General features: G+C 63.6%; 158 protein-coding genes, 4 pseudogenes and 1 riboswitch (1 of these 163 cut by a window edge). Of the genes and pseudogenes, 87 read left to right on the top strand and 75 right to left on the bottom strand.

From position 1 onward, the window contains the following. Positions 1-2,785: the 5' portion of an efflux RND transporter permease subunit gene (locus CAF92_RS11100; RefSeq protein WP_085600803.1), read on the bottom strand. Its footprint begins 341 nt before the window's first position; the window shows 2,785 of its 3,126 coding nt (coding positions 1-2,785); its start codon is at positions 2,783-2,785; its stop codon lies beyond the left edge, outside the window. 11 nt (positions 2,786-2,796) lie between these two features. Further along, positions 2,797-3,972: an efflux RND transporter periplasmic adaptor subunit gene (locus tag CAF92_RS11105; RefSeq protein WP_085600805.1), complete on the bottom strand. Its 1,176-nt coding sequence runs from the start codon at positions 3,970-3,972 to the stop codon at positions 2,797-2,799. A 273-nt stretch (positions 3,973-4,245) separates the two neighbouring features. Here CAF92_RS11105 and CAF92_RS11110 point away from each other — a divergent pair, with 273 nt between their 5' ends. Both CAF92_RS11110 and CAF92_RS11115 read left to right on the top strand, forming a co-directional pair. Then, positions 4,246-4,947, top strand: coding sequence for a response regulator transcription factor (locus CAF92_RS11110; protein ID WP_003259958.1), 702 nt, complete (start codon positions 4,246-4,248; stop codon positions 4,945-4,947). A 6-nt stretch (positions 4,948-4,953) separates the two neighbouring features. Beyond that, entirely contained in the window at positions 4,954-6,252 is a 1,299-nt protein-coding gene (locus CAF92_RS11115) for an ATP-binding protein (protein WP_046614330.1), read from the top strand. Between the two features lie 206 nt (positions 6,253-6,458). Here the strand turns inward: CAF92_RS11115 and CAF92_RS11120 are convergent, their stop codons facing one another. The 4 genes from CAF92_RS11120 to nrfB all read right to left on the bottom strand — a co-directional run bounded on the left by CAF92_RS11120 (position 6,459) and on the right by nrfB (position 13,704). Next, complete coding sequence (locus CAF92_RS11120) at positions 6,459-7,550, bottom strand: diguanylate cyclase (RefSeq protein WP_085600806.1); 1,092 nt, start codon at positions 7,548-7,550, stop codon at positions 6,459-6,461. 138 nt (positions 7,551-7,688) lie between these two features. After that, entirely contained in the window at positions 7,689-8,528 is an 840-nt protein-coding gene (locus CAF92_RS11125) for a DUF4434 family protein (RefSeq protein WP_085600808.1), read from the bottom strand. Next, entirely contained in the window at positions 8,528-11,533 is a 3,006-nt protein-coding gene (locus CAF92_RS11130; protein ID WP_085600810.1) for a phage receptor, read from the bottom strand. The genes CAF92_RS11125 and CAF92_RS11130 overlap by 1 nt, the downstream gene beginning before the upstream one ends. After that, positions 11,530-13,704: a cyclic di-3',5'-guanylate-activated glycosyltransferase NrfB gene (gene nrfB / locus CAF92_RS11135; protein ID WP_085600812.1), complete on the bottom strand. Its 2,175-nt coding sequence runs from the start codon at positions 13,702-13,704 to the stop codon at positions 11,530-11,532. Before nrfB ends, CAF92_RS11130 begins: the two co-directional genes overlap by 4 nt. Positions 13,705-13,897: 193 nt before the next feature. On the opposite strand from nrfB, the gene CAF92_RS11140 reads away from it, so the two are divergent. Together CAF92_RS11140 and ilvA are read left to right on the top strand one after the other, a co-directional pair. Beyond that, the gene (locus CAF92_RS11140) at positions 13,898-14,329 is read left to right on the top strand and encodes a PACE efflux transporter (RefSeq protein ID WP_085600814.1); all 432 of its coding nucleotides are present in this window, start codon (positions 13,898-13,900) and stop codon (positions 14,327-14,329) included. Between the two features lie 181 nt (positions 14,330-14,510). Then, complete coding sequence (ilvA, locus tag CAF92_RS11145; protein ID WP_085600816.1) at positions 14,511-16,070, top strand: threonine ammonia-lyase, biosynthetic; 1,560 nt, start codon at positions 14,511-14,513, stop codon at positions 16,068-16,070. A 177-nt stretch (positions 16,071-16,247) separates the two neighbouring features. On the opposite strand, the gene CAF92_RS11150 is transcribed toward ilvA, so the two are convergent. The 4 genes from CAF92_RS11150 to CAF92_RS11165 form a co-directional block, all read right to left on the bottom strand. Beyond that, positions 16,248-17,429: a hypothetical protein gene (locus CAF92_RS11150; RefSeq protein ID WP_085600818.1), complete on the bottom strand. Its 1,182-nt coding sequence runs from the start codon at positions 17,427-17,429 to the stop codon at positions 16,248-16,250. Between the two features lie 63 nt (positions 17,430-17,492). Further along, positions 17,493-17,960 carry a VOC family protein gene (locus CAF92_RS11155; RefSeq protein WP_046614324.1) on the bottom strand — a complete coding sequence of 156 codons (468 nt, stop codon included), beginning with the start codon at positions 17,958-17,960 and terminating at the stop codon, positions 17,493-17,495. A gap of 109 nt (positions 17,961-18,069) precedes the next feature. Further along, the gene (locus CAF92_RS11160) at positions 18,070-19,689 is read right to left on the bottom strand and encodes an NADP-dependent glyceraldehyde-3-phosphate dehydrogenase (RefSeq protein WP_085600820.1); all 1,620 of its coding nucleotides are present in this window, start codon (positions 19,687-19,689) and stop codon (positions 18,070-18,072) included. Between the two features lie 148 nt (positions 19,690-19,837). Next, entirely contained in the window at positions 19,838-23,665 is a 3,828-nt protein-coding gene (locus CAF92_RS11165) for a leucine-rich repeat domain-containing protein (RefSeq protein ID WP_085600822.1), read from the bottom strand. 160 nt (positions 23,666-23,825) lie between these two features. On the opposite strand from CAF92_RS11165, the gene CAF92_RS11170 reads away from it, so the two are divergent. Continuing rightward, positions 23,826-24,608 (top strand): AraC family transcriptional regulator, encoded by a 783-nt coding sequence (locus CAF92_RS11170; protein WP_085600824.1) that lies wholly within the window; start codon positions 23,826-23,828, stop codon positions 24,606-24,608. A 119-nt stretch (positions 24,609-24,727) separates the two neighbouring features. Here the strand turns inward: CAF92_RS11170 and CAF92_RS11175 are convergent, their stop codons facing one another. After that, entirely contained in the window at positions 24,728-25,315 is a 588-nt protein-coding gene (locus tag CAF92_RS11175; RefSeq protein WP_085600826.1) for a LysE family translocator, read from the bottom strand. A gap of 291 nt (positions 25,316-25,606) precedes the next feature. Here CAF92_RS11175 and CAF92_RS11180 point away from each other — a divergent pair, with 291 nt between their 5' ends. Further along, on the top strand, positions 25,607-27,178 hold the full coding sequence (locus CAF92_RS11180) for a TerC family protein (protein ID WP_085600828.1): 1,572 nt from the start codon (positions 25,607-25,609) through the stop codon (positions 27,176-27,178). On the opposite strand, the gene rarD is transcribed toward CAF92_RS11180, so the two are convergent. Together rarD and CAF92_RS11190 are read right to left on the bottom strand one after the other, a co-directional pair. Beyond that, the gene (gene rarD / locus CAF92_RS11185) at positions 27,141-28,028 is read right to left on the bottom strand and encodes an EamA family transporter RarD (protein WP_046614319.1); all 888 of its coding nucleotides are present in this window, start codon (positions 28,026-28,028) and stop codon (positions 27,141-27,143) included. The two genes, CAF92_RS11180 and rarD, sit on opposite strands and share 38 nt — an antisense overlap. Positions 28,029-28,060: 32 nt before the next feature. Continuing rightward, the gene (locus CAF92_RS11190) at positions 28,061-29,647 is read right to left on the bottom strand and encodes a cyclic diguanylate phosphodiesterase (RefSeq protein WP_085600830.1); all 1,587 of its coding nucleotides are present in this window, start codon (positions 29,645-29,647) and stop codon (positions 28,061-28,063) included. A 299-nt stretch (positions 29,648-29,946) separates the two neighbouring features. Here CAF92_RS11190 and hppD point away from each other — a divergent pair, with 299 nt between their 5' ends. Further along, on the top strand, positions 29,947-31,023 hold the full coding sequence (gene hppD, locus CAF92_RS11195) for a 4-hydroxyphenylpyruvate dioxygenase (protein ID WP_025339331.1): 1,077 nt from the start codon (positions 29,947-29,949) through the stop codon (positions 31,021-31,023). Between the two features lie 39 nt (positions 31,024-31,062). Here the strand turns inward: hppD and CAF92_RS11200 are convergent, their stop codons facing one another. After that, positions 31,063-31,755, bottom strand: coding sequence for a CSS-motif domain-containing protein (locus CAF92_RS11200; protein ID WP_256573731.1), 693 nt, complete (start codon positions 31,753-31,755; stop codon positions 31,063-31,065). A 219-nt stretch (positions 31,756-31,974) separates the two neighbouring features. Next, positions 31,975-32,661, bottom strand: a complete 687-nt coding sequence (locus CAF92_RS11205; RefSeq protein WP_085600832.1) for a type 1 glutamine amidotransferase domain-containing protein — start codon at positions 32,659-32,661, stop codon at positions 31,975-31,977. A gap of 206 nt (positions 32,662-32,867) precedes the next feature. Between CAF92_RS11205 and CAF92_RS11210 the strand changes: the two genes are divergently transcribed. After that, positions 32,868-34,898 carry a PAS domain-containing sensor histidine kinase gene (locus CAF92_RS11210; protein ID WP_085600953.1) on the top strand — a complete coding sequence of 677 codons (2,031 nt, stop codon included), beginning with the start codon at positions 32,868-32,870 and terminating at the stop codon, positions 34,896-34,898. A gap of 6 nt (positions 34,899-34,904) precedes the next feature. On the opposite strand, the gene CAF92_RS11215 is transcribed toward CAF92_RS11210, so the two are convergent. From CAF92_RS11215 to CAF92_RS11245, 7 genes are all read right to left on the bottom strand, one after another. Next, a complete protein-coding gene (locus CAF92_RS11215; protein ID WP_085600834.1) occupies positions 34,905-36,521 on the bottom strand; it encodes a response regulator in 1,617 nt (538 codons plus the stop codon). A gap of 79 nt (positions 36,522-36,600) precedes the next feature. Then, positions 36,601-37,656, bottom strand: coding sequence for a tetratricopeptide repeat protein (locus CAF92_RS11220; protein WP_085600836.1), 1,056 nt, complete (start codon positions 37,654-37,656; stop codon positions 36,601-36,603). Between the two features lie 235 nt (positions 37,657-37,891). Beyond that, complete coding sequence (locus CAF92_RS11225) at positions 37,892-39,307, bottom strand: efflux transporter outer membrane subunit (RefSeq protein ID WP_046614312.1); 1,416 nt, start codon at positions 39,305-39,307, stop codon at positions 37,892-37,894. Further along, a complete protein-coding gene (locus CAF92_RS11230; protein WP_046614311.1) occupies positions 39,304-42,483 on the bottom strand; it encodes an efflux RND transporter permease subunit in 3,180 nt (1,059 codons plus the stop codon). The genes CAF92_RS11225 and CAF92_RS11230 overlap by 4 nt, the downstream gene beginning before the upstream one ends. Positions 42,484-42,495: 12 nt before the next feature. Next, positions 42,496-43,737: a multidrug efflux RND transporter periplasmic adaptor subunit MexE gene (gene mexE, locus CAF92_RS11235; protein ID WP_046614310.1), complete on the bottom strand. Its 1,242-nt coding sequence runs from the start codon at positions 43,735-43,737 to the stop codon at positions 42,496-42,498. A 169-nt stretch (positions 43,738-43,906) separates the two neighbouring features. Then, a complete protein-coding gene (locus tag CAF92_RS11240) occupies positions 43,907-45,493 on the bottom strand; it encodes a rhodanese-related sulfurtransferase (protein ID WP_085600838.1) in 1,587 nt (528 codons plus the stop codon). After that, positions 45,490-46,098: a cysteine dioxygenase gene (locus tag CAF92_RS11245; RefSeq protein ID WP_085600840.1), complete on the bottom strand. Its 609-nt coding sequence runs from the start codon at positions 46,096-46,098 to the stop codon at positions 45,490-45,492. The genes CAF92_RS11240 and CAF92_RS11245 overlap by 4 nt, the downstream gene beginning before the upstream one ends. A 215-nt stretch (positions 46,099-46,313) precedes the next feature. Here CAF92_RS11245 and CAF92_RS11250 point away from each other — a divergent pair, with 215 nt between their 5' ends. Together CAF92_RS11250 and CAF92_RS11255 are read left to right on the top strand one after the other, a co-directional pair. Further along, entirely contained in the window at positions 46,314-47,249 is a 936-nt protein-coding gene (locus tag CAF92_RS11250; RefSeq protein ID WP_085600842.1) for an ABC transporter substrate-binding protein, read from the top strand. Between the two features lie 139 nt (positions 47,250-47,388). Next, entirely contained in the window at positions 47,389-48,696 is a 1,308-nt protein-coding gene (locus tag CAF92_RS11255; protein ID WP_085600844.1) for an LLM class flavin-dependent oxidoreductase, read from the top strand. On the opposite strand, the gene CAF92_RS11260 is transcribed toward CAF92_RS11255, so the two are convergent. Together CAF92_RS11260 and gspG are read right to left on the bottom strand one after the other, a co-directional pair. After that, positions 48,690-49,880, bottom strand: a complete 1,191-nt coding sequence (locus CAF92_RS11260) for a type II secretion system F family protein (protein WP_085600846.1) — start codon at positions 49,878-49,880, stop codon at positions 48,690-48,692. The two genes, CAF92_RS11255 and CAF92_RS11260, sit on opposite strands and share 7 nt — an antisense overlap. Positions 49,881-49,891: 11 nt before the next feature. Continuing rightward, a complete protein-coding gene (gene gspG / locus CAF92_RS11265) occupies positions 49,892-50,317 on the bottom strand; it encodes a type II secretion system major pseudopilin GspG (protein WP_046614306.1) in 426 nt (141 codons plus the stop codon). 185 nt (positions 50,318-50,502) lie between these two features. On the opposite strand from gspG, the gene CAF92_RS11270 reads away from it, so the two are divergent. From CAF92_RS11270 to CAF92_RS11285, 4 genes are all read left to right on the top strand, one after another. Continuing rightward, positions 50,503-51,087: a lytic transglycosylase domain-containing protein gene (locus tag CAF92_RS11270; RefSeq protein ID WP_046614305.1), complete on the top strand. Its 585-nt coding sequence runs from the start codon at positions 50,503-50,505 to the stop codon at positions 51,085-51,087. Between the two features lie 151 nt (positions 51,088-51,238). Beyond that, a complete protein-coding gene (locus CAF92_RS11275) occupies positions 51,239-52,696 on the top strand; it encodes a HAMP domain-containing sensor histidine kinase (RefSeq protein WP_085600849.1) in 1,458 nt (485 codons plus the stop codon). Between the two features lie 300 nt (positions 52,697-52,996). Next, complete coding sequence (locus CAF92_RS11280) at positions 52,997-54,490, top strand: HAMP domain-containing sensor histidine kinase (RefSeq protein WP_046614303.1); 1,494 nt, start codon at positions 52,997-52,999, stop codon at positions 54,488-54,490. Next, positions 54,459-55,886 carry a sigma-54 dependent transcriptional regulator gene (locus tag CAF92_RS11285; protein WP_046614302.1) on the top strand — a complete coding sequence of 476 codons (1,428 nt, stop codon included), beginning with the start codon at positions 54,459-54,461 and terminating at the stop codon, positions 55,884-55,886. Before CAF92_RS11280 ends, CAF92_RS11285 begins: the two co-directional genes overlap by 32 nt. Positions 55,887-56,064: 178 nt before the next feature. Here CAF92_RS11285 and CAF92_RS11290 read toward each other — a convergent pair whose 3' ends face one another. The 3 genes from CAF92_RS11290 to CAF92_RS11300 form a co-directional block, all read right to left on the bottom strand. Beyond that, positions 56,065-56,358: a hypothetical protein gene (locus CAF92_RS11290; RefSeq protein WP_046614301.1), complete on the bottom strand. Its 294-nt coding sequence runs from the start codon at positions 56,356-56,358 to the stop codon at positions 56,065-56,067. 84 nt (positions 56,359-56,442) lie between these two features. Beyond that, positions 56,443-57,795, bottom strand: a complete 1,353-nt coding sequence (locus CAF92_RS11295) for a GntP family permease (RefSeq protein WP_015270532.1) — start codon at positions 57,793-57,795, stop codon at positions 56,443-56,445. Positions 57,796-57,905: 110 nt separating this feature from the next. After that, the gene (locus CAF92_RS11300; RefSeq protein ID WP_085600851.1) at positions 57,906-58,445 is read right to left on the bottom strand and encodes a gluconokinase; all 540 of its coding nucleotides are present in this window, start codon (positions 58,443-58,445) and stop codon (positions 57,906-57,908) included. A gap of 205 nt (positions 58,446-58,650) precedes the next feature. Here CAF92_RS11300 and CAF92_RS11305 point away from each other — a divergent pair, with 205 nt between their 5' ends. From CAF92_RS11305 to CAF92_RS27855, 3 genes and pseudogenes are all read left to right on the top strand, one after another. Beyond that, entirely contained in the window at positions 58,651-59,670 is a 1,020-nt protein-coding gene (locus CAF92_RS11305) for a LacI family DNA-binding transcriptional regulator (protein ID WP_046614299.1), read from the top strand. Between the two features lie 220 nt (positions 59,671-59,890). Next, a pseudogene (locus tag CAF92_RS27850) lies at positions 59,891-60,574 on the top strand (PAS domain-containing protein); the annotation flags it as partial. A gap of 105 nt (positions 60,575-60,679) precedes the next feature. Next, positions 60,680-61,111: pseudogene (locus CAF92_RS27855) on the top strand (methyl-accepting chemotaxis protein); the annotation flags it as partial. On the opposite strand, the gene CAF92_RS11315 reads toward CAF92_RS27855, so the two are convergent. The 8 genes from CAF92_RS11315 to CAF92_RS11350 form a co-directional block, all read right to left on the bottom strand. Beyond that, entirely contained in the window at positions 61,086-64,355 is a 3,270-nt protein-coding gene (locus CAF92_RS11315; protein ID WP_085600855.1) for a transporter substrate-binding domain-containing protein, read from the bottom strand. The pseudogene CAF92_RS27855 and the gene CAF92_RS11315 sit on opposite strands and share 26 nt — an antisense overlap. A 13-nt stretch (positions 64,356-64,368) precedes the next feature. Further along, a complete protein-coding gene (locus CAF92_RS11320; protein WP_085600857.1) occupies positions 64,369-64,983 on the bottom strand; it encodes a response regulator transcription factor in 615 nt (204 codons plus the stop codon). A 230-nt stretch (positions 64,984-65,213) separates the two neighbouring features. Further along, complete coding sequence (locus CAF92_RS11325; protein WP_046614295.1) at positions 65,214-65,456, bottom strand: DUF1272 domain-containing protein; 243 nt, start codon at positions 65,454-65,456, stop codon at positions 65,214-65,216. 66 nt (positions 65,457-65,522) lie between these two features. Further along, entirely contained in the window at positions 65,523-66,275 is a 753-nt protein-coding gene (gene cobM / locus CAF92_RS11330; protein WP_085600859.1) for a precorrin-4 C(11)-methyltransferase, read from the bottom strand. A 33-nt stretch (positions 66,276-66,308) separates the two neighbouring features. Next, positions 66,309-66,695, bottom strand: coding sequence for a cobalamin biosynthesis protein (locus CAF92_RS11335; RefSeq protein ID WP_085600861.1), 387 nt, complete (start codon positions 66,693-66,695; stop codon positions 66,309-66,311). Beyond that, positions 66,695-67,381, bottom strand: coding sequence for a CbtA family protein (locus CAF92_RS11340; protein WP_085600863.1), 687 nt, complete (start codon positions 67,379-67,381; stop codon positions 66,695-66,697). The genes CAF92_RS11335 and CAF92_RS11340 overlap by 1 nt, the downstream gene beginning before the upstream one ends. Positions 67,382-67,390: 9 nt before the next feature. Next, positions 67,391-67,579 (bottom strand): CbtB domain-containing protein, encoded by a 189-nt coding sequence (locus tag CAF92_RS11345; RefSeq protein ID WP_025339304.1) that lies wholly within the window; start codon positions 67,577-67,579, stop codon positions 67,391-67,393. A 92-nt stretch (positions 67,580-67,671) separates the two neighbouring features. Next, positions 67,672-67,895, bottom strand: a riboswitch (cobalamin riboswitch). Positions 67,896-67,952: 57 nt separating this feature from the next. Further along, complete coding sequence (locus tag CAF92_RS11350; RefSeq protein ID WP_085600865.1) at positions 67,953-68,432, bottom strand: GNAT family N-acetyltransferase; 480 nt, start codon at positions 68,430-68,432, stop codon at positions 67,953-67,955. 126 nt (positions 68,433-68,558) lie between these two features. On the opposite strand from CAF92_RS11350, the gene CAF92_RS11355 reads away from it, so the two are divergent. From CAF92_RS11355 to CAF92_RS11380, 6 genes are all read left to right on the top strand, one after another. After that, on the top strand, positions 68,559-69,188 hold the full coding sequence (locus CAF92_RS11355) for a LysE family translocator (protein ID WP_046614290.1): 630 nt from the start codon (positions 68,559-68,561) through the stop codon (positions 69,186-69,188). 21 nt (positions 69,189-69,209) lie between these two features. Next, positions 69,210-70,094, top strand: a complete 885-nt coding sequence (locus tag CAF92_RS11360) for an alpha/beta fold hydrolase (protein ID WP_085600867.1) — start codon at positions 69,210-69,212, stop codon at positions 70,092-70,094. 64 nt (positions 70,095-70,158) lie between these two features. Beyond that, positions 70,159-71,133, top strand: coding sequence for a hypothetical protein (locus tag CAF92_RS11365; protein ID WP_085600954.1), 975 nt, complete (start codon positions 70,159-70,161; stop codon positions 71,131-71,133). 96 nt (positions 71,134-71,229) lie between these two features. Next, positions 71,230-72,117, top strand: a complete 888-nt coding sequence (locus CAF92_RS11370) for a pirin family protein (protein WP_085600869.1) — start codon at positions 71,230-71,232, stop codon at positions 72,115-72,117. Between the two features lie 154 nt (positions 72,118-72,271). Further along, positions 72,272-73,201, top strand: a complete 930-nt coding sequence (locus CAF92_RS11375; RefSeq protein WP_085600871.1) for a DNA-3-methyladenine glycosylase — start codon at positions 72,272-72,274, stop codon at positions 73,199-73,201. Between the two features lie 184 nt (positions 73,202-73,385). Continuing rightward, positions 73,386-73,646, top strand: a complete 261-nt coding sequence (locus CAF92_RS11380; protein ID WP_046614287.1) for a DUF1652 domain-containing protein — start codon at positions 73,386-73,388, stop codon at positions 73,644-73,646. A gap of 19 nt (positions 73,647-73,665) precedes the next feature. Here the strand turns inward: CAF92_RS11380 and CAF92_RS11385 are convergent, their stop codons facing one another. From CAF92_RS11385 to CAF92_RS11415, 7 genes are all read right to left on the bottom strand, one after another. Then, positions 73,666-74,280 (bottom strand): Yip1 family protein, encoded by a 615-nt coding sequence (locus CAF92_RS11385; protein WP_046614286.1) that lies wholly within the window; start codon positions 74,278-74,280, stop codon positions 73,666-73,668. A gap of 96 nt (positions 74,281-74,376) precedes the next feature. Continuing rightward, the gene (locus CAF92_RS11390; protein ID WP_046614285.1) at positions 74,377-74,664 is read right to left on the bottom strand and encodes a hypothetical protein; all 288 of its coding nucleotides are present in this window, start codon (positions 74,662-74,664) and stop codon (positions 74,377-74,379) included. A gap of 166 nt (positions 74,665-74,830) precedes the next feature. Continuing rightward, positions 74,831-75,478, bottom strand: a complete 648-nt coding sequence (gene alkB / locus CAF92_RS11395) for a DNA oxidative demethylase AlkB (protein WP_085600873.1) — start codon at positions 75,476-75,478, stop codon at positions 74,831-74,833. A gap of 276 nt (positions 75,479-75,754) precedes the next feature. Next, complete coding sequence (locus CAF92_RS11400; protein WP_085600875.1) at positions 75,755-77,200, bottom strand: curlin; 1,446 nt, start codon at positions 77,198-77,200, stop codon at positions 75,755-75,757. Between the two features lie 16 nt (positions 77,201-77,216). Beyond that, positions 77,217-77,690: a curlin gene (locus tag CAF92_RS11405; RefSeq protein ID WP_085600877.1), complete on the bottom strand. Its 474-nt coding sequence runs from the start codon at positions 77,688-77,690 to the stop codon at positions 77,217-77,219. A 15-nt stretch (positions 77,691-77,705) separates the two neighbouring features. After that, entirely contained in the window at positions 77,706-79,943 is a 2,238-nt protein-coding gene (locus CAF92_RS11410; RefSeq protein ID WP_085600879.1) for an Ig-like domain-containing protein, read from the bottom strand. Between the two features lie 32 nt (positions 79,944-79,975). Further along, positions 79,976-81,304: a hypothetical protein gene (locus CAF92_RS11415; RefSeq protein ID WP_085600882.1), complete on the bottom strand. Its 1,329-nt coding sequence runs from the start codon at positions 81,302-81,304 to the stop codon at positions 79,976-79,978. Positions 81,305-81,665: 361 nt separating this feature from the next. Between CAF92_RS11415 and CAF92_RS11420 the strand changes: the two genes are divergently transcribed. The 8 genes from CAF92_RS11420 to CAF92_RS11455 all read left to right on the top strand — a co-directional run bounded on the left by CAF92_RS11420 (position 81,666) and on the right by CAF92_RS11455 (position 90,891). After that, positions 81,666-82,406 carry a gluconate 2-dehydrogenase subunit 3 family protein gene (locus CAF92_RS11420; RefSeq protein ID WP_085600883.1) on the top strand — a complete coding sequence of 247 codons (741 nt, stop codon included), beginning with the start codon at positions 81,666-81,668 and terminating at the stop codon, positions 82,404-82,406. A gap of 3 nt (positions 82,407-82,409) precedes the next feature. Then, a complete protein-coding gene (locus CAF92_RS11425; RefSeq protein WP_085600884.1) occupies positions 82,410-84,194 on the top strand; it encodes a GMC family oxidoreductase in 1,785 nt (594 codons plus the stop codon). A gap of 12 nt (positions 84,195-84,206) precedes the next feature. After that, entirely contained in the window at positions 84,207-85,451 is a 1,245-nt protein-coding gene (locus CAF92_RS11430) for a cytochrome c (RefSeq protein WP_085600885.1), read from the top strand. Between the two features lie 293 nt (positions 85,452-85,744). Further along, on the top strand, positions 85,745-86,764 hold the full coding sequence (gene ptxS / locus CAF92_RS11435) for a transcriptional regulator PtxS (protein ID WP_046614277.1): 1,020 nt from the start codon (positions 85,745-85,747) through the stop codon (positions 86,762-86,764). Positions 86,765-86,831: 67 nt separating this feature from the next. Next, the gene (locus CAF92_RS11440; RefSeq protein WP_046614276.1) at positions 86,832-87,623 is read left to right on the top strand and encodes a TIM barrel protein; all 792 of its coding nucleotides are present in this window, start codon (positions 86,832-86,834) and stop codon (positions 87,621-87,623) included. Next, complete coding sequence (locus CAF92_RS11445) at positions 87,616-88,566, top strand: sugar kinase (RefSeq protein ID WP_085600886.1); 951 nt, start codon at positions 87,616-87,618, stop codon at positions 88,564-88,566. Before CAF92_RS11440 ends, CAF92_RS11445 begins: the two co-directional genes overlap by 8 nt. Positions 88,567-88,624: 58 nt before the next feature. Continuing rightward, positions 88,625-89,917: an MFS transporter gene (locus CAF92_RS11450; RefSeq protein WP_085600887.1), complete on the top strand. Its 1,293-nt coding sequence runs from the start codon at positions 88,625-88,627 to the stop codon at positions 89,915-89,917. An 11-nt stretch (positions 89,918-89,928) separates the two neighbouring features. Further along, the gene (locus CAF92_RS11455) at positions 89,929-90,891 is read left to right on the top strand and encodes a D-glycerate dehydrogenase (protein WP_085600888.1); all 963 of its coding nucleotides are present in this window, start codon (positions 89,929-89,931) and stop codon (positions 90,889-90,891) included. Between the two features lie 77 nt (positions 90,892-90,968). Here CAF92_RS11455 and CAF92_RS11460 read toward each other — a convergent pair whose 3' ends face one another. Then, on the bottom strand, positions 90,969-92,273 hold the full coding sequence (locus CAF92_RS11460) for an MFS transporter (RefSeq protein WP_085600889.1): 1,305 nt from the start codon (positions 92,271-92,273) through the stop codon (positions 90,969-90,971). A 254-nt stretch (positions 92,274-92,527) separates the two neighbouring features. Here CAF92_RS11460 and CAF92_RS11465 point away from each other — a divergent pair, with 254 nt between their 5' ends. Beyond that, positions 92,528-93,403 carry an AEC family transporter gene (locus CAF92_RS11465; protein ID WP_085600890.1) on the top strand — a complete coding sequence of 292 codons (876 nt, stop codon included), beginning with the start codon at positions 92,528-92,530 and terminating at the stop codon, positions 93,401-93,403. Between the two features lie 115 nt (positions 93,404-93,518). Here the strand turns inward: CAF92_RS11465 and CAF92_RS11470 are convergent, their stop codons facing one another. Together CAF92_RS11470 and CAF92_RS11475 are read right to left on the bottom strand one after the other, a co-directional pair. Beyond that, complete coding sequence (locus CAF92_RS11470) at positions 93,519-94,112, bottom strand: hypothetical protein (RefSeq protein WP_085600891.1); 594 nt, start codon at positions 94,110-94,112, stop codon at positions 93,519-93,521. A gap of 278 nt (positions 94,113-94,390) precedes the next feature. Next, positions 94,391-96,178, bottom strand: coding sequence for a thiamine pyrophosphate-requiring protein (locus CAF92_RS11475; protein WP_085600892.1), 1,788 nt, complete (start codon positions 96,176-96,178; stop codon positions 94,391-94,393). Between the two features lie 315 nt (positions 96,179-96,493). Between CAF92_RS11475 and CAF92_RS11480 the strand changes: the two genes are divergently transcribed. From CAF92_RS11480 to CAF92_RS11550, 15 genes are all read left to right on the top strand, one after another. Then, a complete protein-coding gene (locus CAF92_RS11480) occupies positions 96,494-96,784 on the top strand; it encodes a general stress protein (protein WP_085600893.1) in 291 nt (96 codons plus the stop codon). Between the two features lie 58 nt (positions 96,785-96,842). Next, entirely contained in the window at positions 96,843-97,721 is an 879-nt protein-coding gene (locus tag CAF92_RS11485; protein WP_046614123.1) for a manganese catalase family protein, read from the top strand. 210 nt (positions 97,722-97,931) lie between these two features. Then, positions 97,932-98,150, top strand: a complete 219-nt coding sequence (locus tag CAF92_RS11490; protein WP_046614124.1) for a hypothetical protein — start codon at positions 97,932-97,934, stop codon at positions 98,148-98,150. An 18-nt stretch (positions 98,151-98,168) separates the two neighbouring features. Next, entirely contained in the window at positions 98,169-98,456 is a 288-nt protein-coding gene (locus CAF92_RS11495) for a hypothetical protein (RefSeq protein WP_085600894.1), read from the top strand. Positions 98,457-98,540: 84 nt separating this feature from the next. Beyond that, positions 98,541-99,254, top strand: a complete 714-nt coding sequence (locus CAF92_RS11500; protein WP_085600895.1) for a DUF72 domain-containing protein — start codon at positions 98,541-98,543, stop codon at positions 99,252-99,254. A gap of 111 nt (positions 99,255-99,365) precedes the next feature. After that, positions 99,366-99,662, top strand: coding sequence for a DUF6555 family protein (locus tag CAF92_RS11505; protein WP_046614127.1), 297 nt, complete (start codon positions 99,366-99,368; stop codon positions 99,660-99,662). Between the two features lie 107 nt (positions 99,663-99,769). Beyond that, a complete protein-coding gene (locus CAF92_RS11510) occupies positions 99,770-100,294 on the top strand; it encodes a hypothetical protein (RefSeq protein ID WP_085600896.1) in 525 nt (174 codons plus the stop codon). A gap of 242 nt (positions 100,295-100,536) precedes the next feature. After that, complete coding sequence (locus tag CAF92_RS11515; RefSeq protein ID WP_085600897.1) at positions 100,537-101,124, top strand: hypothetical protein; 588 nt, start codon at positions 100,537-100,539, stop codon at positions 101,122-101,124. After that, on the top strand, positions 101,124-101,552 hold the full coding sequence (locus CAF92_RS11520; RefSeq protein WP_080958432.1) for a phage holin family protein: 429 nt from the start codon (positions 101,124-101,126) through the stop codon (positions 101,550-101,552). The genes CAF92_RS11515 and CAF92_RS11520 overlap by 1 nt, the downstream gene beginning before the upstream one ends. Continuing rightward, positions 101,549-102,355: a DUF3618 domain-containing protein gene (locus CAF92_RS11525; protein ID WP_085600898.1), complete on the top strand. Its 807-nt coding sequence runs from the start codon at positions 101,549-101,551 to the stop codon at positions 102,353-102,355. Before CAF92_RS11520 ends, CAF92_RS11525 begins: the two co-directional genes overlap by 4 nt. 305 nt (positions 102,356-102,660) lie before the next feature. Then, positions 102,661-104,712, top strand: coding sequence for an ATP-binding cassette domain-containing protein (locus CAF92_RS11530; RefSeq protein WP_256573735.1), 2,052 nt, complete (start codon positions 102,661-102,663; stop codon positions 104,710-104,712). A gap of 8 nt (positions 104,713-104,720) precedes the next feature. Beyond that, positions 104,721-105,767 carry a glycine betaine ABC transporter substrate-binding protein gene (locus CAF92_RS11535; protein ID WP_085600900.1) on the top strand — a complete coding sequence of 349 codons (1,047 nt, stop codon included), beginning with the start codon at positions 104,721-104,723 and terminating at the stop codon, positions 105,765-105,767. Then, positions 105,764-106,687 carry a homocysteine S-methyltransferase family protein gene (locus tag CAF92_RS11540; protein WP_085600901.1) on the top strand — a complete coding sequence of 308 codons (924 nt, stop codon included), beginning with the start codon at positions 105,764-105,766 and terminating at the stop codon, positions 106,685-106,687. Before CAF92_RS11535 ends, CAF92_RS11540 begins: the two co-directional genes overlap by 4 nt. Beyond that, positions 106,684-107,142 (top strand): peptide-methionine (S)-S-oxide reductase MsrA, encoded by a 459-nt coding sequence (gene msrA, locus CAF92_RS11545; protein WP_085600902.1) that lies wholly within the window; start codon positions 106,684-106,686, stop codon positions 107,140-107,142. The genes CAF92_RS11540 and msrA overlap by 4 nt, the downstream gene beginning before the upstream one ends. Before the next feature lie 138 nt (positions 107,143-107,280). Continuing rightward, entirely contained in the window at positions 107,281-108,198 is a 918-nt protein-coding gene (locus CAF92_RS11550; protein ID WP_143516109.1) for a LysR family transcriptional regulator, read from the top strand. A gap of 49 nt (positions 108,199-108,247) precedes the next feature. Here CAF92_RS11550 and CAF92_RS11555 read toward each other — a convergent pair whose 3' ends face one another. Both CAF92_RS11555 and CAF92_RS11560 read right to left on the bottom strand, forming a co-directional pair. Next, complete coding sequence (locus tag CAF92_RS11555; RefSeq protein WP_085600904.1) at positions 108,248-109,255, bottom strand: zinc-binding alcohol dehydrogenase family protein; 1,008 nt, start codon at positions 109,253-109,255, stop codon at positions 108,248-108,250. 160 nt (positions 109,256-109,415) lie between these two features. Further along, positions 109,416-110,213 (bottom strand): SDR family oxidoreductase, encoded by a 798-nt coding sequence (locus CAF92_RS11560; RefSeq protein ID WP_085600905.1) that lies wholly within the window; start codon positions 110,211-110,213, stop codon positions 109,416-109,418. Between the two features lie 107 nt (positions 110,214-110,320). Here CAF92_RS11560 and CAF92_RS11565 point away from each other — a divergent pair, with 107 nt between their 5' ends. Then, complete coding sequence (locus CAF92_RS11565) at positions 110,321-111,274, top strand: GlxA family transcriptional regulator (RefSeq protein ID WP_046614137.1); 954 nt, start codon at positions 110,321-110,323, stop codon at positions 111,272-111,274. A 63-nt stretch (positions 111,275-111,337) separates the two neighbouring features. Here the strand turns inward: CAF92_RS11565 and CAF92_RS11570 are convergent, their stop codons facing one another. The 4 genes from CAF92_RS11570 to CAF92_RS11585 form a co-directional block, all read right to left on the bottom strand. Continuing rightward, positions 111,338-111,715 carry an NUDIX domain-containing protein gene (locus CAF92_RS11570; protein ID WP_085600906.1) on the bottom strand — a complete coding sequence of 126 codons (378 nt, stop codon included), beginning with the start codon at positions 111,713-111,715 and terminating at the stop codon, positions 111,338-111,340. A 66-nt stretch (positions 111,716-111,781) separates the two neighbouring features. Next, positions 111,782-112,105, bottom strand: coding sequence for a hypothetical protein (locus CAF92_RS11575; protein WP_085600907.1), 324 nt, complete (start codon positions 112,103-112,105; stop codon positions 111,782-111,784). Between the two features lie 214 nt (positions 112,106-112,319). Beyond that, on the bottom strand, positions 112,320-112,724 hold the full coding sequence (locus tag CAF92_RS11580; protein ID WP_085600908.1) for a helix-turn-helix domain-containing protein: 405 nt from the start codon (positions 112,722-112,724) through the stop codon (positions 112,320-112,322). Positions 112,725-112,897: 173 nt separating this feature from the next. Further along, a complete protein-coding gene (locus CAF92_RS11585) occupies positions 112,898-113,584 on the bottom strand; it encodes a hydrolase (RefSeq protein WP_003258732.1) in 687 nt (228 codons plus the stop codon). Between the two features lie 263 nt (positions 113,585-113,847). Between CAF92_RS11585 and CAF92_RS11590 the strand changes: the two genes are divergently transcribed. After that, on the top strand, positions 113,848-114,309 hold the full coding sequence (locus CAF92_RS11590; protein ID WP_085600909.1) for a Rid family hydrolase: 462 nt from the start codon (positions 113,848-113,850) through the stop codon (positions 114,307-114,309). Between the two features lie 20 nt (positions 114,310-114,329). Here CAF92_RS11590 and CAF92_RS11595 read toward each other — a convergent pair whose 3' ends face one another. Beyond that, a complete protein-coding gene (locus CAF92_RS11595) occupies positions 114,330-115,256 on the bottom strand; it encodes a LysR family transcriptional regulator (RefSeq protein WP_084785332.1) in 927 nt (308 codons plus the stop codon). A gap of 218 nt (positions 115,257-115,474) precedes the next feature. Here CAF92_RS11595 and CAF92_RS11600 point away from each other — a divergent pair, with 218 nt between their 5' ends. Both CAF92_RS11600 and arfB read left to right on the top strand, forming a co-directional pair. Next, positions 115,475-115,897, top strand: coding sequence for a hypothetical protein (locus tag CAF92_RS11600; RefSeq protein ID WP_085600910.1), 423 nt, complete (start codon positions 115,475-115,477; stop codon positions 115,895-115,897). A gap of 112 nt (positions 115,898-116,009) precedes the next feature. Further along, positions 116,010-116,423, top strand: coding sequence for an alternative ribosome rescue aminoacyl-tRNA hydrolase ArfB (arfB, locus tag CAF92_RS11605; RefSeq protein WP_033701529.1), 414 nt, complete (start codon positions 116,010-116,012; stop codon positions 116,421-116,423). Between the two features lie 81 nt (positions 116,424-116,504). Here arfB and CAF92_RS11610 read toward each other — a convergent pair whose 3' ends face one another. The 3 genes from CAF92_RS11610 to CAF92_RS11620 all read right to left on the bottom strand — a co-directional run bounded on the left by CAF92_RS11610 (position 116,505) and on the right by CAF92_RS11620 (position 120,374). Further along, the gene (locus CAF92_RS11610; RefSeq protein WP_085600955.1) at positions 116,505-118,091 is read right to left on the bottom strand and encodes a phospholipase D family protein; all 1,587 of its coding nucleotides are present in this window, start codon (positions 118,089-118,091) and stop codon (positions 116,505-116,507) included. A 410-nt stretch (positions 118,092-118,501) separates the two neighbouring features. Further along, a complete protein-coding gene (locus CAF92_RS11615) occupies positions 118,502-119,296 on the bottom strand; it encodes an OBAP family protein (RefSeq protein WP_085600911.1) in 795 nt (264 codons plus the stop codon). A 385-nt stretch (positions 119,297-119,681) separates the two neighbouring features. Then, on the bottom strand, positions 119,682-120,374 hold the full coding sequence (locus CAF92_RS11620; RefSeq protein WP_085600912.1) for a DUF421 domain-containing protein: 693 nt from the start codon (positions 120,372-120,374) through the stop codon (positions 119,682-119,684). A gap of 406 nt (positions 120,375-120,780) precedes the next feature. Here CAF92_RS11620 and CAF92_RS11625 point away from each other — a divergent pair, with 406 nt between their 5' ends. Next, positions 120,781-121,629 carry an ROK family protein gene (locus CAF92_RS11625; RefSeq protein WP_085600913.1) on the top strand — a complete coding sequence of 283 codons (849 nt, stop codon included), beginning with the start codon at positions 120,781-120,783 and terminating at the stop codon, positions 121,627-121,629. A gap of 1,472 nt (positions 121,630-123,101) precedes the next feature. Here the strand turns inward: CAF92_RS11625 and paaX are convergent. Beyond that, a complete protein-coding gene (gene paaX, locus CAF92_RS11635; RefSeq protein ID WP_178081779.1) occupies positions 123,102-124,025 on the bottom strand; it encodes a phenylacetic acid degradation operon negative regulatory protein PaaX in 924 nt (307 codons plus the stop codon). Positions 124,026-124,102: 77 nt separating this feature from the next. After that, a complete protein-coding gene (gene paaY / locus CAF92_RS11640) occupies positions 124,103-124,702 on the bottom strand; it encodes a phenylacetic acid degradation protein PaaY (protein WP_085600915.1) in 600 nt (199 codons plus the stop codon). A gap of 354 nt (positions 124,703-125,056) precedes the next feature. On the opposite strand from paaY, the gene paaF reads away from it, so the two are divergent. The 16 genes and pseudogenes from paaF (at position 125,057) to CAF92_RS27345 (ending at position 140,924) form a co-directional block, all read left to right on the top strand. After that, a complete protein-coding gene (gene paaF, locus CAF92_RS11645) occupies positions 125,057-125,830 on the top strand; it encodes a 2,3-dehydroadipyl-CoA hydratase PaaF (protein ID WP_085600916.1) in 774 nt (257 codons plus the stop codon). A 34-nt stretch (positions 125,831-125,864) separates the two neighbouring features. Further along, positions 125,865-126,656: a 2-(1,2-epoxy-1,2-dihydrophenyl)acetyl-CoA isomerase PaaG gene (paaG, locus tag CAF92_RS11650; protein WP_013972608.1), complete on the top strand. Its 792-nt coding sequence runs from the start codon at positions 125,865-125,867 to the stop codon at positions 126,654-126,656. A 2-nt stretch (positions 126,657-126,658) separates the two neighbouring features. Then, positions 126,659-128,176 (top strand): 3-hydroxyacyl-CoA dehydrogenase PaaH, encoded by a 1,518-nt coding sequence (gene paaH, locus CAF92_RS11655; RefSeq protein WP_085600917.1) that lies wholly within the window; start codon positions 126,659-126,661, stop codon positions 128,174-128,176. Beyond that, a complete protein-coding gene (gene paaI, locus CAF92_RS11660) occupies positions 128,169-128,609 on the top strand; it encodes a hydroxyphenylacetyl-CoA thioesterase PaaI (protein ID WP_085600918.1) in 441 nt (146 codons plus the stop codon). The genes paaH and paaI overlap by 8 nt, the downstream gene beginning before the upstream one ends. After that, positions 128,602-129,822 (top strand): 3-oxoadipyl-CoA thiolase, encoded by a 1,221-nt coding sequence (gene pcaF, locus CAF92_RS11665; RefSeq protein WP_085600919.1) that lies wholly within the window; start codon positions 128,602-128,604, stop codon positions 129,820-129,822. The genes paaI and pcaF overlap by 8 nt, the downstream gene beginning before the upstream one ends. 121 nt (positions 129,823-129,943) lie before the next feature. Beyond that, complete coding sequence (gene paaK / locus CAF92_RS11670) at positions 129,944-131,263, top strand: phenylacetate--CoA ligase PaaK (protein WP_046614151.1); 1,320 nt, start codon at positions 129,944-129,946, stop codon at positions 131,261-131,263. A 272-nt stretch (positions 131,264-131,535) separates the two neighbouring features. Further along, positions 131,536-132,525, top strand: coding sequence for a 1,2-phenylacetyl-CoA epoxidase subunit PaaA (gene paaA / locus CAF92_RS11675; RefSeq protein ID WP_085600920.1), 990 nt, complete (start codon positions 131,536-131,538; stop codon positions 132,523-132,525). 25 nt (positions 132,526-132,550) lie between these two features. Further along, positions 132,551-132,832, top strand: a complete 282-nt coding sequence (gene paaB, locus CAF92_RS11680; RefSeq protein WP_013972614.1) for a 1,2-phenylacetyl-CoA epoxidase subunit PaaB — start codon at positions 132,551-132,553, stop codon at positions 132,830-132,832. Between the two features lie 8 nt (positions 132,833-132,840). Then, positions 132,841-133,599, top strand: a complete 759-nt coding sequence (paaC, locus tag CAF92_RS11685) for a 1,2-phenylacetyl-CoA epoxidase subunit PaaC (protein ID WP_085600921.1) — start codon at positions 132,841-132,843, stop codon at positions 133,597-133,599. Then, positions 133,586-134,119, top strand: a complete 534-nt coding sequence (paaD, locus tag CAF92_RS11690; RefSeq protein WP_085600922.1) for a 1,2-phenylacetyl-CoA epoxidase subunit PaaD — start codon at positions 133,586-133,588, stop codon at positions 134,117-134,119. Before paaC ends, paaD begins: the two co-directional genes overlap by 14 nt. A 15-nt stretch (positions 134,120-134,134) precedes the next feature. Then, positions 134,135-135,211: a 1,2-phenylacetyl-CoA epoxidase subunit PaaE gene (gene paaE, locus CAF92_RS11695; protein ID WP_025339106.1), complete on the top strand. Its 1,077-nt coding sequence runs from the start codon at positions 134,135-134,137 to the stop codon at positions 135,209-135,211. Positions 135,212-135,380: 169 nt separating this feature from the next. Next, positions 135,381-135,689, top strand: coding sequence for a DUF485 domain-containing protein (locus tag CAF92_RS11700; RefSeq protein WP_046614155.1), 309 nt, complete (start codon positions 135,381-135,383; stop codon positions 135,687-135,689). Next, positions 135,680-137,248, top strand: a pseudogene (locus CAF92_RS11705) (cation acetate symporter); the annotation flags it as partial. The gene CAF92_RS11700 and the pseudogene CAF92_RS11705, both read left to right, overlap by 10 nt. A 37-nt stretch (positions 137,249-137,285) precedes the next feature. Beyond that, complete coding sequence (locus tag CAF92_RS11710; RefSeq protein WP_085600924.1) at positions 137,286-138,518, top strand: OprD family porin; 1,233 nt, start codon at positions 137,286-137,288, stop codon at positions 138,516-138,518. 27 nt (positions 138,519-138,545) lie between these two features. Beyond that, positions 138,546-140,597: a phenylacetic acid degradation bifunctional protein PaaZ gene (paaZ, locus tag CAF92_RS11715; RefSeq protein ID WP_085600925.1), complete on the top strand. Its 2,052-nt coding sequence runs from the start codon at positions 138,546-138,548 to the stop codon at positions 140,595-140,597. Between the two features lie 156 nt (positions 140,598-140,753). Then, a complete protein-coding gene (locus tag CAF92_RS27345; RefSeq protein WP_158090599.1) occupies positions 140,754-140,924 on the top strand; it encodes a hypothetical protein in 171 nt (56 codons plus the stop codon). 60 nt (positions 140,925-140,984) lie between these two features. Here the strand turns inward: CAF92_RS27345 and CAF92_RS11720 are convergent, their stop codons facing one another. The 3 genes from CAF92_RS11720 to CAF92_RS11730 form a co-directional block, all read right to left on the bottom strand. Next, positions 140,985-142,403: a short-chain fatty acid transporter gene (locus CAF92_RS11720; RefSeq protein WP_013972720.1), complete on the bottom strand. Its 1,419-nt coding sequence runs from the start codon at positions 142,401-142,403 to the stop codon at positions 140,985-140,987. A gap of 190 nt (positions 142,404-142,593) precedes the next feature. Continuing rightward, complete coding sequence (locus CAF92_RS11725; RefSeq protein ID WP_025339254.1) at positions 142,594-143,250, bottom strand: CoA transferase subunit B; 657 nt, start codon at positions 143,248-143,250, stop codon at positions 142,594-142,596. A 35-nt stretch (positions 143,251-143,285) separates the two neighbouring features. Continuing rightward, on the bottom strand, positions 143,286-143,984 hold the full coding sequence (locus CAF92_RS11730; protein WP_015270421.1) for a CoA transferase subunit A: 699 nt from the start codon (positions 143,982-143,984) through the stop codon (positions 143,286-143,288). A gap of 140 nt (positions 143,985-144,124) precedes the next feature. On the opposite strand from CAF92_RS11730, the gene CAF92_RS11735 reads away from it, so the two are divergent. Beyond that, positions 144,125-145,030 (top strand): LysR family transcriptional regulator, encoded by a 906-nt coding sequence (locus CAF92_RS11735; protein WP_085600926.1) that lies wholly within the window; start codon positions 144,125-144,127, stop codon positions 145,028-145,030. Further along, positions 145,018-145,839, top strand: coding sequence for an aldo/keto reductase (locus tag CAF92_RS11740; RefSeq protein WP_085600927.1), 822 nt, complete (start codon positions 145,018-145,020; stop codon positions 145,837-145,839). Before CAF92_RS11735 ends, CAF92_RS11740 begins: the two co-directional genes overlap by 13 nt. A gap of 279 nt (positions 145,840-146,118) precedes the next feature. Here CAF92_RS11740 and CAF92_RS11745 read toward each other — a convergent pair whose 3' ends face one another. The 5 genes from CAF92_RS11745 to CAF92_RS11765 all read right to left on the bottom strand — a co-directional run bounded on the left by CAF92_RS11745 (position 146,119) and on the right by CAF92_RS11765 (position 152,902). Continuing rightward, a complete protein-coding gene (locus CAF92_RS11745; RefSeq protein ID WP_085600928.1) occupies positions 146,119-149,199 on the bottom strand; it encodes an error-prone DNA polymerase in 3,081 nt (1,026 codons plus the stop codon). Continuing rightward, positions 149,196-150,614, bottom strand: a complete 1,419-nt coding sequence (locus CAF92_RS11750) for a DNA polymerase Y family protein (protein ID WP_046614257.1) — start codon at positions 150,612-150,614, stop codon at positions 149,196-149,198. The genes CAF92_RS11745 and CAF92_RS11750 overlap by 4 nt, the downstream gene beginning before the upstream one ends. 6 nt (positions 150,615-150,620) lie before the next feature. Further along, positions 150,621-151,241 (bottom strand): translesion DNA synthesis-associated protein ImuA, encoded by a 621-nt coding sequence (gene imuA, locus CAF92_RS11755; RefSeq protein WP_025339259.1) that lies wholly within the window; start codon positions 151,239-151,241, stop codon positions 150,621-150,623. Beyond that, positions 151,241-151,858, bottom strand: a complete 618-nt coding sequence (gene lexA / locus CAF92_RS11760; RefSeq protein ID WP_085600929.1) for a transcriptional repressor LexA — start codon at positions 151,856-151,858, stop codon at positions 151,241-151,243. Before lexA ends, imuA begins: the two co-directional genes overlap by 1 nt. A 129-nt stretch (positions 151,859-151,987) precedes the next feature. Further along, entirely contained in the window at positions 151,988-152,902 is a 915-nt protein-coding gene (locus CAF92_RS11765; RefSeq protein WP_085600930.1) for a LysR family transcriptional regulator, read from the bottom strand. 141 nt (positions 152,903-153,043) lie between these two features. Here CAF92_RS11765 and CAF92_RS11770 point away from each other — a divergent pair, with 141 nt between their 5' ends. From CAF92_RS11770 to CAF92_RS11785, 4 genes are all read left to right on the top strand, one after another. Continuing rightward, positions 153,044-153,439 carry a RidA family protein gene (locus tag CAF92_RS11770; RefSeq protein WP_085600931.1) on the top strand — a complete coding sequence of 132 codons (396 nt, stop codon included), beginning with the start codon at positions 153,044-153,046 and terminating at the stop codon, positions 153,437-153,439. A gap of 213 nt (positions 153,440-153,652) precedes the next feature. Continuing rightward, positions 153,653-153,898: a DUF2790 domain-containing protein gene (locus tag CAF92_RS11775; protein ID WP_085600932.1), complete on the top strand. Its 246-nt coding sequence runs from the start codon at positions 153,653-153,655 to the stop codon at positions 153,896-153,898. 224 nt (positions 153,899-154,122) lie between these two features. Beyond that, positions 154,123-154,779: an HAD family phosphatase gene (locus CAF92_RS11780; RefSeq protein WP_046614261.1), complete on the top strand. Its 657-nt coding sequence runs from the start codon at positions 154,123-154,125 to the stop codon at positions 154,777-154,779. A gap of 91 nt (positions 154,780-154,870) precedes the next feature. Then, entirely contained in the window at positions 154,871-155,782 is a 912-nt protein-coding gene (locus tag CAF92_RS11785) for a LysR family transcriptional regulator (RefSeq protein ID WP_046614262.1), read from the top strand. A 146-nt stretch (positions 155,783-155,928) separates the two neighbouring features. Here CAF92_RS11785 and CAF92_RS11790 read toward each other — a convergent pair whose 3' ends face one another. From CAF92_RS11790 to CAF92_RS11805, 4 genes are all read right to left on the bottom strand, one after another. After that, complete coding sequence (locus CAF92_RS11790) at positions 155,929-156,702, bottom strand: IclR family transcriptional regulator (protein ID WP_046614263.1); 774 nt, start codon at positions 156,700-156,702, stop codon at positions 155,929-155,931. A 65-nt stretch (positions 156,703-156,767) separates the two neighbouring features. Next, positions 156,768-158,222, bottom strand: a complete 1,455-nt coding sequence (locus CAF92_RS11795; RefSeq protein ID WP_178081782.1) for an amidase — start codon at positions 158,220-158,222, stop codon at positions 156,768-156,770. Then, positions 158,222-159,532 carry a citrate-proton symporter gene (locus tag CAF92_RS11800; protein WP_085600934.1) on the bottom strand — a complete coding sequence of 437 codons (1,311 nt, stop codon included), beginning with the start codon at positions 159,530-159,532 and terminating at the stop codon, positions 158,222-158,224. Before CAF92_RS11800 ends, CAF92_RS11795 begins: the two co-directional genes overlap by 1 nt. Positions 159,533-159,613: 81 nt before the next feature. Next, positions 159,614-160,789 carry a M20 aminoacylase family protein gene (locus tag CAF92_RS11805; protein WP_085600935.1) on the bottom strand — a complete coding sequence of 392 codons (1,176 nt, stop codon included), beginning with the start codon at positions 160,787-160,789 and terminating at the stop codon, positions 159,614-159,616. Positions 160,790-160,991: 202 nt separating this feature from the next. On the opposite strand from CAF92_RS11805, the gene CAF92_RS11810 reads away from it, so the two are divergent. From CAF92_RS11810 to CAF92_RS11820, 3 genes are all read left to right on the top strand, one after another. Beyond that, entirely contained in the window at positions 160,992-163,508 is a 2,517-nt protein-coding gene (locus tag CAF92_RS11810; protein WP_085600936.1) for an excinuclease ABC subunit UvrA, read from the top strand. A 159-nt stretch (positions 163,509-163,667) separates the two neighbouring features. Further along, positions 163,668-165,317, top strand: coding sequence for an MFS transporter (locus CAF92_RS11815; RefSeq protein ID WP_046614268.1), 1,650 nt, complete (start codon positions 163,668-163,670; stop codon positions 165,315-165,317). Then, complete coding sequence (locus CAF92_RS11820; protein WP_085600937.1) at positions 165,314-166,447, top strand: HlyD family secretion protein; 1,134 nt, start codon at positions 165,314-165,316, stop codon at positions 166,445-166,447. Before CAF92_RS11815 ends, CAF92_RS11820 begins: the two co-directional genes overlap by 4 nt. Before the next feature lie 13 nt (positions 166,448-166,460). Here the strand turns inward: CAF92_RS11820 and CAF92_RS11825 are convergent, their stop codons facing one another. Both CAF92_RS11825 and CAF92_RS11830 read right to left on the bottom strand, forming a co-directional pair. Continuing rightward, the gene (locus CAF92_RS11825; protein WP_085600938.1) at positions 166,461-167,114 is read right to left on the bottom strand and encodes a dTMP kinase; all 654 of its coding nucleotides are present in this window, start codon (positions 167,112-167,114) and stop codon (positions 166,461-166,463) included. A 92-nt stretch (positions 167,115-167,206) separates the two neighbouring features. After that, entirely contained in the window at positions 167,207-167,995 is a 789-nt protein-coding gene (locus CAF92_RS11830; RefSeq protein WP_085600939.1) for a LuxR C-terminal-related transcriptional regulator, read from the bottom strand. A 162-nt stretch (positions 167,996-168,157) separates the two neighbouring features. Here CAF92_RS11830 and CAF92_RS11835 point away from each other — a divergent pair, with 162 nt between their 5' ends. Next, positions 168,158-168,979, top strand: coding sequence for a carbon-nitrogen hydrolase family protein (locus CAF92_RS11835; protein WP_085600940.1), 822 nt, complete (start codon positions 168,158-168,160; stop codon positions 168,977-168,979). 99 nt (positions 168,980-169,078) lie between these two features. Continuing rightward, positions 169,079-170,401, top strand: a complete 1,323-nt coding sequence (locus tag CAF92_RS11840) for an APC family permease (RefSeq protein ID WP_085600941.1) — start codon at positions 169,079-169,081, stop codon at positions 170,399-170,401. Positions 170,402-170,574: 173 nt separating this feature from the next. Here the strand turns inward: CAF92_RS11840 and CAF92_RS11845 are convergent, their stop codons facing one another. Beyond that, positions 170,575-172,092: a diguanylate cyclase gene (locus tag CAF92_RS11845; RefSeq protein WP_256573733.1), complete on the bottom strand. Its 1,518-nt coding sequence runs from the start codon at positions 172,090-172,092 to the stop codon at positions 170,575-170,577. 211 nt (positions 172,093-172,303) lie between these two features. Beyond that, positions 172,304-173,947: an acetolactate synthase large subunit gene (locus tag CAF92_RS11850; RefSeq protein ID WP_013972567.1), complete on the bottom strand. Its 1,644-nt coding sequence runs from the start codon at positions 173,945-173,947 to the stop codon at positions 172,304-172,306. A 169-nt stretch (positions 173,948-174,116) separates the two neighbouring features. Between CAF92_RS11850 and CAF92_RS11855 the strand changes: the two genes are divergently transcribed. The 7 genes from CAF92_RS11855 to CAF92_RS11885 all read left to right on the top strand — a co-directional run bounded on the left by CAF92_RS11855 (position 174,117) and on the right by CAF92_RS11885 (position 181,194). Beyond that, on the top strand, positions 174,117-174,998 hold the full coding sequence (locus CAF92_RS11855) for a LysR family transcriptional regulator (RefSeq protein WP_046614113.1): 882 nt from the start codon (positions 174,117-174,119) through the stop codon (positions 174,996-174,998). A gap of 285 nt (positions 174,999-175,283) precedes the next feature. Beyond that, entirely contained in the window at positions 175,284-176,249 is a 966-nt protein-coding gene (locus CAF92_RS11860) for an amino acid ABC transporter permease (protein ID WP_085600943.1), read from the top strand. Between the two features lie 15 nt (positions 176,250-176,264). Further along, positions 176,265-177,029, top strand: a complete 765-nt coding sequence (locus CAF92_RS11865; RefSeq protein WP_085600944.1) for an amino acid ABC transporter ATP-binding protein — start codon at positions 176,265-176,267, stop codon at positions 177,027-177,029. 61 nt (positions 177,030-177,090) lie between these two features. After that, positions 177,091-177,930, top strand: coding sequence for an ABC transporter substrate-binding protein (locus CAF92_RS11870; protein ID WP_046614110.1), 840 nt, complete (start codon positions 177,091-177,093; stop codon positions 177,928-177,930). Between the two features lie 97 nt (positions 177,931-178,027). Beyond that, positions 178,028-179,323: an FAD-binding oxidoreductase gene (locus tag CAF92_RS11875; RefSeq protein WP_085600945.1), complete on the top strand. Its 1,296-nt coding sequence runs from the start codon at positions 178,028-178,030 to the stop codon at positions 179,321-179,323. Between the two features lie 20 nt (positions 179,324-179,343). Continuing rightward, a complete protein-coding gene (locus tag CAF92_RS11880) occupies positions 179,344-179,814 on the top strand; it encodes an Lrp/AsnC family transcriptional regulator (protein ID WP_046614108.1) in 471 nt (156 codons plus the stop codon). A 195-nt stretch (positions 179,815-180,009) separates the two neighbouring features. Then, entirely contained in the window at positions 180,010-181,194 is a 1,185-nt protein-coding gene (locus tag CAF92_RS11885; RefSeq protein WP_085600946.1) for an MFS transporter, read from the top strand. A gap of 120 nt (positions 181,195-181,314) precedes the next feature. On the opposite strand, the gene CAF92_RS11890 is transcribed toward CAF92_RS11885, so the two are convergent. Together CAF92_RS11890 and CAF92_RS11895 are read right to left on the bottom strand one after the other, a co-directional pair. Beyond that, entirely contained in the window at positions 181,315-182,577 is a 1,263-nt protein-coding gene (locus CAF92_RS11890; RefSeq protein ID WP_085600947.1) for an ATP-binding protein, read from the bottom strand. Continuing rightward, positions 182,574-183,275 carry a response regulator transcription factor gene (locus CAF92_RS11895; protein ID WP_046614105.1) on the bottom strand — a complete coding sequence of 234 codons (702 nt, stop codon included), beginning with the start codon at positions 183,273-183,275 and terminating at the stop codon, positions 182,574-182,576. The genes CAF92_RS11890 and CAF92_RS11895 overlap by 4 nt, the downstream gene beginning before the upstream one ends. A gap of 196 nt (positions 183,276-183,471) precedes the next feature. On the opposite strand from CAF92_RS11895, the pseudogene CAF92_RS11900 reads away from it, so the two are divergent. Then, positions 183,472-183,703 (top strand): annotated as a pseudogene (locus CAF92_RS11900) (outer membrane assembly protein); the annotation flags it as partial.

Genomic DNA, 183,703 nt, shown 5'->3' on the forward strand with positions numbered 1-183,703 from the left:
TCAGGGTGATAAGGCCGACTTTGAAGAACACGTCGTTGGGCATGCCGCGCAGGGTCACCGCCAGCACCGCACCGAGCACGCCCAGCGGTACTACCAGCAGAACTGCGGTGGGGATCGACCAGCTTTCGTACAACGCTGCCAGGCACAGGAACACCACCAGCAACGACAGCGCCATCAGCATCGGTGCCTGGCTGCCGGACAGCCGCTCCTGCAGCGACAGACCAGTCCATTCCAGGCCGGCACCGGCCGGCAACTGGGCTACCAGGCGCTCGATCTCGGCCATGGCTTCGCCCGAACTGTAGCCAGCCGCCGGTTCGCCGGAAATCGACACCGCCGGGTAGCCGTTGTAGCGGGTCAGCTGCACCGGGCCGCTGACCCACCTGGCCTGGACGAAGGCGCCCAGTGGCACCATCTTGCCGCTGTCGTTGCGCACGTGGATCTTCAGCAGGTCTTCGACCTGGCTGCGCTGGTCGCCTTCGGCCTGCACCACCACCCGCTGCATGCGCCCCTGGTTGGGGAAGTCGTTGACGTAGTTGGAACCCACGGCCACGTCCAGCACCGAGCCGATATCGGCAAACGATACGCCCAGGGCATTGGCCTGGCGGCGGTCGATTTCCAGCTGCACCTGCGGGCTTTCCGCCAGCGAGGCTTCGCGCACGTTGGTCAGCACCTTGCTCCTGGTGGCATTGGCCAGCAGCTCGTCGCGGGCGGCCATCAGCTCGGCGTGGCCCATGCCGCCGCGGTCCTGCAGGCGGAACTCGAAGCCGGTCGACTCGCCAAGGCCGTCGATCGGCGGCGGCAGCACGGCATAGGCCACGGCGTCCTTGAGCTGGGTGAAGGCCATGGTCGCGCGGTCGGCGATCGACTGGGCGCTGTCATCAGCGCCGCGTTCGGACCAGTCCTTGAGGGTGGTGAAGGCCAGTGCCGCGTTCTGGCCGCTACCCGAGAAACTGAAACCCAGGATCAAGGTGGTGTTACCCACGCCCGGCTCTTCGGCATTGTGCGACTCGATCTGCGCCGCCACCTGCTCGGTGCGCATGCGGCTGGCGCCTGGCGGCAGCTGGATATCGGTGATGGTGTAGCCCTGATCTTCGGTGGGCAGGAACGCCGTGGGCAGCTGGCTGAAGCCATAGCCCAGCACCGCCAGCAGCAGCACGTATACCAGCAGGTACCGGCCGCTGCGCTCGAGCGCCTTCATCACCCAGCGCTGGTAGCCGTTGCTCATGCCCTCGAAGCGGCGGTTGAACCAGCCGAAGAAGCCCTTGCGTTCGTGGTGTTCGCCCTTGGCCACCGGCTTGAGCAGAGTGGCACACAGCGCCGGGGTCAGGCTGAGGGCCAGGAACGCCGAGAACAGGATCGACACGGCCATCGACAGCGAGAACTGCTGGTAGATCACCCCCACGGAGCCTTGCATGAAGGCCATGGGCAGGAACACCGCCACCAGCACCAGGGTAATGCCGACGATCGCGCCGCTGATCTGGCCCATCGCCTTGCGCGTGGCCTCTTTGGGCGGCAGGCCTTCCTCGGCCATGATCCGCTCGACGTTTTCCACCACCACGATGGCATCGTCGACCAGGATGCCGATGGCCAGCACCATGCCGAACAGGGTCAGCACGTTGACCGAGAAGCCCATGGCCAGCATCACGGCGAAGGTACCCATCAGGGCCACCGGCACCACCAGTGTCGGGATCAGGGTGTAACGCAGGTTCTGCAGGAACAGGAACATCACCGCGAACACCAGCAGCATGGCTTCGAACAGCGTGTTGATGACCTGTTCGATCGACACTTTGACGAATGGCGAGGTGTCGTAGGGGATGTCGTACTTGACGCCTTCGGGGAAGTAGCGTGCCAGGTCCTGCATCTTCGCCCGCACCAGGGTGGCGGTTTCCATGGCGTTGGCGCCCGGCGACAGCTGCACGCTGAAGGCAGTGGCCGGCTTGCCGTTCAGGCGTGTGCCGTACTGGTATTCCTGGGCACCGATCTCGACCCGTGCGATATCGCCGATGGTCACCGTGGAACCGTCCGGGTTGGCACGCAGGACAATCCCGGCGAACTCCTCGGGGGTGCTCAGCTGGCCCTTGACCACCACGTTGGCGGTGATTTCCTGGGTGCCACGGGAGGGCAGGTCACCAATGCTGCCTGGGGCCACCTGGGCGTTCTGCGCGGCGATGGCCTCGGCCACGTCGTTGGGCGTGAGGTTGAAACCGATCAGCTTGCGCGGGTCGATCCAGATGCGCATGGCACGCTCCGAACCGTACAGCTGGGCCTTGCCGACGCCCTTGAGGCGTCGGATCTCGTCCATCACGTTGCGCGCCAGGATATCCGACAGGGCGGTTTCGTCGAGCTTGCCGTCTTCGGAGGTGAGGGTGGCCAGCAGCAGGAAGCCGGTGGAGACCTTTTCCACCTGCAGGCCTTGCTGGGTCACCGGGCGCGGCAGCCGCGACTCGACCACTTTCAGGCGGTTCTGCACGTCGACCTGGGCCAGATCCGGGTTGGTACCCGGGGCGAAGGTGGCGGTGATGGTCGCGCTGCCCAGGCTGCTCTGCGACTCGAAGTACAACAGGTTATCGGCGCCGTTGAGTTCCTGCTCGATCAGGCTGACCACGCTCTCGTCCATGGTCGCCGCCGATGCGCCCGGGTACACGGCGTAGATTTCCACCTGCGGCGGGGCCACGTTGGGGTACTGGGCCACCGGCAACTGCGGGATGGCCAGGGCACCGGCCAGCAGGATGAACAGGGCGACCACCCAGGCGAATACCGGGCGGTCGATGAAGAATTGCGGCATGAATCAGGCCCTCACTGGCCAGTGTGCTGTGCGATGGGCGATGCCCCTGGTGCGTTGTCGACCTGCACCTGGTCACCGGCCTTGACGTGTTGCAGGCCTTCGACCACCACCCGTTCGCCGGGGGCCAGGCCTTCGCTGACGATCCAGCGGTCGCCCTGGGCGCTGCCCAGTACTACCTGGCGGTCGCTGACCCGGGCCTGCGGGTCGACCACCAGCACCTTGGGCACGCCAGCGCTGTCGCGCAGGATGGCGCGCTGCGGCACGCTCAGGCCCTTGGGCTGCACGGCTTGCTCCAGGCGCACGCGCACGTAGCTGCCGGGCAGCAGGTCGAGGTCCGGGTTGGGGAACTCGCTGCGCAGGGTGATCTGGTTGGTGCTGGGGTCGACGCTGATGTCGGAGAACAGCAGTTTGCCCGGCAGCGGGTAGGTGCTGCCATCGTCCTGGATCAGCGTGGCCCGGGCCTGACCGTCGCCGACCTGCTGCAGCTCGCCGGCACGCAGGGCGCGGCGCAGGGCGTTGAGCTCGCGGGTCGACTGGGTGACATCGGCGTGGATCGGGTCCAGCTGCTGGATGGTCGCCAATGGCGTGGTCTCGTTTTGCCCGACCAGCGCACCTTCGGTGACCTGGGCGCGGCCGATACGGCCGGAAATCGGCGCGGTCACGGTGGCGTAGCCGAGGTTGAGGCGGGCGCGCTCCAGCGCAGCCCTGGCCTCGGCCACTTCAGCATCGGCCTGCAGGTAGCTGGCCTTGGCGTTGTCGTATTCCTGGCGGCTGACGGCCTTGTCGTCGACCAGCTCGCGATAGCGCTGCTCCTGCAGGCGCGCCTGGTACAGGGTGGCTTCGGCCTTGGCCAGGGTGGCGCGGGCGCTGTCGTGGTCGGCCTTGAACGGCGCCGGGTCGATCAGGAACAGCACATCGCCCTGCTTGACGTCGCTGCCTTCGCGGTACACCCGCTTGAGCACCACGCCCGCGACCCGCGCGCGCACTTCGGCGGTGCGTGGTGCGAGGATGCGGCCGCTGAGTTCACTGCTGATGGCCAGTGGTTGCAGTTGCAGGGTTTCCACCCGCACTTGCGGGGTCGGAGCTTGCTCATCCTGTTCGGCGCTGTCGTCGCAGCCGGCCAGGGACAGGCTCAGAAACGCCAGAAGCGCCAATGGGCGCAGGCGTGGGGGGAGGGTAGTAGACATACGGATCTTCCGATGATGACCGCCTGTATGCTACGGCAGGCGTTCCTTGGGTGGCTGTTAATACCTGTAGGACGAGTGTGAAAAAGTGTGAAGAAGAATCCTGTCTGCCTGTAGTGTTCTATATCCTGAGTATTCCTGTGCCGGCCTCTTCGCGGGTTTGCCCGCTCCCACAGGGACTGCACAGCTTTCAAGTGCTGTTGGGTCCCTGTGGGAGCGGGCAAGCCCGCGAAGAGGCCGGTGAGGTCTTACCCCAACCCAGATTCCCAAGCGCCTATGCCGAATATTTTCCTGGTCGAAGACGACAGCGCCCTGTCCGAGCTCATCGCCAGCTACCTGCAACGCAACGACTTCCATGTCCAGGTGATCGCCCGCGGCGATCATGTGCTGGACGAGTACCGCCGGCAAAAGCCCGACCTGGTCATCCTCGATCTGATGCTGCCGGGCATCGATGGCCTGCAGCTGTGCCGCCTGCTGCGCCAGGAGTCCCAGGGCCTGCCGATCCTGATGCTGACCGCCCGCGACGACAGCCACGACCAGGTCCTGGGCCTGGAAATGGGCGCCGACGACTACGTGACCAAACCCTGCGAGCCGCGTGTGCTGCTGGCCCGGGTGCGTACCTTGCTGCGCCGCAGCAGCGTCAACGAGCCGCGGCTGGACAACGACCTGATCCTGATCGGTGGCCTGCGCATCGACCTGGCCGAGCGCACCGTGAGCTGGCGCGGCGAAGAGGTGGAGCTGTCAAGCGGCGAGTACAACCTGCTGGTGGTACTGGCGCGCAATGCCGGCGAAGTGCTGAACCGCGACCGCATCCTGCAGCAACTGCGGGGTATCGAGTTCAACGGCACCGACCGCTCGGTGGACGTGGCCATTTCCAAGCTGCGACGCAAATTCGACGATAACGCCGGCGAAGCGCGCAAGATCAAGACCGTATGGGGCAAGGGCTACCTGTTCAGCCGTGTCGAGTGGGAGTGCTGACTGCCCATGCTGAAGATTCTGGTGCGGTTGTACCTGGTGATCATCGTTGCCTACGCCGGTGCGCTGTTGTTCATCCCCGACACCATCGTCGGCCTGTTCCAGGACCGCTTCATGGCCTACAACCTGGACCAGGCCAAGGGCGTTCAATCGCTGATCGTGCGCCAGTTCCGCCAGGCCCCGCGCGAGCAGTGGCCAGCGGTGGAGCAGGAGCTGGCCAGTGATTTCGCACCGCTGGAGCTGCAGTTGCTGCGCATGGACCAGGCTGACCTGAGCGTGGACGAGCAGGCGCGCCTGGAGCATGGCCTGTACGCCGTGCGTATCGCCGAATGGGGCTATTACGAGACCGTGCTGGTGCCGCTGGACAAGGAATGGCTGGTGCGCCTGCACTCACCGCCAGACCCGCTGGACATCAACGTGCTGTCGTGGGGCGTGACTGTACTGATCGGTGCAGCCATGCTCGGTTGCCTGCTGCTGTGGGTATGGCCGCACTGGCGCGACCTGGAACGCCTCAAGGAAACCGCCCGACGCCTGGGCCAGGGGCAGATGGCCGAGCGTACGCATATCTCGCCGCACTCCAACATCGGTGAGCTGGCCGGTGTGTTCGACACCATGGCCAGTGACCTGGAGCGCCACGTCAACCAGCAGCGCGAGCTGCTCAATGCGGTGTCGCACGAGTTGCGCACGCCGCTTACCCGGCTGGATTTCGGCCTGGTGCTGCTGTTCGACGAAGTGCCGCCGGCCAGCCGCAAGCGCTTGCTGGAACTGGTGGGGCATGTGCGTGAACTGGATGAGCTGGTGCTGGAGCTGTTGTCCTACAGCCGGCTGTACAACGCCGACCAGGCCCGCGAGCGGGTCGAGGTGTCGTTGCTGGAGCTGGTCGACAGCGTGCTGGGTGGCTTTGCCGAGGAGCTCGACGGCCGGGGTATCCAGTGGGAGGTGCGGGCCGAGGGGGATCTGCCGCGTTTTGTGCTGGACCCACGGCTGACGGCACGGGCGGTGCAGAACCTGGTGCGCAATGCCATGCGATACTGCGACGAGAGCCTGTTGCTGCGCTTGCGCCTGGAAGACGATGGCGCCTGCCTGGTGACGGTGGAGGATGACGGGATCGGTATTCCGGTGGAGGAACGCGAGCGGATTTTCCAGCCGTTCTACCGCTTGGACCGTAGCCGTGACCGCAATACCGGCGGGTTTGGCCTGGGCTTGGCGATCAGCCGGCGGGCGATCGAGGGGCAAGGTGGCACCTTGACCGTGGCGCAGTCGGCGCTGGGTGGCGCGCAGTTCCGGATTCGCTTGCCTGCCGGTTGATGGGCTGCCTGTACCGGCCCTTTCGCGGGTAAACCCGCTCCCACAAGGACCGCACAGATTTCAAACACTGTAGAGAACCTGTGGGAGCGGGTTAACCCGCGAAAGGGCCGGGCCTGCTAACCCTGGTCCTCCACAGGGGCCGCACAGATTTCAAACACTGTGGAGCACTTGTGGGAGCGGGCGAGCCCGCGAAGAGGCCGGGCCTGCTAATCACTTTCTGCCAGCCGGGCGGACCACAGCACAAAGCGGTCCTTGCCACTGTGCTTGGCCTCGTAAAGCGCCTGGTCGGCGCGCACCAGCGCCGTGGTCAGGCTGTCGCCCTGGTCCACCCGGGCCAGGCCGATGCTGACAGTCACCGGGTGCTCGCCCACATCCTCGCGCACCCGTTGGCACAGCGCCGCCACCCGTTGCTCGGCGCCTTGCTGGTCCAGCCCCTGGAAAAAGATCGCGAATTCCTCACCGCCCAGCCGGGCAAACTCGTAACCGGTCATGCTCGCCTTGATATGCGTGGCCACGCGTTTGAGCACTTCATCGCCTACATCATGGCCGAAGCGGTCATTCACCCGTTTGAAGTTGTCGATGTCGATCATCGCCAGGTACTGCCCGGGCGTTGCCAGATGCAGCTGGCGTTCAGCCTGGGTCATGAACGAACGGCGGTTGGGGATTTCAGTCAGGGCATCGACATAGGCCTGGTCCAGCAGCACCTTGGACAGGTAGAAGTTGTGCAGCTTGGCCTTGCGCATCTGCAGGTAGCTGTAGATGACCAGGCCGCTGAGGAATACCGCATAGCTGATCAGCATGGCGCCTTCGAGTTCGTCCGGCCCGATGCGGGTGTGGTAGAACGGGTTGAGCACCACCCAGGTGATGGCCATGGCGCAGAAGAACGACCAGCGCCGCACCGGTAGCACCGACACGGCATACAGCACGGTGGACACCCCGAGCACCAGCCACACCGGGCGCAGGGCCACCGGGATGCCTTCGATCACCAGGCGCATGCCCAGGGTGATGGAGGCGATGAACAGCAGGTTGAGCACATCGAAATGATGGCTGCGACGGGTGAACCGCAGTACCACGGTGAGGCTGCCGAGCAGGGTGATGAACAGGCAGGAAAGCCAGGTGAAACCCTGGCCACCGAGGAAGCTGACGATAAGGTCGAAGACCAGCCAGATCAGGATGCTGACGCAGAACACCAGCAGGCAGAACGGGCGCATGGCCTCGAATTCGTGCTGGCGGAATTCGGCGCGCAGGGCGGCGGGGGCGACTTGCTTGCGCACGTGGGCTTCGATGGTCTTGAACATTCGGGCTCCTGTGACTACAGCGATGCCAGGCCCGGCCCTTTCGCGGGCACGCCCGCTCCCACAGGGACCGCACAGGTTTCCGGTGCGGTGGGGACCTGTGGGAGCGGGCGTGCCCGCGAAGAGGCCGGTACTGGAGACTCAATTGGTGGGCAGAACACCCCGGGCCCATGGCCGGTAACGCAGGTCGAACACCGCCTCGGCATGGCACCCGCCGCCCATCTTCGGCTGGGCAGGCTCAGCCCGAAACGCCTGCCCTGGCGCGCTCACCTGGCGGAACGCCTCGCGCACCACGCCCACCCGGCACGGCAAGGCCTGCTCGTAACCCTGGCGTACCAACGCGGGCAAGCGCCCGGTCCCGGCGCCATCCTGCCACCACACGGTCAAGCCCAACCCGGCCAGTTGATCCAGCCATTCGGCATTGACCCGCGGTGAGAGTTTGCCGGCGCTGAAAGCGCTGATATGCAAGGGCTTGTCCAGCTGCCGGTTGAAGGCCTGCAACTGGCTGTACAGGGCTCCGCGGCGCTCGGCCTCGCGAAAATGATGGTCGTCCAGCTCCATGGGCAGGTACCAGCCATCCACCGGCAACTGCCACGTCTGGCGCAGTTGCTGGTACTGGCTGAGCGAGCGCCCCAGTTGCGCCTTCCAGTAACTGTTCAGGCCTTCACCGTCCAGTTCGTCGAGGCGTTGGTAATAGGCCGGGTCCATGTACAGCCCCAGCACCAGTTGCAGGCCTTGGGCGCGCGCGCTGCGCAGGCTGTCGGCCAGCCAGCCCTGGGCACCACCGAAATCGCTGTCGCCATAGGCGCTCCATTGCACGATCAGGGTCTTGCCGCCCTGGGCCACGGTGGCGTGCCACAGTTGCTGCCACTGGGCGGGTGTGACCTTGGCGTCGCGGTTGAGGGGTTGGTAGAACAGGCGCTGGTCGGCGCTGGCCGGCAGGCACAGGGCAAGCAGGCAAAGGGCCAGGAACGTACGCATCAGAAGGTCATCTCCGCACCGACCAGCACGCCGTTGGCGCGCTCGTATAGATTGCCGCCCAGCGATTGCTGGTACTCGGCACGCACTTTCAGCGAACCGCGGTAGGCGTTGTAGCGGTCGTCATCGAACCACCATTGCCAACGCACGCCAACCCCGGCCCGGGCGTCCTGGCGCCAGTCGTTGCTCGGGTCCTGGCTGGAAAACTCGACAAAGCCATAGGGCATGATGGTTTGCGGCGAGCTGCCCGGCAGTTTCCAGGCATGGCCCTGCTGGTAGCGCGACAGCCAGGCGTGGTCGCCGGCACGGGTCCACCAGGCGGCGTCGAGGTAGAGGAAGCGCTCGTTCCAGTCGTCTTCATCGACCCGCCAGTCGTTGCGCCAGTCACCCTGGTCGAGGAACGATGCGGTGGCACGCAACAGCAGGTCGTTGCTCGATTCGGCGTGGTGACGCAGATCGCCCCAGTTGCCACCGACCTTGGCCGGGCTCAGCAGTTGGCCCAGGCTCAGCCCACGGTAGTGCTCTTCGTCTATCTGACGCTGGTGGTACAGCTCGGCATACAGGTTGAGGTTGGCCTGGCCGAATGGCTTGTAGCGCAGGCCGACGCCGGTACCCATGCTTTGTGCGTAGTCGGTGCGGCTTTGCCCACCGAACAGTACCCGGCCATACACCGACAGGGTGCTGCCGTTGCGGCTGGGCTCTTCGCCCAGAGCGTGGTCCCACATGGCCAGTTGTACGTTCTGCGATTGCGCGCGGCGCGAAGTACCGCTGCGCTGGCCATTGTCGAGGAACTTGTCGTTGGTCGAGGTGCCGGCCGGCGACCAGGTGCTGGCCAGGGTGATGGTGTCGCGCCGCGACAGGCTTTCGTGGGCGCGGCGCTGGCGGTACTTGCGGGCTTCCAGGCTACCGTATTCGTCGTCGCCGTCGACCAGGTCCTGCTCCACATCGAGGATGCGGCGCAGTTCACGGCGTGCCGAAGCGCTGTCTTCGGCTTCGTCGTAGCGCAAGGCCAGCGTCTCGCCAAGGCGATAGTCCTCGGGGAAGTCCTGGGTAGCGCGCTCCAGGTAGGGGATCGACTGGCGGCGCTGGGCCTTGTCCATCGAGCCGGCCAGGCGCATGCCGTAGTCGGCGCGGTAGCGTGGCTGGTCGGGGGCCAGGCGCACCGCTTCGGCCAGCCAGGCGCTGCTCTGGGCACTGTCGCCAGCCAGTTGTGCAGTGCTGGAGGCGGCGTAGTAATGGTCGGCCCGCGGGTTGTGCGCCAGGGCCTGGCGCTGGAAGCCCAGCGCTGCCTGGTAATCGCCTTGGCGCTGGGCGATGGCGGCACCCAGGGCCCAGTCGTCGGCGCTATCGTGCGCGGCGGCGTCCCAATAGCGCCGGGCCGCTTGTGCGTCGCCAGCGTTCAGCGCGCCACGGGCGGCGGTGAGGCGAGCGTTGTCGGTCCAGGCGCTGTCCGGCTGGGTGCGCCAGATGGGCAGGGCCGCTTCGGAGTCGCCAGCGGCTTCCAGGGCATAGGCCAGGGGCAAGCGACTCCCGCTGTCGCCCAGGCGCTCGGCGGCCTGGTAGTAGACCACCGCTTCGCCGGGCTGGTCGGGCATGGCGCAGCGGCCCAGGGCGCGGTACTGGCCTGGCTCGCTCGGGGTGGCCGGTACGGCCCGGCGCACGGCATCGCACTGGCCAGCCTCGGCCAGGCGGCCGAGCAGCTGGGCCCGGGTACTGGCGTCGACTCGAGGGATCAGGCCGAGCATTCGGCGGCTGTCCAGCGGCCCATCATTGCGCGCATACAGGTTGCCCAGGCGCTGCAGCAGCGACGGTGCAAGGCGGCCTTGGTGGCGGTCGTAGGCTTGCTCCAGCAGTTGCCGGGCGTGTTCACCGTGGCCCTGTTGCATCAGCAGGAAGGTGGCTTGCTCCAGTGCGGCCATATCGCCGCTCTGTCGATAGCGCTGCTCCCATTCGGCGGCGGTGCGTGGTTGTGGGGGCTGAGGCGGATCGCCGTACAGGCGTTGCTTGAGCACGGCGTAGGCCCTGGGGTCGGTGCTGGCGGTACAGCTCTTGAGCTGCTCGCGCGCCAGCTCCGGGTCGCGGCGCGACAGCCAGTCGACGGTTTCCAGGCAGGGCCGTTGCAGTTCGTTGCTCAGGCGCTGTACCAGTGGCGCGTCGTCACCTTCGCGGGCCAGCTCCCACAGCTGCTGGCGCTGCTCGGGCTGATTCAGCTGCGCGGCGGGCAGTGCCTGCAGCCAACGCTGGGCCTGCTGGTTCTGGCCGACAGCGATGGCACGGTTGGCCATGGCCAGGCGGGCCTGGTTGGCTGCTTCGGGGGAGGGGGCGCTGGACAGCAGTGCGTTCAGCCCTTTTTCATCCACCTGCTGGATATAGGCATTGGCCAGGCGCTGCCAGTCCTGTGCGGGCAATTGGCCTTGTTCGGCCAGCGGCTGCAGCTGTTCGATGGTTTCTTTCCAGTCGCGCAGCTGTTCGGCGAAGTTGGCCCGGGCCAGGCGCAGCACTTGGCCGTCCCTCTGTGGCGGCAACTGATTGAGCCAGTCCAGCGCCCTGGCGGCGCCACCGAATTTGGCCAGGCTCAGGCTGTAGGCCTGCCACAGGCGCACCCGGGTGGTGCCATCGCTGGTGGCCAGCCATTGTTCCACCTGGCTGGCTGGCGGCGGGTCTTGTTCGATCCAGGTCAGGCGCAGTTCAAGCAGGGCGTTGGCGTATTCGGGGCTGCCGTCCAGCTGTTCGGCCAGGGCTTCGGCCTCCTTGTAGCGGCGCTGGTGCGCCAGGGCCTCCACCAGCAGCGCACGGGCTTCGTCGTTGTTCGGCACCCGGCCCAGCACGTGGCGGGTCAGGCGTTCCACCTCGGCCCAGTTGTCCTTTTTCGCTTCGCGGTAGCTGCGCTCCATGAACGGGTAGCTGGTAAACCGCTGGAAGTCGGTCATCGGCGTGGAAGCGGCGCAGGGCAGGGCGGTGGAGCACAGCAACAAGCCAGTGAAGGTGAGGGAAAAACGCGGCTTCATGCCACCTCCCGGGTCAGGTCAAAGGCGGCCTGCTGTTCGCTGGCCTGTTCGATCAGGGCCTGCTGCAGCACCTGCTCGGTGATGATGCCGCGGGCGATCAGGTGCTCGCCGAGGCTCTGGTGTTCCGGGTCGAAGTCGATCAGCGCCTGGTTGAACAGGGTGACCGGGACCATGCCGCGCACCTGCAGCAGGGCGCCCAACATCACCTGGTGGTGGCTGACTTGTTCCAGCAGCACTTCGTCGTCCTGGTGGCGCTCGAGGATGGCGAGCATCTCGCGGGTTTCCGGCTTCTGCCAGGGGCTTGGATAGTGGTAGCGCAGGCCCAGGGTCACCCGGCCCTGGGGCGCCAGGCGGGCGCTGACCGGCCGCTTCAGGTGGCGGCTGATCACCCCCAGCGACACCTGGCTCACCGGGCTTTCGCTGGCCAGCACCAGCGTATCGCCGTCTTCGGCCACCGGCAGCACGCCATAGTGCGTCGCCAGTTTGCGCGGCAGTTTGGCGATCAGCTGCGGGTCGAGCTTGAACGGGTTGAGCGGTGCCCAGGGCAGGTCCATCTGCTCGGCCAGGGTGGCGACCAGCTGTTCGCTGTTCAGCCAGCCGCGCAGCAGCAGCTCGCGCCCCAGGCGCCGGCGTACCGGGCTGGTGATCGCCTGTTGCAGCTGTTCGTCGCTGATCAGGCCCTTGGCCACCAGGCGCTGGCCCAGCGGCGTGCGGGCGGGGGCGGCGATAGCGGGGAACTCGTGGGTGGTCTTGTCCCAGGCCACGCGCCGCGAGTCACCCATTTCCATCACCTGGCGCAGGGCACGCAGGTTGGCGAAGAAGTTGACGAAGTTGCTCCACATCATCCGCGGTGCCGACAGAAGCCCTTCGCCGATGCCGTAGAAGCGGGTGACGAACCAGGCACGCTGGAACAGGCGGTTGAACAGCATCAGCCCGTTCAGCCACAGCAAGGTGGTCAGCAGCCAGCTGTCGCTGAGGATCGACATGAAGCGCCACGACTCCGGCGCAATCACCGTGACCAGCCACATGGCCAGCAACACCAGCAGCAACAGGTTGACCAGGAAACTCAGCAGGTAGGCGAACAGGCCGCGGCGGTCACGCCAGAGGAAGTAGTTGAGCGCGCCCTTGCGGCTCCAACCAAGGTTGCTGGTGCCCTGGAACACGATGCCGACGATCCACCGCGACTTTTGCCGGATGGCATGCTGCCAGTCGCGCGGGAAATGTTCGCGCACGCAGATCACCTGGGAGAATTCGCGGCTCATGCCCGGGCGCCATTCCTGCTTCAGGGTCAGTGCCGGGTCGCTGATGGAATAGCGGGCGAAAATGCACTTCATGCCCTTTTGCTTCAGGCGGAAACCGATATCGTAGTCTTCGGTGAGGCTCTGTACGTCGAAGGCGATGCCGTCGCCGTCCTCGAGCAGCGCACTGATGGCGCGGCGGCTGAAGCAGGTGCCGACCCCGGCGCTGGGCACCTGGCCGGTCAGGGCCTCGCGCACGATCACGTCCTTGCCGTGGTTTTCGGCGAACTCGTCTACATAGTGGCCGGCGGTGAAGCCTTTCCATTCCGGTGCGTAGGGGTACACCGGGATCTGGATCATGTCCTTGTTCGGCAACAGGTAGTTGAACAGGCGCAGCTCCATGGGCGAGATCACGTCTTCGGCGTCGTGCAGGATGAAGCCGGCGAACTGGATACCGGCGTCCTGCTGGAAGCGCAGCAGCGCGTCGATGATGTTGTTCAGGCAGTCGGCCTTGCTGGTGGGGCCGGGGCGGGCGCAGACCACCTTGTGCACGTTGGGGTAGTGCAGGCACACCGCGTCGACGTCGGCCTGGGTCTGCGGGTCGTTGGGGTAGGTACCGACGAAGATCTGATAGTTCTCGTAGTCGATGGTCGAGGCAGCCAGGCGCGCCATCTCACCGACCACGCCCACTTCGTTCCAGGCGGGGACCATGATGGCCAGGGGCTTCTCCGGTACCTCGTACAGGCGTTTTTCGTCGGCTTTTTCGTATTTGTCGTAGATGCGAAAGCGCCGGATCAGCTTGCGGCCCCAGTAGCAAAGGTCGATGAACAGGTCATCCAGGCCCAGCAGGAACATCAGCGTGGCCAGGACGATCGCGAGTATCTTCAGGCCGAACAGCACATAGGTGAGAAAATCGATGAATGCCAGGCTCATGTGCCGGTCACCGGCAGGAAGGGGTGGGCCATCGTCTATATCCTCGTTCGATTCCCTGGACGAAGTTGTACGACTTGTCGCCGTTTGCACTGGATAGATACAAGCAGCCGAACGCGGGGTTGTCCAAATTTCAGGCTTTTTCTTGTGGGCCACTTCTTGTAGCTTTGCAGGTCGTTTACCCAGGGAGCTGAACATGCAAGGCAAGGCACGCAAGATCGTCCAGGCCATACTTTACGAAGCCATCGCCGTCGCCTGTGTGGCGCCCGCGCTGGAACTGGCGTTCGGTGCCGGCATGGCGCAGTCGACCGTGCTGTCGGTGCTGATGTCGGGTATCGCGATGAGCTGGAACATGGCCTACAACTGGGTGTTCGAGCGCTGGGAGGCGCGCCAGCACCGCCGGGAGCGCACTTTCCTGCGGCGCCTGCTGCATGCTCTGGGCTTCGAGGGCGGGCTGGTGCTGATCCTGCTGCCGCTGGTGGCGTACTGGCTGGATGTCAGCCTGTGGGCGGCGTTGCTGACCAACCTTGCGTTGTTCGTGTTCTTCTTCTTCTACGCGTTTGTCTTCCAGTGGGGCTTCGACAAGGTGTTCGATGTGCCGCTTTCGGCGCAGCAGGCGAAGTGTTGACTTTGTGCCGCACTACCGGCTAAGTTCCTACCCCATGAATACTTTCCTGCACATCAACGCCATTATTATTGCCGCCATTATCAGCTTGGCGGGCTAGCGCGTACGTGCACCGAACCCGCCCTGGAGGCGGGTTTCTTCTCTCTGACTCCTGGGCAACGTGAACACAGCCAAGGAGTCACCGATGACCAGCTTCGTCAGCCCTCGATCTACCGTCACCCCCCAGCAACTGCTGTCGGAGCAGGTGCGACGCATTCTTGCCGCCCCGGTGTACGACCTGGCCATTGAAACACCCTTGCAAGCTGCGCCTGCGTTGTCTGCCAGCCTGGGCAACCAGGTGTTGCTCAAGCGGGAAGACCTGCAGCCTACCTTCTCGTTCAAGATCCGCGGTGCGTACACCCGCCTGTCACGGCTGAGTACGGTGCAGCGCGAGCGCGGGGTGATCACCGCCTCCGCGGGCAACCATGCCCAGGGTGTGGCCCTGGCGGCATCGCACCTGGGCATGAAGGCTACCATCGTCATGCCTACCACCACGCCATCACTGAAGGTGGAAGGGGTGCGTTCGCGCGGTGGCCATGTAGTGCTGCAAGGCGAGAGCTTCCCCCATGCCTTGGCCCACGCTCTGAAACTGGCCGACAGCGAGGGTGCCACCTTCGTGCCACCGTTCGACGACCCGGATGTGATCGCCGGGCAGGGTACCGTGGCCATGGAGATCCTGCGCCAGCGCCCGGGTGCGCTGGACGCCATCTTCGTGCCGGTGGGTGGCGGTGGGCTGATCGCAGGCATTGCCGCCTATGTGAAGTACCTGCGCCCCGAGGTCAAGGTAATCGGCGTCGAGCCGGAGGATTCCAACTGCCTGCAGGCTGCCATGGCGGCCGGTGAGCGGGTGATCCTGCCGCAGGTCGGCACCTTCGCCGATGGTGTGGCAGTGGCGCAGATCGGCGCCCATTGCTTCGAGCTGTGCCGGCACTTCGTTGACGAAGTGGTGACCGTGAGCAGTGACGAGCTCTGCGCGGCGATCAAGGACATCTATGACGATACCCGCTCGATCACCGAGCCGTCTGGCGCGCTGGCCGTGGCCGGGATCAAGAAGTACGTGGCGCGCAATGGCGTACAGGGGCAGGCCCTGGTGGCGATCGACTCCGGTGCCAACGTCAATTTCGACCGCCTGCGCCATGTGGCCGAGCGTGCCGAACTGGGCGAGCAGCGCGAGGCGATCATCGCTGTCACCATTCCGGAACAACCGGGCAGCTTCCGCGCCTTCTGCCAGGCCCTGGGCAAGCGGCAGATCACCGAGTTCAACTACCGCTACTACCCCGGCAAGGAGGCGCGGCTGTTCGTGGGTGTGCAGACACACCCGCTGCACGACCCGCGCGATCAGTTGCTGGCCAGCCTGCGCGAGCAGGGCTACAGCGTACTGGACCTGACCGACAACGAACTGGCCAAGCTGCATGTGCGCCATACCGTTGGCGGCCATGCCGCGCCCGGGGCTGACGAGCGGGTGCTGCGCTTCGAATTCCCCGAGCGCCCAGGGGCCTTGCTGGGCTTTCTGGAGCGGCTTGGCAAGCGTTGGAACATCAGCCTGTTCCATTACCGCAACCATGGTGCGGCAGAGGCCCGGGTATTTGCGGCGCTGGAAGTACCGGGGGATGAGTTGGCGGGGTTGCCGTTGGCGCTGGATGAGATGGGGTACCGGTACTGGGATGAGACCGACAACCCGGCGTACAAGCTGTTCCTGGGTTGATACGCAAACTCATGATTAGGCCGCTCTCGTAGAACTGCACAAACTCATTGAATTGGCAGGGACCCTGTGGGAGCGGCTTTAGCCGCGAACACCGGCGCAGCCGGTGCCATCACAGCGTTGGCTTCTTCGCGGCTAAAGCCGCTCCCACAAGATTTTGTGTGTGCCGGCAAAGAGTGCTCAGCGCTCGCGCATGAAGAAGCCCGCTACGAACTTGCGGAAGGTTTCCAGGCTCTTGAAGTCGGCGTAGCGCTTGAAGTTCTCGGTATCTGGCTCGGGCCCGATGGGCTGCTCCAGCAACGATACCGACAATACTCGGTCCTGGTCCGAGGTCATTACCAGTTCATCCATCACCTGGCCGCCGATCACCGGGCGGCGCATCTGTACTTTCACACCCTTGCCAGCCATCCAGTCGACCAGCGATACCAGGGCCTTGAGCGGCTCGCGTTCTTCGTCGCGATACACCGGGAACAGGTGGGCGCGGGACAGCACCGGTACGCTGGCCACATGGATCAGCTCGTAGAAATGGCTGCCGGCACTGGTCGGCGAGTACAGCGCCAAGGCCAGCAACGGCCCGGCGGTGCGGTTGCCGCCCCAGTACAGGTGGTGCCCCTGGAAGTCGAAGCCGTCTTCACTGCGGTTGTTGAACAGCTTGCGGCCTTTGATCTGGTCCACGCAGTCCAGCAGCAGGCCGTGCCGGCGGTGGTTTCCGAACACCGTGGCTTCGCGCAGACGGGACTTGAGCATCATCATGTGCTTCATGTCCAGGCGGGTTTCCAGGTAGTTGCTGGCGGGCACCCGTTCCAGCAGCGGGTAGCGGCTGGCAACGCTGCGCAATTCGGCAAACTGCCCGGTCAGGTCCTTTTTCAGGTGCGTGGCATACAGGTTCAGGCCGCTGGTCTCGATCCAGGTCAGCAGCAGTGACAGCAGGCGCTGTTGATCGCGCCGCTCGCTGCCGTCGCCGCCGGCACCGGCGGTGCCGCTGCGGAAGTCGCCGATCAGGCGCAACGGTGTGTCGGGCGGCAGCCAGGCAGCGGGTGGCGCGGGGTCGTTTTCGCGCTCGGCCGCCTCTCGCTCGTCCTTGGTGAACGGGCAGCCGGGCGCGTGTTCGGCGGTACCCGGGTTGTTCTTGAGAAACAGCGTACCGGTGCTGCCGTTGAGGGTGACGTTGAGTACCGGCAGGGCATCGTTGCGGCAGTCGCAGGCCAGCCACTGGTTGGCGTTGCGCACCTTCATCAGCAACTGGTTGGCCTGCAGCAGGCGCGGGCCGGTGAGGCTGCCGGTGGCAAAGCCGACCAGCAGTTCCTCTTCTGCGGGGGTCAGGCTACGGACCTGTGCGGCGGTTTTGTCGATGATTCGCATGAAGCAGCTCCCAGCTACGAGCTCCAAGCTTCAAGCAAAGTCGCGCCGCTTTCAACTTGCCGCTCAGTTGCCACCGAACATCTTCGCCGCGCGGGCGCGAATTTCGTCGGGGGTCAGGTCCTCCTTGTGGGTCGAAACGAACCAGATGTTGCCGAACGGGTCTTTCAGGGAGCCGCTGCGGTCGCCATAGAATTGGTCCGTCACCGCATGCAACTGGGTAGCGCCGGCCGCAAGGGCCTGGGCGTAGACCTTGTCGCAGTCTTCGACATACAGGTGCAGGCCCACGCCTGCGCCGCTGAGTTTCTGGCTGGCTGTGAGGCCGCCTTCCATGTCGCACGGGTCGCCCAGCATCAGCGACGAATCGCCGATTTTCAGTTCGGCATGGCCAACGCGGCCGCCAGGGGCATCGAGGCGGAACATTTCCACCGCGCCAAAGGCCTTCTTGTAGAACTCGATGGCCGTGGCGGCGTCATTGATGGCCAGGTAGGGCGTGATGCTGTGCTGGCCTTCGGGAATGGGTTTGGCTGCCATGTTCGACTCTCCTTGAAAGTGGGCGCCGGTGGCGCCCTGTTGCTTAGAGTCGTTTGCGCGGATGGAAAATCGACAGGTGTGATAGAACGATTCTCTATAAGCGCGGTGATCAGAAGATGTAGTCGGTGGTCAGGAAACTCGACTGCCGGTTGCGAATGATCTCGCTGATCAGTTGCTTGTTGGCCTCCTGGAAGCGCGTTGCGACCAGCGTGCGGATCGAGAACACTCGCAGGGCGTCGTGTACCGACAGGGTGCCTTCGGCGCTGTTCTTGCGGCCATTGAACGGGTAGGTGTCAGGGCCGCGCTGGCATTGCGCGTTGATGTTGATGCGCCCGACCTGGTTGGCGAAGATGTCGACCAGGCTGCCGATGGTCGCCGGGTCATTGCCGAACAGGCTCAGTTGCTGGCCGTAGTCGGAGTCCAGCACATAGTCGATCACCGTCTGCAGGTCGCGATAGGGCACCACCGGCACCAGCGGGCCGAACTGCTCCTCGTGGTACACGCGCATGTCGCTCTTCACCGGGTACAGCACGGCAGGGTAGAAGAACGAGCCACGGCTGTGCCCGCCGCCTTCGTTGAGCACGCGTGCGCCCTTGGCGGTGGCATCGGCGACCAGGCCGTCAAGGTAGTCGACCTTGCCGGGCTCGGGCAGCGGTGTCAGCGCCACGCCAGGCTCCCAAGGCATGCCGGGCTTGAGCGCGGCCAACTTGCGCTGGAACTTGTCGAGGAAGGCGTCGACCACGTCCTCATGGACGAACAGGATCTTCAGTGCCGTGCACCGTTGGCCATTGAACGACAGCGCACCGGTGACTGCTTCTTCGACGGCGTTGTCGAGGTCCACCTGGGGCAGCACGATGCCCGGGTTCTTGGCATCCAGCCCCAGCGCGGCGCGCAGCCGGTGCGGGCGCGGGTGCAGTTTCTTCAGGTCGCTGGCGGCCTTGTGCGTGCCGATGAAGGCGAATACATCGACCTTGCCGCTGGCCATCAGCGCGCTCACCGTTTCCCGGCCACGGCCGTAGATGACGTTGATCACCCCCGGCGGGAAGCTGTCACGGAAGGCTTCGAGCAATGGCCTGATCAGCAGCACGCCGAATTTGGCCGGTTTGAACACCACGGTGTTGCCCATGATCAGCGCCGGGATCAAGGTGGTGAAGGTTTCGTTCAACGGGTAGTTGTATGGCCCCATGCACAGGGCCACGCCCAGTGGTGCACGGCGGATCTGCCCCAGCGTGCCCTGTTCCAGTTCGAAGCGGCTGGAACGACGGTCGAGGTCCTTGAGGGCGTTGATGGTGTCGACGATGTAGTCGCAGGTGCGGTCGAATTCCTTTTCCGAATCCTTGAGGTTCTTGCCGATCTCCCACATCAGCAGCTTGACCACGGCCTGGCGCTGTTCACGCATGCGCGCCAGGAAGGTCTCGACGTGCTGGATGCGCTCGGCCACGCGCATGTTCGGCCAGGCGCCACGGCCTTTGTCATAGGCCTGTACGGCGGCATCCAGGGCGGTGAGCGCGGTGTCGGCATCGAGCAGCGGAGCGCTGCCCAGCACCACCTGATGCTCATCGTTGCCTTCCTTGAGCCAGACCGGGCTGCGCACCGTGGCAAGGGGGCCGTCCCAACGCCTGAGCTCGCCGTTCACCAGGTAGTCGCGTTGTTCCAGGGGAGCTTCCAGGCGCCAGGTTTCCGGGATGTTCTCGGCGCTGGGGAAGAGTGAATCGAGCACACGGTCCATGGGTAATGCACCTCACATTGCTGGGCGGGTTTCGAGCCGGGGTGAAACGCTTCAGCCAGGAGCATGCACCGGCCACCGGAAAAACACCAGTCTGGCTTAACATGGCCACGAATGCCTGCCTGTTGTGCAGGCAGGCTCCCAGGTGCTGTCAAAGCGGAAGGTTGAACAGGTCATACGGTGGGTGCGTCAACCATTGCTGACGCAGGACGGGGTCTGCATCGATCAGCGCCAGGCGCCGCCAGAATTCTGTACGGGCATATCGAGGGCGGGACAGGAACGGTTCCAGGTCCAGCAAAGCCCTGAGGTCGCGCCGATACTGCAGCGGTAAACGCTGCCACAGGGCCATTTCGGCCGGGCCGGCCTGTTCGAAAAATTCCTGATAGTCACTTGCGCATACCATCAGGTCCACCTGATGCGCAGCGTTGTAAGCTTCGATCTGTGCAACCACGGGGGCGCCCAGCCATTCGCTTTCCAGGCGCAGTGCCTCTGCGACTGGCCTTGGCAAGTTGAAACCGTCTGGTAGCCGCAGCAGCTGGTTGTCGGCAACATCCACGATGATGGGCTCGACCATCTGGTCCAGGCCTTGCGGCAATTCGCTGAGCGCACAGTCGTTCAGGAACAACGTCCTCAGGTTGGCCAGCCCACGCAGATCTGGGGCCTGCAGCAGCGGGTTGCCCGAGAGGTCCAGCACTACAAGTCCGGAGCAGCGGTTCAGTGCCTGTTGGGCCTGAGTACTCCAGGTAATGCGGTTGCCTTCCAGATCCAGCCAGGCGAGGTGCTCAGGGCTACCCAGACGGGGTACGGTATCGAACCGGCAGTCGGTCAGCAGCAGGCGGTTGAGATTGGGAAAGCGCTCTTGAAACCCGGCTGGCAACTGGCTGAGCGAACGGTTGTAGCTGAGTGACAGGTGCTGCACATGGGTGAAGTCGTCGGGCAAGGCCAGGCTGGCCAGGTCCTGGTTGTCCAGCTCCAGGCCGGACAGGTCCAGGCTGTGCAGGCGGCCACCCCCTTCAAGCGCTACGGTCGACAGCCGCCGCCAGGCGTTGATGATGGGGCGGATGGCCAGGTGCCGCTGGTGAGGGCGTTGCGGATCGGGCCGAGCCCATTCATGCAGGTCGTGGCGCAAAGTATCCAGACGCTGTTGCAGGTCGTGCAGCCGTTGTGTGGGCGAGCGAATGTCATCGATGTACGGGCTGTCCTCATCATTGCCGAGCCAGTTTTCGAACTCCCAGTCGGTGGCGTTGGGGAACAAGCGCCGATAGGCCCCGGCCAGCGAGCCTGCCAGGCGTGGCTGAGGCGGTTCGGGGTCAAGCGGGCGACCGCCGCGCAAGCTGACCATTGGCTTGCGCAGCAACGCGCGATGCCCCCAGAGGCGTTGGGCCAGTGTCTGTCTGTGCATTTCGACCCAACCCAATACGCGCTGGCGTAGCGAGCTGCCATCGGCCGTCGGGATACCCAGCGTATCGCGATGCGAGCCTGGCAGTGCCTGCTCGATGGCACTGCAGAGGTCCGGATCACGCAGCCCAGGCGCAGGGCGCTCGCCCCGGTCGACTTCATAGCCTTCGGCCAATTTGATCACGCGGCGCAGGGTGCTGGCCTGCCCGCTGCCGACCTGCTCCAGCAAGGGGCCTTCAGGGCTTGCGCCGCGCAGCTCCAGGCGCAGGTCCGCGGGCCAGTCGGGCATGGCATCCAGGGCGCTGAACAGCAGGCGTTCGCTGTCGCTGCTGGCCCGGGCAGGCTGAAGCACACCCTCCAGGGCGCGTACCAGGGGCAGCTCGCTGTGCACCTGTTCCAGTGCCTGGCGAAGCTGAATGGGTAGCAGGCCCTGCTGTTCCCAGGCGAGCGATTCAGCCTCGCCCAGCGGCGCCAGCAAACGCGTGGCCAGGGCAGGTGAAAGCCGCGGATAGGCAGCGAGCAGTTTCTGCGTTGAAGGGGTAGTGGGCACGCTGCCGTTGTAGAGGTGCTCGAACAGGCCGGGCGGGGCCCTGTCAGCCAACGCCTCGACCTCGGCTTGTGCCGCAATGCGTTGCAGGGCATCGAGCAACAGTGGGGGCGTTGCTCGGCCTTCCAGGTGCACCCGGCGCAAGTAGTCGGCGTCGATGCCGCAGAGGCGGCCGGCCTGCGTAAGCTGTTCTGGCGTGAACGCGGTATATGCCTGGCCAAGACGGCGTGCCAGCTGCGCGAATGGCCACTGGCCGGGCTGTTCATGCTGGCCGCGCCAGGCACCTTGGGCATTGTGCGTCAGCGGGGGCTGCCAGGCATCGGGCGCGTTGGGGTGAATGACCCGCCATTGCTGCAGGTCGTGATCGAAGCGTTGTTCGAAGAGTTGACCGTCCATGCGGATGAAATGCCGGCCCTCGTACAGGTACTGGCCAAGCGCATTGGGTTGCAGGGTTTCGGGTAGTGTCACGGCACTGCGGTAGGGGGTGAGGTCTTCATTCCAGAGCCGGTAGCGCCCGTCATTGCCACGTACTTGTTGCAGGCTTTCCATCAACGGGCTGTTGAACAGCTTGGGCACGACCTTGCCCGCTGCCACAAACCCTCCGATCAGGGCCAGGTTCAGGCCGACCGCCTCCAGGTGGCGCAGCGCCAGGTGGCGGTCGCCTTCATGCCAGGCCTGGTAGCCCTCGAAGGCCTCGCCGAGCAGTTGGCAGGCAGTGACGGCCAGCATCAGGGTGCCTGCACCCGGAACGAAGAACGCGGCAATACCGAGTGCATCCAGGCCAAGGCTTTCCCATTCCTCCAGGCGCCTGGTTCGCGCGTTGGCATCGGCCATGGCTGTCGGAACCGCCAGCAGGCTGGCTTCGTGCTTGAGGCGGGCCAGGTGCAGGTCCTGGTAGTGGCCGAAAGGCTCGGCTGTGATGGCCATGCGTGTGGGGCGCAGGTCCGCTTGCCCAGCGCGCTGCCAAGGGCGGTCAAAGGCCGTGTTGCCCGCGGCGTCGAGGTTCTGCTGCAACAGGTCGAAAAAGTGCGTGCGTTGGTCCTGCCTGATGTAGGCCGTGAAAGCCTGGCGGGCATCGGGCTCCAGCAGCAAGGTCGCCAGCGTGTCGTGTACCGCGTTCAGGTTGCTGCATTGACGCAGGGCCGGGTCATGGCCGGGCAGGTAAAGCGCCAGCCCCGCGCTGCCGGCATCGATCAGCATGACCTCGTGCAGAGGCGTGCCGAACAGCGCCAGTTGCCAGCACCTGACGGCGCCACCCTGCAACAGCTGTTCGATCTGATCGCGCGTGCTGCCGTCGAGCAGGTGGCGCAGATAGGCAAGGTCGGCTGCCAGGCGCAGGCGGCCTTTCTGTACCCTGATGGCCAAGGCTCGGGTGGCGGGCTGGGCAAGGTGTTGTTCCAGGTGTGCCTGGTAAGCCTTACCCAGGTCCAGGTCACGGCACAGTATGGCGAAAGCGGCCGGCTCCAGTGGCAGCCGCTCTACCTGGTAGTGTTCCGACTTCAATGGAAAGTGCGCCAGGGGGGCTTGCATGCCCAAGGGAGTGGAGCCTTGTACCAGGATCGGTGTCACCTGAATGTCTTCGTTCAGGGCAATGGCGCTTTCAGCAGTGAACACCTCGTCGCTGGCGAAGTTTTGCAGGGCGGCCTGTAGCAGGTTGTCGCGACGATGGCGGTAAAGATAGCGCAGGGTGGCCCATTGCCAGCTGCGCTCGACCCGCAGCAGTTGGCTATTGCGCAGCGGCGCGTGAAAGCCGTGTTCGGCAAGACGCCGTTGCAGCAATGGCTCGGCGAATTCAGTGATCTGTTTCAGGCCTTTGAGCGAGCCGGCCAATGCCGCTTGCGCCTGCGTCAGGCGCGCCTGGCTGGCATGCACTGTTTCACGCAGGTCGGGGGCGGCATTGGCGAACCAGGCCTGTGCCTGCCAAGGGGCGGTCTGGGTTCGCTTCAACGCGGCCCATTGATTGGGCGTTACCTGGCCTGCCCAGTGCGGCAGCTGCGCCTCGAGCAAGGCTTGATGAGGGTTGATGGCTGGCATGTCGATGCTCCTTTCATGCAAAGAGGGGCATCAAACGTTATTTCTCGAAGGCCAAGTGGTAATGGGATAACGCGGGTTGGATAGATGACCTGGGGTTGCCTGCTGACACCGTGATAAATGTGTAGTATCCAGGCGCATGGCAACGGCGAGCGGGTGAGGGATGATCGAAGTATCACGGTTCTGGCGCGACCCGGCGTTGCCCTTCGTCGAAGCCCGGCGGGTAGGGGATGGGCGCCAGGTGTGCTACGCCGCGCATTCTCACGAAAGCTTTTCCATCGGGGTGATAACGGGTGGGCGCAGTTCCTACCTGTACGGTGACCGGTGTATCGAGGTGGCGGCGGGTACCACTGTGCTGATGAACCCAGGTGTGGTGCATGCCTGCAACCCCATCGACGATGAACCCTGGTCCTACCTGATGTTGTTCGTCGATATACCCTGGTTGCAGGCGCAGGGGTTCGCCTTGCCGGCCCAGGCCTGGAGTGGCTCGCCGGCGTTGTACCAGCGCCTGTTGCAGGCCTTTGCCGACCTGTTCGATGCCAGGGTGCCAGACCGGGAAGGCCGCCTGGCGGCGCTGTTCGGTGCACTGCCGGGCTTGCTTGGTGGTAATGCCAGCAAGAATGAAGAGGGCAACCCGCGGTTGGACATGGCAGCAGCGTTCATACGCGCCCATCGTGGCGACCCGCTGCGCCTGGACGACATCTGCGCGGCCTGTGGGCTGTCGCGTTCCTACCTGATTCGCGCGTTCCGCCAACGCTTCGGCCTGACGCCGCATGGCTACCTGCTCGACCAGCGTGTGCAACTGGCCCGGGCGCAACTGCGACAGGGGCGGGCAATTGCCGAAGTTGCGCAGGAGGCCGGGTTTGCCGACCAGGCGCACCTGCAGCGTGCCTTCAAGCGGCACCTGGCGACGACACCGGGGCACTACCGAAATGCATTCGGCTGAATTGCCATGTTGGCTGTGGCCCTGTCACCGGCAAGCCAGCTTTCACAGGTACAGCGTTGCTCTCGAGATTGTCGCTGTACCTGTGGGAACTGCTTTGTGTCGCGAAAGGGCCAGTGCAGCTAGCCTGTAATGACCAGATAAACCGCACTGCCCACGAGCAGCAACGCCAGGCTCCGATTCAGCAGACGCATGTGCCGTGGGTTGCCCAGGTACTGGCGAATCACGCTTCCGGCCCACGCCCAGCTGGCCACCGAAATGAAACAGATCGGCCCGTAGATCCAGGCAAACAGCCACAGCAACTGCTGCTCACCGCCGGTGTAGGCACCAACCCCGGCCACCGCTGCCAGCCATGCCTTGGGGTTGAGCCATTGCATCGCCGCGCCGTGCCAGGCCGAGGGGGCCTGGGCTGGATGGGCACTACCCAGCTGCCCATCGTCGCTGGCCAGCTTCCATGCCATGTACAGCAGGAACGCCACGCCGCCCCAGTGCAGCAGCAGGCCCAGCAAAGGCCAGCGCAGCAACAACTGATGCAGACCCAGCCCGACCAGCACCAGCAGCAGGCAGAAGCCCAGCGTGGCGCCAGCCACATGCGCCAGGCTGGCACTTAGGCCATGGCGGGCACCGCTGCCCAGCGCGACGATGTTGACCGGGCCGGGGGAGATCGAGGCCGCCAGTGCGAAAGCGGCCATGGACAGGGACAGGCTCATGAAAGTGATCCGTTTGGTTGAGGGTGGCCCCCATGCTCTGGCATCGACAGCCTGCGGTATTGAAGAAAAGTACCTCATGCCCGGCCAGCGTATTGTTGTGCAGGGTTGTTACAGGTTTTGTAATAGTTTTGCACTATTACGGAAAGCTGCTGTGCTTGTAGGATCATTTTCCCAATTTGCTATCAAGGTCTATATGAGCACCTTCGCGGAGCCCCCCAGTCCCCGGCCTTCAAGGCCTTCAAGGCCTTCCTTCTTCCGTCTTCGTGACGCTGCCCTCGTGAGTACCCGCTAATGGAATGGCTAGCCGACCCCACGGCCTGGCTGGGCCTGTTGACGCTTATCGTCCTCGAGCTGGTGCTGGGTATCGACAACCTGGTGTTCATCGCCATCCTCGCCGACAAGCTGCCGCCGCATCAGCGCGACCGCGCGCGGGTCATTGGCCTGAGCCTGGCCTTGATCATGCGTCTGGGCCTGTTGGCCAGCATCTCGTGGATGGTCACCCTGACCGCGCCGCTGTTCGAGGTGTTCGACAAGAGCTTCTCGGGCCGCGACCTGATCATGCTGTTCGGTGGCGTGTTCCTGCTGTTCAAGGCCACCATGGAACTGCACGAACGCCTGGAAGGCCACGTGACCCAGGCCAGCGGCGCGGTGCGCCATGCTGCCTTCTGGCCGATCGTCGCGCAGATCGTGGTGCTTGATGCGGTGTTCTCGCTGGACGCGGTGATTACCGCGGTGGGCATGGTCGAGCATTTGTCGGTGATGATGATCGCGGTGGTCTTCTCGATCGGCATCATGATCGTTGCCAGCAAGCCGCTGACCCGCTTCGTCAACGCCCACCCCACGGTGATCATGCTGTGCCTGGGCTTCCTGATGATGATCGGCTTCAGCCTCACCGCCGAAGGCCTGGGCTTCCATATCCCCAAAGGCTACCTGTATGCGGCCATTGGCTTCTCGATCCTGATCGAGCTGTTCAATCAGTTGGCCCGTGCCCGCCGCAAGCGCAGCCTGCAGCAGCACCGGCCGCTGCGTGAGCGTACCGCGCATGCCGTGCTGCGCCTGCTGGGTGGTCGCCGGGTCGAGGCTGACGAGGTGGGCGAGGAAATCGCCGACCTGGTCGAAGGCGGTGAAGAACAGGTGCTGTTCGACCGCCGTGAACGGGTGATGATCAGTGGCGTGCTGAACCTGGCCGAGCGACCGATCCGCACGGTGATGACCGCCCGCGCCGAGGTCGATGTGATCGACCTGGCGCAACCGGCCGACGCCATTGCCCAGGCCCTGGCCAATTCGCCGTACTCGCGCCTGCCGCTGATTCGCGGTGGCCGCGTGGACGAGCCGCTGGGCTTCGTACACAAGAAGGAGCTGCTAAAGGAGCTGCTGTCGGGTAACCAGCCCGATCTGGAAGGCATGGCCCGGGTACCGCTGAACCTGCTGGAAAGTTTCAGCATCCTCAACGCCCTGGAGCAGATGCGAGGCCAATCGACGCACATCGCCTTCGTTGTCAATGAGTTCGGTGATTTCACCGGCCTGCTGACCATGACCGATATCCTCGAGTCGATTGCCGGCGAGCTGCCCGATGCCAGCGAGGTCGAGGGCCCGGGCATCGTCCAGGAAGGTGAAGGCTTTGTGGTCAGTGGCGCGTTGAACCTGAGCCAGGTGCAGGCGCGTACCGGCTTCAGCGCCCGCGCCACCGAAGACTACCAGACCCTCGCGGGCTTGGTTATGAGCCTGCTCGACCGCCTGCCGATGGTTGGCGACCGCCTGGCCTGGAATGGCTGGACGCTGACAGTGGAGGCAGTCGAGGAGCGGCGGGTGCGCCAGGTTCGGCTTACACCGAGCGGCGACGTTGACGCAGCAGGTGCTTGAAGCCCTCGATCACCAGCACCAGCACAGCGGCCCAGATCGGCAGGTAGGTCAACCACTGATCCGGGCCGATGGTTTCGCCCAGCAGCAGCGCCACGCCCACCAGCAGCACCGGTTCGACGTAGCTGAGCAGGCCGAACAGGCTGAACGGCAGCAGGCGGCTGGCCAGCACGTAGGCGATCAGGGCCGAGGCGCTGATCGCCCCGAGGATCGGGATCAACGCATACAGCCCGGGGTGTGCCTGCAGGTCGGCAGGGGAAAGCGGGCCCTGGATCACGAAGTACAACGCCCAGGGCAACAGCAGGCACATGTCGCACCACAGGCCACCCAGATGGTCGGTGCGGCAGCGCTTGCGCAACACGAAGTAGATCGGGTAACCGATCGTCACCACCAGGGTTTCCCAGGCGAAACTGCCATGCTGGTACAGCTCGTGGCCCACACCCAGCGCGGCGCAGGCCACGGCCACCTTCTGCAGGCGTGACAAGCGCTCGCCATACACCAGCCGCCCGGTCAGGACCATGGCCAGCGGCAGCAGGAAGTAGCCCATCGACACTTCCAGGCTGCGCCCGTGCAGGGGGGCCCAGAGGAACAGCCACAGCTGCACGCCCATCAGCCACGATGTGCCGACCATGCCCAGCAACAGCAGCGGCGTGCGTTTTACCCGGGCGAGCAGTTCGCCCACCCGTTTCCAGTCTTTCGAGACAAGCATGAACAGGGTCAGGCAGGGCAGCGTCAACAGGGTGCGCCAGCCAAAGATCTCTTCGCCATCGAGCGGCGTGAGCAAAGAGGTGTAGAAGTACATCACGGCGAACAGACAGGACGCCATGACCGACGAAAGAATGCCTTTTGACACGAATGCCTCGGATAGGGAATTGAGCAGGTGAATCAGCCGCGCATGATCTCAGGGGGCGAGGCTTGCGGCAACCGCGACGCAGCCGGGCGTGCCGCCAGTGCCTCGAGGAACTGCGCAGCCGGCATCGGCCTGGCGAACAGGTAACCCTGCTGGAAGTCCACCTCGTGACGGGCCAGGTAATCGCGCTGTGCTTCGGTTTCCACGCCTTCGGCAACGATGCCAAGGCCCAGCTTGGCCGACAGCTCTATGATGGTCTCGAGGATGTGTACCGACAGCGCGTCGGCACCGATCATGGCAACGAAGCTCTGGTCGATCTTCAGGTAGTCGACCTTGAACTGGCGCAGGTAGTTGAGGCTTGACTGACCGGTGCCGAAATCGTCCAGGGCGATTTTCACACCCATGGCGTTGAGCTTCTCGAACAGTTCCAGGGCTACCGGTGTGGCCTCGATCAGCTTGCGCTCGGTCAGCTCCAGGGTGAGCACCACCCGGCCTGGCGGGAAGTGCTGGAGGAAGGTGCGGCAGTCGTCCAGCAGGCTGAAGTCGCGGCAGTGGTCGGCAGTGATGTTGATGCCGATATGGAAACCGTCCTCCAGCAGCCCGGCATAGGGTGCCAGGTTCTGCGCGGTGTGCATCATCAGCGCACGGGTCATGGCGACGATCTGCCCACTGTGTTCGGCATAGGGGATGAACAGGTCAGGGCGTACCAGGCCTTCGCGCGGGTGGTTCCAGCGCATCAGCACTTCGGCGCCGGCCCAGCGGTAATCGCCCTTGCGCACCACCGGCTGGAAATACGGCAGGAACTCGTCGGCTTCCAGTGCCCTTTGCAGCTCGGCGCGCGGCGAGGTGGCGCGACGAACCTGCCAGCGGCACACCAGGGCGGCCACCACGCCCAGTACCAGCAGCAAGCCAAACAGGGCGGGGTAATGGCTGCGCCAAAGTAGCCCCTGCTGGTCGGCGCCATAGCCGCCCTGCACGCTGAACGGGTAGCGGGTCGAGCCCAGCAGTACATTTGCGCTGGCCGCCGCAGGTGGCACGCCCTTTTGCACGATGCCATCCTTGCCCATCCAGGCATCACCCACGCGGATCTGCAGGACTTCATCGGGGCCGATCAGGCGCAGCGCGGTCAGCAGGTGTTCGCCATCCACCGTACTGATCGCGCCGCGGTCGCCGTCGCTGGCCCGATACACCAGCAGCGGGTGGCCTGGGGTGACCGAGTTGCCGTCCATCAGCCACAGCTTGCCGTCGATGTAGTCGCCAGGGTTGACCGGCTCCTCGAATGCACCAAACAGCGAGGTGCAATAAAGGGCGTTGTGCCGGAACAGGTTGGTCGAGCGCACGAAGGCGTTGCGCGTGACCTGGGCACGCAGCATGAGCTGGGCCTCGTCGCACGGGCTGTCGACAAGTGGCAGCAGGGCATTGGCAGCGCTGGACAGGTTGTCGAGAATGCGCTCGACGTGCTCCACCACCTGGCGGACGGTGGCCTGGCTGCTGGCCTGCATTTCGCGCTCGATCTGCCAGTTCATCACGGGCAGGCCGCACGCCACCGGCAGCACGCCGACGACCCAGGGCAACAGGGTGCGCCAGCCGAGGCCGGCGCGGCGTTTGACGGTAAGGGGCATGCTGACCTGATCTGTAGAAAGGATTACGAGAGGATAGCCGCTTGTCGGAACCCGTGAGCAACTAAAGCGCGACAAACCATTTTACGCAATGTAGAATCGATTTACGAATACAACAATAAGGTCCTTCGATACCGAAGGATCAAGCCCGCCGAGAATGGGTCCATATGACATACCATGGGTTCAAGCTGATAATAGGGGACTTCCTCGCCCGCAGCGTGCGGGGTATCCCGTGCTCACCGCCGTTTCCGTGCCACATCCTACGCAATCAATAATTTTTCGCTGCAGATGAGGACACGAACATGGCTGATATCTTCGACAATCCAATGGGCCTGATGGGCTTCGAATTCATCGAACTGGCTTCGCCGACCCCTGGCGTACTCGAACCGGTATTCCAGATGCTGGGCTTCACCAAGGTGGCTACCCACCGGTCCAAGGATGTGCACCTGTATCGCCAGGGTGACATCAACCTGATCCTGAACAACGAACCCAAGAGCATCGCCTCGTACTTCGCCGCCGAACACGGCCCGTCGGTATGCGGCATGGCGTTCCGCGTGCGTAACGCCCACGAGGCCTATGCCCGCGCCCTGGAACTGGGCGCCCAGCCGGTGGAAATCGAAACCGGCCCGATGGAGCTGCGCCTGCCAGCGATCAAGGGCATCGGCGGTGCGCCGCTTTACTTGATCGACCGTTTCGAGGAAGGCAGCTCGATCTACGACATCGACTTCAAGTTCATCGAGGGTGTGGACCGCAACCCGGTCGGTGCCGGCCTGAAGATCATCGACCACCTCACCCACAACGTTTATCGCGGGCGCATGTCGTACTGGGCCGGCTTCTACGAGAAGCTGTTCAACTTCCGTGAAATCCGCTACTTCGACATCAAGGGTGAGTACACCGGCCTGACTTCGCGTGCCATGACCGCACCGGATGGCATGATCCGTATTCCTTTGAACGAAGAATCGTCCAAGGGCTCCGGGCAGATCGAAGAGTTCCTGATGCAGTTCAACGGCGAAGGCATCCAGCACGTCGCCTTCCTGACCGATGACCTGCTCAAGACCTGGGACGCCCTCAAGGGCTTTGGCATGCGCTTCATGACCGCACCACCGCAAACCTACTACGAGATGCTCGAAGAGCGCTTGCCAGGTCACGGCGAGCCGGTAGACCAGCTGAAAGCGCGCGGCATTCTCCTTGATGGCGCCTCCCAGCCTGATGACAAGCGCCTGCTGCTGCAGATTTTCTCCGAGACCTTGCTCGGCCCGGTGTTCTTCGAGTTCATCCAGCGCAAGGGGGATGATGGCTTTGGCGAGGGCAACTTCAAGGCCCTGTTCGAATCCATCGAGCGTGACCAGGTACGCCGTGGTGTGCTGAGCACCGACTGATCCCCGAATTACCGCCGTCACGATTCGATGGCGGCGGTATCAATCTTTCTTCTTGGCTGAAATGGTCAGGCCCAGGTACATGATGAACATGCTGGCGACCCCGACCAGTACCAGCGAAGGCAGTACCTGATGCAGGGATAGGCGAAACTCCTGGGCGGCGTACCCTTTGGGGTAACCGCCGATCACCACGTAGCCATATTTCTGGGATATCGTTTGCTCGGTGAATTCGACCTGGGAGGGGCGTTGTGCGTCGCGGCTGTCTCCCTCGCTCCAGATATACAGGTCGTTGAATTCAAGAAGTAATGTCAGGCCGTCCTGGAAAGCACGCAGTTCGTCACGCAACTGCCGACCGTACGCTGTTGCGATTATTCCGGGATCGTTGTGCGGCCTTTGGATCTTGATGATCGCCGCGTTAGGCGACGATGGCGCGTCGAATGCCAGCTCCGTCTGCCGTCCGGATTGGGAAAAAGCCGAGATGTATGGCAAAGGGTCCATGTCCGTCGCGCAATACGCCTGTTGGTCGCGGGTGAGTATCAACGAGCGAAGATGCGGGCTGTTGGCGACCCTCTGTTCCAGCGTATCGAGCACTTGGTCACAGGGCTTGCCTGCCAATGGCAGGATCATGTCCAGATCGGCCTCCATGCGGCCCAGTGCCTGGTCGATGCTGAAAACCGCTTCCTGAACGGAGACCTTGGCATTCTCCTCGAGTTTTCTTTCAAGTTGATAGTCCATCATCAATAACCCGGATAGGACCGGTATTGAGCCGATGGACACTATCAACAGTAGTTTCCGCCAGTTGATGCCGAGACTTGGTATTGCTGCCATAGGACCGCCGCTCCGTTGAACCTTGCTGTTCGGGTTGAACAGGTCAGCGCTGATCCTATGTGCTTGATGACACTCCGGCTGTAGGCCAAAAGGGTTGCGGTTTTACAGAAAAGCAGAACCTCGCTGTCAGCCTCCCTTCAGTCTGGCGAGCACCTTTTCGGCCAGCAGGGCCGTGGAGGCAGGGTTCTGCCCGGTGATGAGTTGATCATCGGCCACCACGAACGGCTGCCACGGGTCATCATGCTTGCTGTAGATACCGCCGCGGGCGCCCAGTTCGTTTTCGGTCAGGAAGGGGACCACCTTGTCCAGTTCGACGAGCTTCTCCTCGGTATTGGAGAAGCCGGTCACCTTACGGTCCTTGAGCAACAGGCTGTTGTCGCTGAGCTTGATGTTCAGCAGCCCGACAACGCCATGGCAGACCGCTGCGACTATGCCGTTGTTCTCGTAGACCCGGCGCGCCAGGTCTTGCAGCGGCTGGTTGTCGGGGAAGTCATACATTACTCCATGCCCGCCGGTGTAGTAGATGACGCGGTACTCTTCGACCTTCACCTGGCCAGGGCTCAAGGTGTTGCCCAGGCGGGTCATGAAGCGCTTGTCGTCATACCACTGCCAGTCCAGGTCGGGGGCCATTTGCAGGCTATGCGGGTCGACGGGTACGTAGCCGCCCAGCGGGCTGACATAATCGACCGTATAACCGGCTTTCTCGACTTTTTCGACAAAGTGCACCGCTTCCCCGAGCCACAACCCGGTTGCCCGCTTGAGGGCCGGATACTTGGCTGTATTGGTCAGCACCACCAGCATTTTCTTGCTCATGACCACGCTCCCGTCGGCAACCTGAATGGGCCGTTGCTCCCTGGCCCGAGGGAAAACCTAATGAGCATAGCTCTCAGACGCCAGGACGCCATATTGCGTGGCGTGTGTTGTGCTAACGTGAACCACATCTACGGGGGTCCCCGTACTTGAACCATGCTGGAGTCACGATAGTGGTCGAAAATGGTACGCCGCGCGAGCCTGCGTCGATGGTCATCCTGCAGGCGCCCGTGCTGGCACCGGTCGACACCATGGGCGAACGTATTGCACGGTTCGACTGGGGGTGTACATCGCTAGGGCCGCTGCCGCGCTGGTCGGCCTCGTTGCGCATTGCGGTCGACATGATGCACCTGTCACCGTTCCCGTGTGCCGTGGTCTGGGGGCCAGACCTCAGTGTGGTCCACAATGAAGGCTACCTGGCGTTGCGGCCGGTTGCCCCGGATGCATTGGGCATGGCCTTCGATGTGCTGTGGAGCGATGTATGGCCGACGATGGGGCCCTGCGTGTTCAAGGCGCTCGAAGGGCGCTCGAGCTTTGTCGAGGACCTACCACTGCGTATTGTTTGTGGCGAAGGCGGGGAGCCGTTGCGGTGTGCGTTCGGCTACACACCGTTGCGCGACGAACTGGGCAGCGTGGCAGGGTTTCTGCACGCGGTGATCGAGACCACGGCCAGCGTCGAGGCGCACCGCCATTGGCGCGAGCAGGTGCAAGGCTTCGAGCGGCAGGTCGAGCGACACCTGGTAGAGCGCGAGCAGTTCTGGCAATTGTCGCGTGATGCAATGATGATGGTTTCGCCCGAGTTGAAGGTGCAGGCCGCCAACCCTGCCTGGTACCGCATTCTGGGCTGGGCCGAGGAGGAGGTACGGGATATTCCGGTACTGGATCTGGTGCATCCGGCGGATCGTGCCGAGGTTGAGGTGGCCGTTACCGGGTGCCTGCAATACCACAATGCCGAGCAGATAGAAACGCGCCTGCGCCACCGCGATGGCCATTACCACTGTTTTCGCTGGAGCGCACGGTTCGATGGCAGCCAACTGACTGCCGTTGGCCGCGACATCACCGAGGAACGTGAAGAGGCCGCGCGTCAATCCGAAGCCCTGATGCGCAACAACGAACGCTTGGAGGTGGTTGGCCAGTTGGCCGGGGGCATGGGCCACGAGCTGAACAACTTGTTGTCCGGCATCGGCGGCAGCCTGGAGTTGCTGCAACGGCGCCTACAGGAAGGACGGCTGGAGCGGGTAGAGACCTATGTCGAGGTGGCGCGTGATTCGGTGCAGCGTGCCATGGAGCTGACCCATCGCCTGCTGGCGTTTTCCCGCCATCAACCTTTGGCGCCCAGGCCGTTGGACTTCAACCGGCAACTGCGATTGAGCGAACCACTGCTGCGCAGCACGCTGGGCTCGGAGATGCGGTTGCATTGGCAGCTGGATGTCACGCCGTGGGCGGTGAACCTTGATGTTTCCCAGCTTGAAAATGCCTTGATCAATCTTTGCACGAACGCCCGTGAAGCGTGTCTTGATCGCGGCAATGTCACGCTGCGCAGCGTCAACCAGCGGCTGACGACATGTTTCCCGGATGAGGGCGGCCTGCCGCCAGGCGACTACGTGGCCTTGCAAGTGGAGGATGATGGCCACGGCATGGCGGCGGTGGACATTGCCAGGGCCTTTGAACCGTTCTTCACAACCAAGCCGGTCGGGCGCGGCTCAGGGCTTGGCTTGTCGATGGTATATGGGTTTGTCGGCCAGTCGGGGGGCTACGCCTGGATCGAGTCGGAGCCGAGCCAGGGCACCAAGGTCTGCATGCTTTTCCCAAGGTGTCATGACCCGGTACCCGAGGCGCCCGCGCTGGTACCGCGCTCCCAGCGCATGGCCGTGGGACAGCGCCTGTTGCTGGTCGATGACGAACTCGGTTTGCGTGCGGTGATGCGCGAGTACCTGACCGAGCGTGGTTTCGAGGTCATTGATGTGGGCGACGCCAATAGTGCGCTGGAGCGCTTCCGCCATGACGGTCCGTTCGACCTGGTAATCACCGACATCGGCTTGCCAGGCGGTTTCAGCGGCCGCCAGGTGGCCAAGGCCATGCGCATGCAGCTGCCGTTGCAGAAGATCCTGTTCATCACCGGCTATGCCGGTCAGCCGATCGAAGCGCAGTTGCTCGAGCAGCCGGGCACCGCATTGATGAACAAGCCGTTCCCGCTGGCGGACCTGGTGGATGAGGCGCTACGCATGCTCAAGGAGTGATGTGGTTCAGGGCTTGCCCAGTATCTGGGTCACCTGGGCCTGCAGTTGCTTCAGCTCGAAGGGCTTGCAGATCAGGTTCATTCCCGCCTCCAGGAACCCCTCGCGGGCCATGGCCGTTTCCGCGTAGCCGGTGATGAACAGCACTGGCAAACGTGGGCGCAGGTTGCGTGCAATCTCGGCAAGCTGGCGGCCATTCATGCCGGGCAAGCCGACATCGCTGACCAGTAGGTCCACCGGCTGTGTCGAACGCAGTACCTTCAGGCCCTCATTGGCGTCGGCAGCACTGTGGCAGGCAAAGCCATCCTCGCGCAGCGCCTGGCACAGCAATTGGCGCACATGCGGGTCGTCCTCGACCACCAGCACGTGATGGCCCTGGTAGCCTCGCACGGGCTGCACGGGTTTGTCCGGCGCCAGGCCCTGGTCGACATGGCGTGGCAGGTACAGGTCTACCCGGGTCCCTTGGCCAATCTGGCTGTGCAGGGTGACATGGCCGTGGGATTGCTTGCTGAAACCGTACACCATGGAAAGGCCCAGGCCGATGCCCTGGCCGATCGCCTTGGTGCTGAAGAACGGCTCGAAGGCATGCTCCAGCGTGCTTTGCGCCATGCCCTGGCCGTCATCGACGATTCGCAGGCGTACATAGTCGCCGGCGCACAGGGCACCGCCGGCGAACTGCCCGGCGCCGATGTGCTGGTTACTTGCCTCGATGCGCAGCTGGCCGCCATTGGGCATGGCTTCGCAGGCGTTGAGCAGCAGGTTGTCGAGGGCTTCCTGCAATTGCTGGTCATCGGCTTCGACCGACCACAGGCCCTTGGCGATTTGCACGTGCAGGGTAACGGCCGGGGTCATGCAAGCCCTCAGGCGCTTTGCCTGAAGCAGGTTGTGCAGGTCGACCTGCTGGCTGTGCAGCGATTGCCGGGAAGAAAAGGCCAGCAGGCGGTGAGTCAGGCGGGCGGCGCGTGACACCGCCTCGCGGCCCATGCGCAGCACGTTGTCCAGGCCATCGCTGCGGCCCTGGCGCAAGCGCCGGTCGATCAGCTCGAAGCTGCCGCCGATGCTGGTGAGCAGGTTGTTGAAGTCATGGGCGACGCCCCCGGCCAGTTGGCCGATGGCCTCCATCTTGCGCGTCTGGTTGCGTGCGAACTCGCTGCGCTGCTGGTCTTCGCCGGGAGGTGCGGCCTGGGCGTCAAGACGTTGCTGCAGGTCCAGAAGCTGGTTGCGTGCCAGGTACTGGCGGCGCCGGTTGCGCAGGGCGGATTGGGTCGTCTGCAGCAGCTGGGCGTTTTCGAACGGTGCGGCCAGCATTACCAGGTTACCCACCGGGTAGTTGGTCGAACCCATGGTCGTTTGGCTCCCTTGACCGAGCAGCACGATGGGCAGATCCGACCAGCACGGTTGCTGGTCTATGAATGCCTGCAGCAACGCACTTGGGCCCTGCTTGAACACTTGTTCGGCAATGATCGCCAGGCCCGCGCCTTGGGCCAGGCAGCTCCGCAGGTTGGCCAGATCGACCGCGCAGAGGCTGTCGATGCCCGCTGAAGCGAGCAGGCGAGCGGTATCTGCGGCTATTGGCGGGGGCGCCAGGATCAATGCACGTTCGTCCAGCGCCAACGACCTGGCCAAAACGACTCTCCTGCAGGGTGGTCTGATATCCACTGGACCCGGGCACAGCCCCAGGGTTCAACAAATTTTCGGACGTTGCCTACAGCCCCTGTTGCAGCACCGGGTCGTCCGGGTTCTGCCGTTCCAGCTCGGCCAGCAGCACTTGCACATTCTGCAACTGGCCGGATTCCTTCCAGTACTGGATCAGCAAAACCCGTGCCCGGCGATTGGCCGGCTGGCGGCTGAGCACGGTTTCCAGTTGCTTTTGCGCGGCGTCGAGTTGTTCCAGCTCATGCAGGGTGACCGCCAGTGTATAGCGGTAGTCGGCGTTGTCCGGGTCCAGTTCGACGGCGCGGGACAAGGCCAGCAAGGCGTATTCGCGCTGCTCGTGGCGGTTCAGCCAGAGCCCCAGCTCGTACTGCAGAAAGGCCGAGTCGGGGCTCAGCGCCAGGGCTTTGCCCAGTACCTGGCGCGAGGCGTCGTGATGGCCCTGGCGTTCCAGCAGGCGTACCTGGGTGGCCAGTGCGTCGAGGTTGCCTGGCACTACCGTCAGGGCTCGTTGCAGGGCGGTGGCGGCCAGAGTGTAGTCGTTTTCGTGCAGGTACAGGCGTGCCAGGTGGACCTGGGCGTCGGCATCTTCGGGTTGTTGCTCCAGGGCCTGCTGGTATTGCTCCAGGGCGACCTGCAGCGGGCCGAAATACAGGCCGATGTCATCCGGGGCAAGGCCGAGCAGGGCATCTACCGCAGCAAAGCGTACGCTTTGCTCGTCGTCATCCAGCAGCGGGCCGAGTACCAGGCTGCGCTGCGCCGCCGGTAGCAGGCGGCGGATGCCGGCAATGGCTGCACGGCGCACCAGCGGGTCGGCATGTTCCAGGTCCTGGCGAGCGAGTTTCAATGCCTGGGGCGAAGGGTAGTTGGGCAGTTCGGCATACAGGGCCGCCCGGCGGATGGGTGGCAGGTCGGTGCGCTGCAATTGTTGGTACAGCACCCGTGCGGCGCCGGGTTGGCCGTCATGGGCCTGGCGCAGGGCCTTGGCGTAGCTGTGCGCAGGCAAGGTTGGCGGGGCTGGCGGAGTGTCGCGCCACAGGTAGCCGAACAGGGCCGATACCAGGATCAACAGCAGCAGGGCGATCAGGTAGCGGTTGCGTCTGGGCATCGGACGATCCGTGGCGGCGGGAAGGGCAGAGCTTGGGCTAGCCGGGGGGTAATTGCAACCGAGTGAGGGCTGACAGGTGCTTGTCTCGGGTTATGCGGCGGCGCTCGATCTCAACGACAACGATGATGTCGTGGCGAACACCCCCACAAAAACATAAAAAAGCCCCGCAAACCAAGGCCTGCGGGGCAAACGGTTGGGGGAGGAACCAACCAAAGGAGCCGTTGAAACGGGTGTATCAGCGCGCGCTGGCTACAGTCTCCGGTTGCCAGCCGCCGCCCAGGGCCTTGTAGATGGAGACGATGCCGCGGTACAGCTCGACCTCGCCCTGGGCCTGCGCATCTTCTGCGCTCAGCCGCTCACGCTCGGCATCGAGCAGCACCAGGTAGTCCACCGTACCCTCGCGATAACGAATCGAGGCCAGTTCCGCCGCCTTGCGGCTGGCATCGCTCTGGCGCATCAGCGACAACAGCCGCTGCTGGGTCTTGTCGTAGTCGCTGAAGGCGTTGGCCGATTCTTCCAGGGCCAGCAACACCTGCTGTTCATAGTTGGCCAGTGCCCCTTCGGCATCGGCCTTGGCACCGCGCAGGCGGGCGCGCACGCTGCCCAGGTCGAAGGCGGCCCAGGTGATGCTCGGGCCCAGCGCCCAGGCATTGGCTGCCGAGGAGCCGATCTGCGAGCCTCGGGCTGCAGTAAAGCCGAGGAAGCCGCTGAGGCTGACACGCGGAAACAGGTCGGCCGTGGCCACGCCGACGTTGGCGGTGGCAGCCGCCAGTTGGCGTTCGGCGCTGCGGATATCCGGGCGGCGGCGCAGCAGTTCTCCCGGGTCACCCACCGGTAGCGCCTTGGCGATGGCCGGCAGGGCCTTGGGCGACAGGTCGACGCTGAGCGCCTCGGGGCGCTGGCCGAGCAGGGTGGCGATGCGATGCCGGGCCCGCGCCTGTTCCGCCTGCAACTGCGGCACGGTGGCTTCGACCCCGGCCAGGCGCGCGTCGGCGCGCACCACGTCAAGGTCGTTGCCCACGCCGGCATCGCGCAGGGTTTCAGTGATGGCCCGCGATTCCTGCTGGGTCTTGAGGTTGGCCAGGGCGATCTTCTCGCGCAATTGCGCGCCGCGCAGTTGGCCGTAGGCATCGACCAGCTCGGCGATCAGGCTGACCTGCAGCTGCTGAAGGTCGGCCGCGGCTACCGCTTCCTGGGCTTCGCTGGCTTCGATCTGGCGTTGGATGCGGCCGAACAGGTCAAGCTCCCAGGCCATGTCCAGGCCCAGGTCGTAGCGCTCGCTGTTCACCCGTTGCGTGGTCTGGCCGGGGACCTGGCCCTTGCCAATGTCGCTGCTGGCGCGGCTGGTGACCACCGGGAACTGATCGTTCTCGGCGTCTTCACGGATCGAACGGGCTGACTTCAGGCGGGCGAAGGCCACGCGCAGGTCACGGTTGCCGTCCAGCGAAGCCTGTACCAGCTGGTTCAGTACCGGGTCGTCGAACTGCCTCCACCACAGGCTTTCGAAGCGGCTGCGGTCGTAGGCCTTGGTCTGTACATCGCTGGCCAGCTGCGCGGGCTCGGTGGCCGGCGCCTGGTAGTCCGGGCCTACCGCGCAGGCCGCCAGGGCCAGCGCAAGCAGGCTCGGGGTCAAGGGTTTGAGCAGGTTCATGCATGGCTCTCCAGCGAGTGGGCGCGTTCGGCCTTGCGGGCCTGGCGACGCTCGACGAAACGGCGAATCAGGAAGAAGAACACCGGGGTCAGGAACAAACCGAACACGGTCACGCCGATCATTCCCGAGAACACCGCCACACCCATGGCATGGCGCATTTCAGAACCTGCACCGGAGCTGAACACCAGCGGAACCACACCCATGATGAAGGCGATCGAGGTCATCAGGATCGGCCGCAGGCGCAGGCGGCAGGCTTCCAGTACCGCAGCCAGCGGGTCGAGCCCCTTGGCCTGTTCGTCCTTGGCGAACTCGACGATCAGGATCGCGTTCTTGCACGCCAGGCCAACCAGTACGATCAGGCCGATCTGGGTGAAGATGTTGTTGTCACCCCCCGACACGATCACCCCGGTGATGGCCGACAGCAGGGTCATCGGCACGATCAGGATCACCGCCAGCGGCAGGCTCCAGCTTTCGTACTGGGCGGCAAGCACCAGGAAGGCCAGCAGCACGCACAGCGGGAACACGAACAGCGCAGTGTTGCCCGAGAGGATCTGCTGGTAGGTCAGGTCGGTCCACTCGAAGGTCATGCCGTTGGGCAGTTCCTCTTTCAGCAGCTTCTCGATTGCAGCTTCGGCCTGGCCGGAGCTGTAGCCCGGTGCCGCGGCGCCGTTGATCTCGGCGGTGATGAAACCGTTGTAGTGCATCACCCGGTCAGGCCCGGAGGTGTCGCTGACCTTGAGGAAGGTCGCCAGAGGGATCATTTCGCCGATGTTGTTGCGCACCTTCAGCTGGCCGATCTGCTCGGCATCGAGGCGGAACTGCTGCTCGGCCTGGACATTCACCTGATAGGTGCGGCCAAAGCGGTTGAAGTCGTTGGTGTACAGCGAGCCCAGGTAGACCTGCAGGGTGTCGAAGATGTCGGTGATCGCCACGCCGTGGGTCTTGGCCTTTTCCCGATCGATGGCGGCATCGACCTGCGGCACGTTGACCTGGTAGCTGGTGAACAGGCCCGCCAGTTCCGGCACGTTGTGGCTCTTGGCGATGATGTTCTGGGTTTCCTTGTACAGCGCCTCGTAGCCCAGGTTGCCACGGTCTTCGATCTGCAGGCGGAAGCCGCCGATGGTGCCCAGGCCTTGTACCGGCGGTGGCGGGAAGATCGCGATGTAGGCGTCCTGGATGTCGGCGAACTGGGCATTCAGTGCAGCAGCGATGGCCGCCGCCGACTGGCTCGGGTCCTTGCGCTCGTCGAACGGCTTGAGCGGGGTGAACACGATGCCGCTGTTCGGGCTGTTGGTGAAGCCGTTGATCGACAGGCCTGGGAAGGCTACCGAGTCGGCCACGCCAGGCTGCTTCAGGGCGATTTCGCTCATGCGCTTGATCACTGCTTCGGTGCGGTCGAGGCTGGCCGCGTCAGGCAGTTGGGCGAACGCCACCAGGTACTGCTTGTCCTGGGCCGGCACGAAACCGGTCGGGGTGGACGAGAAGCCCAGGTAGGTCAGGCCCATCAGGCCGGCATACACGAACAGGGCGATGCCGCTGGAGCGGATGACCCGACGCACGCCGCCGACGTAGCGGTTGGAAGCGCGGTCGAAGAAGCGGTTGAACGGGGTGAACAGCCAGCTGCCCAGCAGTTTTTCCAGGAACCGCGAGAAACGGTCCTTGGGCGCATGGTGGTCCTTCAGCAGCACGGCAGCCAAGGCCGGCGACAGGGTCAGCGAGTTGAATGCCGAGATGACCGTGGAAATGGCGATGGTCAGGGCGAACTGCTTGTAGAACTGCCCGGTCAGGCCGGAAATGAACGCAGCAGGCACGAACACCGCGCACAGCACCAGGGCGGTGGCGATGATCGGCCCGGTCACTTCACCCATGGCCTTTTGCGTGGCTTCCAGGGGTTTCAGGCCCAGGCCGATGTTGCGCTCGACGTTTTCCACCACGACGATGGCGTCGTCCACCACGATACCGATGGCCAGGACCAGGCCGAACAATGACAGTGCGTTGAGCGAGAAGCCGAACAGGTGCATCACGGCGAAGGTACCGATCAGCGATACCGGCACGGCCATCAGCGGGATGATCGAGGCACGCCAGGTCTGCAGGAACAGGATGACGACCAGCACGACCAGCACCAGTGCTTCGAACAGGGTGTGCACCACGGCTTCGATGGAACCACGGACGAACACGGTCGGGTCATAGACGATGCTGTAGTCCATGCCCTCGGGGAAGTCCTTCTTCAGCTCGGCCATTTTCGCCCGAACTTCGTCGGAGATCTCGATGGCGTTGGAGCCTGGGCGCTGGAAGATCGGGATGGCCACCGCCGGCTGGTTGTTCAGCAGCGAACGCAGGGCGTATTGGCTGGAGCCGAGTTCGACCCGGGCGATGTCCTTCAGGCGAGTGATTTCGCCATCGGCACCGGCGCGGATGATGATGTTCTCGAACTCTTCCTCATTGACCAGGCGACCCTGGGTGTTGATCGACAGCTGGAAGCTGGTCGAACCCGGGGCGGGCGGTGCGCCCAGCTGGCCGGCGGCCACCTGGCGGTTCTGCTCGCGGATCGCGGCCACCACATCACTGGCGGTCAGATTGCGCGAAGCGGTCTTGTTCGGGTCCAGCCACACGCGCAGCGAGTAGTCGCCCATGCCGAACAGCTGCACGTCGCCCACGCCACCCAGACGCGCAAGCTCGTCCTTGATGTTGAGGATGGCGTAGTTGGAGAGGTAGAGCATGTCGTAGCGGTTGTCCGGCGAGGTCAGGTGCACGACCATGGTCAGGTCGGGCGAGGCCTTGTCGACGGTGATACCGATGCGGGTCACTTCCTCTGGGAGCTTGGGCTGGGTACGGGTGACGCGGTTCTGCACCTGCACCTGGGCGTTGTCCAGGTCGGTGCCCAGGGCGAAGGTGATGGTCAGCGTCAGCTTGCCGTCAGCGGTGGACTGGGAGGACATGTACAGCATGTTCTCCACGCCGGTAATCGCCTGCTCAAGTGGCGCGGCGACGGTTTCGCCGATGACCTTGGGGTTGGCGCCGGGGAAGTTGGCGCGCACCACCACGGTGGGCGGCACCACTTCGGGGTATTCGCTGATCGGCAGCTGGAACAGCGAGATGGAACCCGCGATCAGCAGCACCAGCGACAGCACCGCGGCGAAGATTGGCCGGGTAATGAAGAATTTCGAGAAGTTCATCGGTGTGGTCCCTTAACCGCGTGGCGCCTGGGCGCTGGCGACTTTCACGTTGTTGCCCGCCACCTTCGGCGCCGGGTTGCTGGCCTCCAGGGCCTGGCGCTGCTGGGCGAGGGCGGCGAGGGTCTGTTCGCTGGCCATCGGTGTCTCTTCCGGGGTGACCGGTGAGCCAGGGCGTACGCGTTGCAGGCCCTTGACCACGATGCGGTCGTCCTTGCCCAGGCCGCTGCGCACGATGCGCAGGCCCTCCAGCTTCGGCCCCAGCTCCACGGCGCGGTAGGCGGCCTTGTTGTCCTTGTCCATGACCAGCACGAACTTCTTGCCAAGGTCGGTGCCGACGGCTTCGTCGTTGATCAGCACGGCCTGGTACTGGGCGCTGCCTACCAGCTTCAGGCGTGCATACAGGCCAGGGGTGAACTGGCCGTCGCTGTTGTCGAACACCGCACGGCCACGGATGGTGCCGGTGCGCGGGTTGACCTGGTTGTCGACGAAGTTCATCTGGCCCAGGTGCGGGTTGCCGGTTTCGTTGGTCAGGCCCAGGTACACCGGGGTGCTCTGGCCGCGCTGGCCTTCGCGGGCCAGCTGGGTGTACTTGAGGTACACGCGCTCGTCGGCGTCGAAGTAGGCGTAGACCTTGTCGGTGGAGACCACGCTGGTCAGTGGGGTGACATCGGCGGTAACGATGTTGCCGGCGGTGAACTGGGCGCGGCTGACGCGGCCGCTGATGGGCGCGGTGACACGGGTGAAGCTGAGGTTCAGGCGTGCCAGGTCGAGCTGCGCCTGGATCGCGTCAACCCCGGCGCGGGCTTCGGCGGCGGCGCTGCTACGCGATTCGGCCAGCTCTGCGGAAATGGCGTTGCTGTCACGCAGGCGTTCACCACGGCGGGCTTCGTTGGCGCTGCGGATGGCAGTGGCCTTGGCTTGCTGAAGCTGGGCTTCGAGGCGGCGGACCTCTGCCTGGAACGGGCGTGGGTCGATCTGGAACAGCAGGTCACCTTTCTTGACCTGGGCGCCTTCAGTGAAGGCCACCAGGTCGATCTGGCCGGAGACCCGTGGGCGTACCTCGACGGTTTCCGGAGCTTCGAGGCGGCCGGTGAACTCGTCCCATTCATTGATCGGTTGCTCGATCACCTTGGCCACGCTGACCTTCGGCGCCGCGGGAGCCTGCACGGCGTCAGGGGTTCGACCGCAAGCGCTGATCACCACCACTGCCAAGGCAGCGAGGGGGAAGCGCAAGGGTTTGAGTGATTGTTCCATGGAGAACTCCGCCAATGTATTAGTAGTGGGCGGAGTGTGAGTGTCTTGCGCGTGATGCACGAATCGAACGGGGCGAAGGTTATTATCACGATGAATGATATCTGTGGAGCGCTCATCGATTTGCGGCATGGTTGGGATTTTGGGGCTGCAAAGCAGCCCCGGCAATTTTTCAGCTCAACACGCGGAAGCCATGAGTGCCATCGCGCTTCAGCTGGGCGATCAAGCCGAACTCCCAATCCAGATACCCCTGCATCGCCTCGTGCGGGTTGTCGGTCCCTTCATAAGGCCGGCGATAACGGTCGGTACGCGCCACGGCCAAGCGCGTTTCGCCGCTCTCCAGCGTCTTGCCCGCCGCGATCCAGCGCGCCGTGCCGCCGTCCAGCACGTACACCGGGGTTTGCGTCAGTGCCTGCAAGTCCAGCGCCGCAAAGCGCGCCAGCAGGCTGCTGCCGCAGGTCAGCACATAGCGCTCGGCTACCGGCAATTGCTCCAGCGCTTGCGGCAACTGCGCGCGGATCGCCCAGTACGCGCCTGGAATGTGCCGTTTCACATAGTTGGCACTGGTGGTGAAGTCCAGCAGCACGGTACCTGGCGCTTGCAGCCAGCCCTCCAGTTGCTCGATACCGATTTCGCTAACCGCTGGCAACGCCGGCTGCGGCGCTTGCCACTCGCCGGTCGCACTGAAGTCCGCCGCTGACAAACCGTCCAGCACTGCCACCTGCCAACCCATCTGCGCCAGCCACGAGGCGCTCATGTTGGCCCGCACGCCGTCATCGTCCACCAGCACGATGCGCGCCCCGCGTACGCTGGCGACATGGTCGGTTTCCTGCACCAGTTGCCCGCCCGGCACGCTGCGGCTGGCCGGCAGGTGGCCCTGGGCGTATTCCTCGGGCGTGCGCACGTCGAACAGGTAGGTGGTGCGGCTGGTATCAGCCTGCCAGGCGGCCAGTCCTTCGGGCTCCAGGCGGGCCACGCCGGCGCGGTCGGCCACGCTGCGCGCGCGCTGTGCGGCATTGGCACGGGTGCTCTCGGTAACCTCGGTGAAGCGGCGTTGCTGGCCGTGGGCCAGGGTTTGCCCGGCCAGGGTCCAGCCAATGGTGCCGTTGCGCAGGGCGGCCACCGGGTTGGGGATTCCGGCGTTCACCAGCGACTGGGTGCCGATGATGCTGCGGGTGCGCCCGGCGCAATTGACGATCACCTGGGTGGCAGGGTCTGGCGCCAGCTCGGCAACCCGCAACACCAGCTCGGCACCCGGTACGCTGATGCCGCCCGGGATGCTCATGGTCTGGTATTCGTCGAAGCGGCGGGCGTCGAGCACCACCACATCGGCCTTGGCATCCAGCAGCGCCTGCACCTGTTCGGCCGCCAGCGATGGGGTGTGGCGCACGCTTTCCACCAGTTCGCCGAAGGCCTTGCTCGGCACGTTGACGTCGCGGAACAGTTCGCCACCTGCCGCGCGCCAGCCGGCCAGGCCACCTTCGAGCAGCGCCACATCGCTGTAGCCCAGTGCCGTCAGACGTTGGCCGGCCTGGGCCGCCAGGCCTTCGCCGTCGTCATACAGGGTGATGGCGGTGTCGCGCCGGGGGACCCGGGCGAACACCTCCAGTTCCAGCTTCGACAACGGAATGTTGGCGGCGAACAATGGGTGTGCCTGGGCGAATGGGTCTTCCTCGCGCACATCGATCAACGCCAGTTCTTCTTGGGCCAGCAATGCCCGACGAATGTCGTGGAAGGAGCGGGTGGCTACGGTACTCATGGGGCAGGGTTCTCTTTGGACAGGTCCCAGATGTTGGGCAGAAGGGTGTTGGAATAGCCTGAAATGAACGGTTTTTCGCTGCCGTCGGGCAGGTACACGGCGCGGCTGACAGCGCCGATGTTGGCGCCATACACGTGAATGCTGATCGACACCTGGTCGTCGAAGGCGTTGCTGACCTGGTGGATATCACCGATGCGTGGCGATACGGCTTCCACGTTGCCGGGGTCGATGCGCACCGGCTCGCCTGCCGGCAGCAACGCACCGTGCTCACCACGGACAAAGCCTTGCGAGTATTCGGCGCCGCGCAACATGCCGATCAGGCCCCACACCCGGTGGTCGTGGATCGGCGTCTGCTGGCCTGGCCCCCAGACAAAACTGACGATGGAAAAACGCTGGCGCGAATCGCAATGCAGCAGGTATTGCTGGTAACGGGCCGGGTCCGGCTGCGCCAGTGCTTCGGGCAGCCAGTCGTCATGGGCGACCAGGCTGCGCAGCAGGCCCTGGCCTTGGTCGAGGAGGGTGGCTTCGTCGGTTTCCCGGTCCAGCAGTTGCGAAAGTGCGTCGATGAAGTGGCGCAGGCGCTCGAGGCGCAAGGGTTGGCTCATGGTTCAGGCTCGGCTGACGGTTTGGTTAAACCCTAGCAAATGCGCTGAGTATTCTTAAAAGTAAAAATATTCATAAGCTAATATGCAAAAAATGCATTTACAGCTTGGCCGAACTGATTTGAAATGGGTGCAACGAACAGCAAGCCCCGCGATTACCCCACGAGACCGCACGCGCGGATCGGCCTTACGTACCTCGAAGGTACCTGGAGACGAACGTGCGATACCTCAAGCAATTGGCCGCCGGTGTGCTGGCCAGCTCTCTCAGCCTGGCGGCCGCCGCACAAACCCTGGTGGTCGGCGACCAGAGCTTCAATGCCCGCGCCGTGATGGAAGCGGCCGGCGTGCTCGACGACCTGTCGTATACCCTGGAATGGAAGCAGTTCACCGCTGGCTCGCCGGTGGCCGAGGCACTGAACGTGGGCAGCCTGGACATCGGCCTGCTGGGCGATGCACCGCCGTTGTTCCTCGGTGCGCTGGGCGCGCCGATCAAAGTGATTGCGGTCAGCCGGCAGAACCTGGAGGGCGTGGCCATCCTCGCGCGCAAGGACTCGAACATTCACCGCCTTGAAGACCTGCGTGGCAAGCGAGCGGCGATCTGGAAGGGCTCCTGGAGCCAGCAACTGCTGTTCAGCGCGCTGGACAAGGCTGCAGTGCCGCGTGACGCCCTGGAATTGCGCTACCTCAGCGCCCTGGATGCTTCGCATGCCCTGGATGGTGGATCGGTGGACGTGATCGCCACCTGGGAACCCTATGTCACCCAGCAGGAGCGCCAGGGGGCGCGGGTGCTGGCCACGGCCGAAGGGCTGATCCCGGCGCAGAGTTTCGTGGTGGCCAATGCCAAGGCAGTGGAGACCAAGCGGGCGCAGATCAGTGATTTTCTCCAGCGCCTGAAAAAGGCCCGTGACTGGACCCTGAGCGACCCTGCCCATACCGAGGCGTATGCCGATGCCTGGGCCAGACGCACCCGTGCCGACCGCGATATTGCCCGGGCCTGGTTTGCCCGGGCGCGTACCGATGTGGCGGCCTTGAACCCGCAGGTGATCGTGGAGGCGCAGAAGACCGTGGACTTCTTTGCCGGGCTGGGGCTGATCAAGGCCTACCCGGCGGCCAGCCTGTTCGATACCTCGTTCGCGGCGGCGTTCGAGCACTGATTACTCTTGTACCGGCCCTTTCGCGGGTGAACCCGCGCCCACAGGGGCAGTGCAGCACCCGAACACTGCGCAGTTCCTGTGGCAGCGGGTTTGCCCGCGAAGAGGCCGGCACAGCCACCACCGTTTCCGAGGAATACCCATGACCACCCGCAAGATCAAGCTCGGTGCCCTGACCATGGGCTGCGGCGGCCCCGGCCGGCACAACCTGTGGCTCGACCCGGAGCTGCCTGCCGACGCCAGCGTCAACATCGACTGGTACATCGACATCGCCCGCCAGGCAGAGGCTGCGTTGTTCGACCTGATGTTCATTGTCGACAGCCAGTACATCACCCCCGGCTCGCCGCCCCATTACCTCAACCGACTGGAGCCGCTGACCCTGCTGTCGGCGCTGGCGGTAAGCACACGGCACATCGGCCTGGTCGGCACCCTGACCACTTCCTACAACGAACCCTTCAACGTCGCCCGCCGCCTTGCCTCGCTGGACCTGATCAGCAAGGGGCGCGCCGGCTGGAACGTGGTGACCAGTGGCGACGCTGGCACCGCCGGCAACTATGGCCGTGACGAGCACTACGACTACGACACCCGCTATGCCCGCGCCCAGGAGCACGTGGCGGTGGTGCAAGGCCTGTGGCGCTCGTATGAAGACGGCGCCTTCCCGCGCAACCGGGCCACCGGGCAGTTTCTCGACCCCAGCCGGATGCATGCCCTGAACCACAAGGGCGAGCACTTCTCGGTGGTGGGGCCGTTGAACATCCAGCGCTCGCCACAGGGCCAACCGGTCATCTTCCAGGCCGGCGATTCGCAGCAGGGGCGTGACCTTGGTGCCGCCACCGCGGATGTGATCTTCACCCACGCCGCCAGCATCGAGCAGGGCCAGGCGTTTTACCGTGATGTGAAGGGCCGCGCCGCGCAGCTGGGGCGTGACCCCGAGCAACTGCTGGTATTGCCCGGGGCCGAGATCTATATCGGCGACACCGACGAACACGCCCGCGAGATAGAGCGCCATTACCACCAGCAGGACCACAGCTTCGAGCTGGCGCTCAAGGAGTTCGGGCGCAACTTCGGCTGGCACGACTTCAGCCAGTACGACCTTGATGCACCATTCCCGCAAGAAAGCCTGGAGCATGCGCGCAGCAGCTTCTTCACCAACGCCAGGCGCATTGCTGACCAGGCTCGGGAGCAGGGCTTGAGCTTGCGCCAGGCGGTGGAGTTCGGCCGCCAGTTGCGGCCGGGGGCCTTCGTCGGTTCGCCGGCAACGGTAGCGGCCAGAATGGCCGAGTGGTTCGAGGCGCGTGCCTTGGATGGCTTCAACATCTATATCGGCCACCCCGGGCAGTTCCGCCGTTTTACCGAGCAAGTGGTGCCGCTGCTGCAGGAGCGCGGGGTATATCGCACTGCCTACGAGGGCACCACCCTGCGTGAAAGCCTGGGCCTGGCCATTCAGTGAATGCTGGAGGCCAGTTCGAAGATCGGCATGTACATCAGGATCACGATCAGGCCGATCAGAAGGCCGATGAAGGTCATCAGCAGTGGTTCGAACAGTTTGACGAACCACTCCACCCAGCGGCCGATTTCCTGGTCATGAAAGTCGGCGCAGCGCTCCAGCATCTCGCCCAGGTTGCCGGACTGCTCGCCGGCCCGCAGCAGGCGCAGCGATACCGGCGTGACCAGTTGCCCGGCCTCCAGCGCGTCGGAAAGCGGCAACCCTTCGCCGACCCGCTGGCTGGCGTGCTCCAGGCCCTGGGCCGCCGCGCTGCCGAGCAGGCCGCGGGCCATGCCCATGGCGGTGAGGATGGGGATACCGCCTTGCAGCAGGATGCCCAACGAGCGGTAGAAGCGTGCCAGTTCGTACATCATCAGGCGTTGGTGCAGTGCTGGCAGGCGCCGCAGCTGGCAGGCCGCCCAGCGCCGTACCCGTGGTTGACGGCGCAGCAGCCAAAGCGCCGTGACCGCACCTAGGGAGCCCAACGCCAGCGGCAGTTGCTGGGCGTGCAGGAACAGGCCGATCTGCATCAGCAGCCGAGACAGCCAGGGCAACTCGGCGCCCATGCCCTCGAATACCTGGCTGAAGCGCGGCACCACGTAGCCAAGCAGGAAAAGCACCACGCCACCGCCCACCAGCAACAGCAGCAACGGGTACACCGAGGCGCCCACCAGCTTCTGCCGTACCAGGTCCAGGCGCTGGCGGTAGCTGATATAGCGGGCGAGGGCGTCACCCAGCGCGCCGGTACGCTCGCTGGACTGCACCAGCGCCACGTACAGCGGCGGGAACACCCGTGGCTGCTGGCCAAGGGCCTGGGACAGCGAGCGGCCTTCGTACAGTTGGCGGACCAGTTCGGCGAGCACTTTGCGCGTTGCCGCTGCGGGGGCCTTTTCCGCCAGGCTTTCCAGCGCGTCGATCAGCGGCAGGCCGGCGTTGAGCAGGGTGGAAAGTTCCTGGCTGAACAGCACCAGGTCAAAGCTTGCTTCGCGGCGCCAGGCCATGCCGCGCAAGGCGCCGCCATGGCCACGCAGGCTGAGCACGCGCAGGCCCTGGTCCTCGGCCTGGCGGCGGGCCTGGTCGGCGTCCTCGGCGTCGATCTGCAACTGCACCACACCCTGCCTGCCCAGGGCCTTGAGGCTGTAGCGCATGGCCGTTCTCCCTACTGCCAACTGGTGATTTCGGCGTTTTCCCCGTCGCCGCCGGGCTGGCCATCCTTGCCCATCGACAGCAGGTCGTATTCACCGCCATTCTCGCCGGGTTGCCGGTAGATGTACGCGCGGCCCCACGGGTCTTGCGGCACGGCCTTCTGCAGGTACGGGCCGGTCCAGCGCGCTTCGCCACTGGGGGCGATCACCAGGGCCTGCAGGCCTTGCTCGCTGCTGGGGTAGTGGCCGACTTCGAGGCGGTAAAGGTCCAGGGCCTTGCTCAGCCCCTCTATCTGCGCCCGCGCTACCTTGGCCTCGGAGCGGCCGAGTTGGCTGAAGTACTTGGGGGCGACGATACCGGCCAACAGGCCGAGCACCACCAAAACCACCAGGAGTTCGAGCAGGGTGAAGCCAAGTTGAGGGTTGGTTCTGCGCTGCATGGTGAAGCCCTCCGCTGCATGGGGACAAGCTTTTGCAGGCTCCATGCAACAGCCGTGCACGCCGGCGCTGGCGCCTTGCACCACGCGGCATGCAAAGCGGCACAGTGCTTGCGTCGTGGTCCTCGCCCCCGGGTTTTCCGGGGTATATCCCCCAACATCGGGGGTACCACGAAGAGGCGACCGACATGCGTGGACTCATTCTCGGTTTGATCTGGCTGGTGGCAGGTGCTGCCCAGGCCGATGTGTACATTTCCATCGACGCCAAAGGCAGCTACATACTGACCAACGTCCATCGACCCGGGCGCCTCTACGAAACGGTGATCAGCGAGACGAAGGCCCAGGCCGGCCCGGCCAACGCGCAACTGATCACCGGCCGCCCCTACGCCAAGCTGGTCGCCGCCGCGGCGCGCACCCACGATATACCCCCGGCGTTGCTGCATGCGGTGATCAAGGCCGAGTCCGGCTACAACCCCAAGGCCCGTTCGCCGGCGGGCGCGGTGGGGCTGATGCAACTGATGCCGGATACCGCTCGGGAGATGGGCGTGGAAAACCGCCTGGACCCGGAGGACAACGTGCAGGGCGGGGCCCGCTACCTCAAGCGCATGCTCAACCTGTTCGACAATGACATCACCCTGGCCGTGGCGGCCTACAACGCCGGCCCCGAAGCTGTGCTGCGCCGTGGCGCGGTACCGCCGTTCGCCGAGACCCGGCGCTATGTGCCCAATGTGCTGCGGGAGTACCGCAAGTTGCAGGGGTTGACGGGTGATTAGCCTTTGCGACTTCCCTGTGTGAGCGCCGGCAGCTGCAGGCCCCCACTAAGGGTAGAAACAATACCCTTCGGCGGATGCCACCAAGCCGACCCGATGGTTTCCCCAACTCTGGGCTATAACCTTCTGAAGGTGCCCAGTTGTGGAGTCCGCCATGGACATCGCCCCTCGTTCCGACGCCATTGAATTACCCGCCGGTATCGAACTGGCCACCCCACGCAAGCCGTTCAACCTCCTGCGCTGGTACGCCTGGGTCAGCCTGGCCATCATCCTCTCGGTAGCTGTCGGGCTGGGGTTGATTTCCAGCCGTTTCATCATCGACGAGAGCATCGAGCGCGACGCCTTGCTCACCGCTCAGTTCATCACCTCCATCGCCGACGCCGAAGTGCGCCATGTGTCGATCCCCAATGTGCGCACCATGGGTGAACTGCTCGACCCGCGCATCGATCGCGCCAACCTGCTCGATGTCGACCCGGACGCTCGGCGCAGGGCGCGTGGCGAGTTCCTTGACCACATCGCTCACCTGCCCGACATGCTGCTGGCCAATATCTATGCCCCGGACCGTACGGTGATCTGGTCCAGCAACCCGGCCCTGGTCGGCAAGCTGATCGAAGGCGACGAAGACCTGGAGCAAGCCTTCGAGTACAAGATGCGAGTCTCGGCCAGCTACCACAACTTCGAGCAGGCCCGTGCCGAGCAGAAGTTCGTCACTCCACCCGAGCAGTTGTTCATCGAGAACTACATTCCGCTGTTCGATGCCGATGGCGAGCAGGTCACGGCGATGGTCGAGATCTACAAGGAGCCCCATGACCTGATCGTGCGCATCGAGCATGGCCTGATCCTGATCTGGCTGGCGATCACCGTCGGTGCCGGCCTGGTCTACGTCGGCCTGTACGGCATCATGCACCGCGCCGCGCGCCTGCTGTCGGTGCAGCAGAAGCGGCTGATCAGCAACGAAACCTATGTGGCACTGGGCGAGGTCTCCTCGGCGGTAGCCCACAGCCTGCGCAACCCGCTGGCCAGCATCCGTTCCAGTGCCGAACTGGCCCAGGCGTTCGACGATGGCCCGGCGCAGCGCAATGTCAATGACATCATCAGCCAGGTCGATCGCATGTCGCAGTGGATCCGTCAGATGTTGCAGTCATTGCGCCCGTTCAACGATGAGGCAGTGGCAGTGGATCTGCCGCTGGCATTGCAGGAAAGCCTGCAGACCTACGCGGTGCCGCTTGCGCGCGGCGGAGTGAGCCTGGACCTGCACCCGTTACCGGCGGTACAGGTGCTGGGGCACCCGGTGTTACTGCGGCAGATTTTCAGCAGCCTGATCGCCAATGCCCTGGAGTCGATGGAGCAGGGTGGGCGGTTGCGTGTCGAGGTGGTGCGTCATGACCGGCGCAGCCTGACTCTGCGCCTGTCCGACAACGGCAAAGGCATGAACGAAGAGCAGCAGCGCATGGCCTTCCGGCCTTTCTTCACCACCAAGCAGGGTGGGTTGGGCGTGGGGTTGGTATTGGTGAAACGCATCATGGAACGCTTCGGGGGCAGTGTCCGGCTCAGCAGCAGTGAAGGCCATGGCACCCGGGTTTCGTTGAGTTTCCGGCTGGTCAGGGAATGATGATTGACTTTAATAAACGACCATATCTACTTGTTTATAAAGGGTTTTATCATTTTTGGGTGAAAATCCCCAAAAATGGGGAATTATCCTCCAGGCTGGTTTAGAAAGATTCAGTAACCTGTTGATTAGTAATGATTAATGCAATAGGTAAGGTTACTGGCTGGGTTTTTGCTTCATGACAGGCAGAGCGCAATACACGACAAATGGCAGCTGCGGCTGCATGAGTGGAGTGCTATCAATTGGCTACTGTTCGTCGCCTTGATGCATTTCTGAACGGACGCCCTGCGCGGGAAGCACGCGATGCAGATGCTGGATAATGAAGTGCCAGACAAGGCCCGTACTACCGCCAGCGGTGTGGCCGTGCCATTGCGCGAATTCAACCTGCTGCGCTGGTTCTCGGTGATCAGCCTGCTGATTATCGCCTCGGTGGCAGGCGGGCTGGGTTATGTGTCGACGCGTTTCGTGGTGCGCGACAGCGTCGAGCGCGATGCCATGCTCACCGCCCAGTTCATCCAGGCCATGGCCCAGGCCGAAGTCCGCCATTCGCAGTTGCCGCCGGGCACCACAATGGGCGAGTTGCTTGACCCGCGCCTGGACCAGCAGCACCTGCAGTTCACGCCAGACCTGGCTGAATCGACCCGGGTCGAGTTCCTCGACCATGTCGAGCACCTGCCGGACATCTTGCTGGCTAATGTCTATGCACGCGACCGTACCATCGTCTGGTCGACCAACCGGGAGCTGATCGGCAAGCGCATCGCGGCGGATGGCGACCTCGACCGCGCCTTCCGCTCGCGCAAGGCGGTGTCGGCCAGCTACCACCAGGCCGACGATGACCGCGAAGAGCAGAAGTTCCAGCGTGAACCGCGCTACCTGTTCATCGAGAACTACATCCCGCTTTTCGACAGCCAGGGCGAGCAGGTGCTGGCCATGGTGGAGATCTACAAGGAGCCGCAAGACCTGGTCCGGCGTATCCAGCGCGGCTATGTGCTGATCTGGGCCTCGACCCTGGTGGGCGGGGCGCTGGTCTACTTCGGCCTGTTCTGGATCGTGCGCCGCGCGGCGCAGCTGCTGCACTTGCAGCAGGACCGGCTGGTGGCCAGTGAAACCTATGTGGCATTGGGCGAGATGTCCTCGGCAGTGGCGCATAGCTTGCGCAACCCGCTGGCCAACATCCGCTCCAGCGCCGAACTGGCCCAGGAAATCGCCAACCCCGCGGCGCAGAAGAACATCACCGACATCATCAGCCAGGTCGATCGCATGTCGCGCTGGGTGCGTGACCTGCTGGTGTCGCTGCGCCCGACCAGTGACGACGCCGAGGCCGTGGACCTGGTGACGGCCATCGAGGACACCCATCTGGCCTTCGCCCAGCAGATCGAACGCAACGGTGTGCGCTTCTGCTACGAAGGCCCTGGGTCACAATGGGTGGCCAGCCAGCCGCTACAGCTCACGCAGATTCTCAACACCCTGTTCTCCAATGCCCTGGAGGCCATGCCCGAAGGCGGCATGCTGCGCGCCCAGGTCAATGTGCAGGATGGGCAGCGTGCCGAATTTGTCCTCACCGATACCGGCAAGGGCATGAGCCAACAGCAGGAGCGGATGGTGTTCAAGCCGTTCTACACCACCAAGCAGGGTGGCCTCGGCGTAGGCCTGGCCCTGGTCAAACGCATCATGGAGCGTTTTGGAGGCTCGGTCAGCCTGAGCAGCCGCGAAGAGGAAGGAACCCGCGTCAGCCTTACATTCAATATCGCAGCGGGAGGGGACCATGGAGCACAGCATCCTGGTAGTCGAGGATGATGAAATTCTCGCCGACAACATTCGCACCTACCTCGGCCTCAAGGGCTTCGAGGTCACCGTTTGCCACAGCGCGGAGTTGGCGCTGGAGCAGATCAAGCGGGGCCAGCCCGATGCGGTGCTGACCGACAACTCGCTGCCGGGCATGAGTGGGCACGACCTGCTGCGTACCTTGGTGGCGCAAGTGCCGGACCTGAAAGTGATCATGATGACCGGCTACGGCAATGTCGAAGATGCCGTGCAGGCAATGAAGGAGGGCGCCTTCCATTACCTGAGCAAACCGGTGGTGCTGGCCGAGCTCAAGCTGACCCTGGACAAGGCGCTGGCTGCCGAGCGCATGGAGCGCACCTTGTCGTTCTACCAGGAGCGCGAGGCTCAGAAGTCCGGGTTGCAGGCGTTGATCGGCGAATCACCGACGATGCTCACCCTCAAGCACACCCTGCGCCAGGTGCTGGATGCCGAGCGGCGCATGGCCAGCGATGATTTGCCACCGGTGCTGATCGAAGGCGAGACCGGTACCGGCAAGGAACTGGTGGCCCGCGCCCTGCATTTCGATGGTTCGCGCAGCAAGGGGCCATTCATCGAGTTCAACTGTGCCTCGATTCCGGCCAATCTGCTGGAAGCGGAGCTGTTCGGCCACGAGAAGGGCGCCTTTACCGATGCCAAGGAACGCCGGGTGGGCCTGGTGGAGGCTGCCGATGGCGGTACCTTGTTCCTCGACGAGATTGGCGAGATGGACCTGGTGCTGCAGGCCAAGCTGCTCAAGTTGCTGGAAGACCGCACTATCCGCAGGATCGGCTCGGTGAAGGAGCGCAAGGTCGACCTGCGGGTGATCAGCGCCACCAACTGCAACCTGGAGCAGATGGTGCAGCAGGGCAAGTTCCGCCGCGACCTGTTCTTCCGCCTGCGCATCATTGCCCTGAAGGTACCGCGCCTGTATGCCCGCGGGCAGGACGTATTGCTGTTGGCGCGGCATTTCCTGGCCCATCATGGCCGGCGTTATGGCAAGCCGAACCTGCGCTTTTCCGCCGAGGCGGAAAACCTGATGCTCGGTTACAGCTGGCCAGGCAATGTGCGCGAACTGCGCAACATGCTGGAGCAGACCGTGCTGCTGGCACCGAACGAGGTGGTGCAGGCGCATCAGCTCAACCTGTGCATGACCCTGATCGACGAGCCGCTGGTGCAACAGGCGGCGCCTGCGGTGTTCGAAATGCCTCGCCACGAACCCGAGCCCGGCACCAGCCTGCCGGACATGGAGCGTGACCTGGTATGCAAGACCCTGGACCGCACGGACTGGAACGTGACCAAGTCGGCGCGCATGCTGGGGCTATCGCGGGACATGCTGCGTTACCGGATCGAGAAACTGGGGCTGACCAGGCCGGACAAGCGCCAGTGGTGAGGCCCCCACCTGTGGGAGTGGCATTTGTGGGAGCGGCCTTGTGTCGCGAAAGGGCCGCAAAGCGGCCCCGGGATTGATGCGCAACAGTTGAAATTGCTGGGGCTGCTTTGCAGCCCTTTCGCGACACAAGGCCGTTCCTACAGGGATTGCGGCAACTTTTGGAATTTGAGGGCATTGATCAACGCTGATTATCGGCTGCTCCCTGCCGCCCGGTACCTTCCGAGCCACTGCCATCCATACCGGGCAAATCCCGGTTGTCATTCTGTTCAGCGGGCGGGCTGTCCGGGTCGTTGCCTTTTATGCGTGGGTCGGTGTCCCGCGGCATGGGCTTTTCGATCGGGTTGAGGGTGCTGTCCGCGCCCGGCTTGGGCGCCGGGTTGTGCGGGTCGTCGGGGTAGGTGGGGCCAGTGCCGGCAGCCATGGCCAATGGCGCGGCGAGCAGGGCAATCAGAAGGATGCTTGAGCGGGGCATGGCAGGCTCCTTTGCTTCGGGTAGGGTTGATACTTCTGTTCGGCCCTACCCGAAGCTTCAAGGTGCCATTACCCCGATCAACGGTTACACCACCAGCGACAACAACATGATGAAGATGATGCCGACGATCGACAGGATGGTCTCCATCATGCTCCAGGTCTTGAAGGTTTCCGCCACGGTCATGTTGAAGTACTGCTTCACCAGCCAGAAGCCGGCGTCGTTGACATGGGACAGGATCAGCGAGCCGGCGCCGGTGGCCAGCACCAGCAGCTCGCGGTTGACCCCTGGCACCAGGTCGATCACCGGTGCGACGATGCCCGCGCCGGTGATGGTGGCGACCGTGGCGGAACCGGTGGCAATGCGGATTACCGCCGCTACCAGCCAGGCCAGCATGATCGGCGAAATCTCCGCCTGCACGGCCATCTGCCCGATCACGTTGCCCACGCCGGTGTCTACCAGCATTTGCTTGAAGCCGCCGCCGGCACCAACGATCAGCACGATCGCCGCAGTCGGTGCCAGGCTCTGGTCGAGCATCTTCATGATCTGCTGGCGGTTGAAGCCGCGGGCCGAGCCGAAGGTATAGAAGGCCAGCAGCAGGGCAGCGAGCAGGGCGGTAATGGGGTGGCCGATCAGGTCCATCCACTGACGCACGATGTGCTCGGCTGGCAGCACCACGTCGGCAAAGGTCTTCAGCAGCATCAGCACCACTGGCAGCAGCACGGTGACCAGGGTGATGGTGAAGCTCGGCAGGTTGCCCTGGTCGGACTCCTTGGCGATCTGGTCCATCAGCTCCTGGGACGGGGTGCCCGGGATGTAGCGGGAAATGAAGTTACCGAACAGCGGGCCGGCGATGATGGCGGTAGGCAGCGCCACGATCAGGCCATAGAAGATGGTCTTGCCGATGTCGGCATGGAAGATGCCGATTGCCAGCAGCGGGCCCGGGTGTGGGGGCACCAGGCCGTGCACCACTGACAGGCCGGCCAGCAGCGGAATGCCGATCTTGATCAGTGACACGCCAGAGCGCCGGGCGACGATGAACACGAGCGGAATCAGCAGCACGAAGCCGATCTCGAAGAACAGCGGAATGCCCACCAGGAAGGCGGCGAACATCATTGCCCAGTGCACGTTCTTCTTGCCGAAGGCGCGGATGAGGGTTTGCGCGATCTGGTCAGCCCCCCCGGAGTCGGCCATCAGCTTGCCAAGCATGGTGCCCAGGGCAAGCACGATGCCGACGAAGCCCAGCACGCCGCCAAAACCGTCCTGGAACGATTTCATGACCTTGGCCACCGGCATGCCGGAGGTCAGGCCAAGGAAGCCGGCCGCGATGGTCAGGGCGACGAAGGGGTGGACTTTGAAGTGGGTGATCAGCAGGATCAGCCCGACGATGGTAACCAGCGCGTCGAGCAGCAGGAAGGTATCAGTAGCCAGTCCGAACATGGTTTGAAGGCCTCGGTCTTATCGTTGTTTTGGCGTAGCTTTTTGGAACTTTGCTTGCGCTCGTGGGGCAGGGTAGCGCTGTCTTGGGTAGCCCGGGTAAGCCGCCAGGTTCAGGCGGTTTGTGCCAGGCCCGGCTCACCGCGGCCCTTCAGCCAGCTGTCCACCGCTTCGGCAAGCGCTTCGATGGGCTGGGTGGCGTCAAGCGCGATGGTCAGTGGTTCGCCGTGTGGCGGCTCAAGGGCTGCGAACTGGCTGTCGATGAGGCTCGCCGGCATGAAATGCCCGGGGCGGGCCAGCACGCGTTTTTCCGCTTCGGCCGGTGACAGTTCGAGGAATACGAATACCAGCCCGGGCATGGCATCGCGCAGGGAATCGCGATAGCGGCGCTTGAGCGCGGAACAGGTCAGGATCGGACGTTCCCCGGCCTTGGTCGTGGCTTGCAGTTCCTGGCCAAGACGCACCAGCCAGCCGGCACGGTCGCTGTCGTCCAGGGGTATGCCAGCGCTCATCTTGCGGATGTTTTCGGCAGAGTGGAAAGCGTCGCCTTCGATCAGGCGGCCGCCGCTTCGGGCGGCGATGGCAGCACCGATGCAGCTTTTGCCGCAACCGGCCACGCCCATCACCACGATGGCGGACAGGGGAGAATTCATCAGTACCTCCTGCGGGTGAGATAGCGCTGTCTCGTCGTCGACGAACAGTCACCTCCCCGGTGTTATTGATCTTGTCCTTACGCAGTATGGACGCTTGGCGGCCAGCGCGCGGCGGCGGCTACAAAGATTACATTGCCTGCGTCCTGAGACAGCGCTACCTTAGTGGCCGTTCCCTTTCCTTGCAAGTAGTAAAATTACAACATCCATGTCCCGCACCGGCTCCCGCACCACAGGTCGTCCCACTCTGGCAGAAGTGGCCAGGCTTTCCGGGGTTTCCCCGATTACCGCCTCGCGCGCCCTGCGCGGGGTCAGCACGGTTGCGCCAGAGCTGGTGGAAAAGGTCGTTGCTGCCGCGGCGAGCCTCGGCTATGTGGCCAACCCGGCGGCCCGTGCCCTGGCTTCGGCGCGCAGCCAGTCGGTGGTGGTGTTGATCCCGTCGCTGTCCAACCAGCTCTTCATCGACACCCTGGAAGCCATTCATGAGGTCATGCGCCCGCGCGGGCTCGAAGTACTGATCGGCAACTATCACTATGATCTTGCCGAAGAAGAGAACCTCATCCGCAACTACCTGGCCTACCAGCCCTGCGGCATGCTGCTGACCGGTTTCGAGCGCAGCGAGGCATCGCGGCAGATGCTGGCGGCCAGTGGGGTGCCCTGTGTGCACATGATGGAACTGAATGGCGAGGCCGGGGCGTTGTCGGTCGGCTTCTCGCAGCAGCAGGCGGGGCGCGCCGCGGCCCGCCACCTGATCGAGCGCGGGCGCAAGCGCCTCGCGTTCATCGCCGCGCAGCTCGACCCGCGGGTGATGCAGCGTGCCGAAGGGTTCCGCCAGGCGTTGGCCGAGGCCGGCTTGCAGGCTGCCGAGCTGGAAGTGCTGGCGCCGGAGCCTTCTTCCATTGCCTTGGGCAGCACGTTGTTCAGCCAGCTGCTGCAGCAGGCGCCGGATGTCGACGGTATCTTCTTCTGCAACGACGACCTGGCCCAGGGCGCGGTGCTGCAGGCATTGCGCCAAGGGGTGGAGGTGCCGAGGCAGGTGGCGATGGTCGGTTTCAACGACCTGCCGGCTTCGGCGCACATGGTGCCGCGGCTGACCTCGATTCGCACGCCTCGGGCCGCCGTGGGGCGCGGTGCTGCACAGGCGCTGCTGGCGTTGCTCGATGGCAAGCGGGTGCCGAACGCGCAGCAGGACCTGGGCTTCGAGTTGATGGTGCGGGAGAGCTCGTGAGTTTGTCCTGAGGGGGGCGAGCGCCGCGCGGGCGGCGCTCGATCTCACAAGCGCCACAAGAACCACGACTTACGCCAGGCGATCTATGCTCAGGACACCGTGCATAAAGGAGCCCGGCGTCATGTTCGATTTCCATCGCAAGTCCGATCTGGTCGAGATTCAGCGCAGTCATCAGGCCTTGGCCAGCTTGCAGGCCAAGCTGGCGGCTATCAGCCGCTCCATGGCAATGATCGAGTTCACCCCCGACGGCACAATTCTCGATGCCAATGAGCGCTTCTGCCAGGCCATGGGCTACAGCGCCGAGGAGTTGCGCGGCAAGCACCACCGGCTGTTCTGCGACCCTGGCTACGCGAAGAGCGCCGAGTACCAGCAACTGTGGCGTGAACTGGGGCAGGGCAAGGCCATCAGCGGTACCTTCGAGCGCATCGACAAGGCCGGCCGCGAAGTCTGGCTGGAAGCCAGCTACATGCCGGTACTGGACGAGCAGCGCCAGGTCACCAGCGTTATAAAGGTGGCATCCGACATCAGCCAGCGGGTGATGGAGGAGCACGAGAGCGAAAGCCTGCTCAAAGCCATCAGCCGCTCCATGGCGGTGATCGAATTCACCCCGCAAGGCCGGGTGATCAAGGCCAACCAGAACTTCCTCGACACCATGGGCTATCGCCTGGACGAAGTGGTCGGCCGCCATCACGGGCTGTTCTGCCTGGCGCATGAGCGCGAATCGGCCGAATACCGCGAGTTCTGGGCTTCGCTCAACCGCGGCGAATACCACTCGCACCGTTTCGAGCGCGTCGACAAACATGGCCAGACGGTCTATCTGGAGGCTTCCTACAACCCGATCTTCGACAGCAAGGGCCGCCTGTACAAGGTGGTGAAGTTCGCCAGCGACATCACCCGCCAGGTCAGCACCCAGCAAAGCGCCGCCGATGCTGCCCATGCCAGTTCGGTACAGACCGATGCCTGCGCGCGCAAGGGCACCGAGGTGGTACAGCAGGCGGTGCAGGTGATCGAACAGATTTCCAATGAACTCAACGACGCGGCACGCAGCATCGATGCGGTGAGCAAGCAGTCGGATGTGATCGGGCAGATCGTGCTGACCATCCGCGGCATCGCCGACCAGACCAATCTGCTGGCCTTGAACGCAGCCATCGAGGCTGCCCGAGCCGGTGAACATGGGCGCGGTTTTGCCGTGGTGGCCGACGAGGTGCGCAACCTGGCGGCGCGAACCAGCAAGGCCACACTGGAAATCGTTGATGTGGTGCGGCAGAACCACGATCTGTCGCTGTTGGCTGTGGCCAGCATGCAGTCGAGCCTGAAGCGTACCGGCCATGGTGTTGCGCTGGCCAACGAGGCTGGCACCGTGATCATGGAAATCCAACAGGGTTCACGGCACGTGGTAAACGCCATCAGCCAGATCAGTTCGACGCTGCAATTGCATTGAGCGCATCGCCCAGCTCGTCCAGCAGGGTCTCCAGGCTGGCTTGTAATTGCAGGCGCAGGTCAACCGTCGGCAGGCCCTGATCCTGGGCCTGCTCGATGGCTTCGCAATCCTTGACCACCGTGCGTACCTTGAGCATTTTCGCCCCGCCCTTGATCCGGTGAGCCAGGGTGCGCACAGCCTCGCCGGGGGCGTCTGCTGCCAGTGTGCGCAGGGTGGCCAGGTCTTCGCTGACGCTTTGTGTCAGCTGTTCCAGCAAATTCCGCGTCAGTTGTTCGTCGTCCTGGGTCAGGTGACGCAGTTCGCCAAGGTTGAACCCGCTGGCGCGCCGCGCTGGCGGTTGTTGCCGGGATTGAGTGAGGGGCAGGTGGGTCTTGAGCGTACGCAGGCCAATGGGTTTGAACAGGCATTCGTCCATGCCGCTGGCTAGGCAGCGGGCACGCTCCTCAGCCTGGGCGTTGGCGGTGACACCGAGAATGCGGCAAGGCGCCAGGCCGCGTTCGCCCTCGAAGCTGCGGATGCGGCGGGTCAGCTCGTGGCCATCCATGACCGGCATGCTGCAGTCGGTGATCACCAGGTCGAAGCGCGCGGCCTGCCAGCGTGCCAGCGCGATTTCCCCGTTCTCCGCCAGCGTGACCCGATGCCCCAAGGTATGCAGTTGCCGCTCCAGCAGCAACAGGTTGGCGGGGTAGTCGTCGACTACCAATATGTTCAGCGGGCTGCTGTTTTCCAGCACCGGCTCATGCTGTTCGACCTGTACCGGTGCTGCGCAGGCGGGCAACTGCAGGCTGACCTGCACCTTGGTGCCAACGCCTTCGACGCTCTGCAGGTTCAAGGTACCGCCCATCAACTCGGCCAGGGTGCGGCTGATGACCAGCCCCAGGCCGGCGCCCTGGCGTGCCCGTGGGCCGTCGGCCTGGACGAAGGCGTTGAACAGCCGGGCCTGGTCGGCTGGGCTGATGCCGATGCCGGTGTCTCGCACGTTCAGTTCCACTGCCAGGCTGTCAGTGTCGGTGGGCGAGGGCAGCAGCAGGCTTGCCTGGACTTCACCGCGGTCTGTGAACTTGATGGCATTGCTGATCAGGTTGGACAATACCTGCTTGAGGCGCAGTGGATCCGCCAAAACCCAGATCGCTGCAGCGGGCAGTTCGCTGTGCAAGTGCAGGCCTTTGGCCCGTGCATTGCCTTCGAATACCCGCACGGTGGCGCGTACCAGTTCGACCAGGTTGGTGGGCACCGGCTGCAGGGTGATGTGCCCGGATTCGATGCGGGAAATGTCGAGAATATCGCCGATCAGCTCAAGCAGGCCGATGGCCGAATCGTGGGCAGTCTGCAAGGTCTGGGTGTCGCACCGGCCGCCGCGGCTGTCTTCAAGGGCCAATTCCAGCAGGCCGATCACGGCATTCATCGGTGTACGGATTTCATGGCTCATGGTGGCCAGGAAGGTGCTTTTGGTCTGGCTGGCCTGTTCGGCGTCGTCCTTGGCCTGGCGCAATTGCTCCAGCAGGCCGCGGCTGAGCGCAAGCTGTGCCTGCAGGGCATGCTGGGCCTCGGTGCGCTGGTTGATCAGCTTGCGCAGGTAGCTGTTCCAGAACACCACACCGGCCAGCAGCAAGGCCGACAGCACCAGTACCTGCAAGGCCAGGGTCCGATAGTCGCGCCAAGGGCTGTCACTGACCATGGTGGTGATGCGCCAGCGGTTGATCAACTGGTCCAGTTCTTCGGGTGGAATGCTCAGCAGCGCCTTGTCGAGGATTGCCTGCAGCTGCGGCTGGTCTGCGGCCACGGCGAAGGCGGCGATGGCCGGGTCGTCGTCGAGCACGCTGGCAATGCGCAGGCGGTCCTTGAAAACATGGCTGATGTAGTAGGCAGCATTGATATGGCTGCTCAAGGCGACGTCCGCGGCACCGTTGGCCACGGCTTCCATCAGGCCGAGTGGGTTGTCCACTTCGACCATCCTGGCCTTTGGGTAGCGTTGTTGCAGCACGGCCCGTTGCGGCGAGCCACGCACCAGGGCAATGCGCTGGCCATCCAGCACCATGGCCTGCGCCGGTAATGCATTGTCGCCACGGGTGACCAGCACCCGCGGGCTGACCAGGTAGGGGCGGGTAAAGCGCAGTTTTTTCGAACGGTCCGTGCTATAGCCCAGTGCGCCGATCATCTGCGCATCGCCGCGCGCCAGGCGCTCGACCATTGCCTGCGCCGACGGGCTTTCGACCGGCTTGAAATGCAGCCCTGTGCGCAGCGAGATCTGCTTGAGCAGGTCGAGGGTGATGCCGCTGGGGCGGTGCTGGGTATCGTTGAAGGTGAGCGGTGCCAGCGAGGTGTTGACCAGCACGCTGACGCTTGGGTTGGCGGCGATCCAGGCTTCTTCTTCGGCGGTGAGGGCGGTGAGGTGGCGCTGCAGCAGCAGGCTGGTGTTGCCACTGCTCCAGCGGCGCAGGATGTTCAGGCGTTCGCTTTCGCTGATGCGCGCCAGCGCCTTGTCGATCAACTTACGCAGGCGCGAGTTGTCACTGGCCAGGGCAAAGGCAAACGAACCAGGGGCGACCTGGCAGAAGTGGTCGATCTTCAGTGTGCCCTGGTAACTCTTGCCAATCGCGAAGTCGGTACTGATGGCATCGCCCAGATAGGCGTCGGCCTCGCCCAGTTCGACGGCAGCCAGCCCGGCCAGCGTCGAGCGATACAGGCTCAATTGCGCCTTTGGGTACAGGCTGCGGACGCTGCTGGCCGGCAGGTAATGATCGACCATGGCCAGGCGCAGGCCGGCGAGGTCGGGGGTGTTCTTCAAGCTGTGCCCCTCGCGGGTGACGATGACCGGCAGGTCTTCGGCGTAGCTCGCACTGAGGCTGAGCTGAGCATCCGCTGCCTCGAAGGCGTTGGAGCTGCCCAGCAGGTCGATACGGCCGTCGCGGAGCGCAGCGATGGCTTCGTGGCGGCTGTCGAAGCGTCGTACTTCGATGTTGATGCCCAGCTGTTCAGCGATGATGCCTGCGTAGTCTGCGCTGAGGCCTTCGTAGTCGCGCTGGCTTACATTGATTTCCAGCGGTGGGTAGTCGGGCCGTGAGCTGCCCAGCACCAGGTGCTGGCGCTGCTGGAGCCATTGCCGCTCTTCGCTGGACAGCGCGAGCGGGGCGGTGGCGCTGATCGAGCGTGCCAGTAACTGGCGAGGTTCGCTGTTGGCCAGCAGCGCGCCGGAACCGGCCAGGCCGATGACCAGAAGGGCGCTTGCCAGCAGGCGCTGCATTGCCACCGAGCGCTCAGTAGACGCTGTTGCGTTTGGCCAGGTCGACCATCTCAACCAGCGATTCTGTCTTGAGCTTTTCCATGATGCGGCCCCGGTAGGTGCTGATGGTCTTGGCACTGAGGTTCATGCAGGTGCCGATATTCTTGTTGTTCTCGCCGCGTGACAGGCGCCTCAGCACTTCCATTTCCCGGTTGGACAGGCTCGCCAGGCGCACAGGCTCGCTTTCCAGCGAGTTGCTGTTGACCGACATCTGCGGGAAGGTCGAGTAGCCCTTGACCAAGGCCTTCAGAGCGAACAGCAAGGCCTCGTGGTCCTCGTCCTTGGTGACGAAGGCGCCGATGCCGGCATCCAGGCAGCGCCGTACATACAGGTCGGTGGCCTGGCCGGTCAGTACCATGATCTTGGGGGCCGGTTCCAGGCTTTGGAGGCGCTTGATGACTTCCATGCCGTCCAGGCCCGGAAGCCCGATGTCAAGGATGACCACGTTCGGGCGCAGTCTGCGGACCACCTGAGTGACTTCACTGCCATCGCCAACTTCACCGACGACCTGAAAGCGCTCGCCTTCGAGCAACATTTTCAAGGACAGTCGCACTATGGGGTGGTCGTCGACGATGAGCACGGTAGTCATGAAGAAAACTCCTGTCAGGATGTGGTCCGCTTCCTGGATCACTCAGGAATACGTCTGCAAGTAGGGTTATCGGAAGCGCTGCACGATACGACCATTCCCGAAATTTGGTAATGCCGAGTATAGAAGTGTTGAAAGTCCCCGGGCTAGTTGTTGAAAAGTCCTACAAAAAGTGGGAAAGACATCACCCTGACAAAGCGGCGATGTCTGTTTTTTGAATGTTCTGAAATAGCTCACGCGCAAACGGAGTGTGCTTTGCTGACACGCTGGGTCGAGGCGGGGTTGTTGACCAGCGCCTGGCCGACCCGTGTCGGGCGTGCCACCAACTGGCCGGTGCAATTCGGGCAGCGGCCCTGGAAACGGGTTTCGGCGCAGGTGCGGCAGAAGGTGCATTCGAAGGAGCAGATCAGCGCATCGGGGCTGTCACCGGGCAGGTCGGTATCGCAGCACTCGCAGTTTGGCCGTAGGTCCAGCATGGGCATGACTCCTGTTTGCAGGCGGGAAACCGGAGTCTGCTACGCCCGTGGCGAACCTGGCAATGCTCAGTCGCCAGGGCGATACAGGTGGGCGTGCCCGGCGCGGTACAAGGCAGAATCGGTAAACGGGGCGTCGCCCAGCACATGGCCCACCAGGATCAGCGCCGTGCGCCGAAAGCCCTTGGCCGCGACGCGTTCGACGATATCGCCAAGAGTGCCGCGCACCCAGTCCTGGTCTGGCCAGGTGGCGCGGTGCACCACCGCCACCGGGCAGTGCGCGCCGTAGTGCGGCAGCAGTTCATCGACGATACGCGACAGGTGCTTGACCCCCAGGTGAATTGCCAGGGTGCTGCCGTGGCGCGCCAGGTCGCCCAATTGCTCGCCGGGCGGCATCGGCGAACTGTCGCCATAGCGGGTGAGGATTACTGTCTGCGCTATCTGGGGCAGGGTCAGTTCGCAACCGAGCAGGGCGGCGCTGGCCGCCGTGGCGGTGACCCCGGGGATGATCTGGTAATCGATGCCCAGCGCCTGCAGGTGGCGGATCTGCTCGCCGATGGCGCCGTACAGGCTGGGATCGCCACTGTGTACCCGGGCCACATCCAGGCCTTGCTCATGGGCATTGCGCATGGCGGCAATGATCTGCTCCAGGTGCAGTTCGGCACTGTTGATCACGGTCTCGGCCTGGTGGCCCTCGAGCACGGCTGCCGGTACCAGCGAGCCGGCATAGATGATCACCGGGCACTGGCGGATCAGCCGTTGACCCTTGACCGTGATCAGTTCCGGATCGCCGGGGCCGGCTCCGATGAAGTAGACCGTCATGGAAAGTCCTTGCAGGAAAGAGGGGGGAAACGCTCAACAGGCCAGGGCGAGGGTGGCCGGGCTCAGCACCTGGCGAGTCAGCAGCAATCTTGCCCTGCCAAGCCGCTGGCTGGCCAGGGCAAGGGCCGCACTCTCTGCCACGCCCCAGCAGCCGCTGTGGGCATGGGCAGCGGCGGAGCGGTGGCTTAGCTGGGGTTCGTAGGGCTGCAACTGCGCGCTATCGTACAACACCAAGGGCACGCCGAGGCGTTCGGCCAGTTGCTGCAAGCCGGGTTCGTCGGCCTTCAGGCTGATGCTGGCGATGCCGTGCAGGTCGGCCAACGCCAGGCCCTGGTTGGTCAAGGCCTGGCGTAGCAAGGTTTCCAGTGTATCCGCCGGGCAACCCCGGCGGCAGCCGAAGCCGGCGTAAAAGGCAGGCATCAGGCCTGGCTGGAGCGCTGGAACAGCCAGGCGCTGAGCAGGCCCAGGGCCAGCCAGAAGGCGGCGTTGGTCAGCCAGGAGGCCACTTTGAACTGGGTTTCCAATGCGGCGGGGGCCAGGCTCTCGTGCACTTCTGGTTGCGGCGCACCGATCACGTGGGGAATCACCAGCAGCACGGCGCCCAAGGCCTTCAGCAACCAGTGGCGGGCGAATACCAGCAGGGCGAGGCCCAGCGCGGTGGCGCTGGCGGTGCCTATCCACCAGGCCTGGCGCTGTCCCAGGTCGGCGGCTGCGGTACCCGGCAGCTCCGGCGGCAGGCCCAGGGTTGGGGCCAGGCAGAACACGGCGAAACCGGCCAGGCCCCACAGTGCGCCGGTGCCGGCACGTTTGGGTTCGCGCAGGCTGTACAGGGCGGTGAGGATCAGGGCGAAGCCGACCGCGACCACCAGGTTGCCGCCAGTGGTCGACAGCACACGCTGCCAGCCGTCTTCAGGCGACCAGGCTTCGGCGCTGTGTTCATGCGCGGCCACTTCGCCGGCATGCTCGTGCTGGGCAACCGGGGCCGAGGATTCGTAGGTTTCTGACTCAAGGATAAGCGGGGCGACCCAGAAGCTTTGCAGCAAGGTCAGCAGCAAGGCCGCCAGCAACCCGCTGAAGCCCGCGGTACGAGCAATGCGTGTGATCATCGGGCGTACTCAGTGGCAGGGGAAGGCGGCGCTGTGGCGGGTGTCGTGGGCGGCGTTGTGCACGGCCTCGATGTGCGAGAAGCCGGCGAAGTACACCAGGCACAGGCCCAGCAGGCTGGCGCCGACGGCGATGACGACACGCTGGCTGAGGGTGACGGGTGTAGTGATGCTGTGTTGCTTGGCGCTGGTGACGGGCATGACGCGTTCCTCTGCTTTTTGTGGGCAATGGGCAAGCGCGGCAGCCCCGAGCATGACGGCCCAGGGGAATGCAACAGCGCCCGCCCTCCGCGGGGTGTTCATGAACGCCAGGCCGGTCTCCGGGCTTGCGAGGAGGAGCCAGGCTCCTGGAAGGCGTCACCTTCCCATGCCGGGTGATCGGGCACAGTGGTACAGACGCTTCGCTCGCTTACCGTTGCGGGGGCAGCACCGGCCTTGTCCGGCCCTGCTGGAGGGCCTGCGACGCACCGGTTTCCCGTTTCACCCCCATGGGGGCACCTGAACGCGAGGCATAAGGAGACCATGGGGCGGGGCTGCCGTCAATTGCCAGGTTCGAGTTTGCGGTCGCTCCCGGTCAGCCTCGGGCAAACGCCGCCAGCTTGTCCCCGTCCAGCCGGTAGCGCACCCACTCATCCTGCGCTTCGGCCCCCAGCTTCTGGTAGAAGCCGATCGCCGGCTCGTTCCAGTCCAGCACGCTCCATTCCAGCCGCCCGCAATTCTTCGCAACCGCTTCGCGGGCAATGTGCCTCAGTAATTGCCGCCCGGCACCGTCGCCGCGTTGCTCGGGCGTTATGTACAGGTCTTCCAGGTAGATGCCGTTGCGCCCGAGCCAGGTCGAGTAGCTGTAGAAATACACGGCAAAGCCGATTGCCTGGCCATCGCGCTCGCAAATCAGGCTGTGCACGGTGCTGCCCTCGCCAAAAAGGCTGTGCTCGATATCGGCAACGCTCGCGATCACCTCGTGGCGAGCGCGTTCGTACTCGGCCAGTTCGGTGATGAAGGCCAGGATCTGCTCGGCATCGGCGCGAACGGCAGGGCGGATGGTGAGGCTCATGGTGGACGGCTTCCTTGGTCTGGTGGTAGCGGTACAGCGATGTGTATCTACACAATTTAGTGGAACTGTATCGGTCGCGGAGAAGGGCGACTCCGTTAGTGTGACAGCACCCATAAAGAATGTGGAATGCCTGCCATGCTTGCCTCTGCCGACCTGCTCACTGCCTTCGTGCTGTTTGCTTTCGTGTCCTCCATCACTCCTGGCCCCAACAACACCATGCTTTTGGCCTCGGGCGTCAACTTCGGTGTGCGCCGTTCCATTCCCCACGCGATGGGGATCAGCGTCGGTTTCATGGTAATGGTGCTGGCTGTTGGCCTGGGCCTGGGCGAGGTGTTCAAGGCCTGGCCGGCGCTGTACACGGTCTTGCGCTATACCGGTGCCGTCTATCTGCTGTACCTGGCCTGGAAGATCGCCACTTCGGGGCCGGTCGGCACAGCTTCGTCCAGTGCCCGCAAACCGCTGGGCTTCTGGGGGGCGGCGGCATTCCAGTGGGTCAACCCCAAGGCCTGGGTGATGGCTGTCGGGGCAATCACTACCTACACGCCGGCGCAAGGCTATGTAACCAACGTCATTGTCATTGCCGCCTTGTTTGCCTTGGTCAACCTGCCGAGTGTCGGGGTGTGGGTGATGTTCGGCAGTGCCCTGCGCAACCTGTTGCAGAACCCGCGCTGGCTGATGCTGTTCAATGTCCTGATGGCCTTGTTGCTGGTGATTTCACTGTACCCGCTGCTGTTTGTAGAATCGGCGTTTTCCTGACCCCGCGAGTACAGCAAACCGATGCAGTTGATCCCCTGGTCCCACGAATGCACCGAAGGCTTCACCCTGCGTGGCTGGCGAACCCCGGCCAGTGGCAAGCCGCTGCTGCATTTTTTGCACGGCAACGGTTTCTGCTGCCTGGCCTACCAGCCATTGCTGATGCGCCTGGGTGAACATTTCGACCTGTGGCTCAGCGATGTCCAGGGCCATGGTGACAGTGACCATGGCGGGGTATTTCGTGGCTGGAACCGCACCGCTGCGCTTGCGCTGGAGGCTTTCGCAGCCGGGCGGGGCGAGTATGGCGACGTGCCGCGTTTTGCCGTCGGGCACAGCTTCGGTGGTGTGCTTACCGGCCTGATCCTGGCCAGTGAGCCGCAACTGTTCACCCGTGCCGTGCTGCTTGACCCGGTACTGTTCAGCCGGCGCATGCTGGGTGTGATGGGGGTGGCAGCCCTGGTCGGCTTGCACCAGCGTCACGCCCTGGCACGCAAGGCCGCCAGCCGTCGCAGTCACTGGCCCGACCGCGAGGCAGCCCTGGCTTCGCTGCATGGGCGGGGTATCTTCAAGGGGTGGACCGATGCGGCGCTGCGGGCCTACGTCGAGCATGCCATCGGCGACTGCGGCGATGCGGTAGTGCTCAAGTGCCGTCCCAGCCGCGAAGTGGAAATCTTCAGTTCCTTCCCCAAGCGCATGTGGGCAAGCCTGGCGGCGATCCGCACGCCCACTCAAGTGCTGTACGGCGAGCACACCTACCCCTTCGTGCCCCATTCTGTGAGCCGCCTGGCGGCGCTGAACCCTCAGGTGAGCGCCAGGCAGGTTGCAGGTGGGCACTGCTTCATGCAGGAACATCCTGAGGTTTGTGCCGAAGAAGTGCAGGCCTTCCTGCTGCAGGGACCGGCGGGATAGTTTTTCCAGACAGTGCCGAGAGTTAAGGCGTGAGTAATCTTGGGCTTTGCCCGAGCGTATGAACATGACCAGCAAGACCTTGCTACAGCCATCGTATCTGCAAAAGCGCTACGACTATTCCTGCAAGACAATCGAGTCACTCAGGCAGGCCATGTGCAGCCCGCTTGCACCACTGGCGGGGCGGGCTCCTCTGGCCGTGGTCAGTGTGGGCTCCTATGGCCGATGCGAGGTTTCCCCTGTTTCGGACATCGACTTCTTCATTGTTCATGACAGCAGTCTGCCGGCGGAACGTCTGGACGACATATTGCGCCAGGTCGGCGACCTTGTTCGGCCCATCAGCCATCCGGGGGAAAGCGACGACGCGAAATTCGGCCGAGAGGCGTTGGCGCTGTACTCGGACTTGAGTGAACACATAGGCTGGAAGTGCGAAGACAATACCGCGCTGACCAGGCGGATGCTGATGTTGCTCGAAGGCCGGCCTCTCTTCGGGCATGGAGCCTTTGCCCGGTGGCAGCATGACCTGCTGTGCCGTTATGTACCTGACGACCATGGCAGCGGGCTTGCCAGGTTCCTGCTTAACGACCTGATCCGCTACTACCGCACCCTCATGGCGAACTTCGAGGAAAAGAGGGCCGAAGGCAAGGCATGGGGGGTACGCAACATCAAACTGCAATTTTCGCGAAAACTGCTTTTTGCAGGCGGCATCGTGGCGATTGCCGAGGTCCATGGCCTTCCGGCGCCGTCGAAGATCATGCGCCTTCAACAACTGCTGGCCCTTACCCCTTTGCAACGCCTGGCAATGCTCGGTCATTCCAACCCGTATAGCGTGGGTCTGTTCGAAGACTACGCAGTCTTTCTCGAGTTGATTTCCTCGGTGGAAAATCGCCTTCATCTGGACAGACTGACCCCAGGCCAGGCAATGGCGGATCCGGTCTATCGGGAACTCAGGGTGCGGGGGCAAGCCTTTTCGTTGAAGCTGGAGCATTGGTTGAGGTCGCAGTACCCGGGGCATCCGATACTTCACGCCGTGTTTTTCTGATTGTCCTTTTAATGAGACGATGCATGCCATTGAAGCCAACTATTGCTTGATTGGTATCACTGGTAAGGTTATCTCAACCAAGAGAGGAGCCTTCTCATGAAAACGATTCTGGGTATTCACCGCAGCCCCCACGCTCACTGGGTAGGTGATGGTTTTCCGGTGCGCAGCCTGTTCACCTACGACAACCTGGCCAGCAAGATCAGCCCGTTCTTGCTGCTGGACTATGCTGGCCCTCATGACTTCACCTCGACCAGTACACGGCGCGGCGTTGGCCAGCACCCGCACCGAGGCTTCGAGACCGTGACCATCGTTTACCAGGGCGAACTGGAGCACCGCGACTCCACCGGCGCTGGCGGCTTGATCGGCCCCGGTGACGTGCAGTGGATGACTGCTGCCAACGGCATCATCCATGAAGAGTTCCACTCCCCAGGCTTCGCCCGCACTGGCGGTACGCTGGAGATGGTACAGCTGTGGGTGAACCTGCCGGCGCGGGACAAGCGCGCAGCGGCTGGCTACCAGACGCTGCTGGCCGAGGACATCCCGGTGGTGGCGCTGGACGGCGAGGGCGGCAGCCTGCGGGTGATTGCAGGTGAATATCGTGGGCATTCGGGGCCGGCGCGGACCTTTACCGCCATGGATGTCTGGGACATGCGTCTGAATGCCGGTGCAACCTTGCAATTGCCGGTTGCCGCCGGGCGCAATGCGGCGCTGGTGGTGTTGCGCGGCAATGTGCGTATCAACGGCGAGCGCGAAGCCGGCCCAGCCAGCCTGGTGCTGTTTGACCGCGCCGGTGAGGATGTTGCCGTCGAAGCGCTGGAAGGTGCCAGCCTGCTGCTGCTAAGCGGTGAGCCGATCGACGAGCCGATCGTGGGTTATGGCCCGTTCGTGATGAACAGCCAGGCAGAAATTGCGGAGTCGTTCGACGACTTCCATGCCGGGCGGTTCGGGCAGATGCAGGATGCACGGGATGGTGCGGCGCATTGATCCTGGTTGATTGAATGGCTGTCCGTGCTCTATCGCCGGCAAGCCAACTGCCACAGGTACAGCGACAATCTCGAGAGCGACGCTGTACCTGTGAGTGCTGGCTTGCTGGTGATAGCGTCGGTACAGGCATTACATTTGCTGGCATGATGCAGCCATGCTCAAGCTCACCCCCTTGCACGCAGTGCGCCGATCGTTACCCACCCCTGGCCACCAAATTCTGTGGCTGCGCTACCGCGCCCCTTACCATTGGCCCTCGACTCTGGCCTTCCTCGCTGCCCGCTGCATCCCCGGCATCGAGACCTGCCTTGACGGTACCTACCGCCGTACCCTGGTAATTGCCGGCCGCCACGCCGTCTTGCACGCCACACCTTCGGGCAGCCAGTACCTGCGGGTCCACCTTGAAGGCGTTCCGGCCCGCGCGCTACCCGGCCTGACTGCCAGGCTCAGGCGGGTCTTCGACCTCGATGCCGACCCCGCGCGCATCAATGCCGTACTGTCCCGCGATCCGCTGATGGCCCGCCTGCTACAGGAACGCCCAGGCCTGCGCGTGCCGCAAGGCTGGGATGCTTGCGAGCAGGCCATGCGCACAGTGCTGGGGCAGCAGGTCAGTGTGGCCGGGGCCATGACCCTGGCCGGACGCCTGGTGCAACGCCACGGCATGCCCTTGCGCTGGCCTGCACCGGGCCTGAGCCATGTGTTCCCGGCGTTGCCGGTACTGGCGGCTGCGCAGTTCGATGGCATGGGCATGCCGCGGGCGCGCGCCGCCACTCTGGGCACGCTGGCCAGTGCCTTGCTGGCCGAACCTGGATTGCTACGCCGCGGGCAAGAGCTGGATCAACTACTGCGCAAGCTGTGCCAACTCAAGGGGATCGGCCCCTGGAGCGCGCACTACCTGGCGTTGCGTCAGGCCGGCGCGGCCGATGCCTTGCCGCTGGGCGACGTGGCGCTGGTCAAGGCGTTGCGCCTGCTCGAAGGAGACGACGCCCAACTGGCGCAACGAGCCCTGGCCTGGCGACCGTGGCGGGCCTATGCGGCGCAACATCTCTGGGCGTCGCTGGGGCCTGCCGACACCGCTCGTCGTTAAGTCTGCCATTGCGTTCGAACACCCGGCCTGCGCAGGCAATCTTCCACTAAGGTGCTAGATGTTTCCCCGCATGATCATTGCCCAGGCGCATGGATGCCTGCCCCGGCATGCGCAATATCAATTGGCGCCTCGCCCGACAAAGGCGTACTCACACAACAGGCCATCCCAAAGAGAGGGTCGTACCATGTCGTTGATAGGAGTTTCGATGCTAGAAATGCGGCAGATGATCGAGCAGGCCTGCCTGCCCGACCGTTGCGAAGTCAGCTGCACGGACGGCGCCAACCTGACCATCCGCCTGTGTCAGGGCCAGAGTCTCGAGGAGAGCGTGACCCTAAGCGGGGTCCCCCTGCAAAGCCTCAACAGTTGCCGCGACCTGGTCAACCTGGTGGGGCAGTTGCACGCACTGCGTGACAGCCACCCGGCGCCACTCAAGGCGATTGCCTGAGGCACCTGCCGCGCCCTGGTCAGCCCAGGCTGGCCGGGCGCACATATTCCGGCATCAGGCCGTTGAACCAGAACAGGATCATCGCCACCAGGATGGTCACCAGCAGCAGCAACCCCACCCCCCATACGCAGGTCGCAAACAGCATGGCCTGTTCCTTCTTCAGGCGCAGGAAGGTCTGCAACCCGCCATACAGCAACACGCTGGCATAGGCCGAGGCTGCCAGCAGCGCCGCCAACGCCAGCCAGCGGATCGGCAGCAGGCCGACCACCCCGGCAAAGAACCATGGTGTGGCGCAGTAGGCGGCAAAGCCGATGCACTGGTTGAGGCTGGGCTGTGCATCGAAACCGCGCGACATCCAGCGGATCATGGTGCCCATCAACATCACCCCGACGACCGTGGTGGCATAGAGCAGGCCCGCCAGTTGCGCGGCGCTGGCCATGCTCAGGCGCACCCGTTCCTCGGCCGCCAGGCTCCAGCCGAAGGTGGTGGTGCCCACGAACAGGCACACCGCGGGGATCAACGCCAGGGCCAGCAGGCGCGGCAGATACTGTTGCGGGTGGTCTTCCTCGGCCCGGCGGATTTCCAGCCAGGCGTCGGCGGGGTGAGTGAAGAGCTTGAGCAAAGGACTGTTCATTGGCGTTCTCCGCGTTCTCCGGCGGGCGTGAGCCCTTTTGCTATGGAGACGTGCCGCACCTGCTGGGTTCAGCCGGGTTGCTCGCCGTTGATCGTCTTACAGCAGTTCCAGCAGCAGGTTCAGGCCGCCATCGCCGCACTTGCCCTGGTCGCGAACCACGCCGTGGTAGCTGCGCCCGTCCCAGACGAAGGCCACGCTGTGGGCGCGGTCGACCTTGTCGGGCAGCGGCGGGCAGATGTGCAGGCGCAGGCCCGGGCGGCCCTGCAGCTCGAGGGCAGCGAGCTGGCACTGGCATTCCACGCTTTGTGCCACCGGGCCGAACAGGGTGTCGCGTACGTAATCGAGTTGCAATGAGGCATTGGGGGCGCGGCAGGGCATCTTCATGGGCGCGCGGCTCCGCTGTGAGGTGTCGGGAAACAGGGTTGGCAAGGCATAACGGGCTCCGGCTGAATAGGGCGGCTTATCGTTTGAAGCTTGCCTGGCCAAGATGTTCAACGCGTTTCATGCGCGTTCATCCTGTTTGCGCCGGGTGACGGGCCGTTGGTCCGATTCAGCCACCGGCCTTGCGCAAGGTCAGGTTGATCCGCCGCTCACCCAGGCGCGGATGGATGCCGGGCTTGATCGGGAGCACGCCGTGAAAGCGCAAGCGGTCCTCGCCACCCCACACCAGCACATCGCCATGGCTCAGCGGAATGCGCTGGGTCTTGTCGGCGCGCTGCAGGCCACCGAACAGGAACACTGCCGGCAAGCCCAGCGACACCGACACGATCGGCTGGCCAAAGTCCCGCTCGTCGCGGTCCTGGTGGAGGCTCAGGCGGGTGCCCGGCAGGTAATGGTTGACCAGGCAGGCATCCGGCACGAAACCTTCGAACCCGGCCATGCTTGCGGCGCGGGCGGCGAGCTCGAGCAACACGAGGGGCAGGGCGGGCCAGGGGTTGCCGGTGAGCGGGTCGCTGGGGCTGTAGCGGTAGCCGTGTTCGTCACTGACCCAACCCAGCGTGCCGCAGTTGGTCAACCCTACCGCCATGCGCAGGCCTCCCGGAGTGTGCATGTGCCGGAACGGCGCGGCACGCAGCACCGGGCGCAGGGCATCGAGCAAGGCCTCGATCTCGGCCAGGGCGAAGCCGGGCAGCAGCACGGTGTGGCTGGCCAGGTGTTGCGGCTGGGGACCGAACAGGTCGAGGTCGGACTGGATCATGGGATTGGGCATCGGCTTGGTTGGGGGCCATTGTAATGCGCTTGGCAGGCTTGGCCTATTCGCGGGTGGACAAGACGCCCCGCTTTGCAGGAGCAGCCTTGTGCTGCGAAGAGGCCGGTGCAGGCAACGGATATGTATGGTCATTGCCGGCCACTTCGCAGCACAAGGCTGCTCCTGCAAGGCCCTCGCTAAAACAATAAAAAAGGAGTTGTGACAGAAATAAAAAGGAACCGCGGCAACAGGGAGAGGAGCACCGCGGTTCAAGGGGGGAGCGATCTACTGCTGGGTCACAGTGGCCACGTTGGTGCTGCCCAGCTGGGTGATGGTCGCGGTCTGGGTCACACCGCTCTGGTCGACATACGCCTTGTTGCCCTGGCCTCCCTGGGTCACGTAGGCGATGTTGTAGCTGTCAACCTGCTTGATGGTGGCTTCGTTGCCGCCACCGTACAGCTGGTTGGTGTAGCTCTGGTTGCTGTAGCCGGACTGGTCCAGGTTGATTACGTTGCCATTGCCCTGGCTGTTGCCGTAGGCGTAGTTTTCGGTGCCACGCTGGTCGGCGATCAGGATGTTGTCAGTACCGTTCTGCTCGAAGTACAGCTCGTTGTTCATGTCGACCTGCTTGGTCTCCATCTGGTTGCCGGTGCCTTTCTGGGTCAGCGTGGCCAGCTGGTTGTCACCGTTCTGAGTCAGGTTGGCGCCGTTGCCATTGCCATTCTGGTTGATGGTGGCGTTCTGGTTGGTACCGAACTGGCCGCCCATCTTGGCGCCTTTCCAGTTGCTGGCAGTGACGCTGTTGCCATTTCCCTTGGTGTTGATGGTCAGGTTGAGGTTTTCACCGTTCTGGTAGGTGAAATGCAAGTTGTTGCTACCGGTCTGGGTGATGGTGGTGGTCGAGTTGTTGGTCTCGAACTGGTCCGACCAGCTGGCGTTGGCTGTGCCCTGTTGCGACAGGCTGACCTTGTTGTTCATGCCGAAGCTCTGGTCGATATAGCCTTCGTTCATCTGGCCGGACTGGGTTACTGACGCCTGGCTGGCGGTCTGGTTGTCCTGCCACACTTCCACCGAGTTGCCGCCACCGTACTGGCCTATGCCGATGGTACCGCCGGTGCCGTCGCGCTGGTCGCCGTACGCCCAGTTGCCCGTGCCATCCTGGTAGACCTGGATGTCGCCATCGACGTAGCCCAGATGCTCGGCAGCGGCGTAGTTTTCCTGGCCTGTCTGGTTGATGCTGCTGCGGTTGTTGCTGCCACCAAAGGTCTGCTCGATGAAGGCTTCGTTGCGCTGGCCGGATTGCCAGGTCTCGGCCTTGCTGCCTTCCTGGCTGTCCTGCCACACGGTCGAAGTGTTTTCGGCGCCTTGCTGGTTTTGCTGCGACTGGTTGCCCAGGCCCAGCGACTGGCTGACGAAGGCATCGTTGTAGCTGCCGCTGGCGTTCTGGGTGGCCTGGCTGCCGTTCTCGACCAGTTGGTCGGCGTAGCCGGCGTTGTACTGGCCGTTGGCGCTCTGCTGGATATCGCTGGTGCTCTCCGATTGCACCGCCAGGTGGTTGTTGCCCTTGCCGGTCTGGGTCTGGGTTGCCGAAGCGAATGGTGCCAGGGACTGGCTGACTTCGGCGATGTTTTCCTTGCCGTCCTGGGTCTGGGACGAGGTGCTGTCAGCAGCCATGGCCTGACCTGCAAGGGCCAGGACGATAGCGGCACTTAAGGGAGCGAGCTTGTACATGGGGGTGCCTCCAGGTCTATCGGTATTGGGTGATCTGAACGTGCTGGCCATTGCCGGCCTGGGTCACGGAGCTGTTCAGGCCTGTGCCCGACTGCACGATGCTGGCGCTGTTGTCGTTGCCGATCTGCTCGATGGCCGCGCTGTTGCTGCTGCCGCTCTGGCGGATCGACGCGCTGTTGCCATTTCCCTGTTGGCTGATGATGGCCATCAGGTCACTACCTTCCTGCAAGATGTACGCTTCCTGTGCGCCACCGGCCTGGACGATGCGGCCCAGCAGGGCCTGGCCGTTCTGGTCGAGGGCGGCGCGGTTGCCCGTGCCTTGCTGCTCGATCACCGCAGCCTGACCGGCACCGGCCGGCAGCAGGCGGATGATCACCGGTTCGCCGAGGTCGTTGCCGGGCGCGAGGTCGGCATTGTCCAGCAGGTCCTCGGCCCAGCAGGCCTGGCCCACCAGGGCCAGGCCGAGCAGCAGGAGGTACAGGCGTTTCATTGCAACCTCCGGCCTTTACTGCACGGTTACGTTGACGGTGCGTGTGGTGCCCTGGCTGGTGGTGATCGTCGCCGTCGGTGCCGCAGTCGGGATGATCGTGGTGCTGTTGCTCACCGCCAGGCGCCAGCGGCCTGTCAGCGCTACCGTGGCGGTGCCAAGGGTCTGCACGCCGGTAGTGGTGGTAACCCGCACGGTGACGGTGTTGCCGGTGGTGACCGACGAGGTACCGCTGAGGTCCCAGTTGTAACGGTTGTTGGAGCGTGCCGTGACCGTGGCTGCCGTGACCGCGAAGTTTTCGGCGGCGGGCCGTGGCGACACGTTGACGGTGACGGTGCTGGGGTTGGACAGCGCCCCCAGCGAGTCACGAGCCTGGTAGGTGAAGGTGGTGGTGAAGGCGGTGGTCACCGTGGCCGGAGGGGTGTAGGTCACCGTGGTGCCGTCGGTGCTGACCGTGCCCCGACCGGTAGCCGGCTGGGTGAGGGAGGTAGCGGGGACAGTCAGCGGCACGTTGCCTTCCGGATCGGTGTCGTTGGCCAGCACGTTGATGGTCAATGGCACGCCCAGGGTGGTGACGGTTTCCGGGTTGGCGGTTGGTGCCTGGTTGGGCGCTACGTTGATGGTGACAGTAGCCGGTTCCGACTTCAGGCCCTTGGCGTCCACTGCCCGGTAGCTGAAGGTGGCCACCACGGGTTGCGTGGCCCCGGCTGGCGGGGTGTAGGTGACCGAGGTGGTGCCGTTCATCACCACGCCGCCAAGGCCGGTACCGGGCTGGGTCAGGTCGCTGATGGTCAGCGGCACGTTGCCGTCCGGGTCGCTGTCGTTCTGCAGCAGGTTGAGGGTGATCGGGATACCGACGCTGGTGCTACCGATATCGGCCTGGGCCAGCGGTGGCTGGTTGGCCGCCTCGACCGGCGCATTGCCGACCACCACCACCGGTTCGACATCGCTGCCGCCACGTGCCGACTTGACCGTGATGGTGGCCGGTGGCTGCGGCACGTCGTTGACGGTCAGGCTCTGCAGCGTGCCTGCCTTGGACAGGCGACCGTAGCCCTGGGCGAGCAGGTCGGGGATCGCCACTTCATCACTGGAACTGGCCTCGATCAGCAGGCGCTTGTTGGCCCAGTCATAGCGTGCGGTGCTGACCTTGACCACGTCGGTGAGCTTGCTCGACAGCGCGGTCGGCTGGGTACCACCGGCGCTGTTGCTGGCGGTGACCACTACCACTGCAGGCGGTGCTTCCTGGCCTGACTGCTGGTGGAAGAACAGCCCGTTGTTGTCGGCGGTGAGGGTGTACTGGCATGGCGAAGGCGGGGTGCCGACCAGGGCAATGCCATTGCGCATGCACAGGCTGGCTGCGCTGGGCGCCTTGGCGAACACTTCCGTGCGGGTGCCGGTGGCGTTGCGCGAATAGGTGGCGCGTTCCAGGCTGACCGGGGTCTGGGCACGCTGGTCCAGTACCTTGCCGGAAACAGAGAAGGTATTGGTCTGGATGGTGCCAGCGGGGCCTTCGATGCGCACGAAGTTGGTATTGAAGGGGCTGCCGGTCACCGCTTCGGTGATATTGGGGTCGCCGATGTAGGTTTCGATGGCGCCGGTATCGGGGTTGACCTCGGTATAAGGCCCGCCAACACCCTTCAGCCAGGGGCCGATCGCCCCGGCCAGCGCTCCCCGGAAGTTGCCAGGGGCACCAATGCCTATGTCCCGGGTGATGTTGATCGCCCGACGCCCTGCCGTGGTGACGTTGACCGTCTCCACCCCGTACGGGTGGGTGATGGTATAGGTACCGGTGCTCGGGACCGAAGCACGGATACGGATGCGGGCAAAGCTCTGCTGGTCACCATCGACCGGGTTTTCGGCGGCGAAGGCTGCCTCCACCCCGGCTACATAGACCTCCAGCTCATAGCCGCTGTTGCCGGCCTGCGGAATGGTGGTTTCAGCCAGGAACCAGAACATCTCTGGCGGCCAGTTGTCCGGGAATACCAGCGGCAGGGCGTCGTCATAGATGCCGGGCTCGGGCAACAAGGTACACATGTAGGCGGGCGCCCCTGGCGCGCCTGGCGCACGCGTACTGGTGGCACGAGACTGGCACAGCTCCAGGGACTGGTCGAGGCTGTCCTTGTACCACATCGGATAGCCACCGGTGGCGAAGGTGTAGGGCCCCGGGTCGACATCGGACAGCGCGGCAAACGCGGCGCTGGTAACGGTAAGGGAGAAACCGGCGGCCAACAGCGCACGGCGCGACCAAGTGTTCATGCTGCCTCCTTGAAGGCTGAGCCTTTGTCTGTTCATGGCACCAGCACCACGTCTTCGGTGTCGCTACCGCCGTTGGCACTGGTGACTTGCACCTTGGCCGGCGGGATCGGCGACAGGCTGGTGCTCAGCGTCTTCACCGCGCCGGTACCACTCAGGTTGCCGATCAGCGTGCCGTTGCCGGTATGTGCGGTGAGCACTGGCGGCGAGGTTTCGTCGCTGGTGCTGGCCACCAGGGTCAGCTCGCCGGTGGACAGGCGGTACTGGGCCTGGGTGATGGTGACCAGGTCGGTCAGCGGCACGTTGGCGGTGGTCAGGCTGCTGGTGGGGATCGCCACGCTGTTGTCGGCGGTCAGGGTCAGGACCGTCCCGGCGGCCGGGTCGAGCACCGACTGGGCGTACCAGGCACCGGTACCGTTGGCCTCGGTGAGGTTCAGGTTGGGTGTCTGGCTGGTCAGGGTGACGCTGGCCGGCGGCGGCGGGGCCATCACGAAGATGTCCTGCTGGGCGCGCAGATCGCCGTTCTCGGTATGCCGTGAGTAGGTACTGCGTTGTGGCATGAGGGGGGTTGGCAGGGCCACTTCGGAAAGCTTGCCCGAAACCGCGAACAGCTCGGTGCGCAGGTCGATGCCGCCGGGGCCTTCGATGCGCACGTAGTTGGTATTGAACGGGCTGCCGGTCACCCGTTCCTCCAGGTTGGGGTCACCGATGAAGCGCTCGCTGCCTTCGGTGTAGGGGCCGTTGACACTGCGCAGGAACGGCCCGACATCGCCTTTCAGGGCACCGGTGAAATCCCCTGCGCCGGCAATGCCGATGTCGCGGGTCATGTTGATCGCCCGGCGCCCTGCCGCAGGTACGTCGAACACTTCGACGCCGTACGGATGGGTGATCACGTAGGTGCCGGCGGTTGGCACGTCGACCCGGATACGCACCCGGGCGAAGCTGACCTGGTCGCCATCGACCGGTTCTTCGGCGGCAAATGCCGCCTCGATCGCGGTGCCGTAGCTGAGGTCTATGCCGCGGGTAGCATCGACGATGGCGGCGTCGGCGGTGAACCAGAACGCCTCGTCAGGGAAGTTGGTGGGGAAGACGATGGGTTGGGTATCGTCGAACACGCCGGGGGTGGGCAGCAGCGTACACATGTACGACGGTGCGCCGGGCGCGCCAGGCACCCGCGAGCTGACTGCCTTGGTCAGGCACAGGTCGAGGGTACGACCGTGGCTGTCCTGGTACCAGGCGGGGAAGCCGCCGTTGGCGGGAACATAGGCGCCTGGATCGACAGCGTTCAAGGCAGCCTGCGCGGGGAGCTGGAGCACGCCGGCGAAAATCGCCACTGCCAGCGGGTGGGGAATCGGTCGGTGCATGAGTCATTTCCTCCTGCAAACGGGCCCATGGACTTGGGGCGTCTGGCAGGAGATCGGCAATAGGCGTGCCAAGCCGGAAAAAATGTGCTGTAGCCCTTGCAGGGCAAGGGATCCAATTCTTTTGCAAAGGCATTTGCAGGTGTTTGCCGTTGGGCACCGTGTCCCCAAGATTGGGGGCTGGGGAAGGTCGTGCCGACCCACATCCGGCCGGCGCTTTCAGTACGTCCTGAAACCGGTTTCAAAACATTTCTGAACACGCTAGATTATTCGGCTGTTTTCTTGATGGCCTATCAAGACCACCCCCCATATTGAAAATCAGATGGCGCTTTTCAAGGCCGCACACAGCCGATGAGGATTCGCAATGCCTGAGCATGCCCCAGACAACCCGCGCAGGGACTTCCTGCGCAAGACCTTGACCTTGATCCCTGTGGTAACCGTGGCCAGCACGGGGCTTGGCGTGGGTGCCAGTCAGTTGCTTGCGGCCCCGCAACACGAGCCCAAAGTGCCGGCCACACCGCCAGCGGGCAACTACCAGCCGACGTTCTTCACTGCCGAAGAGTGGGCCTTCGTGCAGGCAGCCGTCTCGCGCATCATTCCGGCCGACGAGCTTGGCCCTGGCGCGCTTGAAGCCGGCGCTGCCGAATTCATCGACCGGCAGATGAACACCCCCTATGCAACCGGCGCGCAGTGGTACATGCAGGGCCCGTTCAAGGCCGACGCCGCGCCCGAACTGGGTTACCAGTTGCAACTCAGCCCGCAACAGATCTACCGCCTGGGCATCGCCGCCGTGGACGGCTGGTGCAAGGCCAATTCCGGGCAAGTTTTTGCGGCGCAAGATAGCGCTACCCGAGACCACGTTCTCAGCAAGATCGAGGCTGGAGAGCTTGCTTTCGACACCGTGCCGGCCAAGGTGTTCTTCAGCTTGCTGGTGCAGAACACCCGTGAAGGGTTCTTCTGCGACCCGGTCCATGGTGGCAACAAAGGCATGGTCGGCTGGACCCAGATCGGCTTCCCCGGCGCCCGCGCCGATTTCATGGATTGGGTCGAGCGCAACGAGCCTTACCCGTTCCCGGCTGTTTCGATCCGTGGCGAGAGGGCCTGAGGCATGGCGACCGTGATGAAGAAAGTGGACGCGGTAATCGTGGGCTTCGGCTGGGCCGGCGCGATCATGGCCAAGGAACTGACCGAGGCCGGGCTGCAGGTGGTGGCCCTGGAGCGCGGGCCGATGCAGGACACCTACCCGGAAGGCAGCTACCCGCAGGTGATCGACGAGCTGACCTACAGCGTGCGCAAGAAGCTGTTCGTCGACGTGTCGAAAGAAACCGTCACCATCCGCCACAGCATGAATGACGTGGCGCTGCCCAATCGCCAGCTCGGTGCCTTCCTGCCGGGTAAAGGTGTAGGTGGCGCAGGCCTGCACTGGTCGGGCGTGCACTTTCGGGTAGACCCGATGGAACTGCGCATGCGCAGCCACTACGAAGAGCGCTACGGGCGCAAGTTCATCCCCGAAGACATGACGATCCAGGACTTCGGGGTCAGCTACGAAGAACTGGAACCGCACTTCGACTTTGCCGAAAAGGTATTTGGTACCTCTGGCCAGGCCTGGACCGTCAACGGGCAGATCGTCGGCCAAGGGAAGGGCGGCAACCCCTATGCGCCGGACCGCTCCAGCCCGTTCCCGCTGCCTTCGCAGAAGAACGTGGTGTCGGCCAGGCTGTTCGAAAAAGCGGCGGCCAGCCTGGGCTACAAGCCCTACAACCTGCCATCGGCCAACACCTCCGGGCCGTACACCAACCCGTATGGGGCGCAAATGGGGCCGTGCAACTTCTGCGGTTTCTGCAGCGGCTACGTGTGCTACATGTACTCCAAGGCATCGCCCAACGTGAACATCCTGCCGGCGCTGCGCCAGGTGCCGAACTTCGAATTGCGGCCCAACGCCCATGTGCTGCGGGTGAACCTGGACGACAGCAAGCGCAAGGCCACCGGGGTTACCTACATCGATGCCCAGGGGCGGGAAGTGGAGCAGCCGGCGGACCTGGTGATCCTGGCGGCGTTCCAGTTCAACAACGTGCGCCTGATGCTGCTGTCCGGCATCGGCAAACCGTACGACCCCATCAAGAACGAAGGTGTGGTCGGGCGCAACTTCGCCTACCAGAACATGGGCACGGTCAAGGCGTTCTTCGACAAGGACACCTACACCAACAACTTCATCGGTGCCGGTGGCAACGGCATTGCCATCGATGACTTCAACGCCGACAACTTCGACCATGGCCCGCACGGCTTCGTCGGTGGCTCACCGATGTGGGTGAACCAGGCCGGCACACGGCCGATTGCCGGTGGTGCGACCCCGCCAGGCACACCGGCCTGGGGCAGCGCCTGGAAGAAGGCCACCGCCGATTACTACACCCACCAGGTGTCGATGGACGCCCACGGCGCCCACCAGTCCTATCGTGGGAACTACCTGGACCTCGACCCGACCTACCGCGACGCCTACGGCCAGCCGCTGCTGCGCATGACCTTCGACTGGCAGGAGAACGACATCAGGATGAACCAGTTCATGGTCGACAAGCTGAGCAAGATCGCCCAGGCGATGAACCCCAAGACCATTGCCGTGCTGGGCAAGAAGGTCAAGGATCACTTCAACACCGCCAGCTACCAGACCACCCACCTGAACGGCGGCGCGATCATGGGCACCGACCCGAAAACCAGTGCATTGAACCGCTACCTGCAAAGCTGGGATGTGCACAACGTGTTCGTTCCGGGAGCTTCGGCGTTCCCCCAGGGGCTGGGCTACAACCCGACCGGGCTGGTGGCGGCGCTGACCTATTGGTCGGCCCGCGCCATCCGCGAGCAGTACCTGAAAAACCCTGGCCCGTTGGTTCAGGCTTGAGGAGCGATGCGCATGAAGACAATGTTGATCGCAACCCTGCTGGGTGCCAGCGTGGCCGCACAGGCTGCGCCGAATGACGATGCGCAGGTGCGCCAGGGCGAGTACCTGGCCCGCGCCGGCGACTGTGTTGCCTGCCATACCGCCAAGGGCGGCAAGCCGTTCGCCGGTGGGCTGCCGATGGAGACACCGATCGGCACGGTTTACTCCACCAATATCACCCCGGCTGCCAGTGGTATCGGCCAGTACAGCTTCGAAGACTTCGACCAGGCGGTGCGCAAGGGCATCGGCAAGGACGGCAGCACCCTGTATCCGGCCATGCCATACCCATCTTATGCACGTGTCAGCGAGCAGGACATGCAGGCGCTGTATGCCTATTTCATGAAGGGTGTGGAGCCGGTCGAGCAGCCGAACAAGGCCACCGACATCCCCTGGCCGCTGAGCATGCGCTGGCCGCTGGCGATCTGGCGCGGGTTGTTCGCGCCAGAGGCCAAGCCCTGGCAGGCGTCGGCGGCGGCCGACCCGGTGGTCAACCGCGGCGCTTATCTGGTCGAGGGCCTTGGGCACTGTGGCGCGTGCCATACGCCGCGCGCGCTGACCATGCAGGAAAAGGCACTGAGCCCACAGGATGGCGAGCAGTTCCTGGCTGGCAGTGCACCGCTGGAAGGCTGGATTGCCAAGAACCTGCGTGGCGATCACAAGGACGGCCTGGGTAGCTGGAGCGAAGAGCAGCTGGTGCAGTTTCTCAAGACTGGCCGTAGCGACCGCAGCGCCGTGTTTGGTGGCATGAGCGATGTGGTCGAGCACAGCATGCAACACATGAGCGACGCCGACCTGACCGCCATCGCCCGGTACCTGAAGACGCTGCCGCCGAGCAACCCTGACGACCGGCCGCACGTGTACGACAAACAGGTGGCAGATGCGCTGTGGAAGGGCGACGACAGCAAGCCCGGGGCGGCGGTGTACATCGACAACTGCGCGGCCTGCCACCGTACCGATGGCCAGGGCTATACCCGCGTGTTCCCGGCCCTGGCCGGCAACCCGGTGGTGCAGACGGCAGATGCCACATCGCTGATCCACGTGGTGTTGGCAGGGGGCACGGTGCCAGCGACGCACGCGGCACCGTCGAACTTCACCATGCCGGCGTTCGGCTGGCGCCTGAGTGACCAGGAGGTTGCCGAGGTGGTGAACTTCATTCGCACCAGTTGGGGTAACCAAGGGGATGCCGTCACCGCCAGTGATGTGAAAGCGCTCCGTTAACTTGCATCCCTCTGTCTGCACCCCCAATCCACTGTGGGAGCCGGTTTACCACTGTGGGAGCGGGTTTACCCGCGAATGCGTCGGCACATTCAACATCGCATTCGCGGGTGAACCCGCTCCCACAGGGCTTTGTGTTTGCTTTCCTATATATTTCAACTGCTTAAAACGCACTTTTATTGTACCTACTAAGCATATAAATCGCCCTGCCGACCAACGGCATGTTGACGAACGCGTGCGTTTTTGCTGTATTGAAACCGGTTTCAGCGCTATCACAACAATCATAAGGACAGCCCATGACCGACGCGCCTGCCCATGCCCGCGAACGGGTCACCATCAGCGAAGTAGCGCGTGTCGCTGGCGTTTCCAAGGCCACCGTCTCCCGTTACATCGGCGGTGACCGGCAGTTGCTCGCCGAAGCCACCGCCAAACGCCTGGAAGAGGTCATCGAGCGCCTCGGTTACCGCCCCAACCAGATGGCCCGTGGCCTGAAGCGCGGCCAGACGCGCCTGATCGGCATGCTGGTGGCCGATATCCTCAACCCCTATTCAGTTGCCGTGATGCATGGCGTGGAAACTGCCTGCCGCCAGCACGGCTACAGCCTGGTGGTGTGCAACACCAACCGCGACGACGATCAGGAGCGTCACCACCTGGTGGCCCTGCAGTCCTACAACGTCGAAGGGCTGATCGTGAACACGCTTGGCCATCACCCCGGCGAATTGCTCAACCTGCAGCGCGACATCCCCATGGTGCTGGTCGACCGCCAGTTGCCGGAACTGAATGTCGACCTGGTGGGCCTGGACAATGCCGACGCTGTCGAGCAGGCCCTGGACCACCTGCAGGCGCAAGGCTATCGCGACATCCTGGCGGTAACCGAGCCCCTCGATGGCACCAGCTCGCGCCTGGAGCGGGTACAGGCGTTCGGCACATCGATCAGCCGGCGCCCCGGCATGCGCCAGCAGGTGCTGGAAATCGGCGCCGGGCTGGATGACCAGCTGGCTTCGTTCCTCGTCGGCAGTGGTCATGGCCCGCAGGCCATCTTCACTTTCAACGGGGTCGCCACCCTGGCCGTGACCCGAGCCCTGCACCAGGCAGGGCGCAACCTTTTCGCGGACGTCGGGCTGATCGCCCTCGACGACCTCGACTGGTACCCCTTGGTCGGCACTGGCATCACTGCACTGGCCCAGCCCACCGAGCGTATCGGCGTGGCAGCATTCGAGAGCCTGCTTGGCCGCCTGCGCGGCGACAGCGGGGCAGTACGGCGCATCGACTTCAAGGCCGAGCTGATCATCCGAGGTTCAACCCAGCCACAGTAATCACAGGCAGGTACCTGCGTGCCTGCTGTTACCCAAAAATGAAACCGGTTTCACAAGGACAACAACAATGCATCCGAACCCCGTTTCCATCAGCCTTTCCAGCTACGGCGCCGACTATGTCCGGCAACGTGGCCAGGAACAGTTCCTTGATCTGCTGGCTGCCGCTGGCGTCACCCGCGTGGAACTGCGCGAAGAACTTTTCACTTGTGCCCCGGATACTGCAGCGCTGTCTGCAGCCATTGCCGCGCTGCGCCTGGAGTGCCTGTATTCCACGCCGCTGGAGCTGTGGACCGCACAAGGCGTGCCAGACCCGCAACTGGCGCAGAAACTGGACACTGCCCGCGCCCTTGGCGCGGTCGCGCTCAAGGTTTCCCTGGGCCACTACCATGCGGGCTGTGACGTCGCGGCCCTGGCGACGCTGTTGCCGGCGCACGGGCCGTTGCTGCTGGTGGAGAACGACCAGACCGCGCAAGGTGGGCGAATCGAACCCCTGCAGCAGTTTTTCCAGCGCGCCGACGAACTCGGGCTGAGCCTGGGCATGACCTTCGATATCGGTAACTGGCAGTGGCAGGGCGAGCCTGCTCGCCACGCCGCTCGCCAGCTTGGCCGCTGGGTCAGCTATGTGCATTGCAAGGCCGTGCAGCGCCGGGCCGATGGCCGCCTGGTAGCCGTCCCGCCAGAGGCTGCGCACCTGCAGGAGTGGGCCGAGTTGATGGCCGAGTTCACCCCCGGCGTGGTGCGTGCTGTCGAGTACCCGCTGGTTAGCGACGATCTGCTGGCGCTGACCCGGGCCCAGGTGCGCGACCTCGCGGCGCTGGGGCAGGGCGTGGCATCGAGCGAGGAGCTGAGCCATGCATGAGCATGACGTGTTGTGTTTCGGCGAGACCATGGCCATGTTCGTCGCCGAGCAGGCTGGCGACCTGGCCAGTGTCGGCCAGTTCGGCAAGCGCATCGCCGGCGCTGACAGCAACGTGGCCATCGGCCTGGCGCGGCTGGGCTTCAAGGTCCGCTGGCTGAGCAGGGTGGGCGACGATTCGCTGGGCCGTTTCGTGCTCGACAGCCTGCGCCGCGAAGGCCTGGACTGCTCCGGCGTCGAGGTGGATGCCTGCAACCCCACAGGCTTCCAGCTCAAGGCCCGCTGCGATGACGGCAGTGACCCGGCGGTGGAGTACTTCCGCCGTGGTTCGGCGGCCAGCCGGCTGTCGCCCGCGTTGCTGCGCCCGGGTTCTCTGCAGGCGCGCCACTTGCACGCCACCGGCATTCCGCCAGCGCTGTCGGAGAGTTGCCGGGCGCTGTCCCATGCGTTGATGGACGCCATGCGTGCCGCCGGGCGCAGCATTTCGTTCGACCCCAACCTGCGCCCCTCGCTGTGGCCTGACCAAAGCAGCATGGTGCGTGAAGTCAATGCCCTGGCCGCCAAGGCCGACTGGGTTTTGCCCGGGCTGGAAGAGGGCCGCCTGCTGACCGGCCAGCACACCCCGGCAGACATCGCCGCATTCTACCTCGACCAAGGGGTGGAACTGGTGGTGATCAAGCTGGGCGATGCCGGTGCGTACTTCCGCAGCGCCAAAGGTGAAGGCCAGGTGGCGCCAGTGCCGGTCAGCCAAGTGGTGGACACCGTTGGCGCCGGCGATGCCTTTGCAGTCGGCGTGCTCAGTGCGCTGCTGGAGGGCCACCCGGTAGCCGAGGCAGTGGCGCGTGGCAACTGGTGCGGCAGCCGCGCCGTGCAGTCGCGTGGCGACATGGAAGGGCTGCCGCTGCGCCATGAGCTGCAAGCCCACGACCTGCGCAGAAGCGCGTGAACGCTTGACCCCGAAACACCTGTTGCAACAAAAACAACAAGCTCAGGAGAAACGAACCATGCAAAGCCAAAGCCTGGCACCTCGCCGCTGGTGGTACATCATCCCGATCGTGTTCTTCACCTATAGCCTGGCGTACCTAGACCGTGCCAACTACGGGTTCGCCGCCGCTTCCGGCATGGCTGAAGACCTGCATATCACCCCCGCACTGTCTTCACTGCTGGGGGCACTGTTCTTCCTTGGTTACTTCTTCTTCCAGGTGCCCGGCGCCATCTATGCCGAAAAGCGCAGTGTGAAGAAGCTGATCTTTGTCTGCCTGATCCTCTGGGGTGGCCTTGCCACGCTCACCGGCGTGGTCAGCAACGTCTACATGCTGATCGGCATCCGCTTCCTGCTCGGGGTGGTGGAGGCGGCGGTGATGCCGGCCATGCTGGTGTACCTGTGCCACTGGTTCACCCGCGCGGAGCGTTCGCGCGCCAACACTTTCCTGATCCTCGGCAACCCGGTGACCATCCTGTGGATGTCGGTGGTGTCTGGCTACCTCGTCAAGCATTACGACTGGCGCTGGATGTTCATCATCGAAGGCCTGCCCGCGGTCATCTGGGCGTTCTTCTGGTGGCGCCTGGTGGATGACCGCCCGGCGCAGGTGAAGTGGCTGAGCGAGCAGGAAAAGGCCGCCCTGGAACAGGCGCTGGCTGCCGAGCAGCAAGGTATCAAGCCGGTGAAGAACTACCGCGAGGCGTTCCGCTCGCCGCAGGTGATCATCCTTGCGCTGCAGTACTTCTGCTGGAGCATCGGTGTGTATGGCTTCGTGCTGTGGTTGCCGTCGATCCTCAAGCAGGCGGCCAACCTCGATATCGTGCAGGCCGGCTGGCTGTCTTCGGTACCTTACCTGGCGGCGGTGCTGGCCATGGTCGGTGTGTCGTGGGCGTCCGACCGCCTGCAGAAGCGCAAGCGCTTCGTCTGGCCACCGCTGCTGATCGCCGCCGTTGCGTTCTATGGCTCGTACGCCCTGGGCAGCGAGCACTTCTGGCTGTCGTACGCGTTGCTGGTGGTCGCCGGCGCCTGCATGTATGCCCCCTACGGCCCGTTCTTCGCGATCGTGCCCGAGATCCTGCCGGCCAACGTCGCGGGCGGTGCCATGGCGCTGATCAACAGCATGGGCGCGCTGGGCTCGTTCGGTGGCTCGTGGCTGGTGGGTTACCTCAATGGCGTCACGGGCGGGCCAGGCGCCTCCTACCTGTTCATGTGCGGTGCGCTGCTGGCCGCAGTGGCGCTTACCGCCGCGCTCAATACTTCCCAGACATCAGGCCGGGCCAAGCGCGGCAACTCGCGCCTGGCCATGAACCATTAGGAAACAGTGCAATGAAGAAGCGAATCGTCCTGTACAAACGCCTGTCCGACGACTTGATGGCACGCCTGCAAGAACGCGTCGAGGTGACCTGGGTGGATACCTCCGGGTCCGATGGCCTGGCGCGTTTGCGCGACGCCTTGCCAGGGGCGCACGGGCTGCTGGGGGCCAGCCTGCGCCTGGACGCCAGCCTGCTCGACCTGGCGCCACAGCTTGAAGTGGTGTCCAGCGTTTCGGTCGGCGTGGACAACTACGACATCGCCGAGCTCAGCCGGCGTGGCGTGATGTTGACCAACACCCCCGACGTGCTCACCGAAACCACCGCCGACACGGGCTTTGCCTTGATCCTGGCCACCGCCAGGCGGGTGGTGGAACTTGCTAACTGGGTGCGAGACGGGAACTGGCAGGCCAACCTCGGCCCGGCGCATTTCGGCAGCGATGTGCACGGCAAGACGCTGGGCATCGTCGGCATGGGCCGCATCGGCGAGGCCCTGGCCCGGCGTGCTGCGGCCGGCTTCGGCATGCGTGTGCTGTATCACAGTCAGCGTGCCAAGCCTGAGGTGGAGGCGCGGCATGCCGCGTGTCAATGCAGCCTGGATGAGCTGTTGCAGCAGGCGGATTTCGTTTGCCTGACCGTGCCGCTGAGTGCCAGCACCGAAGGCCTGATCGGCGCGCGGGAACTGGCGCTGATGAAGCCAGAGGCCATCCTGGTGAACATTTCCCGCGGGCGCGTGGTGGATGAGCCGGCACTGATCGAAGCGTTGCGTGCCCGGCGCATACGCGGCGCCGGCCTGGATGTGTTCGTGCAGGAACCGTTGCCGGCGCAGTCGCCGTTGTTGCAACTCGACAATGTGGTGGCGACCCCGCATATCGGCTCTGCGACCGAAGAAACCCGACAGGCCATGGCGCGCTGTGCGGTGGACAACCTGCTCAGTGCGCTGGCCGGCGAGCGCCCGGCCAACCTGGTGAATGGCTAGCGCCAGATCCACAAGCCTGCGCGGCCCCTGTGGGAGCGGCCTTGTGTCGCGAAAGGGCTGCAAGGCAGCCCCCGGATTCAATGCGATTCTGAACGCTGCGCCTGCGCTGGCGCAGCACTCTCCACCGGCTCCAGCGGCGGGTGCTCCTGCGCCGCATGCATCAGGTCTTCGGTCACCCGCAGTTCGGCGCCGGTTGGCGAGAAGGTGGTCGATGCGGTGAACGGGGCCGGGTGCTCTGCCGCCGGGCGCTTGCCACGGCGCCACATGAAAAAGCACACCATGGCCAGGTTGACCACGGCAAAGGCCCAGAACAACCCGGCCTCGCCAAACTCGGTCATCATTGGCGAAATCGCCACCGGCGCCATGGCCGAACCCAGCGAGTTGATCAGCAGCAGCCCCTGGATCATCGGCACCAGTGCATCCGATGGCGCCCGGTCGGCCGCATGGCTGACCGCCACCGGGTACAGGGTGAACACGCCACCACCCAGCAGGAACAGCATTGCTGGCAGCAGGATCGAGTCCGACGGCAGAAACACCGTGACCAGCGACAGCAGCACGCACAGCGCGGCCAGGGCAATCAGCACATCCTGGCGGTCCTTGCGGTCGGACCAGCGCCCGACCGGGTATTGCAGCAGCATGGCACCCAGAATCACCCAGGCCATCATGTTACCGACCTCGCCCACGTCCAGGCCGATGCGCTGCAGGTACAGCGGCAGCAGGGCATAGATGCCGGCAATGGCCACACCCGAACCGAAGCAGCCGACCAGGCCCGACGGCGCAACGCCCAGCAACTGGCGCGGCTTGAGCGGTTCGACCTGTTCCAGCAGCGGCGACACTCGGGGCAGGATCACGATGGGCAGTACCGACAGGGCGGCGAGCACGCCGGCCAGCATGAACGGTGCGGTGTCACCCATGTGGGTGATTTCGCCAAGGCCGGCCTGGGCGATGACCCCGGCGCCGTAGAAGGCGATCATGTACAGCGCCAGCAGGCGGCCGCGGATCTTGGCGTCGCCGGCCAGCAGCAGCCAGCTTTCGATCACCAGGAACACGCCCACCGCCGCCCAGCCGTTGATCAGGCGCAGCACCGACCACCAGGTGACGTCGTAGAACAGGCCTTGCAGCAGGATGGTCACGGCGATCAGCGAGGCGAAGCTGGTGTAGGCGCGGATATGGCCGATGCGCAGGATCAGCCGGTCGTTGAAGATGGCACCCAGGGTCAGGCCGATGAAGTAGGTCGAGGAGACCACACCGATGGTGGTGGCCGACTCGCCGGCAGCGCCCAGGCGCAGGGTGGTAAGGGAAGACATGAAGCCGTTGCCCAGGGCAATGATGAACAGCCCGAGCAGGGGCGCCAGCGCCATGGCCAGCAAACGCGGAGACATACGTACCTCTAGTTGGATGAGCGGAATGAGCGCCTTTTCGGACGCGCACACCGGCTCGACCCGAACGGGCCGAGGGGCTGCACGGATGTGCCTGGGCTGGATGCGACGCTGCCGGTTGCCACCGTTCAAGGCGACGGGCGAAAAGGATGCGCGATTCTACGGGGTTGCGCGGTTTTGCCCAAGGGGCTTGGGTGTGCGACGAGACGCCGCAGTCTGCGGCATAATGCGGGGCCCACCCCCAAGGAAGGCCCCCAATGTTCGCTTCGCTGTTCGCAGTCCTGGCCCCGGTTTTCATCGTTGCCGGCATCGGCTATGCCTGGGCCCGCAAGGGCCTGGACTACCCCACCGAATTCATCGCCCGAGTGGTGATGACCGTGGGCACACCGTCGCTGGTGCTGTCCACGCTCAGCCGTACCGAGCTGGACCCGAACGCCTTCACCAGCATGGCCATGGCCTGCCTGCTGTGCACCTTGGGCATGGCCCTGGCCGGCTTGCTGGTGTGCCGCGCTTCGGGCATGCACTGGCGTGTCCTGTTGCCGGCGTTCATGTTCCCCAACACCGGCAACATGGGCCTGCCGATCAGCCTGTACGCCTTTGGCGAACACGGCATGGCCCTGGCCGTGGCGTTCTTTCTGACCTTGTCGATCGTGCAGTTCACCCTCGGCATGGCCATTTCCGGTACCGCGGCTTCGCTCAAGGCACTGCTGCGCAACCCGATCGTGATCAGCCTGGCCGGGGCCATGCCGATCATCTTTCTCGATTTCGAGTTGCCGCGCTGGCTGGCCAATACGGCAGACCTGCTGGGCGGCATGACCATCCCGCTGATGTTGCTGACGCTGGGCGTGTCGCTGGCCAGCATTCGCCTGCATCATGTGGGTAGCGGCATGCTGCTGGGTGCTTTGCGCATTGGCCTGGGGGCCGCCGTGGGCTGGGCAGTAGGTGCGGCGCTGGGCATGGGAAGCCTGGAGCGTGCGGTGCTGGTGGTGCAGTCGGCGATGCCGGTTGCCGTGTTCAACTACCTGATGGCAGTGCGCGCCAACCGCGAGCCGGAGCAGGTGGCGAACCTGGTGATGTGTTCCACGGTGCTGTCGTTTGCCTGGTTGCCAGTGGTGCTGGCGTGGTGGATGTAAGCCGTACCGGCCCTTTCGCGGGTGAACCCGCTCCCACGGTTACAGCGCAGGTACCAGCCTTGTGATGGAACTGTGGGAGCGGGTTCACCCGCGAAGAGGCCGTTACGGCAAACGGCTATTTCTCCTGCAATCGCCACCCCTGGCTGGTCAGCACCATCGCCCGGGTTTCCTTGAGCGGCGTGTCATTGCTGGCCACCGCCTTGCCCAGTTCGGCAATGCTGGCCTTGACCCCCTCGTCCCCGGCCCAAGCCGGTAACCCGGTGATCTTGTAGGCATAGGTCACGTTCGAAATCTTCCGCCCGCTCACCTCGCTCGGCTTGCTGAACTGCTCGATGGCGGTGACCTGCGCCTTGCCGAAGCACAGCCCGTTATCTGCCTTGTAATACCTGCGCCCTTCGTCGGTGAGCTCATAGGCGTAATAGATGTCCGTGCGTGCCGCTTGCCACAGGCGGGCAGGCACCTCGGTCCGCGAGATCTCCTTCTCGCTGACCACACCTACCCGGGCCAAGGCATGCAACGCCTTGTTGGTGCCATGCAGGTCGAAATCCTGGGTCTTGGCAGGGAATGAACTGATGACGAAGCAGCGGGGGTACTGGGTATCGAGGTAGGCCTGGGCGGCCTTCTGGAAACTGGCCTCGCTGGTGTCCTCGCTGTTCGAGCAACCGGCCAGGGTTGCAAACAGCGCCAGCGGCACGATCTTCCTGTACATGGTGACACTTCCTTGAGTGACAAAGGCAAACGGGTCGTGCGCGATTAGAACCTACGGGCTAGAGCGGCGCAATCATGGCAAGACGGCATCTCCGTGTGGGCTGCTACGGCCCAATCGCCACTGGCGCCAGTTCCAGACATTTCGCTTTACCGTCGCTGCCTGCATACCCCGGAGGTAACTCATGGCTTCTGCACCTGAGGGCCGTGCGACCAGGTGATCTGTTGCGTTTGTCCACAACCATAAGGGCAGACGCGTAAAGCCCCGCTGCAGCGCACATCTCATTTCTTGCCCGGCAATACCGAACCGAGAACTTGCCTGGCCGTCTGCACGATGACCCCAGCCTGGTCCGGGTCGCCCTTGAGCAGGCTGCTGGCGAAGTTCTTCGCCTGCTCAAGCTTGATGTGCGGCGGCAAGGGCGGTACGTCCGGATCGGTCTTGAACTCGATCAACACCGGGCGGTCAGCCGCCAGGGCCCGCTCCCAGGCGTCGGCAATGTCCTCTTCGCGCTCTACATAGATGCCTTGCAAGCCGATGGAGATGGCGAACAGGTGGTAGGGCACATCAGGAATCGCCTGTGAGGCCTCGAATTTGGGGTCGCCCTCCATTACCCGTTGTTCCCAGGTCACCTGGTTGAGGTCTTCGTTGTTGAACACCGCGCAGATCCACTGGGGGTTCTCCCACAGCCGCCAATACTTGGCGACGGTGATCAGCTCGGCCAGATTGTTCATCTGCATCGCCCCGTCACCTACCAGTGCCACCACGCTGCGCTGCGGATGGGCGAACTTGGCGGCGATGGCATAGGGTACCGCCGCGCCCATGCTGGCCAAGCCGCCGGACAACGAGCATTGCATGCCCTGGCGTATCTGCAGGTCGCGGGCAAACCAGTTGGCGCAGGACCCTGAGTCACTGGTGATGATCGCGTGGTCGGGCAGGCGAGGGGATAGCTCGTGCACCACGCGCTGGGGGTTGATCGGGTCGGCCTTGGCCAGTGCGCGTTTCTGCAGCGTCTTGTCCCAGTGCGCGCGCCAGCCTTCGACCTTGTCGCGCCAACGGCGCTCGGTCTTGTGCTCGAGCAATGGCAGCAGTGCCCGCAGCGTTTCGCTGGCGTCGCCGACCAGGTTGACCTCCATGGGGTAGCGCAGGCTGAGCATGTCTGGCTGCAAATCGATCTGCACGCCACGGGCCTGGCCTTCCTGAGGCAGGAACTCGGCGTAGGGGAAACCGGAGCCGATCATCAGCAAGGTGTCGCATTCGCTCATCAACTGATAGCTCGGTTCGGTACCGAGAAGCCCGATGGCGCCGGTGACCCAGGGCAGGTCGTCTGGCACCACGGCCTTGCCCAACAGCGCCTTGGCCACGCCTGCACCAAGCGTTTCAGCTACCGCGATCACCTGTTCGGTGGCTTGCAATGCACCGGCACCGACCAGGATCGCCACTTTTCGTCCAGCGTTGAGTACCTCGGCGGCACGTTGCAGGTCCTGCTCGAAAGGTACCACCCTGGGCCTGCTGTAGCCGATGCCGGAATGCACCGTGCCATGGGCTTTTGGTGGTTCGTGGTAGGGCAGGTCCTGCAGGTCGTTGGGCAGGATGATGGCGGTGACCCGGCGTTCGCCGATGGCAGTACGTACTGCGCGGTCGAGTAAGTGGCGCACCTGCTCCGGGGTCGAAGCCTGCTGGACGAAGGCGCCTGCTACGTCCTTGAACATCGACAGCAAGTCCAGCTCCTGCTGGTAATGCCCGCCAAGCGCTGCTCGCGCCTGTTGGCCGACGATGGCCAGTACTGGCTGGTGATCCATGCGCGCGTCATACAGGCCGGTAAGCAGATGTGAAGCGCCGGGGCCGGAGGTGGCAATGCACACGCCCAATTCGCCGGTGAACTTGGCATGGGCGCTGGCCATGAAGGCCGCCATTTCCTCGTGGCGTGCCTGGATGAACTGGATCTTGCCCTCGGCCCGGCTCAACGCCCCGAATACGCCGTTTATGCCGTCGCCGGGGTAGCCGAAGATGCGCCGAACCCCCCATTGATACAAACGCTCCACCAGAAAGTCGCCTACCGTGCTGGTCATTGCCTTCTCCCATCCCGTGACCGATAGGGGTCTGGACTTGGCTCGGGTCGTGAAAGTTTCAAGCATGTGCGTATCGGTCTACCGACCGGAACCTTTGCAACAGCACAGCCCAAAAAGGCTGGGCAATCACCTATGGAGGTGCCATGTACCGGGCGCAGGCAGGCACGACCTGTTCTTGTTTCGTCTGAATGTCTGGTGCCCATTTCCTTAAAGCATTTCGTCAGAGCGTGGGAAAACTTTTTCACTGCGCAACCTCTGCCGCAGGTCATCAATGAACACAGACCATCCTGTGTAAACGACCTGAGGTAAAAGATCATGGCCAATAACCAAGACCAGAACCGCGGCAACCAGGGCGGCAACGCCAACACCAATCCAGGCAACTTCGCCAACGACCGCGAGAAAGCGTCGGAAGCCGGCCACAAGGGAGGCCAGGCATCTGGTGGCAACTTCAAGAACGATCCGGAACGGGCTTCCGAAGCCGGGCAAAAAGGCGGCCAGGCATCCGGTGGCAACTTCGCCAACGACCGTGAAAAAGCCTCCGAGGCTGGTCGCAAGGGCGGCGAAAACAGCCATGGCGGCGGCCGCAAGAGCGATGACAACCGCTGATCAACGTTGAACCGACCGGGGCGGCTAACCGCCCCGGTTCGCTGATGAGGATTTGCCAATGTTCATGCACAACAAGCGATTGCAATATACCGTCCGTGTTGCAGAGCCTGACCCTGGGCTTGCAAACCTGCTGTTGGAGCAATTCGGTGGCCCGCAGGGCGAACTGGCTGCAGCGATGCGCTATTTCACCCAGGCCGTCACCGAGGATGATCCGGGGCGCAAGGACATGCTGTTCGACATTGCCACCGAAGAACTCAGCCACCTGGAAATCATCGGCTCGATCGTGGTCATGCTCAACAAAGGCGCCAGGGGGCGGCTTGCCGAAGGTGTCGAGGCTGAAGGCGAGCTGTATCGCTCGCTGACTGGCGCTGGCAACGATTCGCATATCACCAGCCTGTTGTATGGCGGCGGCGCGGCACTGGTAAATTCCGCAGGCATCCCCTGGACCGCAGCCTACATCGACACCATCGGCGAACCCACCGCTGACCTGCGCTCGAACATTGCCGCCGAAGCCAGGGCCAAGATCGTCTACGAGCGCCTGATCAACGTGACCGACGACCCGGGTATCAAGGATGCGTTGGGGTTCTTGATGAGCCGTGAAATCGCCCACCAGATGTCCTTCGAAAAAGCCCTGCATTCCATTCAGCCGAACTTCCCTCAAGGCAAGCTACCCGGCGACCCGGAACTCAACCGGACCTATTTCAACATGTCTCATGGCGGGGAAATGCGCGGGTCGTGGAACGAAGGACAGGACTGGATCTACGTCGATAAGCCTGAACCCGCCGTGGATGGTGGCGATGGCCTGGCGACTGTAGAGCTGGATAAAGCATCGGCCGCTGCTGCAGAGGCGATGAAGCTGAGAACCGAGTCCAACCCGCAGGCGCAGCCATTGACCGGCGCCGAACTGGGCAAGGTCAACGGTGACCAGCCGGCCTAGCAGAAGAGCCACAGCGGATCGGCGATCCGCTGTGGGGGCTGCAACTAATGTCGAAGTACCGCCGCCCAGCCGTTCGGTCATTCGAAGCGGACGTATGGCAGCTTCTCTCCTGCGCCAAGCCGGTCGTCGTCGCTGCTGAACGGCTGCAGGCAACCCAGGATCAATCGAGCTGAGTCGCCCGATTTCATTCAGCCAGCAGGAGTTACAGCGATGGCCAAGTACCTGTACCTGATCAGTTACATCCTCGACAACCAACCCGGAACCTGCGAATTACGCAGCGACCAGGAAGACCTCAGCCGCGAAGCGGCGCGTGATTACCTGCAAGGCCTGCACCGCAACGAGGCGTCATCGTTCACCGATGTACAGGTGCAGCGCCTGGAACATGATCATGAACCAGGCACATCGCCGGGGCATTATCAGCAGCCATGAAAGGGGGAGGGCTGGCAGATGAAAAGAAGAGGTGAAACCTACAGGCAGTGGTGCGACCCGATTCTGCACCATCAAACCCATGAGGAAACGCTCGACAGCGGTACCTGCATCGATGTGCAGACGCGCCTGTCACGTACGGGGGCGACCCAGTTGTTCATCGGTGTCTATCGCAGCGACGGTTCAGTGGTGTGCGAACAAGCCTACGACCAGCGCGCCGGCGAAACCATGAGCCGGGCGCTGGTATGGGGGGTGAGGCATGCCAGGCGCGTGGCATGCGAGGATGAGGACGAGGCGTGCTGTGGCTAATCGGCCGGTAGCTGAACCGGGCGACGCAGACACTTGGTAAATACTCCTTTTCCATAGCTGCAACGGTTTGCGACGGGGGCGGTGATGATTTATCTGGGATGCGCTGGCTGGAGCCTGTCCAGCCATCATGCCGAGGCATTTGCGCAGCCCGGCAGCCACCTGCAACGCTACGCCAGCCGCTTCAATGCGGTGGAAATCAATAGTTCGTTCTACCGGCCCCATCGCCCCGAAACCTATGCCCGTTGGGCTGCGTCCGTGCCTGAGCATTTCCGCTTTGCGGTGAAGCTGCCCAAGGCCATCAGCCATGAGCAGCGGCTCATCGGGTGCGAGGACGCTCTGGACAGGTTTCTTGCTCACTGCGGGCAGTTGGGCGATCGCCTGGGTTGCCTGCTGCTACAACTGCCGCCATCGCTTGGCCATGAAACCGAGCACGCACGACGTTTCTTCGAAAGCCTGCGGCAACGGTATGAGGGGCCGGTAGCGCTGGAGCCCAGGCACGCCAGCTGGCAATCGGCGCAGCCGATGCTGGTCGATTTGCGCATCGCCCAGGTCGCGGCAAGCCCTGCGCGTTTCGTTACCGATGTGCACCCGGGTGGTTGGCCTGGGCTGGTCTACTGGCGTCTGCATGGCGAACCGAGGATCTACCACAGCGAGTATTCCGACGAGTATTTGCAGCGTCTGGCTGAACGCTTGCAGCACAGCCGTGCTTCTGGAGTGCCCACCTGGTGCATTTTCGACAACACCGCCTCCGGTGCTGCAATGGCCAACGCACTGGCTCTGCAGCGGCTTTTGCGCTGAGAAGGGTGCGGAAACAAAGCGATGGAAGAGAGCGATGACCAACCGGTCAAAATAAATGAATCTTTTCCAGGTCGCCGGCTCCATTGGTCTGAATCGCTGAAGGAGATAGCAATGGCGGGACAGCAGTTGTATGTGATCGAGTACGAGCTTCACGGGGAATTTCGCACCTTCATCATCCGGCTCGAGCGTATGGACAACGCCGAAGCCTGGCACTGGGCAAGTTGCGATGCGGGGGTGGGCATCATTCCACGGTTCGGCCAGCACAAGATCAAGAAGGTCAGCCGGCCGATGGCTGAGCGCTACGGCATCAACAATGTGCGCTGGCGGGCATCGGGCGATGGGCCGGAGTTCGTGGCACCGACCATTGATGTAAAGAAATTCTCCAATAGCGGTACCGGCAATACGTGACGCATGTTGTGCGCAAGGCCTGCGTGAAACCTTCAGGCAGGCCTTCGCTCTTGGGTTCGCTTCTCAAGTTTCGAGACACGATCATCCTCACTTTCAGGAGCCAGCACGTGCCGCGAATCATCACTCCAGCCACCCCTGAGCACGAAATCAATGCGCAGAACGCCCGCATGTTCGGCTCGCCAAAGGAGCGCCTGGATTTCTACCGCCGTGAAATCCAGTACGAGACCAGCATCCTTGCCAACCGCACTGATGCCTATCTGGCTGCCCAGTCGTTTCTGGTGATCGCCTTCGTGTCGTCGATGGGTAACCTCAACCAGAGCTGGGGCGAGATGTTCACCCTGGTGGTTCCGCCGTTTCTCGCCTTGCTGGGCGTTTTGAGTTCGCTCAATGCCTGGCCGGGCATTCGCGCGGCCTACAAGATCATCGAGCACTGGCAATTGAAACAGAGCCACCTTCTGCGCAGCGAGCCACTGATGGGGCTGGCGTATGATGAATCGCCACTGTTCAGCGAGGCGGAAACCTCACTGGCCGGGTACCGCAAGTCGTTGTTGTTCTCGCTGCGTACACCGTGGATCTTCCTGGTGTTCTGGATGACCCTTGGCATCTACGCGGTCTTCATCCAGCTGGCGTGAGCCGCACAGGTGCACCCATTCAAGAACAGGGTGCTCCAATGATTGTCGACGCTGATTACCGTCCCCACCAAAGCCGTTGCTCCGGTACCAATAACCAGGGTTGATTGCGTTATTTCCATTGGCGCGCCAGGCAAATGTCATAGATCACATATGCTGAACTCCTGCCACTTCAGCTGCGTCCCTCGAATGAATGCCCCAATAAAGGCGGCACTCACCCAGCAATCAGCTTCGAGGGCGAAACGATGGACAAGACCAATCAAAGTTCGACGTCTCCACCCGGCAGCACCCAGGAACATGCCTTGATCGATGACGCCGGTGCGCTGCTTGGCGAGGCCAGGCACAAAGGCACTGAGCAGTTCGAGCATTACCGCGATAATGCAGCCGATCAGCTTGACTCGCTCGAGGAAAGTGCCCGCTCTGCGGCGGCTGCGCTGCAAGGCAACGATAGCCTCGGGCTGTCGCATTACCTGAACCAGGCAGCAGAGTGCGTCGGCGAGTTTGCCGAGCAGGTACGCCATGAAAGCGCCGAGAGCCTGCTGCAGCGGGGCGCTCAGTTGGCCAGGAGCAACCCGGCGCTGTTCCTGGCCGGTAGCGTTGCCATCGGGTTCGCCGTGTCGCGTTTCATGCGGGCCAGCACCAGCCACGAATCCACCACCCCGACGTCTTCCGCTGATTGGAGCCAGCCGCAACCCGCGCCGCCCGTGCCTGATCGTGGTAGCGACGTTTCCACCCGCGAACCTTACACCCCCGTCGACCCGGTCGGGCCTGGTGCAGGCTCGCCGGTCAGTGGCAGCCCGTTCGAGCGCGACCCGCTCAAAGGAGGTGAATGATGAACAAAGACCCTTTGCATACCACCCCGGGCTTGCATACGGCAGAAGACGACGCCGTCGGTGTTGGCGGTTTGTTGCGCCAGCTTATGCGGGAAGTACCGGACCTGTTCACCAAGGAGCTGGCGCTGGCCAAGGCAGAGCTGCAGCAAAACCTCGCTACCCTCAAGGCCGGTACGGCTGCGGTTGCCGCGGGGGCGATCGTGATGCTGGCGGGCTTCGTCATCCTCCTGCTGGCGGCAGTCTACGCCTTGGCGATGGTGGTCGAGCCTTGGCTGGCAGCCTTGATCGTGGGCGCCGTCACCTTGGTGATCGGGTTCATCATGTTGCAGTCGGGCAAGAAACAGTTCGAACCCACGCACCTGGCCCCTGACCGCACCTTGCACGCCATGCAGCAGGACAAGGACACGCTGAAGAGGAAACTGCCATGACCACTTCCTTCGAACACGAAGCGCACAAAGACCCTGACTTGCTAGAGCAGGAAATCAACGCCAAGCGCGAGCACATCAGCGATCTGGTGGATGCCCTCGAACAGCGCCTGAGCCCAGGCCAGATGGTCGACCGGGTCCTGGCCTACGCCAAGGGCAATGGCGGCGAGTTCTTCCAGAACCTGGGCACCACCCTCAAGAACAACCCCGTACCCGCTACCCTGACGGTACTGGGCCTGGCCTGGCTGGGCTTGAACCAGAACCGCCCCTTCAACCCCGGGCCTGCGCACCAGGGCCCGGGGTTGGGCGAAAAGCTCGGCGACGCGGTGGACACGGTGAAGGACGCTTTCGCACACGCGGGGGAGGCAATGCACGACGCCAGCCAGAAGGTGCGCATGAAAGCCCATGACATGCGCGACCGGGCCAGTGAACTGGGCAGCGGCACCCGCGACTCCGTGGGGGCTTCCGCGGATACCCTGCGCCATTCGGCACACAAGGCCGCAGATCAGGCCACGGCTCTGAAGGGCCAGTTCGATCATCTGCTTCAGGAGCAACCGCTGGTATTGGCCGCTTTGGGCATAGCACTGGGTGCGGCATTGGGGGCGGCGCTACCCACTACCCGCAAGGAAGATCAGCTGATGGGCGCCAGCAGCGATCGCGTGACCGACACACTCAAGGCCAAGGGCCGCGAGGTGAAGACATCGGTCGAAGAGTCGATCGATCAGGCGGGTGGTAAAGCGTCGACACAGGCAGAGCGCAGGCCAGGAGACTCCGACCTTTCCTCGGGGTTAGGCTTCAATTCCTGATCCTGTGGGATGTGCGTTGCCAGCCTTTTCTGCTTTGGCAGTGGGCTGGCGTCTGGGCTTGGCCATTTTCGCCCTGGACAACAGGCTTGCTCCCTACTGTTGCCCGTCCGACAGCAGACGTACAGCGCTGCTGCTTCAGCAGCAGCGCGTTCCCGCTAGATAGCAGGCAGGCACGGAAATCCGTGAGGTTTGGCTGTGTGGCATGAAGTCTGCTCTGCCTCCCTGGAATCCAATGAACTCCAGGGGCTGATGTGAGCGTTGATGAATACCCACTGATTGCCAGTGACCAAGTGGAAGCCGCTGCCCTGGTCGAGGCGGATGGACGAGGTATTGCCTTTGGTTCTGTACCGACCGGCGATATCGCGCTGGAATTCCGCGCGGTGACCAAGTGCTACGAGGGGGACTGGGCAGCCCCGAAGAACGCAGTCGAACACGTGAGCCTGACAGTGCGACGTGGCGAAGTCCTCTGCCTTATGGGTACATCCGGTAGCGGTAAGTCGACTTTGCTGCGCCATGTCAATCGGCTGATAGAACCTAGCAGCGGTGACGTGCTGATCGATGGCGAGGTGTTGGGCGATTTGACCCCGGCTGCGCTGCGTCGATTGCGTTCGCAACGCATCGGCATGGTATTCCAGCACTTCGGATTGTTACCGCATCGCAGTGTGCGCGACAACGTTGCATTGCCCTTGGAGCTGCGCGGTGAGCCGGAGGGTGCGCGGCACGCGGCGGCACAGCGGCAGTTGCAGGCTGTGGGGCTGGCAGAATGGGGCGAGCATTTTCCCCACCAGTTGTCTGGCGGCATGCAGCAACGCGTCGGGCTGGCTCGGGCGCTGGTTACCGATCCTGACATCCTGCTGATGGATGAACCATTCAGCGCGCTGGACCCAACGATCCGCCGCGACCTGCAGGGTCGCTTCCTGCAACTGGTGCGCGAGCGCGGTATCACGACTCTCCTGGTGACCCACGATCCTGGTGAAGCGTTGCGTCTGGGTGACCGTATCGCCGTGCTGCGCGCCGGGCGACTGATTCAGGTGGGAACCCCTGGTGAAGTGCTTCGACACCCGGTGGACGAGGGTGTGGCCGACTTCTTCGACGAGAGACCCCATATTCCTTCCACCGCTGCGTTGCCCGACGACCAGGCGGTCGGCACGTTACCGTCGGCGGTTCGGGAGCCTGCGGCAAACGGCTGGATCCGCCAAGCCCTGTTGGGCCCGGCGGCGCTGGCTGCTGCCGGCCGAGGTGGGCTGTTCTGGCTGGCACTGCTGATCGAGTTGACATCCCTGGCAGTGTTCGCTGGCGCATGGCGCAAGGGTGCCGGATGGACGTTGGTCATCGCACTGGCGGCGCTTTTGCTGAACCGCACCGCCAGCGCCTGGCTGACCCTGCGCGGTCATGGCCGTGACTCTGAGGGCGCAGCAGTGCCCCTGGCGCTGCTACTGGTCAGCCAGGCACTGACACTGTGGCGTGCCGCGGCAGCAGATGCTGGCGGCGCACTGCTGGAGTTTCCCGCCGACCGCGACAGCATGCTGGCGGTAGCGGGTGCCATCGACCAGTTGATCGGCTGGTCTCAGGTGACCTTCGAGAGCGCCTTCGTCGGGGTGATCTTCGCGGTGCGTACTGTCATCGAGGGTGTTGAAGGCGCGTTGGGCTGGATTCCGTGGCCGGTACCGGCCCTGGCCCTGGTCTACCTGGCCTGGCGCTCCGCTGGCATGCCCCTGGCGCTGACCAGTGCGCTGGCCCTCGGTTACATTGGCCTCTTCGGTTTCTGGGAACGCACGGTCTCTACCATCGCGTTGGTAGGCTCATCGGTGCTGCTGTCGCTGCTGATCGGCATTCCCACCGGCATCGTGCTGGCCAAGCGGCCGCTGGCGCGGCGCCTGATCACGCCGCTGCTCGATGTCATGCAAACTTTGCCGACCTTCGTCTATCTGATCCCGGCGGTAGCGTTCTTTTCCGTCGGCAAGACGCCGGCAGTGATTGCCACGGTGATATTTGCCCTCGCGCCGATGATCCGTCTCACCGCGCTGGGTATCCGCGAGGTGCCCAAGGCCGCCGTGGAAGCCGCAGTCGCCCATGGCGCGACGCCCTGGCAGACGCTCACTCGGGTCGAGTTGCCGCTGGCCTCCGGCTCCCTGTTGCTGGGGGTTAACCAGACCATCGTCATGAGCCTGTCCATGGTCGTCGTGGCGGCGCTGATCGGCGCCGGTGGCCTCGGCTACGACGTCATGACCGCGTTGCGCAACATCAAGGGTGGGGAAGGCGTCCTCGCCGGCATCGCCATTGTTTTCTGTGCCTTGGTGCCCGACCGGATCATCCAGGCATCCCTTCGCAAACGTCATCATTCCACTCAGGAGTAACCCCCTTCATGGCCAGTTTCCTTTCTCGTGCCCTCGCTGGCGTCGCGTTGCTGGGCGCGCTAGTGCCAGCCACGGCAAGCTTCGCCAAGGACAAGATCGTCATCGGCGAGCAGAACTGGACCGGCGCCATCGCCATCCAGTACATCCTCGGTAACATCATCACCAGCCGGCTCGACGGTGATGTGTCCTATCTGGCTGGTGATCTTCCTGTACTGCTCGCAGCCGCCGCCAAGGGTGATGGTTCGGTGGACGTGCTTACCGACATCTGGCTGCCGAACCAGTCTGCCGCCTGGGCCAGATACGTCACTGGCGGTACACATTCACTGATTCCCAACAAGCATCCCTACGTTGGTGAGCAAGGTTTTTATGTGCCCGGCTACATACAGGACAAGTACGCAGTGAAGTCGGTGTACGATCTCAAGAAGCCTGAAGTCGCCAAGCTGTTCGCTCCGCCAGGGGGCGGCAAGTCCCAGCTGTTGGTGGGCCCGGCGGGGTGGGAGTCGACTTATATCGGTCAGATAAAAGCCAAGGACTTTGGCTTCGACGGCAACTTCGAGTCTGTATCCACCGAAGCCTCGGTGACCTACGCCAAGCTCGACGCTGCCTACAAAGCCGAGCGCGGCGTGATCTTCTACGCCTACACACCGGACTGGATCTTCTCTGCCTATGACCTGCGCCGTCTCGATGAGCCACCGTTCGACGGCTATGCCCAGGACAACAAGAAGGGCGACCCCTTGTACAAGGCTGACGGCTGCTGGAAATTCATCAGCCCGACCGTCGATGCCGACTGGTTGAACAAGAGCAGAGTCACCTGCGCTTATCCGGATGCGAAGGTACACATCCTCGCGTCTTCGGCGCTGCAGCAGCGGGCGCCCAGGATCGCCGCATTCCTGGAAAACGTGAGTATCGATCCTGCATCCCTAAACGATCTTATCCTCAAGATCGAGCGCGAGAAGCAGCCGGCGGACGCTGCCGCCAAGGCCTGGATTGCAGCCAACCAGGCGACCGTCGATCATTGGTTGGGTGCCGCTGGCACCAAGGTGGCCGCGCAATGACCAAGACCACCTGGACCCTTCTTGATGGCGGGATGGGACGAGAACTCAAGCGCATTGGCGCGCCGTTCCGGCAGCCGGAATGGTCTGCCCTGGCCCTGCTTGAGGCGCCTGAATACGTGGCGCAGGTACACCGTGCGTTCATTGCGGCCGGCGCCAGGGTGATCACCACCAACAGCTATGCGGTGGTGCCGTTTCATATTGGTGAAGAACGCTTTGCCCGTTCCGGTCAGGCCCTGGCCGGGCTTGCCGGGAAGCTTGCCCGAGGTGCCGCCGACGAGGCGGACGCTTCGGTGCTGGTAGCGGGTTCACTGCCGCCTGCGCTTGGATCGTATCGGCCGGACCTTTTCGATCCAGTCCGTTCCCATGCCATCCACCGTGAATTGATCTGCGGCCTGGCGCCGCATGTGGATTTCTGGCTGGCGGAAACCCAGAGTTCCCTGGCCGAAGCCCGGGCTGTGCGCGCCGCGCTGGACGGCGAGTGCAAGCCGCTCTGGCTATCCTTCACGCTGCTCGACCCCGATACTGAACAGGCGCAGCCTTTGTTGCGCTCGGGCGAAAGCGTGGAGCAGGCAGTTCTAGTGGCCCTTGAGCTGGGAGCCAGCGCCTTGCTGTTCAACTGCAGCCAGCCGGAAGTCATGGGCGCCGCGCTCTACAGTGCCCGGCAGGTGCTTGACAAGCACGCGCGCGAATTGCCGCTCGGCGTCTATGCCAATGCCTTTCCTCCGGTGCGTGAAGACGCCCAGGCCAACGACACTCTGCTCGATATCCGCAGCGACCTTGGGCCAGAGGCCTACCTGCAGTGGACGCAGCAATGGATTGAAGAGGGTGCGACCATCGTCGGGGGCTGCTGCGGCATCGGTCCGGAGCACATCGCCCGACTCAACGAGCATCTGCAAGCCCGCGAAGAGGGAAGGGTATGAGCGAAACACAAAAGGCCACCTTTGGCGCGGGATGCTTTTGGGGTGCGGAGATGGCGTTGCGCAAGCTCGATGGGGTGCTCGACAGCCGCGTCGGTTACGCGCTGGAGGCTGGGCGGGATGCGCCGCTGATCGAAGTGGTGCAGGTGGATTTCGCCCCTGAGGAAATCAGCTATGCCTCTCTGGTCGATGCCTTCTGGGGACTGCATGATCCGACCTCGGTCGATCGCCAGGGCGAGCATGTGGGGGTGAAGTACCGCTCTGCGATCTTCACGCACACTAGCGCTCAGGCGGTGATAGCTGCCGCGGCGCGCACCCGACTTGACAGCTCGGGGCGCTATCGCCGGCCGGTTAGCACAGTGGTGGTCGAACTAGGGGGCTTCGAGCTGGCGGACGAAGATCAGCAGCGCTACCTGGAAAAGAACGGTCTCGTGGCATGCGCCATCGGCGCTGAATAGGTGGCAGGCTGGCCGCGCTATTTTGCCTGGATAACGCGGCACACCTGGCACGCTCCCATTTCCTGCAAGCCAACGCTGGGCACGTATCAGGATTGCCGCTACGCTTTGATCCTCGCGCCAGGTCAAGACATTTCCACAGTGAACAAAACAGTTCGGTTTGATGACCTTCAGGTCTTCGTCACCACAGCCTCCGCCGGCAGCTTCTCGGCAGCAGCCAGGTTGTTGGATATTTCACCGGCCTTGGCCAGCGGGGCAGTCCAGCGCCTGGAAAGCAGCCTGGGGGCCAGGTTGTTCGTGCGTTCCACAAGGCGTTTGCGGCTTTCGGATGATGGCGAGCGATATCTGCCCCATGCCCGTCAGGCCTTGGAGGCACTGGGCAACGGCGAGGTGGCGCTGACCGAGGGGCGAGATGAGATCGCGGGTACACTTCGCCTGTCCATGCCTTCGGATATTGGCAGGAACCTGTTGCTGCCCTGGCTGGACGACTTCCAGCAATCGCACCCCAAGGTGAAGCTGCAACTGCGGGTCAGCGATCAGGTAGCCGACCTTGTCGGCCAACAATTGGATGCGAGTATCCGATATGGGCAGCTGGCAGATTCCGGCCTTGTTTCACTGATGCTTGCCCCTGGCAATCGCAGAACAGTCTGTGCCTCACCACATTACCTGGCACGGCATGGGGCACCAGACGCCTTGGAGGATCTGGTCAGGCACAATTGCCTGCGTTATGTGATGGGCGAGCAAACCTACGAGCGATGGAGCTTTCATTTGCCCGATGGCGTCAGGACCGTGCAAGTCACAGGTGACCGTGTGAGCGATGACGCCGATATCGTTCGGCGCTGGGGCGTCGAAGGGTTGGGGATCGTTTACAAATCCAGGCTGGATGTGCTGGCGGACATACGCGCCGGTCGGCTGATCGAGTTGTTTCCTGGGGATTACGGCCAACCTGCGCCATTGCAACTGGTGTGCGCTCATCGAACATCGCTCACACCGGCTGTGCAGGTGCTCAGAGCGTTTCTGGCGGAGCGTTTCGAGCAGCTCGTCGCTGCTGCTGAATAAGCTGACGGGGCGCATGGCCCCGCCTTCGTTGCCTTGGCTGGATCAGTGATCAGAAGCCTTCCAGGACAATCTTGCCTTTTGCCTTGCCACTTTCGATCAGGGCATGGGCGCGCTTGAGGTTGCTGGCACTGATGCTGCCGAAGTGCTCGCCAACGGTGGTCTTGATGACCCCCTCGTCAACCAGCGCCGATACCTTTTCCAGCAAATGGTGCTGCTTGATCATGTCCTCGGTCTGGTACAGCGAGCGGGTGAACATGAGCTCCCAGTGCACCGACAGCGATTTGCGCTTGAACGGCACGATATCGAGATGCTGAGGGTCATCGATCAGCGCGAGCTTGCCCTGTGGCCGCAGCACTTCGACGATCTGCGCGAGGTACGCATCGGTGTGGGTCAGGCTGATGACGTAATCCACTGGGTTGAGCTGAAGTTGTTCCAGTTGCAGGGCAAAGGAAGCCGAATGGTCGATGACATGATGTGCCCCGAGTTCGCTGACCCAGGCTTGGGTTTCAGGCCGTGACGCGGTGCCGATCACCTTGAGCTGGGTACGCTTGCGTGCAAGCTGCACCAGGATCGAACCAACACCGCCGCCAGCGCCGATGACCAGCAGGCTCTTGCCAATGCCGCCATTTTCCTCCACACCCAGGCGGTCGAACAGCAGTTCCCAGGCGGTGATGGAGGTCAGCGGCAAGGCGGCGGCACTGGCATTGTCCAGAGTGCGGGGCTTGTGCCCGACGATACGCTCGTCGACCAGGTGAAATTCGCTGTAACTGCCCGGGCGGTCGATTGCACCGGCGTAGAACACTTCGTCGCCAGGCTGGAACAACGACACCTCGGCGCCGACCTCGCGGACGATCCCGACGGCATCCCATCCCAACACTTGAGGGTGGTCACCGCTGCGGCTGGCTCTGACCTTGGTATCGACCGGGTTTACCGCGATGGCTTTGACTTCCACCAACAGGTCCCTGGCACCAGGTGTGGGCTTGGGCAGTTCATGCTCATACAAGGACCGGGGATCTTGTATCGGGAGGCCGGGCGTGTCGTAGACGATTGCTTTCATTTGGATGTGAACCTTCTGGTGAGCAGTGGTGACAGGTTAAGCACCCCGGGCTTCCTGAAAAACCCGGCTATTGCCGGAACACTTTCCGCGTTTCGCTGATAATCGGGTGGCTGTCGCCCTGGCCGACAGCTACACCCGGTACTGGCGCTGGCAACCGTGATCAATTGGCGTTGTAACGTGGGGCCAGCCGACTGCTGGACAGTTGGCCGAACAGGGCTTGCCGGCTTGCCTCGTAACGTTCGAAGGACTGCAGGTCGTGCATTGAAGGGATGGAGATCAGTACCTCGTCGTCAAAGTCCTGCAGGGCCCCGTCCACCAGGTCCTGGGCCGACATCACGATGCCTGGGTCCAGGTTTTCGACCGGCAAGCCGCCGATCTGCCAGAAGTCGGTAGCGGTTGCCCCTGGCAGCACAGCCTGGATCCTGATGCCTTTTTCCGCAAGCTCCCTGTGCAGTGACTGGGTAAAGGCGGTGACATAGGCCTTGCTGCCACCATACACACCGTTGAGCAACTCCGGCGCCAGGCTGACAATGGACGAGATGTTGATCACGGCGCCTTGCTTGCGGGCGACAAATCCTGGGATGGCGGCATAGGTAAGGCGGGTGAGGGCGGTGACGTTGAGGGTGATCATTTCAGCCATGCGCTCGACATCACTCTCCAGCAGGCTGGTGTGCGTGCCTATGCCCGCGTTGTTCACCAGCAGGCTGATGCTGGCGTCCTCGCGCAATTTGCGTTCTACCTTGGCCAGATCATCCGGGTTTGCCAGGTCTGCCGGAAATACCTCCACGTTCTGCCGGGTTTCTGTAGTCAGCCGGCTGGCCAGGGTGTTCAGGCGCTCCCGGTTGCGGGCCACCAGCACCAGGTCGTAACCCCGACGCGCCAGGCGTTCTGCGTAGATCGAACCGATGCCGGTGGAGGCGCCTGTGATGAGTGCAGTGCCTTTGAATTGCTGTTTCATGGTCGTGCTCCGTTGTTGGGTGTGGAGCCCATGATGCAGAAGGTCGTCTTTGTCTCAAACGACACATATGGTACGTTTTCAGGACATTGAACTGTGGAGCGTCAACCATGCACCGGGTCGGCTATCTCATCACCGAAGGTTTCCAGATCATGTCGCTGGCGACGCAGGCCGTGTTCGAATTCGCGAACATCGTCGCGGGCGAAACGGTTTACAAGATCCAGAATTTTTCCGTCGGGGGCGGAACGGTGCGGTCTTCCCTGGGCATGTACATGGACACACTGCCATTGGGCGCTCCTGGTTTGGCTGATACCTGGATGATCACGGGCACTCTGACCCCGCTGACCCCGCCAGGCGATGACGTGCTGGCCAGCGTTCGCGGCTTTGTCGACGGCGCCCGCCGCATCGCCGGCCTGTGTACCGGCTGTTTCGTGCTGGCCCAGGCCGGAGTGTTGGATAACCGGCGCGCCACGACACACTGGGCCTATGCGAAAAAGCTGCGTGAACTGCACCCGAAAATCGAAGTGGAAGAAGACCGAATCTTCATTGTGGATGGGCCGATCTGGACATCCGCCGGGATGACCGCCGCCCTGGACATGGCGCTGGGCATGGTGGAAAAGGATCTGGGAACCGAGATGGCCAGGTCGGTGGCACGAAAGCTGGTGATGCATCAGCGCCGCTCCGGTGGGCAATCGCAACATTCCGAACTGCTCACGCTTTCGCCGAAATCTGATCGGATTCAGAACGCCCTGGATTACGCCCGCAAGCATTTGAATCGTCCATTGAGTGTGGAGGAGCTCGCAGAATCCGTACATCTGAGCCCTCGGCAATTTACCCGCGTATTCACTGCAGAGACAGGCCAGTCACCCGCAAAGGCTGTGGAGAGCCTGCGTCTTGAGGCTGCCCGCTTGATGATCGAGCAGAGCCGTCACAGCCTGGATGTGGTGGCGAAGGAGACAGGGTTCAGGGACCGTCGGCATATGCGGGAGGTGTTCATTCGTGGTTTCGGTGTCCCGCCCCAAGCTGTGCGAAGAGATGCCCGGCGGGTGGTATCAGCCGAATGACTAGCGCTGAATCGTGTCAATGCACATAACCAGGTCCATATGCGCTGTGCTGCCGATAAAGCACTACACAGGGAGCAGATGCTCTCGTTCAAGCAGCTCGATATTGGACGGTTTGACGTGCACTTTATGAATTTCGGGCGCTGTGAACCAGCGGCACTCCACGATTTCGTGATTTGCAGCGGGTTGCGCGCCAGGTTCGACAGGCAGCTGATAGAGGTAGTGCTCCTCGCCTGCGAGCATGTAGTGATTGAGGAACCTGGCCCCGTCGAAGGATAGGCAAGTCTCCTCCATCAGCTCGCGCTGCGCAGCATCCAGGTGATGCTCGCCTGGATCGATTTTCCCACCTGGCAACGACCATTCAGCGCTTTGCTTGCGCACGAAAAGGATGCGTCCTGCTTGCAGGCAAATGACTGTCGAATGCCGCTCTCTGGAGTTGTTCATCAGGAGCCTCCCATACGATGGAGGTGGCATCAGGGCAGAACTCACCCTGATGCCCGCTGCGGATGGTCAGCGATCTTTATCCCACTGCTGGTCATCTGCCTGGTTTTGCTGACCGCCCATGCGGTCCTTGTCTGTCACGTTCTGGTTCTGGGTCTGGTTCTGCTTGTCAGTAGTACGCTGGCCGCCTTGGCTGCCTGTGTCACGGGAACGTTCCCAGTCCTTGTTCATCTTGTCCTCAGGTTTCTGGCCGGACTGGCTGCCACCGTGCTGCTGGCCGGGCATCCGACCGCCCGAACCCTGGCCGCCTTGCTGGCCGGTGCCGGCAGTTTTGTTACCCATGCCAGTGTCAGCATTGCCTTGGTTGCCACCCTTGTCTTGATTGTTTGCCATGATCGCTTACCTCAGGTCAGACACAGGAAGGTCTGTGTGTACTGTTATGACCCGGGCCCGTTCCCGCGGTGTGCAAGGAATGTCTGGAAAGCTGACTAAACGCATTAACTTCAGGGGTACGAAATTTTGGTGTGTGGCCAGGAACGTACCTGGGACCGCCAGGGGTGGACATTGGTCGATGTCCAGCGTCAGCGAAAGAGCACAAATGTGCTCCCTAACTGAGCAGAGGCTCAGTTCGAATGGACGCTTGTCGCTGCCAGGCCTGCGGCGATATCCCCTCGGCCTTCACGAATGTGCGACAGAAGTGGGACTGATCGCAGAAACCGCACTCCAGTGCGATCTCGGCAAGCATCATTCCCGAGCCCCCCAGTAGTTCCTTGCTTTTGCGCAACCGTTGTTCACGCATCCACTGCTGCGGGGGCACGTGCATGGTATCCCTGAACATTCGTGTGAAATGGCTACGCGACAGCGAGCAGGCTTGGGCGAGTTCCGTAACAGTTATGCCAGTGTCCAGGTTCTCCAGCATCAACTTCTTGGCAGTCGTGACCTGCCAGGGCTTGAGAAGCCCGGTTGTTTTCAGTGCGACAGTCGCCAGCACAGTGCAGTGATCGCTGTTCATACCAATCCATTAATCAATGAAGTGGGCACGCACGTTTCGAGTGGGCAGAGCAGGCCTCTGCAGCCTTGGGCGGGCTACAGACGATAACACTCGATTTGATGACCTGGCTCAGCCAGCCGGCGTACCCATCAGCGGGTCAATGAACAGCCCCTGGATGCAGGGGCTGGCAATGGTCAGACAGCGGCAGCAACCGGGGCCAGGGTTGGGCCGTGCTGAACGCGCTCTGGTGCTTTGTGCACCATGGTGTAGGCATAGTCGACACCCATGCCGTACGCGCCGGAGTGTTCTTTCACCAGTTCCATGACGGCATCGTAGGTGTCGCGGTTTTTCCAGTCGCGTTGCCACTCCAGCAGCACTTGTTGCCAGGTCACCGGAATCACGCCTGCCTGAATCATGCGCTGCATGGCGTAGTCGTGGGCTTCCTTGGTGGTGCCACCGGAGGCGTCGGCAACCATGTAGATTTCATAGCCGGCATCGTTCATTGCAGACAGCGCGAACGTGGTGTTGCACACCTCCGTCCACAGGCCGGAAACGATGATCTTGTTGCGCCCGTTTTTCTTGAGCGCGTCACGCACCTTCTGGTCATCCCAGGAGTTCATGGAGGTTCGCTCCAGCAGCGGAGCGTCGGGGAAGACGGCGAGCAGCTCGGGGTAGGTGTGCCCAGAGAAGCTTTCAGTCTCGACCGTCGTGATGGTGGTGGGCACATTGAAGATCCTGGCTGCCTTGGCCAGGCCTACGGTGTTGTTTTTCAGCGTCTGGCGATCGATGCTCTGAACGCCAAAGGCCATCTGCGGCTGCTGATCGATGAAGATCAGTTGGCTGTTGAATGGGGTCAGAACTTCAGTTTTTGGATTGTTCATTGTTGTTCCCTGTCAGCTGGATGGTGGTCATCGCACGAGTCACGGCGCCTGCCTTCGGCAGACTGTGCTGAGGCACTGGATGACGTCCTCAGTGATGCCCGTTGCTTGAGTCCGAGCACAAGATAGCGAATCGCTGAGTGATGCGGTGGCGCACTTTTGCGCTCTCAGGAGCGCATTAATGCACCATCAGCTTGTTCATCCTGCTGCTAGGATTCGCCCGCAAACGCGGATCTACCTGATCCGGTTTACGCCAGGAGAAAGCGATGGCAGCTTCACAACCACTCAACAGACAAACCGCCTATTGGGGCGTGCCGTGGGAGAGTTCCTATGGGTATCCGCAGGCTCGGCGGGTAGGGAACGAGATCTACGTATCGGGCCAGTTCAATCATGACGAAGAAGGCAACCTGGTCGCGCCGGCACCGCTGGATAGTGACGGCAGGCCCTGTGATTTCTCTTCGATGGGGGATCAGATGCGCGCCGCCTACGACAATATCGCCAAGCTGCTCGCGCTGTATGGAGCGACGCTTGAAGATGTCGTGGAAGAGACGCTTTACGTACTGGACATGGACGCGGCCTTTGCCGTGGTCGGCAAGGTACGCAAGGCCGCCTACGGCACGGAGCGGCCTCAATGCGCCAGCAACATCATCGGCGTTTCGAGGCTTGCCCAGCGCCCACAACTGATCGAAATCGCCTGCAAAGCGGTACTTGGCCCGCGCGCTGAGTGACCCGCACTCCCGGTTTCGCTCTACGTGACCGGGAGTACCAGTTGGCCCTCGATCAACGGCTTCTGATTGGCAACGGCAGCGGCACAGAATGTCATGAAGGCTTTGACCCGCCACGATTTGCGGATGTCCTGGTGCGTCAGCAGCCACAGCTCATCCTGCAGCTCCGGCACCACCGGGCCGACGCGTTCAAGCCCTGGTGTGATATCACCCAGCATGCAGGGCAGAAAACCCACCCCCAGGCCTGCCGCGATTGCAGCACTTGCCGCCGCAACCGAATCGGTGCGGTACGAGATGCACTCGGCAGCGACCCTGTTTTCGACATAGCTCGTTGCCTTGAGCCCGCGTAGCGCCGCGGAATAGGAAACCCATGCCTGGCCTTCTGTGAACAGAGGAGCAGGCGATGTGTGGTTGCTGCTGCCGTAGGGCGCCCAGGCGATTGTGGCCAGTTTGCGACCCACCAGGCTTTCGGCGGGTTTCCTGGTGGCTCGAACCGCAATATCCGATTCGTCTCGCGCAAGGCTCAGTGATTCGTTGCCCACCAGCACCTCGATCGTGATGCCTTCATTGAGGGCCTTGAAATCCGCGATGATGGGGGTGAGGAAGTAAAGCAGCAGTGAGTCGCTGGTGGTGATACGAAGCTTTCCGAGTGGCCCTTGGCCGGCACGTGAGACACGCCGCGTCACGCTGACAATGTCCAGCTCCACGCGTTCGGCGAGAGCACGCAACTCCGCGCCCTCGATGGTGAGCAGATAGCCTGATTTGCGGTGGTCGAACAAGGCTACGCCCAGTGTTTTTTCAACCTGGGAGACCCTGCGGGAGACGGTGGACACGTTGATGCCGAGCTTCTTGGCCGTGGCAGCGCGATTGCCACACTCACTGAGCGTTTTGATGATCCGCAGGTCGTCCCATGAGAGCTGGTTGGCAGCCTCGCCCACGTTCCATTTCACGTCCTTGGGGGCGGCAGGGGTAACTGGGACATTTCCAGGTAACGACTTCACGAAATCCGTTCCAGATCAGATTGCGACGATCATACGAGAAGGGGCTGCGTGAACCAAGTATCAGCATGAAGGCGAAGGAGGGGGCTTCGGTCGTCCCTTCAGGCGCACATCGACACTTGTCGGCGTTATCCTGAATAGTGAGTCCAGGAGCCTTTGGGGAACTACCCATGCGTAAGTTGACGCTGTTGTTCGCGATCGCTGCATTGGCGGGTTGCCAGGCGCCGATGCCCACTGCCAACCCACAGCTGGCTTGGGTCGATCTCTCGACACCATTCCCGAATGACCGAGTGCTGTTGGCCGAACGCCTGGATAAACAACGCCTGCGCGACGGGCGCTTCTTTGAGGTCAGCCCCGGCAGCCATGAATTGGTCGTCAGGTTCGACTACGAGGTCAATGGTGGCGGTGGCATCAGCCTGATGGGAGGAACCACGGTAAGGCAATGCTACCTGACCCTAGACTACGAGCATTTCAAGGCTGGGCAGCGCTACGTGCTCGAGGCCCGCTCCATGGCCATGACGCCAGAGGCGAGGCTTTATGATGCCAAGGGAGAGATTGTGGCAGAGGTTACGGAATTCTATTGCCTGATGTGATGGTGAATCGTTCGTTGTTCATTGATTACAACTAGCCTCGGAAATTAAGAATTTTGTTCTGTGGGTGAGCGGCGAAGGCTGTGATAATGGGGGGAATTACAAAGGCCATGCCATGCTGACCATCTCTAATAACGTGCATCTGCCAGATGCCGATATCGAACTGACCTACATCCGCGCGCAAGGCGCAGGTGGTCAGAATGTCAACAAAGTGTCCAGCGCCGTGCACCTGCGCTTCGACATTCCCGCCTCGTCGCTGCCCGAGTTCTACAAGGAGCGGCTGTTGGCGCTGCGTGACAGCCGCATCACCGGCGACGGTGTGTTGATCATCAAGGCACAACAATACCGCACACAGGAGCAGAACCGTGCTGACGCGCTGGCGCGTCTTGCCGAGTTGATCATCACTGCCGGCAAGACCGAGAAGAAACGCCGCCCCACCAAGCCGACGCTCGGCTCGAAGACCCGTCGCCTCGAAGGAAAAGCCAGGCGCAGCACTGTCAAGGCGGGCCGGGGCAAGGTGGAGTTCTAGGAAACCAGAGGCGATTACTGTCACACGGACATGGAATTTTCCGAAGCAGAACTGGCCGCCGCATGATTTGTCTTTCCCATGCTAAAGCATCTTTTCAAGCCCTATCGTGCTGCTGAGCCAGGAATTGAAGCGCCGCCACCAGCCCCCCGGTTCAGTGGTCAACGTGCGTTGTTGGCCATTGTCTTCGGTAACCCAGACCAGGTGATCATCTTGCAGCCGGGCCTGATAACTTAGAGCAGGTGCCATGCCCTCCAGCGCCAGTTCGCGCACCCGTCCGGCGAGCTGCGGATCATCAACCAAGACACCGACCTCGGTATTCCACAGCAAAGAGCGCGAATCGAAATTGAACGAACCGACAAACGCTTTTTGCTGGTCGAAAATCATCGCCTTGGTATGCAGGCTGGAGTCGGAGCTGCTAGAAGGGCCGCTGGAGGAGCCCTTGCGAGAGAAGCGCGGCCTGGTATCGCTTTCGCTTCGATCACCGGCTTGACGACGTAATTCGAACAGCTGCACACCATGCTCAAGCAAGGTCTTGCGATAGGGTGCGTAAGCACCGTGCGAAGCCGGTACGTCGGTGGCCTCCAGCGAGTTGGTCAACAAGCTGATCGACACGCCGGCGTCGGCTCGACGGGTCAGGTAAACCACCCCCGGTTGTCCAGGCACCATGTATGCCGATACCAAGATTAACTCCTTGCTGACTCCGTTGAGCTCGGGTGCCAATTGGGTGGCCAACAGCAAGTGCGGAGCGGGTTCACCACTCGCCAATACCTTGCTCGGTGCATCCCACATCGCTTTGTTCCAGGCCCAGATCAACTCCTTGCGCCAGTTATTCAGGCGTGGCTGGGTGGTATAGCTCATCAATTGCTGATAGAGCGCGTGCTTCTGGGTGCGCGTTTCCTCCAAGGAGGCATCCAGCCGAGTCCGAAGATCTTTCAGGTCTTTGCTAGATGGCTTGAACGATATGAACTGCTCGATGGGCTTGCTGAGGACACTGTTCCAGTACTCATCAAAACTATATCCCAACTGCGCTGCGACCGGGCCGACACTGAGCATGTCAATGTCAGTGAAATTTCTGTTGGGCTCGGCATCGAAATACTCGTCACCCAGATTGCGCCCTCCAACGATGGCCACGCAATTGTCTACCAACCACAATTTGTTGTGCATACGCCGGTGTTGCTGAGAAAGGTTGAATAGCCGACCCATCGTGCGTGTCACGACGGTACTGCGGCCAAGATGGAGAGGATTGAACACGCGGATCTGTATATGCGGATGCATCGTCAGTGTCGCGATGGTTTGCTCCAGGTCATCGCTGGTGGTGTCATCGAGCAAGATCCTGACGCGCACGCCACGGTCGGCAGCGACGAGGAGCTCGCTCAGCAGTATTCGAGTACTTATACCGTCGTGGACGATGTAGTACTGCAGGTCAACGCTGCTTTGAGCGTTGCGAATCAGTTCCGCGCGGGCGGCGAAAGCCTCGGCACTCTCCGGGAATAGGCGAAAGCCCGATTGTCCTTGATGGGGGGCAACCTGGGCCTGGATAGATCGGCCGAATGCCGAATCGTTCGCAGGCAAGGCGTGACTGGGTTCGTGAGGTATGTTGATTGTTGTACAACCCCCCAGGAGAAGCGTGAGATACAGAAAGGCGATGTGCAGCTTTTGGATTCTCACGGAGCGCATCCCGACGATGGTGATGAGGGTCTCGGATCCCGAAGAATGGCCATTCCCTTACCACCAGCATCCGGCCTTAACGACCGTCTGCAATGCGTCTTCGATCTACGGTGTTGTTTAGGAAGCGTAGTTCATCCTCTGATGACAGCGACTCGGCCTTAGCTGCGCCGAAGGCAAGATGGAAGCTCCTGACCTGAATGCAATGTTTGAGGTTGGCCATGAGGTGGCAACCTGTTAAGCCCCCACTATCGTGTTATCCATAGCAAGCGGAGGGCGCCGGCCCATGGAGGGCCAGAGGCGTGAGGATAAAAGCCCGATAGGGCCGTAACCTCGCTATGCCAGGTTGCGGTTCACGACAGCCGTCCCTGAAGGGGCACGCCCAATGGCGGAGCTATATACCTCTGAATTTGCTATTGGCTGGAACGGCTGTTGGTATTCGCCGGAGTCGATGTAGCGGGGCGGTGCAGATGCGCGCCAGTTGGATCGGTGATTTGAATGACGGTACCGTGCTGCCAGCCATCAGCCTGGGGATCAGCTTCAGGAATACGAATGTCAGCCCGCTCGGCTTTGGTTTTCGCAGCATCCACACCCAGGCGCCGATTGCGCTGTTCGACCATCGCCGGATCAGCCTGCCCATCTGCGGTAAAGCCCATCATCAACTGCGGCACACCCACCGGCAGCGCTTTGTCCTGATCGGTGTGCCAGGTGTGCCAAGTCTTCCCATAAGTACGCGCCAGGCGCTCCATCAGAGCATGCTCAGCAGGTACAGGAATGCCTGGGGCGACCAGTTGCCCAGAGGAGACCTCGTAACCATGGCTGTGCCACATCGCCTTCTCCTTGGGTGGTAATCCGGCAAAAAGCTTCTCGTCGATGATGTACTCGATGCCCATAATCTTAGCGTCCTTCGTATTGCCGTCGAAGATCACGCACTGGATGACATCCTCATTGAGGATCGAGCAGTAATGGTGAGCTTCCATCTGCACGTCCGGATGCCCGTTGTAGAAGTGAAAGCCATCCAGGTAGGCGTTGATGGCCTCAATGGGCGGCTTGGACTGCAGCGTCGCGGCGCCGGCTCCCAGCAGCTGGGTTTTACCAGACTCGGGCCTGCCTGGTGTTTCCACAGGAGACTTCGTTTCGGGAGCGGAGCAGGCCCACAGCAGAGTGCAGGCGAGGGGAAGGGTTATCGATTGGAATAGCTGTCGCATGAGAAAGGCTCTGGCTGGTGTCTTTAGAGGACAACCATGGCCGATGAAGCGGACAGACCAACGGACGAATGGCCGAGTCAATGGGGAATTGCGGGCAAAAGAAAGCCCGCTGCTAGGCGGGCAAGGGAGCTTCTATCACACGTAGGGATAGCTAACGTTTCCACATCGCATGTGAAAAGGACGTGAATAGTATCGGGGGAGGGCTATCGCAAATCGCTTGGATGAACCCAGTCTGTGTCAGCCGAATCCAGGCTTTGCGGGTTGCTCGGCGAGTCTACTCGCGGACGAAGCATTGATGTACGCCCACTGTGTCCAAGCTGACCAGCATTGGTAGGCTGGAGGCACGCCTTGGTGTTTAACCTGCCTGCATTCAAGTGGAGGTGGTCTAGCGGTTGCGTAAGGTATCCAACGCAGGTGACCATACGTTATGTCCGCAGCGCTTACACACGACGGAGTCCTGTGATTCATGGAATGTTGCGAATCCGCAGTTGACGCAACAGTGTAGGCCAGCATGCGGCGGTGCCAAGTACTCTGGACGATGTTCGACTGGCAGCACCGACAGCCCTGGCCGGGTGTCTTCAGGCCCATAGAAATAAAGACTGAGATCGCCATCGGTTTCCAGTAGGCCGAGTCGAACCTGGCCGAGATGCTCCACACCTTGTTGGCGCAGTTCCATGAAAAGCTCATTGGACGAGATGTTCAAATTCCGCAGCGAATGGATCTCGTACATGCCGTCCTTTACGACCGTGATGGGCAAACCATCGATCCAGGCCTCGCATGTTCTGCTGCGCCTCATCATGTAGACAGTACCGCGATAGAGCAGCAAAAGCGTGAGGAAAACCAATGCGACCGGGAGGAGTGGTACATCGTCGTAAAAGGTCACATCGCCTGCGGCTGAGCCCAAGGTGAGGATCACCACGAGCTCGAATCGGGACAGCTGTCTGATTCCACGTCGACCACTGAATTTCAGAAAGAAGAACACCGCAAAAAAAGCCGCTGATACGCGGAGAGCGACCTCTAATAGAAAGGTCAGCGGGAATTCGCCGATGAGCATCCTCTGCAGATCAAATGAAACCATTTGCTGTATTTCATCCGTTGCAATCTTTTTGTTATGGATTGACCGGCAATCCCTGATTTTGGTTCATCTGAAGGCGTCCGGGAGACAAGTACAATGCTCACGGGAGGGGCAGAAGCTCTTTCATGGCGCGGCCGATCGTATTCATGTGCAAGACTTGCAAAGGAAGTGCGCATTCGCGGGCACAAATGCTGTCAAAGGACGGGGAAATATGTCAGATGGTTGTTTTTTAGCGGTCAGCGTGTAACGTGACGCGGCAATCGTTGCGCCAGTGCACCCATTGTTCAGCGATCCCTAACGTGACTTACCAGTTCGTGAGGTGCCTTCAGTACACTATCGCGTACAACTAAATGATGAGCCATTCAAGCCCGAGACCTGAAGATGTCCACCCCAAACCAAAGGTATCGCAATGCACAGTACCCCTGAAGGGAATGAGATCATCATTGGCGCCGACTTGGGCGGTACTAAGCTACTGCTATTATGCGGAGCCTTTTCACGACGATTTGAAACTGGGCCCAGCTATACACCCGAAGACTTTTCCGCCCAGCTCCGCGCCTTCATAGATGATCTGAATCTACGCCCGACTCGTATTGGTATCGCGGTACCTGGTCTGGTCGCTTCCGACGGCGAGATCGTTAGCTGCGATGTCCTACCCAGCCTGACAGGCTGGCGTCCAGAAACCTCGCTCAAAGCACTTGGGTGCCAGGTGACAGTCATTAATGATGTAGAGGCGGCCCTGTTGGAAGAAATGCAGGATGCTAGCGATGATTTTACAGGTGGCGTGATCATGGCTGGCACTGCCATCGGCGCCGCATTCATGACGCACGGACGGAGGTTACGTGGTGTTAATGGCTGGGCTGGCGAGCTTGGGTACCTCCCGCTGCACATTGGTGGATCAGTTAAGCGGCTGGATGAAATAGCCGGTGGCGGCGCTATGGCCACCCTGCTTGGCATCAGTGGCGAGGCGCTCGCACGTTTGGCAAATGATGATGACCCTATCGCCATGGCAACAGTAAGGGCCGGGGGTGATGCATTGGGTCTTGGGATGGCCAGTATCATAAATTTGCTCAACCCCTCGCGCCTGGCAGTGGGTGGTGGGAGTTTGAAACTGAAAGGCTACTGGGAGGCTGCTTTGCTGACAGCCGAGACTCATGCCATTCCATCACTATGGAACGTGTGCATTGTCGAACGAGTGAAGTCGGAAGATTTCGTAGCGGTGCTAGGAGCTATCAGAGCAGCTCAGCGGCAAGACGCTTAGCCGAACCTACGTGAGCTCCCTTGAGCGCGGACTCAAGTCGCCGACGATTCAAAAAATTGAAGAGTTGGTCGGCCGCATGGGTATCTACCCACTCAGTTCGAGAATCGTGGAGCATTCCTGACTAACACTGCCGAAGACTGCAGGCAGGGAGCCTGGATGGAGGAGGGCGTAGTTAAATAATGCGGTATTGTCTCTCGGGTATAGCGAGCGAGGCGCGAGGATGGGCCTAGCCACGAGCAGCGCTAGCCATGCGAGGCCCCATCTATCTCCTCCTGTGCGGCTTGAACAACCGCGTCGGGGTCGTAGGATATGATGTCCTTCGGCAGCTTACCCCCCAAATACGAATTGGATGATTCGAACCACAAAGCCATGGCCCAGTCATTCATCCTGGTGGCCAGCACAGCGATGACGCGCTGCATTCCCTGGGCCGCAATGGCCAAGGTGCGTGCTTCGAGGGCGAAACGTGGAAAGTACTCCACACCCTCGTAGTTGATAGAGAAGATCGCGCGTCTAAATATCGGTCAGGAGTGCCGTCGCCGAGTTGCTCAGCCAACGCCGGCAACAGGGCATTTAGATCTGGCCAGGTAAGCCGGTCTTCGCAATCGGTTACGAACGGTCCCGGCGAATTTCGAGGGTAAAGGCTACGGGCTTGATTACTCAGTATCTTTTTTTGCGTCGACGCTTCTCATTTTCTTAGACCAGTCACAGGGGGCGTGATAGACGAAATATGAACGGGCGCTTCCAAATACGTCGTTTAACATAATACTCATTATGCGCTAGTCTGTATTTGGTCACCGGCCCACGAGTGAGGCACTTTGGGACCAGGGAAAGCTCCCTGGTCTAGATAATCTGTCCTGATCCATCGCTCGCTTACCATCACAAGCGCCGACATGGTGCCAGATGCGTTAGCCTTGCCTTTTGGACTGTTGGCTACCCTGAGTGCTTGAAAGAAACCTGGTACGGTCACCCTCGACTTTGTTTATCAGGACAAATCCAGCGCATGCATGACCACACTGACGACTAGCGCCTGTCAGTCAGCGCCATTGAGGTTGTCACGCTTCCCATCACCGGCAATCCAACTTCCGGTCGATCAGTTAACGCGGTCAATTGTAGGAGCGGCCTTGTGTCGCGATGGGCTGCAAGGCAGCCCCAACAATTCATGCGTCTGCTTTGAAACCTTGGGGCTGCTGCGCAGCCCATCGCGACGCAAGGCCGCTCCTACAAGGGCCCGCAGGATTGAGAGGACAGTTGTTTACATCTCGCGCAGACCTCAAGCCACGAACCATCCCTGTGGGTGCTGGCCTGCAAGTGATGTGATCAGTACAAGCGACAAAAGATACATGAGGACCGCGCGATACCTGAGGGCCAGGCATACCCCCCCCCATTTGCCATGCTGTATATGCAAATAAGGTATAACTACACTAAATACTCATTTAGCGTAGTTATATAGAACCCGCCTCTGCACCCAATCCTCAAACAAGCCCGCCAAAACGCCTGTAAAAGCCTTCATTCACATCCGGCAACGGCCCATCAGCCGTTTCCAGCGCTGCATTCAGCCATTCTTCCGCTTTGGCAAACACCAGCCGATAAAGGTTACGGCACAACTGTCGCGCGGCCCTTCCCTCCCAATCCCCAGGCAACAGCTCGTCCGGCAGTTGCGGGTCACGCAGCAGCAGCCGGCGGTATTCGTGAATCAGCAGCGTTCGTGCCAGGAAACAATCCTGCGCATCGAGCTCTTGCTGCTCTTTCAAACCTTGCCAAAGTGGCCTGAACAGCTGGATGAACTCGCTGTACTGCTGCCCCAGCTCGTCGATTCGCCAGCTTTCCCGAACCTGGGCGCGCATGGCCTTGGATGCCAGCACTTCCTGGGTGTGGGTTTCGAAGACGATGCTGTCGTCGCTCGCCTCCAGGTCACGCAAGGTGGTGGCCAGGTCGGCGCGGTCTGCCCGTGGGCAGCCCAGCAGGTTCGGCGCCATGGCCCCGAAGCCCTGCCATTCCAACTCTTCACGCAAAGCCTTGCGTTTGCCGGCCTCCAGTTGCGAGAGCAACACCAGCGTCCAGGCACCGTCCCAGGCTGGCTGGCTCGGGCTGTAGACCCGCTTGAAGGCTTTCTCGAACCGCCGGCGGCCCGTACCTGTCAGACTGTAGTAACTGCGGCGGCCGACCTTTTCGGCGGTGAGCCAGCCTTCCTTGGTAAGGCGGAAGATCGATGTGCGGATCAGGCGCTCGTTGATGCCGATCGGCTCCAGCAGGTTGATCAGGCTGCCCAGCCAAACGGTTCCGCCGTGGGGTTCGATGGCGTCGCCGTATAAAGTGATGATCAGGGAACTGGCGCGGATCGGCGTCTGTTCCTGGAAGCGGGTGATCAAGTTGTTCAGTGGGGCGAGATTGCTCATGGGCGAACTATGCGCGGTTAAAGCACCGACTATACCTGCGCGGCGTGCCGCCTGACCATTGCGCGACGCTGCCAGGCTCATGCCGATGCCTGGCCTTTGGGCCTGACGCCGGTGTCTTCCATGCGTGGGCGCTCGGGCTCGACCTCGGTCAGCGGCGGGCATTCGACCATGCTGTTCATGCAGCGTTGCGCCAGGTGTTGGTACTCCGCCGTGCCGCGTTGCTTCCAGGCCAGTTCCTGTTCGGTCAACGGGCGTTTGACCTGAGCTGGCGAGCCCATCACCAGGCTTTGCGCCGCACATTCGAAGCCCGCCTTGACGAATGCCGTGGCCGCGACAATGCAACGCGGTGCCACATGGGCACCATCCATCACCACTGCGTTCATGCCGATCAAGGCGTGTTCGCCCACGCGGCAGCCGTGCAGCACGGCACCATGCCCGACATGCCCGTTGCGTTCGACCACCGTATCGCCACCCGGGAAACCGTGCATCACGCAGGTGTCCTGCAGGTTGGCGCCCTCCTCCAGCACGATACGACCGAAATCCCCCCTCATTGATGCCAGGGGGCCGACGTAGCAACGAGGGCCGACGATGACATCACCGATCAGCACGGCGCTGGGGTGCACGTAGGCTGTCGGATGAACCACGGGCGTCAGGCCGTCCAGTCGATAGCAAGGCATGGCAAAGCTCCTGAAATGATTTCAAATGCGCCTTGATCTTGTATCACAATCTTGTGGTGCGTCAATCAGCATGGTCGTGTATCGCTTTTGCTGGAGTCATCGCGCTCCCATAAATTCAGCATTATGCGTTGAATACAGGGTGATGAAGCGATTCAACATCATGAAACCCTTTGCTGAGGCAGTTGTCACTCACGCAAAAAGAGATACATGAAACAATTTTTGATGTTGCATTGTTGTATCGCGTAATGCATATACTGGTTCCACCTGGACGTGATCCCGCATCACGCCCCTGCAAACAATTCCAAGAAATGCCGGCCCCACGATGTGCCGTGCGTGCAGCCAGAGGAACCCGACATGCCGCGATATCTCGATGTGCAGGCGCCCGACCACGGTGTGCTGCTCATTACTTTGCAACGGCCCGAGGCACTCAACGCCCTGTGCACCGAGCTACTGGCAGAGCTGGCCGCCGCGCTGGAAGCGGCCGGGCAAGACGAGCAGACCCGTGCGGTGGTCATCACCGGCAGCCGCAAGGCATTCGCCGCAGGCGCCGATATCCGCGAAATGGCCGAGCGCGATCTGGTCGGCATCCTCAACGACCCCCGGGTGGCCCACTGGCAAAGCATCGCCGCCTTCCCCAAGCCACTGATCGCCGCCGTCAACGGCTATGCCCTGGGTGGCGGCTGCGAACTGGTGATGTGCGCCGACATCGTCATCGCCGGCAGCGATGCCCGTTTCGGCCAGCCGGAAATCAACCTCGGCATCATCCCCGGCGCCGGTGGCACTCAGCGCCTGCTGCGGGCTGTAGGCAAGCCGCTGGCCATGCAAATGGTGCTGACCGGCGAAGCCATCACCGCCCGTCATGCCTTGCAGGCCGGGCTGGTCAGCGAAATCACCCAGCCGGAACTCACCGTCGAACGCGCCCTGTACGTCGCCCGCAGCATCGCCGCCAAGGCCCCGCTGGCGGTGCGCCTGGCCAAGGAAGCGCTGCTCAAGGCCGGCGATACCGACCTGGCCAGCGGCCTGCGTTTCGAACGCCATGCCTTCACCCTGCTGGCCGGCACCGCCGACCGCGACGAAGGCATCCGTGCCTTCCAGGAAAAACGCCAGGCCCGCTTCCAGGGCCGCTGATCACCTTTCCCTCGACTGACGGAGCGAGTCTGTCATGACTTTCCAGCACATCCTGTTTTCCATCGAGGACGGCGTCGCCCTCCTCTCGTTGAATCGCCCCGAGCAGCTGAACAGCTTCAATACCGCCATGCACCTGGAAGTGCGCGAGGCACTCAAGCAAGTACGCCAAAGCAGCGAAGCACGGGTGTTGTTGCTGACTGCCGAAGGCCGTGGATTCTGCGCCGGCCAGGACCTGTCCGACCGCAACGTCGCCCCGGGCGCCGAGATGCCGGACCTGGGCGAATCGATCGACAAGTTCTACAACCCGCTGGTGCGCACCCTGCGCGACCTGCCGCTGCCGGTAGTCTGCGCGGTGAACGGTGTGGCTGCCGGTGCCGGTGCCAACATTCCGCTGGCTTGCGATCTGGTGCTGGCGGCCCGCTCGGCCAGCTTCATCCAGGCCTTCTGCAAGATTGGCCTGGTACCCGACTCTGGCGGTACCTGGCTGCTGCCGCGCCTGGTCGGCATGGCGCGGGCCAAGGCCCTGGCGATGCTGGGCGAGCGCCTGGGCGCCGAACAGGCCCAGCAATGGGGGCTGATCCACCGCGTGGTGGACGATGCCGCGCTGCGCGACGAAGCCCTCACCCTCGCCCGACAGCTCGCCACCCAGCCCACTTACGGCCTGGCCCTGATCAAGCGCAGCCTCAACGCCAGTTTCGACAACGGTTTCGATGAACAGCTGGAACTGGAGCGCGACCTGCAGCGCCTGGCCGGGCGCAGCGAGGACTATCGCGAAGGCGTGAGTGCGTTCATGAACAAGCGCACGCCGGCATTCAAGGGGCGTTGATCATGAGCGCACTCGCAAGCAACGCTCAGGTGGCGGTGATCGGTGCGGGCGCCATGGGCGCAGGCATCGCTCAGGTTGCGGCTCAGGCCGGCCACCCGGTAAAGCTCTACGACAACCGCCCTGGCGCGGCAGCCCAGGCGGTGGCCGGCATAGAGCGGCAACTTGCCCGCCTGGTGGAAAAAGGCAAGTTGCCGGCTGCCGAACGGGAAGCCATCAGCGCCCGGCTGTGCCCGGTGGACCACCTCGAAGCCCTGGCCGATGCTCGCCTGGTGATCGAGGCCATCGTCGAGAACCTGCAGGTCAAGCAAGCGCTGTTCAACCAGCTGGAAGCCTTGTGCGCCACCGACTGCATCCTCGCCAGCAACACCTCGTCGCTGTCCATCACCAGCCTCGCCGCCGGGCTGCAGCGCCCGCAACAGGTGGTTGGCATGCATTTCTTCAACCCGGCACCGCTGATGGCCCTGGTCGAAGTGGTCTCGGGCCTGGCCACCGCCCCGGCCGTTGCCACGTGCATTCATGCCACCGCCCAGGCCTGGGGCAAGCAGCCGGTGCACACACGCTCCACGCCGGGCTTCATCGTCAACCGTGTGGCGCGGCCGTTCTACGCCGAGAGCCTGCGCCTGCTGCAGGAAGGCGCAGCCGATTGCGCCAGCCTCGATGCGCTGCTGCGTGATGCCGGTGGTTTCCGCATGGGCGCGTTCGAACTCACCGACCTGATTGGCCACGATGTCAATTACGCCGTCACCTGTTCGGTCTTCGATGCATTTTATGGCGACTTCCGCTTCCAGCCTTCGCTGGTGCAGAAGGAACTGGTGGACGCGGGCCGCCTCGGGCGCAAGACCGGCCAAGGCTTCTATAGCTATGCCGAAGGCGCCGAACGCCCGCAGCCAGCCGAACTGCACAGCCCCGCCATCGTCGACGCCTGCGTCGTCGAAGGCGACCTGGGGGTGATGCAGCCGCTGATCGAGCGCCTGCGCCAAAGCGGCATCGCCGTGACCCAGCGCGCCGGCAGCGGCTTGCTCCACGTGGGCGATGCCACCCTGGCGCTGTCCGATGGCCGCCTGGCCAGCCAGCGGGCCCGGGACGACGGCCTGCGCAACCTGGTGCTGCTGGACCTCGCGCTGGACTACACCACCGCCACCCGCCTCGCCATCAGCTGGTCGGCCGACACCAGCGACAACGCTCGCGACCAGGCGGTGGCCTTGCTGCGGCGTGCCGGCCTGAAGGTAACGGCGGTCGCCGACCTGCCCGGCCTGGTGGTGCTGCGTACCGTGGCGATGCTCGCCAACGAGGCCGCCGATGCTGTGCTGCAAGGTGTCGGCAGCGCCGCTGACATCGACCTGGCCATGCGTGCCGGCGTCAACTACCCCTGCGGCCCGCTGGCCTGGGCCGCGAACATCGGCATCCCCCACACCCTGCGCGTGCTCGACAACCTGCAGCGCAGCTACGGCGAGAGCCGCTACCGCCCTTCCCTGCTGTTACGCCGCTGCGAAGCCAAAGGAGGCACCCTGCATGACTGAAGTCGAACTGGCACAAGCCTGTGCCGAGGCCATGTACGCCCGCGACCAGGCCACCCAGGGCCTGGGCATCCGCCTGCTGGAAGCCGGCCCGGGCCAGGCGTGCCTGCGCATGCTGGTACGCGCCGACATGATCCAGGGGCATGGCACCTGCCATGGCGGTTTCCTGTTCGCCCTGGCCGACTCGGCATTTGCCTTCGCCTGCAACAGTTACGACCAGGCCACTGTCGCTCTGGGCTGCAGCATCGACTACCTGGCCCCGGCGCTGCGCGATGATGTACTTACCGCCCGCGCCAGCGAGGTCAGCCGCAAGGGCCGTACCGGCCTTTACGATGTCCGCATCGAGAACCAGCGCGGTGAGCTGGTGGCGATGTTCCATGGCAAGTCCTACAAAGTGCGCGGCACCGTGCTGGCGCAGGAGACGCAAGATGACTGAACACACCCTGGCCGATGCCTTGATCATCGACGCCGTGCGCACCCCCATCGGCCGTTATGCCGGGGCCTTGAGCGGCGTGCGCGCCGATGACCTGGCCGCCATCCCGCTCAAGGCCCTGATCCAGCGCCACCCCGAGCTGGACTGGAAAGCCATCGACGACGTCATCCTCGGCTGCGCCAACCAGGCTGGCGAGGACAACCGCAACGTCGCGCACATGGCCAGCCTGCTGGCCGGGCTGCCGATCGAAGTGCCCGGCACCACCATCAACCGCCTGTGTGGCTCCGGCCTGGACGCCATCGGCAATGCAGCCCGCGCCCTGCGCTGCGGCGAAGCCGGGCTGATGCTGGCCGGCGGCGTGGAGTCGATGTCACGCGCACCGTTCGTCATGGGCAAGTCGGAGCAGGCGTTCGGCCGTGCGGCCGAGCTGTTCGACACCACCATCGGCTGGCGCTTCGTCAACCCGCTGATGAAGGCAGCCTTCGGTACCGATTCGATGCCGGAAACGGCCGAGAACGTTGCCGAGCGGTTCGGTATTTCCCGCGCCGACCAGGACGCCTTTGCCCTGCGCAGCCAGCACAAGGCCGCCGCCGCCCAGGTACGTGGGCGCCTGGCACGGGAAATCGTGCCGGTCCAGATCCCGCAGCGCAAAGGCCCGGCCAAAGTGGTCGAGCACGACGAACATCCCCGCGGCGATACCACCCTGGAGCAACTGGCCAGGCTGGGTACCCCGTTCCGCGACGGCGGCAGCGTGACCGCCGGCAATGCCTCCGGGGTCAACGATGGTGCCTGCGCCCTGCTGCTCGCCAGCAGCGCTGCCGCGCGTCGCCATGGCCTGAAGGCCCGCGGCCGCATAGTCGGCATGGCGGTGGCAGGGGTCGAACCACGGCTGATGGGCATCGGCCCGGTGCCGGCTACCCGCAAGGTGCTGGAACTTACCGGGTTGTCGCTGGCCGACATGGACGTCATCGAGCTCAACGAGGCTTTTGCCGCCCAGGGCCTCGCGGTGCTGCGCGAGCTCGGGCTGGCCGACGACGACGAGCGGGTCAACCGCAATGGTGGTGCCATCGCCCTGGGTCACCCGTTGGGCATGAGTGGTGCACGCCTGGTCACCACCGCATTGCACGAGCTGGAAGAAACCGCCGGACGCTACGCCTTGTGCACCATGTGCATCGGCGTTGGCCAGGGCATCGCGATGGTCATCGAACGCCTCTGAGCGGCTGGGACCATCGGCTTGTTACCGAACCGAACGCAGCCGTATATGCTGCTTCCATGACACTCACCGCACGGCCTGCAACCGGTGCCGCGCGGCGTACAAGAACAATTCGAGTGAAGCTATGAACATGTACCATGATGCCGATCGTGCTCTGCTGGACCCGATGGAAACCGCCAGTGTCGACGCCTTGCGCCAGCACCAGCTGGAGCGCCTGCGCTGGAGCCTGAAGCACGCCTATGACAACGTGCCGCTGTACCGTCAGCGTTTTGCCGAATACGGCGCCCACCCCGACGACCTCAAGTGCCTGGAAGACCTGGCGAAGTTCCCCTTCACCGGCAAGAACGACCTGCGCGACAACTACCCCTACGGCATGTTCGCCGTGCCCCAGCAAGAGGTGGTGCGTCTGCACGCCTCCAGTGGCACCACCGGCAAGCCGACAGTGGTGGGCTACACCCAGAACGACATCGACACCTGGGCCAATGTGGTCGCCCGCTCGATCCGCGCCGCGGGCGGGCGCAAGGGGGACAAGGTGCATGTCTCCTATGGCTACGGCCTGTTCACTGGCGGGCTTGGCGCGCATTACGGTGCAGAGCGCCTGGGCTGCACGGTGATCCCCATGTCCGGTGGCCAGACCGAAAAGCAGGTGCAGCTGATTCGCGACTTTCAGCCCGACATCATCATGGTCACCCCTTCCTACATGCTCAACCTGGCCGACGAGATCGAGCGCCAGGGCATCGACCCGCAAGACCTCAAGCTGCGCCTGGGCATATTCGGCGCAGAGCCGTGGACCGATGAGCTGCGCCGCTCGATCGAGCAAAGGCTGGGCATCGATGCCCTCGACATTTATGGCCTGTCGGAAATCATGGGGCCAGGAGTGGCGATGGAGTGCATCGAAACCAAGGATGGTCCGACCATCTGGGAGGACCATTTCTACCCCGAGATCATCGACCCGGTCACCGGCGCGGTGCTGCCGGACGGCCAGCTGGGCGAACTGGTGTTCACCTCGCTGAGCAAGGAAGCGTTGCCCATGGTGCGCTACCGCACCCGCGACCTCACTCGCCTGCTGCCCGGCACCGCCAGGCCGATGCGGCGGATTGGCAAGATCACCGGCCGCAGCGATGACATGCTGATCATTCGCGGGGTCAACGTGTTCCCGACCCAGATCGAGGAGCAGGTGCTGAAAATAAAACAGCTTTCAGAGCTTTATGAGATTCATCTGTATCGTAATGGCAACCTGGACAGTGTCGAGGTGCATGTGGAACTGCGTGCGGAGTGCCAGCAACTCGATGAAGGCCAGCGCAAGCTGTTGACCGGGGAGCTGACCAAGCAGATCAAGACCTATATCGGCATCAGCACCCAGGTGTGCCTGCAGCCCTGCGGCACCCTCAAGCGTTCCGAGGGCAAGGCCTGTCACGTGTTCGACAAACGGTTGGCCAGCTGATTCATTCGGCTGCCTTTTTGGCCCCGGCATCGTCCGGGGCTTTTTTTTGCCTGAGAGATCGGGGCGCTTTGCGCCCCTTTCGCGACGCAAGGCCGCTCCTACAGGGTAACGCAATCTTCTGTAGGAGCGGCCTTGTGTCCCGAAAGGGCTGCACAGCAGCCCCCTTGGCCCTTAAAGCGATACACAAATCTTATTTGATACACATAAAACTGTTTGACGTTATGTTTTGTATCGCTTACAAATGACTCATGCCTTAGCAGGAGTCGGAACACATGTACGCACAGCTAGTGGAAACCGGAGTCAAGCGCGTCAAGTCGCTGGAAGAGATGTCGCCCGAGGAGCGCAACTTCCAGGAAAAGATCGACGCCGAAATCAAGATCGAAGCCAAGAACTGGATGCCCGAGGCCTATCGCCAGACCCTCATCCGGCAGATCTCCCAGCACGCCCACTCGGAAATCGTCGGCATGCTGCCCGAAGGCAACTGGGTCACCCGGGCCCCCAGCCTCAAGCGCAAGCTGCAGCTGATGGCCAAGATCCAGGACGAAGCCGGCCACGGTCTGTACCTGTACAGCGCCATGGAAACCCTGGGCGCCGACCGTGACGAAGAAATCGCCAAGCTGCACAGTGGCAAGGCCAAGTACTCGAGCATCTTCAACTACCCCACTCTCAGCTGGGCCGACATGGGCGCAGTGGGCTGGCTGGTCGATGGCGCCGCCATCGTCAACCAGGTGGTGCTGCAGCGCACCTCCTACGGCCCGTATTCGCGCGCGATGATCCGCATCTGCAAGGAAGAGAGCTTCCACCAGCGCCAGGGCTACGAAATCCTCCTTACCATGATGCGCCACGGCACCCAGGCCCAGCGGGACATGGTCCAGGACGCGATCAACCGCCTGTGGTGGCCGGCACTGATGATGTTCGGCCCCAGCGACGAGCACTCCCCCAACAGCGCCCAGTCCATGGCCTGGAAGATCAAGCGCCAGACCAACGATGAACTGCGCCAGCGCTTCATCGACCAGACCGTGCCGCAGCTCGAACTGCTCGGCTGCACCGCCCCCGACCCTGAACTGAAGTGGAACGCCGAGCGCGGCCATTACGACTTCGGCGAAATCCAGTGGGACGAGTTCTACGAGGTGATCAAAGGCAATGGCCCGTGCAACCAGGAACGTGTCGCCACCCGGCGCAAGGCCATCGAGGACGGTACCTGGGTACGCGAGGCCGCCGTGGCCTACGCGCGCAAGCAACAGAACAAGAACGCCGCCTGAGCGGCGATTGATGCGGAGATCGAAAATGTCTGTCTGGACCCTCTACGAAGTGTTCGTGCGCAGCAAGCACGGCCTTAACCACAAGCATGTCGGCAGCGTGCACGCCGCCGATGCCGCCATGGCCATCGAAAACGCCCGCGAGCTGTACACCCGCCGCAGCGAAGGCGTGAGCCTGTGGGTGGTGCCTTCGGCACTGATCACCGCCTCCTCCCCGGACGAGAAAGACCCATTGTTCGCCCCGGCGGACGACAAGGTCTACCGCCATGCCAGCTTCTACGAACTGCCCGACGAAGTCGGGCACATGTGAGGTTGGCCATGCACAACGAAGCCCTTGTCCCCTACCTGCTGCTGCTCGGCGACAGTGCCCTGGTGCAGGGCCAGCGCCTCTGCGAATGGTGTGGCCGCGCCCCGGCCATCGAAGAAGAACTGGCCCTGATGAACGTTGGCCTCGACCTGGTAGGTCAGGCGCGCAACTGGCTGGAGTACGCCGCCGAGCTGCTCGATGATGGCCGTGACGCCGATGCCCTGGCCTTCCGCCGTGACGAGCGGGCCTATCGCAACCTGTTGCTGGTCGAGCAGCCCAACGGCGATTTCGCCGTGACCATGACCAAACAGTTCTTGTATGACGCCTGGCATTTCGCCGTGCTTCAGGGCCTGGCCGGCTCGAACGACGAACGTATCGCCGGTATCGCCGCCAAGGCCCTGAAGGAAGTCACCTACCATCTGCGCCGTTCCAGCGAGTGGGTGCAGCGCCTGGGTGGTGGCACCGAAGAAAGCCGCCAACGCATGCTCGCGGCCATCCCGGCACTGTGGCGCTTCACCGTCGAACTGGCCACTGGTAGCGACAACGAAGTGTGCCTGGCGCAAGCGGGCGTCGCCGCCGACCCCGCTGCCGTCGGCGCGGCCTGGCTCAACCAGGTTGGCGAAACCTTCACTTCGGTCGAGCTGCCACTGCCCAAGGCCGCCAGCCACTTTTACCTGGACGGTCGCAAAGGCCTGCACACCGAGCACCTGGGCCTGCTGCTGGCCGAGATGCAGTTCCTGCCAAGGGCGTACCCCGATGCAACCTGGTGAGCTGATTGCCGGCGACCGTGGTGCCCGCGCGCAACAAAGCGACGACCTGGCACGGGCCTGGGCGGTACTGGCCCAGGTCATGGACCCGGAAGTGCCGGTGGTCAGCGTGGTCGACCTTGGGATCGTGCGCGACCTCGACTGGCGCGCCGGGCACCTGCACCTGGTCGTCACGCCGACCTACTCCGGCTGCCCGGCCACCGAGGTGATCGAACGGGATATCCGCCAGGCGCTGGAGCAGGCCGGTTTCCCCGCGCCGGCTCTCGACCGTCGGCTGACCCCGGCCTGGAGCACCGACTGGATCAGCGAACTGGGCCGCGAGCGCCTGCGCGCCTACGGCATCGCCCCGCCACAGGGCAGCGCCAGCAAACGCAGCCTGCTCGGCGAGGCGCCGCAGGTGTGTTGCCCGCAGTGCGGCAGTGCCCATACCGAATTGCTCAGCCAGTTCGGCTCCACGGCTTGCAAGGCGCTTTACCGCTGCCGCGAGTGCCTGGAGCCGTTCGACTATTTCAAATGCATTTGAGCCGTGGAGAACGCCATGAGCCAGTTTCACAGCCTGACCATCAAGCAAGTGCGCAACGAGACCCGCGATGCGGTGTCGATTGCCTTCGACGTGCCCGAGCACCTGCAGGCGCAGTTCCGCTTCACCCAGGGCCAGTACCTGGTCATGCGTACCCAGCTGGACAACGAAGAAGTCCGTCGTTCCTACTCCATCTGCAGTGCCGTGCAGGACGGCGAACTTCGTGTGGCGGTAAAGCGCGTGCCTGGCGGGCGCTTCTCGGCATTTGCCAATGACGTGCTCAAGGCCGGCCAGCAACTGGAAGTGATGCCGCCATCGGGCAGCTTCTTCGTGCCACTGGAGCCGGCCCGCCAGGGCAATTACCTGGGCGTGGCTGCCGGCAGCGGCATCACCCCGATCCTGTCGATCATCGCCACTACCCTGGCCAGCGAGCCACACAGCCGCTTCACCCTGCTGTACGGCAACCGCTCCAGCTCCGGCGCACTGTTTCGCGACAAGCTGGAAGACCTGAAGAACCGTTACCTCGACCGCCTGAACCTGATTTTCGTGTTCAGCCGCGAGCAGCAGGATGTCGACCTGTACAACGGTCGCATCGATGCCGACAAGTGCGGCCAGCTGTTCTCGCGCTGGATGGACGTTGCCAACCTGGATGCCGCATTCATCTGCGGCCCGCAGGCGATGACCGAGACGGTGCGCGACAGCCTGCGGGCCAATGGCCTGGCCAAGGAACGCATCCATTTCGAGCTGTTCGCCGCAGCCGGCAGCGAAGCCCGTCGTGAGGCTCGTGAAGCGGCGCGCCAGGTGGACTCGGCGCTCAGCCACATCACCGTGATCAGCGACGGCCGCGCCCTCACCTTCGACCTGCCACGCAACACCCAGAACGTGCTGGACGCCGGCAATGCCATCGGCGCCGAGCTGCCGTACTCGTGCAAGGCCGGCGTGTGCTCGACCTGCAAGTGCCGGGTGATCGAGGGCGAAGTGGAGATGGACAGCAACCATGCCCTGGAGGACTACGAAGTGGCGGCCGGGTACGTGCTGTCGTGCCAGACCTACCCGGTGAGCGACAAGGTGGTGCTCGATTTCGACCAGCTCTGAAACCGTGTCGCCTGCTTCGCGGGCGCGCCCGCTCCCACAGGGATAGCGCAAGTCTCAAGCACACCGCCGCACCTGTGGGAGCGGGCATGCCCACGAAGAGGCCCTAAGCAACACCGCAACACCCGCGTGACCTCAACAAAACAATTACAACACCCAGAGACCGCAACCCATGACACCCGAACGCATCGAAAGCATCGTCAACCACCCCGACTTCCAGCACCTGGTGCAACGCAAACGCCGCCTCAACGGCAGCCTGACCCTGGCCATGCTGGTGATCTACTACGGCTTCGTCCTGCTGGTGGCGTTCTCCCCCAGCACCCTCGGCCAGTCCCTCAGCGGTGGCGTCACCACCGTCGGCATGCTGGTGGGCGTGCTGATGGTGCTGCTGTCCTTCGCCCTGACCGGTATCTACGTGCACCGCGCCAACAATGTGCTCGACCCGCTCAACGACAAGGTCAAGCAGGAGTGCGCGCAATGAACTGGACTGCCATCTCGATGCTCATGGTGTTCGTCTGCTTCACCCTGCTGGTCACCCGCTGGGCTGCCATGCGCACCCGCTCGGCCAGCGACTTCTACACCGCTGGCGGGGGCCTGACCGGCATGCAGAACGGCCTGGCGATCGCCGGCGACATGATCAGCGCCGCGTCGTTCCTGGGCATTTCGGCCATGATGTTCATGAACGGCTACGACGGCCTGCTGTATGCCCTGGGCGTACTGGCCGGCTGGCCGATCATCCTGTTCCTGATCGCCGAACGCTTGCGCAACCTGGGCAAGTACACCTTCGCCGACGTGGTCAGCTACCGCCTGGCGCAAACCCCGGTGCGCCTGACCTCGGCCTTCGGCACCCTGGTGGTGGCGCTGATGTACCTGGTGGCGCAGATGGTCGGTGCCGGCAAGCTGATCGAGCTGCTGTTCGGCATCAGCTACCTGTACGCGGTGATGCTGGTCGGCGTGCTGATGGTCGCCTATGTCACCTTCGGCGGCATGCTCGCCACCACCTGGGTGCAGATCATCAAGGCGGTGATGCTGCTGTCGGGCACCAGCTTCATGGCCTTCATGGTGCTCAGGCATTTCGGCTTCAGCACCGAGGCGATGTTCGCCAGCGCCGTGGCCGTGCATGCCAAGGGCCAGGCGATCATGGCCCCGGGTGGCTTGCTGTCCAACCCGGTGGATGCCATTTCCCTGGGCCTGGGCATGATGTTCGGTACCGCCGGCCTGCCGCATATCCTGATGCGCTTCTTCACCGTCAGCGATGCCAAGGAAGCGCGCAAGAGCGTGTTCTATGCCACCGGGTTCATCGGCTACTTCTACCTGCTGCTGATCGTCATCGGCTTTGGTGCCATCGTGATGGTTGGCACCGAGCCGTCCTACCGTGACGCCACCGGCGCGATCATCGGCGGCGGCAACATGGTCGCCGTGCACCTGGCCCAGGCCGTGGGTGGCAACCTGTTCCTCGGCTTCATCTCCGCTGTGGCTTTCGCCACCATCCTGGCGGTGGTCGCCGGCCTGGCGCTGTCCGGTGCATCGGCCGTTTCCCACGACCTGTATGCCTGCGTGGTGCGCCAGGGCAAGGCCAGCGAGCAGGAGGAAATGCGCGTCTCGCGTATCGCCACCCTGCTGATCGGCCTGCTGGCGGTCATTCTCGGCCTGATGTTCGAGTCGCAGAACATCGCCTTCCTTTCCGGCCTGGTGCTGGCGGTGGCCGCCTCGGTCAACTTCCCGGTGCTGCTGCTTTCGATGTTCTGGAAAGGCCTGACCACCCGCGGCGCGGTGTGCGGCAGCATGGCCGGCCTGGTTTCGGCGGTGCTGCTGGTGGTGCTGGGCCCGGCGGTATGGGTCAACGTGCTGCATCACGAAAAGGCGCTGTTCCCCTACAGCAACCCGGCGCTGTTCTCCATGAGCCTGGCCTTCCTCGGCGCCTGGGTGTTCTCGGTCACTGACAGCTCCGAACGAGCCAGCCAGGAACGTGGCCGCTACCTGGCCCAGTTCATCCGCTCGATGACCGGAATCGGCGCTGCCGGCGCCAGCAAGCACTGACTTTCAGGGAAGAACAACCATGTCGGGTAAAACAACAATGAACCGCACGCACTTCATTTCGGCCGCCTGGCTGGCCACATTCGCCATGCCGTTGCCGGCCATGGCGGACTTCATCGGCGACAGCCACGCCCGGTTGGAACTGCGCAATCACTACCTCAACCGCGACTTCCGCCAGAGCAACGCACCGCAGGCCAAGGCCGAGGAATGGGGCCAGGGCTTTACCGCCAAGCTGGAGTCGGGCTTCACCGAAGGCCCGGTCGGCTTTGGTGTCGACGCCATGGGGCAACTGGGCATCAAGCTCGACTCCAGCCGCGACCGCCGCAATACCGGCCTGCTGCCTTTCGGCCCGAACAGCCATGAGCCGGTCGATGACTACAGCGAACTGGGCCTGACCGGCAAGGTGCGGGTGTCCAAGAGCACCCTGCGCCTGGGTACCTTGCAACCGATCCTGCCAGTGGTGGTGTACAACGACACGCGCCTGCTGGCATCTACCTTCCAGGGTGGCCTGCTCACCAGCCAGGATCTGGCCGGCCTGACGTTCAACGCCGGCCGCCTGACCAAGGCCAACCTGCGTGATTCCTCTGGCCGCGACGACATCGGCTACGGCGCCGCCAGCAGCGACCACCTGGACTTCGGCGGCGGCAGCTACGCCATCACCCCGCAAACCAGCGTCAGCTATTACTACGCCAAGCTCGAGGACATCTACCGCCAGCAGTTCGTCGGCCTGATCGATACCCGCCCGCTGGGCGAAGGCCTGAGCCTGCGCACCGACCTGCGCTACTTCGACAGCCGCAACGACGGCGCCGAGCGTGCCCGCAACATCGACAACCGCAACTTCAACGCCATGTTCACCCTTGGCGTACGGGCCCACAAGTTCACCGCCGCCTGGCAGCAGATGTCCGGCGACAGTGCCTTCCCGTTCGTGAACGGCGGCGACCCGTTCACCGTCAACCTGGTCACCTACAACACCTTCACCCGCGCCGGGCTGGACTCGTGGCAGGTGCGCTACGACTACGACTTCGTCGCCATGGGTATCCCTGGCCTGAGCTTCATGACCCGCTACACCGATGGCCGCCACGCCGAAACCGCCACCGTCAGCAATGGCCGTGAGCGCGAACGCGACACCGACATCACCTATGTCATCCAGAGCGGCCCGTTCAAGGACGTCAGCCTGCGCTGGCGCAACGTCACCTTCCGTTCCGGCAATGGCCTGACCAATGCCGTGGACGAAAACCGCCTGATCATCGGCTACACCGTGGCGCTGTGGTAACAGCGCCCCTCTACATTGGAGAACAGCATGTCTGCCGCCCCTACCCTGCAAAGCTTCATCGCTGGCCGCTGGCTTGGCCAGCACGGCGCCCAGGCCCTGCGTAGCGCCCTGGATGGCCACGTTCTGGCCTACAGCCACGAAGAGCGCCCGGATTTCGCCGAAGCCGTGGACTTTGCCCGCGCCCGTGGCCTGGCTGCGCTGATGGCCATGGACTTCCAGCAACGCGCTGCCCGCCTGAAGGCGCTGGCCCTGTACCTGGCCGAGCGCAAGGAGCAGCTTTACGCCCTGTCCCACCACAGCGGCGCCACCCGTGCCGACAGCTGGATCGACATCGAAGGCGGTAACGCCACGCTGTTCTCCTATGCGGGCATTGGCAGCCGCGAGTTGCCGTCGGGCAACCTGGTGCATGAAGGCCCGGCCATTCCACTGGGCAAGCAAGGCCATTTCGCCGGCAGCCACATCCTGGTGCCGCGCGCCGGCGTGGCGGTGCACATCAACGCCTTCAACTTCCCCATCTGGGGCATGCTGGAGAAGTTCGCCCCGACCTTCCTGGCCGGCATGCCGTGCATCGTCAAGCCGGCGACCTCGACCAGCTACCTGACCGAGGCCGTGGTGCGCCTGATGAATGCATCCGGTCTGTTGCCCGAAGGCAGCCTGCAACTGGTGATCGGCAGCACCGGCGACCTGCTCGACCGCCTGCAAGGCCAGGACGTGGTGACCTTCACCGGTTCCGCCGACACCGCCGCCAAGTTGCGCGTCACGCCGAACCTGGTGCGCAACTCGGTGCCATTCACCGCCGAGGCCGATTCGCTGAACTGCGCCATCCTCGGCCCGGATGTGACCCCGGACAGCGAAGAGTTCGACCTGTACATCAAGGAGGTGGTCCGCGAAATGACCACCAAGGCCGGCCAGAAATGCACCGCCATCCGCCGCGCCATCGTACCGGCCAGGCACATCGACGCCGTTGCCACCCGCCTGCGGGAACGGCTGGCCAAGGTAGTGGTCGGTGACCCGTCGCTGGAGGGTGTGCGCATGGGCGCCCTGGCCTCCCACGACCAGCAGCACGATGTGGCCGAGCGGGTGCGCAGCCTGCTGCAGAGCTGCGACCAGCTGTTCGGCGCCAGCGATGGTTTTGCACCGCGTGGCGAAGGTGTGGCCGAGGGGGCTTTCTTTGCCCCGACCCTGCTGCAGGCCCGTGACCCGCATGCCGAAGGCGGTGCCCACGATATCGAAGCGTTCGGCCCGGTCAGCACGTTGATGGCCTATGACGACCTCGATGAAGCCCTGGCGCTGGCCGCGCGGGGCAAAGGCAGCCTGGTGGCAACCCTGGTCACCGCCGACCGCAGCGTGGCAGCCAAGGCCATTCCGGTGGCTGCCGCCTGGCATGGCCGTCTGCTGGTGCTCGACAGCGAGGCGGCCAAGGAATCCACGGGGCATGGCTCGCCATTGCCACAGCTCAAGCACGGCGGCCCGGGCCGCGCTGGTGGTGGTGAGGAGCTGGGTGGCCTGCGTGCCGTCAAGCATTACCTGCAGCGTGCCGCAGTCCAGGGTTCGCCGAGCATGCTCTCGACGGTAACCGGCGAATACGTGCGCGGTGGCGAAGTGATCGAAACCGAAGTGCACCCGTTCCGCCGCTATTTCGAGCAGTTGCGCATCGGTGAGTCGCTGCTCACCCACCGGCGCACCGTGACCGAAGCCGACCTGGTCAACTTCGGTTGCCTGTCGGGTGACCATTTCTACATGCACTTCGACGAGATCGCCGCCAAGCAATCGCAGTTCGGCAAGCGCATCGCCCACGGCTATTTCGTGTTGTCGGCAGCGGCCGGGCTGTTCGTCTCCCCGGGTGCAGGCCCGGTACTGGCCAACTATGGCCTGGATACCCTGCGCTTCATCAACCCGGTGGGCATCGGCGACACCATCCAGGCTCGGCTGACCTGCAAGCGCAAGATCGACCAGGGCAAGACCAGCCCGCTGGGCCAGCCCCAGGGCGTGGTGGCTTGGGATGTGGAGGTGACCAACCAGCTGGGTGAGCTGGTCGCCAGCTATGACATTCTCACCCTGGTGCTGAAACAGCCCTGACAGTGCCGTTGGTCAGGGGCGGTGGGTATCCAACCGACCTCCCCTGGCTATGGCCGCTCTCATTCAATGAGGGGTGGTCAATGGCTTCGCCTCTCACTCCTGTATTGGGCCCGCCTGAGCGCGGGCCGTTTTTTCATCGAGAACGAGGGTTGCAGGATGGAAGACTTGCTTGGTATGGGTGGCGGCAGCGCACCGGATGACTGGCCTGAACTCGAACCGGACCGGGGCAATGACCGGGCAGATGACCCGGATGCCGACCCCAACGTGACAGATGACGAAGAAAACCGCCCGGGCGTGCCGGCCAGCGACCCCGAGTCCGGTGCCTGACACTCATGCGGGCGGCCTGCACATACCTGCAGGAACGGCCTTGCCAACATAACCCTCGGGTTACGGCATCACCGGCGGCAGGTACTGCAACGTCGTGCCCAATGCCCACAGCAACACCAGCACCAGCGGCACGTGCACCAGCAACTGCACGAACGAAAAACCGATCAGGTCACGTGCCTTGAGCCCCAGCACCCCCAGCAGTGGCAGCATGTAGAACGGGTTGATCAGGTTCGGCAAGGCTTCGGCGGCGTTGTAGATCTGCACTGCCCAGCCCAGGTGGTACTGCAGGTCATTGGCCACCAGCATCACGTACGGCGCCTCGATGATCCACTTGCCACCGCCCGAAGGGATGAAGAAGCCCAGCACCGCCGAATACACGCCCATCAGCACGGCATAGGTGTCATGCGTGGCGATCTGGGTGAAGAACAGCGAAATGTGGTGGGCCAGGGTCTGCTCGTCGACGCCCTTCACTTGCGTGAGGATGGCCGCGATCGAACCATACAGCGGGAACTGGATCAGCACCCCGGTGGTGGTCGGAACCGCACGCGCCACCGCATCGAGGAAGCTGCGCGGGCGCCAGTGCAGCAAGGCACCGAGCATGATGAACAACAGGTTGTAGGTGTTCAGCCCGGAAATGGCGGTAATCGCTGGCTTGGTGGCGAACTCCTGGTACAGCCAGCCGGCGGCCAGGGCCACCAGCAGCAGGATCAGAATGGGGCTGTGTTCAAGCCATTCGCCCGGGCGGGTGCGCTGGGGTGCCGGTGGCGCGGTGAAGCTTGGGTCGACTCCGCAGTCCTGGGCGCTGCGCGCGCTGTTCGGGCCCGGGGCCGTGGCGTAGGCGATCACCAGCGAGACCACCACCAACGCCGCCAGCATCACGCCGGACTGCCAGAGGAAGATGGTTTCGGTGAACGGGATCACCCCGGTAATCGACAGGATCGACGGTGGCAGGCTGGCCGGGTTGGCCTGCAGTTGCGCCGCCGACGAAGACAGGCCCAGCGCCCACACCGCGCCCAGGCCCAGGTAGGCGGCGGCGCCGGCGGCGCGGTAGTCCATCTTCAGCTCGGTGCGCCGGGCCAGGGCGCGCACCAGCAGGCCGCCGAACACCAGCGACAGGCCCCAGTTGAGCAGCGATGCCAGCATCGAGATCAGCGCCACCCAGCACACCGCCGAACGGCCATTGCCGGGGATGCGCGCCAGGCGGTCGATCAGCCGCGCCGCGGGCGGTGAACTGGCTACCACATAGCCGCCGATCACCACGAAGGCCATCTGCATGGTGAACGGGATAAGGCTCCAGAAGCCATCGCCAAAGGCCTTGGCGGTGTCGGTCGGCTTGGCGCCCATGGCCAGGGCACCGATGCACACCAGCAGCACCGCCAGGGCGGCAAACACCCAGGAATCGGGGAACCAGCGTTCGGCCCAGTTGGAGCAGCGCAAGGCAAAGCGCGCGGAACGGCTGTCTTGAATTTCAGCGGCCACAGTTCAATTCCTTTTATTGGTTTTATCGGATACATCAGCAAACGCAAAACCCCTGTAGGAGCGACCTTGTGTCGCGAAAGGGCCGCAAAGCGGCCCCTCGATCTCGGCATCGATGCCAAAATCGAAGGGCTGCGGTGCAGCCCTTTCGCGACACAAGGCCGCTCCTACAGGGGCGGTGCGCGGCGATAGATTAGAAGGTCATTTCCTTCACATCATCCGGCACGATCAGCTTGCCGGCGGTTTTCTCGATGATTTCTTCAACGCTCACCCCTGGCGCAGTCTCGCGCAGGATGAAGGCGCCGTCTTCGATTTCCAGGTAGGCCAGGTCGGTCAGCACCTTGCGGATGCAGCCAGCGCCGGTCAACGGCAGGCTGCACTGCGGCAGCAGCTTGGACTCGCCGTCCTTGGAGGCGTGAGTCATGGTGACGATGATGTTCTCGGCACCGGCCACCAGGTCCATGGCGCCGCCCATGCCCTTCACCAGCTTGCCCGGGATCATCCACGAGGCGATATTGCCTTGCACATCCACTTCGAAAGCGCCGAGCACGGTAAGGTCGACATGGCCGCCACGGATCATGGCGAACGACTGCGCAGAATCGAAGATCGAGGCACCGCGGCGGGCGGTGACGGTCTGCTTGCCGGCGTTGATCATGTCGGCATCGATGGTGCCTTCAGTGGGGAATTCGCCCATGCCGAGCAGGCCGTTTTCCGATTGCAGCATCACATCCATGTCGGCGGGTACGTAGTTGGCCACCAGGGTCGGAATGCCGATGCCCAGGTTGACGTAGTAGCCGTCCTTCAGTTCACGGGCGACGCGTTGCGCCATCTGTTCGCGGGTCAGTGCCATGGTCAGGATCTCTTTGTTGTTCTGGTGGATGGCGCTCAGGCCTTGACGGTGCGCTTTTCGATACGCTTTTCGAAGGTGCCGACGATGACGCGGTCCACATAGATGCCCGGGGTATGGATCTCGCTGGGCAACAGCACGCCAGGTTCGACAATCTCTTCCACTTCGACCACGGTGATCTTGCCGGCAGTGGCTGCCAGCGGGTTGAAGTTTTGCGCGGTGTTGCGGTACACCACATTGCCGTAATGGTCGGCCTTCCAGCCCTTGACGATGGCGAAGTCGCCGGTGATGGATTCTTCGAGGATGTACTTGCGGCCGTTGAACTCGCGCACTTCCTTGCCGTCGGCAACCGGGGTGCCGTAGCCGGTGGCCGTGTAGAAGGCCGGGATGCCGGCGCCACCGGCGCGCATTTTCTCGGCGAGGGTGCCTTGCGGGGTCAGTTCCACTTCCAGCTCGCCGCTCAGCAGCTGGCGTTCGAACTCGGCGTTCTCGCCCACGTAGGAAGCGACCATCTTGCGGATCTGCCGGTCCTCCAGCAGCACGCCCAGGCCAAAGCCATCGACACCGCAGTTGTTGGAAACCACCGTAAGGCCCTTGACGCCACGGCGCTTGATTTCGCTGATAAGGTTTTCCGGGATGCCGCACAGGCCGAAACCACCAGCCAGTACCGTCATGTTGTCGGTCAGGCCTTCGAGTGCCTGTTCATAGGTTGCAACGCGCTTGTCCAGTCCGGCCATGCTGATCCGCCTTTTGTAGTTGTTGAACCGACGAGGCTGTCGGTGAGCGTCTGATGACATCTTCACCGCAAGCGACTGATTTGTTAATTTTGTTTTCATCATCGATTGATAACTTTTGCAAAACAACCAAAAGGCCTGTCATGAACGTCAAGCAACTGCGCGCCTTTGTCGCTGTGGCCAAGTACCAGAGCTTCGCTCAGGCCGGTGAACACCTGCATGTCTCACAACCGGCCCTGAGCCTGACCATCAAGGCCCTGGAAGAAAACCTTGGCGGCGCCCTGCTGAGCCGCACCACTCGCAGCGTCAGCCTGACTGCCGAGGGCGAGGTGCTGCTGCCGCTGGCGCGGCGCCTGCTGGCCGACTGGGACGACACCGAAGAAATGCTGCGCCAGCGTTTCACCCTGCAACTGGGCCGGGTTTCGGTGGCGGCCATGCCGGCCTTTGCCGGCAACCTGCTGCCCCACTCGCTGAAGGTATTTCGCCAGCGTTACCCGAAGGTCAACGTCACGGTGCACGATGTGATCAACGAACAGGTGCAGGAACTGGTGCGCCATCGTCGCGTCGAACTGGGCATCGGCTTCGAACCGGACAACATCGATGGCCTGGATTTCCACCCGTTGTACATGGACCGCTTCGTCGCCGTGGTGCCCGCCGATTCGCCCTTGGCGCAGCTGCCTCGGGTCAGCTGGGCACAGTTGCTGGCCGAAGACTTCGTTGCCCTGCAACGCCCTTCGGCGGTGCGCCTGCTGATGGAACAGAACGTGGCCGCCCAGCACGGCAAACTGGCGGTGGCTTTCGAAAGCCACCAGCTGTCGACCATCGGCCGCATGGTTGCCAGTGGCCTGGGGGTCAGTGCCGTGCCGGCACTGTGCATCAACCAGATGCAGGAGCTTGGCGCCCGCTGCGTGACCCTGGTCGAGCCCACGGTCGAGCGCCGCATTGGCGTGGTTGCCCTCAGCGAACACAAGCTTTCCACGGCGGCGCAAGCGCTGCTTGAGGTACTGCTTACCAATACCCGCATACCGGAGGTGACATGCGTTACGTGAAACTGGCAGGTTCGAGCGTTCCGGCCATCGGCCAGGGTACCTGGTACATGGGTGAAGATCCGGCCCGCAAGGCGGCCGAGGTGGCGGCCCTGCAACAGGGTATCGAACTTGGCCTGAGCCTGATCGATACCGCCGAGATGTATGCCGAAGGTGGCGCGGAAGAAGTGGTCGGCCAGGCCATTGCCGGGCGCCGCGACCAGGTGTTCCTGGTCAGCAAGGTGTACCCGCACAATGCCAGCCGGCTCGGTATGGCGGCGGCCTGCGAACGCAGCCTCACGCGCCTGGGCACCGACTGCATCGACCTGTATCTGTTGCACTGGCGTGGCCAGCACCCGCTGGAGGAAACCGTCGAGGCCTTCGAGCGCTTGCGCGAGCAAGGCAAGATCAAGCGCTGGGGTGTTTCCAATTTCGACGTCGACGACCTGCGCGAGCTGCACAACCCCGATTGCGCCACCAACCAGGTGCTGTACAACCCGGCCCAGCGTGGCATCGAGTTCGACCTGTTGCCGTGGTGCGAAAAGCGCGCCCTGCCGACCATGGCCTACTGCCCGCTGGCCCAGGCCGGGCGCCTGCTGCAGCACCCGGTGCTGGCGCAAATCGCCGAGCGCCATGGCGCCACGGCGGCTCAGGTCAGCCTGGCCTGGGTGACCCGGGATGACGGGGTGATAGCCATCCCCAAGGCCGTGGCGCCCGAGCATGTGCGGCTGAATGCGGCTGCGGGTTCGTTGACCCTGACCAGCGAAGACCTGCGGGCGATCGACCGGGCGTTCCCGGCACCGACACGCAAGCAACGGTTGGCGATGGTGTAGCGACTGGCACGAAATCGCTTTTTGTAGGAGCGGCCTTGCGTCGCGAAAGGGCCGCAAAGCGGCCCCAGCATTATCTGCAGTGACGCCGAAATCCTGGGGCTGCTACGCAGCCCTTTCGCGACGCAAGGCCGCCCCCACAGGTCAGCGCAATCCGGACTATGGCGAGACTCCTGTAGGAGCGGGCGCGCCCGCGAACACCGGCAAAGCCGGTGCCATGCACCGCAGTGCCTGCTTCGCGGGCTTGCCCGCTCCCACAAGGGCCCGCGCAAAGATGGGGATTCAGTGAAAGTCCCGGCTGCGTACGTCCAGCCCTTGCAACAGCGGGCTCACATCCTCCAGCCGCCGTGCTATCAGATGGCGCACGCCATTCTCCTGCTCCAGCCGCCCGCTGACCTTGAGCAACTGCGACCCCACCAGCGCCCGCCGCTGCCGTTCGGCAAGCTCCCGCCACACCACCACATTGACCATGCCGTGCTCGTCCTCCAGGGTGACGAAGGTCACGCCGCTGGCGGTCTGTGGCCGCTGGCGGCCCACCACCAGCCCAGCCACGGCAATATTGTCACCATGCCCGACACCTTGCAGCTCGCGCGAACTGCGACAGCCCAATGCCCGCAGGCGTGAGCGCAACAAGGTCAAGGGATGCGGCCCAAGTGTGGTACCGAGGGCCTGGTAATCGGCCATCAGGTCCTCTGCCACGCTGGGGACGGGCAGTTCGACGGTGCTTTCCGGCAAGGCTTGCATATCGGCGAACAAAGGCAGTTGCGGCTGCACCGCCGCCACCTGCCAGCGCGCCTGGTGCCGGTCGCTGGCCAAGGCGCGCAGCGCGCCAGCATCGGCCAACCGGGCCCGGGCCCGCGAATCGAGCCCGGCACGCAGGCACAGGTCTTCGACATCGCGCCATGGCCGCTGCGCCCTCGCCTGCTCCAGGCGCCTGGCGTCGGCCTCGGCAAAGCCCCGTACCAGGCGCAAGCCCATGCGAATGGCCAGCACCTCTCCAGGCTCAGGCTCGAGCGTGCAGTCCCAGTCACTGTGGCACACATCCACCGGCCTGACCTCGATACCCTGGCGCCGGGCCTCTTGCAGCAACTGGTCGGGGCTGTAGAAGCCCATGGGCCAGCTGTTGACCAGCGCGCAGGTGAAAATCGCCGGCTCATGGCACTTGAGCCAGCTGCTGGCATAGCACAACAAGGCAAAGCTGGCCGCGTGCGATTCCGGAAAGCCATAGCTGCCAAAGCCTTTGATCTGCTCGAAGATGCGTTCGGCAAACGCCAGGTCGTAACCATTGCGCAACATGCCCTGCACCAGCCGCTCGCGGTGCGGCTCCAGGCCGCCGTGGCGCTTCCAGGCGGCCATGCTGCGGCGCAACTGGTCGGCCTCGCCCGGGGTATAGTCGGCCGCGACCATCGCCAGCTCCATCACCTGCTCCTGAAACAGCGGCACACCCAGGGTGCGCTCGAACACTTCCTTCAGTTGCGGCGAAGGGTACGTCACCGGCTCCTGCTTCAGCCGTCGGCGCAGGTAAGGGTGGACCATGTCGCCCTGGATCGGCCCGGGGCGGACGATGGCCACCTCGATGACCAGGTCGTAGAACTTTTCGGGCCGCAGCCGCGGCAACATTGCCATCTGCGCGCGTGACTCGATCTGGAACACGCCCATGGTCTCGGCACGGCTGATCATCGCGTAGGTGGCCGGGTCTTCGCCGGGGATGGTCGCCAGGGTCAGGTGCCGACCGCGGTGGCGTTGCAGCAGGTCGAAGCAACGGCGCAAGGCGCTGAGCATGCCCAGCGCCAGCACATCGACCTTGAGCAGGCCGAGCATGTCCAGGTCGTCCTTGTCCCACTGGATCACCGTGCGCTCCGGCATCGCGGCATTCTCCACCGGCACCAGCTCGTCCAGGGGTTGCTGGGCGATAACGAAACCGCCCGGGTGCTGTGACAGGTGCCGGGGGAAGCCGATCAGTTCGCCGGCCAGCACCAGCACCCGGCGCAGCGAAGGGCTGCCCGCCTCGAAACCGGCCTCGGCCAGGCGCTGGTCATCGGGTATGCGATCGCTCCAGCGGCCACAGCATTTGGCCAGAGCGTCCACCTGGTCGGCGGGCAGCCCCAGCACCCGCGCCACATCCCGCACCGCACCGGCGGCATGATAGGTGTTGACCACCGCAGTGAGCGCCGCCCGGTGCCGGCCATAGCGACGGAATACGTACTGGATCACCTCCTCGCGCCGGTCGTGCTCGAAGTCCACGTCGATGTCCGGCGGCTCGTTGCGCTCTCGCGAGAGGAAGCGCTCGAACAACAGGTGGTGTTCCATAGGGTCGAGCTCGGTGATGCCCAGCACGAAGCACACCACCGAGTTGGCAGCCGACCCCCGCCCCTGGCACAGAATGCGCTGGCTGCGGGCGAAGGCGACGATGTCGTGCACCGTCAGGAAGTAGCTTTCGTAGCCCAGCTCCTCGATCAGCGCCAGCTCCTTGGCCAGCACATCCCGCACCTTGCTGCTCGGCCCGTTTGGCCAGCGCGACGGCAAACCCTGCTGGCACAATTCGCGCAACCAGCTCGCCGGGGTATGCCCATGGGGCACCAGTTCGCGTGGGTACTGATATTTCAATTCGCTCAGTTCGAACTGGCAGCGCGCAGCGATGGCCAGGGTCTCGGCCAGCAGGTCGGCGGGATAGAGTTCGCCCAGTTGCGCCTGGCTGCGCAGGTGCCGCTCGCCATTGGCAAACAGGAAGCGCCCGGCGTCGGCCACCAGGCAATGCTGGCGAATGGCGGTCATGCAATCCTGCAAGGCGCGGCGACCACGCACGTGCATGTGCACGTCGCCACAGGCCACGGCGCGGATGCCGACCCTGGCCGCCAGGCTACGCAAGCGTTCAAGGCGCAAGGTATCGTCACTGCCGCGGTGCAGGTGCACCGCCAGCCACAGACGCTCACCGAACACACCGTGCAGCCACTGCCCGGGGGTGTCATCGCCGCTGTCATCGGGTACCCACAATGCCAGCAGGCCCTGATGGTGCTGCTGCAGGTCATCGCCAAACAGTTGGTATTCGCCCTTCTGCGCCCGCCGCCGGGCCCGGGTTATCAGCGCGCACAGGTTCTGGTAGCCGGCCAGGTCCTGCACCAGCAGCACCAGCTTTGGGCCGCCCTGCAACTGCACTTCACTGCCCACGATCAGCCGCAGCTGGTGTTCCTTGGCTGCCTGCCAGGCACGGACGATGCCGGCCAGGGTGCATTCGTCGGTGATCGCCAGCGCCTGGTAGCCCTGTTCACGCGCGCGCCGGAACAGCTCGTCGGCGCTCGACGCGCCGCGCTGGAAGCTGAAGTTGGACAGGCAGTGCAGCTCTGCATACCCCGGGGTGTTCATGCGAACCAGCCATGCAGCCACAACGGGCCGGCCTTGCCCAGGTCGCGGTAGGCCCAGCCGCGCAGGCCGTCACGGGTTTCGATGCGGTAATAGTCGCGGCGCACATCGCCGCCATCCCACCAGCCCGATTCGATGCGCTCGGCATGGCCTTGCAGGCGATAGCCGCTTTCGTCCAGCGCCATGGGAGCCGACAGCAGCCAGCCAGGACGGCTGCCAGGGACGACCGGCATGTTGCCCTGGGCACCCTGCTCTACCGCTTGCCAGGCACATTCAGGGCGATGATCGGCTGCCGCGCTCAGGCCCTTGACCGCCTCATCGCCCAAGCGGGCACGCAGCCTTTCGCGCAATTGTTCCCAAGGTTGCGCCTGTTGCGCACGCGGGTCGAACAATGCCTGGCGTTGCGGCACGAAGGGTGGCAGGTCCTCGGCAACCAGCCGCAGGTTGCGCACCGGTGCGGGAATGCGCAGCGGTTCCAGGCGCCCGCGCGCCAGTTCGAACAGCATCGCGGCATCGCGTTCGGCGGCCAGCAGGCCTACCTTCAGCAAGGTATCCGGCCCTTCGACGTGCTCCAGGTGCAGGCAGAAACGCTGCACGCCACAGTCACGCCCGGCGAGGAATGCGGCAAGGTCGTTGAGCATGCGCCGCAGCGGGAACAGCAGGGCCTGGTGCGATTCGACGTCGAAATTCAGCTCCAGCCGGGTCTCGAAACGGTCCGGCGGCTGGTAGAAGCCCAGCCCCAGGTTGCGCAGACCGAGCAACTGGTCAAGGTGCAGTTGCACCTGGGCCGGAAAGCGCCTGGCCAGGCTGTCGCGGGGCAAGGCCAGCACCTGGCTCAACTGGCGCAGGCCCATGCGGGCAAAGGCCTCGGCAGCCTGGGCTGGCAGGCCGATACGCTCGATGGGCATGCCCAGCAGCGCCGCACGGGTGGCATCGGCGTCACTCACGGCCAGGCCATCGTGAGCGTTGGCGAGCATGCGCGCCGCCACCGGGTTGCTGGCCAGGACGATACGTTGGCGCAAGCCCAGTTCCGCCAGTTCCTGGCGCAGGCGTGCCTCGAACAGCGGCCAGGGGCCGAACAGCTGCAGGCTGGAGCCCACCTCCAGCAACAGCGCCCGTGGGTAGTGCAGGCTGACCTGGGCACTGAAGCGGTAGGCCCAGGCTGCCAGCAACTGCTGCACCTGGTCGATGCGCCTGGGGTCGGCTTCGACGCAGCTGAAGCCATCGGCCAGCGCACGCGCCGCCGTCAGGGTTTGCCCGGCCCGCAGGCCGAGCGCGGCCGCCGCCGTGTTGACCGCCTGCAGCACGCGTCGCTGGGTCGGCCCGCCAAGCAGCACCAGGGGCGTATCGGGGTCGTCACGCTCACGCAGGACCGTGTCCAGCGCCAGCTGAGGGAACAGGATGCAGGCCCAGAGCATGTTGCATCAGCCCCGCCCCGGGCAGGCGATGGGCAGCGCCGGAGGCATGCCGCCACGGCTTTTCAGCACGCGCCATTGTGCCGGACGGGTGTCGACGGCAATGCGCAGCGCTGCGGGTGAAGGGTTGTGGGCCGCCTGTTGCGGCCGGCAGGCGAAGGCCAGCGCCTGCCCGGTTTCGGCAGCCACCTGCAAGCGCCGCAGGGCGCGGTCATCGGCTCGTTCCGGCCAGCACAGCACCGCCGCGCAACTGCCAGAGCGCAGGCACTGCTCGGCGGCCCACAGGGCATCGGCAGGTGCGGCGTCCACCTGTACCAGCCAGCGCAGGTCCACCCCCGCGGCCTGCCAGGCCGGGGCGTAAGGAATGAATGGCGGAGCCACCAGCACGATTCGGCTGGCCTCAGCGCTCAAGCGGGCCAGGGTTGGCCACAGCAGCTGCAATTCGCCACAGCCGGGGCTGGCCAGCAACAGCTCGCTGAGCGCAGCCGCGGGCCAACCGCCTTCCGGCAGGCATTGGTCAAGGGCGGCATGGCCCGTGGGCTGCAGGCCGAGCGGCCGCGCCTGGGCCTGCCGACCGCGCCATACCCGGCGCTGGTCGAGCAACCTGTCGAGGTCGACCACCGCGCCCATCAGTCACGCCTCAGCAAGCCGCAGAACACGCCTTCGATGAAGAACTCCTGTTCAGGCCGCACATCGATGGGCGCATAGGCCGGATTGCGTGGCAACAGCCGGTAATTGCCACCCTGGCGCTGCAGGCGCTTGATGGTCACCTCGCCGTCCAGGCGCGCGACCACGATCTGGCCATCGCGGGCATCGGCCTGCTGGAGGATGCCAACCAGGTCACCGTCGAAAATGCCGTCGTCGATCATCGAGTCGCCGCGCACCCTCAGCAGGTAGTCGGGGGTACGGCGGAACAGGCTGGGGTCGAGCAGCAACTGCTCGTGAATGTCGAGGTCCGGGCCGATGGGGGCGCCTGCCGCCACCTGGCCCAGCACCGGCACTTCGAGGATTTCCGGGCGGCGCAGCCGTTCGGCCAGGCGTATGCCCCGCGCCTGGTTTGGCGTGACGTCGATGTAGCCGGCCTGACACAGGGCGGTGATGTGCTTGCGCGCGACACTGCGCGAGGCGAAACCGAAGCGCGTGGCGATATCGGCCAGGCTCGGCGGCTGGCCGTGATCGGCAATGCGTTCACGGATGAACTCTAAGATGGCGCGGCGTTTTGGGGTTAGATTGTCCATGGAGCACATTTGTACTCTTTTCGGGGCGCGCTGAACAGCCCCCTTCGTCGACGGCTTGACGGCTGCGTTCAATGGCTGGGCTGATACTCCAGGGAAAAGGCTGATGCTTTTGGATGGCGAAATGGGTTTACCCCTGTTTCACCCAGCCACAGGCGCATGCTCGGCCATCAACTCGATCATCCAGTCGATAAATACCCGCACCTTGGCGCTGACATGGCGATTCGGCGGGAATGCCAGGTACATCGGCATTGGCGTCATCTGCCAGTCTTCGAACAACGGCAGCAGCTCGCCGCTGGCCAGGTGCGGTCTGGCCATGTACTGCGGGAGCCAGATTATCCCCAGGCCAGCCAAGCCGGCGGCAAGGTACGCATTGCCGTCGTCGACCATCAGCTGCGAGCGGCCGTAGACTTCCATGCGCTCCTCGCCCCGCTGCATCGCGTAGGGCAAGGCTTTGCCTGTACGAAACCAGAGGAAGCCGACGGTGTTGTGTCGGCCCTCCTCAAGCTCACGGGGGTGCACCGGCGTACCGAAGCGCTGCAAATAGCTGGGCGCGGCATAGATGCCGAGTTTCAAATCGCCCACATGCCTTGCCACCAGGGATTGATCGGTGATCTCGCCGCCACGCACCACGCAGTCGACGTTTTCACCAATGATGTCGACGATACGATCGCTCACGCCCACAGTCAGCTGAATTTCTGGATAGCGTGCAAAGAACCCTGGCAAGGCTGGTATCAGCAGCATTCGCGCCAGTGGGCTGGGTACATCGACTCGCAGCCGCCCGCGTGGTGTCATCGACGCGCTGGACAAACTGGTCTCGGCGTCGTCCATGTCGACCAGCAGCCGGACGACGCGTTCGTAGTAGGCCGCACCGTCGGCGGTGACATTGACCTTGCGTGTGGTGCGGTTGAGCAGGCGCACACGCAGCCTCGCTTCCAGTTGCTGAACGAGCTGCGTCACGGTGGTCTTGCTCATGTGCAGCGTGGCTGCCGCCTTGGTGAAACTGCCGGTTTCCACCACGCGGACAAATGCCTGCATTGCATCGAAACGGTCCATTCCACGTCTCACTCGCGCCTGGATTGTTTGGATTATACAAACAGTCATGGCCAGCGCTGCCCGTTTATTCAGGCCGGCGGCCTTTCTTATAGTGGCTTCACCCTAATCACCGGGCCGCCAGCGCCCCGAACGAGGTACGCAATGTCCAGCAAACGTGATGTCGTCTTCCCGCCTGATCGCCATGCTTTGTATGAGCTCCACCGTTACTCGCCAGCGATTCGTTCCAACGGTTTTCTGTTCGTTTCCGGCCAGGTAGGTAGCCGCAAGGACGGCTCGGCCGAGCCGGACCTCGCGGCGCAGGTTCGCGTGGCCTTCGCCAACCTCAACGCGATCCTGGCCGAAGCCGGCAGTAGTTTCGAGGATGTGGTTGACACGACCATCTTCATGGTCGACCCGGACTCGAAATTCGAGACCATCTGGGAGGTGGCGGCCGAGTATTGGGGTGAGGCTCCCTACCCGACGGTGACCGCTATCGGCGTGACCTGGTTGTCGGGCTTCGACTTCGAGATCAAGGTGATCGCGAAACTACCGCAATGATGCTGAAGGCTATATGGCTGGTCCGGGAACCTGGCTGCGGAAGACGGTGTGCGGGAAGCCCTCGCGGCGATCCGCACCATCGTTCAGGCGATGCAGCGCTCCAATAGACCGGATAGTGGAAATATATTTTGCGCACTAAATATCATCGCGCAATATTAAACCCAGGCAGCAAGCAGTCGCTGATCCCACTACCCAAGCTAACGGAGCATGACCATGAACATCATCAAAGCAATCACTCTCGCCACCCTGACCTTCGGCAGCAGCGTCGGCGCCTTCGCCCAGACAGCCTCTGCGTACCAGTACGGCATGAACCTGGACATCGCCCAGGTGATCGCTGTGGAGGCTTCGAGCCACACCACCGGCAACGCCGAGATCGCCACCCTCACCTACCGTGACAGCGACGGCAAGGTACAGAAGATCAGCTACCTGCGCCCAGCCACCTACGGCAACCAGAACTGATGACCAAACTTCGAAAGCCGGAGCGTGCCAACGGCCGGTTACTCGGTTGCCTTTCCAGCTTTGGCAGTTGCTGACTCGATGCGCAGGCGCCAACCTCGAGTTCGAGCACAGCTCTGCCAAGGCTGCCGTACTCCAGTACACTCAGAACTCGCGAAGTTCACGTAACTCCAAAGGCAAAGAATCTCCCTTCTGGCCCGCCCACGATTTCTGGACCTGAATACCCAATGCTGACTGCCCTGCTGTTCGACCTCGACGGAACCCTCACCGACACTGACACCCTGCACCTGCAGGCCTTTCGCCAACTGCTGCGCGAGCATGACGGCCGCGAGCTGAGCCAGGCGCAGTTCGATGCCCAGGTCAGCGGCCGCGCCAACGGCGAGCTGTTCGCCGAGCTGTTTGCCGGTGCCAGTGCCGAACAATGCCAGGTGCTGGCCGACCGCAAGGAGGCGCTGTTCCGCGACATGTCGCCGTCTCTCGAGCCGATGCCGGGCCTTGTGCGCCTGCTGGAGCATGCCCGGGCTCGTGACATCGGCATGTGCGTGGTGACCAACGCACCGCGGCTGAACGCCGAGCACATGTTGAACGCCATGGGCCTGGGCCAGCGCTTCGAGCATGTGCTGGTGGCCGAGGAACTGGCACGGCCCAAGCCGGACCCGTTGCCCTACCTGACCGGCTTGCAGCGGCTGGGTGCCGAAGCCGACCAGGCACTGGCCTTCGAGGATTCGCTGCCGGGGGTGGCGGCAGCGAGTGGCGCGGGGATCTTTACCGTGGGCGTGGCCACTACCCAGACGCCGGAGCGGTTGCTGGCGGCGGGGGCTGGGTTGGTGATCGATGATTTCAACGACCCGGCGTTGTGGGCGTTGATCGAGCGTCGGGCTTGAGGTATCTGGTGGGTTTGAGATCGAGGCGCCGCGCGGGCGGCGCTCGATCTCAAACCCACCATAACCCCCAAGCCGCACACCCCAGGCCCCCATGCTGATCGACGAAGAACTGACCCTCAAGAAGCTGGAAACCTTCCTCGCCTTCATGCGCACCGGCAACCTCGGCCGCGCTGCCGCGGAGCTGGCCACAAGTGCCGTCAGCGTGCACCGCGCCATCCACTCGCTGGAAAGCGCACTGCGCTGCCCGCTGTTCAAGCATGAAGGCCGCCAGCTGATCCCGCTGGAAAGCGCCTACGTGCTTGAGAAAAAGGCCCGGCAGCTGATCCAGGACGCCGAGCAGATGGTCCGCCAGACCCGCGAGGCCGCCGGCTTCTACGCCGAGCGCTTCCGCCTGGGTGCGCTCTACTCGCTGACAGTGAAAACCGTGCCCAAGCTGGTCATGGGCCTCAAGCTGCGCCGCAGCGAACTCAACATCGACCTGACCCTTGGCTCCAACGTCGACCTGCTGCAACGCCTGAAGAACCACGAGTTGGAGGCCATCCTCGTGTCGCTCGACGAAAGCGTCAGCGACCCGGCCTGCGAGCAATTGCCGCTGTTCTCCGACGACATCTTCCTCGCCGTGCCCATCGATTCGCCCTTCGCCGAGCAGGCCGAAGTGGACCTGGCCGACCTGGCCGGCTCCACCTTCATCACCCTGACCCAGGGCTTTGCCACCCACCGCGATGGCGCCCGGGTGTTCCAGCAGGCCGGCTTCGAACCCAAGGTGGCCATGCAGGTGAACGATATCTTCACCCTGCTGAGCATGGTCAGCTCGGGCGTGGGCTTTGCCCTGCTGCCCGGGCGGATCGCGGCGGTGTACGAAAACCGGGTCAGGTTGATTGCCCTGAAGCCGCAATATCGCTTGCAGCAGCATATCGGCGTGGTGTTCCTCAAGGCGCGGGAGCGTGAGCCGAACCTGCTGGCGCTGCTGGCGGAGTGCCGGATGTACAGCCTGGAGCGCTGAGGGGCCTCGGACACAGCTTCTTTTGTTGTTTGCTGCACTGGCCTCTTCGCGGGCTCGCCCGCTCCCACAGGGATGGTGCATTGCCTGAGACCTGCTCGGTACCTGTGGGAGCGGGCAAGCCCGCGAAGTGGCCGGTACAGGCTGACTCAAACCACCAAGGCCCGCTGCACCTCCCCCACCGTTGTCGCCAGGCTGTTCAGGTGCAGGTTCAACACCCGTTCCACCGGCGCCTGGTCCAGCGGCCAGTGCAAGGCAATGCTCCCGGCCAGGCGCCCTTCGGCATGCACCGGCAGGGCTATCGCGCGGATCAGGAACGGCAAGCGCACCGGGTACTCCCAGTGCCCTTCGGTGCGCTGGCCGAACCCTTTGTTCGCTTCTTCCTCGATATCGCGCAGCACCGTCTCGTCGCCCACCCGCTCATGGGCCGCCAGGCGCTGCACTTCATCAACCGCCAACTCACCCAGGCACGCCCGCCCCATCGCCGAGTGGAAAAGGCTGGCATGGTGCCCGACGATCTGGCAGGTGTGCGGGTAGCGCTTGCGCAATACCTGGGGGATGGCGCTTTCCATCACCTCCAGCCGCTCGCCGTCGAAACACGACAGGTCGGCCACCAGCCCGGTGCGCTCGCTCAACTCCAGCAACATGGGCGCTGCGTGTTCCACCAGGCGCCGTTTGAAACGCAGCTGGCGGTCGCCGAACAGGCGCCGCGCACACAGCCGGTAACGCCGGTCGCTGAGGCCGCGGTAGACCCAGCCCTGCTCCTGCAAGGTGGCGAGCATGCGCGACACCGTGGCCTTGGGTAGCGCGGTCAGGTAATGCAGTTCTTCCAGGCCCAGCGCCTGGTGTTCGCCCAGCAGGTCGACGATGGCCAGCGCCCGCTCCACCGAACGCACGCCGCCACTGTCTGCCGTGATACCCATGAGTGTGACCTCCCTGTAGCTGGATGGTCAGGATAGCCAGCAAGATCCGCGCCTGCCCAGCAGTTTCATGGCGTTTGCAGGCTCCGGGGCGGGCGCCGCGCTACCCAACGGGTGAGCTGCTCATGGGCGTGGGCCAGCTGCAACACCGCATGGTCGGCCTGGGCCGGGCCGATGATCTGCAGACCCATCGGCAACCCGGCAGCGTTGAAACCGACCGGTACGCTGATGCTCGGCAAGCCGGCCAGGGTCGGCCCTATCACCACTTCCATCCAGCGGTGATAGGTGTCCATTGTCCGCCCCCCGACAACCGTTGGCCAAGGTTGCCGTGCATCGAAAGGGAACACCTGGGCCGATGGCAACAGCAGGTAATCGTAACGCTCGAACAGCTTGCCCAGCGCGCGGTACCAGTCGCTGCGGGCCACCGAAGCCTGGTACACCGCCGTCGCGCTCAGTTGCAGGCCACCCTCCACCTCCCACTGCGCCTCGGGCTTGAGCAGCGAGCGCTTGCCAGGGTCGGCATAGGCCGCACCAAGGTTGCCGTGCACCAGGAAGTGGCGATGGGTCAGCCAGCATTGCCACAAGCGCGCCAGGTCGAACGCCGGCTGGCAGGCCTCGACCCGGCAGCCCAGTTCGGCGAAGTCCGCCAGGGCCGCTTCGCACAGGCTCAGCACCCCGTCATCCATCGCCAGGTAACCGTCGTAGTCGCCCAGCCAGCCAACCCGCACGCCGCGGAAATCGCGCTGCAACCCGGCGGCGAAATCGCCCCGGCCCTCACCCAGCGACAACGGCGCCCGCGCATCGAAGCCCGCCTGGGTCGACAGCAGCCGCGCCACATCCACCACGCTGCGGCCCATCGGCCCCTCGGTGGCCAGCTGCTGCACGAACAGTTCCGGCGCCGGCCCGTGGGGAACACGGCCCTGCGACGGGCGCAGGCCATACACGTTGTTGAATGCCGCCGGGTTGCGAAGCGAGCCCATCATGTCGCTGCCATCGGCGACCGGCAGCAGGCGCATGGCCAGCGCCGCCGCCGCCCCGCCGCTGCTGCCTCCGGCCACCTTGTCCGGGTCGTAGGCGTTGGTGGTGGTGCCGAACAGGGTGTTGTAGGTCTGAGAACCAAGGCCGAATTCGGGCACATTGCTCTTGCCCACGATCAGCGCCCCACTGGCCCGCACCCGCGCCACGCTGATTGCATCCTGATCGGGCACCTGCTCGGCGAACAGCGGCGAGCCCAGGGTGGTGCGCAGCCCGGCAGTGGCGGCCAGGTCCTTGATCGCCTGGGGCATGCCATGCATCCAGCCGCGCGAATGACCACGGGCCAACTCGCGGTCACGCTCATCGGCCTCGGCCAGCAGTGCCTCGGCCGGGCGCAGCGACACCAGCGCATTGACCTGCGGGTTGAAGCGTTCGATATGCGCCAGATAAGCCTGCATCACCTCCCGGCACGACATCTGGCGGGCATGGATGGCCCGGGACAATGCCTCGGCATCGAGGGCAACGATGGGGTCGATGGCTAGCGGCATCACGGTTTCACTCCAAGGTTGAAAGCAGCAGGCTTGCCCGCGCGTGGGGCTTCTTTCAGGCAATAGGTGCCCAGCAGTGTCAGCAGGCAGGCGAACAGCACATAGAACGATGGCGCCACCGGGGTGCCGAGTACCTTGCTCAGCCAGGTGACGATCAACGGGGCGAAGCCGCCGAATACCATCACCGCCACGTTATAGGCCACCGACACACCGGTAGAACGCACCTCGACCGGGAACTGCTCGGCCAGGGCCGTGGGCGCCGGCCCGAAGAAGCCACCGATGGCGGTGCACAGCAGCAGCTGCATCACCAGCAGGCGCTCCAGCGACGGCGCGGCAGCCACCCACACATACAACGGGTAGACCATGACGAAGAACGCCAGGGTGAAGGCCATCAGCACCGGGCGCCGCCCCAGCCGGTCAGACAACGCCCCGGACAGCGGGATCACCACGGTCATCAGCCCAACGGCAAGCATCTGCACCAGCAGCACCTGGTCCAGCGGCAGGCCGAGGTTCTTGTGGGCGAAGGTCGGCATGTTCACCAGCACCACGTAGAACGACACCGTCGCGCCACAGGCCAGGCCCATCGATACCAACAGGCTGCGCCGATGCTCACGCAGCACCTGCCACAGGCTGGGCGACTGGCCCTTGGCCTGGCGGCGCGCCTCGATGAATTCCTCGGGCTCTTCCATGTGCTTGCGAATCCACAGCCCCACCGGGCCGATCAGCAGGCCGAGCACGAACGGGATACGCCAGCCCCAGCTGTCCAGCGCCGCAGGCGTGCACAAGTGGGTGACCAGGGCCACCATCGCCGCCCCGGAGAACACCGCCAGGCACTGCCCCACCAGCTGCCACGAGCCATACAGGCCCTTGCGTTGGGCCGGTGCGCTCTCCACCAGGAAGGCCGTGGCGCTGGCGTACTCGCCGCCGGTGGCAAAACCCTGCAGCATGCGCGCCACCACGATCAGCAGCGGCGCGGCCATGCCGATGGCCAGGTAGTCGGGGGCAAAGGCGATCATGGCAATCGACACGGTCATCAGCCGGATGATCATCTGCATCGCCGCCTTGCGGCCCTTGCGGTCGGAATACATGCCCAGCAGCACGCCGCCCACCGGGCGCATGAAAAAGCCGACGCCGAAGGTGGCCAGGGCCATCAGCAGCGAGGCGTATTCGTCGTCGGAGGGGAAGAACTGCCGGGCGATGATGCTGGCCAGAAAGCCGTACACGATAAAGTCATACCACTCCAGGGCGTTGCCGATGACGGCGGCGACCACTTGCCGGGTACGCGACACGCCGGTGCTCGAAGTCTGCATAGGAAACACTCCACACAATGATTGGGTGATCGCCCAGGCGCGGTCGCGCCCGGGTTCCAGCGGCAGTCGTCAACAGGAAGGTCAGGCGGGCGCGAGCCAGCGCTCTGCCAGCGCGCCCCAGTAGGCGGCGCCGGTCAGCAGGATGTCGTCATTGAAGTCGTAGGCCGGGTTGTGCACCATCGGCCGCGATACGCCATTGCCGATGAACAGGTAGGCGCCCGGGCAGCGTTGCAGCATCCAGGCGAAGTCTTCGCTGCCCATCAGCTTGCGGGTGTTGCCATCCACTGCCTCGGCACCGAGCAGCTCCACCCCCACCTGCCGGGCGAAGGCGTTTTCCGCGGCATGGTTGACCAACACCGGGTAGGCCGGGCGATGTTCGATGGTGGCGCGGCAGCCAAAGCTCTCGGCCTGGCTGACGATAATGGCCCGCACCCGCTCCAGGGTCTGCGCCCGTACCTCGGCGTTCAGCGCGCGCAGGCTCAGGCGCAGCAGCGCCTGCTGCGGGATCACGTTGGCCGCTTCGCCGGACTGCAAGGCGCCGACGGTAACCACGGCCGCCTCCTGCGCATCGATATTGCGCGCCACCACGGTTTGCAGGGCCATCACCACACTGGCCGCCGCCACCAGCGGATCGACGGTAAGATGCGGCATCGAGCCATGGCCGCCAACCCCGTCGAGGGTCACCGTGAGCAGGTCTTGCGAGGCCATCATCGGCCCCTCGCGAAAGCCCAGGTGCCCGGCCGGTAGCCCGGGCATGTTGTGCATGCCGAACAGTGCATCGCAAGGGAAGCGCTCCAGCAAACCATCGGCCAGCATTGCCTCGGCGCCACCCTGGCCCTCCTCGGCCGGTTGGAAGATCAGCGTCAGCGTCCCGTCGAACTGCCGGGTCGCCGCCAGGTAGCGCGCGGCGCCAAGCAGCATGGTGGTATGCCCGTCATGGCCGCAGGCGTGCATGCAGCCTTGGTGCTGGCTGCTGTACGCTGCGCCGGTGGCTTCGTGGATGGGCAGCGCGTCCATGTCGGCGCGCAGGCCCAGGCGGCGTGGGCTGCTGCCGCTGCGCAGTACGCCGACCACGCCGGTCTTGCCGATGCCGGTGTGCACTTCATAGCCCCATTCTTCGAGCAGTCGGGCAACCAGCGCTGAAGTGCGGCTTTCTTCGAAACCCAGTTCCGGGTGAGCGTGGATATCGTGACGGATTGCGTGCAGGTCGCTGGCCACATCGTTCAGCCAGGCCAGGATGTGCTGATGTCGGGACATGTAGAGTCTCCTCGCGCGGGTGGATTCCCGTTCTTGTTGTTCGCCTTGAGGTCACGACGGGTAAGGCAGGTCGTGCTTGGCTGACAGATAAGCGCGAGGAAGCTGGGAGCACAATCGAATCTGGTTTCACACGGTGGAACACAAAGTCGTGCCTTTGCTGTTACCTTGAGCGCACTGTTCAGCCAAAGCCAAGGACTGCGTCATGCCCCCACGCCCCACCACCCCCACCGGCTTCATCCGCGTCCGTGGCGCCCGCGAGCACAACCTCAAGAACATCGATGTCGATATTCCCCGTGACGCACTGGTGGTATTCACCGGCGTGTCCGGCTCGGGCAAGTCCTCGTTGGCCTTCTCCACTCTCTACGCCGAAGCCCAGCGCCGCTACTTCGAGTCGGTCGCGCCCTATGCGCGACGCCTGATCGACCAGGTTGGCGTGCCGGATGTCGACGCCATCGAAGGCCTGCCCCCGGCCGTGGCCCTGCAGCAGCAACGCGGCACGCCGAGTGCACGTTCTTCGGTGGGCAGCGTGACCACCCTGTCCAGTTCGATCCGCATGCTCTACTCCCGCGCCGGCCACTACCCAGCCGGCCAGGCGATGCTGTATGCCGAGGATTTCTCGCCCAACACGCCGCAGGGCGCCTGCCCGGAATGCCATGGCATGGGCCGGGTCTACGAAGTGGACGAAGCGACCATGGTCCCCGACCCGTCGCTGACCATCCGCGAGCGCGCCGTGGCGGCGTGGCCGATGGCCTGGCAGGGCCAGAACCTGCGCGACATTCTGGTGACGCTAGGCTACGACGTCGATATCCCCTGGCGCGACCTGCCACAGGCGCAGCGTGACTGGATCCTGTTCACCGAAGAAACACCCACCGCGCCGGTGTATGCCGGGTTGACCCCGGCGCAGACCCGCGCCGCCCTCAAGCGCAAGCTAGAGCCCAGCTACCAGGGCACGTTCATGGGTGCCCGGCGGTACGTGCTGCACACCTTCATGCACTCGCAAAGCGCGCAGATGCGCAAGCGCGTTGCCCAGTTCATGCGCCCCAGCCCGTGCCCGCTGTGCCAAGGCAAGCGCCTGAAGCGCGAGGCGCTGGGGGTGACCTTCGCCGGCCTGGACATCGCCGAGCTGTCGCACCTGTCGCTGCAGGCGCTGGCCGAGGTGTTGCGCAAGGTGGCGGCAGCAGACTACCTGGCACAACAGCAGGACGACCTGACCCTGGAAAAGCGCCTGGCTGCCCAACGCATCGCCAACGAGCTGCTCGAGCGCATCGACACCCTGCTCGACCTGGGCCTGGGTTATCTGGCCCTGGAGCGCAGCACGCCGACCCTGTCCTCTGGCGAGCTGCAGCGCTTGCGCCTGGCCACACAACTGAATTCGCAACTGTTCGGCGTGATCTATGTGCTCGACGAGCCTTCGGCCGGTTTGCACCCGGCCGACAGCGAAGCCCTGTTCGAGGCGCTGCAGCGCCTGAAGCACGCTGGCAATTCGGTCTATGTGGTGGAACATGATCTGGACACCATGCGCCGCGCCGACTGGCTGGTGGATGTAGGGCCTGCCGCTGGCGAGCATGGCGGCACCATCCTCTACAGCGGGCCGCCCAAGGGCCTGGCCGAGGTCGAGCAGTCGAGTACCCGTGCCTACCTGTTCAGTGCACCGTCCCAGACCACGCGCACACCACGCCAGGCCCGCGACTGGCTGAAGCTCGAAGGCATCAGCCGCAACAACCTGAACAACCTCAGTGCGCAATTCCCGCTGGGCTGCTTTACCGCCGTCACCGGTATTTCCGGTTCGGGCAAGTCGAGCCTGGTCAGCCAGGCCCTGCTGGAGCTGGTGGGTGCGCACCTGGGCCATGCCGCCCAGCGCAACGAGCCCGAAGAACAGAACCTGGAAGATGAACCCGAACAGGCCAGCGGCGGGCATGTGAGCGCCGGCCTTGGCAGCATCAGGCGCCTGGTGCAGGTCGACCAGAAGCCGATCGGCCGTACGCCCCGCTCCAACCTGGCCACCTACACCGGCCTGTTCGACCATGTGCGCAAGCTGTTCGCCGCTACCGAACAGGCCAAGGCAAAAGGCTTCGATGCCGGGCGTTTCTCCTTCAACGTTGCCAAGGGGCGCTGCGAGAACTGCGAGGGCGAAGGCTTCGTCAGCGTCGAGTTGCTGTTCATGCCCAGCGTCTATGCGCCCTGCCCGACCTGCCATGGCGCCCGCTACAACCCGGAAACCCTGGCGGTGAGCTGGCAGGGCATGAACATTGCCCAGGTGCTGCAGCTGACGGTCGACCAGGCCCTGCAGGTGTTTGCCGAACAGCCTGCGGCGCGGCGCTGCCTGCAGGTGCTGCAGGACATCGGCCTGGGCTACCTGCGCCTGGGCCAGCCGGCCACCGAACTGTCCGGCGGCGAGGCGCAGCGCATCAAGCTGGCCACCGAGCTGCAACGCATGGCCCGCGGGGCGACGTTGTATGTACTGGACGAACCTACCAACGGCTTGCACCCGCAGGACATCGACCGGCTGCTGGTGCAGCTCAACCGCCTGGTCGATGGCGGGCACAGCGTGGTGGTGGTCGAGCATGACATGCGAGTGGTGGCGCAGAGCGACTGGGTGATCGACATCGGGCCGGGGGCCGGGGATGCCGGGGGCCAGGTGGTGGTCAGCGGTACGCCACAGGTGGTGGCCGGGTGTGCCGAAAGCCGCACTGCGGAGTTTCTGGCCAAGGCCTTGTAGCGCCTGCACCGGCCTCTTCGCGGGTAAACCCGCTCCCACAGGGTCACCACAGATCTTGCAAGCTGTGCAGTACCTGTGGGAGCGGGTTTACCCGCGAAGAGGCCAGTGCAGGCGATAGACTGTTTTCATCCCTCGGCGCCCTCAAGTACAGTCTGCCCCATGGACAAATACGCCCCCCGCCAGTGGCTCCCCCACGAAAAGCCCAGCTTGCCGGGCTCCCCCTCCACGCCCCTGCACACGCCCGCAAAGCGCCTGGCCTACGGCGTCGTCGGGCTGCTGGTGGCGATCACCGGTGGGCTGGGCAACGCGCTGGTCACCGCCAACCTGGTGTTCCTGCAAGGTGCGCTGGGCGCAACCACGGCGGAAATGGCCTGGCTGCCGGCTGCCTACGTAATGACCAACGTGTCCATCAACCTGCTGCTGGTGAAGTTTCGCCAGCAATTCGGCCTGCGCGCGTTCACCGAGGTGTTCCTGGTGCTCTATGCCCTGGTCACCTTCGCCCACCTGCTGGTCAACGACCTCAACTCGGCCATCGCAGTGCGGGCGGCCCATGGCATGGTCGGTGCCGCGCTCAGCTCGCTGGGGCTGTACTACATGATCCAGGCGTTCCCGGCGCAATGGCGGCTGAAGGCGATGGTGCTTGGCCTGGGCGCCTCGCAGCTGGCGTTGCCACTGGCACGGATATTTTCCGAAGACCTGCTGCAGATCGCCGAATGGCGCGGCCTGTACCTGTTCGAACTGGGCCTTGCACTGGCTGCGCTGGGTTGCGTGCTGATGCTCAAGCTGCCCCCCGGTGACCGCTTCAAGACCTTCGAGCCGCTGGACTTTCTCACCTTCTCGCTGATGGCCAGCGGCACCGCCCTGCTGTGCGCCGTGCTGTCACTCGGGCGTATCGACTGGTGGCTGGAGGCGCCCTGGATCGGCATGGCGCTGGCGGCCTCGATCGCACTGATCTTCAGCGGCCTGGCCATCGAGCACAACCGCCAGAACCCGCTGCTGATGACCCGCTGGCTGGGCAGCGGCGCGATCATTCGCCTGGCCCTGTGCGTGGTGCTGATCCGCATGGTCACCTCGGAGCAGTCCACCGGGGCGGTCGGCTTCCTGCAGGCGCTGAACATGGGCAGCGAACAGATGCGCACGCTGTACGCGGTCATGCTGCTGGGCGCAGTGGCCGGCCTGGCCAGCAGTGCCCTCACCATCAACCCCAACCACCTGGTGATCCCGCTGTTCATCTCGCTGCTGGCCATGGCCACCGGCGCCTTCATGGACAGCAGTTCGAGCAACCTCACCCGCCCGGCACAGATGTACCTCAGCCAGTTCCTGCTGGCGTTCGGCAGCACCTTCTTCCTCGGCCCATCCATGGCTCTGGGCATCAGCCATGTGCGCGCCAACCCACGCAACCTGGTGAGTTTCTCGGTGCTGTTCGGCATCTGCAACAACCTCGGCGGCCTGATTGGCGCGGCGCTGCTGGGCACCTTCCAGACCTGGCGAGAAAAATTCCACTCCAGCCACCTGATGGACCGCCTCAGCTACCTGGAACCGTTGGTCACGGCCCGCGTGCAAAGCGGCGGTGCCGGCTACGGCGGCATCATTGCCGACCCGGCGCTGCGCAGCGAAGCCGGCATGCGGCTGTTGGCCAGTGCCGCCACCCGCGAGGCGAATATCATGGCCTACAACGATGTGTTCGTGCTGATCGGCTGCATCGCTATCCTGACCATGATCTGGATCTGCATCCGTGGCACCTGGCTCTGGCACACCAAACGCCGGGCCATTTCCCCTGACTCCACCCCCGGCGCGCCCACCCGATGACCGACGACACCCGCACCACGACCACCACTGCCATTGCCGAAACCCCGGAAGGCGCCACGCCGCCCAGCGAGCCGACCAGCCCGGTGCGTTCGCGGCGGGTGCGTATCCTGTCGTCGATCAGCTTCGCCTGTGTGGCCCTGGCCGGTATCCTGCTGGTGCTTTATGCCTGGCGCCTGCCGCCATTCAGCAGCGCCATCGAAAGTACCGAGAACGCCCTGGTGCGCGGCCAGGTGACCATCATCGGGCCGCAGCTGAGCGGCTATATCGTCGATGTGCCGGTGCACGACTTCCAGTTCGTCAAGGCCGGCGACCTGCTGGTGCAACTGGACGACCGCATCTACAAGCAGCGCCTGGCTCAGGCCATCGCCCAGCTGCAGCAACAACAGGCGGCGCTGGCCAACAACCTGCAGCAACGTAAAAGTGCCGAAGCCACCATTGCGCAGCGCCAGGCGGCCATTGGCGATGCCGCTGCCCAGGCAGCCAAGGCCAGGGCCGACCTCGGCCGCAACCAGGCGCTGGTCAGCGACGGCTCGGTGTCGCGCCGCGACCTGGACCTGGCCCGGGCCAGCGAGGCCGCAGCTGTCGCCAGCCTGGCCCAGGCCAGGGCGGCACTGGAAATCGCCCGCCAGGACCGCGAAACCGTGGTGGTCAACCGGGCCGCGCTGGAGGCCTCGGTGGAAAGCGCCAAGGCCGCCGTGGAGCTGGCCCGCATCGATCTCGACAACACCCGTGTCACCGCCCCGCGCGACGGCCAGCTTGGGCAGATCGGCACGCGACTGGGGGCCTATGTAAATTCCGGTGCGCAGTTGATGGCGCTGGTACCCGACACCTTGTGGGTGATCGCCAACATGAAGGAAACCCAGATGGCCAACGTGCGCATTGGCCAGCCGGTGAGTTTCACCGTGGATGCGCTGAAACACTTGAAGCTGCAGGGGCATGTGCAGCAGATATCACCGGCCACCGGCTCCGAGTTCGCCTTGCTGCAGGCGGACAATGCCACGGGCAACTTCGTCAAGATTGCCCAGCGCATACCGGTGCGGATCACCGTGGATGCAGACCAGCCGGAGGCTCGGCGCCTGCGACCGGGAATGTCGGTGGTGGTCAGTATCGATACCCGTGGCGAACACTGATGAAAGCTGGAAGTCAGCTACCATCGCGAACAGGCCACCCACCAACCCGCTCAATACACCGAAGCACGCCATCGATCTCGGCCACTACCTGCCGCGTTGCATCCTCGATGGCCCCTTCATTACGGCACAGTACCCAGCCGTATTGCGCAACCGCACGTTCGAACGCCTCGGTACAGGCAACCTGCTCGTCCAGGCTATGGATCACCGTACTGCCCAACCCACGTGTTCGTGCCGCGGCCCTTGCCCATGAAGTATCGGGGAGCGTGACAACGCCGACATGCAAATCGGGCACTTGCACATTTCGCTCGAGGTTCAGGCGCAAGATCTCGTCGAACGCCACGCTGCGCCGAAATGCGGCGTCAGACGGGTACCAGCGATCGATCAGGATGATGCTGCCCGCGGGCTGCCTGGGCAGCACGTGCCGGGAAATCCAGGCACGGCTTTCGGCGAAGCGCTCGCATACCCTCATTTCCAGGGCCCGGGAGGGGCTTCTGACCAGTTGATTGACGAGGGCCATGGTTTCTCCCCGGTAGGGGTCGCTTTTTTTCTCGCAAAGCCGGATCACTTTCTTGTTGTCAGCCCTCAGGGCCTTGGTAACCGCCTCCAGAAGCGTGGTTTTGCCGGTGCCCTTGGGCCCATCGATGGAAACAAACAGCGGGCGGGTCATTTTTAATTACCAGTCAGATCTGAAGATGCAGCACAGGCCCCAGGTGACAAAACATTCAGCACAAGCCAGTTGGGGCATGCAGCCAGCGTGAATCAACCCAGCTGGGCCTGAAGAAACAGCGAAAACAGCTCCGACTGCGATTTGATACCCAGCTTGCTGTACATATGCTTGCGGTGCACTTTCACTGTTTCCACGGAGATTTCAAGCTTGCGCGCGATTTCTTTGCTGGAACACCCACTCAGCATCAGCCGCCCCACCTCCAGTTCACGACCGGTCAATGGCGACTCCATCTGCTCGACCCTGTCCTCCATGCGGCTTTGCCAGTGCGGTGCGGGCTTGGTGGCCTCTTCCAGCAACTCCCGCTCGAAGGTCATGCGCTGGCGCATCAGCGCAGTGACCCACGGCCGCAACAGCTCCAGCAGGGTGGCCTGTTCGATGCTGAATCGGCGTTTGCTACCCAACGACAGGCACAGCGTGCGCTGCGCATCCAGCTGCACGTTGAACTGAATTTCATCGGCAACCACGTTAAGCCGGAAATAGCGCTGGTAGTAGTCCGTCTGCTCGAAACACTCAGGGGCTACATCCGCCAGGCGCACCAGGCCGGACGCTGCCGACTCCCGACTGGCCACGTAGAACGGGTCCAGCAGGTACAGGCCCTTCAGATAATCCTGAAACAGCGGATCAGGGTTGCCGTCTGCACTGGGGCATTCGGCGAACACCTGTGGGCGCCCAGCGGAAAACAGCAGCGCAACCCAGCTGTCGCAGGCAACGTACTCGTTCAGTAACCGCACCAGGGCTGTCCAGAAGTGGTCCTTGTCGAGGGTTTCGATCAATTGGCCTACCGATCGGTGCCAGGCGATGTCGTGCAGCGTAAGATTCATCCTCTACCCCTGTTGGGTTACCACGTGGGCGTAATACCCCCCGCCATGATGACCACCCCATAATCCGGGCTAGCTTACGCTGAGCGAACCTGTACCGGGATCGTTTTTTACACCCCATGCCGCCAGGGCATGGCGGTCGAAGCTGTTAGTCGAGGATTGGAAATGAAGGTAGAGCTTGTCCAACTGGCCGGTCGCGATGGCGATACCGCGTACAACCTGCAGCGCACCATCGAGGCGATCGGCAACTGCGGCGCCGATACCGATCTGCTGGTCTTCCCGGAAACCCAACTGATGGGCTTCCCGACCGAAGAGAATATCCGCCGCCTCGCCGAGCCACTGGATGGCCCGAGCATCACGGCAGTCCAACAGGCTGCACAAGCGCAAAACGTTGCCGTGGTCGTCGGGATGGCCGAAGCCGCAGACGACGGTCGTTTCTACAACACCACCGTGCTGGTCACACCTGAAGGCGTAGCGCTCACCTACCGCAAGACTCACCTTTGGGCATCGGACTGCGGGGTTTTCACCCCAGGCGACCGTTTTGCGACAGCCCTGTTCAAAGGCATCCGTGTCGGCCTGCTGATCTGCTTTGACATCGAATTCCCCGAAACCGCCCGTGCCCTGGGGCAGCTGGGCGCAGAACTGATCATCGTCACCAACGGCAACATGGACCCGTACGGGCCCACCCACAGAACCGCCATCACCGCACGCGCCATGGAAAATCAGGCCTTTGCGGTCATGGTCAACCGCGTGGGCGACGGTGATGGCGGCCTGGTTTTCGCTGGCGGCAGTGCCGTCGTCGACCCGTACGGCCAGTTGCTGTGCGAAGCCGGCCGGGGCGAGTGCCGGATGACCGTCGAGCTGGGCATGGAGCAACTGCAGCAGTCGCGGCGCGATTACACCTACATCGCCCAGCGCCGCATCCGGCTGCCGGGTGAACAGGTCGAGCATGCCAACGGCCTTCGCGAACTGATCATCCCCTCCTGAATATTCCACCCTTCCAGGCTCTCTTACTGGAATGCAAGGCCGCCAGGGACGGCAGCGTGTTCGACTCTGAATAACAATCACAAGCTGGAGCAAGCAGTAATGGCCACACTCAAGCGAACGCTTTCGCTGGGCTCGGTGGTGCTTTTCGGCATCGCCTACATGACCCCCATCATCGTTCTGGGCACATTCGGCATCCTCGCCGAGACGACGGGAGGGAAGGTACCCGCAGCCTACCTCGCTGCCGCCATCGCCATGCTCTTCACCGCCTTGAGCTACGGCCACATGGCGCGTGCCTTTCCGGTCGCAGGGTCCGCCTATACCTACGTGCGCAAATCGATCAGCCCGCAGCTGGGCTTCATCACCGGTTGGGCGGTGTTGCTCGACTACCTGTTCCTGCCCATGGCGATCTGGCTCATTGGCGCGGCCTATCTGCACTCGGCGTTCCCGGGCGTGCCGCAAGCCATCTGGGTGCTGGCATTCATTGGCATCACCACAACGATCAATGTGATCGGTCTGCGGCTGGCCAAGACCGTCAATGGCCTGTTGATGTTCATCCAGTTGCTGGTGCTGGCGGCATTCGTTGCACTCGCGGTGCACTATGTATGGGGTGACCCCACGGTGGCGCTGTGGACACTCGAGCCGTTCTACAAGGAAGGCACCCAGTTGCCGCTGATCATGAGCGGTGCGGCGATTGCCTGCTATTCATTCCTGGGCTTCGACGCGGTCAGCACCCTGACTGAAGAAACCAAGGAACCACGCAAGAACATCCCGAAAGCCATCCTGCTGATCACCCTGATCGGCGGTGGGCTGTTCATCGCCTGCAGCTACTTCGTTCAGCTTGCTCACCCGTCCACAGACTTTGCCAACGCCGACGCGGCGGCTTATGAAATTGCCCAGAACATCGGTGGCGACATCTTCGTCAGCACCTTCCTGCTGGGGCTGATTGTCGGCCAGTTCACTTCGGGCCTGTCGGCGCAAGCCAGCGCCTCCCGGCTGCTGTATGCGATGGGACGTGATGGTGTGCTGCCCAGGGCACTCTTCGGCAAGCTGAGCGAACGCTTCAGCACGCCAGTGCCCAGCATCATCCTGTGCGGGGTGGTCGCCCTGCTCGCCTTGCGCATGGACGTGACGACCTCCACCTCGTTCATCAACTTCGGGGCGTTTCTCGCCTTCAGCCTGGTCAACCTGGCGGTGATCTTCCACTACTGGGGTGCCATGCAACAGCGTGGTGCCAACGCGCTGCTGATGTACCTGGCGTTCCCCCTGGTGGGCTTTGCCTCCACCTTGTGGCTGATGGCGAGTCTTGATCACCTGGCGATCTACCTGGGGGCAGGTTGGCTCTGCCTCGGGGTGCTCTACCTGACCGTGATCACCCGTGGTTTCAGGCGCAAGCCCCCGGAGATGCACTTCGAGGAAGCCTGAGCGGCCCATCGATGAGGAAGATCCGGTCATCGTCGACCTCGACCTTGAGGGGCCTGGTGCGCAGTGCCTTGGCAAAGGCCCAATAGCGCTACACAACCTGCGAGAGCAACCGTAAGGCCCTGTCGAAGGCCCGCGCGGAGGTTACATTTGTAATCCTCTTCGCGGGCCGGCGATCATCCCGCGCTTACCACCCGATTGCGCCGGGCGTCCTTCGCCCTGTACAAACGCTCATCCGCGCACTTGAGAATGGCGGCGGACGTTTGCTCGGCGGACGTACGGCCGGCTACCCCGATGGAAATCGTCATCGCACCGACCTGGTCCAGCGGGCTGGCAGCGATTGTGGTGCGGATGCGTTCGGCAATGTCGGTTGCCACCTGCAGGCTGGTATCCGGCAACAGCAGGCAGAACTCTTCCCCGCCGGCCCGGCAAGCCAGGTCGCCTGCGCGTGAACAGGACTGGATGATGCCCGCGATATGCTGCAGGGCGACATCCCCGACATCGTGCCCCCATGTATCGTTAACCCGCTTGAAGTGGTCTATATCCAGCGCCAGCGCACAATACTGCTGCTCGCGCTGGTCGAGGATCGCCAACGCCGCGTTCATGCCCCGGCGGTTGACCAGCCCGGTCAGCGGGTCACTTTCCGCAGCGTGGTTCAGGTTGCTGATCTTCAAGTCCAGTAACTGCACCCCGGCCACCAGCGCACTGCGAATGGCCGCAGCCTCGGCGTACCAGGCATTCAGCGCGTGCAATTCCCGGCTGGCACCGAGTTCAGGCACGTGTTGCGCACTGTTGGCCAATTGCCGCAGTGGGCGGGTAACCCAGGTGGACACCGCCAGTATCAGCAACAGCCCGAACAGGCTCACGGGCAGCAGTTTCAACAATGTGTCATGCATCAGGTTACGCAACGGGTGCAGCGCGTCCTCCCGCGGTTGCTGGGTCACCACCGCCCAGTGCGCGGCCTTGACCTCGGCATACCCGGCCAACATCGGTATGCCTCGATAGTCAGTCGCTTCCAGTTCCCCCTCGCCCCCTCGCAAGGCCGCATGGGCAGTTGCGCTGGAGTCCAGCACCACCCCCAGCCTGGTGGGATCCGGGTGATACAGGACCTGCAGGTTCTCGTCGACGACGAACGCAAATGCGTCGGCGAGCTGATGCCCACCGATAAGGATGCTCATTACCCCACCTTCTCGCAGGTTCACCACGCCCCCGATCAAGCCGAGCACGTTGCCTTGGCCATCGCGAATGGGGTTGGAGATGAAAACGCTGAAATGGCCGTCAGGTGAGGTGAACGCCTGGCTGACCAACGGGCGTCCGGCGCTTGCCGCTCGCCTGGCGGCTTCACCGAGTTTCAAGGTTTTCGCGAAGTCCAGGTGCGGGTAACCATCGAGTATGTTCCCCGAGGCATCGGCAATGATCACGATCTGAAGCTCGGAATCCTGCGCCTGCAGGCGTTTCGCTTCGCTTGTCACCAGGGCGCGGTTGGTGAAGTCCTGCCCGATCAGTTGGCTGCTGTATTGCAGGCGCTCATGCACCGAATGGATGAACTGGTCGATACTGGACGCCACCTTGTAGGCATAGGCCTTGTGCGATTCCAGTGCCGAGTGGATCAACGAGTCACGCATCACCCCGTAGGCAACGACCAGGCAGGTGGCCAGCGTGACCAGGACGCTGGTCGACAGCAGCCACAGCATCAGACCGCGAATGCCTATGTATCGCGCGCTCGTTCTGCTCGTTCTATCCATGAATAGCGGCTCCCCCTGCCCCCTTCAGAGCGTAGAAGACTCCGCCATCGGTGCAAGGGCCGGGGTAAGGCCGCTTTGCGGCCCCAATCGGCTTGACTGGCTTGCATCAGAAAACAGGGAATCGGCGCCAGCCCTACGGTGGCGCCGATCCTTTCAGGCCTTACACCGCCAGCGCGCGCTCACGCAGTTCGCTGTTGAGGATGCGGTCGTTTTCGCTGTAATCGACCGGGCAGTCGATCACGTGCACGCCTGGGGTCTTGATGCAGTGCTCGAGCAGCGGCAGCAGGCCTTCGGCGCTTTCCACGCGGTGGCCGTTGGCACCATAGGCTTCGGCGTATTTGACGAAGTCCGGGTTGCCGTAGTCCAGGCCGAAATCGGTGAAGCCCATGTTGGCCTGCTTCCAGCGGATCATGCCGTAGCCGTCGTCACGCAGGATCACCACGGTGATGTGCATGCCCAGGCGCACAGCCGTTTCCAGCTCCTGGCTGTTCATCATGAAGCCACCGTCGCCGCAAACCGAAATAACCGGGCGGTCCGGGTGCACCAGGTGCGCCGCCATGGCCGATGGCAGGCCGGCGCCCATGGTCGCCAGGGCGTTGTCCAGCAGCACGGTGTTTGGCTTGTGCGCCTTGTAGTTGCGGGCGAACCAGATCTTGTAGATGCCGTTGTCCAGGGCAACGATGCCTTCGGACGGCAGCACGCGACGGATGTCGGCGACCATGCGCTGCGGGTAGACCGGGAAGCGGTTGTCGTCGGCACCTTCGGCGATCTGTGCTTCGTTGGCTTCACGGATCGCCATCAGGCGGGTGAAGTCCCAGTGCGAAGTGTCGTTCAGCGCTTCGCTGATCTGCCACACGGCGTTGGCGATGTCGCCGATCACTTCCACCTGCGGGAAGTACACGGCATCGACTTCGGCAGAGCGGAAGTTGATGTGGATGACTTCGGTGCCGCCACGGACCATGAAGAACGGCGGCTTTTCGATCACGTCGTGGCCGATGTTGACGATCAGGTCGGCGGCTTCGACGGCGCGGTGCACGAAGTCACCCGACGACAGTGCGGCGTTGCCCAGGAAGCGTGGGTGACGCTCGTCGACCACACCTTTGCCCATCTGGGTGGTGATGAACGGGATGCCGGTCTTGTCGATCAGTTGCTTGAGGACCTTGGCGGTCATCTTGCGGTTGGCGCCGGCGCCGATCACCAGGATCGGGTTGCGGGCGTTCAGCAACTTTTGCACGGCAGCGTCGATCGCCACGTGCTCGGCCAGCGGGCGGCGGTGCAGGCTTGGCGGGATAGGCAGTGCGTCGGTCTGCTCGGCGGCGATGTCTTCTGGCAGCTCCAGGTGCACGGCACCCGGCTTTTCTTCTTCGGCCAGGCGGAAGGCTTCGCGCATGCGCGACGGGATGTTGTCGGCGGAAGCGAACTGGTGGGTGTACTTGGTGATGGGGTCCATCATGCCGCACACGTCGATGATCTGGAAGCGACCCTGCTTGGACTTCTTGATCGGCTTCTGGCCGGTGATCATCATCATCGGCATGCCGCCCAGGTAGGCGTAGGCGCTGGCGGTGACCAGGTTGGTGGCGCCAGGGCCGAGGGTCGACAGGCTGACGCCGGTCTTGCCGGTCAGGCGGCCATAGGTGGCAGCCATGAAACCTGCGGACTGCTCGTGACGGGTCAGTACCAGCTTGATCTTCGACTTGCGCAGGGATTCGAGCAGGTCGAGGTTTTCCTCACCGGGAATGCCGAACACATACTCGACACCTTCGTTTTCCAGGCATTGCACAACGACATCGGCGGCCTTGGCCATTTGGGGTACTACCTCAAAATCTTTGTGGGATTGCAGATTATTAAGCTGCGTGACTGAGATGTTTCAGGATGTCTCAGTGGCGCGCATCGTAGGCCCTCTGGTTAATAATAATAAATATATTGTTATGATGCTTGGCATCACAGTTTGTTATGAACGGTAAACCCCCTCGATGAACCTCAAGGCATTGCGCTGCTGCGTCGAAATCGTCCGCCAAGGCAGCTTCACCAAAGCCGCGCAGCACCTGCATATCGCCCAGCCGGCACTGAGCATGGCCGTTACCCGTCTTGAAGAAGAACTGGGCGTGACCCTGTTCAACCGCACCACGCGCAAAGTCCTCCTGACGGCCGAGGGCGAACGGTTTCTGCCACGTATCGAATCGGCACTGCGCGAAATGGATGTTGCCCGGCAAGAACTGCGCGACATGGCCGACCTGAAGCGCGGCGAAGTGCGCCTGGGTATCCCGCCAATGTTCGGCCTGCACTATGTACCCGGGTTGATGAACGCCTTCCGCAAGCTGTACCCGGGCATTGCCATGACCGTGTTCGAAGGCAGTGCCGAGGACATCGGCCATCGCCTGGAACAACGGGAAATCGACCTGGCGTTGCTGGAGTCCAGGCGCGTGCCGCCCGACAAGGAATCGATCCTGCTGGGCAGCGACGAGATGCTGGCGTGCATGCACCCTGACCATCCCTATGCCCGCAAGGCCTTTCTCACGGCCGAGGACCTGCGCAATACCGACATGGTGGTATTCGACCGCACCTTCGTGCAGCGCCACCTGCTGGACGCGTTCTTCGCCGAACATGGCATCACTTACCAGGTAGCGCTGCAGAGCAACTTCGTGTCGCTGGTGGTGCAGGCCGCGCTGGACAACATGGGCGTGGCGACCCTGCTGCGCTCGGTGCAACAGCGCACGCCGGGCATCGTCGGCGTACCGTTCCAGCCAGCGCAGCAGATGAGCTTCCGCTTGTGTTGGCGCTCGGGGGAATACCTGTCGCTGGCCAGCAAGCGCTTCATCGATTTTGCCGCGCAGACCCATTACCTGGAGCGTTGAAGCCAGCCTGTGCCGGCCTTCTTCGCGGCTAAAGCCACCCCCACAGGGGGAGTGCATACCGCAAGCCTGCAGTGATCCCTGTGGGAGCGGCTTTAGCCGCGAATACCCGCGCAACCGGTGGCAGACGATTTGACCGGGACAGGCAGCAAATGTCAGGTAATGCTCCCACCAAATGCCAATACAAACCTGTAAATCGTTGCAATTCGTCAGGTTCTTGCCTGCGCTTCGCCTCCCTACAATGGCCTCACAACAACAAACGAGCCCAGCTCCGTGAGGCACGACCCCATGTACAGAGACCACATCGTCAAACCGCGTGCGACCGACAACCCTGCGTTCATGGCCCTGGCCACCACCGTAATCTTTGCACTCGCCCTGCTCTACGGCGTGGGCGACGGTAGCCTGGCCCGGCTGATGGGCCCGATCGTGCTCGACCTGCAGGCACCGCTACTGCGCAACATGGCCGTGGCCGGGACCTTGGCCATCACCCTGGTACTGAATCTGTTCATCCTCGGCCGCTTTGCGCTACGGGCCCAGGTGATCACCGTCTGGTTCGAACTGTTGCTGCTGTTCCTGCTGTTCTTCGACACCTTCGACCTGTCCTACAGCTTCATTGCCAGCAAGGTCGGCTTCATGATCACCCAAGGGGTGTTCACCACCGTCTACGTGTCCACGATCTCGATCGCCATCGCCTTCGTCCTGGCCCTGATGGGTGCCACTGCACGCTTGTCGTCCAACGGCTTCGCCATCGCCATCGCCAGTTTCTATACCTCGTTCTTCCGCGGTGTACCGCTGCTGATCCAGATCTACCTGATCTATCTCGGCATCCCCCAACTCGGCTATGTGGTCGGTGCAGTGCCGGCGGGCATCCTGGCCCTGTCGCTGTGCTATGGCGCCTACATGACGGAAATTTTCCGCGCCGGCATCAGCAGCATCCCGCGCGGGCAGTGGGAAGCCTCGCGAGCGATTGGCCTGACACCCTTCCAGGCGATGACCCGGGTGATCCTGCCGCAGTCGATGCGCCTGATCATCCCGCCCACCGGCAACCAGTTCATCTCCATGCTCAAGGACAGCTCGCTGGTGTCGGTGATCGGCGTGTGGGAATTGATGTTCCTGGCCCGCACCCAGGGCCGCGCGGAATTCCGCCACCTGGAAATGCTGATTACCGCCGCCGTCCTGTACTGGGTGCTGTCGATCCTGCTCGAAACCGTGCAGTCGCGCCTGGAAAAACGTTTCGACCGCGCCCACCGCTGATCGAGGAGCATCACGATGAATCAAGTAGTCACCCCCGCTGCCACCCAGGCCGCCGTGTCGATCCGCAGTCTGCAGAAATGGTACGGCGAGTTTCACGTACTCAAGGGTATCGATCTGGAAATAGCCAGCGGCGAGATCGTGGTGGTCTGCGGCCCGTCAGGCTCGGGCAAGTCCACGCTGATTCGCTGCCTGAACCTGCTGGAGGACTTTCAGAAAGGCCAGGTGCTGATCGCCGGCAACCCGCTGGACCGTGATGCCGCCAGCGTGGCCGCCATTCGCCGCCAGGTCGGCATGGTGTTCCAGCAGTTCAACCTGTTCCCGCACCTGACCGTGCTGGAAAACCTGATGCTCGGGCCGCGCCTGGTCAGCAAGCTCAGCGAGGCCCAGGCCCGCGCCCTGGCCCTGGAGTACCTGGAGCGGGTTCGCATCGCCAGCCAGGCCGACAAGTTCCCCGGTCAGCTTTCCGGTGGCCAGCAACAGCGGGTAGCCATTGCTCGCGCGTTGTGCATGAAGCCGCGGATCATGCTGTTCGACGAACCCACTTCGGCACTGGACCCGGAGATGGTCAAGGAAGTGCTCGATGTGATGGGTGAGCTGGCCCAGGATGGCATCACCATGCTCTGTGTCACCCACGAAATGGGCTTCGCCCGACGGGTTGCCGACCGCATCATCTTCATGGACCAGGGCCAGGTCATCGAGCAGGCCCGGCCCAACGACTTCTTCGACAACCCGCGCCATGCCCGCGCCAGGGAGTTCCTTTCGCAGATTCTCAGCCACTGAGGCCTGTGTCTACCGCTGTGCCAACACCACAACAACAATTGCATACCCGGAGACTTATCGAATGAACCCACTTGCACGCTTGTTCGCACTCACCGCCGTCGCCGGCAGCCTGGCCCTGATGACCGGTGCCGCCTGGGCGGGCGCCACCCTGGATCGCATCCACCAGAGCAAGGTCATGAAAGTGGCCACCGCCGCCAACTGGCCACCGCAGTCGTTCCTTGGCGAGGACAACACCCTCAAGGGCTTCGACATCGATGTTGCCAACGAAATCGGCAAGCGCATGGGCACCACCGTAGCCTTTGTCACCCCCGAGTACGGCATCATCACTGCCGGGCGCTGGGCCAGCCGCTGGGACCTGTCGGTCGGGTCGATGACGCCTACCACCGAGCGTGGCCGCGTACTCGACTTCCCGGCCATCTACTATTACACCCCCTACATGTTCGCCGTGCACAAGGATGCCGCCGGCGCCAGCGCTGCCGACCTCAACGGCAAGACCATCGGCGTCGAGGCTGGCACTACCTCCGAGGACTACATCAACCGCCGGCTGAAGATCGACGCGGCGGACGTACCTGCGTTCAGCTACACCGTGGAGCCTGGCGATGTGCAGACCTACGGCGACAGCATGGGCCCGCTGGATGACCTGCGCATGGGCAACGGCACGCGCCTGGATGCCGCACTGTCGCCGCTGCCGACCATCATGGGTGCGATCAAGGCCGGTTACCCGATTGCGCCGGTGCAGGGCAAGCCCGCCTACTACGAACCGCTGGCCATCGCCACCGACAAGGGCGACGACGCCTTCAATGCCGAACTGGCCAAGGCCGTCGACAGCATGAAGGCCGACGGTACGTTGAAGCAGCTGTCCGAGAAGTGGTACGGCGCCGACCTCACGCAAGTGCAGTAACCCCATCACCCACAGACCAACGCCCTTCAGCTGAAGGGCGTGCGGCCCCCGCGTGCCCGTGGAACATGCAACGCCCAGTAAAAGGATGACCCAGCCGATGTTCAGCTACAGCAACAACTACTACACCGGAACCATGCGTCCAGCCCCACAACGACCGGCTTTGGCCGGCGAAACACGAGCCGATGTATGCATCATCGGCGGTGGCCTGGCGGGCCTGAGCGTAGCCCTGGAACTGCTGGCGCGCGGGCGCTCGGTGGTATTGCTGGAAGCCGCTCGAGTTGCCTGGGGTGCCTCAGGGCGCAATGGCGGCTTCGTGCTGCAGGGCTGGTCCGAGGGGCTGTCGGCCATCGAACGGCGCTGCGGCAAGCAGACAGCGGCGGCATTGTTCCGGCTGTCACTGGAGGGCGTCGATATCGTCCGCGACACCATCGCCCGCCACCAGTTGCCAGGCTGTGCCGCGACCACCGGCAAACTCAGCGTGGTGCGCTACGACGACGCCGACAACCTGCAGCGCACCCGCGACCGCATGGCCCGTGATTTCGGTTTCGAGATGGAATACCTGGATACTCCTACGCTACGCAGCCACCTGAACACCGACCGCTACTACCAGGGGCTGCGCGACAGCCATGGTTTTCATTTTCACCCGCTGAACTACTGCCTGGGCCTTGCCGAGCTGGTCGAGCTTGCCGGCGGCCGCGTCCACGAGCAATCGCCCATGCTGCGGGTAGCACGCGAGGCCGGGCATCACCGCGTGACCACTGCCCACGGCGCGGTCACCTGTGCCGACGTGGTGTACTGCTGCGGCGGCTACGGCGGCGCCGAGTTCGGCCGACTGCGCCGAGCTTTCCTGCCTATCACCACTTACGTGGTACTCACCGAACACCTGGGTGAACGCCTGAATGACGTGGTACGTACCACGGATGCCGTCGGCGACAACCGCCGCGCCTCGGACTACTACCGTATCGTCGAGGGTGATCGCCTGCTTTGGGGGGGGCATATCACCACCCGCAATCTGCAGGACGAACAACGCCTCGGGCAGTTGCTGACCCGTGACATTCTCAGCGTATATCCGCAGTTGCAGGGCTTGAAAATCGCCAAGGCCTGGTCCGGGCTGATGGGCTACGCCCGCCACAAGATGCCGCACATCGGCCCTCTGGGCCCCGGGTTGTGGGCCTGTACTTCGTTTGGGGGGCATGGTATGAACACCGCACCCGTGGGCGCCAGGGTGGTCGCCGAGGCGGTGTGCGGCGAAACCGACCGTTATCGCCTGTTCGATGCCTATGGCCTGGAATGGAACGGCGGGCCGTTCGGGCCTGCTGCGGCACAAGCGATGTATACCGGGCTGAAGCTGATGGACCGGTTTCAGGAAGCACGCTCGCAATACAACAACTAGAACGACTACCAGGAGTCGCCATGGACGCCCTCCCCCCCGGCGCGCTGTTCAAACTTACCGAAAAGGACCGCCAGTTGCTGGCGCTGCTGCAGGCCAACGCCCGTGAGCCCACCGCCTCGCTGGCACGCAAGCTGGGTGTGTCGCGCTCGGCGGTGCAGGAGCGCATCAACCGCCTGGAGAACGCCGGCGTGATCACCGGCTACAGCGTGCGCATCGACCAGGACAAGCTGCAGCAGGTGATCAACTGCTTCACCATGACCTCCTGCAGCAACAAGAGCTACACCGATGTGATGACCACCTTGCGCAAGATGGAGTCGGTGCAGGCGGTGTACGCGGTGTCGGGCGAAATGGACTTCATCATCCACCTGACCACCCATACCTTGGGCGAACTGAATGCCGAGCTGACCCGTATCAACATGATCAAGGGCGTGACGCATACGGCGTCGCACATTGTCATGGAGACCAAGTTCAGCAAGAAGCTGACGTTGTAACCCCCTCCCAGGCTTTTCCAAGGCCTTGTGGGAGCGGGCGTGCCCGCGAACACCGGCGCAGCCGGTGCCATCCGTGCGGGACGCTCCCTCATGTGCCGCCGCCAGACGAAAGCCGGCCACCTTCCTCGACGTCACCGGCACGGATTGACTATGATCCCGCCTTGAACGTTTCAGCATGTTTCAACAAGGACCCAGATGTCAGTTCAGGAACTACCCCCTCTCCCTGGTAAAAGTACCGTCGCGAAAATGGAAGCCGCCATGGCGCTGGGCAGCTTTGCCATTGGCACCGGCGAGTTCGCCATCATGGGCCTGATGCCCGATATCGCCAGCAACTTGCAATTGAGCGAGCCCCAGGTGGGCCATGCCATCAGCGCCTATGCGCTGGGGGTGATGGTTGGCGCCCCCACGCTGGCGATCCTCGGCGCTCGGCTGTTGCGCAAGCACATGCTGCTGTTGTTGATGGCGCTGTACGCCCTTGGCAACCTGGCTACCGCCTTCGCCCCCTCGTTCGGCGGCCTGGTCGCCTTCCGTTTCATCAGCGGCCTGCCCCATGGTGCCTACTTCGGCATCGCGGCGGTAGTGGCCTCTAGCATGGTGGCCAAGGACCAGCGGGCGGGAGCCGTGGCCCGGGTGATGATGGGGCTGACCCTGGCCATGTTGCTCGGCAACCCGGTTGCCACCCTGCTGGGCCAGTACTTCGGCTGGCGCTCGGCGTTCGTGCTGGTCGGCGCGATCGCCGTGAGCACCATCGCTCTGGTCTGGCACTTCGTGCCCCAGCGTCATGATGAAGTACGCAGCGACCCGCGCAAGGAACTGCAAGCGTTCACCTTGCCGCAAGTGTGGATGGCACTGGGCATCGCCTCGATCGGCTTTTCCGGCATGTTCTGTGTGTTCAGCTACCTTGCGCCGACCATGTTGCAGGTAACCCAGGTGTCGCCGCAGTGGATTCCGTTCGGCCTGGCGGCGTTCGGCTTCGGTGGCATCGTCGGCAACATCGCCGGTGGCAAGCTGTTCGACCGCCTGCAGTTCCGCGCCGTCGGGCTGGTACTGGTGTGGTCGATTGCCGTGCTGCTGTTCTTCAGCTTTGCCGCGCAGGCGCTGTGGAGCCTGCTGCTGGGCATTGGCCTGGTCGGCACCATGATCGCCCTTGCGGCGCCGTTGCAGATCCGCCTGATGGACATTGCCCATGAAGCGCCAAGCCTGGCGGCGGCGTCGAACCATGCGGCGTTCAACCTGGCCAATGCGCTGGGGCCGTGGCTGGGTGGCATGGCGATTACCGCAGGCATGGGCTGGACCAGCACCGGTTACATCGGCGCGACTACGGCGCTGGTCGGGCTGGGGATCTACCTGGTGGCACGGCGGATGAAGGGTGGGCACTAAGGTTGAGGCCTGACAGATAGCTTGAACGGGGCTGCCATGCAGCCCATCGCCGGCAAGCCAGCTCCCACAGGTACAGCGTTGCTCTCGAGGTTGTCGCTGTACCTGGGGGAGCGGCCTTGCTCAGCCAGGGTTTGCCTGCGGCAGCTCGATGCGCACCCGCAACCCGCCACTCGCGGCAGCCAATGCGGTGATGCTGCCGCCGTGCAAGGCAACGGCCCGCTGGGCAATCGCCAGGCCCAGGCCAAAGCCGTCACCGTCATTGTCGGTGCCGCGGTCGAATGGCTCGAAGATGCGCTGCAGGCGCGCCGGCTCGACGCCCGGGCCATGGTCGCTGACGCTGACCTGCAACCATTGCCCGCCCGGTGCCAGCGCGGCCTCGACCAACACCTCGGTACCCGCTGCGGTGTAGCGCACGGCATTACGGATGATGTTCTCGAACGCCCGGTACAGCAGTTCTTCATGCCCATGAGTGATGAACGTGCCCTGGGCCTGCAAGCAAACCTGGCACTGTTTCATGCCAGCCTCGAAGCGGGCGTCTTCGACGATTTGCGCCAGCAGTTCGACCACATCGAGGCTGGCGAAGTCGTCCCCCTGCCGGGACTGGGCGCGGGCCAGGGTCAGCAACTGCTCGATCAGGTCGTCCATGCGGCGCGACTCGCGCTCCACCCGTTCAAGCATGTCCAGCCGGTCCGGTTGCTGGCGCATCAGGCCGATGGCGGCATGCATGCGGGTCAGCGGCGAGCGCAGTTCGTGGGAAATATCGTGCAGCAGGTTCTGCTGCGCCTGCACCAACGCCTTGAGCTGACCGGCCATGCGGTCGCAGTCTTCGGCCAGTTCGACGATTTCGTCGCGGCGCTTGCCCAGCCTGGGCTTGACCCGCACCTCGAAACGGCCCTGGGCGACCTGGCCCATGGCTTCGCGCAGCCAGGCCAGCGGGCGGGTCAGGTACAGGCTGCACAGCAAGGCGAACAGCGCGCTCATCAGCGTGCCGGTAAACAGCGGGCCCATGCCGCGCGGGCGTGGTGGCTCGCCAATGGTCGTGGCCACCGAAGCGCGCAGCACCAGCGGGCGGCCGTCACGGTCGCTCAGCGCCTGCTCAAACCGCGCCACTGATACCGCCCTGCCGGCCAGCAACCGGCCCTGGCTATCGTAAAGGCCCACCTGCACATCCGGCGGCTGCGGCAATACCTCGAGCAACTGTCGGCCAGCCTGCTCGCCGTAACGTTGCAACAGCTGCAGTTCGGTGGCCAGCAGCGAGCGCAGCGCCGGGGTATCACCACGCAGGTCATTGAGCATGAAGGCGCCCGCGCCCACCAGGAAGGTCAGGGTGTTGGCCAGCCAGAAGGCCAGGAACAGCTTCCAGAACAGCCGCCGGCGCATCATTCGACAATCAGCATGTAGCCCATGCCGCGCACGCTCTGGATCCAGCTGCTGCCATCGGCGCGCGGCCCGAGCTTTTGCCGGATGCTGCTGATGTGCACGTCGATGCGCCGGTCGTAACGGGTCAGCGGCCGGCCCAGGGCATTGAGCGACAGGTCCTGCTTGCTGACCAGCTGGCCGGCCTGGCGGGCCAACGCTTCGAGCAGGCTGAACTCGGAGCCGGTCAGCTCGAGGGTGGCAGCGCCCCAACGCGCTTCGCGGCGACCGGGCCACATGTTCAAGGCACCGCTGCGCACCTGTTCGGGCGCCTCGGGCACCATGCCGTCACCCATCGGCTGTGGCTGAACACGGCGCAGGATCGCCCGCAGGCGCGCCACCAGTTCGCCGGGGGAGCTGGGCTTGGGCACATAGTCATCGGCGCCCAGCTCCAGGCCGGCGATGCGGTCGATGTTGTCGCCCCGGGCTGTCAGCAACAGCACCGGTACCTGGCTGCGCGCACGCACGCGCCGAAGCACTTCGATGCCTGAAATGCCCGGCAGCATCACGTCCAGCACCACCACCTGATAGTTGCCGGTCAATGCCTGGGCTTCGCCCTCCTCGCCAGTGTCGACGGCGGTGGCCTGGAACCCTTCGCGGGCCAGGTACAAAGAGAGCATTTCGGTGAGTTCGCGGTCATCGTCGACCAGCAGCACAGGGATCATCAGGGCCAGGAATCGTGATTGCAGGGGTTGCAATGATCGCCCCGACGGCCGGCACTGTCACCGCTGGCCGGTCGGACTTTACACATCTTTACCCTCGGCTAACCGCGCCGAACACAGCCCGCCCGTATCCTCATCGCCCGCTGCATGCGGGTTGCCCGCGCTTGCTCCCTCCGAATCCGCTTGTCTGGAACCCTCGATGAACTACCCGCGCCTGTTGCTCTCCGTCCTGCTGCTGAACGCCACGCTGGCCCAGGCCTCCCCCTTCAGGATCGCCGATATCCGCGTCAACGGCCTGCAGCGGGTTTCCGCCGGCAGTGTCTTCGGTGCCCTGCCGCTGAACGTCGGCGACCAGGCCGATGACCGCCGACTGGTGGAGTCGACCCGTTCCCTGTTCAAGACCGGCTTCTTCCAGGACATTCAGCTGAACC

The sequence above is a fragment of the Pseudomonas sp. B10(2017) genome (assembly GCF_002113295.1).
Lineage (GTDB): Bacteria > Pseudomonadota > Gammaproteobacteria > Pseudomonadales > Pseudomonadaceae > Aquipseudomonas > Aquipseudomonas pudica.

Bases quoted from the DNA above. Each gene is read 5' to 3' on its own strand.
- CAF92_RS11480 (WP_085600893.1), top strand. From the start codon at position 96,494: ATGGCCAATAACCAAGACCAGAACCGCGGCAACCAGGGCGGCAACGCC.
- CAF92_RS11150 (WP_085600818.1), bottom strand. From the start codon at position 17,429: ATGCGAATCATCGACAAAACCGCCGCACAGGTCCGTAGCCTGACCCCC.
- CAF92_RS11165 (WP_085600822.1), bottom strand. From the start codon at position 23,665: ATGCCAGCCATCAACCCTCATCAAGCCTTGCTCGAGGCGCAGCTGCCG.
- pcaF (WP_085600919.1), top strand. From the start codon at position 128,602: ATGACTGAACACACCCTGGCCGATGCCTTGATCATCGACGCCGTGCGC.
- paaX (WP_178081779.1), bottom strand. From the start codon at position 124,025: ATGAGCAATCTCGCCCCACTGAACAACTTGATCACCCGCTTCCAGGAA.
- CAF92_RS11860 (WP_085600943.1), top strand. From the start codon at position 175,284: ATGTACAGAGACCACATCGTCAAACCGCGTGCGACCGACAACCCTGCG.
- CAF92_RS11255 (WP_085600844.1), top strand. From the start codon at position 47,389: ATGACCACCCGCAAGATCAAGCTCGGTGCCCTGACCATGGGCTGCGGC.
- CAF92_RS11110 (WP_003259958.1), top strand. From the start codon at position 4,246: ATGCCGAATATTTTCCTGGTCGAAGACGACAGCGCCCTGTCCGAGCTC.
- CAF92_RS11590 (WP_085600909.1), top strand. From the start codon at position 113,848: ATGGCAGCTTCACAACCACTCAACAGACAAACCGCCTATTGGGGCGTG.
- CAF92_RS11845 (WP_256573733.1), bottom strand. From the start codon at position 172,092: ATGCTGTGGCTGCTGTCGACCAGCGTCCTGGTCACGCTGGCCACCTGC.
- hppD (WP_025339331.1), top strand. From the start codon at position 29,947: ATGGCTGATATCTTCGACAATCCAATGGGCCTGATGGGCTTCGAATTC.
- CAF92_RS11770 (WP_085600931.1), top strand. From the start codon at position 153,044: ATGTCCAGCAAACGTGATGTCGTCTTCCCGCCTGATCGCCATGCTTTG.
- CAF92_RS11725 (WP_025339254.1), bottom strand. From the start codon at position 143,250: ATGGCACTGACCCGCGAACAGATGGCGCAACGCGTCGCCCGTGAACTG.
- CAF92_RS11400 (WP_085600875.1), bottom strand. From the start codon at position 77,200: ATGTACAAGCTCGCTCCCTTAAGTGCCGCTATCGTCCTGGCCCTTGCA.
- CAF92_RS11260 (WP_085600846.1), bottom strand. From the start codon at position 49,880: ATGCGCTACAGCCTCAAGGCCCTGGGCAGGCAGGGTGTGGTGCAGTTG.
- paaI (WP_085600918.1), top strand. From the start codon at position 128,169: ATGACTGAAGTCGAACTGGCACAAGCCTGTGCCGAGGCCATGTACGCC.
- CAF92_RS11735 (WP_085600926.1), top strand. From the start codon at position 144,125: ATGAACGTCAAGCAACTGCGCGCCTTTGTCGCTGTGGCCAAGTACCAG.
- CAF92_RS11460 (WP_085600889.1), bottom strand. From the start codon at position 92,273: ATGTCTCCGCGTTTGCTGGCCATGGCGCTGGCGCCCCTGCTCGGGCTG.
- CAF92_RS11855 (WP_046614113.1), top strand. From the start codon at position 174,117: ATGAACCTCAAGGCATTGCGCTGCTGCGTCGAAATCGTCCGCCAAGGC.
- CAF92_RS11385 (WP_046614286.1), bottom strand. From the start codon at position 74,280: ATGAACAGTCCTTTGCTCAAGCTCTTCACTCACCCCGCCGACGCCTGG.
- CAF92_RS11295 (WP_015270532.1), bottom strand. From the start codon at position 57,795: ATGTTCGGACTGGCTACTGATACCTTCCTGCTGCTCGACGCGCTGGTT.
- CAF92_RS11205 (WP_085600832.1), bottom strand. From the start codon at position 32,661: ATGAGCAAGAAAATGCTGGTGGTGCTGACCAATACAGCCAAGTATCCG.
- mexE (WP_046614310.1), bottom strand. From the start codon at position 43,737: ATGGAACAATCACTCAAACCCTTGCGCTTCCCCCTCGCTGCCTTGGCA.
- CAF92_RS11880 (WP_046614108.1), top strand. From the start codon at position 179,344: ATGGACGCCCTCCCCCCCGGCGCGCTGTTCAAACTTACCGAAAAGGAC.
- paaY (WP_085600915.1), bottom strand. From the start codon at position 124,702: ATGCCTTGCTATCGACTGGACGGCCTGACGCCCGTGGTTCATCCGACA.
- CAF92_RS11350 (WP_085600865.1), bottom strand. From the start codon at position 68,432: ATGAGCCTCACCATCCGCCCTGCCGTTCGCGCCGATGCCGAGCAGATC.
- CAF92_RS11455 (WP_085600888.1), top strand. From the start codon at position 89,929: ATGAAGAAGCGAATCGTCCTGTACAAACGCCTGTCCGACGACTTGATG.
- CAF92_RS11270 (WP_046614305.1), top strand. From the start codon at position 50,503: ATGCGTGGACTCATTCTCGGTTTGATCTGGCTGGTGGCAGGTGCTGCC.
- CAF92_RS11465 (WP_085600890.1), top strand. From the start codon at position 92,528: ATGTTCGCTTCGCTGTTCGCAGTCCTGGCCCCGGTTTTCATCGTTGCC.
- CAF92_RS11360 (WP_085600867.1), top strand. From the start codon at position 69,210: ATGCAGTTGATCCCCTGGTCCCACGAATGCACCGAAGGCTTCACCCTG.
- CAF92_RS11115 (WP_046614330.1), top strand. From the start codon at position 4,954: ATGCTGAAGATTCTGGTGCGGTTGTACCTGGTGATCATCGTTGCCTAC.
- CAF92_RS11140 (WP_085600814.1), top strand. From the start codon at position 13,898: ATGCAAGGCAAGGCACGCAAGATCGTCCAGGCCATACTTTACGAAGCC.
- CAF92_RS11600 (WP_085600910.1), top strand. From the start codon at position 115,475: ATGCGTAAGTTGACGCTGTTGTTCGCGATCGCTGCATTGGCGGGTTGC.
- CAF92_RS11785 (WP_046614262.1), top strand. From the start codon at position 154,871: ATGCTGATCGACGAAGAACTGACCCTCAAGAAGCTGGAAACCTTCCTC.
- CAF92_RS11885 (WP_085600946.1), top strand. From the start codon at position 180,010: ATGTCAGTTCAGGAACTACCCCCTCTCCCTGGTAAAAGTACCGTCGCG.
- CAF92_RS11445 (WP_085600886.1), top strand. From the start codon at position 87,616: ATGCATGAGCATGACGTGTTGTGTTTCGGCGAGACCATGGCCATGTTC.
- CAF92_RS11780 (WP_046614261.1), top strand. From the start codon at position 154,123: ATGCTGACTGCCCTGCTGTTCGACCTCGACGGAACCCTCACCGACACT.
- CAF92_RS11420 (WP_085600883.1), top strand. From the start codon at position 81,666: ATGCCTGAGCATGCCCCAGACAACCCGCGCAGGGACTTCCTGCGCAAG.
- paaE (WP_025339106.1), top strand. From the start codon at position 134,135: ATGAGCCAGTTTCACAGCCTGACCATCAAGCAAGTGCGCAACGAGACC.
- CAF92_RS11440 (WP_046614276.1), top strand. From the start codon at position 86,832: ATGCATCCGAACCCCGTTTCCATCAGCCTTTCCAGCTACGGCGCCGAC.
- ptxS (WP_046614277.1), top strand. From the start codon at position 85,745: ATGACCGACGCGCCTGCCCATGCCCGCGAACGGGTCACCATCAGCGAA.
- CAF92_RS11615 (WP_085600911.1), bottom strand. From the start codon at position 119,296: ATGCGACAGCTATTCCAATCGATAACCCTTCCCCTCGCCTGCACTCTG.
- CAF92_RS11200 (WP_256573731.1), bottom strand. From the start codon at position 31,755: ATGGACTATCAACTTGAAAGAAAACTCGAGGAGAATGCCAAGGTCTCC.
- CAF92_RS11485 (WP_046614123.1), top strand. From the start codon at position 96,843: ATGTTCATGCACAACAAGCGATTGCAATATACCGTCCGTGTTGCAGAG.
- lexA (WP_085600929.1), bottom strand. From the start codon at position 151,858: ATGTGCTCCATGGACAATCTAACCCCAAAACGCCGCGCCATCTTAGAG.
- CAF92_RS11745 (WP_085600928.1), bottom strand. From the start codon at position 149,199: ATGAACACCCCGGGGTATGCAGAGCTGCACTGCCTGTCCAACTTCAGC.
- CAF92_RS11470 (WP_085600891.1), bottom strand. From the start codon at position 94,112: ATGTACAGGAAGATCGTGCCGCTGGCGCTGTTTGCAACCCTGGCCGGT.
- CAF92_RS11430 (WP_085600885.1), top strand. From the start codon at position 84,207: ATGAAGACAATGTTGATCGCAACCCTGCTGGGTGCCAGCGTGGCCGCA.
- CAF92_RS11525 (WP_085600898.1), top strand. From the start codon at position 101,549: ATGACCACTTCCTTCGAACACGAAGCGCACAAAGACCCTGACTTGCTA.
- CAF92_RS11425 (WP_085600884.1), top strand. From the start codon at position 82,410: ATGGCGACCGTGATGAAGAAAGTGGACGCGGTAATCGTGGGCTTCGGC.
- CAF92_RS11585 (WP_003258732.1), bottom strand. From the start codon at position 113,584: ATGAACAATCCAAAAACTGAAGTTCTGACCCCATTCAACAGCCAACTG.
- CAF92_RS11575 (WP_085600907.1), bottom strand. From the start codon at position 112,105: ATGGCAAACAATCAAGACAAGGGTGGCAACCAAGGCAATGCTGACACT.
- CAF92_RS11410 (WP_085600879.1), bottom strand. From the start codon at position 79,943: ATGAACACTTGGTCGCGCCGTGCGCTGTTGGCCGCCGGTTTCTCCCTT.
- imuA (WP_025339259.1), bottom strand. From the start codon at position 151,241: ATGGGCGCGGTGGTCGACCTCGACAGGTTGCTCGACCAGCGCCGGGTA.
- CAF92_RS11415 (WP_085600882.1), bottom strand. From the start codon at position 81,304: ATGCACCGACCGATTCCCCACCCGCTGGCAGTGGCGATTTTCGCCGGC.
- paaC (WP_085600921.1), top strand. From the start codon at position 132,841: ATGCACAACGAAGCCCTTGTCCCCTACCTGCTGCTGCTCGGCGACAGT.
- CAF92_RS11870 (WP_046614110.1), top strand. From the start codon at position 177,091: ATGAACCCACTTGCACGCTTGTTCGCACTCACCGCCGTCGCCGGCAGC.
- CAF92_RS11125 (WP_085600808.1), bottom strand. From the start codon at position 8,528: ATGCGTACGTTCCTGGCCCTTTGCCTGCTTGCCCTGTGCCTGCCGGCC.
- gspG (WP_046614306.1), bottom strand. From the start codon at position 50,317: ATGCAGCGCAGAACCAACCCTCAACTTGGCTTCACCCTGCTCGAACTC.
- CAF92_RS11340 (WP_085600863.1), bottom strand. From the start codon at position 67,381: ATGATCACACGCATTGCTCGTACCGCGGGCTTCAGCGGGTTGCTGGCG.
- CAF92_RS11765 (WP_085600930.1), bottom strand. From the start codon at position 152,902: ATGGACCGTTTCGATGCAATGCAGGCATTTGTCCGCGTGGTGGAAACC.
- CAF92_RS11565 (WP_046614137.1), top strand. From the start codon at position 110,321: ATGCACCGGGTCGGCTATCTCATCACCGAAGGTTTCCAGATCATGTCG.
- CAF92_RS11490 (WP_046614124.1), top strand. From the start codon at position 97,932: ATGGCCAAGTACCTGTACCTGATCAGTTACATCCTCGACAACCAACCC.
- CAF92_RS11570 (WP_085600906.1), bottom strand. From the start codon at position 111,715: ATGAACAACTCCAGAGAGCGGCATTCGACAGTCATTTGCCTGCAAGCA.
- CAF92_RS11750 (WP_046614257.1), bottom strand. From the start codon at position 150,614: ATGCTCTGGGCCTGCATCCTGTTCCCTCAGCTGGCGCTGGACACGGTC.
- CAF92_RS11795 (WP_178081782.1), bottom strand. From the start codon at position 158,222: ATGCCGCTAGCCATCGACCCCATCGTTGCCCTCGATGCCGAGGCATTG.
- CAF92_RS11375 (WP_085600871.1), top strand. From the start codon at position 72,272: ATGCTCAAGCTCACCCCCTTGCACGCAGTGCGCCGATCGTTACCCACC.
- CAF92_RS11290 (WP_046614301.1), bottom strand. From the start codon at position 56,358: ATGCCCCGCTCAAGCATCCTTCTGATTGCCCTGCTCGCCGCGCCATTG.
- CAF92_RS11805 (WP_085600935.1), bottom strand. From the start codon at position 160,789: ATGTCCCGACATCAGCACATCCTGGCCTGGCTGAACGATGTGGCCAGC.
- CAF92_RS27345 (WP_158090599.1), top strand. From the start codon at position 140,754: ATGGAAGACTTGCTTGGTATGGGTGGCGGCAGCGCACCGGATGACTGG.
- CAF92_RS11170 (WP_085600824.1), top strand. From the start codon at position 23,826: ATGATCGAAGTATCACGGTTCTGGCGCGACCCGGCGTTGCCCTTCGTC.
- paaD (WP_085600922.1), top strand. From the start codon at position 133,586: ATGCAACCTGGTGAGCTGATTGCCGGCGACCGTGGTGCCCGCGCGCAA.
- CAF92_RS11370 (WP_085600869.1), top strand. From the start codon at position 71,230: ATGAAAACGATTCTGGGTATTCACCGCAGCCCCCACGCTCACTGGGTA.
- CAF92_RS11800 (WP_085600934.1), bottom strand. From the start codon at position 159,532: ATGCAGACTTCGAGCACCGGCGTGTCGCGTACCCGGCAAGTGGTCGCC.
- CAF92_RS11850 (WP_013972567.1), bottom strand. From the start codon at position 173,947: ATGGCCAAGGCCGCCGATGTCGTTGTGCAATGCCTGGAAAACGAAGGT.
- CAF92_RS11895 (WP_046614105.1), bottom strand. From the start codon at position 183,275: ATGATCCCTGTGCTGCTGGTCGACGATGACCGCGAACTCACCGAAATG.
- CAF92_RS11300 (WP_085600851.1), bottom strand. From the start codon at position 58,445: ATGAATTCTCCCCTGTCCGCCATCGTGGTGATGGGCGTGGCCGGTTGC.
- CAF92_RS11160 (WP_085600820.1), bottom strand. From the start codon at position 19,689: ATGGACCGTGTGCTCGATTCACTCTTCCCCAGCGCCGAGAACATCCCG.
- paaG (WP_013972608.1), top strand. From the start codon at position 125,865: ATGACTTTCCAGCACATCCTGTTTTCCATCGAGGACGGCGTCGCCCTC.
- CAF92_RS11815 (WP_046614268.1), top strand. From the start codon at position 163,668: ATGGACAAATACGCCCCCCGCCAGTGGCTCCCCCACGAAAAGCCCAGC.
- paaK (WP_046614151.1), top strand. From the start codon at position 129,944: ATGAACATGTACCATGATGCCGATCGTGCTCTGCTGGACCCGATGGAA.
- CAF92_RS11390 (WP_046614285.1), bottom strand. From the start codon at position 74,664: ATGAAGATGCCCTGCCGCGCCCCCAATGCCTCATTGCAACTCGATTAC.
- CAF92_RS11355 (WP_046614290.1), top strand. From the start codon at position 68,559: ATGCCTGCCATGCTTGCCTCTGCCGACCTGCTCACTGCCTTCGTGCTG.
- CAF92_RS11325 (WP_046614295.1), bottom strand. From the start codon at position 65,456: ATGCTGGACCTACGGCCAAACTGCGAGTGCTGCGATACCGACCTGCCC.
- CAF92_RS11505 (WP_046614127.1), top strand. From the start codon at position 99,366: ATGGCGGGACAGCAGTTGTATGTGATCGAGTACGAGCTTCACGGGGAA.
- CAF92_RS11175 (WP_085600826.1), bottom strand. From the start codon at position 25,315: ATGAGCCTGTCCCTGTCCATGGCCGCTTTCGCACTGGCGGCCTCGATC.
- CAF92_RS11560 (WP_085600905.1), bottom strand. From the start codon at position 110,213: ATGAAACAGCAATTCAAAGGCACTGCACTCATCACAGGCGCCTCCACC.
- CAF92_RS11305 (WP_046614299.1), top strand. From the start codon at position 58,651: ATGTCCCGCACCGGCTCCCGCACCACAGGTCGTCCCACTCTGGCAGAA.
- CAF92_RS11130 (WP_085600810.1), bottom strand. From the start codon at position 11,533: ATGAAGCCGCGTTTTTCCCTCACCTTCACTGGCTTGTTGCTGTGCTCC.
- CAF92_RS11230 (WP_046614311.1), bottom strand. From the start codon at position 42,483: ATGAACTTCTCGAAATTCTTCATTACCCGGCCAATCTTCGCCGCGGTG.
- CAF92_RS11830 (WP_085600939.1), bottom strand. From the start codon at position 167,995: ATGAATCTTACGCTGCACGACATCGCCTGGCACCGATCGGTAGGCCAA.
- CAF92_RS11380 (WP_046614287.1), top strand. From the start codon at position 73,386: ATGTCGTTGATAGGAGTTTCGATGCTAGAAATGCGGCAGATGATCGAG.
- CAF92_RS11620 (WP_085600912.1), bottom strand. From the start codon at position 120,374: ATGGTTTCATTTGATCTGCAGAGGATGCTCATCGGCGAATTCCCGCTG.
- CAF92_RS11405 (WP_085600877.1), bottom strand. From the start codon at position 77,690: ATGAAACGCCTGTACCTCCTGCTGCTCGGCCTGGCCCTGGTGGGCCAG.
- CAF92_RS11280 (WP_046614303.1), top strand. From the start codon at position 52,997: ATGCAGATGCTGGATAATGAAGTGCCAGACAAGGCCCGTACTACCGCC.
- CAF92_RS11555 (WP_085600904.1), bottom strand. From the start codon at position 109,255: ATGAAAGCAATCGTCTACGACACGCCCGGCCTCCCGATACAAGATCCC.
- CAF92_RS11155 (WP_046614324.1), bottom strand. From the start codon at position 17,960: ATGGCAGCCAAACCCATTCCCGAAGGCCAGCACAGCATCACGCCCTAC.
- CAF92_RS11475 (WP_085600892.1), bottom strand. From the start codon at position 96,178: ATGACCAGCACGGTAGGCGACTTTCTGGTGGAGCGTTTGTATCAATGG.
- CAF92_RS11320 (WP_085600857.1), bottom strand. From the start codon at position 64,983: ATGACTACCGTGCTCATCGTCGACGACCACCCCATAGTGCGACTGTCC.
- CAF92_RS11625 (WP_085600913.1), top strand. From the start codon at position 120,781: ATGCACAGTACCCCTGAAGGGAATGAGATCATCATTGGCGCCGACTTG.
- CAF92_RS11500 (WP_085600895.1), top strand. From the start codon at position 98,541: ATGATTTATCTGGGATGCGCTGGCTGGAGCCTGTCCAGCCATCATGCC.
- CAF92_RS11210 (WP_085600953.1), top strand. From the start codon at position 32,868: ATGGTCATCCTGCAGGCGCCCGTGCTGGCACCGGTCGACACCATGGGC.
- CAF92_RS11335 (WP_085600861.1), bottom strand. From the start codon at position 66,695: ATGCCTGCCTTTTACGCCGGCTTCGGCTGCCGCCGGGGTTGCCCGGCG.
- CAF92_RS11515 (WP_085600897.1), top strand. From the start codon at position 100,537: ATGGACAAGACCAATCAAAGTTCGACGTCTCCACCCGGCAGCACCCAG.
- CAF92_RS11835 (WP_085600940.1), top strand. From the start codon at position 168,158: ATGAAGGTAGAGCTTGTCCAACTGGCCGGTCGCGATGGCGATACCGCG.
- CAF92_RS11365 (WP_085600954.1), top strand. From the start codon at position 70,159: ATGACCAGCAAGACCTTGCTACAGCCATCGTATCTGCAAAAGCGCTAC.
- CAF92_RS11315 (WP_085600855.1), bottom strand. From the start codon at position 64,355: ATGCAGCGCCTGCTGGCAAGCGCCCTTCTGGTCATCGGCCTGGCCGGT.
- CAF92_RS11540 (WP_085600901.1), top strand. From the start codon at position 105,764: ATGACCAAGACCACCTGGACCCTTCTTGATGGCGGGATGGGACGAGAA.
- CAF92_RS11865 (WP_085600944.1), top strand. From the start codon at position 176,265: ATGAATCAAGTAGTCACCCCCGCTGCCACCCAGGCCGCCGTGTCGATC.
- CAF92_RS11700 (WP_046614155.1), top strand. From the start codon at position 135,381: ATGACACCCGAACGCATCGAAAGCATCGTCAACCACCCCGACTTCCAG.
- CAF92_RS11820 (WP_085600937.1), top strand. From the start codon at position 165,314: ATGACCGACGACACCCGCACCACGACCACCACTGCCATTGCCGAAACC.
- msrA (WP_085600902.1), top strand. From the start codon at position 106,684: ATGAGCGAAACACAAAAGGCCACCTTTGGCGCGGGATGCTTTTGGGGT.
- CAF92_RS11580 (WP_085600908.1), bottom strand. From the start codon at position 112,724: ATGAACAGCGATCACTGCACTGTGCTGGCGACTGTCGCACTGAAAACA.
- CAF92_RS11450 (WP_085600887.1), top strand. From the start codon at position 88,625: ATGCAAAGCCAAAGCCTGGCACCTCGCCGCTGGTGGTACATCATCCCG.
- paaZ (WP_085600925.1), top strand. From the start codon at position 138,546: ATGTCTGCCGCCCCTACCCTGCAAAGCTTCATCGCTGGCCGCTGGCTT.
- arfB (WP_033701529.1), top strand. From the start codon at position 116,010: ATGCTGACCATCTCTAATAACGTGCATCTGCCAGATGCCGATATCGAA.
- CAF92_RS11790 (WP_046614263.1), bottom strand. From the start codon at position 156,702: ATGGGTATCACGGCAGACAGTGGCGGCGTGCGTTCGGTGGAGCGGGCG.
- CAF92_RS11775 (WP_085600932.1), top strand. From the start codon at position 153,653: ATGAACATCATCAAAGCAATCACTCTCGCCACCCTGACCTTCGGCAGC.
- CAF92_RS11890 (WP_085600947.1), bottom strand. From the start codon at position 182,577: ATGATGCGCCGGCGGCTGTTCTGGAAGCTGTTCCTGGCCTTCTGGCTG.
- CAF92_RS11275 (WP_085600849.1), top strand. From the start codon at position 51,239: ATGGACATCGCCCCTCGTTCCGACGCCATTGAATTACCCGCCGGTATC.
- CAF92_RS11225 (WP_046614312.1), bottom strand. From the start codon at position 39,307: ATGAACCTGCTCAAACCCTTGACCCCGAGCCTGCTTGCGCTGGCCCTG.
- CAF92_RS11875 (WP_085600945.1), top strand. From the start codon at position 178,028: ATGTTCAGCTACAGCAACAACTACTACACCGGAACCATGCGTCCAGCC.
- CAF92_RS11240 (WP_085600838.1), bottom strand. From the start codon at position 45,493: ATGAGTACCGTAGCCACCCGCTCCTTCCACGACATTCGTCGGGCATTG.
- CAF92_RS11105 (WP_085600805.1), bottom strand. From the start codon at position 3,972: ATGTCTACTACCCTCCCCCCACGCCTGCGCCCATTGGCGCTTCTGGCG.
- ilvA (WP_085600816.1), top strand. From the start codon at position 14,511: ATGACCAGCTTCGTCAGCCCTCGATCTACCGTCACCCCCCAGCAACTG.
- CAF92_RS11825 (WP_085600938.1), bottom strand. From the start codon at position 167,114: ATGACCCGCCCGCTGTTTGTTTCCATCGATGGGCCCAAGGGCACCGGC.
- paaF (WP_085600916.1), top strand. From the start codon at position 125,057: ATGCCGCGATATCTCGATGTGCAGGCGCCCGACCACGGTGTGCTGCTC.
- paaH (WP_085600917.1), top strand. From the start codon at position 126,659: ATGAGCGCACTCGCAAGCAACGCTCAGGTGGCGGTGATCGGTGCGGGC.
- alkB (WP_085600873.1), bottom strand. From the start codon at position 75,478: ATGATCCAGTCCGACCTCGACCTGTTCGGTCCCCAGCCGCAACACCTG.
- CAF92_RS11710 (WP_085600924.1), top strand. From the start codon at position 137,286: ATGAACCGCACGCACTTCATTTCGGCCGCCTGGCTGGCCACATTCGCC.
- CAF92_RS11810 (WP_085600936.1), top strand. From the start codon at position 160,992: ATGCCCCCACGCCCCACCACCCCCACCGGCTTCATCCGCGTCCGTGGC.
- CAF92_RS11520 (WP_080958432.1), top strand. From the start codon at position 101,124: ATGAACAAAGACCCTTTGCATACCACCCCGGGCTTGCATACGGCAGAA.
- CAF92_RS11535 (WP_085600900.1), top strand. From the start codon at position 104,721: ATGGCCAGTTTCCTTTCTCGTGCCCTCGCTGGCGTCGCGTTGCTGGGC.
- CAF92_RS11495 (WP_085600894.1), top strand. From the start codon at position 98,169: ATGAAAAGAAGAGGTGAAACCTACAGGCAGTGGTGCGACCCGATTCTG.
- CAF92_RS11120 (WP_085600806.1), bottom strand. From the start codon at position 7,550: ATGTTCAAGACCATCGAAGCCCACGTGCGCAAGCAAGTCGCCCCCGCC.
- paaB (WP_013972614.1), top strand. From the start codon at position 132,551: ATGTCTGTCTGGACCCTCTACGAAGTGTTCGTGCGCAGCAAGCACGGC.
- CAF92_RS11740 (WP_085600927.1), top strand. From the start codon at position 145,018: ATGCGTTACGTGAAACTGGCAGGTTCGAGCGTTCCGGCCATCGGCCAG.
- CAF92_RS11245 (WP_085600840.1), bottom strand. From the start codon at position 46,098: ATGAGCCAACCCTTGCGCCTCGAGCGCCTGCGCCACTTCATCGACGCA.
- CAF92_RS11840 (WP_085600941.1), top strand. From the start codon at position 169,079: ATGGCCACACTCAAGCGAACGCTTTCGCTGGGCTCGGTGGTGCTTTTC.
- CAF92_RS11180 (WP_085600828.1), top strand. From the start codon at position 25,607: ATGGAATGGCTAGCCGACCCCACGGCCTGGCTGGGCCTGTTGACGCTT.
- CAF92_RS11730 (WP_015270421.1), bottom strand. From the start codon at position 143,984: ATGGCCGGACTGGACAAGCGCGTTGCAACCTATGAACAGGCACTCGAA.
- nrfB (WP_085600812.1), bottom strand. From the start codon at position 13,704: ATGAGCCTGGCATTCATCGATTTTCTCACCTATGTGCTGTTCGGCCTG.
- paaA (WP_085600920.1), top strand. From the start codon at position 131,536: ATGTACGCACAGCTAGTGGAAACCGGAGTCAAGCGCGTCAAGTCGCTG.
- cobM (WP_085600859.1), bottom strand. From the start codon at position 66,275: ATGACGGTCTACTTCATCGGAGCCGGCCCCGGCGATCCGGAACTGATC.
- CAF92_RS11190 (WP_085600830.1), bottom strand. From the start codon at position 29,647: ATGCCCCTTACCGTCAAACGCCGCGCCGGCCTCGGCTGGCGCACCCTG.
- CAF92_RS11285 (WP_046614302.1), top strand. From the start codon at position 54,459: ATGGAGCACAGCATCCTGGTAGTCGAGGATGATGAAATTCTCGCCGAC.
- CAF92_RS11345 (WP_025339304.1), bottom strand. From the start codon at position 67,579: ATGCCCGTCACCAGCGCCAAGCAACACAGCATCACTACACCCGTCACC.
- CAF92_RS11220 (WP_085600836.1), bottom strand. From the start codon at position 37,656: ATGCCCAGACGCAACCGCTACCTGATCGCCCTGCTGCTGTTGATCCTG.